Origin of the sequence: Idiomarina sp. ST20R2A10, from assembly GCF_051842345.1 — a bacterium.
Taxonomy (GTDB): domain Bacteria; phylum Pseudomonadota; class Gammaproteobacteria; order Enterobacterales; family Alteromonadaceae; genus Idiomarina; species Idiomarina loihiensis.
Genome location: NZ_JBNIEY010000001.1, coordinates 686,307 through 862,332 on the forward strand (window position 1 = coordinate 686,307; position 176,026 = coordinate 862,332).

At 46.9% G+C, this 176,026-nt stretch carries 144 protein-coding genes and 14 tRNA genes (1 of these 158 running past the window's edge); 65 read left to right on the forward strand and 93 right to left on the reverse strand.

Features of this window, described 5'->3' with window-relative positions:
• The 3 genes in view from ACP7H9_RS03415 to ACP7H9_RS03425 are tightly spaced (at most 6 nt apart) and all read right to left on the reverse strand, a layout consistent with a single transcriptional unit that may run on beyond the window.
• A protein-coding gene (locus tag ACP7H9_RS03415; RefSeq protein ID WP_110012597.1) for a DUF3034 family protein crosses the window boundary here: on the reverse strand, positions 1 to 644 show its 5' portion. 211 nt of this gene lie to the left of the window's left edge; the window shows 644 of its 855 coding nt (coding positions 1-644); it begins with the start codon at positions 642 to 644; the stop codon falls past the left edge of the window.
• 6 nt (positions 645 to 650) lie between these two features.
• Positions 651 to 2,942 carry an EAL domain-containing protein gene (locus ACP7H9_RS03420; protein WP_439222170.1) on the reverse strand — a complete coding sequence of 764 codons (2,292 nt, stop codon included), beginning with the start codon at positions 2,940 to 2,942 and terminating at the stop codon, positions 651 to 653.
• Positions 2,942 to 3,598 carry a methylamine utilization protein gene (locus tag ACP7H9_RS03425; RefSeq protein WP_439222171.1) on the reverse strand — a complete coding sequence of 219 codons (657 nt, stop codon included), beginning with the start codon at positions 3,596 to 3,598 and terminating at the stop codon, positions 2,942 to 2,944. Before ACP7H9_RS03425 ends, ACP7H9_RS03420 begins: the two co-directional genes overlap by 1 nt.
• 192 nt (positions 3,599 to 3,790) lie before the next feature.
• Here ACP7H9_RS03425 and ACP7H9_RS03430 point away from each other — a divergent pair, with 192 nt between their 5' ends.
• From ACP7H9_RS03430 to ACP7H9_RS03460, 7 genes are all read left to right on the forward strand, one after another.
• Complete coding sequence (locus ACP7H9_RS03430) at positions 3,791 to 5,173, forward strand: class II fumarate hydratase (RefSeq protein ID WP_114981532.1); 1,383 nt, start codon at positions 3,791 to 3,793, stop codon at positions 5,171 to 5,173.
• 24 nt (positions 5,174 to 5,197) lie between these two features.
• Complete coding sequence (locus tag ACP7H9_RS03435) at positions 5,198 to 5,866, forward strand: SDR family oxidoreductase (RefSeq protein WP_110012600.1); 669 nt, start codon at positions 5,198 to 5,200, stop codon at positions 5,864 to 5,866.
• Positions 5,867 to 6,010: 144 nt separating this feature from the next.
• Positions 6,011 to 6,087, forward strand: a tRNA-Met gene (locus ACP7H9_RS03440).
• A gap of 19 nt (positions 6,088 to 6,106) precedes the next feature.
• Positions 6,107 to 6,191: transfer RNA gene (locus tag ACP7H9_RS03445), tRNA-Leu, on the forward strand.
• 21 nt (positions 6,192 to 6,212) lie between these two features.
• Positions 6,213 to 6,287, forward strand: a tRNA-Gln gene (locus ACP7H9_RS03450).
• 37 nt (positions 6,288 to 6,324) lie between these two features.
• Positions 6,325 to 6,399 (forward strand) — tRNA-Gln (locus ACP7H9_RS03455).
• A gap of 14 nt (positions 6,400 to 6,413) precedes the next feature.
• A tRNA-Leu gene (locus tag ACP7H9_RS03460) sits at positions 6,414 to 6,500 on the forward strand.
• Positions 6,501 to 6,577: 77 nt separating this feature from the next.
• On the opposite strand, the gene ACP7H9_RS03465 is transcribed toward ACP7H9_RS03460, so the two are convergent.
• On the reverse strand, positions 6,578 to 7,720 hold the full coding sequence (locus ACP7H9_RS03465) for an FAD-dependent oxidoreductase (RefSeq protein ID WP_153848992.1): 1,143 nt from the start codon (positions 7,718 to 7,720) through the stop codon (positions 6,578 to 6,580).
• Positions 7,721 to 7,826: 106 nt separating this feature from the next.
• Here ACP7H9_RS03465 and ACP7H9_RS03470 point away from each other — a divergent pair, with 106 nt between their 5' ends.
• The 22 genes from ACP7H9_RS03470 to ACP7H9_RS03575 all read left to right on the forward strand — a co-directional run bounded on the left by ACP7H9_RS03470 (position 7,827) and on the right by ACP7H9_RS03575 (position 28,452).
• Complete coding sequence (locus ACP7H9_RS03470) at positions 7,827 to 8,696, forward strand: DMT family transporter (RefSeq protein WP_011234191.1); 870 nt, start codon at positions 7,827 to 7,829, stop codon at positions 8,694 to 8,696.
• A gap of 79 nt (positions 8,697 to 8,775) precedes the next feature.
• Positions 8,776 to 10,215, forward strand: coding sequence for a tRNA (N6-isopentenyl adenosine(37)-C2)-methylthiotransferase MiaB (gene miaB, locus ACP7H9_RS03475; RefSeq protein WP_439222172.1), 1,440 nt, complete (start codon positions 8,776 to 8,778; stop codon positions 10,213 to 10,215).
• A 15-nt stretch (positions 10,216 to 10,230) separates the two neighbouring features.
• The gene (locus tag ACP7H9_RS03480; protein WP_034820212.1) at positions 10,231 to 11,220 is read left to right on the forward strand and encodes a PhoH family protein; all 990 of its coding nucleotides are present in this window, start codon (positions 10,231 to 10,233) and stop codon (positions 11,218 to 11,220) included.
• Entirely contained in the window at positions 11,220 to 11,711 is a 492-nt protein-coding gene (gene ybeY, locus ACP7H9_RS03485) for an rRNA maturation RNase YbeY (RefSeq protein WP_034820209.1), read from the forward strand. Before ACP7H9_RS03480 ends, ybeY begins: the two co-directional genes overlap by 1 nt.
• Positions 11,708 to 12,595, forward strand: coding sequence for a CNNM family magnesium/cobalt transport protein CorC (corC, locus tag ACP7H9_RS03490; protein WP_034820206.1), 888 nt, complete (start codon positions 11,708 to 11,710; stop codon positions 12,593 to 12,595). The genes ybeY and corC overlap by 4 nt, the downstream gene beginning before the upstream one ends.
• Entirely contained in the window at positions 12,595 to 14,106 is a 1,512-nt protein-coding gene (gene lnt, locus ACP7H9_RS03495; RefSeq protein WP_110012603.1) for an apolipoprotein N-acyltransferase, read from the forward strand. Before corC ends, lnt begins: the two co-directional genes overlap by 1 nt.
• An 88-nt stretch (positions 14,107 to 14,194) precedes the next feature.
• Positions 14,195 to 14,392: a hypothetical protein gene (locus ACP7H9_RS03500; RefSeq protein WP_011234197.1), complete on the forward strand. Its 198-nt coding sequence runs from the start codon at positions 14,195 to 14,197 to the stop codon at positions 14,390 to 14,392.
• A 36-nt stretch (positions 14,393 to 14,428) separates the two neighbouring features.
• Entirely contained in the window at positions 14,429 to 17,005 is a 2,577-nt protein-coding gene (leuS, locus tag ACP7H9_RS03505) for a leucine--tRNA ligase (RefSeq protein WP_439222173.1), read from the forward strand.
• A 3-nt stretch (positions 17,006 to 17,008) separates the two neighbouring features.
• Positions 17,009 to 17,503: an LPS-assembly lipoprotein LptE gene (locus ACP7H9_RS03510; RefSeq protein ID WP_011234199.1), complete on the forward strand. Its 495-nt coding sequence runs from the start codon at positions 17,009 to 17,011 to the stop codon at positions 17,501 to 17,503.
• Between the two features lie 3 nt (positions 17,504 to 17,506).
• On the forward strand, positions 17,507 to 18,589 hold the full coding sequence (gene holA / locus ACP7H9_RS03515; protein WP_439222174.1) for a DNA polymerase III subunit delta: 1,083 nt from the start codon (positions 17,507 to 17,509) through the stop codon (positions 18,587 to 18,589).
• Complete coding sequence (gene nadD, locus ACP7H9_RS03520) at positions 18,586 to 19,215, forward strand: nicotinate-nucleotide adenylyltransferase (protein ID WP_439222175.1); 630 nt, start codon at positions 18,586 to 18,588, stop codon at positions 19,213 to 19,215. Before holA ends, nadD begins: the two co-directional genes overlap by 4 nt.
• A 63-nt stretch (positions 19,216 to 19,278) precedes the next feature.
• Positions 19,279 to 19,596 (forward strand): ribosome silencing factor, encoded by a 318-nt coding sequence (gene rsfS / locus ACP7H9_RS03525; RefSeq protein WP_011234202.1) that lies wholly within the window; start codon positions 19,279 to 19,281, stop codon positions 19,594 to 19,596.
• Between the two features lie 3 nt (positions 19,597 to 19,599).
• Positions 19,600 to 20,070 (forward strand): 23S rRNA (pseudouridine(1915)-N(3))-methyltransferase RlmH, encoded by a 471-nt coding sequence (gene rlmH, locus ACP7H9_RS03530; RefSeq protein WP_439222176.1) that lies wholly within the window; start codon positions 19,600 to 19,602, stop codon positions 20,068 to 20,070.
• Positions 20,071 to 20,078: 8 nt separating this feature from the next.
• Entirely contained in the window at positions 20,079 to 21,974 is a 1,896-nt protein-coding gene (gene mrdA / locus ACP7H9_RS03535; RefSeq protein ID WP_439222177.1) for a penicillin-binding protein 2, read from the forward strand.
• Entirely contained in the window at positions 21,961 to 23,079 is a 1,119-nt protein-coding gene (rodA, locus tag ACP7H9_RS03540) for a rod shape-determining protein RodA (RefSeq protein WP_114981539.1), read from the forward strand. The genes mrdA and rodA overlap by 14 nt, the downstream gene beginning before the upstream one ends.
• Positions 23,080 to 23,096: 17 nt before the next feature.
• Positions 23,097 to 24,068: a lytic murein transglycosylase B gene (gene mltB / locus ACP7H9_RS03545; RefSeq protein ID WP_110012610.1), complete on the forward strand. Its 972-nt coding sequence runs from the start codon at positions 23,097 to 23,099 to the stop codon at positions 24,066 to 24,068.
• Positions 24,055 to 24,882, forward strand: a complete 828-nt coding sequence (locus tag ACP7H9_RS03550; protein ID WP_011234207.1) for a septal ring lytic transglycosylase RlpA family protein — start codon at positions 24,055 to 24,057, stop codon at positions 24,880 to 24,882. The genes mltB and ACP7H9_RS03550 overlap by 14 nt, the downstream gene beginning before the upstream one ends.
• Before the next feature lie 62 nt (positions 24,883 to 24,944).
• Positions 24,945 to 26,102: a D-alanyl-D-alanine carboxypeptidase family protein gene (locus ACP7H9_RS03555; RefSeq protein WP_011234208.1), complete on the forward strand. Its 1,158-nt coding sequence runs from the start codon at positions 24,945 to 24,947 to the stop codon at positions 26,100 to 26,102.
• A 12-nt stretch (positions 26,103 to 26,114) separates the two neighbouring features.
• Positions 26,115 to 26,381 (forward strand): DUF493 family protein YbeD, encoded by a 267-nt coding sequence (gene ybeD / locus ACP7H9_RS03560; protein WP_011234209.1) that lies wholly within the window; start codon positions 26,115 to 26,117, stop codon positions 26,379 to 26,381.
• A 44-nt stretch (positions 26,382 to 26,425) separates the two neighbouring features.
• Entirely contained in the window at positions 26,426 to 27,091 is a 666-nt protein-coding gene (gene lipB, locus ACP7H9_RS03565; protein ID WP_114981540.1) for a lipoyl(octanoyl) transferase LipB, read from the forward strand.
• Positions 27,075 to 28,043 (forward strand): lipoyl synthase, encoded by a 969-nt coding sequence (gene lipA / locus ACP7H9_RS03570; RefSeq protein WP_016341310.1) that lies wholly within the window; start codon positions 27,075 to 27,077, stop codon positions 28,041 to 28,043. The genes lipB and lipA overlap by 17 nt, the downstream gene beginning before the upstream one ends.
• A 16-nt stretch (positions 28,044 to 28,059) precedes the next feature.
• Positions 28,060 to 28,452, forward strand: coding sequence for an MAPEG family protein (locus tag ACP7H9_RS03575; RefSeq protein WP_011234212.1), 393 nt, complete (start codon positions 28,060 to 28,062; stop codon positions 28,450 to 28,452).
• Here the strand turns inward: ACP7H9_RS03575 and ACP7H9_RS03580 are convergent.
• The 17 genes from ACP7H9_RS03580 to rlmE all read right to left on the reverse strand — a co-directional run bounded on the left by ACP7H9_RS03580 (position 28,420) and on the right by rlmE (position 45,785).
• Positions 28,420 to 29,577 (reverse strand): peptidase, encoded by a 1,158-nt coding sequence (locus ACP7H9_RS03580; protein ID WP_114981541.1) that lies wholly within the window; start codon positions 29,575 to 29,577, stop codon positions 28,420 to 28,422. The two genes, ACP7H9_RS03575 and ACP7H9_RS03580, sit on opposite strands and share 33 nt — an antisense overlap.
• A gap of 11 nt (positions 29,578 to 29,588) precedes the next feature.
• Positions 29,589 to 30,473: a lipoprotein NlpI gene (gene nlpI / locus ACP7H9_RS03585; protein WP_114981542.1), complete on the reverse strand. Its 885-nt coding sequence runs from the start codon at positions 30,471 to 30,473 to the stop codon at positions 29,589 to 29,591.
• Between the two features lie 124 nt (positions 30,474 to 30,597).
• Positions 30,598 to 32,748, reverse strand: coding sequence for a polyribonucleotide nucleotidyltransferase (pnp, locus tag ACP7H9_RS03590; RefSeq protein WP_114981543.1), 2,151 nt, complete (start codon positions 32,746 to 32,748; stop codon positions 30,598 to 30,600).
• 180 nt (positions 32,749 to 32,928) lie between these two features.
• Positions 32,929 to 33,198 (reverse strand): 30S ribosomal protein S15, encoded by a 270-nt coding sequence (gene rpsO / locus ACP7H9_RS03595; RefSeq protein WP_011234216.1) that lies wholly within the window; start codon positions 33,196 to 33,198, stop codon positions 32,929 to 32,931.
• Between the two features lie 97 nt (positions 33,199 to 33,295).
• Positions 33,296 to 34,228, reverse strand: coding sequence for a tRNA pseudouridine(55) synthase TruB (gene truB / locus ACP7H9_RS03600; protein WP_114981544.1), 933 nt, complete (start codon positions 34,226 to 34,228; stop codon positions 33,296 to 33,298).
• Entirely contained in the window at positions 34,228 to 34,614 is a 387-nt protein-coding gene (gene rbfA / locus ACP7H9_RS03605) for a 30S ribosome-binding factor RbfA (protein ID WP_034820154.1), read from the reverse strand. Before rbfA ends, truB begins: the two co-directional genes overlap by 1 nt.
• A gap of 18 nt (positions 34,615 to 34,632) precedes the next feature.
• Complete coding sequence (infB, locus tag ACP7H9_RS03610) at positions 34,633 to 37,323, reverse strand: translation initiation factor IF-2 (RefSeq protein WP_034820151.1); 2,691 nt, start codon at positions 37,321 to 37,323, stop codon at positions 34,633 to 34,635.
• A 26-nt stretch (positions 37,324 to 37,349) separates the two neighbouring features.
• Positions 37,350 to 38,849 carry a transcription termination factor NusA gene (nusA, locus tag ACP7H9_RS03615; RefSeq protein ID WP_011234220.1) on the reverse strand — a complete coding sequence of 500 codons (1,500 nt, stop codon included), beginning with the start codon at positions 38,847 to 38,849 and terminating at the stop codon, positions 37,350 to 37,352.
• A 26-nt stretch (positions 38,850 to 38,875) separates the two neighbouring features.
• The gene (gene rimP / locus ACP7H9_RS03620; RefSeq protein WP_114981545.1) at positions 38,876 to 39,334 is read right to left on the reverse strand and encodes a ribosome maturation factor RimP; all 459 of its coding nucleotides are present in this window, start codon (positions 39,332 to 39,334) and stop codon (positions 38,876 to 38,878) included.
• A gap of 176 nt (positions 39,335 to 39,510) precedes the next feature.
• Positions 39,511 to 39,587: transfer RNA gene (locus ACP7H9_RS03625), tRNA-Met, on the reverse strand.
• A gap of 75 nt (positions 39,588 to 39,662) precedes the next feature.
• Positions 39,663 to 39,749 (reverse strand) — tRNA-Leu (locus ACP7H9_RS03630).
• Between the two features lie 6 nt (positions 39,750 to 39,755).
• A complete protein-coding gene (secG, locus tag ACP7H9_RS03635) occupies positions 39,756 to 40,097 on the reverse strand; it encodes a preprotein translocase subunit SecG (protein WP_034820144.1) in 342 nt (113 codons plus the stop codon).
• Between the two features lie 4 nt (positions 40,098 to 40,101).
• Positions 40,102 to 40,860 (reverse strand): triose-phosphate isomerase, encoded by a 759-nt coding sequence (gene tpiA, locus ACP7H9_RS03640; protein ID WP_114981546.1) that lies wholly within the window; start codon positions 40,858 to 40,860, stop codon positions 40,102 to 40,104.
• Between the two features lie 87 nt (positions 40,861 to 40,947).
• The gene (gene glmM, locus ACP7H9_RS03645) at positions 40,948 to 42,288 is read right to left on the reverse strand and encodes a phosphoglucosamine mutase (RefSeq protein ID WP_011234224.1); all 1,341 of its coding nucleotides are present in this window, start codon (positions 42,286 to 42,288) and stop codon (positions 40,948 to 40,950) included.
• On the reverse strand, positions 42,285 to 43,100 hold the full coding sequence (gene folP, locus ACP7H9_RS03650; protein WP_034820142.1) for a dihydropteroate synthase: 816 nt from the start codon (positions 43,098 to 43,100) through the stop codon (positions 42,285 to 42,287). The genes glmM and folP overlap by 4 nt, the downstream gene beginning before the upstream one ends.
• 70 nt (positions 43,101 to 43,170) lie before the next feature.
• Positions 43,171 to 45,117, reverse strand: coding sequence for an ATP-dependent zinc metalloprotease FtsH (gene ftsH / locus ACP7H9_RS03655; RefSeq protein WP_011234226.1), 1,947 nt, complete (start codon positions 45,115 to 45,117; stop codon positions 43,171 to 43,173).
• 41 nt (positions 45,118 to 45,158) lie between these two features.
• Entirely contained in the window at positions 45,159 to 45,785 is a 627-nt protein-coding gene (rlmE, locus tag ACP7H9_RS03660; RefSeq protein ID WP_114981547.1) for a 23S rRNA (uridine(2552)-2'-O)-methyltransferase RlmE, read from the reverse strand.
• Between the two features lie 91 nt (positions 45,786 to 45,876).
• Here rlmE and yhbY point away from each other — a divergent pair, with 91 nt between their 5' ends.
• Positions 45,877 to 46,173, forward strand: coding sequence for a ribosome assembly RNA-binding protein YhbY (gene yhbY / locus ACP7H9_RS03665; RefSeq protein WP_011234228.1), 297 nt, complete (start codon positions 45,877 to 45,879; stop codon positions 46,171 to 46,173).
• On the opposite strand, the gene ACP7H9_RS03670 is transcribed toward yhbY, so the two are convergent.
• The 10 genes from ACP7H9_RS03670 to grpE all read right to left on the reverse strand — a co-directional run bounded on the left by ACP7H9_RS03670 (position 46,148) and on the right by grpE (position 58,925).
• On the reverse strand, positions 46,148 to 46,696 hold the full coding sequence (locus ACP7H9_RS03670) for a hypothetical protein (protein WP_114981548.1): 549 nt from the start codon (positions 46,694 to 46,696) through the stop codon (positions 46,148 to 46,150). The genes yhbY and ACP7H9_RS03670 overlap by 26 nt on opposite strands.
• Positions 46,697 to 46,854: 158 nt before the next feature.
• Positions 46,855 to 47,331 (reverse strand): transcription elongation factor GreA, encoded by a 477-nt coding sequence (gene greA, locus ACP7H9_RS03675; RefSeq protein WP_011234230.1) that lies wholly within the window; start codon positions 47,329 to 47,331, stop codon positions 46,855 to 46,857.
• Positions 47,328 to 50,552 carry a carbamoyl-phosphate synthase large subunit gene (carB, locus tag ACP7H9_RS03680; protein ID WP_034820138.1) on the reverse strand — a complete coding sequence of 1,075 codons (3,225 nt, stop codon included), beginning with the start codon at positions 50,550 to 50,552 and terminating at the stop codon, positions 47,328 to 47,330. The genes greA and carB overlap by 4 nt, the downstream gene beginning before the upstream one ends.
• 58 nt (positions 50,553 to 50,610) lie before the next feature.
• Positions 50,611 to 51,756, reverse strand: a complete 1,146-nt coding sequence (carA, locus tag ACP7H9_RS03685) for a glutamine-hydrolyzing carbamoyl-phosphate synthase small subunit (RefSeq protein WP_034820125.1) — start codon at positions 51,754 to 51,756, stop codon at positions 50,611 to 50,613.
• 158 nt (positions 51,757 to 51,914) lie between these two features.
• Positions 51,915 to 52,721 carry a 4-hydroxy-tetrahydrodipicolinate reductase gene (dapB, locus tag ACP7H9_RS03690; RefSeq protein ID WP_114981549.1) on the reverse strand — a complete coding sequence of 269 codons (807 nt, stop codon included), beginning with the start codon at positions 52,719 to 52,721 and terminating at the stop codon, positions 51,915 to 51,917.
• Positions 52,721 to 53,953, reverse strand: coding sequence for a dicarboxylate/amino acid:cation symporter (locus ACP7H9_RS03695; protein WP_439222178.1), 1,233 nt, complete (start codon positions 53,951 to 53,953; stop codon positions 52,721 to 52,723). Before ACP7H9_RS03695 ends, dapB begins: the two co-directional genes overlap by 1 nt.
• A 129-nt stretch (positions 53,954 to 54,082) precedes the next feature.
• Complete coding sequence (locus tag ACP7H9_RS03700) at positions 54,083 to 54,919, reverse strand: M48 family metallopeptidase (protein WP_439222179.1); 837 nt, start codon at positions 54,917 to 54,919, stop codon at positions 54,083 to 54,085.
• 49 nt (positions 54,920 to 54,968) lie between these two features.
• Positions 54,969 to 56,123 carry a molecular chaperone DnaJ gene (dnaJ, locus tag ACP7H9_RS03705; RefSeq protein ID WP_034820113.1) on the reverse strand — a complete coding sequence of 385 codons (1,155 nt, stop codon included), beginning with the start codon at positions 56,121 to 56,123 and terminating at the stop codon, positions 54,969 to 54,971.
• Between the two features lie 102 nt (positions 56,124 to 56,225).
• Positions 56,226 to 58,154 (reverse strand): molecular chaperone DnaK, encoded by a 1,929-nt coding sequence (dnaK, locus tag ACP7H9_RS03710; RefSeq protein WP_110012626.1) that lies wholly within the window; start codon positions 58,152 to 58,154, stop codon positions 56,226 to 56,228.
• 105 nt (positions 58,155 to 58,259) lie between these two features.
• On the reverse strand, positions 58,260 to 58,925 hold the full coding sequence (gene grpE / locus ACP7H9_RS03715) for a nucleotide exchange factor GrpE (protein ID WP_110012627.1): 666 nt from the start codon (positions 58,923 to 58,925) through the stop codon (positions 58,260 to 58,262).
• 142 nt (positions 58,926 to 59,067) lie between these two features.
• Between grpE and nadK the strand changes: the two genes are divergently transcribed.
• The 5 genes from nadK (at position 59,068) to ACP7H9_RS03740 (ending at position 68,854) form a co-directional block, all read left to right on the forward strand.
• Positions 59,068 to 59,946: an NAD(+) kinase gene (gene nadK / locus ACP7H9_RS03720; RefSeq protein ID WP_034820105.1), complete on the forward strand. Its 879-nt coding sequence runs from the start codon at positions 59,068 to 59,070 to the stop codon at positions 59,944 to 59,946.
• 80 nt (positions 59,947 to 60,026) lie between these two features.
• Positions 60,027 to 61,691: a DNA repair protein RecN gene (gene recN, locus ACP7H9_RS03725; RefSeq protein WP_439222180.1), complete on the forward strand. Its 1,665-nt coding sequence runs from the start codon at positions 60,027 to 60,029 to the stop codon at positions 61,689 to 61,691.
• 86 nt (positions 61,692 to 61,777) lie between these two features.
• Positions 61,778 to 62,128: an outer membrane protein assembly factor BamE gene (locus tag ACP7H9_RS03730; RefSeq protein WP_011234241.1), complete on the forward strand. Its 351-nt coding sequence runs from the start codon at positions 61,778 to 61,780 to the stop codon at positions 62,126 to 62,128.
• Between the two features lie 30 nt (positions 62,129 to 62,158).
• Positions 62,159 to 64,882, forward strand: a complete 2,724-nt coding sequence (locus ACP7H9_RS03735; RefSeq protein WP_439222181.1) for an insulinase family protein — start codon at positions 62,159 to 62,161, stop codon at positions 64,880 to 64,882.
• 90 nt (positions 64,883 to 64,972) lie between these two features.
• Positions 64,973 to 68,854 (forward strand): EAL domain-containing protein, encoded by a 3,882-nt coding sequence (locus ACP7H9_RS03740; RefSeq protein ID WP_439222182.1) that lies wholly within the window; start codon positions 64,973 to 64,975, stop codon positions 68,852 to 68,854.
• Between the two features lie 15 nt (positions 68,855 to 68,869).
• Here ACP7H9_RS03740 and fadJ read toward each other — a convergent pair whose 3' ends face one another.
• Positions 68,870 to 70,996 carry a fatty acid oxidation complex subunit alpha FadJ gene (gene fadJ / locus ACP7H9_RS03745; RefSeq protein WP_439222183.1) on the reverse strand — a complete coding sequence of 709 codons (2,127 nt, stop codon included), beginning with the start codon at positions 70,994 to 70,996 and terminating at the stop codon, positions 68,870 to 68,872.
• Positions 70,996 to 72,306, reverse strand: coding sequence for an acetyl-CoA C-acyltransferase FadI (gene fadI, locus ACP7H9_RS03750; protein WP_034820090.1), 1,311 nt, complete (start codon positions 72,304 to 72,306; stop codon positions 70,996 to 70,998). Before fadI ends, fadJ begins: the two co-directional genes overlap by 1 nt.
• A 211-nt stretch (positions 72,307 to 72,517) precedes the next feature.
• On the opposite strand from fadI, the gene ACP7H9_RS03755 reads away from it, so the two are divergent.
• The 6 genes from ACP7H9_RS03755 to ACP7H9_RS03780 are packed head-to-tail and all read left to right on the forward strand — an operon-like array spanning position 72,518 to position 79,438.
• Positions 72,518 to 73,474: an AAA family ATPase gene (locus ACP7H9_RS03755; protein WP_153848974.1), complete on the forward strand. Its 957-nt coding sequence runs from the start codon at positions 72,518 to 72,520 to the stop codon at positions 73,472 to 73,474.
• On the forward strand, positions 73,474 to 74,433 hold the full coding sequence (locus tag ACP7H9_RS03760) for a DUF58 domain-containing protein (RefSeq protein WP_153848973.1): 960 nt from the start codon (positions 73,474 to 73,476) through the stop codon (positions 74,431 to 74,433). The genes ACP7H9_RS03755 and ACP7H9_RS03760 overlap by 1 nt, the downstream gene beginning before the upstream one ends.
• Positions 74,433 to 74,909: a DUF4381 domain-containing protein gene (locus ACP7H9_RS03765; RefSeq protein WP_439222184.1), complete on the forward strand. Its 477-nt coding sequence runs from the start codon at positions 74,433 to 74,435 to the stop codon at positions 74,907 to 74,909. The genes ACP7H9_RS03760 and ACP7H9_RS03765 overlap by 1 nt, the downstream gene beginning before the upstream one ends.
• Positions 74,902 to 75,885 carry a vWA domain-containing protein gene (locus ACP7H9_RS03770; protein ID WP_011234249.1) on the forward strand — a complete coding sequence of 328 codons (984 nt, stop codon included), beginning with the start codon at positions 74,902 to 74,904 and terminating at the stop codon, positions 75,883 to 75,885. Before ACP7H9_RS03765 ends, ACP7H9_RS03770 begins: the two co-directional genes overlap by 8 nt.
• Positions 75,882 to 77,714, forward strand: a complete 1,833-nt coding sequence (locus tag ACP7H9_RS03775; RefSeq protein WP_114981559.1) for a VWA domain-containing protein — start codon at positions 75,882 to 75,884, stop codon at positions 77,712 to 77,714. Before ACP7H9_RS03770 ends, ACP7H9_RS03775 begins: the two co-directional genes overlap by 4 nt.
• Positions 77,708 to 79,438 carry a BatD family protein gene (locus ACP7H9_RS03780; RefSeq protein ID WP_414018518.1) on the forward strand — a complete coding sequence of 577 codons (1,731 nt, stop codon included), beginning with the start codon at positions 77,708 to 77,710 and terminating at the stop codon, positions 79,436 to 79,438. Before ACP7H9_RS03775 ends, ACP7H9_RS03780 begins: the two co-directional genes overlap by 7 nt.
• A 70-nt stretch (positions 79,439 to 79,508) precedes the next feature.
• On the opposite strand, the gene ACP7H9_RS03785 is transcribed toward ACP7H9_RS03780, so the two are convergent.
• The 11 genes from ACP7H9_RS03785 to ACP7H9_RS03835 form a co-directional block, all read right to left on the reverse strand.
• A complete protein-coding gene (locus ACP7H9_RS03785; RefSeq protein ID WP_114981561.1) occupies positions 79,509 to 81,377 on the reverse strand; it encodes a SurA N-terminal domain-containing protein in 1,869 nt (622 codons plus the stop codon).
• 153 nt (positions 81,378 to 81,530) lie between these two features.
• Positions 81,531 to 81,803, reverse strand: coding sequence for a nucleoid-associated protein HU-beta (gene hupB / locus ACP7H9_RS03790; protein ID WP_011234253.1), 273 nt, complete (start codon positions 81,801 to 81,803; stop codon positions 81,531 to 81,533).
• Positions 81,804 to 82,107: 304 nt separating this feature from the next.
• A complete protein-coding gene (lon, locus tag ACP7H9_RS03795; RefSeq protein WP_439222185.1) occupies positions 82,108 to 84,432 on the reverse strand; it encodes an endopeptidase La in 2,325 nt (774 codons plus the stop codon).
• Between the two features lie 121 nt (positions 84,433 to 84,553).
• The gene (clpX, locus tag ACP7H9_RS03800; RefSeq protein ID WP_011234255.1) at positions 84,554 to 85,825 is read right to left on the reverse strand and encodes an ATP-dependent protease ATP-binding subunit ClpX; all 1,272 of its coding nucleotides are present in this window, start codon (positions 85,823 to 85,825) and stop codon (positions 84,554 to 84,556) included.
• 28 nt (positions 85,826 to 85,853) lie between these two features.
• Positions 85,854 to 86,474, reverse strand: a complete 621-nt coding sequence (gene clpP / locus ACP7H9_RS03805; protein WP_011234256.1) for an ATP-dependent Clp endopeptidase proteolytic subunit ClpP — start codon at positions 86,472 to 86,474, stop codon at positions 85,854 to 85,856.
• A gap of 99 nt (positions 86,475 to 86,573) precedes the next feature.
• The gene (gene tig / locus ACP7H9_RS03810) at positions 86,574 to 87,875 is read right to left on the reverse strand and encodes a trigger factor (protein WP_011234257.1); all 1,302 of its coding nucleotides are present in this window, start codon (positions 87,873 to 87,875) and stop codon (positions 86,574 to 86,576) included.
• Positions 87,876 to 88,055: 180 nt separating this feature from the next.
• A complete protein-coding gene (locus tag ACP7H9_RS03815; protein WP_011234258.1) occupies positions 88,056 to 88,283 on the reverse strand; it encodes a hypothetical protein in 228 nt (75 codons plus the stop codon).
• Positions 88,284 to 88,383: 100 nt separating this feature from the next.
• Positions 88,384 to 88,460: transfer RNA gene (locus tag ACP7H9_RS03820), tRNA-Pro, on the reverse strand.
• A 27-nt stretch (positions 88,461 to 88,487) separates the two neighbouring features.
• A tRNA-His gene (locus ACP7H9_RS03825) sits at positions 88,488 to 88,563 on the reverse strand.
• A gap of 26 nt (positions 88,564 to 88,589) precedes the next feature.
• Positions 88,590 to 88,666: transfer RNA gene (locus tag ACP7H9_RS03830), tRNA-Arg, on the reverse strand.
• A 28-nt stretch (positions 88,667 to 88,694) separates the two neighbouring features.
• Positions 88,695 to 88,771 (reverse strand) — tRNA-Pro (locus tag ACP7H9_RS03835).
• On the opposite strand from ACP7H9_RS03835, the gene ACP7H9_RS03840 reads away from it, so the two are divergent.
• Complete coding sequence (locus tag ACP7H9_RS03840; RefSeq protein ID WP_081423216.1) at positions 88,744 to 88,923, forward strand: hypothetical protein; 180 nt, start codon at positions 88,744 to 88,746, stop codon at positions 88,921 to 88,923. The two genes, ACP7H9_RS03835 and ACP7H9_RS03840, sit on opposite strands and share 28 nt — an antisense overlap.
• An 88-nt stretch (positions 88,924 to 89,011) precedes the next feature.
• On the forward strand, positions 89,012 to 89,872 hold the full coding sequence (folD, locus tag ACP7H9_RS03845; RefSeq protein WP_011234259.1) for a bifunctional methylenetetrahydrofolate dehydrogenase/methenyltetrahydrofolate cyclohydrolase FolD: 861 nt from the start codon (positions 89,012 to 89,014) through the stop codon (positions 89,870 to 89,872).
• Between the two features lie 3 nt (positions 89,873 to 89,875).
• Here the strand turns inward: folD and ACP7H9_RS03850 are convergent, their stop codons facing one another.
• Positions 89,876 to 90,610, reverse strand: a complete 735-nt coding sequence (locus tag ACP7H9_RS03850; RefSeq protein WP_110012639.1) for a TadE family protein — start codon at positions 90,608 to 90,610, stop codon at positions 89,876 to 89,878.
• A gap of 111 nt (positions 90,611 to 90,721) precedes the next feature.
• Positions 90,722 to 93,340, reverse strand: coding sequence for a type I DNA topoisomerase (gene topA / locus ACP7H9_RS03855; RefSeq protein WP_439222186.1), 2,619 nt, complete (start codon positions 93,338 to 93,340; stop codon positions 90,722 to 90,724).
• A gap of 296 nt (positions 93,341 to 93,636) precedes the next feature.
• Here topA and astB point away from each other — a divergent pair, with 296 nt between their 5' ends.
• Positions 93,637 to 94,980 carry an N-succinylarginine dihydrolase gene (gene astB, locus ACP7H9_RS03860; protein ID WP_011234262.1) on the forward strand — a complete coding sequence of 448 codons (1,344 nt, stop codon included), beginning with the start codon at positions 93,637 to 93,639 and terminating at the stop codon, positions 94,978 to 94,980.
• Positions 94,981 to 95,014: 34 nt separating this feature from the next.
• Here astB and purF read toward each other — a convergent pair whose 3' ends face one another.
• The 10 genes from purF to fabB form a co-directional block, all read right to left on the reverse strand.
• A complete protein-coding gene (purF, locus tag ACP7H9_RS03865) occupies positions 95,015 to 96,532 on the reverse strand; it encodes an amidophosphoribosyltransferase (protein WP_110012641.1) in 1,518 nt (505 codons plus the stop codon).
• Positions 96,533 to 96,546: 14 nt separating this feature from the next.
• Complete coding sequence (locus tag ACP7H9_RS03870) at positions 96,547 to 97,041, reverse strand: CvpA family protein (protein ID WP_273025033.1); 495 nt, start codon at positions 97,039 to 97,041, stop codon at positions 96,547 to 96,549.
• A gap of 89 nt (positions 97,042 to 97,130) precedes the next feature.
• The gene (locus tag ACP7H9_RS03875) at positions 97,131 to 97,676 is read right to left on the reverse strand and encodes an SPOR domain-containing protein (protein ID WP_439222187.1); all 546 of its coding nucleotides are present in this window, start codon (positions 97,674 to 97,676) and stop codon (positions 97,131 to 97,133) included.
• 3 nt (positions 97,677 to 97,679) lie between these two features.
• Positions 97,680 to 98,972 carry a bifunctional tetrahydrofolate synthase/dihydrofolate synthase gene (gene folC / locus ACP7H9_RS03880; protein WP_439222188.1) on the reverse strand — a complete coding sequence of 431 codons (1,293 nt, stop codon included), beginning with the start codon at positions 98,970 to 98,972 and terminating at the stop codon, positions 97,680 to 97,682.
• Positions 98,972 to 99,850 (reverse strand): acetyl-CoA carboxylase, carboxyltransferase subunit beta, encoded by an 879-nt coding sequence (accD, locus tag ACP7H9_RS03885; protein WP_439222189.1) that lies wholly within the window; start codon positions 99,848 to 99,850, stop codon positions 98,972 to 98,974. Before accD ends, folC begins: the two co-directional genes overlap by 1 nt.
• Before the next feature lie 91 nt (positions 99,851 to 99,941).
• Complete coding sequence (gene truA / locus ACP7H9_RS03890; RefSeq protein ID WP_110012644.1) at positions 99,942 to 100,727, reverse strand: tRNA pseudouridine(38-40) synthase TruA; 786 nt, start codon at positions 100,725 to 100,727, stop codon at positions 99,942 to 99,944.
• A gap of 11 nt (positions 100,728 to 100,738) precedes the next feature.
• Positions 100,739 to 103,096 carry a FimV/HubP family polar landmark protein gene (locus tag ACP7H9_RS03895; protein ID WP_439222190.1) on the reverse strand — a complete coding sequence of 786 codons (2,358 nt, stop codon included), beginning with the start codon at positions 103,094 to 103,096 and terminating at the stop codon, positions 100,739 to 100,741.
• Positions 103,097 to 103,175: 79 nt separating this feature from the next.
• Positions 103,176 to 104,192: an aspartate-semialdehyde dehydrogenase gene (locus tag ACP7H9_RS03900; protein WP_439222191.1), complete on the reverse strand. Its 1,017-nt coding sequence runs from the start codon at positions 104,190 to 104,192 to the stop codon at positions 103,176 to 103,178.
• 9 nt (positions 104,193 to 104,201) lie between these two features.
• Positions 104,202 to 105,347, reverse strand: coding sequence for a 4-phosphoerythronate dehydrogenase (locus ACP7H9_RS03905; protein WP_439222192.1), 1,146 nt, complete (start codon positions 105,345 to 105,347; stop codon positions 104,202 to 104,204).
• 21 nt (positions 105,348 to 105,368) lie between these two features.
• Positions 105,369 to 106,583: a beta-ketoacyl-ACP synthase I gene (fabB, locus tag ACP7H9_RS03910; RefSeq protein WP_011234272.1), complete on the reverse strand. Its 1,215-nt coding sequence runs from the start codon at positions 106,581 to 106,583 to the stop codon at positions 105,369 to 105,371.
• 133 nt (positions 106,584 to 106,716) lie between these two features.
• On the opposite strand from fabB, the gene mnmC reads away from it, so the two are divergent.
• On the forward strand, positions 106,717 to 108,537 hold the full coding sequence (mnmC, locus tag ACP7H9_RS03915; protein ID WP_439222193.1) for a bifunctional tRNA (5-methylaminomethyl-2-thiouridine)(34)-methyltransferase MnmD/FAD-dependent 5-carboxymethylaminomethyl-2-thiouridine(34) oxidoreductase MnmC: 1,821 nt from the start codon (positions 106,717 to 106,719) through the stop codon (positions 108,535 to 108,537).
• On the opposite strand, the gene ACP7H9_RS03920 is transcribed toward mnmC, so the two are convergent.
• On the reverse strand, positions 108,502 to 108,798 hold the full coding sequence (locus ACP7H9_RS03920; RefSeq protein WP_011234274.1) for a YfcL family protein: 297 nt from the start codon (positions 108,796 to 108,798) through the stop codon (positions 108,502 to 108,504). The two genes, mnmC and ACP7H9_RS03920, sit on opposite strands and share 36 nt — an antisense overlap.
• Positions 108,799 to 108,903: 105 nt before the next feature.
• Here ACP7H9_RS03920 and fldB point away from each other — a divergent pair, with 105 nt between their 5' ends.
• On the forward strand, positions 108,904 to 109,425 hold the full coding sequence (gene fldB / locus ACP7H9_RS03925; RefSeq protein WP_034820885.1) for a flavodoxin FldB: 522 nt from the start codon (positions 108,904 to 108,906) through the stop codon (positions 109,423 to 109,425).
• 5 nt (positions 109,426 to 109,430) lie between these two features.
• The gene (locus ACP7H9_RS03930; protein ID WP_439222194.1) at positions 109,431 to 111,833 is read left to right on the forward strand and encodes a zinc-dependent metalloprotease; all 2,403 of its coding nucleotides are present in this window, start codon (positions 109,431 to 109,433) and stop codon (positions 111,831 to 111,833) included.
• Between the two features lie 18 nt (positions 111,834 to 111,851).
• Here ACP7H9_RS03930 and ACP7H9_RS03935 read toward each other — a convergent pair whose 3' ends face one another.
• The 3 genes from ACP7H9_RS03935 to ACP7H9_RS03945 form a co-directional block, all read right to left on the reverse strand.
• The gene (locus ACP7H9_RS03935; RefSeq protein WP_011234277.1) at positions 111,852 to 112,244 is read right to left on the reverse strand and encodes an acyl-CoA thioesterase; all 393 of its coding nucleotides are present in this window, start codon (positions 112,242 to 112,244) and stop codon (positions 111,852 to 111,854) included.
• A gap of 40 nt (positions 112,245 to 112,284) precedes the next feature.
• Complete coding sequence (locus tag ACP7H9_RS03940) at positions 112,285 to 114,516, reverse strand: S9 family peptidase (protein WP_114981570.1); 2,232 nt, start codon at positions 114,514 to 114,516, stop codon at positions 112,285 to 112,287.
• 139 nt (positions 114,517 to 114,655) lie between these two features.
• Entirely contained in the window at positions 114,656 to 116,803 is a 2,148-nt protein-coding gene (locus ACP7H9_RS03945) for a TonB-dependent receptor (protein ID WP_439222195.1), read from the reverse strand.
• 176 nt (positions 116,804 to 116,979) lie between these two features.
• Here ACP7H9_RS03945 and ACP7H9_RS03950 point away from each other — a divergent pair, with 176 nt between their 5' ends.
• Positions 116,980 to 118,626: a M28 family metallopeptidase gene (locus ACP7H9_RS03950; RefSeq protein WP_110012652.1), complete on the forward strand. Its 1,647-nt coding sequence runs from the start codon at positions 116,980 to 116,982 to the stop codon at positions 118,624 to 118,626.
• 127 nt (positions 118,627 to 118,753) lie between these two features.
• Positions 118,754 to 120,457: a GNAT family N-acyltransferase gene (locus tag ACP7H9_RS03955; RefSeq protein WP_011234281.1), complete on the forward strand. Its 1,704-nt coding sequence runs from the start codon at positions 118,754 to 118,756 to the stop codon at positions 120,455 to 120,457.
• Here the strand turns inward: ACP7H9_RS03955 and ACP7H9_RS03960 are convergent.
• Together ACP7H9_RS03960 and ACP7H9_RS03965 are read right to left on the reverse strand one after the other, a co-directional pair.
• On the reverse strand, positions 120,439 to 121,140 hold the full coding sequence (locus ACP7H9_RS03960) for a UDP-2,3-diacylglucosamine diphosphatase (RefSeq protein ID WP_011234282.1): 702 nt from the start codon (positions 121,138 to 121,140) through the stop codon (positions 120,439 to 120,441). The two genes, ACP7H9_RS03955 and ACP7H9_RS03960, sit on opposite strands and share 19 nt — an antisense overlap.
• 4 nt (positions 121,141 to 121,144) lie before the next feature.
• Entirely contained in the window at positions 121,145 to 121,642 is a 498-nt protein-coding gene (locus ACP7H9_RS03965) for a peptidylprolyl isomerase (protein WP_011234283.1), read from the reverse strand.
• A gap of 117 nt (positions 121,643 to 121,759) precedes the next feature.
• On the opposite strand from ACP7H9_RS03965, the gene cysS reads away from it, so the two are divergent.
• Positions 121,760 to 123,139, forward strand: coding sequence for a cysteine--tRNA ligase (gene cysS, locus ACP7H9_RS03970; RefSeq protein ID WP_011234284.1), 1,380 nt, complete (start codon positions 121,760 to 121,762; stop codon positions 123,137 to 123,139).
• A 28-nt stretch (positions 123,140 to 123,167) separates the two neighbouring features.
• On the forward strand, positions 123,168 to 124,712 hold the full coding sequence (locus ACP7H9_RS03975) for a M17 family metallopeptidase (RefSeq protein ID WP_114981572.1): 1,545 nt from the start codon (positions 123,168 to 123,170) through the stop codon (positions 124,710 to 124,712).
• Between the two features lie 87 nt (positions 124,713 to 124,799).
• Here ACP7H9_RS03975 and ACP7H9_RS03980 read toward each other — a convergent pair whose 3' ends face one another.
• The gene (locus ACP7H9_RS03980) at positions 124,800 to 125,399 is read right to left on the reverse strand and encodes a Yip1 family protein (protein WP_011234286.1); all 600 of its coding nucleotides are present in this window, start codon (positions 125,397 to 125,399) and stop codon (positions 124,800 to 124,802) included.
• Positions 125,400 to 125,597: 198 nt separating this feature from the next.
• Here ACP7H9_RS03980 and miaE point away from each other — a divergent pair, with 198 nt between their 5' ends.
• Positions 125,598 to 126,380: a tRNA isopentenyl-2-thiomethyl-A-37 hydroxylase MiaE gene (gene miaE, locus ACP7H9_RS03985; protein WP_011234287.1), complete on the forward strand. Its 783-nt coding sequence runs from the start codon at positions 125,598 to 125,600 to the stop codon at positions 126,378 to 126,380.
• Positions 126,381 to 126,424: 44 nt separating this feature from the next.
• Here miaE and ACP7H9_RS03990 read toward each other — a convergent pair whose 3' ends face one another.
• From ACP7H9_RS03990 to ACP7H9_RS04000, 3 genes are all read right to left on the reverse strand, one after another.
• On the reverse strand, positions 126,425 to 127,708 hold the full coding sequence (locus tag ACP7H9_RS03990) for a dicarboxylate/amino acid:cation symporter (RefSeq protein ID WP_011234288.1): 1,284 nt from the start codon (positions 127,706 to 127,708) through the stop codon (positions 126,425 to 126,427).
• Between the two features lie 96 nt (positions 127,709 to 127,804).
• Positions 127,805 to 128,803, reverse strand: coding sequence for a protease SohB (sohB, locus tag ACP7H9_RS03995; RefSeq protein ID WP_153848953.1), 999 nt, complete (start codon positions 128,801 to 128,803; stop codon positions 127,805 to 127,807).
• A gap of 72 nt (positions 128,804 to 128,875) precedes the next feature.
• The gene (locus ACP7H9_RS04000) at positions 128,876 to 131,230 is read right to left on the reverse strand and encodes a VolA/Pla-1 family phospholipase (RefSeq protein ID WP_439222196.1); all 2,355 of its coding nucleotides are present in this window, start codon (positions 131,228 to 131,230) and stop codon (positions 128,876 to 128,878) included.
• A gap of 185 nt (positions 131,231 to 131,415) precedes the next feature.
• Here ACP7H9_RS04000 and ACP7H9_RS04005 point away from each other — a divergent pair, with 185 nt between their 5' ends.
• Both ACP7H9_RS04005 and ACP7H9_RS04010 read left to right on the forward strand, forming a co-directional pair.
• Positions 131,416 to 132,168, forward strand: coding sequence for a YciK family oxidoreductase (locus ACP7H9_RS04005; protein WP_114981574.1), 753 nt, complete (start codon positions 131,416 to 131,418; stop codon positions 132,166 to 132,168).
• An 81-nt stretch (positions 132,169 to 132,249) separates the two neighbouring features.
• A complete protein-coding gene (locus ACP7H9_RS04010; protein ID WP_114981575.1) occupies positions 132,250 to 133,320 on the forward strand; it encodes a WD40/YVTN/BNR-like repeat-containing protein in 1,071 nt (356 codons plus the stop codon).
• A 13-nt stretch (positions 133,321 to 133,333) separates the two neighbouring features.
• Here ACP7H9_RS04010 and ACP7H9_RS04015 read toward each other — a convergent pair whose 3' ends face one another.
• The 12 genes from ACP7H9_RS04015 to ACP7H9_RS04070 all read right to left on the reverse strand — a co-directional run bounded on the left by ACP7H9_RS04015 (position 133,334) and on the right by ACP7H9_RS04070 (position 144,931).
• On the reverse strand, positions 133,334 to 135,451 hold the full coding sequence (locus ACP7H9_RS04015; RefSeq protein ID WP_011234293.1) for an aminotransferase class V-fold PLP-dependent enzyme: 2,118 nt from the start codon (positions 135,449 to 135,451) through the stop codon (positions 133,334 to 133,336).
• A gap of 56 nt (positions 135,452 to 135,507) precedes the next feature.
• Positions 135,508 to 135,720 carry a (Na+)-NQR maturation NqrM gene (gene nqrM / locus ACP7H9_RS04020; protein WP_034819948.1) on the reverse strand — a complete coding sequence of 71 codons (213 nt, stop codon included), beginning with the start codon at positions 135,718 to 135,720 and terminating at the stop codon, positions 135,508 to 135,510.
• A gap of 11 nt (positions 135,721 to 135,731) precedes the next feature.
• The gene (locus ACP7H9_RS04025) at positions 135,732 to 136,760 is read right to left on the reverse strand and encodes an FAD:protein FMN transferase (protein WP_439222197.1); all 1,029 of its coding nucleotides are present in this window, start codon (positions 136,758 to 136,760) and stop codon (positions 135,732 to 135,734) included.
• A 3-nt stretch (positions 136,761 to 136,763) separates the two neighbouring features.
• Positions 136,764 to 137,990 (reverse strand): NADH:ubiquinone reductase (Na(+)-transporting) subunit F, encoded by a 1,227-nt coding sequence (gene nqrF / locus ACP7H9_RS04030; protein ID WP_011234296.1) that lies wholly within the window; start codon positions 137,988 to 137,990, stop codon positions 136,764 to 136,766.
• Between the two features lie 36 nt (positions 137,991 to 138,026).
• Positions 138,027 to 138,635, reverse strand: coding sequence for an NADH:ubiquinone reductase (Na(+)-transporting) subunit E (gene nqrE / locus ACP7H9_RS04035; RefSeq protein ID WP_011234297.1), 609 nt, complete (start codon positions 138,633 to 138,635; stop codon positions 138,027 to 138,029).
• 5 nt (positions 138,636 to 138,640) lie between these two features.
• Positions 138,641 to 139,273 (reverse strand): NADH:ubiquinone reductase (Na(+)-transporting) subunit D, encoded by a 633-nt coding sequence (locus ACP7H9_RS04040; protein ID WP_011234298.1) that lies wholly within the window; start codon positions 139,271 to 139,273, stop codon positions 138,641 to 138,643.
• Positions 139,266 to 140,042 (reverse strand): Na(+)-translocating NADH-quinone reductase subunit C, encoded by a 777-nt coding sequence (locus tag ACP7H9_RS04045; RefSeq protein WP_439222198.1) that lies wholly within the window; start codon positions 140,040 to 140,042, stop codon positions 139,266 to 139,268. The genes ACP7H9_RS04040 and ACP7H9_RS04045 overlap by 8 nt, the downstream gene beginning before the upstream one ends.
• On the reverse strand, positions 140,035 to 141,237 hold the full coding sequence (locus tag ACP7H9_RS04050; protein WP_114981577.1) for an NADH:ubiquinone reductase (Na(+)-transporting) subunit B: 1,203 nt from the start codon (positions 141,235 to 141,237) through the stop codon (positions 140,035 to 140,037). The genes ACP7H9_RS04045 and ACP7H9_RS04050 overlap by 8 nt, the downstream gene beginning before the upstream one ends.
• A gap of 2 nt (positions 141,238 to 141,239) precedes the next feature.
• Positions 141,240 to 142,580 (reverse strand): Na(+)-translocating NADH-quinone reductase subunit A, encoded by a 1,341-nt coding sequence (locus ACP7H9_RS04055; protein ID WP_011234301.1) that lies wholly within the window; start codon positions 142,578 to 142,580, stop codon positions 141,240 to 141,242.
• Between the two features lie 174 nt (positions 142,581 to 142,754).
• Positions 142,755 to 143,933: an enoyl-ACP reductase FabV gene (gene fabV / locus ACP7H9_RS04060; protein WP_011234302.1), complete on the reverse strand. Its 1,179-nt coding sequence runs from the start codon at positions 143,931 to 143,933 to the stop codon at positions 142,755 to 142,757.
• A gap of 84 nt (positions 143,934 to 144,017) precedes the next feature.
• Positions 144,018 to 144,338 (reverse strand): BolA family protein, encoded by a 321-nt coding sequence (locus ACP7H9_RS04065; RefSeq protein ID WP_011234303.1) that lies wholly within the window; start codon positions 144,336 to 144,338, stop codon positions 144,018 to 144,020.
• Positions 144,339 to 144,454: 116 nt separating this feature from the next.
• The gene (locus ACP7H9_RS04070; protein WP_011234304.1) at positions 144,455 to 144,931 is read right to left on the reverse strand and encodes a hypothetical protein; all 477 of its coding nucleotides are present in this window, start codon (positions 144,929 to 144,931) and stop codon (positions 144,455 to 144,457) included.
• Positions 144,932 to 145,047: 116 nt separating this feature from the next.
• Here ACP7H9_RS04070 and ACP7H9_RS04075 point away from each other — a divergent pair, with 116 nt between their 5' ends.
• Positions 145,048 to 146,358 carry a capsule assembly Wzi family protein gene (locus ACP7H9_RS04075; RefSeq protein ID WP_011234305.1) on the forward strand — a complete coding sequence of 437 codons (1,311 nt, stop codon included), beginning with the start codon at positions 145,048 to 145,050 and terminating at the stop codon, positions 146,356 to 146,358.
• On the opposite strand, the gene ACP7H9_RS04080 is transcribed toward ACP7H9_RS04075, so the two are convergent.
• Genes ACP7H9_RS04080 through ACP7H9_RS04095 form a run of 4 tightly spaced genes read right to left on the reverse strand, consistent with a single transcriptional unit; the run spans position 146,355 to position 151,584 of the window.
• Positions 146,355 to 146,909 (reverse strand): PqiC family protein, encoded by a 555-nt coding sequence (locus ACP7H9_RS04080; RefSeq protein WP_011234306.1) that lies wholly within the window; start codon positions 146,907 to 146,909, stop codon positions 146,355 to 146,357. The genes ACP7H9_RS04075 and ACP7H9_RS04080 overlap by 4 nt on opposite strands.
• Positions 146,902 to 148,542: an intermembrane transport protein PqiB gene (pqiB, locus tag ACP7H9_RS04085; protein WP_011234307.1), complete on the reverse strand. Its 1,641-nt coding sequence runs from the start codon at positions 148,540 to 148,542 to the stop codon at positions 146,902 to 146,904. The genes ACP7H9_RS04080 and pqiB overlap by 8 nt, the downstream gene beginning before the upstream one ends.
• A complete protein-coding gene (locus ACP7H9_RS04090) occupies positions 148,539 to 149,792 on the reverse strand; it encodes a PqiA/YebS family transporter subunit (protein ID WP_081423217.1) in 1,254 nt (417 codons plus the stop codon). Before ACP7H9_RS04090 ends, pqiB begins: the two co-directional genes overlap by 4 nt.
• Positions 149,755 to 151,584, reverse strand: coding sequence for a cation:proton antiporter (locus tag ACP7H9_RS04095; RefSeq protein WP_114981579.1), 1,830 nt, complete (start codon positions 151,582 to 151,584; stop codon positions 149,755 to 149,757). Before ACP7H9_RS04095 ends, ACP7H9_RS04090 begins: the two co-directional genes overlap by 38 nt.
• Before the next feature lie 174 nt (positions 151,585 to 151,758).
• On the opposite strand from ACP7H9_RS04095, the gene ACP7H9_RS04100 reads away from it, so the two are divergent.
• From ACP7H9_RS04100 to bfr (ACP7H9_RS04140), 9 genes are all read left to right on the forward strand, one after another.
• Positions 151,759 to 152,784 carry a Fe(3+) ABC transporter substrate-binding protein gene (locus ACP7H9_RS04100; protein ID WP_114981580.1) on the forward strand — a complete coding sequence of 342 codons (1,026 nt, stop codon included), beginning with the start codon at positions 151,759 to 151,761 and terminating at the stop codon, positions 152,782 to 152,784.
• A gap of 22 nt (positions 152,785 to 152,806) precedes the next feature.
• Complete coding sequence (locus ACP7H9_RS04105) at positions 152,807 to 154,435, forward strand: ABC transporter permease (RefSeq protein WP_114981581.1); 1,629 nt, start codon at positions 152,807 to 152,809, stop codon at positions 154,433 to 154,435.
• Positions 154,436 to 155,494, forward strand: a complete 1,059-nt coding sequence (locus tag ACP7H9_RS04110) for an ABC transporter ATP-binding protein (protein WP_011234312.1) — start codon at positions 154,436 to 154,438, stop codon at positions 155,492 to 155,494.
• A gap of 72 nt (positions 155,495 to 155,566) precedes the next feature.
• Positions 155,567 to 156,508: a CorA family divalent cation transporter gene (locus ACP7H9_RS04115; protein WP_011234313.1), complete on the forward strand. Its 942-nt coding sequence runs from the start codon at positions 155,567 to 155,569 to the stop codon at positions 156,506 to 156,508.
• A 101-nt stretch (positions 156,509 to 156,609) separates the two neighbouring features.
• On the forward strand, positions 156,610 to 158,481 hold the full coding sequence (locus tag ACP7H9_RS04120) for an acetate--CoA ligase (protein WP_011234314.1): 1,872 nt from the start codon (positions 156,610 to 156,612) through the stop codon (positions 158,479 to 158,481).
• Positions 158,482 to 158,517: 36 nt separating this feature from the next.
• Complete coding sequence (locus ACP7H9_RS04125; RefSeq protein ID WP_439222199.1) at positions 158,518 to 159,495, forward strand: calcium/sodium antiporter; 978 nt, start codon at positions 158,518 to 158,520, stop codon at positions 159,493 to 159,495.
• A gap of 62 nt (positions 159,496 to 159,557) precedes the next feature.
• A complete protein-coding gene (locus ACP7H9_RS04130; RefSeq protein ID WP_114981584.1) occupies positions 159,558 to 159,782 on the forward strand; it encodes a (2Fe-2S)-binding protein in 225 nt (74 codons plus the stop codon).
• Positions 159,783 to 159,815: 33 nt separating this feature from the next.
• Positions 159,816 to 160,292, forward strand: a complete 477-nt coding sequence (bfr, locus tag ACP7H9_RS04135) for a bacterioferritin (RefSeq protein ID WP_034819886.1) — start codon at positions 159,816 to 159,818, stop codon at positions 160,290 to 160,292.
• Entirely contained in the window at positions 160,292 to 160,759 is a 468-nt protein-coding gene (gene bfr / locus ACP7H9_RS04140) for a bacterioferritin (protein WP_034819883.1), read from the forward strand. The genes bfr (ACP7H9_RS04135) and bfr (ACP7H9_RS04140) overlap by 1 nt, the downstream gene beginning before the upstream one ends.
• A 60-nt stretch (positions 160,760 to 160,819) precedes the next feature.
• On the opposite strand, the gene ACP7H9_RS04145 is transcribed toward bfr (ACP7H9_RS04140), so the two are convergent.
• From ACP7H9_RS04145 to ACP7H9_RS04170, 6 genes are all read right to left on the reverse strand, one after another.
• Positions 160,820 to 160,907 (reverse strand) — tRNA-Ser (locus ACP7H9_RS04145).
• A 46-nt stretch (positions 160,908 to 160,953) separates the two neighbouring features.
• Entirely contained in the window at positions 160,954 to 162,585 is a 1,632-nt protein-coding gene (locus ACP7H9_RS04150; protein WP_439222200.1) for a methyl-accepting chemotaxis protein, read from the reverse strand.
• Between the two features lie 118 nt (positions 162,586 to 162,703).
• On the reverse strand, positions 162,704 to 163,363 hold the full coding sequence (locus ACP7H9_RS04155) for a gamma-glutamyl-gamma-aminobutyrate hydrolase family protein (RefSeq protein ID WP_110012722.1): 660 nt from the start codon (positions 163,361 to 163,363) through the stop codon (positions 162,704 to 162,706).
• Positions 163,336 to 164,313 carry an amidoligase family protein gene (locus ACP7H9_RS04160; RefSeq protein ID WP_439222201.1) on the reverse strand — a complete coding sequence of 326 codons (978 nt, stop codon included), beginning with the start codon at positions 164,311 to 164,313 and terminating at the stop codon, positions 163,336 to 163,338. The genes ACP7H9_RS04155 and ACP7H9_RS04160 overlap by 28 nt, the downstream gene beginning before the upstream one ends.
• Complete coding sequence (locus ACP7H9_RS04165) at positions 164,306 to 165,691, reverse strand: M28 family metallopeptidase (protein WP_439222202.1); 1,386 nt, start codon at positions 165,689 to 165,691, stop codon at positions 164,306 to 164,308. Before ACP7H9_RS04165 ends, ACP7H9_RS04160 begins: the two co-directional genes overlap by 8 nt.
• Positions 165,692 to 165,784: 93 nt before the next feature.
• Positions 165,785 to 167,698: a PilZ domain-containing protein gene (locus ACP7H9_RS04170; RefSeq protein WP_439222203.1), complete on the reverse strand. Its 1,914-nt coding sequence runs from the start codon at positions 167,696 to 167,698 to the stop codon at positions 165,785 to 165,787.
• Positions 167,699 to 167,766: 68 nt separating this feature from the next.
• On the opposite strand from ACP7H9_RS04170, the gene ACP7H9_RS04175 reads away from it, so the two are divergent.
• A complete protein-coding gene (locus tag ACP7H9_RS04175; RefSeq protein ID WP_439222204.1) occupies positions 167,767 to 168,609 on the forward strand; it encodes an SDR family oxidoreductase in 843 nt (280 codons plus the stop codon).
• A gap of 16 nt (positions 168,610 to 168,625) precedes the next feature.
• Here the strand turns inward: ACP7H9_RS04175 and ACP7H9_RS04180 are convergent, their stop codons facing one another.
• The 5 genes from ACP7H9_RS04180 to ACP7H9_RS04200 form a co-directional block, all read right to left on the reverse strand.
• On the reverse strand, positions 168,626 to 170,056 hold the full coding sequence (locus tag ACP7H9_RS04180; protein ID WP_439222205.1) for an FAD-dependent oxidoreductase: 1,431 nt from the start codon (positions 170,054 to 170,056) through the stop codon (positions 168,626 to 168,628).
• A complete protein-coding gene (gene gltB, locus ACP7H9_RS04185; protein ID WP_439222206.1) occupies positions 170,056 to 174,522 on the reverse strand; it encodes a glutamate synthase large subunit in 4,467 nt (1,488 codons plus the stop codon). Before gltB ends, ACP7H9_RS04180 begins: the two co-directional genes overlap by 1 nt.
• A gap of 138 nt (positions 174,523 to 174,660) precedes the next feature.
• Positions 174,661 to 175,701, reverse strand: coding sequence for a quinolinate synthase NadA (gene nadA / locus ACP7H9_RS04190; RefSeq protein WP_114981589.1), 1,041 nt, complete (start codon positions 175,699 to 175,701; stop codon positions 174,661 to 174,663).
• Positions 175,702 to 175,844: 143 nt separating this feature from the next.
• Positions 175,845 to 175,920 (reverse strand) — tRNA-Lys (locus ACP7H9_RS04195).
• A 30-nt stretch (positions 175,921 to 175,950) separates the two neighbouring features.
• Positions 175,951 to 176,026, reverse strand: a tRNA-Lys gene (locus tag ACP7H9_RS04200).

A 176,026-nucleotide genomic window follows, 5' to 3' on the forward strand; every position in this document is an offset into this window, starting at 1 on the left:
GCAGCTACGGAAGCTTCAGCCAGCCACTCACGGCCATCTTCTTTATCGCCGCCAAAGCCCAGTAAGCCCAATTGGTTAGCTTTACTTGAACGCAAAGTCAGATTAGCAACCCAGGTACGATGGAAAGGCCCGTCTAGCCAGGCTTTTGCCGCACTGACATACCAGTCGGTGCCACTGTCATCCTGAGAGCCTATCGCCGCTGGCAAGTCATAGTCGTTGTTCTTCTTATGTTGTAAACCCAGGCTTATTTGCGGTAGGTCACCATAAATTAAGTCCCCTGCCAAACGTACTTTTGCACCAACAATGCTTTGGCTCAATTCGCCGCCAATAGTGGAGAGATCAAAGGTTTGTTCAGCATACGAAAGCTCAATACGGTTGTTCCAGCTCAAACTGGCGCCCTGAACACTTAAGCGGAAATCATCAACTGAAACTTCACTTAAGTTAACCGTCGCGCCAAATTGGCCTTCACCGGCATAACTGCTTAACGTAGCCCAGGGCACTATGCCTCCGCCGCCAGAGCCTTCAAGACTACTGGTACCACCGGTCGCTAGTAATCGGGCTCCCTGATCCGCTGCTGCAGGCGGGGTTAAAGCTAGAGCACAGGTCAGCAAAAAACCGCCGCCATATAAACACTTGTTCATCATTCGTTATCATCCATTGGTTTCATGGTTATTTAAGTAATCTATAAAGCCTGAAATTGGTAAGGGTTTGCTAAAGAAATAGCCTTGCAACTCATCGCAATGCATCGACTGCAACACTCTCCAGCTATCCTCATTTTCCACACCTTCTGCAACGACACGAAGACCTAACTCGTGAGCTAAGTGTATGGTTGAACGAACAATAGATTTGTCCTTAGACTCCTCGCTCAAATGCTGCACAAAGGCCCGGTCTACTTTCAATTCCTCTACTGGTAAACGGCGCAATTGTGCCAATGAGGAATGCCCGGTACCGTAGTCATCAATTGATATTGAAAACCCAAGACGCTTCAATGTTTCCAGCCGGGCAATGGCTTTTTCCGGGTCTTTCATTACCGCACTTTCTGTAATTTCCAGTACCAGTAATTTTGGCAACTCAGAAAAATCAATAATGAGTTGTTCAAACAGCAAGGGTAAGGCGTCGCTCAATAAGTCGACGGTTGACAAATTGATGCTCAATTTTAAACTTCGCCCCTGCTCATGCCAGCTCTGAAGCAGTTTGGCCGACTCTCTGCACACCCAGTTGGTCAACTCTGTAATGGCTCCGGATTGCTCTGCTAACGGAATAAATTCATCCGGTCCGACAAATCCGAGCTTATCACTTTGCCATCTCAACAATACCTCAGCCCCCACCACTGAACCCGTCTGGCAATTAATTTTAGGTTGCAGTACAAGATGTAGCTCCTTATCCGCTACTGCGTCTTTAAGGGACTCGATAATTTGCAGGCGCCGCATGTATTGTTCGTCCAACCCACTTTTATATTCAACATAAAAGCTCTTCTGGAGTTTGGACTGCTGAACACTGACTTGCGCGCGACGAATAAGTAAATCGACCTCGTTGCCATGCCCAGGAAAATAAACAACACCGATATTAAAGGCCAGTCGATAATCACTGTCGCCGACTTTAAAAGGCGTATCAAGAAAAGAGTGAAGCTCTTTAATTTTGTTGTCGAGATCGAATTCGGACTTATCAGAAGCGTATAAAACAGCAAATTCGTCGCCACCGATGCGAGCCAATAATTCAGCGTTGCCACAACACCACTTCAGCCGGGCAGATAACTGACGCAGGATGTCATCACCGATTTCCTGCCCCACACTGTCGTTGAGAACTCTGAATTGATGAATATTCAACAATAACAGGCATCCGGAGCTGGTATTGCCATCTAAACGGTACTGTAACTGCTCACGGAAAAACGAACGATTCGGTAAATCGGTTAAATGGTCATGAGATGCCTGATAAGAAATTCTTTTTTCACGTTCGGAAATAGCCTTGCGCATGCTGCCAAAGGTATTCGCCAGCTCTCCGAACTCATCGTCGTTCAGCGACAACTCGGATTCGCTGTAGTCGCCTTGCTGTAATTTCCTAGCCGCTCCCGATAACTGCTGTAACGGACGGGAAACCCCTCGGGCTATAATCGCCGCTAAAAGCATAGCTATAACCAGAGCGACAATTGCAATTAAAGCAATTTGCCAATGCAGCCGTGTGAACTCGGCGGCCGCCGTTTCAAGTGACGTTGTCAATGCCACATGAACGGCGTCATCGGAACCGGCATCAAGCACCACTTCACTCCCCGCCAGTTCCTGGCTTAACAACCAGTTATCAAGAGTATGACCGTCTTTGTTCAGGGCTTTTGCAAACGAGGACACTTGTCGGGCCTCCAGACTGGAAGCAATGACTTTTCCCGAGTTCTCCAGCCACAGGGTGATATCGGCATTAGCCAGGTTTTTTAACTCTTCTGCTAACCCCGAATCCACTTCAAAACCTAAGGTTGCCCAGGCAATAAGATTTGGAGCATTAACCGGTACTGTAACCAGTTGAAACAGTTCTCCTTCGACAACCGCCAGTTCACTGTTCGAGCCTGCCCTACTATGGCTAATACGTAGCTTATCAAAAGCATGAGATGATGCTATTTCTTCGCCCTCGGGAGTTTGCAGCACCATCAACTCAGCTTCAATACGCTCACCGTAATTGACCAAAGCTGACACTATGGTTTCCCGATCTTTTGAAGCCACCGCGCGTTTAAACCCAAAATCATCGGTAAGAACTTCTGCCGCTTGCAACAACTGAGCGCTACGGCTATCCAGAAGCTCACGGAAGACTCTTTCACTGACACTAAGCTCACGTTCAATGGAGCGGCCTAACTGATTCTCTGTAGCGACCCAAACTGCAGCTAACGCAACCAACAAAGCGCCAGCTACAAGCCCTGCAAGGATGAGAACTAAACGGGTTCTGAACCGTGTTATCATCAATTCCCTCTACGATTAAAGCGCTGTTCCAGCCGCGACGGCTCTTTATCTTTCTGCACCGGCGGTGATACTTGCACCTGCGCGGTTAGCTTCCCTGAATCTGAGGCTAATTGCACGCTCTGTGCTTTAGACAATTCGTCCCCCATCCAATAATGCCAAACCTTGATTTCAGCGGGCGCTTCTCTTTCTTCCAGATTAAGCTCCGCAATACCTTGTTCATTCGTTACAGCAACATCATATTCGTCACTTACCAACACATAGGCAACCATCTGGTCGTGAATATTGCACCCGAGAGTCACTATGCCAGCTTTATCAAAATTAACGCTTGGCTTTTCTTTATCGGAATAAAGTTTTAACTCAAAATTCTTAGCCTCAGAAAAAGAGTAAACATGGTGTCGAATGTTATCACTGTTAGGAAAAACAACGTCAGTGCCACGCTCTACTGCGCTAACCGTGGGCGTAAACTGCTTGTCCACCTGATCAACTACCGCCGACTGACCAGGCACTTTGACAGACGGCTTTTCCCTCTCAATTAATAGTGCAGCATTTGCCAACGGCTGACCATCTGCGGCCACAACCTCAACCGTTACGGTATCTGCAACCACGTTTTGAACCGCAGATACCATGAAAAAAACACCAATAAAAAATCGCTTCACACAGGATCCTCCACAAAATTACCATTGAGCGCACATCAGTCAACCGTAACCGAAAAAACGAAACTGCGCTATGATTGGAGTACGTATTAATGATCCACTATGGTTCATTATTGGTATTTGAAATACTCAGTGTCGACATACTAGTTTCGATACGAAGCTTTTACTCTTAAGCTTATGACAGGAGGGATATTCATGAGTCAGGATTATCGCACAGAGAAAGACAGTATGGGCGAGGTCAAAGTCCCCTCAAAAGCACTTTATGCTGCACAAACTCAACGCGCCGTTGATAACTTTTCCATCAGCGGGTTAACTTTACCCACTCAGCTAATACAAGCCATCGCAATGGTTAAAGCGAGTGCGGCCGGAGCAAACGCTAAAATCGGTCAGTTAGAAAAGGAACAGGCTGACGCCATTATTAAAGCGGCTAAAGAAATCATTAACGGTCAACACTTAGAGCACTTCCCTATCGATGTATTTCAAACCGGTTCAGGCACCAGTTCCAATATGAACGTGAACGAGGTTATTGCCAATTTAGCCAAACAAAACGGTGTTGAAATTCACCCCAATGACCATGTAAACCAAAGCCAGTCAAGCAACGATGTTATACCTACCGCCATTCAGGTAGCGAGTGTGCTGGCTGTAGAAAAACAGTTAGAACCGGCTTTAAAAGGTCTTATTGACACCATTCGCAAGAAAGCCATTGAGCTACGCAATGTGGTAAAAACCGGCAGAACCCATTTAATGGATGCCATGCCAATGACCATGGCGCAAGAACTTGAAGCCTGGGCGGGTCAGTTGGACGTTACAGCTGAACAACTTCCACAGTTATTGCAGCGCAGCCGCGTTCTTCCTCAGGGCGGTACAGCAATAGGTACCGGAATAAATGCCCCTAAAGAATTCGCAGCTGAGTTTGCCGAACAGTTGACTCAGCTTAGCGGCAGTGACTTTAAACACTCCGCGAACCCTTTTACGGGTATTGCCGGACAGGAAATCAACTTACAACTCTCGGCACAACTGAATACGCTGGCGACTACCTTACTCAAAGTCAGTAACGACTTACGCTGGATGAACAGTGGACCACTGGCGGGCTTAGGCGAAATTCAGCTAACCGCATTACAACCCGGAAGCAGTATTATGCCAGGTAAAGTGAACCCGGTTATTCCGGAAGCTGTAGCTATGGTTGCCGCTCAGGTAAATGGTAATCACACCACAATTACAACCGCAGCTCAGCAAGGTAACTTCCAGCTTAACGTTATGCTGCCGGTTATTGGCTACAACTTACTACAGTCCATTAATATACTCAGTAACAGTTGTGAAGCTCTGGCAAGCAAAGCTATTGCCGACTTCGAGGTTAATGAAGAGCGACTGCAACAAGCTTTAGCGAAAAACCCTATTCTGGTAACGGCTCTTAATCCGGTCATTGGCTACAATAAGGCCGCTGAAATTGCCAAAGTAGCTTATAAAGATGGCAGAGCCATTATCGATGTTGCTGATGAGATGACCGACTTAGGTCGTGACCGGCTGGAGCAGTTGCTGGACCCGAAAAAATTAACTGAAGGTGGCGTTAGCGAATAGCGCCCCTGGTATTTGGAGTACAAAATGAGTCAACAACAGGTTTTAATTACCGGTGCAAACCGCGGCATTGGCTACGAGTTTGCGCGCCAGTACGCTGAAAAAGGCTATAAAGTTATTGCGGTTTGCCGTAACAACTCAAAGCAACTGACTGAGTTAGATGTCGATATTATTGAAGGCATTGACGTTACAAAAGCGTCAGATCTTCTTCGTCTTACGGAAAGCATCGGTGATAAAAAAATTGATGTTTTAATTAATAACGCTGGACTGCTTCATAAAGACGAACTGGGTGAACTAGACGCCGGCAATATCCGTGCTCAATTTGAGGTCAATGCGTTAGCCCCGCTACGAGTCACTGAAGCTCTGCTTAAAAACTTGACGGGCGGCAGCAAGGTGGCATTGATTACCAGTCGTATGGGTTCCATTGGCGATAATGGTTCCGGTAGTCGTTATGGTTACCGAATGTCAAAAGCCGCATTAAATGCAGCGGGCAAATCTCTGGCGCTGGACCTAAAAGATAAAGGTATTTCCGTTGTTCTGCTGCATCCGGGCTTTGTACAAACCGAGATGGTTAACCACGCCGGAGATATTCCACCGGAAACCGCAGCTGAACGTTTAATGCAACGCATTGAAGAATTGAATTTAGATACCACCGGACAGTTTTTTCATAGCAACGGAGAAAGCCTGCCCTGGTGATTTGCTGCCTTTTTAAGCAAATAACTGCTTTTTTGCTCAAACGCGCCCGTTAATATCGTTTTTTCTCAAAAATAGGTTGACGGGCTGCGGAGCGATTTGCATAATACGCGCCGCACTCACAGAGAGCGGTAAGTAAAAAGGTATGGCTACGTAGCTCAGCTGGTTAGAGCACAGCACTCATAATGCTGGGGTCGCAAGTTCGAATCTCGCCGTAGCCACCAACCTTTAACTGATCATGATGCGGACGTGGTGGAATTGGTAGACACGCTGGATTTAGGTTCCAGTGCCTCACGGCGTGAGAGTTCAAGTCTCTCCGTCCGCACCAACTCTCAGAGCCAGCTAAAATTGGGGCATAGCCAAGCGGTAAGGCAGCGGGTTTTGATCCCGCGATTCCCAGGTTCGATCCCTGGTGCCCCAGCCATTAGTTGTTTCCAAAAGTGATTGCCATCTTAGTAGGATGGGGCATAGCCAAGCGGTAAGGCAGCGGGTTTTGATCCCGCGATTCCCAGGTTCGATCCCTGGTGCCCCAGCCATACTAACTACTGTTGCGGTGGTGGCGGAATTGGTAGACGCGCTAGCTTCAGGTGCTAGTGTCCGTAAGGACGTGGGGGTTCAAGTCCCCCCCTCCGCACCACTTTATTTGAGTATAATTTTACTCAAGTAAAAGTGGAAAAACAGAAAGGCCACCTTAAGGTGGTTTTTTTGTGCCTGTTATTCGCCCACAGCCTGCTTTAACAACCAACGCTTAACCCACGGAAAAGCCGCTACTTTCAAGGATGCTGCGGTTGCAAACTGCATAACTGGATTACGACTGCGCCAACCAAACTGTATGGCATCCATCATCCTCATCATTTTCGCATTTTCGCCTTGCCGGGTCTTTTCGTATTTATCCAAAGCTACGCTTGGAGTATTTTCCTGTAGTACCTCAACCAGACAGCGAACATCGGCAAACCCCAGATTAACGCCCTGCCCGGCCATAGGGTGAATACTGTGAGCAGCATCGCCTAATAAAACAATAGAGCCTTCTTTAACGTAGTGTGCAGCATGTTTTCTCTGCAGCGCAAAACTAGCACTTTTAAGTACCCGGAAATTACCAATATGGGGAGAAAAGGTCTCTCGCAAATAAGCTTCAAGACCCGCCTTGTCTCTCTGCAGGGAGTTGATGTTGTCACGTAAGCCGTAGTCTATAAGGCAAGCTTGTTGCTCGGTCAATGGCAGTAGAGCATAAGGCCCCTGCGGGCGAAAAACTTCCCAGGTTTCAGGTTCTATCGGCTTTTCCAGACTGACATTAGCTAATAAGCAACGTTGCTCGTAGTCCCAGCCCCGATAATGAAAACCGGCAAGCTGAGCCACTTTAGAATTGGCTCCGTCACAGCCCAACAACAGATCATAACTGAGCGTATCGCCCTGACTTAAAACCACTGTTTTTGTCCCGGCATTGAGTTTATCGAGCGTTTCGCCTTCTCGTAAATCAACGTTCTTAAGAGAACGCAGTTTTGTCCATAGCGCAAGCTGCAAAGCATTATTTTCGACCATAACGCCAAGTTTGGATAAGCCCGCTTCATTCGCCTGAAAGCTCAGGTTATGGCCACTTTGCGATGTTACGCTCAGTTTCTGATAATCGAAAACCCGCTGCTGACGCACACAAACGCCAATGCCTAACTCTAGCAACCATTCCCAATTGCTGTTATTCACAGACGATATGCGTAAATCCCAATCAGGGTCTGTACCGCTGTCTTTTCCCGGAGGAAAAGGTTCAAGTAAGGTCACATTTGCACCGTGCTGCGCTAATGCCAGCGCTGCCGACGCACCAACCATTCCGCCGCCATTTATTAATACTGATAGCTGTTTCATGTACCGCGCGCTCTCTCCTCACATTCCCGCTAACCCTTATAAATAACACATCTCGTGGTGAATTTCCGTTATCATAGTCAATAAGACGATGTTCAGAGTGTTTTTTATGCAGACCAGGGAAAGTTCACAAAAAGCGGTCATTATTGCTTCTTTGCTTATTTTAAGTGCCGAAGCCAGTTTTGCAGGCGTCAGTGCGCTGGTTAAATACATCAGTCAGGATCAACCTTTCGAGCAATTGGTCTTTTTTCGTAACCTGATGGCCTTTCTCGTTCTTCTTCCCTGGTTATGGCGAAAAGGTCTTGGCAACTTAAAAACAGAACGCCTGAAACTGCACCTTATTCGTGGTGCTGCGGGCATTGCCGCTATGTACTTGTTTTTCTACGCTATTGCGACAATTCCGCTGGCGCAGGCTACTCTGGTTCTGTTGCTGTCCCCCTTTTTAATTCCAGTTATTGGCTGGCTTTGGCTACACGACTATGTGGCTAAACAAACCTGGCTGGCTATTGGGCTGGGTTTTATTGGTGTCTTTATTTTTCTCGACCCTATGAACAGCGAGCTTTCACCTGTCATCGGGTTAGCCTTTTTAGCCGCCGCATTCGCAGCCTTCACCAAAACCGTCATTCGCCGCATGTCGGACACCGAATCGACAAGTAAAATTGTATTTTATTTTTCTACTCTGGCCACCATTGCTTCAGGGCTTCCGCTGCTGTGGTTGTGGCAACCTATTCCAACTCAGCACTGGCTTGGAGTTGTTGTTATGGGCTTGCTGGCAGTTTATGGGCAATTGGCTATGACCAAAGCTTTTTCCATCGCCCCACCGGCAAAGGTTGGAGTGTTTACTTACAGCTCAGTTTTGTTCGCCGCTTTACTCGGCTACTGGTTATTTGGAGAGGAACTTGCCTGGCACATGCTGTGGGGCGCGTTAATCATTGTTGTTGCAGGCTATTTTGCCATACGAACACGGCGCAAAAGTTAATCATTTCAAACTTGGCAATCTGCTCCAATACGCGATAAAATAAGCGCCTTATACGAAATCCATCAACCATCGAGTGGTCATGAGTAAGAAGTTATATATCAAAACCTGGGGTTGCCAGATGAACGAGTACGATTCCACCAAAATGGCGGAATTGCTCCACTCAACCCACGGCTACGATGTTGCCGAAGAAGCCGAAGATGCCGATCTCATTCTTTTGAACACCTGTTCCATCCGCGAAAAAGCGCAGGAAAAGGTTTTTCACCAGTTAGGTCGCTGGAAAAACCTGAAAAAGAACAATCCGAATTTATTGATTGGTGTTGGTGGCTGCGTTGCTTCTCAGGAAGGCAATGAAATACGTGCCCGCGCGCCTTTTGTCGATATTATCTTTGGCCCTCAAACCTTGCACCGCTTACCGGAAATGGTGAATCAGGTCAGCGAGACTCATGCGCCTATGGTTGACGTCTCTTTTCCTGAAATTGAAAAGTTTGACCGTTTAGCCGAGCCTAAAGCCGACGGTGCCAGTGCTTTTGTCTCTATTATGGAAGGCTGCAGCAAATATTGCTCATTCTGTGTTGTGCCTTACACTCGTGGTGAAGAAGTCAGTCGCCCGGTTGATGATGTCATTTATGAAATTGCACAACTGGCGGAACAAGGCGTCCGTGAAGTAAACCTGTTAGGACAAAACGTTAACGCCTATCGCGGTGAGCATTACGACGGCGAAGTGTGCCGCTTTGCTGAATTGCTGCACCTGGTTGCGGCAATTGATGGTATTGACAGGATTCGCTACACCACATCGCATCCGGTTGAATTTACAGACGACATTACCGAAGCCTATAAAACCATTCCGGAGCTGGTCAGCCATTTACACTTACCAGTACAAAGTGGTTCAGACCGTATATTGACCATGATGAAGCGTGGTCACACGGCGTTGGAATACAAATCGAAAATTCGCGCCTTGAAAAAAGCGCGCCCTGATATCGCCATGTCATCCGATTTTATCATCGGTTTCCCCGGCGAAAGCGATGCCGATTTTGAAGCAACCATGGATCTTATCCAGAGCATTGACTTCGACATGAGCTTCAGCTTTATTTATAGTGCTCGCCCGGGAACGCCAGCGGCTGATTTACCTGACGACATTAGTGAAGAAACCAAGAAAAAGCGGCTTCAGCTATTACAGCAACGTTTGAACCAACAGTCTATGGCGCACGCTCGTCGTATGCTGGAGACGGAGCAACGCATATTGGTTACCGGACCATCGAAAAAGAACCCGATGGAGCTTACCGGACGCACTGAAAACAATCGGGTTGTAAATTTTGTTGGTCAACCCCATATGATTGGACAGTTCGTTGATGTACGTATTACCGAAGTTCTTCCTAACTCGCTACGCGGTGAGTTAATTCGGGAAGAAGCCGATATGGGGCTTCGTGTAGATACGGCACCAGAAATTATTTTGCAAAGAGGAAAATCGAGCGAGCCAGATGAATTAGGCGTTGCTCGAATGCCTCGACAAGCCAGTTAAGTAAAGAGGAAACGATTGAGTCCACAAACACAGACACTTGATTTTGAACTAGAGCCGGCGGATTCACGTCGGCTTTCCAATCTCTGCGGGCCTTTAGACGAAAATCTGAAGCATGTAGAGCGTCGCCTGGGCGTTGAAATAACGCACCGCGGTCATCAATTTCAACTGATAGGCCACGCTGCCAGCGTTGCAGCCGTGCACAAATTGTTGCTCGACCTCTACGTTGAAACCGCAACCGTAAAAGGCAAAGAAGGCCAAATTGAACCCGAACAAGTGCACCTGGCTATTCAACAGGCAAAAGTTCTTGAGCAAAGCAACGATCAAGGCGACCCTGCCGCTGAAAAAATGACTCACATTAAAACCAAACGCGGCTTAATTAAGCCTCGGAATCATAATCAGGCTGGTTATGTTCGCGCCATTCTGGCTCATGATGTGAATTTTGGTATTGGACCGGCCGGTACCGGTAAAACTTATCTGGCGGTAGCTTGTGCAGTAGATGCATTGGAACGTCAGGAAGTGCGCCGTATTCTATTGACTCGACCGGCAGTGGAAGCGGGTGAAAAACTCGGTTTCTTACCGGGAGACTTAGCTCAGAAAGTAGACCCCTATTTGCGCCCTCTTTATGACGCTTTATTTGAAATGCTCGGCTTTGAAAAAGTTGAAAAACTCATTGAACGCAACGTTATTGAAGTGGCTCCGCTGGCTTACATGCGCGGACGTACACTGAATGACGCCTTTATAATCCTGGATGAAAGCCAGAATACCACTTGTGAACAGATGAAAATGTTCCTGACCCGTATTGGTTTTAATTCACGAGCTGTTATTACCGGCGACATCACTCAGGTTGATTTGCCCCGGGGCCAACGCTCAGGATTAAGGCACGCCATTGAGGTACTAAATAAAGTCACGGACATCAGCTTTACCTTCTTTCAGGCCGGTGATGTCGTACGCCACCCCGTAGTGCAGCGTATCGTTCAAGCCTACGAGGAATTTGATAAAAACTAATGGCTGATTTAACACTGGATTATCAACTGGCTGACGGTATTACTAATGCTCCAGAGGAAAACGCTGTTCATAACTGGGTCTCGGCCACTCTGGATTACCTGAAAAAAGATGATAAAGCGGTTGAGCTAACGGTGCGCATTGCTGCATCAGAAGAAGCTCAGCAGCTTAATAATGAGTTCCGCAATAAAGATTACGCCACCAATGTTTTGTCTTTCCCATTCAATAGCCCGGTAGAATTACCCGTCACTTTGTTAGGTGATTTGGTTATCTGTCAGAGCGTCGTTGAACGTGAAGCTGAAGAGCAACAAAAGTCAGCCATCGACCACTGGACGCATATGGTGATACACGGTACTCTCCACCTATTAGGTTACGATCATATTGAAGACGACGAAGCCGAAGAAATGGAACAAATTGAACGTAACATCTTAGCGAGTCTGGGAATATCAGACCCGTATCAAACCGCAGACAACATGGAGCTTAACACTCAATGAGCGACGACAACCCCCACTCAGCCAACGGCTCATCGGGAAAATCCTGGGCAGCGAGACTGCTGCAAGCATTCGCTGGTGAGCCGAAAAGCAGAGAAGAACTCGTCGATTTGATTCAGGACGCCGAAGACCGCGACCTGATAGACAACGATACCAGAGAAATGATTGAAGGCGTGCTCGACGTCGCTGAACTTAAAGTCCGTGACATTATGATCCCGCGCTCACAAATGGTCACCATTGATATCCACCAAGGTGTAGACGAATTCCTGCCTATCGTTATCGATTCTCAACACAGTCGTTACCCGGTTGTTACTGACAATAAAGATCACGTTGAGGGTATTCTGTTAGCAAAGGATTTGCTCAGCTACGGCTTTAATATGACCGATGAAGCCTTTTCACTGGACAAAGTTATGCGCCCGGCGGTTATTGTTCCGGAGAGTAAGCGCGTTGACGTATTGCTCAAAGAGTTCCGTTCCAACCGCTATCATATGGCGATTGTCGTTGATGAATACGGCGGAGTGTCTGGTCTGGTCACTATTGAAGACATTCTGGAAGAAATAGTTGGCGAAATTGAAGACGAAACTGATGCTCATGGTAACGACGAAAAGACCAATATTCGTCGTCTTAGCCCAAGCCGTTATTCGATAAAAGCTTTAACTACCATTGAAGATTTTAACCAATACTTTGACACCAACTTCAGTGATGAAGAACACGATACCGTTGGTGGCCTGGTCGCACACGGCTTTGGCCATTTACCGCAGGCAGGTGAAGAAGTGACGCTTGGCAACATGACCTTCCGGGTCACTAATGCAGATAAAAGACGTATTCAGCAACTGCAAGTCAGTCTCGACTCTGATACCGACACCTCGCCGGAGTCTGCACAGTAATGATGAAGCATTCAGGAAGCGTTACGCGCTCTTTGCTATTAGTGATTTGCGGCGCTCTCCTGACGCTGTCTTATTCACCTTTTCACTGGCATTGGCTGCCGTTTATCATACTGCCTATAGTGGTAAGACTGATATGGCCCCTCGCCCCTAAACGTGCATTCAGAGCGGGCTTTGTCTTCGGCATGGGTTGGTTCGGTGCCGGTTTAAGCTGGATTTACGTTAGCATCGATCAGTATGGTGGTGTTCCGGTTCCGGTTACGCTGCTTCTATTAGTACTACTCTTTGCTTATTTAGCACTGTTTCCTGCAATTGCATTTTGGTGTTGGCAGAAGCTCTCTCATCGTAAATTTGCCTGGCGCTTCAGCCTGCCTTTCTTTTGGCTTATTGCTGAGCTACTCAGAGGCTGGCTATTCACGGGCTTCCCCTGGCTAAGTCTCGGCTACAGCCAAACTGATGGTATTTTCGGTGGGTTGGCTCCGGTTATTGGTGAAACCGGTATTACGGTGGCTCTTTGGTTTACTGCCATTACTTTGGTTCTGGCGCTAAGATTCAAAAAGCCGGCGTCGCTTTTAATTCCACTTGTTTTTCTCACTTGCGCTGTCGTATTTCCTAAAATACAACCCACAGAGAGAAAAGCAGAATCTATGTCGGTATTGCTGGTACAGGGCAACATCCAACAGTCATTAAAATGGCAGGCTGAACAGCAATGGCCGAATATTCTGCGCTACCTTGATTTAACCCGTCCCAAGTTTAACCACGATCTGGTTATTTGGCCTGAATCCGCTATAACGGCACTTGAGCCCTACGCGAGTGATGTCCTCAATACAGTAGAACAGTCTGCGAGCATGAACGGCTCAGCCTTAATTACCGGTATTATTGACTACGACAGATTAAACGACGATTTTTACAACTCGGTTATAGTGCTGGACGAAGAAAGCTACAGTTACGGCAATGCTAACCGCTACCAAAAACATCAACTGCTGCCCATAGGGGAATTTGTTCCCTTTGAAGACCTTTTACGCCCGCTGGCTCCGTTATTTAACCTCCCAATGTCGTCATTTAGCCGCGGGGGATACCAACAACCTAACCTTAAAGCTAACGGTAGTAACCTGGCCATGGCAATATGCTATGAAATAGCTTTTGCAGGGCAAGTTCGTAGCAATACCTACGACGATACCGACTATCTGGTGACCATTAGCAATGACACATGGTTTGGTGATTCACACGGCCCCTGGCAACACATGCAAATAGCGCGGATGCGTGCAATGGAGCTTGGCAAACCCTTATTGCGGGCAACGAATAATGGTGTCACAGCTGCCGTTGACGAACATGGCCAATATATAGAGCTGGCTCCGCAGTTTACCGCAACAGCATTATCTGCCGATGTTTATCCGGTTAGTGGTTCAACGTTATTTAATAAAATTGGTAACTGGGGAGCTATAATTCTGGCTCTGTTTGGCTTGTTACCTGTAATCGCTACAAAACGTACTAAGAAACACGCTCAGACATAGTCATCGGGCGCGAAAATCAGTACACTATAAAGGCTTAGCAGAACTATTCTGTTGCTGTTCTTTTCCATTTTTTCACAGGGATCTCATTATGGAAAATATATTTGACGCTATTCTTTTTGCTGTGCTTATTGCTGCAGGTGGTCTGGGACTCACTTCCTGGCTCATGTTGTTCGCCATTGATAAGTCAGAGCCTGCCGAAGTCAAACAACGCGCTGTTTTTGAAAACGGTTTTTTTGGTCTGGCCGGCATAGTCGTTGTACTTCTTATGTGGTACGCAATTAGCTAAACCGATATTTAAATTCAAACGGAATCAGCAGGAATTATGCAAGAACAATACAATCCGAGCAAAATCGAATCTGCCATGCAAAAACGCTGGCAGGAACAAGACGTATTTACGGCAAAGGAGCAGCCGGGCAAAGACAAGTTCTACTGCCTGTCTATGTTCCCCTACCCTAGCGGAAAGCTGCACATGGGGCATGTTCGTAATTATACTTTAGGTGATGTCATTAGCCGTCATCAGCGTATGCTCGGAAAGAATGTTATGCAACCTATGGGCTGGGATGCCTTTGGGCTACCTGCTGAAAATGCCGCTATACAAAATAAAACGGCACCGGCGAAATGGACTTATCAAAATATCGATTACATGCGCGAGCAGTTAAAAAGCTTAGGTTTTGGCTACGACTGGAACCGTGAGCTCGCGACTTGCTCGCCGGATTATTATCGCTGGGAACAATGGTTCTTCACTAAGCTTTATGAAAAAGGCCTGGTGTATAAGAAGAATGCGACGGTCAACTGGGACCCGGTAGACCAGACGGTGTTGGCCAATGAGCAAGTCATTGACGGCCGAGGCTGGCGTTCAGGTGCCAAAGTAGAACAAAAAGAAATTCCTCAGTGGTTTATTAAAATTACCGATTACGCTGAAGAGTTATTGAATGACCTTGAGCAACTGGATGGCTGGCCAGAACAGGTCAAAGCGATGCAACGTAACTGGATCGGCCGCTCAGAGGGTGTCGAAATTGACTTCAAGGTCGCCTCCTCGGAGCAGACTTTACGCGTTTATACCACCCGTCCGGACACACTTTACGGTGTTACCTACATGGGCGTTGCAGCACAGCATCCTTTAGCTACGGAAGCCGCTAAAACGAATCCTGAACTGGCTAAATTCATTGAGGAGTGCAAAAACAGCAAAGTTGCAGAAGCTGATATTGCCACCATGGAAAAGCTGGGTATGGACACCGGTATTAAAGCCGTTCACCCAATGACCGGCGAAGAAATTCCGGTGTGGGTCGCTAACTTTGTTTTAATGGATTACGGTTCCGGTGCCGTTATGGCCGTGCCTGCACATGACCAGCGCGACTGGGAGTTTGCAACGAAATACCAGTTGGAAATTCGCCCGGTAATTGAACCTCTTAGTGGCGATAGTGACATTGAAAAAGCAGCCATTACTGAGAAAGGTACCGTTATTAACTCGGGGCCGTATAACGGCATGAGCTCGGCTCAAGCCTTTGACGCTATTGCAACCGAGCTAAAAGAGAAAGGCATTGGTGAGCGTAAAATAAACTACCGTTTGCGCGACTGGGGGGTATCTCGTCAGCGTTACTGGGGAACTCCAATTCCAATGCTGAATCTGGAAAATGGTGAGTCCGTGCCAGTGCCGGAAGATCAGCTACCGGTTAAACTGCCTGAAAATGTCGTTATGGACGGTGTGAATTCACCGATAAAATCCGACCCTGAATGGCGTAAAACAGAATATAACGGCCAGCCGGCAGAACACGAAACCGATACCTTCGACACCTTTATGGAGTCGTCGTGGTACTACGCTCGTTACTGCAGCGCACAAACTGATGATGCGATGCTGGATCCAGAAAAAGCCAACTATTGGCTACCGGTCGATCAATATATTGGTGGTATTGAACACGCCATTTTGCATTTGCTGTATGCCCGTTTCTTCCATAAGTTACTGCGCGATACTGGCTTAGTGGAATCTGACGAGCCATTCAAGCGTCTTCTGTGTCAAGGCATGGTACTGGCGGACAGCTATTACCGCGAAGATGAAAAAGGCGGTAAGCAGTGGGTGTCACCTCTTGAAGTTGACATTGAGCGTGACGACAAAGGTGCCATCGCCGGAGCTAAACATAAGCAAGACGGCCAGCCGGTTAATATCGGCGGCATGAGCAAAATGTCAAAGTCTAAAAATAACGGTATTGACCCGCAAACCATGGTTGAACGCTATGGCGCGGATACCGTACGGTTATTTATGATGTTTGCCGCACCACCGGAAATGACGCTGGAGTGGTCAGACTCTGGTGTTGAAGGTGCGCAACGCTTTTTACGCCGTCTATGGAAACTGACTTACGACTTAAATAACGCCGGCGGCGCTTGTTCAGGTCAAAGCTTAAATGCAAACCAAAAGCAGCTGCGTCGCGAGTTGCATAAAACCATCGCTAAAGTCAGCGATGACATGGGACGCCGCCAGCACTTTAATACAGCAATAGCAGCCATTATGGAGCTGCTCAACCACTTACAAAAAGCGCCATTGGAAAGCGAAGCGGACCGTCAGGTATTAGCTGAGTCTATCGATGCGATGGTTCGTATGCTTGCGCCTATCACACCGCATATCTGTGAGCAATTATGGCAGGAGCTGGGGCATCAGGAGCCGCTGTCTTTCGCTGACTGGCCGGCCGTTGACGAAAGTGCGTTGGTTGAAGACGAAAAACTGATTGTGGTGCAAATTAATGGCAAGGTTCGAGCCAAATTAACCGTACCGGCCGACGCTTCCGCGGAACAAGTTGAGCAAATTGCTTTTGATGAAGAAGCTGTACAAAAGCATACTGAGGGCAAAGACGTTCGTAAGAAAATCTACGTGCCCGGAAAAATTCTCAATATTGTTGTTGGATAACCTATGCGCGTTACCTTAAACCTTGTACTCACCCTGCTGCTGATAGCCACTCTTAACGGGTGTGGCTTTCAGCTGCGTGGAAACTACCAGCTACCGGAAACGTTGCAGGCGGTTTCTCTGCAAAGCCATGTTTCAAAAGAATTAAGTGAGCATATGGAGCAGCGCTTTATTCATTCGGGGATCCAGGTATCTAAAGCGGAACAGCCTGTTGTTGTTCGGCTTCTTTCAGATAAGTTAGAGCGAAGAACATTGTCGTTGTTTGAAAGTGGCCAGGTTGCAGAATACGAGCTTTTGTATCAGGTCAATTATCAGTTGTTCAACAACGAAAAACTGCTACTTGAGCGAACGGTTGAAGTCGCGCGGGACTATCAGGACGACCCTAACTTTGTATTGGCTAAAACCCGCGAACGGGAAATGCTGGTCGATGAAATGAGAGCCGAAGCGTCACGCCTTATTTTGCAACAAATCATATCCGAAATGTCGGAATCGAATTCCTAGCCAATGCAAACTATCTACCCTGAAAAGCTCGAACACTTCCTGCAACAGAATGGGATCCCCCCTGTCCTGCTAGTGTTTGGTGATGACCTTTTACTCAGGAACGACGCGCTGGCTAGTATTCGAAAAAGCTTAGCCAGTGATGACCTCGAGCGGGTGCATTGGTTACAAAGTAAAGACTTCGACTGGCAGCAACTGTCTGCCGGTGAGCAGTCAATGAGCCTGTTTGGCAATATGCGGCTGGTTGAGCTGGAATTGCCCGAAAACAAACCCGGTCGGGACGGTTCTGCCGCATTGACCGAATACGCAAAGAATCAGGCCGACAGCGAAATTCTGGTTGTTATTGGCGACCGGTTAAAAAAAGAGACCCAAAACAGTCGCTGGTTTAAAGCACTGGCAGAACGCGGTCCGCTGGTTCGCACCCAAAGCCCGGATAAGTCACAGTTGCCCGCCTTTATTCACCAGCGTGCTCAGCGTTATCAACTCACTCTCGTCGCGGGTGTCCCGGAAAAGTTATCAGACTGGTTTGAAGGAAATTTACTTGCTCTGGATCAGGAACTCAGTAAATGGCAATTGCTGAGCAACGATGGTGTCATTACGGAAGACTTTCTGAAAAGCTCCATTGATGATGTCAGCCGCTTTAGTGTGTTTGCGCTGCAGGAAAGTATCCAGCAGCAAGATTTCGAAGGTGCGTTGCATCGCCTCGAGCGCTTACTGGACGAAGAAAATGACTTTCACAGGCTTATCTGGATTTTGCAGCGCGAAGTACAATTGCTAACAGCGTTGCAAAAAGCTAAGCAGACACAAACCGATACAAACGCGCTTTTCCGTCAATTTATGATTTGGCCTAATCAGCAACCGGGGTATCACCAGCGCGCAAATCAATTGAGCCAGCAAACTCTATTGAGTGCACAGCAACTCATTGAGAGAATAGAAGCGGCGCTTAAGCTCGATAGCGGCGAATCTCCTCTTACATTGACAACACATCTACTCAGTTTACTTTGCTGCAATAATGCCAACGCCATTAATGACGGACTTTCGGTATTTAATCACGGCATTGAACCGAACGAAAAATTTATTCAGCTATGATACGCGCAATTTTTGGCGGCACATTCGACCCTATTCATAACGGGCACCTGGAAACAGCAGCCGCTCTGGTAAAAGAGCTCGATATTTCCACTTTAGCGCTGATGCCAAGCGCGGTACCGCCCCATCGTCCGCAGCCGGATGCCAGCCCCGGGCAGCGGTTGGACATGGTTAAACTTGCGTCTCAACAGCACACGGCTTTCACCGTCGAGGACTGGGAGTTAAGACAGAATAGACCTTCCTTTACCGCCAATACATTAAGTGAATTTAAAACCCAATTTCCTGATGACACCCTACTTTTTGTGATGGGGATGGATTCATTAATGAGTCTTCATCGCTGGCATCAGTGGCGCCAGCTTATTGAGTACGCTCACCTTGTCATTATGCCAAGAGCCGGGGTTCCTTTTAACCCTCAGAATGATGAGTTGAAAGAGTTTATTTCAGCGCATATGACCCGCGATAGAAACACCTTAAATGAACAACGCCAGGGGTTGCTTTATATTGCAGAAACTCCAATGGTCGATGTTTCCGCCACTGAACTCCGGAAGCAACTTCAAAAACGTGAAAAAAACCTACCACTGCCTTCCGATGTTTATGACTATATAAGACGACATCAGCTGTATTTGTAACTGAACACTTTTCCTAATTTCTGTTAAACTTCGGGTTTTAATCCTTAAATCGGAGAAAATCTTTTGCAGGCAGAAGAATTGCGTGAATTTGTCATTGATAAAATCGATGATCTTAAAGGTCGTGACGTTCAAATTTTAGATGTTCATGATAAAACCGACGTTGTTGATTACATGATCATCTGCTCTGGCAGCTCGAAAACGCATGTAAGAAGCATTGCTGAACATGTGGCTACAGAAGCAAAACATGCTGGCACGCCACCTATTGGTGTAGAAGGTGGAGAACAGTCGGAATGGGTTTTAGTTGATCTTGGTGATGTTGTTATACATGTAATGCAGGACAGCATCCGCGACTTCTATCAATTAGAAAAACTCTGGGGCTAGTCAGTGCAAATTCAATTACTCGCCGTTGGCACAAAAATGCCCACGTGGGTTACTGAAGGCTTTAACGAATATAAAAAACGGTTCCCGGCGGATTGTAAGCTAGTGCTGCATGAAATAGCGGCCCAAAAACGAACGCGTAAAGCAGATTTAAACCGCGTTATGCAACAAGAAGGTAAATTGCTGCTGCAAGCAATACCCAAAGGGAACCGAATTGTCACTTTAGAGGTCACAGGTCAGGCCTGGGACACGCCTAAGCTTGCTCAGCAATTAGAGAAGTGGCAAATGGACGGCAGAGATGTCACTCTATTAATCGGCGGGCCTGAGGGCCTTTCTGATGAATGCCTGGCGGCAGCTGAGCAACGCTGGTCTTTGTCTAAATTAACATTGCCCCATCCGGTGGTCAGGTTAATCGTCGCAGAAAGTCTTTACCGGGCATGGAGCCTGAATAACAATCATCCGTACCATAGAGAATAAGAATAATAATGCGTCACCGCACCCACATACGTGATCATGATTCCGAAGCGGCCGTTTTTGGACGACGCGTGCTTGTTGCTATGGTGATTGTTGTGGCGGTTTTTATAGCTCTGGCATCGAACATGTATCACTTGCAGGTAAGTGAACACAATGAGCTTCAAACGCGCTCTAACGATAATCGGATAAAATTACTTCCCCTGGCGCCGAATCGAGGCTTAATTTATGACCGCAACGGTATTTTGTTAGCGGAAAACACACCAATTTACAGTCTTGATGTTACCCCGGAAGAAATCGGCAACCTTGAGCAGACTCTAAGTCAACTTCAACAGTTGCTCGAATTCCCCGACAGCACTATTGAACGCTTTTACCGAAACCTAAAAAACCAACGGCGTTTTAATAATGTTCCCTTACTTGATGAGCTGAATGAAAAGCAACTCGCGGTTTTTGCAGCTCAACAACATAAGTATCCCGGAGTGAGTATCGAAGCTCGTTTAATCCGGAACTATCCGCATAAAGAGTTACTGACTCATGCCGTAGGTTACGTTGCAAAAATCAACCGTCGTGATGTCGAGAAACTACGTGAAAGCGGCGAGTTACCTAATTACGCCGCCAGCCGGACAATCGGAAAGCTCGGCATCGAAAGATACTACGAGAAAGACCTGCATGGCGAGGTCGGTTATCAGAGTGTTGAGGTTAATAATCGCGGACGTGCGGTAAGAACTCTGAGTATTGAAGCTCCCAAGCCCGGGCAGGATATCATCTTAGAACTCGACCTTGAGTTGCAAAGAAAAGCTGCCGAGTTACTGGGGGAGCAACGCGGTTCTATTATATTAATGGATGCCACCACCGGTGGGATATTGGCTATGGTAAGCACTCCCAGCTACGATCCAAACTGGTTCGTCAATGGTATTTCCGTTAAGCAATATCAGTCGTTACTGAATTCAACCCAGAGCCCACTGCTTAACCGCGTTACTCAGGGAGCATACCCTCCGGCCTCAACGATTAAACCTCAGATAGGTTTACTTGGATTAGAAGATGGCACCATTGAAGAAGATACTCGCATATGGGACCCCGGCTGGTTTGAAATAAAAGGCGTTGACCGACGCTATCGCGACTGGCTGGCCTGGGGACACGGTTGGGTTGACGTAGAAAGAGCCATTACTGAAAGCTGTGATACATTTTATTACGATTTAGCTCTGAAACTCGGCGTCGATAAGATATCCGGTTTTATGACCCAGTTTGGTTTTGGCGAAAGAACAGGCATCGATATTCACGAAGAAGTCTCTGCATTAATGCCATCTCGTGGTTGGAAAAGAGCGCGTTTCGGTCAGCCCTGGTATGCGGGCGAAACTCTTTCTGTCGGTATTGGTCAGAGTTACTGGACGGCAACACCTATGCAACTAGCCGTTGCAACGGCCATGGTTGCAAATAAAGGTGAGCACCTTATTCCCAGGCTGCTTCGCGGTAAAATACAAGACGGTGTATTTGAAGAAGCTTTAATCGCCCACCGGGAAAAATTGACCTTATCCGATAGCAGCAACTGGGAAGTTATCACTAAAGGGATGCGTAACGTCAACATGTCACCCAAAGGTACAGCGCATAGAGCGTTTAAAGACGCGCCCTACTCGTCGGCAGGCAAAACCGGAACAGCTCAGGTCAGAAGCCTCGGACAGGAAGAGGAATATAATGCAGAAGATATCGCCGAGCGCTATCGCGATAATGCGATGTACGTGGGTTACGCTCCGGCAGAGGATCCTGAAGTTGTTGTTGTGGTAGCAATAGAAAACTCTCTTGGGGGCGGCGGAAGTGTCGCCGCACCGGTAGCAAGAAAAATATTAGACGTCTGGCACACCCGATTTAACAATGGCAAAAAACAGCAGGAAGAAACAAATGCTGACAACTGAAGAACGCCAAAGAAGTCCGCTACTGAAAAAACTGCATATTGATGGGCCACTGCTGATTCCTTTGGTTGTGCTCTCAGTTCTTAGTTTATTTGTTATTTACAGCGCTGCCGGGCAGGATCTGGAGGTCGTAGAAAGGCAGTCGATACGTATTGGGTTATCGTTTGTTGTACTTTTTGTAGTTGCACAAATTCCACCACGTGCCCTGTCACGCTTTGCGGTGCCAGCCTTTGGTGCCGGGGTTCTGCTGCTAGTGGCCGTACTTGTTTTCGGGGAAATGGGGAAAGGCGCTCAACGGTGGCTGGATATAGGCCCTTTAACCATACAGCCGTCAGAAATAATGAAACTTGCCATGCCCCTTATGCTGGCCTGGTATATGAATCAACACCCTATTCCGCCCTCCATTTATCGATTGTTTGGCGCTTTAGTGCTGGTGATTATTCCAACCTTACTCATTGCCCGACAACCCGACTTAGGGACTTCTCTGCTGGTTGCCTGCGCTGGACTTTTCGTTATATTTTTGGCTGGACTAAGCTGGAAGTTAGTTACCGCCGCGGCTATTTCTGCTGCGGCTTTTACCCCTGTGCTCTGGTTTTATCTTATGCACGACTACCAGCGTCAAAGAGTGCTCACTTTTTTAAACCCCGAGCGTGATCCTCTCGGTTCCGGTTACCACATTATTCAGTCAAAAATTGCCATCGGCTCAGGCGGCATTGATGGTAAAGGCTGGCTTCAAGGAACTCAATCTCAACTTCAGTTTCTACCAGAACGTCACACCGACTTTATTTTTTCTGTTTTTAGTGAGGAGTTCGGCCTTACCGGAGTTATCCTTCTGCTTGCCTTGTACGGCTTTGTTATTTTACGAGGCCTAATTATTGCTCTACAAACCCAGGATATCTTTTGTAAATTACTGGCCGGTTCATTAACACTCACCTTCTTTGTTTATGTCTTTGTAAATATTGGTATGGTTTCAGGACTATTGCCAGTGGTTGGGGTACCATTACCTTTAATCAGCTATGGTGGCACGTCGATGGTGACACTTATGGCCGGCTTCGGCATGCTCATGTCAATTGCGACCCATCATCGCTTAGTTATGAAAAATGGCTAAAAAAACAGGGAAACTATATGCGCACCTTATTAGGATTAGCGTTGCTAACCGCAACAAGCAGCTTTGCTGCAAATGCTCAGGAGCAGAGCCCTGAGGTTGAAGATTTTATTCAGCAGCAAGTTGAGCAGCACAAGCTGGACGAAGAGCAAGTTCGCCAATGGCTTTCGACAGCTCGGAAAAACGACGAGGTTCTTGAAGCCATTCAGCGTCCATGGGAAGCCAAGCCCTGGTATCAATACTACCCAATTTTCTTAACTGAAAAACGCTTAGAAGCGGGCGTTAAGTTCTGGAAAAAACATAAAGAAACGCTGGAACGTGCAGAAGCTGAATACGGTGTACCTGCTCAAATCATAGTTGCAATCATTGGCGTCGAAACCTTTTATGGCAATTATATGGGGAAATATTCCGTTCTGGATTCACTCTACACTTTAGGCTTTCATTACCCCCCCCGTTCAAGTTTCTTCCGTTCCGAACTTAGCGAATTCTTTCAGTTAGCATCTGAAGAAGGTTGGGACGTAGCCGAAGCAAAAGGTTCCTACGCCGGTGCTATGGGTTTCGGTCAGTTTATTTCCTCCAGCTATCGGCATTACGCGGTGGACTTTGACAACGACGGACAAAGAGACATTTTGACGAATCCGGTCGATGCTATCGGCAGTGTGGCTAATTATTTTGCAGAACATAAATGGCAGCAAGGCCAACCTGTAGCACAGCCTCTTGGTAATGAACAAGACTGGAAAGCGTTAGTCAGCGACGGTATGAAACCCAATACCACGCGTTCCGAAATTAAGCGTAAAGGCTATGAACTTCCGCAGCATAAGGCGGTTAATAATGGTACCGAGGTCAGAGTATTTGAGTTTGAAACAGAAAACGCTCATGAATACTGGCTGGGATACGACAACTTCTATGTGATTACCCGGTATAACCACAGTCCACTTTACGCGATGGCTGTCTACCAGTTTAGCGAGCAACTGAAAAATGAAGTGCAGTAATTTATCCACCTTAATGCTGAGCGTGTTTTTGCTCAGTAGTTGCTCCAGCGGTCCCTCCGGCCGATACTCTCAGCATGAAGACAGTGCTCCGACTCGTTTACCTACTGAGTCGGAGTTACGCAGTGCCGTTCCCGTACATGAGCCTATCAGTCCTCAGGGGAATCGGGACTATCGGGTCTTAGGCAATAATTATGAGGTAATGGACAGTGCGGTAGGGTATGTCGAGGAAGGTTATGCCTCCTGGTATGGAAATAAATTTCATGGGCATCTGACTTCGAATGGTGAATATTATGATATGTACAGTATGTCAGCGGCTCATACCCGGTTACCTCTGCCTACTTATGTAAAAGTCACTAACTTGAACAACGACCGTACCGTCACTGTTAGAGTAAATGATCGCGGGCCATTCCATCCTGAACGTATTATCGACTTGTCATTTGCGGCGGCTTATAAGTTGGGTATGTTGGATAGTGGTACAGCCCCGGTTAGAGTTGAAGCCATTAATTTAAAAACGCCAATGCGAGTCGAAGATCAGTCTGCCCCGGGAAGCCAATCGAATTATCATATTCAATTGGTGGCTTCATCAGATATTAACCGTTTATCGCAGTTAAAACGCAACCTGCCGCCCAAGTTCCAGGAAATTGCAACTACAGAGAAAACGGATGGTCTACATAAATTAATGCTGGGTCCGGTTTCAGAACAGAAAAGCTACGATTTACTCGAGCAAATACGATCTTCCGGATACCCTCAAGCTTTTCGCGTAAAGGCGGCGCAAAGTCAGACGGATACTCCTGACGCTGTGCAACAAAACTGATATAATTCGGCCTCTTTACGCATTTGATTCACTTTTTGACCGATAAGATAAAGATAATCCCAATGAAAAAAATTTGTCACCTTTTTACTGCCGTAACCCTATTATTCAGCTCAGCAAGCTTCGCCGCTCAGTCATTAGTTCCCGATGCGCCGTCGGTTAATGCGAAAGCCTATATTCTTATCGATCACACTACTGGCAAAGTGTTAGCAGAAAATAATTCCCGTGAAAGCCTGCCCCCGGCCAGCCTGACCAAAATGATGACCAGCTATATTATTGGTAAAGAAATGCTAGCTGGCCGCATTAGCGAGAAGGATATTGTTACTGTAAGCGAAAATGCCTGGGCCAAAAACTTCCCTGAGTCATCCAAAATGTTTATCGAAGTTGGCAAAGAGGTCAGTGTTAAAGAGTTAAACCGTGGCATCATTATTTCCTCTGGTAACGACGCCTGTGTTGCAATGGCTGAACATATTGCGGGAAGCGAAGACGCTTTCGCTGGGTTAATGAATAATTATGCTGAACAAATAGGCATGAAGGACAGTCACTTTGCGAACAGTCACGGGCTGCCTGATTCTGAGCAATACGTCTCCGCTCGTGATATGGCCACGTTAGCAAGTGCTTTAATAAATGAGACTCCTGACGAATATAAACTCTACTCAGAAAAGTCTTTTACCTACAATAATATTAAGCAATACAATCGCAACTCATTGCTATGGGATCGGAGCTTGAACGTCGATGGCATTAAAACCGGCCATACTAATGAAGCGGGTTATAGCTTGGTTTCTTCCGCCGTTGAAGACGGAACCCGATTAATTGCTGTGGTTATGGGAACTAACAGTGAACAAGCGCGTAAAGTTGAAAGCAAAAAACTGCTTAACTACGGATTCCGTTATTTCGAAACCGTAAAAGCATATTCTGCCGGCGAAAGCTTCATTTCCCAACGTATTTGGGGTGGAGATTTAGATGAAGTCGAGCTGGGTATTAGTGAAGATGTCGTTATCACCTTACCTAAAGGTCAACGTGATAAATTAAAAGCTAACTTTGAGCTTGATGAGCAGCTACAGGCACCGCTTTCCAAAGGTCAGCATGTAGGCACAGTTTACCTTCAGCTAAATGGCGAAGATGTAGCTTCATTTCCGCTGGTAACCTTACAAGCTGTCGAAGAAGGTGGATTCTTCAAGAAGATGATGGACTATATAAAACAGCAGTTTACTGAAGAATAAAGGTTTAGATAGATGCAAAAAACTCGTTTTGACGAACTGGTCGATTTCCCCTGTCACTTTACTTTTAAAGTGATGGGGGTTGCTAGTGACAGCCTTCCTGATCAGGTTGTGGAAGTTTTACAAGAGCATGCTCCGGGCGACTACAGTCCTTCCGTAAAGCCCAGCAGCAAAGGCAACTACCACTCAATTTCTGTTGCTGTGCGTGTCGAAAGCCAGCAGCATATCGAAATATTGTATCGTTCACTCTCAGATATCGAGGACGTTCGCTACGTTCTGTAGCGGCAGGACTAGCCGTTGTTGCTGACAAACGTTATAATGGCGGCATGAACGATACCCTAATTATCCGTGAATTGGGCAGGCAGCCATACGAACCCGTATGGCATGCTATGCAAGAATTCACTGACCAACGCGACGAACATACTGCCGACGAGCTGTGGGTGGTCGAGCACGATCCTGTATTCACTCAAGGACAGGCGGGAAAAGCTGAGCATATTCTCGCTCCGGGTGATATTCCGGTTATCCAGGTCGACAGAGGCGGACAGGTTACCTATCACGGTCCGGGTCAGCTTGTTATTTATTTCCTTCTTAATATCCGTCGTCTTAATTATGGTGTCCGTCAACTCGTTAACCACATTGAAAACACCGTCATTGCAACCCTTTCCGACTACGAAATTGATGCCAAAGCGCGTCGAGACGCTCCTGGAGTTTATGTAAATACAGATAAAATTTGCTCTCTGGGACTGCGTATTCGTAAAGGCTGTTCTTTCCACGGATTGGCCTTGAACGTCAATATGGATATGGAACCTTTTTCCCGAATAAACCCTTGTGGTCTTTCGGGCATAAAAATGATTCAAACTAAGGATCTCAATGGTCCTGATAGCTTTAGTGAAGCGGCTGATGCAGTGATAAAACACTTTACCAGCTCTCTTTCCTACAGCAACATTCTTCAACAAACGGGACTCGCTCAAGATTATGTCAAAGCCAGTTAGAGTTGAACCTGGTGTCAAAATGCGTGACGCCGATAAAATGGCACTGATACCAGTACAAATTATTCCCACCGAACGCGATCAGATGTTGCGTAAGCCGTCGTGGCTGAAGGTGAAGTTACCTTCTTCAACTGAGCGTATTGATGAAATTAAGCAAGCAATGCGCAGCCATGGTTTGCACTCTGTTTGTGAGGAAGCATCCTGTCCAAATTTACCGGAATGTTTTAATCACGGTACAGCCAGTTTTATGATCCTGGGCGACATCTGTACACGTCGTTGCCCATTCTGTGACGTTGCTCACGGTCGCCCTCTTCCTCCCGATCCGGAAGAAGCTGAAAAGCTGGGCAAAACCATCCGCGACATGAAAGTAAAGTATGTCGTAATTACATCGGTTGACCGTGATGATTTACGCGACGGCGGTGCTCAGCACTTTGCGGACTGTATTCGTGAAATTCGTGAGCACAGTGAGAACAACATTCAGGTAGAAGTGCTGGTACCGGATTTTCGTGGTCGTATGCAGGTTGCAATCGATATTCTCAAAGGCGAGGCGCCTGACGTATTTAACCACAACCTTGAGACCGTGCCACGCCTGTATAAGGCAGCTCGTCCTGGTGCAAATTACCAGTGGTCTTTAGACTTGCTGCAAAAATACAAAGAAGTTCGGCCGGATATCCGGACTAAGTCGGGACTTATGGTCGGCCTTGGCGAAACCAAAGAAGAAATACTGGAAGTCATGAAAGATCTTCGTGCGCACGATGTCGACATGTTGACTATCGGACAGTATTTGCAGCCTAGCCGCCACCATATTCCGGTAGCACGCTACGTGCACCCCGACGAGTTTGAAGAGCTGCGTGTTGCTGGTGTCGAAATGGGCTTTAGCCACATTGCCAGTGGACCGCTCGTACGCTCGTCTTATCATGCTGATTTACAGGCAGCAGGCGAAACCGTACGTTAATTAAGGAATAGTGACCATGAGCCTTTTATTGTGGTGTTTACTCATTGCCGGAGTCTTGCCAATTTTGGCTAAGGCACCTGTGGTTTACTTTCAGAACCGCGATAACGGTTATGACAATAAACATCCCAGAGCTCAACAGCAACGGTTACTTGGGCGTGGAGCCCGGGCCGTTGCCGGTCACTATAATGCCTATGAAGCTTTCCCATTATTTGCCGCAGCAGTATTGGCAGCCCTGGCAACTTCTCAGATCACTGACCGAATTGAATTTTTAAGCATTTCATTTATTGTACTTAGAGTGCTCTATCACATTGCTTATTTAAGCAACTATGACAAACTTCGTTCACTTATTTGGTTTCTGGCAACACTCTGCCCAGTGCTAATTCTGGCGCAAGTCGCTATTAGCGTCTAAATCAAAAGCGTTAGTTTTTTGCTCCAGCAATCTTAAGTAGATTTCTGGCCATAGTTTGGTGTCGTGCCGCTCCATAGCGGTTCTAGTATTAACAGGGCGCCATGCTTGTCTGTCATCTATAGCGTTACAGGTATCCGCTTTAAAAAGGCCGACAACGGCTTCCCCAGAGCTTCCTAAACGCCACTTCCCTTGCTTCTTAATCGCAATATCTTGCCAGGAACTGAGTTCATCTTTCCACGGTAGCCTTTGATAAATCGCTTTGATCTGCTGGGCTGAATACTCATTATGAGCTTCTGTCACAATAATATTCAGACTGTCATGGTCATAATAGCCGTAACAAAACTTCTGGGCGAGTACTTCTGACATTTCGTATTCATCAGCGAACCCCATCCAGTGTCCTAGCTCATGTTGAATAACCGCTTCTGAACTGTCAGTCGTTAAAGTCAGTGTCTGACTATTGGCACTGGCAATGCCTTCTTCGGCTAATATTACCTGCCTATCAAAACTTTTTTCAAAATGACAACTTGCCCGTTTTCTCTGCGTATCGGTTACACAAGATAAGTTTTCGTCCAAAGTAAAGCTAACGCACCAATTCTGAGTATCAAAAGGTGCATTTTGTACCGCGGACAAAAAGTTAAGATAACGTCGTTTTTCCCCAGAATCCGCTGCAACGACATTAATTTCCATATCACACTGACCATTATTCTTATAGCGTTCAATCAATTCAAGCTTGCTCTGCAACCAAGGTTCTCTCGAATCGCCCCAGCGGTTCTGCCATTGATTTATTGATGTTTTCTGATCGGTTAATTCAGCACTAGCTACCTGCCGTTGAGCCGCCGGGTCACCAGCAGCAACGGCCAGTTCAAGCCAGGTGTCATTTGCTCTCGGAAATTCGTCAATTAAACTTTCTATGGCCGGGAAATAATGCTGCTTTGCCGACCGCTGCCACCAATAATAAGCAGCGGTACGGTTATCAAGTTTCCAGTGATGATTTGCCAGTTGATTTTGTGCCTGGGCATTACCCTGATGCGCTAACCTGCTGAGCTCTTGTTGGTGGTTATGAACCTGATGAGACCACCCACTTAAAGCAAGCAGAAACAACACAATTAAGAGTCCGGCTTTCACTCCTTTTCTCTTTAACGACTAAGTAACGATTCACGAATACGGGTTAACTCAACCGACGCATAACGGTGTTCAACGAAGCCATACACATTGGTCATTAGAGCCAATTTAAAATAGTTAACAGCCTGCAGTTGCTCTCCTTTCATTTGCATGTATTTGCCAAGGTAAAAATAGGCTTCACACAAACGTTCAGTCAGCTTTTCCGACTCGCCTAAGTTACGAGTCATACGTTGTAAAAACTCTTCTTCAGAAAGTTTCTCGGCATACAGTTGTACAATCTGATACCCCCAGTCGGACTTATCCAGTTTCTCAGCGTTTTGCTTCAGACTTTCTTGTGCCAGTTCAGCATCATTTTCATGTTCGGCGAGAAACAGCCAAATAACACGATAAGGATCATCGGGTTCTTTTTCCAGATGGTATTCTAAGTCTTCCTGAGACAGTTTCGTTCTGGCGTCGTAATACTCAGCTATACCACGGTTCAAATAGGCGTAGCGATGTTCGGGGTTTAGTTCAATTGCTGAATCAAAAGCCTCGTAGGCGTAATCAAACTCTTCTAATTGCGTATATTGAATCCCTAAGAAATTATACGCATCGGCCAGTCTAGGGTTATATTCTAAAGCCCGGGTAAAATCCATTCTCGCAAGAGTTCTTAAGCCTACTGCATCGTATAGCGCGCCGCGACGGTAGTATAACTCTCCGCGCTGTTCTTCGGTTAAGTCTTCTCTTAACATTTGCGCAATGCGTGCCAGCTCAATTTCATAGCGAAATTCAGCCCGCTCAGGCTCAGCGAGTACCACAGTATCAGGTAACTGGTTAAATGAACTTTGCGAGGCACACCCCGTCATGGCGCCTAATAACAACAAAGCTCCAATGAACCTAACACTTCTGCGCTCTTGCATAATTTTATCCTTAAATAAACACTGGCCTCTATTACAGCACATTCAACGCCATTCAGGCAAAAAGCAGACATAAAAAAACCCCGTTTAAACGGGGTTTTCAATAAAGCTGAGAAAATCTTTACGATTATTCTTCGCTTTTGGTTTCTTCTTCAGCTGCTGGCTCTGCCGGCGCTTCAGTTGCTGGTTCTTCTTTTTTCTCAGCTGCTTCTTTCATGCTTAAACGCACGCGGCCCTGACGGTCAATTTCCAGTACTTTAACCGGAACAACATCACCAACTTTCAGGTATTCGTTTACGTCGTTAACACGTTCTTCTGCAATTTGAGAAATGTGTACTAAGCCATCTTTACCTGGCAGAACAGTAACAAAGGCACCGAAGTCTACGATACGCGCTACTTTACCCTGGTAAATTTTGCCAACTTCAACGTTAGCCGTTAACTGCTTGATTTTCTCAATAGCGGCATCGGCATCAGCCTGGTCGCTTGCTGCAACTTTAATAGTACCGTCGTCACCAATCTCAATGTTGGTATTAGTTGACTCAGTCAGCTCGCGAATAACCGCTCCGCCTTTACCGATAACGTCTTTGATCTTGTCCTGATCAATTTTGATGGTGGTAAAGCGAGGTGCATAAGTAGACAGCTCTTCACGGTGACCGCCTATAGCTTCGTCCATCACTTTCAGAATGTGTAAGCGAGCTGATTTAGCCTGCGCTAATGCACTTTCCATGATGTCACGAGTGATACCATCAATTTTAATGTCCATTTGCAGCGCAGTAATACCATCGGTGTTACCGGCTACTTTAAAGTCCATATCACCTAAGTGATCTTCGTCACCAAGGATATCAGACAGAACAACATGCTTGTCGCCTTCTTTGACCAAGCCCATAGCAATACCCGCTACAGAAGACTTGATTGGCACACCCGCATCCATCAACGCCAGTGAAGAACCACAAACTGAGGCCATTGAACTTGAACCGTTTGATTCAGTAATTTCTGAAACCACACGAATAGTGTATGGGAATTCGTCGTGGCTAGGCATAACAGCCTGAATACCACGCTTAGCCAAACGACCATGACCAATTTCACGACGTTTCGGCGAACCAACCATACCCGTTTCACCAACACAGTATGGAGGGAAGTTATAATGCAGCATGAAGCGATTCGTGTTCATACCAGTCAGCTCATCAATCATCTGAGCATCACGGTCAGTACCTAAAGTCGCAGTTACCAACGCCTGAGTCTCACCACGGGTAAACAATGCTGAACCGTGAGTACGCGGTAATACACCAGTCGCCACACTAATAGCACGAACCATGTCAGGGTCGCGGCCATCAATACGCTTTTCACCAGCAATAATACGGCTACGGACAATATCACTTTCCAGATCGTGGAAGATTTTGCCGGCTTCTTCTAAATCGACATTTTCATCTTCAGCAGTCAGCTTCTCGACCATCTGCTCTTTAACCTGGTCAAGCTTACCTTTACGTTCTGCTTTGTCGGTAGTGCGGTAGGCTTCGCCAATACCTTGCTCTGCCAATTCACGTATTTTAGTCTGCAAACTTTCATCTTTTGCAGGTGCCTGCCAGTCCCACTTCTCTTTGCCTGCTTCTGCAGTAAATTCAGTAATGGCTTTGATAACGTCCTGCATTGCTTCGTGACCATACATAACGGCACCAAGCATTTGGTCTTCAGACAGCAGTTCAGCTTCTGATTCAACCATTAAGACAGCTTTATCAGTACCAGCAACCACAAGGTCCAGCTTCGAGTTTTCTAACTCATCTGCGGTTGGGTTTAATACATATTCATCGTTCACGACACCAACACGAGCTGCACCGATTGGGCCTGCGAAAGGAACACCAGAAATAGACAGTGCTGCTGAAGTACCAATTAAGGCAACAATATCAGGATTAATTTGAGGGTTTACAGAAACAACAGTTGCAACAACTTGCACTTCGTTCATGAAACCATCAGGGAATAATGGGCGAATTGGACGGTCGATTAAACGACAAGTCAGAGTTTCATTTTCGCTTGGACGGCCTTCACGCTTAAAGAAGCCACCTGGAATTTTACCGGCTGCGTAAGTTTTCTCTTGGTAATTTACCGTTAATGGAAAAAAGTTTTGCCCTTCGCGAGCTTCTTTTTTCGCAACCACAGTGACCAGGACTGTTGTGTCATCGATGCTGGCAAGCACAGAAGCAGTCGCCTGACGTGCTATTACGCCAGTTTCTAAAGTGACTGTGTGCTGACCGTACTGAAATTGTTTAGTTATTGGATTCACGTTGCTTTCCTTTACCTTCAAAATATAGAGTATCCGGATTGATACTCGTCTTCTCTCTTTATTTATCTCATCGCATAGTATAGGGGAATTGTGACGAAATTAAGACCCATAAGCCTAAAAAAGAATACAAAAAAAGGGCCTGAAGGCCCTTTTAATTTTATTCTTTTCAGAACGTTTGTCTTAGCGACGGATGCCAAGACGTTCTACGATAGCTACGTAACGTTTTTCGTCTTTACGCTTCAGGTAATCAAGTAGCTTACGACGACGGCTAACCATACGTAGCAGACCACGACGTGAGTGGTGATCTTTCTTATGTTCTTTAAAGTGGTCTTGTAATTCAGCCAAGTTTTTAGTTAAAAGCGCAACTTGCACTTCAGGAGAACCGGTATCGTTCTCGCCTTGGCCAAATTCTTTTAAAATCTCAGCTTTCTGTTCAACAGTTAGTGACATGCTAACTCCTAAGTTTTGTCAAAATGATCGACGCCAATCACTAATTCAGCATCGATATGAAGGCGGCGATTATACTCGTCAGCCGCCGTAAAAACAACTATAAATCCACATGCTCCCGCGCAATAACCCGACGCGGCCATAATTCCGCATTTTTCACCCGTGCAACACCAAGAAATAGCGAGTTTTCTGTGGCAACGCGCCATTCTTCTGCGTCATTTCCATTTTGCTCAGGTAAAGGAATCGGCTGTCCATGCAAAAAGTCGCGAGTTTGCGCTTGAGTCACTGTTACCTCTGGCAATTGTCCCAGTAGCAAATCAGCCGGATGCAATAACGCATCGAGACCTTCATAGCCCTCTTCTGCTAACGTTTCCAGTTGTTCCAGGGTCACCATAGCGGCTTCAGCTATGTCGGCTACTGCGTTACGGTGTAGCATGGATACGTGAGCACCACAGCCTAATAACTGACCCAGGTCATCAACTAAAGTACGAATATAGGTACCTTTGCTGCAACTCACTTGCAGGGTCACTTTATTGTCCTGAATATCCAGCAGTTCGATAGAGTGGACGGTGATTGTGCGCGTTTTTTTCGGTACTTCAATGCCTTGCCGCGCATAATAATATAATGGACGGCCTTCGTGCTTCAGTGCCGAATAAATAGAGGGAGACTGTTCCTGTTCACCAATAAACTGCTTTATTGCATCGGCAACCTTAGCGGCATCAACTGCAACCTGCTTTTCCTCAACCACTTCGCCTTCGGCGTCACTGGTGGTTGTTCTTACCCCCAGCGTAGCTTCAACCCGGTAGGCTTTATCGGCATCCAACAGATATTGCGAGAATTTGGTCGCCTCTCCGAGACAAACTGGCAGAATACCGGTTGCCAGAGGATCCAGCGCACCAGTATGACCGGCTTTTTGTGCATTATACAGGCGCTTAACACGCTGCAGGGCATGGTTTGAACTCATGCCCTGCGGTTTATTCAATAATACTACGCCCGTGAGAGCACGGCCTTTGCGTAGACGAGCTTTAGACATTAATCGTCTCCGCTGTTTTCGCTGCTTTTCTTATCTCGTTCACGAGCTTCCGCAACCAATTTGCCCATACGAATCCCTTCATTTAAAGAAGCGTCGTGCTGAAATTTTAGTTGCGGAACAATGCGTGCTTTGATGCGCTTACCCAATAAAGATCGAATGAAGCCTGAGGCTTCATTCAACACTTTTAACGCCTGCTTAATTTGCTCAGGGTCATCCTGGAAAAAGGTAACAAACACTTTGGCATAAGCTAAGTCACGAGAAACTTCCACGTCGGATACTGTGACCATGCTAACGCGAGGATCTTTTATCTCACGTTGCAGGATCATAGCGATTTCTCGTTGTAGCTGATGCCGTACCCTTTCGGTACGGCTAAACTCTTGAGCCATAAATTCCTGTGTCCTTGATTACAGCGTACGTTCAATCTGAATGGTTTCGAAGACTTCGATTTGGTCGCCTTCTTTGACATCGTTGTAGTTCTTAACACCGATACCACATTCCATGCCGTTACGAACTTCCTGAACGTCATCTTTAAAGCGACGTAAAGATTCCAGCTCACCTTCGTAGATAACAACGTTATCACGCAATACGCGAATTGGAGCAGAACGCTTCACCACACCTTCAGTTACCATACAACCAGCAATGGCACCAATCTTAGGTGATTTGAAGACATCACGAACTTCGGCTAAACCAATAATCTGCTGTTTAAACTCAGGCTGCAGCATACCGCTCATTGCCGCTTTAACTTCGTCAATTAAGTCGTAAATAACACTGTAATAGCGTAAGTCGACACTTTCCTGTTCAACCAGTTTTCTGGCCGCAGCTTCAGCACGAACGTTAAAACCAACAACAATGGCATTTGAGGCACTGGCCAGAGAAATATCGGTTTCGGTGATACCACCAACGCCGCTACCGATGATGTTCACTTTCACTTCATCAGTTGACAGTTTGGTTAAGGCATCAGAAATCGCTTCCAGTGACCCTTGTACGTCAGACTTAAGTACAATATTAAGCTCAGCAACATCACCTTCGGCCATGTCCGCAAACATGTTTTCCAGTTTCGCTTTCTGTTGCTTAGCTAATTTCACATCACGGTATTTACCCTGACGATAGTTAGCAACTTCACGCGCTTTACGCTCGTCTCTGACAACCGTTGCTTCATCACCCGCCTGAGGAACACCAGACAGACCCAGTATTTCTACCGGAATTGATGGGCCAGCTTCTTTAATTTCTTTACCGGTTTCATCGCGCATCGCACGAATACGACCGTATTCAAGACCACAAAGTACAACATCGCCCTGCTTCAGCAGACCGCGCTGAACCAATACCGTTGCTACCGGGCCGCGGCCTCGATCCAGGCGTGATTCAACCACAATACCTGAGGCCATACCGGTTTTCTCTGCACGTAAATCCAATACTTCAGATTGCAGCAAAATAGCTTCTAACAGTTCATCAATACCGTCACCGGTGTGCGCTGACAATGGAATGAACTGAACATCGCCACCCCAGTCTTCAGGAATAACTTCCAACTGCGACAACTCGTTCTTCACACGATCTGGGTCAGCGCCTTCTTTATCCATTTTGTTGATAGCAACAACCAGAGGAACGCCAGCAGCTTTTGCGTGCTGAACCGCTTCTTTGGTTTGCGGCATAACACCATCATCCGCAGCGACTACCAGGATAACAACGTCTGTTGCGCCTGCACCACGTGCACGCATAGAAGTAAAGGCGGCGTGTCCCGGAGTATCCAGGAAAGTCACCATGCCATGACCCGTTTCAACGTGGTATGCACCGATGTGCTGAGTAATACCACCCGCTTCGCCTGATGCAACTTTGGCTTTACGAATGTAATCCAGCAACGATGTTTTACCATGGTCAACGTGACCCATAACAGTAACGACTGGTGCACGAGGTGCCTCTTCTCCGCCTTCCTGGCGGTCAGAAAGCACTTCTTCTTCCAGCGCATTATCTTTCACCAACGCAGGTTTATGACCCAGCTCTTCAACCACTAAAGCGGCTGTGTCTTGATCAAGAATCTGGTTAATGGTGACCATCTCGCCCATTTTCATCATGGTCTTGATAAGGTCACTGGCTTTAACTGCCATACGGTTAGCAAGTTCACCAACGGTAATGGTCTCACCAATTTTCACATCACGTTCAACTGGCTGAGCTGGTTTGTTAAAGCCCTGTTGCAGCGACGACCCGCGACGAGCACCTTTACGACGCTTCTCGCGGCGTGGGGTATCATCGCTTTCTTCATCTTTACGACGACGCTTTTTACCGCGTTTGCGGCTTTTACGTTCTTCGTCAAAATCTTGTGCGTCTTCAGCTTCTTGCGCAGTAGATGACGTTGTAAAATGCACGTCTTCTTTTTCTTGCTGTTTACGTTTCTGCTCTTCTTCTTCCCAGCGTTTTGCGTTTTCTTCCGCCAGTTTACGAGCTTCTTCCGCTTGCGCTTCCGCTTCTTTTTCCGCTTTTTTACGGGCTTCTTCTTCCTGTTGACGCTTCAGTTTTTCAGCATCGGCTTTCGCTTTGTCTGCCGCTTCACGCTCTTCAGGTGTCATTGCAGCACGTTTTTCAGCTTCTGCTTTTTGACGCTCTTTCTCTTTTTCTTTGCGCAGCTTTTCTTTTTCAGCTTTTTCTTTCTCAGCTTTTTCGCGTTCTGCTTTAGCCTTGGCTTCCGCTTCTTTACGCTGCTGTTCTTCTTCGCGCTGTTTTTCTTCTTCGCGAAGCTTCGCTTCTTCCGCTTCTTTCTCTTGCGCTAAGCGTTCTTGTTCTTCACGTTCCTGTTCTTCGCTTGCTGAACGTTTCACGTAAGTACGCTTTTTACGCACTTCTACCTGAACGGATTTAGAGTCTCTTCCGCCACCAACGCTTAACGTACTTTTTGTTTTGCGCTTTAAAGTCATTTTGCTGGGTTCAGAGCTGCCGCCACCGCCGTGCTGACGATTCAAGTGAGCCAGTAATTTCTGTTTCTCTTCTTCGTTAACAGAATCACCCGCTTTCTTGGTCATGCCCGCTTCAGCGAACTGCTGAACCAGACGATCAACTGTTGTACCGACATCTGTGGCCAGCTTATCGAGCGTTACTTCTTCCATAGTCTGTTGTACCTCCGCTGATCGTTCTACTGTTCTTCATTGAACCAGCAAATATTGCGAGCTTTCATAATTAAATCGCCAGCCTGCTGTTCATTTAATTCTTCAATATCGGCTAAGTCGTCAACACCCTGTTCCGCTAACTCTTCCAGAGTTGTCACGCCTTTGCTGGCTAATACATAAGCCAGGTGACGCTCCATTCCTTCAAGGTTCAACAGTGTGTCATCTGGTTCAGCCGATTCCAGAGATTCTTCGGTAGCCAGAGCTTTCGTGGTTAAATAAGCACGTGCTCTGCTACGCAATTCTTCTACGATATCTTCGTCCATCCCTTCAATATCAAGGAATTCTGCAACCGGGACATAAGCCACTTCTTCAAGTGAAGAGAAGCCTTCATCAACCAGTACATTGGCAAAATCTTCATCGATATCTAAAGTCGATACGAACAAGTTCAATAGACGCTGAGTTTCAGCTTCATTTTTTTCGTTGAACTCGTCTTCGGTCATAACATTCAGTGTCCAGCCGGTTAGCTGGCTGGCCAGGCGAACGTTCTGTCCACCTTTACCAATAGCTTGAGCCAGGTTATCTGCCGCAACCGCAATATCCATAGTGTGTGCATCTTCATCCACAACTATAGACGCTACTTCAGCAGGCGCCATCGCGTTAATGACGTACTGTGCCGGGTTATCATCCCAAAGCACAATATCTACGCGCTCGCCACCAAGCTCACCGGATACCGCCTGAACTCGTGCACCGCGCATACCAACGCAAGCCCCAACAGGGTCTATACGCTTATCGTTACTCTTAACCGCAATTTTAGCACGCGAACCCGGGTCTCGGGCAGCACCGCGTAGCTCAATCATCTCTTCGCCTATTTCAGGCACCTCGATACGGAACAATTCCAATAAGAAGTTAGGATTGGTTCTGCTTACAAATAACTGTGCTCCACGAGCTTCTGGACGAACGTCATAGAGCAAACCGCGAATGCGATCACCTGGACGCACAGATTCACGCGGTAACATTTCGTCACGATAAATAATCGCTTCCGCGTTATTACCTAAATCCAGAATAACGTGTTCCCGATTCGCACGCTTAACAATACCGCTGACCATTTCACCCACTTGCTCACGGTATTCATCAACAACCTGAGCTCGTTCGGCTTCACGTACTTTTTGTACGATAACTTGTTTTGCAGTCTGGGTCGTAATACGGTCAAACTGTATCGAATCAATTTGCTCTTCTACGTAATCACCGGCTTGTACCGATGGATCTTCGTATTGCGCTGCTGACAAGCTAATTTCACGGTAAGGATGCTCTAACCCTGAATCCGTGTCTTCAACGACTAACCAACGACGGAAGGTATCAAATTCGCCGGTGGTGCGATCGATATCAATGCGAACTTCAATATCGCCGTCGTACTTCTTTTTGGTCGCATGAGCCAATGCTGACTCTAACGCTTCAAATATTTTTTCGCGTGGTACTGCTTTTTCGTTTGAAACCGCTTCTGCGACTAACAGTATTTCTTTACTCATGAGTGCTGCCTCGCCAACGCAATCTTTTAATCAAATGCCGGAACCAGGTGAGCGTTCTTCACATCACGCATATTCACCTGAAGAGTATCGTTATCAACGGCAAGGGTCAGTTCTTCACCCTCAACCGCAATCAATTCTGCCTTAAATTTTCTTTTGTTTTTTTGCGCCGCTACTAACTCAAAAGCAACGGTTTCATTTATATAAGGCTGCATTTGTTCGGCATTAAAAAACGGTCTTTCCATTCCTGGAGAGGACACTTCCAGGTTGTATTCAACATTAATAGGGTCTTCAACATCCAGCAGTGAACTGACCTGATAACTCACTTCTGCACAGTTATCCACACTGATGCCTTCCGGATGATCGATATATACCCGTAAAGTTGAAAACTTACCGGCGCGAATAAATTCTACGCCCCACAATTCAAAGTCCAGCGCTTCTACCGCTGGGCGAATTATATCGGTTAACCGTTCTTGCAAATTTGCCAATTACTGCCTCCTGAAACAAAAAAAGGGCGCAAGCGCCCAGTGTTCTGGCTATCCTAGGATAGCTAAGGCCGCATAGCAAAAAGCCCCGAGCTGCTGCGGGGCTTTCTGAACACTGGACCCTTTGTCAGTTATTTTAGCAAAAGCGACGCCTTAATGCGAAACGCTGCTACTAAAATTGGTTGCGGGGGCAGGATTTGAACCTACGACCTTCGGGTTATGAGCCCGACGAGCTACCAGACTGCTCCACCCCGCGTCCGAAACTTGTTGCACATTATACGTATTTTTCGTTTATTTTCAACCTCTGAGGCAACAATCAGAGAGCTAATTTTGGTGCAGAAGGCGGGACTTGAACCCGCACGCCCGTAAGAGCACTACCCCCTCAAGGTAGCGTGTCTACCAATTCCACCACTTCTGCAAAATCTTAGTCAATTGGCGGCACGTCAGATTCAGACTCTGACTTATCATCCGCTGGAGGTAACTCTTGCTCTTCAGCCGGAACTGAAAGGTCTGAGAAGTCATTTGACGACTCATCAGTAGAGGTCGATAAGTTACCCAACACCAGGCTCAGAATGAAAAACACTACCGCTAACCCGGCTGTTGCCCGGGTCAGGAAGTTACCTGAACCTGATGAACCAAAAACAGTGTTCGATGCGCCTGAGCCAAAAGATGCGCCCATGTCTGCGCCTTTGCCTTGTTGCAGCATAATAAAGCCAATTAAGACCAAAGCGACAACGAGAAATGCGATCATCAAAATTTCGTACATAATTTTACCCTTGAGCAGCTTGGCAAATAGCAACAAAATCTGATTCTTTCAGACTTGCGCCACCTATCAGGCCGCCATCAATGTCTTTTTGCGCAAATAATTCGGCAGCGTTGTCAGCTTTAACTGAGCCGCCGTACAATAACGGCATTTTCTCACCAATCGCGCCAAATTGCTCTACCAGTAACGCTCTTAATTTTGCATGAACGTCCTGTGCTTGTTCTGGTGAAGCCGTTTCTCCAGTACCAATTGCCCAAACAGGCTCATAGGCCAAAACAATTTTACCGGCTTGCTCCTTAGGAAGATCAGCTAAAGCCGCTTGCGCTTGCTGTGCTACAACTTCCCAGGTGTTTCCCTCATCGCGTTGTGCTTTATTCTCACCAACACAAATCACCGCTTTCATACCGGCATTAACCGTAGCCAAGGCTTTCTCATTCACCATTTTGTCGGTTTCTGCGAACAGCTGCCGACGTTCTGAATGTCCCACTAACACATAGCTAACACCAAACTCTTGTAGCTGTGCGGTTGAGATTTCGCCGGTAAAGGCACCACCAGTGTGTTCAGATACATTCTGAGCACCAATGGCAATGTCATCGTAATAACATTGATTAGCCAGCTCGCCAATAAGGGTGAACGGAGGACAAATGACTAACTTAACTTGCTGAAGCTGATTAAGTTTTTCCCGCAAAGCCGCCGACATTGTTTTCGTTAGCTCGCGATTTCCGTTCATTTTCCAATTTGCAATCACTAGTGATGCATTAGGCATAGTTTGTCCTCTACTCCAGAGCGCGGGAATAGTAGCGAAACACTCGCCAACTTACAAGCGAGATTTTCACCACTATCCGCTAACTGTTTAATTTGTAGCCGCTTCGACCTCGTTCGCAATTTGCTGAGCAAAGGCTTTTACCTTAGCTTCGTTCTCACCCTCGACCATTACGCGAATTAAAGGTTCAGTGCCAGACTTACGTAATAAGACCCGACCAGTGCCTGCTAAAGCGCTCTCAACTTCACGAACAACGCTTTTCACATTTTCTGATTCCAGCGGCTGTTTATCGCTCTCAAAGCGGACATTAATAAGTACTTGCGGCAGCTTATGAAAGTCGCAGCTCAGTTTCTCCAGAGACTTTTGTTCCTGATACATAGCTGCCAACACCTGCAGGCCAGCTATAATGCCGTCCCCAGTAGTGTGATGCTGACGGTTTATAACATGGCCGGAGTTCTCTCCCCCCAGATACCAGTCACGCTTAACCAGTTCCTCAATAACATAGCGGTCACCGACTTTTGCACGAACGAATGGAATACGCCGTTTATCCAGCTCCTTCTCCAAAGCAAAGTTGGTCATCAAAGTACCAACAACCCCGCCCTGAAGCTGTCCCTGATTCTGCGCAGTAACAGCGAGCATATAAAGAATTTCGTCGCCATCAATGGGGCGTCCGTTTTCAGTCACCATCATGATGCGATCGCCATCGCCGTCAAGCGCTATGCCAAGGTCGGCTTTGGTTTCCAGTACTTTATTCTGCAATGCCGTTAAGTGCGTTGCACCGCACTCTTTATTAATATTGAGGCCATTGGGCTGCGTGCCTATTTCGGTCACTTCAGCACCAAGTTCCCGAAGCACATTAGGCGCAATGTGGTAAGTAGCGCCATGGGCGCAGTCAACCACGATGTGAAGCCCTTCCAGCGTCATTTCGTTGGGGAATACGCTTTTACAAAACTCAATATAACGTCCTGCGGCATCATTAATGCGTTTTGCCCGCCCTAACTCTTCGGAAATAACGCAGTCCATAGGCTCGTCCAACAAACGTTCAATTTCCAGCTCAACCGCGTCAGGAAGCTTGTGTCCGTTATCAGCAAAAAACTTAATACCATTATCATAATATGGGTTATGAGAGGCGCTGATCACGATTCCGGCAGCAGCTCTGAACGTGCGTGTAAGATAAGCAATTCCGGGAGTGGGCATAGGACCTAAGAAGTCCACGCCAACACCAGCAGCGGCTAAACCAGCCTCCAGTGCTGACTCAAGCATATAACCAGAAACCCGGGTGTCTTTGCCCACTAATACGCGACTGGTACCCTTAGCGGCTAGTACACGCCCAGCGGCCCAGCCAAGCTTTACGGCAAATTCAGGGGTTATCGGGAATTGCCCGACACGTCCGCGCACGCCATCAGTGCCGAAATATTTACGCTCACTCAAAGGTGTTCTCCTTCTATAGTTGCTGCAACCACTTTCATCGCATCAACTGTCTCCTTAACATCATGAACGCGAATTATACGTGCTCCTTTCATTGCTGCAATGGTTGCAGCCGCTAAACTGCCTGCTAAGCGATCTTTTACTTCACGTCCAGTAACATGACCTATCATGCTTTTTCGCGACATTCCCACCAATAACGGCAACTGCAATTCGTGAAACGCCTGCAAACGTTGCAATAACTGGTAGTTATGTCGCTGCGACTTGCCAAAACCAAAACCAGGATCCAACCAAATCCTCTCGCGTTCGATACCCGCTTTTTCACACGCTATAACACGCTCTTGCAAAAAAGTCTTAACGTCGCAAACAACATCATCATAATTAGGGTTGTGCTGCATACTTCGTGGCTCACCCTGCATGTGCATCAGACACACTTCTGCGTTTGTCGCTGCCAGCGCTTCCAGAGCACCTTTCTCACGCAAGGCATTCACATCATTAATTATATTGGCGCCAACTTCTATCGACTCTGTCATGACTTTGGGTTTGGTTGTGTCCACCGAAATAGCAACATCAAAACGGTCTCTTACCGCCTTTACCAAAGGAACAACTCTGTCCAACTCTTCCTGTTCAGCAACCGAATAAGCACCAGGGCGGGTTGACTCCCCACCAATGTCCACAATGTCAGCGCCGTCTTTGATCAGCTGTGCAATGTGGTCTATTGCATCATTTAGGCGGTTGTACTCACCCCCGTCTGAAAATGAGTCCGGAGTGACATTAACAATTCCCATAACTCGCAACGGCTTTGGATTTTTCGGCATGGCTTAGCTCCGCTAATAACTGTGTCCTACAAAAAAGCCACCTCGCGGTGGCTTTTTAAAAGAATCAACGTTAAGAAGTCGCATCCCCGGGTTTATCAACATTAATGGGGCGGTCCGGACGTTCTTCGGTGTTCTCTGCCTTAGCAGCCCCACCGTCAGAATCGTTACCACCACTGTCTCTGTCATCCCAGTCTTTTGGCTGACGAACATCGCGACGGTTCATCAAGTCATCAATTTGGTCGGCATCAATAGTTTCATAGCGAACTAATGCGTCCTTCATTGAATGCAAAATATCTTCGTTTTCTTCCAGCAGCTTTTTCGCTCGCTGATAATTACGGTCGATAACTGACTTCACTTCTTCATCAATAGCGCGCGCAGTGTCATCTGACATGTGCTTGTGCTGGGTTACCGAGCGACCGAGGAATACTTCATTTTCATCTTCGGCGTACAGCAACGGCCCCATTTTCTCCGACAGTCCCCACTGGGTAACCATTTTACGAGCAATTTCAGTTGCACGTTCAATGTCGTTAGAGGCGCCGGTGGTCACTTTATCGTTACCATAAATAATGGCTTCTGCGAGACGTCCACCGAATAAGCTTGAAATCATACTTTCAAGATGCTGTTTACTGTGGCTGACACGATCCTGCTCTGGCAGATACATGGTCACACCCAGTGCGCGGCCTCGTGGAATAATCGATACTTTGTAGACTGGATCATGTTCTGGCACAAGGCGACCAACAATGGCGTGGCCGGCTTCGTGGTAAGCGGTCATCGCTTTTTCATCATCCGTCATAACCATTGAGCGGCGCTCTGCACCCATCATGATCTTGTCTTTTGCTTTATCAAATTCTTCCATTGAAACGACGCGCTTGTCGCCCCGGGCAGCAAATAGCGCAGCTTCGTTAACTAAGTTCGCTAAGTCCGCACCAGAAAAGCCGGGTGTACCACGAGCAATCACTGACGGTTTAACGTCATCACCCAATGGTACTTTACGCATGTGCACTTTAAGAATCTGCTCACGACCACGAACATCCGGTAAACCAACGATAACCTGACGGTCAAAGCGGCCGGGACGCAATAATGCAGGATCTAAGACATCTGGACGGTTAGTCGCGGCAATAACGATAATGCCTTCATTACCTTCAAAGCCATCCATTTCAACCAGCATTTGGTTCAATGTCTGCTCACGTTCATCGTGGCCACCACCGAGTCCGGCACCACGTTGGCGACCCACGGCATCAAGCTCATCAATAAAGATAATGCATGGCGCAGATTTTTTCGCTTGTTCAAACATGTCACGAACACGGGAAGCACCGACACCAACAAACATCTCAACGAAGTCTGAACCGGAAATGCTGAAGAACGGTACTTTTGCTTCGCCAGAAATAGCTTTTGCCAGCAAAGTTTTACCCGTACCCGGAGGTCCGACCATAAGAACGCCTTTCGGTATTTTGCCGCCCAGACGCTGAAACTTAGAAGGGTCTTTCAGATAATCAACAAGCTCTGAGACTTCTTCTTTGGCCTCATCACAACCCGCAACGTCTTTGAACGTTGTTTTTGATTGCTCTTCATTCATCAGCTTGGCTTTGCTTTTACCAAACGACATGGCCCCACGGCCGCCACCGCCCTGCATCTGACGCATGAAGAATATCCATACACCAATTAACAACAGCATTGGGAACCACGAAATAAAGATAGATGCCAGAATACTCTGCTCTTCCGGCGGAGTACCTTGTGTTTCTACATCGTTTGCCAACAAATCATCCAGAATTTTTGGATCATATTGAGTTGGTACAACGGTTTTATAAGACTGACCATTGCGAGTCATACCTGAAATAGTGCGTCCATCATCACCAAATTCAGCACGACGAATATTGCCATTATTAACCTGAGATACAAATTCGCTGTATACCATGGTTGATGATGACGTTCCGCTCGGACTGAAGCTCTGAAAAACGCTCATCAGTACGACGGCTATTACAAGCCACAAGATGAGATTCTTTGCCATATCGCTCAAAGCCTATTACCTCTATTAAAAATCAACTACCCAACAGGGTACTACAGTTTATAGTCTGTCGCTACCAAGTAGACCTCTCTCGAACGTGCTCTCGAGGACTCTGGTTTTCTCGTTTTCACATCGTTAAACGCTGCTCGTACATCTTTCAGGAAAGATTCAAAACCTTGCCCCTGAAACACTTTGACGGCAAAACTTCCGCCGGGTTTCAAAACCTGATTGCACATGTCCAGCGCCAGCTCTACCAAATACATAGAGCGTGCCTGGTCCACCGTACCATTGCCACTCATATTAGGTGCCATATCAGACAGCACCACATCAACATTCTTACCACCGATACGTTCCAATAAAGCGTCTAGTACCGATTCTTCACGAAAATCGCCCTGAAGAAAATCGACTCCGGCGATTGGGTCCATCGCTAAAATATCACAAGCAATAATCTGACCGTCACCATTAAAGTAGTCGGCAACGTATTGTGACCACCCACCCGGGGCCGCTCCTAGATCAACGACGGTTTGACCTTTTTTGATCAGTTTGTCCCGTTTTTGTATTTCTTCCAATTTAAAAACAGCGCGGGATCGTAATCCCTTCTTCTGTGCTTTTTGGACAAACTGATCGTCAAAATGTTCTTTCAGCCAGCGCTGACTACTCACACTGCGTTTTTTTCCCATGATTTAACGAAGTTTCCTTAATTGTCTGGCCTGAATACCTGATCTGGCGTTACAATGTTAAAAAATCAAGCTCTAAAACGGATATTATCGAATGTCATTAAGTAATAAGCAAAAACAGCATTTAAAAGGTTTAGCACATCCGCTTAAACCCGTCGTACTACTTGGGGCTAACGGCCTTACTGAAGGTGTTCTTGCAGAAATTGAGCAAGCACTTGACCACCATGAACTGATTAAAATAAAAGTTCCGGAAGAAGACCGCGAGCTCAGAAAGCAAATTATGGCAACCATTGTACATGAAACAGGTGCCGCTGAAGTGCAAATTATCGGTAAAACACAAGTGATATACCGTGCTGCAGAAGAACCTAAGATTCGTCTTCCTCGCGGGTAATTCTTTGAATCGCAGGCTTAAGAGCTAATGCTTTCGCTACTAACTCTAATGCCTGCGATTTCTCCATCCACTTATCGGTAGTGGAAAAATACGCATCCAGCATCAAAGTCATGCATTTTTCGTCATCTTGCAGCCCGTAGACTTTCAATAACGGCTCTATCTTCTTGTGAGCTTTTAAAAACTCAATTCGCCGTTTGCGTTCTTCCTCTACCACACTGCTCTTAACATAGTCACCCTGAGTATAAGTGTAGCTGGGTTCATGCAAGGTATAACCCGGAGCGAAAAACCAGTTAAGAGAAATTCTTTCTTGCAGTAGTTTACGGATAATTTCGGCAAAAGGTAACTTGTTACTACGTTTCCAGTTGGCATAGTCGTTGGCGTTGCGGCCTAACCACACAGAAACATCTTTATAAGTTGCCTTCTGTGAGATGAGTTTTAAACGCTCGAAACACTCCGTGACAGTGAGTTCATCAAGAGGTGTATATTGAAGAGTATTAAATGATAGTGACTGTTCCTTGTCCATTGTCATCTTCTCTTGTAAATTTAATGTTAGAAAAAAGATAAGAGCAAACTATACAATAGATAGTATAAAAAACAAACAGGAATGTATTTGAAAAGCTAATAAAAAGAAAAAGGCTGGTAAACTTACGTTTCCAGCCTTTTATACACTCATTTTTGATATTACTTATATTGTACTGCAACAACCTCGTATTCAACTTCACCGTTAGGTGTCGTTACTGTCGCAATATCATCAATTTCTTTACCAATAAGCGCACGCGCAATGGGTGAATTCACAGAAATTAAGTTTGATTTAATATCCGCTTCATCATCGCCAACTATTTTATAAGTAACTTCTTCGTCCGTTTTCGTGTTGTAAACGGTGACTGTGGAGCCAAAAATAACTTTGCCGTTATTTGGTACCTTAGTTACATCAATAATCTGTGCGTTGGAAAGCTTGGATTCAATTTCCTGAATACGGCCTTCGCAAAAACCTTGCTGTTCACGCGCTGCATGATATTCCGCATTTTCTTTTAAATCACCATGCTCGCGAGCATCAGCAATAGCTTCAACAATGCGCGGACGCTCTACCGTTTTTAAACGTTTAAGCTCATCACGTAATAATTGCGCGCCATGTTCCGTCATTGGAATCTGGTTCATATTAACGATACCCTTTTATGTAATTCTTGTACCGAGCTCACCCGAGCCCGATCATCCGCTGTATTTGCTTTTACTGTCGCAAACGCAGCATTCAATGTTGTGGTGTAAATAACTTTATTCAATAGTGCTTCGCGGCGAATATAGACCGAGTCTTCAATCGCCTGACGGCCTTCTACTGTATTTATAATATAGCAATATTCGCCGTTTTTAATCGCATCAACAATATTTGGACGGCCTTCTTGCAGTTTATTTACAATACTGCAGTCAATACCTTCTTCGCCAAGCATTTTGGCTGTACCGCGCGTTGCTTCTAAACTAAAGCCTAATGCCAATAAGCCGCGGGCTAAGTCCATCAAGCGTTGCTTGTCACTGTCTTTTACAGAAATGAGTGCTTTACCTTTTTTGGCCAACGCTTCGCCGGCACCCAGGTTGGCTTTCGCATAAGCTTCTTCAAAGCTTTCACCCACACCCATAACTTCACCGGTTGAACGCATTTCAGGTCCGCGAATCGGATCCACGCCCTGAAATTTTGCAAAAGGAATAACCACTTCTTTCACCGAGTAATACGGTGGAATAATTTCTTTTACATAGCCCTGCTCTTGCAGTGACTGGCCAACCATTACCCGCGCTGCCACTTTGGCTAACGGCACACCTGTTGCTTTAGAAACAAAAGGTACGGTTCGAGCAGCTCTTGGGTTTACCTCAATCAGATAAATTTCATCGTCTTTAACCGCAAACTGCGCATTCATCAAGCCATTCACATTCAATTCAAAGGCTAGCTTACGCATTTGTTCACGTAATTGAGCCTGAATAATGTCACTCAATGAGTACGGAGGTAATGAACACGCAGAGTCACCTGAGTGAACACCGGCTTCCTCTATATGCTGCATAATGCCGCCAATTAGCACGTCGGTACCATCGCAGATGGCATCAACGTCCACTTCTATCGCGTTATCAAGAAAACGATCCAGCAGTACCGGTGCGTCGTTTGACACTTTGACCGCGTCAGTCAAATAACGTTGCAGGTCGGCTTCGTCATAAACGATTTCCATCGCACGGCCACCCAACACATAAGATGGGCGCACGACTAAAGGATAGCCGATACGTTTTGCTTCAGTTAATGCTTCGTTAAAGCCTGTGACTGTTGAGTTCTCGGGCTGCTTCAGCCCTAAACGACGCACTGCAGTCTGAAATCTTGAGCGATCTTCAGCTCTGTCAATAGCGTCAGGCGACGTACCGATAATCGGCACGCCATTAGCCTCAAGCTCACGCGCCAGCTTCAACGGAGTCTGGCCACCGTATTGGACAATAACCCCTTTAGGCTTTTCAATACGAACAATTTCGAGGACATCTTCGAGAGTAATAGACTCAAAGTATAGACGATCTGATGTGTCATAGTCGGTAGACACTGTTTCCGGGTTACAGTTCACCATAATGGTTTCATAACCGTCTTCACGCAGCGCCAGCGAGGCATGCACACAGCAATAATCGAACTCAATGCCCTGCCCTATACGGTTTGGTCCGCCACCAATAACCATAATTTTGTCATTGTCCGTCGGCGCTGCTTCGCATTCTTCATCGTAGCTTGAATACATATAAGCTGTGCCAGAGGCGAATTCAGCCGCACAGGTATCAACACGTTTGTAAACGGGATGAATTTTATACTTATAACGCTTTTTACGAACTTCTGCTTCACTCACATGCAGAACATCGGCTATACGGGAGTCAGCAAAACCACGACGTTTCAGCACCGTCATCACGTCTGCGGTGAGCCCGGCTAAACCAAGTTCATCAACCTCTTTTTCAAGGTCGACAAGCTCTTCAATTTGAATCAGATACCACTCATCTATACGCGTTAGTTCAAAGACTTCGCGTACCGTCATACCTAAGCGGAAAGCGTCGGCGATATACCAAATACGCTCTGCACCCGGTTCTTTTAATTCACGGATAACTTTTGAACGGGCATCTTTAGCTTCTAAGTCCACAATAGGGTCAAAACCTGAGGCACCAAGCTCTAGACCACGCAATGCTTTTTGCATTGACTCCTGGAAGTTACGGCCAATAGCCATCACCTCACCTACCGACTTCATTTGTGTGGTCAGCCGGTCATTACAGTTAGCAAATTTTTCAAAGTTAAAGCGCGGTATTTTTGTGACCACGTAATCTAATGCAGGCTCGAAAGACGCGGGCGTTTTGCCGCCGGTTATTTCGTTCTCAAGTTCATCAAGCGTGTATCCAACTGCCAGTTTCGCTGCAACCTTAGCAATTGGGAAGCCTGTAGCTTTTGATGCCAAAGCGGATGAACGCGAAACCCGTGGGTTCATCTCGATAATGACCATACGTCCGGTGTCCGGATTAACACCAAACTGTACGTTTGAACCACCAGTTTCCACACCGATTTCGCGCAGAACGGCCATTGCCGCATCACGCATTAGCTGGAATTCTTTGTCTGTCAACGTCTGGGCAGGCGCAACCGTAATTGAGTCACCGGTGTGAATACCCATAGGGTCAAAGTTTTCAATAGTACAGACAATGATGCAGTTATCGCTTTTATCGCGCACAACTTCCATCTCGTACTCTTTCCAGCCCAGTAGCGATTCGTCAATTAACAACTCATTGGTTGGCGACAAGTCCAGACCCCGGCGGCAAATTTCTTCAAATTCTTCGCGGTTATAAGCAATACCACCGCCACTGCCGCCCATAGTGAAGGACGGTCTAATAATGCAAGGGAAACCTAATCGGCTAAGCACATCAAAGGCTTCATCAAGACTATGAGCCATTTCAGCATTCGGTGTTTCCAGACCAATCGCTTTCATTGCCTTATCGAAGCGATCTCGGTTTTCCGCTTTATCAATCGCATCGGCATTAGCGCCAATCATTTCAACCTTGTAGCGTTCCAGCACACCGTGGCGGTCTAAATCCAGCGCACAGTTCAAAGCGGTTTGGCCACCCATGGTCGGTAACACCGCATCCGGACGCTCACGCTCAATAATTTTCTCTACTACTTCCCAGTGAATTGGCTCGATATAAGTTGCATCGGCCATTTCCGGGTCAGTCATAATGGTAGCAGGGTTAGAATTTACCAAAATGACTCGGTAACCTTCCTCGCGCAGCGCTTTGCACGCTTGAGCGCCGGAGTAATCAAACTCACAGGCCTGGCCGATAACAATAGGGCCTGCACCCAGAATCAGAATGCTTTTAATGTCGGTACGTTTTGGCATAAAGTCGCTCTATCTGTCCTTTCGCTACGGATGACGGCATCGAATATCATTCGACGAATCAGGCTTTGGCCTGCATCAATTCAATAAATTGGTCAAACAGTTCACTGGCATCGTGCGGCCCAGGGCTTGCTTCAGGGTGCCCCTGAAAACTAAAGGCCGGCTTATCTTTGCGGCGAATACCCTGCAATGTGCCATCGAACAAAGACACGTGAGTCACTTCCAGGTTATCCGGCAGCTGCTTTTCATCAACGGCAAAGCCATGGTTCTGACTGGTAATCATCACCCGTTTCGTTTTTAAATCTTGTACCGGGTGGTTAGCGCCGTGATGACCAAACTTCATTTTCATGGAGTGCGCGCCACTGGCAATAGCCAATAATTGATGACCAAGGCAAATACCAAAAATTGGAATGTCTTTATCCAATAAGGCTTTGATTGCTGTGATCGCGTAATCGCAAGGCTCAGGGTCGCCCGGACCATTCGATAGGAAAACCCCATCGGGTTTTAATGCCAGTACATCCTCGGCCGACGTTTGAGCCGGTACGACTGTAATCTTACAGTTTCGGTCTGCCAGCAAACGCAGAATGTTGTGTTTACAACCATAGTCGTAAGCGACTACATGGTATTTATTCTGCTCTGGTTTGGTGTGGCCTTCGCCAAGCTGCCAGCTGCCGCCCTGCCAGTCGTAAGGCTTATCGCAGCAAACTTCTTTCGCAAGGTCCATTCCTTTTAAGCCCGGAAACTTCTGAGCCAGTTCCTGCGCTTTATTTTCATCCAGCTCGCCAACCATAATGCAGCCATTTTGCGCACCTTTCTCGCGCAGAATGCGAGTTAAACGACGCGTATCAATATCTGCAATGCCCACCACATTGTGACGTTGCAAGTAAGCGCTTAGCGTTTCCTCACTACGGAAATTGCTGGCTTTCATTGCCAAATCTCTAATGATAAGTCCTTTCGCCCAAACCTGATCAGACTCTGCGTCTTCAGAGTTAATACCGGTATTGCCTATATGGGGATAAGTGAGAGTAACGATTTGTTCTGTATAAGATGGGTCAGTAAGAATTTCCTGGTAACCTGTCATGGCCGTGTTGAAGACCACTTCGCCGACTGCAGAGCCTTCGGCTCCGATAGCGGTTCCGCGAAACACGGTCCCGTCAGCAAGCACCAGAATCGCTCGTTTAGCGGATTGACTCGCTAGAATACTCAAGGGCAACCTCCGTACATAAAAAAACGGGTAAATCAATAATTTGACTTCCCCGTCTTGCGTCCTGAACCGCGCGTTTTGCCAAATCACGCCGGCCTTCGGACTGATTCAGGCAAATTCCCGCCATTCTACGAAATATTACGAAAACCGTCCAGCGGTATTTATTGCTTGAGCATGCGTTGCAGTATGTCCTGCAAATTCAAGGTGTCCTGCAGGCTATATAAACCGGGCGCTTGTTCGTCGAGCCACTTAGCGGCACGTAAGGCTCCGTCGGCAAAAGTTTTTCGATTGCTGACACGGTGTCCAATCTCAATGCGTTCACCCGCAACCGCCAGAGTGACTTGATGTTCACCGATAATATCCGCTGCCCGCATTACAGAGAAGCCAATGCCATCGTCGCTACGCAGACCGTCAGAGCGGATACCGTCGTTAACCTGTTCCCAGTTTTGCTGCCGGCCTTTTGCGGCAGCCTGCCCCAAACTCAGCGCCGTTCCGGACGGGCCATCTTTTTTGTGCCGGTGATGCGCCTCGAAAATCTCAATATCAGCATTGGGTAATGCAGCACTGCTTAAACCAACCAGCTGTTCAAGCAAAGCAATGCCAATGCTGGTATTACTGGCATACAGCACCGGCACGGTCTCGGCCGCCTGAGCCAGACGTTCTTTCTGTTCTTCGTTTAACCCCGTCGTACAAACAACAATAGGCAATTGATATTGTTCAGCAAGCTTCAGGTTTTCAGTGAGTGCTTCAGGCAAAGAAAAATCAATAAGGACATCAACCTGCTCGGGCTGCAATTCGTCGGCGCTAATAAAATGAACGGGCTCGTTCTCTGTCGCACTGTCGCCGTAACTGTTACTGCTTTTTCTGACAATGGCTGCACCCAGCTTAGCTTCGTTATCGTCCGCCAAAGCCTGAATAACCGCTTGTCCCATTCTGCCTGAGGCTCCGAATACGCCCACATTGATCATTATTTTGACTCCGTCGCTAAATGAGTTTGATCCTGCAACAGGTTTTCACTACGCGCAACAACTCTAGAAACCATCATATCGCCGGTCACATTAGTCAGGGTTCGGGCCATATCGATTATTCGGTCAATAGCTGCGATAAAAGCAATACCTTCTAAAGGTAAGCCAATAACATTCAGCGTTACGGTCAGCATCACTAAAGCGGTGCCTGGTACACCCGCAGTTCCTACTGACGCTATAGTTGCCGTCAACATGATCAAGCCATAGTCCATCCACTCTAATGGTATTCCGTACAGCTGCGCAATAAAAATAGACGCAACGGCCGGATAAATACCACCGCAACCATCCATATTAATCGTTGCACCCAGTGGTAACACAAAGCTGGCATAGTTTTTAGAAACGCCCAACCTTTCGGTAACGGCTCGGTGCGCGGCAGGTAATGATCCAAACGAACTGCAGGTGGTAAAGGCGACAATCTGTGCATCGAATATCGCTTTGAAGAACTGCCAGGGGCTCATTCCCCCAGCGGTGCGGATCAGACCACCATAAACAACAATAATATGAATAAGACAGGCCAAATAAATAACCCCGACAAACTTAGCCAGCGGCAGTAAAGTACTAAAACCATACTCACCGATAACCCAGGACATTAATCCAAGTACGCCTATTGGAGTCAATTGTAAGACCATGCGAGTAATTTCATACATCACCTCTGCGCCAGATTTTATCGTCTTGCGCAAAGGCTCGCCCCGTTCTTTTAAACGCTGAATAGCAATACCGACCAAAGCAGCAAAAACAACGATTTGCAGTACATTACCTTCGGTTAACGCTGCGAAAGGATTACTCGGCACAAAATTAAGAAAAACTTGGGCGATGCCGGGAATTTGCTTTTCATTTTGCTCCGTTGCGGTCAAGGTGGTTACGGGGCTCATATCAATTACACTGGCCAGAGTTAAGCCGATAGCGCTGGCAATCACCGCAGTCAGCATAAATAAGCCAATGGTTTTAGCACCCAAACGACCTAATTTCTTACCATCATTCAAATCCGTAATGGCGCTAACAATGGCACAAAAAATAAGCGGCGCGACCAGCATCTTAATGGCTTTTATAAATAAATCACCAAGAGGCTTAAGCGCGACTCCAACTTCAGGAGCCAGTCCACCTATGAGCATGCCTAATACAAAGGCACCTAAAACACGTTGCCAAAATGGAATTGCAAACCACGCTTTAAACATAATTCCCCAGCCGCTTTATAAAAAATGGGAGCTAGGGTAAAACTTTAAGGATAAGGGCAAAAAGAATAAATTGAACTAGGTTATAACCTTTTGAAAGGCAGAGGGAACAGGATCATTCCCTCTGTTACTTTATTTGTCTGAACTGCCGACCGAAGCAGGCCGTTGACAGGCTGGTGTTTTTCCGGCGGCACGAGCCGCAGAATAACGCTCTTGCAACGAAGGGATCAGCGCTTCAAGATCTTTAATACGAGTTTTTGGATTCGGGTGAGTCGACAACAGCTCAGGCGGCGATTCGCCGTCTGAAGCGGATTGCATATTGCGCCAAAGCTCAGGTGCCTCTTCCAGATTGAACCCGGCGTCGGCCATATATTCCATTCCCAGTTCATCCGACTCTGACTCATGGGTACGTGAATAAGGCAGCAGAATACCAACCTGGGCTCCTACACCTAACGCGGCCATCAATAAACCGGCTTTATCGTTATCCAGCTGAGTACTGGCGAGAATGCTGCCAAGCTGCAAACCAAGCCCAACCATCATATTACTTGAGATGCGCTCATTACTGTGTTCAGCAATAACGTGGCCAATTTCGTGCCCAATAACCGCAGCAAGCTGATGTTGATTTTCGGCAACTTCTATCAAGCCGTCGTATACGCCAATATAACCGCCCGGTAAAGCAAAAGCATTGACTGTAGGCTCTGCAAAAACAGTAACTTGCCAGTCCATTTCACTATAGTTTCCCGGCAAGTTTTCAACTAATGCGTCGCTGATACAACGCACATAAGCATTGACCTCAGCATCATCATTAATTTTTTGCTCTTCGCGCATTTCTTCGTAGGAGGCAGCCCCCATTTTATTCAACTCGCTATTTGAATAAAGTTGCAACTGCGAGCGGCCCGTCGGAGATTTAGCACAACTGGCCAATACCACCAACATGCAGGCACTTAACGTCACGGTCTTCCAATTCATTGACTGCCTCCGGTCTTTTTTATCATGCACTTATATAGTGATAGACAATCTAGCTACGTAAGTCATCAAAGAATTGTTTCACGCCGTCGAAAAAACCTTTTTCTTTGGGTCGGAATTTTGCAGCTTCATCGCCGGTACCCATTGAATCCTCGAGCTCTTCTAACATGTCACGTTGCTTAGATGACAGATTTACCGGGGTTTCAATTACCACTTTGCAAATTAAGTCGCCAACTTCACCCGTGCGGACTGACTTAACGCCTTTACCACGTAACCGAAAATGCTTACCCGTTTGTGTTTCTTTAGGCACTTTCAGTTTTACTTTGCCATCTAAGGTTGGCACTTCAATGTCGCCACCCAGAGCAGCTTTAGTGAAACTGACAGGCACTTCACAGAACAAGTTATTGCCGTCGCGGGCAAAAATAGGATGCTCCCGTACGTGAACCTGAACATACAAATCACCCGCAGGCGCTCCGTGTTCACCCGCTTCGCCTTCATTCGCTAAACGAATGCGATCGCCGGTATCAACGCCAGCCGGGATCTTAACCGACAAGGTTTTTGTCTCTTCTTTACGGCCATGACCATGACATGTGCGGCAAGGATCTTTAATAATGGTACCCGTACCACGGCATTGAGGACAGGTTTGCTGCACAGCAAAAAAGCCCTGGCGCATCTGAATCTGACCTGAACCATGACAATGACCACAGGTTTGCGGCTTACTGCCTTTCTTCGCGCCACTGCCGTTACAGTCTCGACATTCCACTAAGGTAGGAATTTCGAGCTCAACAGTTTTACCGCGAACCGCTTCTTCCAGCGACATATCAAGGTTGTAGCGCAAATCTGCACCGCGTTGCGCGCGAGCTTGCTGACGTCTGCCACCGCCAAAAATATCACCGAAGACATCACCAAAGATATCAGCAAAATCAGCACCGCCACCGCCGAATCCGCCTGCACCATGGCCAGCTCCGCCCTGGCGTGCCTGTTCGAAAGCTTCATGCCCATATTGATCATACATCTGGCGTTTCTGAGGATCAGAAAGAACTTCGTACGCCTGCTTAATCTCTTTAAACTTAATTTCCATATCTTTATCACCCTCGGTTCTGTCCGGGTGATACTTCATCGCCATACGTTTGTAGGCTTTTTTAATGTCACGTTCATTGGCGTCTTTCGATACGCCCAGAACCTGATAAAAATCTTGCGTCGCCATAATTTCTTCGTCTTCTATCTGTGCTGTTTGTCAGCCTGATACAAATACACGGGTATTACCTTTCGGCAACACCCGTGTGCTTTTGCGAAGTTGCCTTAATGCTTACTTCTTATCGTCGTCTTTGACTTCTTCAAATTCAGCATCAACAACATCATCATCCGCTTTGGAAGACTGCTGTTCACCGCCAGCTGCACCTTCAGCACCTTGCTGTGCCTGTTGCTGCTGAGCCGCTTCCATCAGTTTCTGTGATGCTTCCATCAACGCCTGAGATTTCGCATCAATGGCTTCTTTGTCACCATCTTTAGCCGCCTGCTCTAACTCTTCACAAGCTTTCTCAATAGCGTCTTTGTCTTCCTGAGACAAGGCATCGCCAACTTCTTTCAGTTGATTACGGGTTGCGTGAACCAAACCGTCAGCCTGGTTACGTGCCTGCACCATTTCTTCAAATTTCTTATCTTCTTCAGCGTGCGCTTCCGCATCTTTAACCATTTTATCGACTTCAGACTCATCCAGGCCAGAAGACGCCTTAATGGTGATCTTCTGCTCTTTGCCGGTATCTTTATCTTTAGCCGATACGTGCAGAATACCGTCCGCGTCAATGTCAAAAGTGACTTCAATTTGCGGTACACCACGTGCCGCTGCACGAATACCTTCCAGGTTAAACTGCCCCAGAGATTTGTTATCCCCTGCGCGTTTACGCTCACCCTGAATAACATGAATGGTTACCGCGGACTGATTATCTTCAGCCGTTGAGAAGGTTTGCGATTCTTTAGTCGGAATCGTAGTGTTCTTCTCAATCAGTTTCGTCATTACGCCGCCCATGGTTTCGATACCCAGCGACAGAGGACAAACATCCAGCAACAATACGTCTTTAACATCACCTTGCAATACGCCCGCCTGAACCGCAGCACCCACTGCAACAGCTTCGTCAGGGTTCACATCGCGACGTGGCTCTTTTCCGAAGAAGTCCGTTACCGCAGCCTGTACTTTCGGCATACGAGTCTGACCACCGACCATGATAATGTCCTGAATGTCGCTGACAGACAGATCAGCATCGGCTAAAGCCTGTTTCAATGGCTCAAGCGACTTCTTGATTAAATCTTCAACCAGTGATTCCAGCTTCGCACGGGTCACTTTAATGGCCATGTGCTTAGGACCAGCGTTGTCTGCCGTAATATACGGTAAGTTCACTTCGGTCTGCTGCGCTGACGACAGTTCAATTTTCGCTTTCTCTGCGGCTTCTTTAAGACGCTGCATAGCTAAGGGATCTTTACGCAAGTCCATGCCCTGGTCTTTTTGGAACTGCTCAACTAAGTAGTTGATTAAACGGTTATCAAAGTCTTCACCACCTAAGTGTGTATCACCGTTAGTTGCCAGTACTTCGAAGGTATGCTCACCTTCAACTTCGTCAATCTCAATAATAGAGATATCGAACGTACCACCACCTAAGTCATACACCGCAATCACGTTGTCGCCGGACTTCTTGTCCATGCCGTACGCTAAAGCAGCGGCTGTTGGTTCGTTAATAATACGTTTTACGTTAAGACCAGCGATTTTACCGGCGTCTTTGGTTGCCTGACGCTGGGCATCGTTAAAGTATGCCGGTACAGTAATTACCGCATCCGTTACTTTCTCGCCCAGAAATTCTTCGGCGGTCTTTTTCATCTTTTTCAGGACTTCCGCAGAAATTTGTGGTGGCGCTTTTTTGTCACCATCAATTTCTACCCATGCGTCACCGTTGTCAGCCTTAACAATTTTGTAAGGCATAATGCCGATATCACGCTGTACTTCTTCGTCCTGAAAGCGACGGCCAATTAGGCGCTTAATCGCAAACAAGGTTTTATTTGGGTTGGTTACTGCCTGGCGTTTTGCCGGTGAACCTACCAAAATTTCGCCATCGTCAGTAAATGCAACTACTGACGGCGTTGTACGGTCGCCTTCGCCATTTTCAATAACGCGAGCTTTGCCACCATCCAGTACAGCAACGCAAGAGTTTGTTGTACCTAAATCTATACCAATCGTTTTACCCATGATTCGTCTCCAACTTCTGATTCATGTAATTTGTTTCGTTACCCCTTATCTGGGGTGCCTATGTTCGAATTTCAATACCCAACACAGGGATAATTTTCGATTTTGTTACGCTTTTGTATCCACACCCGAGTTCGAGTTACGCGCAACCATTACCATTGCCGGACGCAACAGGCGTCCATTCAGCTCGTAGCCTTTTTGCATTACCGCCATAATAGTATTGTTCGGATGCTCATCGGATTCCTGCATCGACATGGCCTGGTGTTGATCCGGATTAAAGGCTTCGCCTTCTGCACCAATTGCTTTTACACCAAACTTTTCCAGCGTTGAGGTTAAGCTTTTATAGGTAAGCTCAATCCCTTCTACAAAGTTTTTGTTCGCTTCATCTTCTTTATCAGCCAGCTGTAAAGCACGTTCCAGGTTATCTACCGAAGTCAGTATTTCATTAGCAAACTTCTCCAGCGCAAACTTATGTGCTTTTTCAACATCCTGACTGGCCCGACGACGCACGTTTTCCATTTCAGCCTGAGTGCGTAGTACCGAGTCGCGTTGATCATTCACTTTCGCTTCTGCTTTACTTAAAGCCAATTCCAGTTCAGCAATGCGATCCGTTTGATCCGATGACTGTCCCGCAGTTTCTGCTTCATCAGCTGCTACATCTTGTTGCAACGCCTCTTCAGCTGCCTGTGCTGCTTCCTGTTCAGCTTTTTGCTGCTCTACAGTCGGCTCATCAGCCGCTTCATTTTTCTGTTTCGAATCGTTTTTATCGGTCATAAGTGACTCTCTTTAACCAGTTTAAAATTAAGGTTGCAGGATTAATGGGGGCAAGTTTTTTTCTTTCAAGGGGATTTCTCTTACTTGATAAATTTTCTTGCTCATCGTAGCGTAAGCACACGAACGCATAAGGATCCCGTTAATGAGCGCTTTTACAAAGATTGGGTTACTCGGCAAAGCCGACGACCGCGGTACCCAGTTAACTTTAGAAACAATTACCACGGCTTTAATTCATCGTGGTTTTGCGCTGTGTCTGGAGGCACGTACGGCGGAGCAATTAAACCTGCCGGAAGAGGTTGAGACGCTGAGCCTGCCAGACTTAGGTGAATGGGCCGAAATTGCTATTGTCGTCGGTGGTGATGGCAACATGCTGGGTGCTGCCCGCGCCTTATGTGAATATGATATCGGTGTTATCGGCGTCAATCGCGGCAATTTGGGCTTTTTAACCGACTTAGACCCTGACGAAGTTATGACGCCTTTGTTGTCTGTGCTCAATGGAGACTACCACGTAGAGGAACGTTTCCTGCTCTCAGCTGAAGTCATTAACAAAGGCAGCTCATCAGGTACCGGCAGAGCAATTAATGAAATTGTTCTGCACTCAGACAAAGTCGCGCATATGATAGAGTTTGAACTCTATGTAAACGACCATTTTGTTTTTAGTCAACGCTCTGATGGTTTAATTTGCGCCACACCAACCGGCTCTACCGCCTATTCATTATCAGGCGGCGGCCCTATTTTGCATCCCGGTCTGGACGCAATGACTCTGGTGACTATGTTTCCCCATACTTTAAGCAGTCGCCCAATTGTCGTCGACGGTAACAGTGAAGTCAGATTAAAGGCCGCTTTTGACAATGACTTGCTGCAAATCAGTTGCGATGGGCATGTCAGGATGACAGTTCACCCCGGCGACGATGTCATTATAAAAAAATACCCGAAAGCCTTACGTATGATTCATCCGATTGACCACAACTACTACCACGTATTACGCAATAAACTGGGCTGGGGTAGTCGACTTTTTTAAACGGGATACTTGCATTTCGACGCAGCTACTGTATAAATACTGTATAACCTGTATATATCAACAGTATTGGAGCGAAGATTATGTTATCCCAATTAACTATTCGCAACTTTGCAGTCGTTAAATCTTTAGACATTGAATTTCACAACGGCATGACCGCTATCACCGGTGAAACCGGCGCCGGTAAATCTATAGCTCTGGATGCCTTGAGCCTTTGCCTGGGTAGTCGGGCCGATGCTAACTGGGTTCGTCCGGGCCAGGAAAAAACGGAAATTACAGCTGTTTTCGCTTTGGAAGATGCCAGCCCCGCCCATCAGTGGTTAACTGAAAATGAGTTTGATGCTGATGATGACTGCGTTTTACGTCGGGTTATTCAGCGCGACGGACGCTCCAAAGCATGGATTAACGGAACACCGGTTCCCGTCAGTCAGCAAAAATCCCTGGCACCTCTGTTAGTTAACATTCATGGTCAGCACGAACACCAATTATTGTTAAAAGAAGAGCATCAATTAACGCTACTCGATAGCTACGCCCGCCATCAGCACTTATTAGACAAAGTCCAGCAAGACTATAAAAACTGGGCTTCAGTTGAGAAGCAATATCAGAGCTATCAGCAACAAAAAGAAGAACTGGAAGCCCAGCGTCAATTACTTGAATATCAGGTTAACGAGCTGAATGAGTTTGCTCTGGAAGATGGTGAATTCGAAGAACTGGAGCAAAAACACAAACGCTTAAGTAACAGCAAGGTTTTACTCGAAGCCGGTGTGTTTGCTTTAAATGCTCTTTACGAAGGGGAGCACAATAACGCGTCCAGCCTGGTTCAGTCAGCCAGCCAACGCTTAGCTGAAGCTGAAGAGATGGATACCGCGCTTTCTCCTATTAACCAGTTACTGCAACAGGCGAAAGTACACATTGAAGAAGCGGCGCTTGAATTACGCCAGTATCAGGACGACTTAGAGCTCGACCCGGGCGAACTCCAGATTATAGAAGACCGCTTAAGCGCCGCTATTCATTTAGCGAAGAAGCACCAGATACCCGGCTCGGAACTGAGCCAGCAACACAAGAAGTTAATAGATGAGCTTGATAATCTGGAACAAGCCGGTGAACAAGCCGAGAAACTTGACGAAGACCGGCAGCAGGCTCGCAAAGTTTACCGTGAGAGTGCCCTTAAGCTTTCCACAAGCCGCGAGCAGGCAGCTGCGGAATTAAGTCAAAAAATAAGCAGCTCAATGCAAGAGTTGAATATGCCGCATGGTCGTTTTGTTATTCAGGTTGAACATGATGCCAGCGCCCGGGCTACCCGACTAGGTACCGATGAGGTCGAGTTTCTGGTAACAACCAACCCGGGACAACCCATACAGGCGCTGAATAAAGTCGCTTCCGGGGGTGAACTTTCGCGAATTAGCCTTGCCATACAGGTGATGACCGCAACACAGAAAACGGTTCCTACCATGATGTTTGATGAAGTTGATGTTGGCGTCAGTGGCCCTACGGCATCAATAGTGGGTTCTATGCTTCAGGCTTTGGGGAAAACCTCTCAGGTTATTTGTGTTACCCACTTACCACAAGTCGCGGCTAAAGCTCATCAACAATTGCAAGTGAGCAAGTCAACGGATGGAGCCGAAACTGAAACCGCAGTGGTTGCGTTATCGAAAGAACAAAGAGTTGTGGAGCTGGCACGCTTATTGGGCGGCGACAAGGTCACCGACATGGCGAAAGCTAACGCGAGAGAATTACTCGCCAGTTAAATTCGTTCTATACTGGCGTTCGGGTAAGTCATTGTTTATCATCGACGCCAATACAATCAATTGAGATTAATTTTAATAGGTATTTCATGTCAAGATTTGGAGTTTTTCTAGTTGCCGTTATAACCTTAAATGGCTGTTCTCTTCTCGATAAAATGGTATATCGCATTGATATTCCTCAGGGAAATTATCTTGAGCAAGACGATGTCGACAAATTGCGTGTAGGAATGACCGAAGAACAAGTGGTTTTTGTGCTGGGAACCCCTGTTGCGCAGAACAGTTTTGACTCTGACCGCTGGGTATACCTTTATAAAATGGATCCCAATTCAGGCGAAGATTACCGCAAAGAACTGGTACTAACCTTCAACGACAAGCGCTTGCAGGATTTTAAAGGCGACTTTGATAAACCAGAAGACTTTAATCAGGCACTGGATCAGTAACTCGCCTCGAAATCTATATCAAGGAGAATTATGGCGAACTCTTCACCTAACGATGAGGTCGTCCGTGTTGTCCGAAGTTCTGGAGACAAACGAGACTATCAGCACCTGACATTAGAGAACCAGCTTAAAGTGTTGTTGGTTCACTGCCCTGATAGCCAGAAAGCCGCGGCGTCTGTCGCGGTAAATGCCGGCCACTTCGATGACCCTGAACATACTCAGGGTTTGGCTCATTTTTTAGAACACATGTTATTTTTAGGAAGCCAGGCGTTTCCTGAACCCTCCGCTTTCGGACACTTCTTAAATTTGCAGGGTGGCCAGCACAACGCCTGGACCGGCACTGAATTTACTAACTACCACTTTGACTGCAATGCTAATGCACTGCCACAGGCGCTGGAATTTTTTTCCGCTATGCTGAAAAAACCATTGCTGTCGGAGAGTTGGATAGACAAAGAAATAAGTTCTATAGAGTCGGAGTTTCGCCTAAAACAGAATGATGAACTCCGACGCTTGTATCAGGTTCACAAGGTTACGGCTAACCCAAAACACCCTTTCAGTCAATTTTCTGTGGGCAATCTTAATACTCTCAGACACGATGAGCACGGTACCTTAAAAAGCAAATTGCAGCTTTTTTTTAATGAGCATTACGTAGCGCAAAGAATGCGGCTGGTCATTGCAGGGCCTCAATCTATTGCTGAACTTAAGCAATTAGCACACCGCTACTTCGCTGACATTAAGCAGCAACTCACTAAAAAAACTTCTATTAATGCTCCTCTTTATCGCAAGGAACAAAAAGGAGTATGGATAAAAGTTAAGCCCATCAAAGCAGCTTACCGTCTTATTTTGACACTACCGTTACCGAGTATCGACGCAGACTACCCGCATAAAACCACCAGCTTTATTGCGCATTTATTAGGCTACGAGGGTCCGGGAAGTTTATTTAGTTCGTTGCGTTCGAAGGGTTGGGTCAACTCACTTTCAGCGGGCGGTGGCATTAGTGGTAGTAACTTCAAAGATTTTAATATTAATATCCAGCTTACTGAGTCTGGACGCCACAGAGTTGAACAGGTTGTTCAGTGGGTTTTTGCCTATATACGAAAAATAGAAGCTGACGGGATCGAAGACTGGCGCTACAAAGAGCGCCGTATTACCACAGAAATGAGTTTTCTTTATCAAGAGCCGACTCCGGTCGGAGAATTGGCTAACCAGCTCGCCGTAAACGCTTTTCACTATAAACCGGAAGACACTCTCTACGGTGATTATCGTATGGATGGGTTAAATCATTCCTATGCAGCCAAAACCCTGCAGCAGATGACCGCTGAAAATGCGCGTATTACTCTAATTGCTCCTGATGTCCGTACGACTGACGTCGCGCCGATTTATCATACGGAATATAGTTTGAACCCTATTAGCAAAAAACAGTTTCAGCTATTTTTATCAACACCGGATGACTTCAACTGTCAGCTTCCTAAGCCGAACCGTTTTCTCAACTCCCGATTTAAACCTTTACCTCTGGAGTCTGGTGGTTCTTTGCCAACACGATTAGAAGACAGCGCGCAGTTACAACTATGGCACCTGCAGGATCGTGATTTCCGGGTGCCCAAAGGGCATATCTACTTGTCCTTAAGGTTACCCGCGGTAACCAATTCAGCTTTTCACTTCGCTATCGCCAGATTATGGTCTGAGCTTATGATAGATGCGTTAAATGACGACTTGTATGATGCCGAAGTCGCTGGATTACACTTTAATATTTACCCAACTCAAAATGGCATAACGATACATACAACCGGGCTTTCTGCCGGTCAAATTCCGTTAATGCAACACCTTATCCGGCGGGCTGTAAAAACTCGTTTTGCAAGACGCCGCTGGCAGGATCTAAAGCAAAGTCTGCTAAGTAACTGGCACTCCGCTCATCAGAGTCAACCACTGAACAAGCTTTTTGCTGAACTAAACCAGCAGCTGCAATCCGGTTTATTTCGGCTTAGCGATTTAGCCTGTGAACTGGAGAAGGTCTCTTTCCGTCAGTTTACAATAGAAGTCGCTAAGCTTTTCTCCCCAGTGCATGTTACTGCGCTAGCTCATGGCGACTGGCAAAAAGACGATGCTCTGGAGCTGGGACAGCTTATTAAAAATAACCTCCCTGACCAGCGAAGCGTTCCCAACAGAAGACTTCCGGTTAAACGTGTCCGCGATTTTTGTTCGCAGCAATTAATTGTTCCTGCTGAACACTCAGATACCGCTATTTTGCTTTATTTTCAGGGCGAAGATGATACTTCAACCGAGCAAATCAGCTTTATGCTCTTGCAACAGTTAATTCATCAACCGATATTTCAGGCTTTACGAACCGAACAACAACTGGGTTATGCTGCCGGAAGCCAGTACTTTCCGGTACAACGTCTACCCGGAATCTTATTCTTCTTACAGTCCCACGAGTTTGATGCCGATAAACTTTATCAAGCAATACATGACGTGATTAACGTGCAACTTGCTGAGCTTGAGGATCTGACACTGAAAGAATGGCACCACGCTAAGTCAGTACTTAACCAGCAAATTAAGACAATTGATCGCAACTTAAGGGTTCGCAGTCAGAGACTTTGGGGCGCTATTCAACTCGCCGGTACAGGGTTCAACCGCCAGCAAGAACTCCTCAGTGCGCTGGAACATTGTCAACTCAGTGACTGGCTGGAACGAATAAAACTGCGTTTAGGTGATAAATCGCAAGCGCTAAGGCTTCAAACCCAAACTCTGACCGAGTAGAATAGTCTTTGACAGTAAGTACCTCTCTCGTTATCTTAACGATATATTAACAATAAAGAGCTGCTAAAGTAGCCATTCAATAGGTTTGTCGTGAATTTTACATTGCCTATCAGAACATTATGCTCTGCTCTTTTTCTATGTATTTTGTTATCCGGAAGCTTTAGCTTTCATGTTTACGCACAGCAGTCCCCCACAGACAATTCAGTACATCAATGGACCTTTAATGATGGCTTACCCAGCAACCATGTAAATGCTATAGCCCAGGGGCCTGAAGGTTTCTTGTGGATAGCGACAGTCAGCGGCTTAACTCGGTTCGATGGCAGCGAGTTCAAAAACGGTTTAGCCTTATCTGAGGCGAAGAAGCATTTGCTTCCAGATGATATCGAACATCTGTTTTTTGATGCATCGGGTGCACTATGGCTCGGAACTCACAGCGGTCTGGCAAAACTTCAGTTTTCATCAGAACATGAGCTTCATACGTTCGATTTAGCGGGTCATCAGTCTGGTGAACAGATTCGTATAAAGCACATATCAGAAGATGAAAAAGGCCGGTTACTGATTGCTACAAGCAGATTAATTTACCGCCACACTCCCGGAACAAAGGTTTTTGAACCATTAAATCTAAGCTATAACGGCAGTCCCATTCAGCAAGTCAACTATATTTATCACGGAAAGAAATGGAACTGGTTAAGTACTGATAATCAGGGGTTATTTGTTTGGGACGGGTTTTCCAGCGAAGTTTTTGCGGTTAGTAAACAAAACCCAATTACAGAAAAAATACCGAGCAGCCAGCTTTATGCTGCGGTTCACTTTCAGAATCAGCTATGGCTTGCAACAGAGCAAGGTTTGATTCTGCTGGACAAAGATTTACGTTTAACCCCCCTTCCAGATTACCTTAACAACATAGAGAGAGTTAATAATTTAGCATTAACTCAGAACAATTCCGCAATTTTACTCAGTACGGCAAATGGCCTTTATGAATTACGAAATGGGAAGCTCACCCTGCTACATAACGCACCCGCAGCCGCAGCTAAAGAAATTACCCGGGGAGATGTTTTTTTCTTAACCAATAATCAGGGCGTATTTCAAATAAACACGCCTTTTGCTCCGGCTACCCTTGCTTCCAATTTCAATAAAAAGCAAAGCTCAGCAAGCATTAACATTCCGCAACTGATGCAACAAGTATCAGCAGCAATACAAGATGACAACGGTAACTGGTGGTTAGCGACAGAGTTAGGGTTAGTATTTTACGATACAGTCAATGAAGAAATCTCGGAGCTTAATCACTACCCTGATGCCCAGTTTGAGATCAATAAAATGCGTTTATTCGCAAACCAACTTTATCTTGTTGATAATTCCGGAGCCCTATATCAGTACGATATTATTAATAGAGACTGGAATTCACTGGTAACGTCAGCATTATCGGCAACGCCCGATAATTTGAACTTAACGACGTTTAACCATTCGCTTTGGCTGCATACAAAGACCGAAGCCATCGAAATAAACGCATTTGGACAAGTCTCGCAGAAAAAGGTAATTTCTGTCGATAATGAACCGTTAGACAAACCACCCCATATTGATTTAGAAAGAGTCAATAATGCTACATTTATAGCAGACTTTACGGTTCCGTTTTCAGCAGCTCCGGCAGAGTTACGCTATCGCTACAAATTGAGTCATGCAGAAAATAATTGGCAAACTTTAGAGAACAACAGGGCATCACTGCAACTATCTTCATTGCCCTCCGGATCTCATAAACTAGAAGTTCAGGTAGCTTATCGCGAAGACCGTTGGTCGCCATCGGCTGTGGCTCAGCTTGACGTGCCCGCTCCCTTTTGGAAAACGCCTTTAGCCTGGCTCGGCTACATACTTATCATTATCCTGTGCTTGTTCTCGTACTGGCTTTATCAACGCCAGCGTCAGGCGAAAATGCGCCACGACCTTAAACAATATCGGCGGCAGGCACAAGGCGTCCTATCCAGCCGTTACCAATGCTGGGAGTGGGATCTCGAGTCAGGAGAGCTGATACGACAGAATATCTGGGACAACTGCCCTGCTTTCTCTATTGACGGTATACGGCTAGGCCTATCTGGAGGCAAGTCGAACGTGCATCCGGAAGATCTAAAACGACTACAAAAAAGCCTTGAAGACCATTTAAGTGGGGAGTCTGAGTTGTTCGAATGCAGCTACCGGTTGGACAATCAAGGCAATTGGCTATGGGTATTAGATAGAGGGAAAATCCAAGTTAACAATGAACGGCGAACTATGTTCGGTACGCTAAGTGATATAAGTAGTCTGGTAAGCTCTGAAGAACGAATTACAATGCTGGCCTCTTCGATTACGAATATATCTGATGGAATTTGCATCTTCGATCGCTTTTTCCGAAAACGCGAAGTCAATAATGCGTTTGAACGAATTAGCGGCTTCAGTCGTGACCAGGTGCTAGGTCAGCTATTAACGCTTGAGTGTTATCCCGAAAGCTTTGTTAATCAGATAAAGAGGTCGGTAATTAAAGAAGGAACCTGGCGTGGTGAAATCACCGATGTTAAAGCCAACGGTGAAGAGTTCCTGATGGAATTAACTCTTGATGCTGTTAGGGATGATAACGGCGAGGTGTCACTCATTGTTGCCAGTTTTTCGGATATCACCGAAAGGCGCCATACAGAAAACGAACTTCGGCGCCTGTCAAACACAGATACATTAACCGGACTGCCGAACCGCTCTTACTTTCAGGTCAGTCATTCAAATCTGGTCAGGAAAAAGGTTTCACATACTTTATTACTCTTTGATTTAGATGACTTTAAGAAAATTAACGACTCCTTAGGTCATGAGATTGGTGACGAACTTTTATGTCAGGTTGCCGAGCGACTCATGGATATTGGTCGTCGACAGGATACTCTTTACCGTCTGGGTGGAGATGAGTTTGGTTTGCTCATTGAAGACAGCGTGGACATTAACCTAATTGGCGATTTAGCCAATCAAATTAACCTTAAGGTGGCAGAGCCCTACTTTATTGAGCAGCATGAAATTGTCATTGGCAGTTCCATTGGCATTGTACTTTACCCTCACGACGGTCAGACTTCACAAGAGCTTTTACAAAAAGCCGATATGGCCATGTATCATGCGAAGCAGCGTGGCGGAAACTGTTATCAGTTTTTCAGTCAGTCAATGAACGAAAACGCGGTCAAACGACTTAAGCTGGAAAATGAATTAAGAGCGGCATTGAAGTCTCATAATATTCGGGTTTACTACCAACCGAAAATAGAAATACACTCCGGGCATATTGCCGGACTAGAAGCACTGGCTCGCATTGAGAGTGAAGACGGCTCAATGATTAACCCGGCAGACTTCATTCCTCTGGCCGAAGAAACCGGGCTTATCATTCCCCTGGGCGAAGAAGTTTTACGGCTGGCATGCCGTGATATGAAGCGTTTTATGGCCTGTCAGGGCTCCCCGAAGAGCATCGCTGTTAATTTGTCTGCCCGACAGTTTATGCAGTCAAGTCTGGCCTTGCAAATTGAGCAAATTTTACGTGAAGAGGGATTGCATCCTCGCCATGTTGAGTTTGAGATAACCGAAGGCATGGTCATGAGCGACCCTGAACGCGCCATTACTATGATGGAAAACCTATCTGATATGGGTGTAAAACTGGCTCTGGATGATTTTGGTACAGGTTACTCTTCACTGTCGTACCTTAAGCGTTTTCCTATGAACAGCCTGAAAATTGATAAAGCCTTTGTTGATGACATAACCATCAACGACAAAGACCGTAATATGGTCGCGTCAATTATTGCAATGGCACATAACCTTGGCCTGAAGGTTGTTGCGGAAGGGGTTGAAACTAAAGCTCAGTTACAGACGTTAAAAAGCCTCAAATGCGAATACATTCAAGGCTTCTATTTTGCAAAACCAATGCCGGCTGATGCGTTAATTGAGTTTATTGAGCAGCACAACGAAGTAGCTGCTCAGGTTTAACGTTACTAATAAAGGCTATTGATAAAAGTTCCAGCCATTTTCCAGCATTTGCTTCAACAAAGGTGCAGGCGTGTATCGTTCGCCACGTTCTGCTGCCAGCTTCTCTAGCTTATTCACTATCGTTTCAAGCCCCTGGCTGTCCATATAACGGAATGGCCCGCCAAGGAAAGGTGGGAAACCGATACCGAAAATTGCACCAATATCACCGTCGCGAGGACTGCGAATAATCTCTTCCTGCAAACAGTAAGCAGCTTCATTCAGCATGGGCAATAAACAAATATCAATAATTTCGTCCGCAGACTTGCTCTCGTTCGGATCAATATCCAGCAAAGAATACACTGAAGTGTCTACCGGCTTGCCCTTTACACCCTTGCCGTATTGATAAAAGCCTTTTTGGTTTTTCTTACCTTTACGATCGTCGTCAATCAGCTTCTCAAAAGCTTCAGGCGCTTCAAAACGATCACCCAGCTCTTTCACCAAGACCGGAGCCACTTTTGCCGCAACATCGATACCAACCTCATCCAGTAGGGTAATTGGCCCCACCGGGAAACCAAATTTCACTAAGGTTTTATCGATATGCTCAATAGGCTCTCCGGCTAACAGCAAGCGCGCAGCTTCGTTCATGTAGGGCGCAAGAATTCGGTTTACATAGAATCCGGCACCATCTTTCACCACTATCGGAGTTTTACCCTGCTTCTTGGCCAGAGAAACCGTTGTGGCTATTGTCTTATCGGAAGTACCCGGATGGGTAATAATTTCCGCCAACGGCATTTTATCGACCGGAGAAAAATAGTGGAGCCCAATAACCTGTTCCGGGCGCTTGGCTTTAGCCGCTATTTGAGTAATAGGCAGTGAGCTCGTATTAGTTGCAAAAATGGTCGACTCGTCTGCGTGCTCCTCCACATCAGCAACCATTTTTTGCTTCAGGTTAAGGTCTTCAAATACCGCTTCAATAACCACATCGGTACGCTGAAAGCCGCTGTAATCAAGCGAACCGCTCAGCATCAGCATAGTCTTTTCAAGCTCGGCCCGGCGCATATGCCGACGTTTCACTTTTTTATCTAGACGCTCGTAACTGTAATGTAATGCATGTCGAATTCCATCTTCAGCGATGTCCTTGATACGTGCAGGAATACCTGCTTTAGCCGCCGTAACATAGGCAATACCGCCGCCCATCAATCCACCACCTAAAACGCCAACCCGTTTGACCAAATCAGGTTTAACACCATCGGCGCCGGTTTCTTTTTTCATTTCTGTGGTGGCAAAGAAAATCTGGCGCAGCTGATAAGACTCTGGCGTCATTGCCAACTCACCAAAGCTACGGGCTTCCTTATCCAGGCCAGCTTCGCGGCCACGTTCAACACCTTCACGCACCGTCTGAATGATTTTATCAATTGCCGGGTAATTGCCCTGAGCTTTCTTCTGCGCCTGCTCACTGGCCTTTTTAAAGATAATGTCACGGCCAAACTTGGTCGCCTCCAGCACTTTACTAATGCCCTTAAGTGGCGGCTTAGTTGATTTTGGCTTACGTTTTAACGCGTGCTCAACGGCAACATCCAACAATATGCTTTGGGGAACAACCTCGGTGACAAGTCCTGCTTTCAAAGCCTGTTTAGCACGCAGTTCTTTACCGGTCAGGATCATCGTCAGTCCTTGCTGAACACCAACCAGTTCAGGCAGACGTTGCGTACCACCACTGCCCGGTAACAAGCCTAATTTAACTTCAGGTAAGCCCAGAGCTGTCTTGCTGTTGTCGGTACAAACCCTTACATGACAAGCCATGGCCAGTTCCAGTCCACCGCCCAGGCAAGCTCCGTTAATAGCCGCAACCACAGGCACATTTAACTGCTCGATGCGATCAAACATAGCCTGCCCTTTTCGCGCCAGACTTTCTGCGTCCACGGCATTTTCACAACCGTCTATCATGTTGATATCAGCACCGGCAATAAAGGAGCCTGGCTTACCACTAATAAAAACCACACCTTTGACTGAATCATCGCTTTCTAAGCGATTCATCAAACTGCCAACTTCTTCGGCAAATGAGTCTTTTAAGGTATTCATCGACTCACCAGGGACATCAATCGTAATTACAGCGACGCCGTCGTCCCTAACTTCCATAGTGAATGCTTTATCCTGACTCATTATTCTGTCTCCACAATCATTGCTGCACCCAGGCCACCGGCAGCACAAGCGGTTGTTAAACCGACACCACCACCGCGACGGCGCAATTCATTCAAAGTCTGTGTGATCATTCTGGTACCGGTTGCGGCAAATGGATGACCATAAGCAATGGAGCCGCCCAGCACGTTAAATTTATCCATATCGATTTCGCCAATGGCTTTATCACGACCCAGCTTCTCTTGCGCAAACTTATCACTGGCAAACATCTTCATATTCGCCAATGTTTGCGCTGCAAAAGCCTCGTGCATATCAATAAGGTCTAAATCGTTTAAGCTCATACCAGCGCGGTCTAAAGCCACCGGAGTCGAATAGGAAGGTCCCATCAGCATGTCTTCTTCCACCTGTAGGGCAGCAAAGGCATAACTGCGTAAGTAACCTAATACCGGCAACCCGAGTTCTTTCGCGCGGCTTTCGGTCATCATCATGACAGCAGAAGCTCCGTCAGTTAAAGGCGTGCTGTTCGCCGCAGTCACTGAACCATGCTTGCGATCGAATACCGGCTTTAATTTCGCCAGTTTTTCTATCTGGCTGTCACCGCGGATATTGTTGTCGCGGCTCAAATGCTGTTTATAAGGCTCAGGGTAAGCCGTCATCACTTCATCACTTAACCAACCAGCTTCCCATGCAGCATGAGCCTTTTGGTGCGATCTTACCGTTAGCTCGTCCTGGTCTTCACGGCTAATGTTATGCGTTTTCGCCATTTGTTCCGCCGTTTGTCCCATGCTTAGTCCGGTACTGTATTCAGCCACGGCCGGTGGAACAGGCAGTAAGTCTTTAAAACCCAAGCGCTTCAATATAGAAAACCGTTGCCCTAAGGTTTTTGCTTTATTTAAATCGACTAGAGCACGCGCCAGACGTTTACTGACACCAATAGGTAATACCGAAGATGAATCCGCACCACCAGCTATGCCGCCACGAATATGGCCAGCCACCATAGCTTCGGCAATATTAACCGCCGACTGAAAGCTTGTAGCACACGCGCGGGACACACTGTAAGCATCAGTACCAACAGGCAAACTGGTTCCCAATACTATTTCACGGGCAATGTTAGGCGCTTCCGGCATTTGCACAACCTGACCAAACACCAGTTGCTCAACCCAGTCACCGTCAATACCGGTTTTATTCACTAATTCCTGAACAACCATTTTACCTAAGTCGACTGCGGGTATGCCGTGAAAGTCCGTTGCTTGTTTCGCAAATGGTGTTCTTATACCCGCCACAAAGGCAATTCTTTCGCCATTTACGGTTAGCAAGCGTTGTGCTGCTGTCATAATAAATCCTCAATTCAAAAACCAATACTGGTCTGACCACAAATTATGTTACAAATTCTAGCCCGTAATAGAGCAGATTAAAACCACCGTTTTCGGTAAAGTATGCTGTATAGATTGAAATTTCGGAACAAAGACAGCATTGTTGCTGTCATTGCTATGCAGTACTGACAGCATAGTCAGTTTTCGCTGATAACGACAGCCTGGAGTAAACATGACCGCGACAGCGTTTCAAAAGCTACAAAATTACCTGAATCGGCAAGTGCTTGGACAGCCGGACTTCACTCAAAACCTTTTAATTGCCGTATTGGCTGACGGCCACCTGCTGGTAGAGGGCCCTCCCGGCCTGGCTAAAACCCGTGCAGTACAAGCTTTAGCAAAAGGTATTGAAGGTGACTTCCATCGGGTGCAGTTCACTCCCGACTTATTGCCCGCCGATTTAACCGGTACCGACATTTTTCGTCCCGAAACTGGACAGTTTGAGTTTCAACAAGGCCCTTTGTTCCATAATTTAATTCTGGCCGATGAAATTAATCGGGCTCCAGCAAAAGTTCAGTCAGCTTTACTTGAAGCTATGGCAGAACGGCAAATTACGGTTGGTCAACGTAGCTACCCGCTTTCTGATCTTTTCATGGTACTAGCAACACAGAACCCTCTGGAGCAGGAAGGAACCTATCCACTTCCTGAGGCCCAGTTGGATCGTTTTCTATTGCATTTAAAACTCGACTATCCGGATGCCGATACTGAACAGCAAATTCTGCGTCTAACCCGAGGTGAAGCCTTATCAGGTGACCTCGATATACCGACTCCATTAACACAAAAGCAGCTATTCGACGCACGCCACGAAGTTTTGCAGCTGTATTTAGATGACGCTGTTGAGAACTATCTGGTTCAACTGATTATCGCAACACGTCAGCCGCAGCGCTACGATCAGAATTTAGCGCAATGGATAGGCTATGGTGCCAGCCCTCGTGCCACTATAGCGCTGGAGCGCTGCGCCAGAGCTAAAGCCTGGTTAGATGGTCGTGACTTTGTAACACCTGACGATGTCATTAGTGTTTTCCACAACGCTTTACGGCACCGGATTATTTTAAGTTATCAGGCAGAAGCCGACGGCGTATCACATGATCAGGTTCTTGATACGATACTGAAACTTGTACCGGCACCATAATGTTAAGAACTGAAGTTGAACAATGGCTTAAGCAGTTGCACTGCGATGGAGTCAGTCCCGGTATTCAGGAACTTCTTTATTATCGCAGCAAGATCAATGCTTTTGCGCGCCATCATAAAAGTCTTCCACGCTCAAGCCAGACCGGCCCCTTGCTAAGCAAAAGCCGTGGTCGCGGAATGGAGTTTGATGAAGTACGACATTACCAGCCGGGCGATGATATCCGTTCCATTGACTGGCGGGTAACCGCACGAACCGGTAAAGCCCACACTAAGCTCTACCGCGAAGAAAAAGAGCGCCCGGTATTTATCTGGGTGGACTTGTCTCTGACTCAGCTTTTTGGCAGCCAATTTGTGTTCAAATCTGTTCAGGCCTGCCATTTAGCCGCGGCACTGGCCTGGCAGGCACAACATAAGGGTGATCGTATTGGAGGGCTCATTGGCAATGGCTGGCAACATCAGGAGCTAAAACCTATAGCCCGGCAAAAAGGCGTTCTACGTTTGTGTCATGCGCTTCTGGAAGTTCATAATGACAGCCTGACCCGTTGGCAAAACAAACAAAAACAGCACCAAAACACGCTGGACGATAATCTAAAGCGGATACGACAACTGGTTAAGCCTGGCAGCAGCATTCATGTTATCAGCGATTTTTATAACGCCAGCGAACGCTTTATGGATGGATTGCGCGTACTTTCCCAGCATAATTCGGTTCGTTGTTTTGGGCTTTACGACCCTATGGAGCATGAGTTACCCCAGGGGTACTCGTCGCATCCACTAGCAATTACCGATGGTCAGCAACAAGTCAGTATAAATCTAGCCGATCAACAGCAAAGAAAAACATATCAAAATGCCGCCGAGCTTCGTTGGAGCAATATTCAGCAAGAATTCAGGAAACGGAAGCTGGCTTTAACACCAATATCCAGTGCCTTACCGTTGGAACAGCAATGGGCAGAGGTAAAATAATGCAGCAACCGTCACTAAATAACCTTAATGATATTGTTGAGCCGGGAGCGGCGAGTTGGTGGCCGCCTTCGTGGCCGACAATTGCTATTGCCATAGCGCTTCTTGTCGGTACTGCTTTTTTTATTTTCTGGTTGATTCGGCGTCGACAGCAGTCGCACATACGCAAAATCGCGATCCGGCAGTTACAACAAGACAGAAGCTTAAGCATCGAAGAGCTTACGGTATTACTTAAGCGCACCGCGCTGGCATATTATCCCAGAGAATTCGTTGCGGAAAAGCACAGTCGCCAATGGATAAGTTTTTTGCTCACTCCTCTGTCAGAAAAGGAAAAAGCAACTTATGAATCCTTGCTTAATGAGGCTAATAAAAACTTTTATGGCATTGCTGATAATAACTTTAATCAACAATACTACGAACTCGCTCACCTTTGGCTGAGCAAAGATTTGAGCAAACAACCCGGAGCCGAAGATGTTTGAATTTGCCTGGCCATGGATGTTTTGCCTACTGCCCTTACCCGCAATTATCTGGAAATGGTTTCCGGCCGTACGTAAAAATAGCTCGGCTATACGCCTTCCCAGTACTTACGGCTTAGTTAGCGGCAGTCAGAGCTCTGGTAAACGCTGGTTATTGTTACCGCTGATGAGTTTATGCTGGATCATGCTGGTCGCTGCGGTGGCTAAGCCTCAATGGTTGGGCGAGCCGCTAGCAATTCGGGCTGAAGGACGAGAAATTATGCTGGCTGTAGACTTATCTGGCAGTATGGAAATTGCAGATATGCAATTGGAAGGCCGCTCAGTGAACCGTCTAACTATGGTTAAGCACGTTTTGAGCGATTTCATTGAACGCCGCGAAGGTGACAGGCTCGGACTGATTCTATTTGCAGACACGGCCTATTTACAGACTCCCATGACTTACGATCGCAACACCGTAAAACAGATGCTTAATGAATCTGTACTCGGCTTAGTTGGCGAACGAACCGCGATAGGAGATGCTATTGCTTTGTCTGTGAAGCGCTTTCGAGACGACGAAAAGTCAAACCGGGTACTGGTATTACTAACCGATGGTCAGAACACAGCCGGTAACCTGCCCCCTGAGCAGGCACTTGAACTGGCTCAGGCTTACGATGTAACGATATACCCTATTGCGGTCGGTGCTGAAGAAGTAGTCGTTGATAGCTTTTTCGGGCAACGAAGAGTTAATCCAAGCCGCGACCTGGACGTACCTTTAATGCAAAGTATCGCTAAACAAACTGGTGGTAAGTACTTCCGTGCTCGCAGTACCAATGAACTCGAAGAAATTTATCAACGCCTGGACAAGCTGGAACCTATTGCTGGCGACCCTCAGCAACTAAGACCTCGAGTGAGTTTATTTTACTGGCCATTGGTAATAAGTTTTCTTCTGTTTATTGCGTTAGCCATGTTGCACTATCGACCATGGGGGAGACGTTCATGAGCGAATTTCACTTATTGCGCCCCTGGTGGTTACTGGCTTTAGTTCCAGTTGCACTACTGTATTGGCGTTTACTCTACAGTCAGAAACATCAGGCCGGATGGCATCAATGGCTCCCCGGGCACCTGTCAAAAGTATTGGTTAAGTCAGGGTCACAACCGTCTCTCTGGCCTGCCCACCGTTTTTTGTTAATTTCAGTTCTGGCAACACTGGCTCTTTGCGGGCCCACCTGGGAACGACTACCACAACCGGTTTACCAGCTTGAATCGGGACAGGTCGTGATTATGGACATGTCGCCATCGGTTTTAGCCGATGATATTGCCCCTAACCGTTTAACCAGAATGAGATACAAAGCCATTGATTTAGTCCGGGCAGGACTTGATGGTGATACCGGCCTTATTGCTTACGCCGACGATGCTTTTATCATCAGTCCGCTTACTGCCGATAACCGTAATTTAATAAATTTAATCCCATCACTGTCACCCGATATTATGCCGGCGCAAGGCAGTGAACCCTTGTTAGCTTTGAAGCTGGCTGACGATTTATTAAAAAATGCCGGCTACCCTCAGGGCGATATATACTGGCTTACCGACGGCATCAGTAGTAACGAACTCAACCAACTCAGTAGTTATTTGCGTTCTGTCGATCATAGAGTTTCTATTCTGGCGGTTGGTACTGAAGAAGGTGCTGCAATTCGCGATAGCTCAGGCCGTTTATTAAAAGACAACAATCAGGTCATTATTGCCAAAACTTATCCTTCTCGATTATCCGATCTGGCTTCTATTACGGGAGGAGCCTTTTCATCAGTAACCGCCGACAATCGTGATATTGATAAACTGATAAACCAGGCACCACTGACGCGTGAAGGTAAAGACGGCGATGAACAACAGCAAGGAGACGCATGGCGTGATATGGGTCCTTACGTTGCCCTCTTTATCTTACCTATTATGTTGTTTAGCTGGCGTCGGGGCAGCCTGCTTAGCCCTTTATTACTCTCTATGTTATTGCCTTTAATCGGCTTCAGTCCCAATGTGCATGCTGCACAAGAATCCGTCTGGCAGAAGCAGTTGCTAAACCGTGAGCAACGTGCACAGCGTTTATATCAAGAAGAAGAATACCAACGGGCGGCTAACCTTAGCAGAACTCCGTTTCGTCAGGGCGCTGCTCTGTATCGCGATGGTGACTATGAAGCCGCCGCCGAAGCCTTTTCTCAAGGCGATTCGGCAGAGGCGCAATATAATTTAGGTAATGCACTGGCTAAGCAGCAACAATACGATGCGGCAATAGAAGCTTACGACAACGCTTTAGAACAACGCCCTGACTGGTCCCAGGCAGCCGAAAATAAGCAACTCGTTGAGCAATTGAAGCAACAGCAGGAATCAGAAGACTCCGGCGGTTCAGACGAATCCTCCAAGGAATCAGATTCTGATAAAAACGAATCGGATAAGAATTCTGAGCAAAGTGGTGACGGCGAGGAGCAACAAAATAATCAGTCCAATAACAGTGATGGGCCCCCTAATCCTGATGAAAGGGGTCAAGAGGATGGAGAGCCGGAGCCGGAACAAAAAGAACAGGAGCCTTCTCAAGAAGAACCCCAGGAGCAGCAACGCCAGGACACAAGCCCAGAAAGCCAGGAGGAATCCAGCCAACTACTTCAACAGAAGGTCCGCGAAGGCGAGATTGACCCTGAAAAAGCCCAACAACTGGAGCAGTGGATGAACCGGGTGCCGGATGACCCAAGTATACTGCTACGTAATAAAATGCTTCTGGAGAGCCAGAAACGGCGTCAGCGCAGAACCTCAGAACCCCAGGGAGACGATAAAAAATGGTAAGAGTATGGCGACACATTATCTTATTGATGAGCTTTTTACTTGTGAGCCAACTTGCTCACGCCGATGTCTCTGAGGTTACTGCTACGGTAGACCGTAATCCGGTTACGGCGAACGAATCCTTCGTATTAACGATAACCGTTGATGACGATGTTGCTAACGACAGCTTTTCGCCATCTAAACTACTAAAAGACTTCGTTGTAGGCAGAACATCGGTCAGTCGCCAGACATCAATGATCAACGGAAAACTTAGCAAACAGACGCGCTTTACAACCGTGCTTATTCCCCAGTCTGCCGGAGAATATAAAATCCCCGAAATTAGCATAGGTGGTGTCTCGTCGGCTCCTATTTCATTGCAAGTCCTGGAACCCGGCAACAACCAGGATAACGAACAGAAAATCGCTTTTCTGGAAGCTCGCGTAGACAATCAGCAAGTCTATCTGCAGCAGCCTATCACTTATGTTGCGCGGCTATTTCTTGCGGCCGACTTGAACAAAGGAAACTTAATACCGCCTGAAGCAGAAAACGCCGACATTCAGCAAATTGGCAGGGATGAAGAAAGTACAGAAATGGTGAATGGCAGGCGCTATAAGGTTTATCAGCGTGTTTACCAAATAACGCCAAGCAAGTCAGGTTCTTTAAGTATCGCAGGCGCCCGTTTCGACGGCGAAGTTTTCACTCAAGGGCAACGCTCTATCTTTTCGTCTTTCTCCAACACACAGCCTGTCAGCACCATTGCTGAAACTATCGAGGTTGAGGTGCAGGCCGTCCCTGATAGCTGGCAAGGTCACTGGTTGCCTAGCGAGCTTGTCAGTGTTTCTCAATCCGTTTCGCCTGAGCAAGAAAGTTATACCGTAGGTGAACCTTTCACTATTTCCTATATGCTGACCGCTGTTGGTGTAAAACCAGAGCAGCTACCAGACGTTCGACCAAGCTTCCCCGATACGGTGAGAATTTATCCGGATGGCGATGAGACGGATCAATTTAGTCGCAACGGCGTTATTATCTCTCAAAAAACAATAAGCTTTGCGGTCGTCCCCAATCAGCCAGGACCATTAAGAATTCCGGCACTAAATATCCCCTGGTTTAATACCAAAACGGGCAAACCTGCATCGGCGGTAACCGAAGAGCTAAACTTTTCTGTCGCAATGGGTGACGGAATGCAATCTATTCCGAAGGCAAGTAATAATGCCGAAGCTAAAGCGACTGAAGAGCAGCAGCTAAATGATGAGGAAGTAACTCAAACTGAGGCGAAAACCCACTCAGTTGAATGGAATACCTGGATAGTTAGCTTACTCGCCCTGGTACTGATTGTTTCAATTATACTGAACGCGTACCTTCTCTGGAATCGAAGCACAAGCTCTAAGAGCAAAGTATCGACGCGTAAAACAACAGAAGATAAACCTCACAATCTAAACAAAGACAAATTATGGAGAGAGTTTCAGCTAGCTTGCCGTAACAATAACGCACAAGAAGCAAAAGAGTTTTTGCTGAAATGGGCAAACCGCTATTTTGAACGCAGCTTTAATAGCATAACTGAGCTGTCTCAATATCTTTCAATAGAAAATGCATGCTCAAGCTTGCAACAAAGTCTTTATCAGCCGAAGGCTACCTCATGGCAGGATGGAAAAGTGCTTTATAAAGAAGTTAAGACCTCTATAGAAGCAAAAAAAAATATAACAACTACTAAAGACGTGTTGCCAAACTTGTACAGCAATAACGGATAAACTCACTACAATAGAAATAAAAAAAGGCTCAGACTTGTCACGGTCTGAGCCTTTTTTGCGATATCAACGTCTACGGAGTTGATAAACGTTTTATATCTGCGTCCGCTTTTAAGTTATTAATAAAGGCTTGCAACATAACCTGAGCCTGACGGTTCCGCATCTGACTCTTTAACTCGTCAAGTTGGCTGTCATCAGTACTTCCTGGAGAAACTTCGGTCAGTGCAACCACAGCAGCATCTCCATTCGGTAACGCAACCGTGTTAAAGACGCTCTCATCGCTTGCTGAAGGAGACATTGAGAATAGCTCACGTACAATAGTTCTTGGGTGCTCACCATTGTTACGCTGAATGCTATCTACCCAGACAATTTCGTCGCTCACCTCTTCACCCGCTTTCCAGGCTTGCATCCATTCATTCGCCTGCTCAAGCGCTAATTGCTGAGCTTTTTCTACGCGCAGTTCGGATACTATTTTTTCACGAACTTCGTCCAGCTCTTTTACTCGCACTGGTTGATGCTCAGTTACACGTACTACCAGTGACCGATCATCTGAAGTTTCAATAATATCGCTGTTCAACTTCTCTTTAATTAACTGCTCTGAAAATAGGTTATTGAGAACAACATCGTCGCTCAAGGGCGTTGGGGCTCTGTCACGAGTGAATAAATCGGAACGGCGTACAGTGGCTCCAATTTCTTCAGCAGCGGGCTCCAATGTGTCAGGTTGCTCAAAGCTAATTTCCGCCAGTTTCTGTTGTTTTTCAAAATAGCGATCTTCTGCCTTTTCGGTTAACAACTGTTGACGCACTTCGTCTTTCACTTCGCTAAATGGTGTTACTGAACCTTCGCGTAAATCGGTAAGTTTAATAATGTGGTAACCAAAGCTCGTTTCAACAACGTCTGATAAATCACCAACATTTTCTAACTCAAAAACGGAGGCATCGAAATCTTCATCCATCATTCCGGCTTCTATCCAACCTAGATCTCCGCCCTGCTCAGCTGAGAAAGTATCGTCTGAATAAGTTTGCGCTACCTCCGAGAAGTCCGCACCTTGTTTAAGTTCAGCAAGTGCTTCTTCAGCTTTCTTTTTAGCGTTATCAGTCTCGAACTCGATCAGAATATGAGAAACACGGCGCTCTTCTTCGGTCGAATATTGCTGCTGACGCTCATCATAATATTGACGCACTTCTTCATCTGAAATCTCAACTTCTGATTCAACAGCAGCTAAAGAGAGCTCAACATAGGCGACGCTGAGTTTTTCCTGAGTCCGGAACATATCTTGATTTTGCTGATAGAAGTTTTCGATATCCTGTTCTGCAATCTCTACCTGCTCTTCGAAACTTTCATTGCTAGCCACTAAAAAGCCACCTGAACGCGACTGGCTTTGTAAGCGCATAAAGGCAATAGCTTCAGGTTCAAGCACGAACGCAGTCGCAGACAAGCCTCGTAGTAACTGATTTCGGGTCATATCCTGTTGCATCACTTTTGCGAAAGCTTCAGGGCTATAACCCGCATTACGCAAAGCCATCAGGTAAACATCGTTATCAAATTGTCCTGCTGTACGAAATTGAGAAATATCACGGATTGCAGCTTTTACCTGCTCAGGGCTCACTCTCATCCCGTTATCTTCAGCGTATTGCACTAAAAGCTCTTGTTCGATGAGTTGCTCTAATACTCCACTGCGTAAATTACGCATATAATCTGGATCGGAAGTAATAGCAGAAAACATATCACCAAACTGCTCTTGCAAGCGACTACGCTCATTTTCATAAGCACGATCGTAGTCACTACGAGGAATTTCTTCTCCATTAACTTTTGCGACAGCATCTTCTGTGTCACTAGTGATATAACCACCAACACCTGCTAATGCAAAAGTTAGAATGATTAACACAAGAATGGCCTTAGCAGTATAACTCTGCGAGCCTTCCCGAATCCGCTCTAACATAATAAGGCTTTCCTTATTTAACCTGAATAAACAACGTCACATTATAAGGTGATTCGTCTTAAAACTCACCATTCATACAAAAAAATAACCCGAGGTTTTATAAACCTCGGGCTACTATTATTATTCTTTAAAAAAAGCGCTAATGCGCTTTAATTAATTTACTGCGTCTTTCAGTGCTTTACCTGCTTTAAAAGAAGGAACTTTAGCAGCAGCGATCTGAATAGTCTCACCCGTTTGAGGGTTACGACCAGTACGAGCAGAACGCTCACGCACGCTAAACGTACCGAAGCCAACTAATGCGACTTGGTCATCTTTTTTTAGAGCATCAGTTACTGCATCGATCATAGAGTCCAGAGCACGACCAGCAGCAGCCTTAGAAATATCTGCACCTGCCGCGATTTTGTCAATAAGCTGAGACTTGTTCACAGTATCATCCCCTTAGATTGTTATTATCAAGTTTCCGTGGTTCCATTCGGATTTTAAAATGGGCCAGAACGGTTATATCAAGCTTGATTTAATTGTTCAAGCACCATTAGTCCAAATGGCTTTCCTATCCAGCTGTTCGTATGTCATACATGTGAATCAGCTATAAACTCTAGGCTACCACAGTCTTTTAGATTGAAAACCCTTTTTACTCACTTTTTAACGAAAAAATGCGGTCTGAGGCATGATTTCTCATCCGCAGACCGCATTCTAGTGCTTGAATATGACTTTAGTATTATAGTGCTGGTTACTCCTTAACCAAAGCAACATCCAATACTTCATCAATCCATTTTACCGGCTGAATCACTAAGTCCTGTTTTACGTTATCAGCAATTTCTTTTAAGTCGCGTTCATTCTCTTTAGGAATTAACACATGCTTAATTCCGCCCCGGTGCGCAGCCAGCAATTTCTCTTTTAAACCACCAATGGCCAGCACTTCACCGCGCAACGTAATTTCGCCCGTCATTGCTACATCAGAACGAACAGGCTTACCGGTTAACGATGACACCATAGCTGTCACCATAGCAATACCTGCACTGGGCCCATCTTTCGGTGTAGCGCCTTCTGGTACATGTACATGAATATCGCGTTTTTCATGGAAGTCTTCCGCAATGCCCAGCTTATCAGCACGGCTACGAACCACTGTCAGAGCAGTCTGAATAGACTCCTGCATAACATCACCCAGGGAACCTGTGGTGGTTGTCTTTCCTTTACCAGCTACATTAGTAGCTTCGATAGTCAGCAAGTCTCCGCCAACTTCAGTCCATGCTAAGCCAGTAACCTGACCGACTTGATTCGCTTCTTCAGCTTTGCCGTAATCAAACCGTTGCACGCCCAAATAGTCGCTAAGATTGTCGCCGGTAATCTCAACATGTTTTATCGATTTATCCAGCAAAATTTGCTTAACCGATTTCCGGCACAAGCGCGACAGCTCACGTTCGAGGTTACGCACCCCGGCTTCGCGGGTGTAATAACGGATAATGCCAATAATCGCACTGTCCTGAACCGTAATTTCTTTTTCTTTTAAACCGTTACGGCCAATTTGCTTGGTTAACAAATGTCGCTTCGCAATATTCAGCTTCTCTTCTTCGGTGTAACCCGACAAGCGAATCACTTCCATGCGGTCTAATAATGGCGCTGGAATATTCATACTGTTAGATGTCGCCACAAACATGACATCTGACAAATCGTAATCGACTTCAAGATAATGGTCATTGAAGTTAATGTTTTGCTCAGGATCCAGTACTTCTAGCAATGCTGAAGCCGGGTCACCGCGCATGTCAGCCGACATTTTGTCAATTTCATCTAACAGAAACAGTGGATTACGAACGCCAACTTTTGACATTTTTTGAATCAGTTTACCCGGCATAGAGCCAATATAAGTACGGCGGTGACCTCGTATTTCTGCTTCATCGCGTACGCCCCCTAGCGCCATGCGCACATACTCACGCCCCGTCGCCTTCGCTATCGACTGTCCAAGCGAGGTTTTACCGACACCTGGAGGACCTACTAAACAAAGAATCGCACCTTTCACTTTGGTGGTTCGTTGTTGTACCGCAAGATACTCAATAATACGTTCTTTAACTTTCTCCAGCCCGTAGTGATCAGCATCTAAAACTTTTTCAGCATGAGCTAAATCTTTCTTAATACGCGAACGTTTCTTCCATGGAACCGATACCATCCAGTCTATATAGCCGCGCACGACAGTCGCTTCCGCTGACATGGGTGACATCATTTTTAATTTTTGTAACTCAGCTTCAGTCTTTTTCTTCGCTTCTGCCGGCATCTTGGCGTCATCGATTTTCTTCTGTAACTGCTCAAATTCATCGGCGCCATCTTCGGTTTCACCCAGCTCTTTCTGAATGGCTTTCATTTGCTCATTCAAATAATATTCGCGCTGGCTTTTTTCCATCTGTTTTTTAACGCGGCTACGAATGCGCTTTTCCACCTGCAGAATATCAATCTCACCTTCCATCAGAGCCATCAGATGCTCGATGCGCTCCCGAATGTCAGTAATTTCAAGAATGGCCTGCTTTTCTGCAAGTTTCAGCGGCATATGGGCAGCCATTGTGTCCGCTAAGCGATCGCCGTCTTCAATGCCGGACAGAGACGTCAGTACTTCCGGCGGTATCTTCTTATTTAGCTTTACATAGCCTTCGAACTGATTCAGTGCCGAACGAATAAGAATCTCTTCTTCTTTTTCCGGTAACTCTTCCGCGGCCAGATAATGAATACTAGCTTGAAAGTATTCTTCGTTATCCTGCAATTCATCCAGCTGCGCCCGTTGCTTACCTTCAACCAGCACTTTAACGGTGCCATCGGGTAGTTTCAGTAGCTGTAGAACTGTCGCAACTGTACCTACCTGATAAATATCCTCAGTAGTAGGTTCATCCACAGAAGCGTCTTTCTGAGCCGCCAGAAAAACTTGTTTATCTTCATCCATAGCGGCTTGTAAGCATCGAATCGACTTTTCCCGACCGACAAACAGTGGTATCACCATATGCGGGTATACCACGACATCTCTCAACGGCAGAACCGGCATCGTTAATTGTTCGGTGCGCTCTTCGCTCATTAAATTCTCTCCCGACCTAGGTTTACTTTGTAATATGCGGTCTTTACCTGAAAGTTCAATCCTTGACAGAAAAAAAGGGCCTTTCCGGCCCTTTTTCGAACACTTTTAATACAGTTTCGGATTATTCGCCCGAAGCCTGCTTATTTTTCTGCTGATTCGCGTAAATTAGAATAGGATCGGATTCACCAGCGATTACCGACTCATCCACCACAACTTTCGCGACCCCTTCAATAGAAGGCAGTTCATACATAGTGCCCAGCAGAACACCTTCCACAATGGAACGTAGACCACGAGCACCTGTTTTGCGAGCCATAGCCTTTTTCGCGATAGCTCTTAAAGCATCTTCACGAAACTCCAATTCAACGTCTTCCATTTCAAACAAAGCTGAGTATTGCTTGGTTAACGCATTTTTTGGCTCACGCAAAATTTCAATCAACGCTTCTTCATCCAGCTCATCTAGCGTGGCTACAACCGGTAAGCGACCAATGAATTCGGGAATCAAGCCATAGCGAACCAAATCTTCCGGTTCCACTTTAGCAATGATTGCCCCTTCTTCACTTTGCGTCTTACTCTTCACTTCTGCGCCAAAACCAATACCGGTTCCGGTAGACAAGCGTTGCTCGATAACTTTATTCAAGCCAGCAAAAGCACCGCCACAGATAAACAGAATTTTTGATGTATCGACTTGCAGAAACTCTTGTTGAGGATGTTTCCGACCACCTTGTGGCGGCACAGAAGCAACTGTTCCTTCAATCAGTTTCAGTAAGGCTTGTTGTACACCTTCGCCACTGACATCGCGAGTAATCGACGGATTGTCCGACTTACGTGAAATCTTATCAATCTCATCAATATAGACAATACCACGCTCTGCTTTCTCAACGTCGTAATCACACTTCTGTAAAAGCTTTTGAATTATGTTTTCAACGTCTTCGCCAACATAACCCGCTTCGGTTAATGTTGTTGCATCTGCCATAGTAAATGGCACATCCAAATAACGCGCTAAGGTTTCAGCCAGGAAAGTTTTTCCTGAGCCTGTCGGACCAATTAGCAGGATATTACTTTTGCCAAGCTCAACTTCCTGCTTGGCTGAACCGCGTAAGCGTTTATAGTGATTATAAACGGCTACCGACAACACCTTTTTGGCGCGATCCTGACCAATAACATAGTCATCCAAATGCTTACGGATAGCTTTTGGCACAGGCAACTCATCCTGATCCGGAACCGGAGACAGTTGATGAATTTCTTCTTTTAGAATGTCATTGCATAGCTCAACGCATTCATCACAAATGAATACGGACGGTCCTGCAATAAGCTTCTTAACTTCGTGCTGACTTTTGCCACAAAAAGTGCAATATAGCGGCTTATCGCCGTCACCTTTGGACTGATCCGTCATGCTTTTCTCCTAACTGCTCTGCGCCAACTCAGGACTCTTCGCCACGCTGACGTAAAATACCATCAACCAGGCCGTAATCGATTGACTCTTCTGCCGATAAAAAGTGATCGCGATCAGTGTCTCTGGCCACTTTCTCGTAATCCTGACCTGTGTTCTCCGCTAACATACGGTTTAAGCGCTCTTTCAGATCCAAAATTTGTTTCGCATGAATTTCAAAATCTGACGCTTGTCCCTGGAATCCACCCAACGGCTGGTGAATCATCACTCGGGAATTAGGTAAACAATAACGTTTACCCTGAGCCCCCCCAGCCAATAGGAACGCGCCCATACTGGCCGCTTGGCCCATACATACCGTGCTAACATCCGGCTTAATAAAGCGCATGGTATCGTAAATAGCCATACCCGCTGTCACTACCCCACCAGGCGAATTAATGTAAAGGTAAATGTCTTTATCAGGATTATCTGATTCTAAAAACAGTAGCTGAGCCACAATGAGATTGGCCATGTGGTCTTCTACCTGACCACAACAAAAAATGACACGTTCTTTTAAGAGACGTGAATAGATGTCGTAAGAGCGCTCACCTTTCGAAGTCTGCTCGACGACCATAGGGACTAGCTGTGCCATTGGATCCTGAATATCGCTCGACATGTTTTATAAAGCTCCTGAAATAAAAATGGCTCGTATGAGGTCATACGAGCCATTAAACCAAGCTGTAGCGGGACCCGTCAAGGATTCCGTTACACTAGATTACTGCTGCTTCGGATTCATGATGTCATCAAAGCTCGCTTTTTTATCTTTAACCGAGGCTTTTTCCAACACGAATTCGATTGCTTGCTCTTCCAACGCTAAGTTACGAACTTGCTGCATCATATCGTTGTTTGACTTGTAGTATTCCACAACTTCCTGCGGGTCTTCATAAGCAGAAGCTGCCGTTGCGATGATTTCATCAACTTTCTCATCATCAGCTTTAAGCTCGTTACCACGAATCACTTCACCTAATAACAAACCAACTTTAACACGCTCTTTCGCTTGTTCTTCGAACAGCTCCGCCGGTAAGTCAGGCATTTGTTCAACATTACCACCGAAACGTTGAGCCGCTTGCTTACGCAACTGGTCAATTTCTTGGTCGATCATTGATTTAGGCAGTTCAACGTCGTTGTTTTCAACAATACCTTTCAGTACTTGTTCTTTAACTTTTGCTTTCACTGCGTTTTTCAGCTCGCGTTCCATATTTTTGCGAACTTCTTCTTTCAACGCTTCAACGCCGCCTTCTTTCACACCAAACAATGCAACGAACTCATCGTTTAGCTCTGGCAGGTCACGTGCTTCAACTTTCTTCGCGGTTACCACGAATTGCGCTTCTTTACCTTTCAGGTTTTCAGCGTGATAGTCTTCCGGGAAAGTGACTTCAATAGTCTTTTCTTCGCCCGCTTTAATTCCTTTGATTTGATCTTCAAACCCAGGAATCATGCGACCTTCGCCCAGCTCAAGCGCGAAGTCGTCAGCTTTACCGCCTTCAAATTCTTCACCGTCAATAGAACCAACGAAATCCATAGTGACACGGTCACCCTTTTTGGATTTACGCTTAACTTCTTTCCAGTCAGCATGTTGTTTCTGCAACGTTTCCAGCATGTTGTCGACGTCTTTCTCAGTGACTTCAACAGCAGGCTTTTCAACTTTTACTTTGTCCAGGTTCTGTACTTCTACTTCTGGATACACTTCGAACGTAGCCGTGAACTCAAGATCTTTACCTGGCTCATTGACTTTAGGTTCAATTGCAGGTGCGCCAGCAGGGTTCAGTTTTTCCTGCATAACAGCTTCAAAGTACTTACTTTGCATGATACTTGACGCTGCACGTGAACGGGCTTCGCGACCAAACAGCTTTTGTAATACGTTTGGCGGAATTTTTCCTTTGCGGAAACCATTCACACGACGATGGCGATATTCTTCTTTTAATAAGCGTTTTACTTCGCTATCAATTGTATCTGCCGGGACTGTAACAGTCACACGACGTTCTAAACCTTGAGTTGTCTCTACAGAAACCTGCATTGCTTCATTACCTCGGTTTCAATCAATGAATGTTACTCGCATCAACTTATCATTATAAAAATGAGATACGGCAACGGCGTTGACCTTTAAAAATGACGCAGCATTATAGCGAGGTGACCGCCCGGAGTCGAGCCCCCGAGCGGCAATTTTTAGGCTTCACTTTAACGGAAGGAAAAATAACTAAGATTTATCTTTAAGCTCAAGGAGTAGATTGTTGATTTCGCCCAGTTTATCCGGTTTATCCCCGGCCATATTTTCTTGATCGGCGACTTCGGTTTCCAATTCATCATAACGCCACTGCGTCAGCACTTCGATTTTCTGCTCGTTTGAAAGCTCAGGATCATTTGCCACGTCTTGCGGAGAATCGAACGCTTCAGCGGGATTCTTTAAACTTTTCTTAAAGTCCATAACAATAGCTCCAGCCAAGGATTAACAACAAAATCTTTTGATTAAGTATTAGATAAATGTAGCAGTAGTGGCTGAAAAGAAAAAGGGGGAATTAGTGTAATGGTCGGCGATGCAGGATTTGAACCTGCGACCCCTTGGACCCAAACCAAGTGCGCTACCAAACTGCGCTAATCGCCGAAATACAGGATGTTACTTCAAAAGAAATGGGGTGGATGATGGGACTTGAACCCACGACAACCGGAATCACAATCCGGGGCTCTACCAACTGAGCTACACCCACCACTGAGTGATTTCTTTGGCGCGTTATGGCGCACCCGGCAGGATTCGAACCTGCGACCCACGGCTTAGAAGGCCGTTGCTCTATCCAACTGAGCTACGGGCGCATATCGAACCAATAAACCGTCAAGAGAATGGTCGGCGATGCAGGATTTGAACCTGCGACCCCTTGGACCCAAACCAAGTGCGCTACCAAACTGCGCTAATCGCCGAATTTCTCCGAAAGCCGTGTCATACGCAGCTTTTAAAAACACTATTGCTGGTCGACAACGGTGGCGAATATTACCTGCTGAAGACTGACCCGTCAAACTTTTTTTCGGTTATCAGTGCCGACTGGCTACTTTTGCAACAACCTGACGACTAAACCAACAACCGGTGACATTCAGGGCAGAAAAAAGTTACAATACAACTTATATATCACCTTGAATTCTCTCATCTTTGGGAACGTCATTATGCCAGCTCAAATTATCGATGGTAAAACCATCGCTGCCACTGTTCGCCAGGCGGTTAAACAGCAAGTAAAAGAACGCATTGATTCCGGATTACGCGCACCAGGGTTAGCTGTTGTTCTGGTCGGAAGCGACGCCGCTTCAGAAGTTTACGTGGGCAACAAGCGCCGTGCCTGTGAAGACGTTGGTTTTCGCTCGTTTGATTACGACTTACCAATAACCACAACACAGAAAGAACTTGAGAAGCTCATTGAAGAGCTGAACGATGACGACGCCGTAGATGGTATTTTAGTTCAGCTTCCGTTGCCTGCGGGTCTGGATGCCACACCAATTTTAGAAAGAATTCGCCCGGATAAAGATGTCGACGGCTTCCATCCATTCAATATTGGACGTTTGTCACAACGTATCCCGGCTTTGCGCCCCTGTACCCCCAAAGGTATTATGACACTGTTAGAGCATACGCACGTTGACTTACACGGCTTAAACGCAGTGGTTGTCGGGGCATCGAATATTGTTGGTCGTCCAATGAGCCTGGAGTTATTACTGGCAGGAGCAACAACGACGGTGTGTCATCGCTTTACCAAAGACTTATCCGATCATGTCAAGCGTGCTGATATCGTTGTTGTTGCGGTAGGCAAAGCGGAGTTCATTCCTGGCGAGTGGATTAAACCTGGCGCCATCGTCATAGATGTAGGAATGAATCGCCTGCCCGATGGTCGATTAACCGGTGACGTGGAGTTCTCTGTCGCTGCCGAGCGAGCCGGCTGGATCACTCCTGTTCCCGGTGGCGTTGGCCCCATGACAGTTGCCTCGTTAATTGAGAACACATTGCAGGCCTGTGTCGATTATCACGACGTTCGTTAAATTTTATTGCTGTCGGTAGCCGCTTAACATGACATGTTGAGCGGTATTCGATAACCCCCACAACGGTTTATCAAATAAAGTACTTCGGCCTGCACAGTAAGTCGCGGCTTTTGAATCTGAGACTAAACTCTGTGTTGCCGCCAGAAAATCAGCAGCAATTGGAATTTCCAGTGGCAAGCACCAATAAGTTTCAATAACCAAAACGCGTGCCTGATGCCATTCCTCGGAGGCATTATCGCCAGCCCGTGCATGATAATGGTCAACCGAAATTTCCAGTACGTCTTTTTGCAATTCGTTATCCCAGCGCCAGTCCGAAAACTGGCGAAAATCATTAGTACTGGGTGACAGAACCTTTAATTGTCCAAAGCGCGAGAAATGAAGTCGCTGTTTAGCTATAGCCTCAGCTGCGGCGGCTATTTTGTTATCTATGTTCAGTTGTGGTTTTAAACCGGCCATTCCTGCCGCCAGCGTGTTCACCATGGCATTATTGTTACCATGGTTAAGACTTCCTGCTCTCACTGCATACTGATTCGCTACTGTAAGTGTTTGCTGCGCCCACCAAATAAAGAGAACCTGAACAAAAGTAAAAACGCAGGCGACAATAACAGGCCAAACGACCAGCAACTCAACACTCGCCTGCCCGGATTGTTTTTTCAATATTTTAACGGGGTTCAGAAAAGAAAAACCCGCTGCCGGAAAAGCAGCGGGAAGTGTTATGCTCAAGCGAGACAATAACATGAGGACCTCCGTGTCCGGTGTGCCGTGTCCTTCAATAGACACCGCACTATGTTAGTCCTGCTTTTATATTTTAACTATTGGCAAAATGAGTGTTTGCTCGTAAGCCTTTAACTACTTTTCTTCTACCTGCCATTTACCACTGCGGTAAAAAGCCTTCCAGCCCGTTTGTTTCTTCTTAATTTCAGTAACAACGTACTGTTCTTTGTTCTTTCTTGAAAAACGAACAATAGCATCATTACCGTCATCATCTTCTTTCGGGGCTTCAGCCAGGTACTTGAACTTTTCCGGTAAACGATCTTTAAACTTAGCCAGTTCTTTTACCGTAACTGCCCGAGTTTCTCTCGATTTAGGGAAGGTATTGGCCGACAGGAAAATACCGGAGGCACCGTCTCTTAGCACAAAGTAAGCATCCGACTCTTCACAAGGTAACTCAGGCAACGGCACTGGGTCTTCTTTCGGTGGCGCAGCTTCCCCGCTTCGAAGTAATTTTCGGGTGTTTTTACACTCACTGTTAGTGCAGCCGAAGTACTTACCAAAGCGTCCCGTTTTTAACTGCATTTCAGAACCACACTTATCGCATTCAATGGTGGGTCCGTCATACCCCTTAATGCGGAAAGTCCCCTCTTCAACCAGTTGACCGTCACATGTTGGGTTGTTACCACAAACATGAAGCTTACGCTTTTCGTCAATAAGGTAACTGTCCATTGCGGTGCCACACTTAGGGCAACGCTTTTTGGCACGAAGCGCTTCTGTTTCGCGCTCTTCTTCGTCAGTCACCTCTATCGCTTCTTCGCCCGGTGTCAGGTTAAGCGTTTTGGTACAACGTTCTTTGGGCGGTAAGTTATAGCCAGAACAGCCAAGGAATACGCCCGTGGACGCTGTTCTTATTCCCATTTTACGACCACACTCAGGGCAATCGATATCGGTAAGAACCATGCTGTTCTCACGCATACCACCCTCAGTAGGCTCCAGCTCTGCTTTTTCCAGGCGCTCTTTAAAGTCCGCATAGAACTTATCCAGAGTCTCCTTCCAGTTCCGCTTTCCGGCGGCAATATCATCCAAAGCCTGTTCCATTTCTGCCGTAAAGTTATAGTTCATTAGCTCAGTGAAGTTCTCAATCAACCGATCATTGACAATTTCACCCATTTTCTCGGCAAAGAAACGACGGCTCTCAACCCGAACATAACCGCGATCCTGAATGGTAGAAATAATTGAAGCATAAGTTGATGGACGACCAATGCCACGTTTCTCCAGTTCTTTCACTAAAGAAGCCTCGCCATAACGCGCCGGTGGCTTAGTAAAGTGTTGTTCCGGGTTCAGTTTCTCCAGCTGTAATGCATCGCCTTTTTTCACATCAGGCAAGGTCGCATCACCGTCTTTTTTACTACTGGCCGGAGGCATCACCTTAGTCCAACCGGCAAACCGCATCACGCGTCCGCGAGCTTTCAATTCAAAATCGCCGGCGGTTGCCGTCAGGGTGGTACTATCGTATCGAGCCGGTACCATTTGGCAGGCCACAAACTGACGCCAAATCAACTCATACAAACGCTGCGCGTCTCGCTCCACAGAAGCCAGTGACTCTGACTTAACCTTCACATCTGACGGACGTATCGCTTCGTGCGCTTCCTGTGCGTTACTTTTTGCACCATAGCGAACAGGAGCGTCCGGTAAATAATTTTTACCAAAGTCCTTGGTAATTAATTCACGACAAGCATCGACAGCCTCAGAACTTAAATTGGTTGAGTCAGTACGCATGTACGTAATGTGGCCTGCTTCATACAGACGCTGAGCCATCATCATGGTTTTCTTAACGCCAAAGCCTAATCGGGTACTGGCGGCTTGCTGCAGAGTCGAGGTAATAAAAGGCGCACTGGGTTTACTGGACGTTGGCTTATCTTCACGCCCGGTAATTTCATAGCCGGCTTTTTTCAGTAGTGCTAAAGCTGCGTCCGTTTCCTGTTTATTGGACGGACGGAAGTTCTTACCAGCCTGCTTCATCACCTGCATGCGCAGAGACTCGTCCGCAGGCGTGTTTAAGTCTGCATGAACGTCCCAGTACTCTTCCGGTACAAAGGCTTTAATTTCACGCTCACGTTCAACCACAAGCCTTACAGCGACAGATTGGACACGTCCTGCTGACAACCCTCGGGCGATTTTCTTCCACAACAAGGGCGACACCATAAAACCAACGACCCGATCCAGGAAACGTCGGGTCTGCTGCGCATTAACCCGGTCGGTGTTCAGCTCTGCCGGATGTTGAAAAGCTTCTTGAATGGCTTTTTTCGTTATTTCGTTAAACACCACGCGTTTATATCGCGAGTCATCACCACCAATAAGTTCCCGCAAGTGCCAGGCTATCGCCTCCCCCTCGCGGTCCAAATCCGTTGCCAGAATAATTTCATCTGACTTTTTGGCTAACTGTTTTAGCTCTTTAACGACTTTTTCTTTTCCCTGCAGAACCTCGTAATGCGCTTCCCAGTCATTTTCCGGGTCAACCCCCATACGAGCAATCAGTCGCTTATAATCACGTTCTTTCTGGTATTTTGCCTTAGCATCCGGAGACATCTTGCGTACTTCTGCAGCCGGCTTACTCTTTATTGTCTCAGTGGCACGGGTAGGCAGATCACGGACATGACCAACACTGGACTTAACGACAAAGTCCTTACCTAAATACTTATTAATCGTTTTGGCTTTTGCCGGAGACTCGACAATGACGAGCGATTTTGCCATAGAATAATCGTTCTCTTGTTGTAGATGACCGTGTATATACGTGCTAACAGTAACAATTACAAGTGCAATTGCTCTTTAGCGACCTTTTTTAGGTATATCGGTTATCGCTTGCAGAAACAACCGCAACTCGGTTATTTGATAAAAATTCGCACAAGTTAAATAAACAGTCACAATTACGTTAGCAAGCCAAAGTCCAGAAAAATAAAGGCTTTCAAGGCCGTTTTAAAACAGTATAATGGCAATTAAGTTTCTATTTTTAGGTGCACGATACGTGCAGGGAGTATCGACAAGTGAGCATGCAACACTTCGAAGTCAACTATGACGGTTTGGTTGGGCCAACTCATAACTACGCTGGACTGTCGTTCGGCAACGTTGCCTCTTTAGCCAATGCAAAAGCAACATCCAGCCCCAAACATGCTGCCCTGCAAGGTCTGAAAAAAATGAAAGCCTTGCACGATATGGGAATGAAGCAAGGTGTGTTGGCGCCACAGGAACGCCCGGATATTTTTGCATTACGCCGCCTGGGCTTCCACGGTACCGATTCCGAGGTTTTATACCGTGCAGCAACCGAAGCGCCCGCCATATTTCAGGCCGTTTGCTCCGCTTCCAGTATGTGGACAGCCAATGCCGCGACAGTTTCGCCCAGTGCAGACACAGCAAATGGGAAAGTGCATTTCACTCCGGCGAATCTGACCAATAAGTTTCACCGTTCGTTAGAACCACAAACCAGTGGCCGTATTCTGCAGGCAATGTTCAATAATGGTCGTTATTTTGAGCATCACACCCACCTGCCGGACAATGAACATTTTGGTGACGAAGGTGCCGCGAACCACACCCGTCTGTGTCGTGAATATGGTCATGCCGGAATTGAGCTCTTTGTTTTTGGCCGTTACGCCTTCGACAGTTCTAAACCAGCACCTAAGCGCTTCCCGGCAAGACAGACTCTGGAAGCCTCTCAGGCAATTGCCCGGTTGCATGGTTTAAGTGAAGACAACACCGTTTACATTCAGCAGAACCCCGATGTTATTGACCAGGGCGTATTCCATAATGATGTTATCGCGGTCGGTAACCAGAATGTGCTTTTTTATCACGAGCAGGCCTTTACTGATACCGAGTCGAAATTAGCAGAAATTCAACGTAAATTCGGCGAACATCCGCTACATTTCATTAAAGTTGCTACAGAACAAGTGAGCATTCAGGACGCAGTAAATACCTACTTATTCAATACTCAGTTAATTACACCGCCCGACGGCCAAATGACCATTATCGCGCCTACAGAGTGCCAGGAAAACGATAATGTCCGTTCCTATCTTGAGCAGTTGACGCAAAGCGCTGACAGCCCAATTAAGCGGGTTGAGTACTTTGATGTGAAACAGAGTATGCGCAACGGGGGCGGTCCAGCCTGTTTGCGTTTACGTGTTGCTTTAAACGATGAAGAAATAGCGGGTGCAAACCAGAATTGCCTGATGTCTGACGGGTTATTTAATCGTTTGAATCAATGGGTAGAGAAGCATTACCGTGATGAGTTAGCAGTCGATGATTTACGTGACCCGGCGCTACTGGAAGAATCACGCACGGCACTTGATGAGTTAACACAAATTATGAAGCTGGGTTCGGTGTACCCATTCCAGCAAGACTGAGCGCCCAGCGCTCAGTCTTTTATTTCAGAATGAATTAATCGTTGTCGTTGTGAAGTTCGAGGTTGGCGTCTTCTGAGCCGTCACGATCGGACCTTGCAACGTCATTACGTGCCGCATGCAAACGATCTAAGTACTCCTGGCTCACATCACCCGTTACGTATTCACCACTGAATACCGACGTATCAAAACGTTTAATTGATCGGTTCTCTGCTCCTACTGCTTCAATTAAGTCGTCAAGATCCTGATAAATGAGACCATCAGCTTTAATTATGTCACGAATTTCCGTTGCTTCACGTCCGTGACCAATCAGCTCGTTAGCGCTTGGCATATCAATGCCGTAAACGTTCGGGAAGCGAATTTCCGGAGCCGCTGATGCAAAATACACTTTTTTCGCACCGGCTTCACGAGCCATTTCAATTATTTGCTCTGACGTTGTTCCACGTACAATTGAATCATCAACCAGCAGAACGTTCTTACCACGGAATTCCGCGCTAATGGCATTTAACTTTCGGCGTACTGATTTACGTCGCTGAGTCTGTCCCGGCATAATAAAGGTACGACCAATATAACGGTTTTTCACAAAGCCCTGGCGATAAGGTAAGTCCAGCACGCTGGCTATCTCTAAAGCGATATCACAGCTGGTTTCAGGGATTGGAATAACTACATCAATATCGAGTTCGCCGTAATCACGCTTTATCTTCTCGCCCAGCTTACGGCCCATATTAACCCTTGATGCATACACCGAAATGCCATCAATAAACGAGTCGGGACGCGCAAAGTACACGTACTCAAAAATACACGGACAATGTATTGGCTTATCAGCGCACTGACGAGAATACAGCTTGCCATCGTTTGTAATATAAATAGCTTCGCCAGGCTCGACATCGCGCATATATTTAAAACCGGTGCCGTCAATGGCAACGCTTTCAGAGGCAACAATGTACTCTTCGCCGTCTTCGGTATCACGTTTACCCAGGGCTAAAGGACGAATGCCCCATGGGTCACGGAATGCAACCATGCCATGACCGAGGATCATTGCTACCACGGCATAAGAACCACGAACCTGACGGTGAACCGCGGTCATGGTGCGAAAAACGTCTTCTTCGCTCAGCGTTAAACTCTCGTTTTTATCCAGCTCATTGGCAAAAATGTTCAGCAAAATTTCCGAATCAGAAGTGGTATTAATGTGCCGACGGGCCGTTTGAAACAAATGTTCCTGAACGTCAGCAGCATTAGTTAAGTTACCGTTGTGCGCCATGGCAATACCAAAAGGCGAGTTAACATAGAATGGCTGCGCTTCTGCTGAGCTCGAACTTCCGGCCGTAGGGTAACGCACATGACCAATACCGACATTACCCGACAAGCGGTGCATGTGACGTGTATGGAACACATCCCGCACCAATCCGTTGGCTTTTCTTAAACGCAAAGTACAGTGCTCATCAACTGTCATAATACCAGCGGCGTCCTGGCCACGATGTTGAAGCATGGTTAACCCATCGTAAAGCGCTTGGTTAACAGGCTGCTTACCAACAATACCAACAATACCACACATGTCTTTTCACCTTTTTATACAGGTTGAGGGACTAAAAAACTGGAGCTGTTTTCCAGATAGCTGAAAAACCACTGAATAAATACACCGAAATGGGGAATTAACACGGACCCCTTCCACCAGTCACTGGAAGATAACGTAGTAAAGGAGTCGATAAAGAATAATAACGCACTGACAATTAGCACTCCGCGTAAGGCGCCAAACACCAGACCAAGAACCCGGTCAGTTCCGGACAACCCGGTGTGATGAACTAATTGAGAAAGAATATAGTTGATAATAGCGCCCAGAATAAGTGTCGCTACGAATAATGCGGCAATAGCGGCAGCGTTTCTGACCAGCGGATCACCAATTTGGGTAAAGTATACCGCAAGATCTTCGTAGAACTGACTAGCGATGAAAAAAGCTGCTATCCAGATAGCCAGAGATACGGCTTCTTTAACGAACCCTCTTACCAGGCTGATAAGCGTAGAAAGGCCGATAACAATAATAATGGCGTAGTCAATCCAGAGCATAATGACTCACAATTGCTGGGCTAAAGACGCGGGCGATTTTAACAGAATGCGATTCATAATGTGATTTCTTTTCGCATATATTGCAAAACTTATGGCCGGTAGGTAATGACCTTACCTTCAAGGCCAGTTAGCTCTTTTAACGGCGTCAGTTGCTTTTCTAGTTCTGTTTTTGACGTATCCGGACCAACCAATACACGGATCAAAGAACCTCCGGACGTCTCTTGAGAGTAGGCGGCAAAGCCTTTTGCCTGTAGCTGTGAAATAAGCCGCTTAACACTATCTTCCTGACTAAAAGCACCTAACTGAATAACCCAGGCTATACCATCGACCGCGAACTCGGCTGGCTCACGTGGTGGAGCTTGTACGTTGCTGTCCTCCTGAACCGAAGCGGCCTCATCTGCCGTTTTCTCAACATCTGATGATGCTTCTTCAACCGTAACGGGTTCTGCTACAGTTGTATCTGATAGAGTTTCCGGCTTCTTCAGCTGCTCCTCTACTGCGGGTTTTAATGGAATGGTTTCCATTGGTTCCACAGGCTCTTTCTTTTCGCCATCAAGCACATCTGGAATAATGATTACGGCTAACGCCACAAGTATTAAAGTGCCAACGAGACGATTTTGTAGAGGACTGGACAAAGCTCAAGCTCCTTTTAGATACGCGTTAATTCTCGCTACAGTGTAAAACGAGCCGAAGCCGAAAACCAGAGCTTTGCCGTCATTCATTTGCCATTGCTGCGCTGCTGTCACTGCTGCTGCAAACGCCTGCTCCACCGATTCAAACAGATAACAGGATTCCGTAGGTAATTTAGCATTGATCACCAAGTTATCCGCAGTTTCACCACGCGGCTCTGACAGTGAGCCGAGATACCAGGCAGAAGCCTGAGAACTCAATGCGTTAGCGACACCGGCATGGTCTTTGTCACTTAACATCCCCACAACAGCAAAAATTTTATGTTGTGGATAAAATTTATTCAAATAGCGACTAGCATAAACTGCAGCCTGCGGGTTATGCGCAACGTCCAGCAAAACTTCAATACCATTAACGGTATCAGACTGCATTCTCCCAGGTAAACTTGCCCGAGTAATACCTTCACGAATAGCCGATAAGCTGACTGGTAACGGCAATTGTTCGATAGCCGCAATGGCTGTTGACGCGTTGATAAGAGGCAGTTTTGGTAACGGCAAGTCATTCAATTGGGTGTTCTGACTACGATAACTCCAGCTTTCATCGTATTCGGTACGATGAAAGTCACGCCCGACTTGATAAAGCCTAGCCCCGATGCGCTCCGCGCTTTCTGCAATACTGGCCGTTGGACTTGCTTCACCACAAATTAATGGCTTACCCGCTCTGGCAATACCAGCTTTTTCATACCCAATATGCTCACGATTATTTCCGAGATAAGCAATATGATCGATACCGATACTGGTGACCACAGCCACGTCAGCGTCAACACAGTTAACCGCGTCTAACCGCCCACCGAGACCTACCTCAAGAATAGCGACATCCGGAGACTGACGACCCATTAACCAAAGCGCCGCTAACGTACCAAACTCAAAATAAGTTAATGACGTATTGTTACGAGCCTGCTCAATAGCATGAAATGCTTTAACGTGTTCGGAGTCCGGCAATTCTTGCGCATTAACCCGAACTCGCTCGCGATACTCGGTAATATGCGGTGAGGTATAAACGCCGGTAGTGTAACCTGCCGCCTGCAGAATGGTTTCCAGATAGCAAACTGTTGAGCCTTTACCATTGGTTCCGCTAACCGTTATGACTAAAGGTGCCGGCTTTAATACGCCGGCATTAGCAGCCACTCGGGCTACACGCTCCAGACCCATATCGATATTTTTCGGATGAAGTTTTTCGAGGTAGGTCAGCCACTCCTGCAGTGATGCAGTTACTGCAGGAGCTGATGAGGATATCTCCGCCATTACTCGTTTACACTTACTTCCGTAGCTTCGGTAGAAGGTAAGTTTTGCATTTTCGCCAACAAACGAGCAACAGTATCCCGCATATCACGACGGTCGGTAATCATGTCGATAGCCCCATGTTCCAGCAAGAACTCAGCGCGTTGAAAACCTTCCGGTAAGGTTTGACGAACCGTTTGCTCGATAACTCGAGGTCCGGCAAAACCGATGAGTGCTTTTGGTTCGGCAATATGAATATCACCCAACATTGCCAGGCTCGCAGAAACACCACCCATGGTAGGGTCTGTTAATATCGAGATGAACGGCAGACCTTCTTCACTCATGCGCGCTAAAGCTGCAGAAGTCTTAGCCATTTGCATTAACGACATCAGAGCTTCCTGCATGCGAGCACCGCCGGAAGCAGAAAAACAGACCAGCGGAATACGATGCTTAAGGCAGACTTCGGCAGCCAGCACAAACTTAGCGCCTACTACCGATGCCATAGAGCCGCCCATAAAGTTAAAGTCAAAAGCAACCGCGACTAAAGGAACGCCCTTTACGGTACCTTTCTCGGCAATTAAGGCGTCGTTCTCGCCCGTGCTTTTTTGTGCGGCAGCAATACGGTCTTTGTATTTTTTGGAATCTTTAAAGCGTAAAACGTCTTTTGGCTCCAATTCTGTGCCTATTTCTTCGCGATTGTCTTTATCCAGAAAAATATCTAAACGGCTGCGCCCGGTGACCCGCATGTGATGATCACACTTAGGACAAACATTAAGACTGCGTTCTAAATCAGCCTTGTAAATAATATTGCCACAGGCCGTGCACTTACTCCACACGCCCTCTGGAACGCCACGTCTTTTGTTAATTTTTGGCTTCGCAAGAATTCTTTCTATCCAGCTCATACTATTCCGCCCAAAGGCTGTTATTAGTCAATTTGATGTAGCTTACATGGTACCACAAATGGGTCAAGCAAAGAGGTCATAACAGTGACTCTTAATCGCCTAGCCACAAAGGTCCCAGTGGAGCCTCCGGTATATTATAGTGTTCTGGGTAAGTTACTGCCACCAGGTAAAGTCCGCCGGGTTTAGCTGTAGCTGCGGCCTTGGTGCGGTCTTTTTCTCTTAGCAGTTCGCCAATCCACTCCGGCGGCTGCAAATGCTGGCCAACAACGATCAGGCTGCCGACGATATTGCGCACCATGTGGTGCAAAAAGGCATTCGCAGAAATATCCACGATAATATAATCGCCACGGCGTTCAACTGTTAAATCGGAAACCTTGCGAAACGGCGTATGCGACTGGCAATGAGATGCCCGAAATGCAGTAAAGTCGTGTTCACCAATAAGCGCCTGAGCGCCTTCTTGCATAACTTCTGCATCAAGTGGCTGATGATAATGACTGACCCCGGCCGAGTGGATACCCGGACGAAATCTGGTATTAGCAATAATATAACGGTAACGCCGCGACGTCGCACTAAAACGGGCACTGAAATCACTGTCAACTTCCTGCGCCCAACGCACAGCAATACCGGCCGGTAAATTACTGTTCACGCCTAATGTCCAGGCGACATCAGCTCTTGGTACCGGGACATCAAAATGCACTATTTGTGCAGTGGCATGAACGCCAGCATCTGTTCTGCCAGCGCAGGTTACCTCAACAGGAGCATTCGCTATTTTACTCAAAGCCTCTTCAACACACTGTTGAACACTGGCTACTTCACGTTGTCGTTGCCATCCATAATAACGACTGCCGTCGTATTCAAGGCATAAGGCCATTCGCATACTACTTTATCCTACGAATCTAGTTTTTGTTGCAGCGTCTTAGCTTCATTTGCCAGCGCTTCATCATCACCTTCTGCTAATTGCTGAAGAATCTCCCGTGCTTCATCCTCTTCGCCCATTTCAATATAGGCTCTGGCCAGGTCAAGCTGACCCGCCGGATCATCATCTTCTGGAGCACCTTCAGCATCTCCCGATTCATCATCCGGTAAAACGTCTTTTACTGCCGAGGACTGATAGCGATCGCTGTCTTCGTCTTCCTCATCGGCGTCCGCCATTAAGGAGTCAATATCCACAAATTCATCGTCGTCGGTAGCGCTAAATGCATCAGTTTCGGCTTCGCTTTCGGTGTCGTTTTCTTCTGTAGCCGGCTCATCTTCATCGACAATATTATCCGCATTATCGGAACCACCAAATAGCGACTCTAAGTCTTTGTCAGCTTCATCTTCAGCCTGATCAAGTTCCGCATCGTCGTCGGGAACTTCTTCTTCAAGATCATCCAGATCGTCCAGCGACTGCGTCAGCTCATCCGACTCTTGCAGCAACTGTTCCAGATTATCCTCTTCGGTGTCCTCTTCTACAGGCTGGCTCTCCTCTTGCGAGGTTAGCTCGGTTTCTTCAGGTTCAGCAGTCTCTTCTGGTTGAACCTCATCAGCGTCTGGTTCATCTGCTGCTTCGGAGCTGTCTATTTCTGTGCTTTTCGCTTTCTCACCTTCCGGCTCATCGGCTTCGTTTTCTGCAAGACCTAATTCAGCGAGAACATCATCAACTTCGCTGTCGTCAAAGTCATCCGGCAACAAATCATCGTTTTCTTCATCAGGTTCGCTTTCACCTTCGTCCGGCTTTTCATCAGCCGCAGGCTCATCATCGCTCTCAGCTTCTTCAGGGGTTTCTGAAGGCGCGTTGTCGGACAGAATGTCATCGATATCGTCGACATCCGCTACTGCAGACTCTTCTTCTGTTGCTTCGCCTTGTTGCTCAATATCCTCTGAAACAGGTTCATCGGCGTCTGCACTCGATGATTCCGGCGATTCTTCTTCATCATTGACGGAAAGGTCAATGGCCTGTTCGTCATCATCGTCGGCTTCGCCAAACAAACGATCCAGTTCATCCTGAGACAGTTCACTAGACTCTTCGTCTTCTTCATCCGGCAACACAGCCTGATCGTCGTCATCTAAATCGTCTTCTACAGCCGGTTCAGTTTCGGCTTCCGGCTTCGGTTCTTCCTTCCTGACATCGTCTTTTCCATCGTCAAGACGAACACTCAAATCAGCGGCTTCCGGTTCGCCCGAATTCCCGGTTAACTCGGCCTCTAGCGCACTTAAGTCGTCACCTTCATCGTCAGCACTTTCTTCGCCGTCAATATCGAATAAGCCGTCCGTACTGTCGTTAGGCACATCACCCAGCAATTCTTTATCGAGTTCAGCCGCGGCTTCTTCTTCGGTGAGCTCTTTGCTGCTTTTCTCTTCCTGCTCCTCGTCTTCGTCCGCTGGTTTCGCTGAGCGGCGTAAAAAGAAGAAAACAACAAGACCAATTATGAGTAGTGCCGGTAATACCGATACAAGCAACATATTCAGAGGGCTTTGCAGCCAGTCGGAAAATCCTGACGCCTCCTCCATTTCTTCCCGAGCCTGCTGTTCAAGCAGCTCTCGCTGTTGAGCTAAGACCTGTTGAAACTGAACTTCCAGTTCATCTGTCTTGCTCGCATTATTGGCAAGCTCATCTAAACGCGACGCTAATGCGTCGATACGCTCCTGCAGAGACTTATTCTCTTCATACATGCGCTCAACCGCCTGCATGGACTGCTGCATATCAGAGCGCAACTCCTGAAAGTTTTGTTCCTGTCGCTGTTCAACTTCCTGAATGGTTTGTTCAGCTTTCTCCCGGGCCTGCTCAAGTAACTCCTGCTGTTCCGCGCGAGTTTTCTGAGTGTCTTGCCGAGCTTGCGAGAGTTGTTGAGACTTGGTTTTTAATTGGCTATCTACCACGACTTGCCGACGAGCCGCTTCGGGGTTAACCATTTTGATTTCTTGCAAGGAAGGTATACGCAGGTAAAAACCATTGAGCATGCGGTTCATATTACCATCGACGAAGGCATCGTCATTAGCCTGCACAATAGCAACCATAGTCTGATACTGGGTCACACTGGAGTGTGGCTTATAACGCCGCGCAATATCCCACAAGGTGTCGTTGCTGCTTATAGGCCCATAGCGCTCCTGGCCGATACGAACATCGGTTGCTTCTGAGCCTTTCTCGCCTTTTATAACGACGCCATCCTGCCAACCTGCAGCAGCGACAGTCATGCTGCCGGACAACACCATGGCTGCCAGCGAGAAGTATCTCAGTACCTGCACTATCTTGGTTTTTCTCATCCTTTAGTCTCTGCCCGCGCTTTGCTCTTATCTTTAACGGCGTTCGTTAAAAAAACTTTATGACATACAGCTGCTTAAATTACCAGTAATCACGAATTAAAGTTTCTGCAATTTGTATGCTGTTGGTTGCCGCACCTTTGCGTATGTTGTCCGATACAACCCACAGGTTAAGTCCGTTAGGGTGGCTGATATCTTCCCGTACTCGCCCTACAAAGACATCGTCATTGCCCGCGGCATTTCCCACTTGAGTCGGAAACTCCTCGCGCTGCTCCATTAAAGTAACACCTGGGGCTTCACTTAACAGCTGTTTTGCATGCTCGGCCGTAATTGGCTGTCGCGTTTCAATGTGAATGGCTTCTGCGTGTCCGAAAAATACAGGAACCCTTACCGCCGTGGGATTCACCCGAATACTGGGGTCATTAAATATCTTTTGGGTTTCCCACACCATTTTCATTTCTTCTTTGGTGTAATCATTCTCCTGAAAAACGTCTATTTGAGGAATGCAGTTGAAAGCAATTTGTCGACTGAAGTTCGCTACCGTCGGCTGCTTACCGTTTAAAAGTTCTGCTGTCTGCTTTGCCAGCTCTTCCATCGCTTCTTTACCAGCGCCAGATACCGACTGATAAGTACTGACATTTATGCGCTCAATGCCGACGGCATCATGAATAGGCTTCAGTGCGGCCATCATTTGAATGGTCGAGCAATTTGGATTAGCAATAATATTGCGGTTTCTAAAATCGGCTAGCGCCCAGGCATTAACCTCCGGCACCACCAAAGGAATATCCGGCTCATAGCGATATTCAGATGTGTTATCAATAACCACACAGCCTGCTTCAGCAGCTTTGGGGGCGAACTCGCGTGAAATTGAACCGCCCGCTGAAAAGAACGCGATATCAGCATTAGACCAGTCGAACTCACCAGCATCTAACACTTCTATTTCTTCGCCATTAAAATCAACTGTCGCGCCAACAGAGCGGGCACTAGCTAAAGGGAAAAGTTCTGCCACCGGGAATTTTCGCTCAGCTAAAATTTCTATCATTTGCTGGCCCACTAAACCTGTTGCACCTAATACAGCAACGCGAAACCCATGTGACATGCTAACTCCTTACTTAGACAATAGCCGGGCACTAAAGCCCAACTGTAAAAACTGGATATATTGCTCGCTATTATGGCATGTAACGACCTGATTAATGAACTCTCTGCGCGGGCTTTCTTTGCGATAATTGCGTCGTAAACTATCAAAACCTTCGGTAGTGAGACCCTGTTGTCGGAAAAGTTCATCGTCCCGGGACAAGTCGTAGTGTTCTTTTGCCCACAAATTAAGACTTTCCAGTGAATTCAACCCACCGGCGTCACGGTCATCCCAGGCCGTTCCCGGCAACACATCAGACAAAGTCTTATAGGCGGGCCTGCCAAAGTGTTCCAGCAATGCATTTGAAATCATTACCGCCCCGCCGACTTTACCTTCCAGACTGTGTCCGGCAATGTGTGGAGTTGCGATATCAACATAAGGCACTAAGCCTGACAATACTTCGGGCTCATTCTCCCATACATCTAGCACCAGCGATGGCCGCTCCCCCTGTTCCACTCGCTCCAGTAAGGCATTATTGTCGATAACCGCACCCCGGCTGGCATTAATTAGTAACTGCTGCGAATGCAGTGACTGCAATGCCGTATTTTCAAACAAATGCTGAGTTGGGAAATCGCCGTCCCGCGTCAAAGGGACATGGCAGGAGATAATATCGGCCGTTAGTACACGCTGCCAATGGTCATGTACAAACTTAACGCCTTTTTTACACAAGGGCGGATCATAATAATGAACATTGAGTCCCAGAGCTTCCAGCCTCTTTCCGGCGGCTTTTCCCGTATGCCCGGCACCAACAATGGCAACATCGATTTCGTCAGCTACATACCGGGGTTGGTCACTTAACCAATTGAGCACGGCGCACAAAACATACTCACCAACTGACTGCGCATTCGCCCCCGGCGCGTGTGCAAAGCCAATGCCTCGCTCTTCTAGAGCCTGAAGATTGATATGCTCAGTGCCAATGGTTGCGGACGCAACAAACTTAAGTTCGGGAGCTTGTTCTAAAAGTACTTCATCAACTTGAGTCACAGAACGCACGAGTAAAGCATCAGCTTCTGCCAACAGTTCCTGCGGAGGGATTCGTTCAGAAAAGTAGGAAAGTGTTCCCGCACCCGACAATAAGTCGGAAAGTGCGGGAATATTCTGATCGGCAACGATTTTCATCGAAATAACCGATCTAGTCGATTATTCAGAGTATTGGCGCATCACTAACGATGCGTTTGTACCACCGAAGCCAAAGCTATTAGACATAACCGTTCTAAGTGGTGCTTCAGTCGTCTGCTGAATAATGTTCATGCCGTCGGCTTTTTCATCCAACGCTTCAATATTGATTGAAGGTGTAACAAAACCATTCTTAAGCATAAGCAGAGAGTAAATAGCTTCGTGCACACCAGCTGCGCCCAGAGCATGGCCTGTCATTGCTTTAGTAGCACTAATCATCGGCGTTTTCTCTGGGAAAACTTCACGAATAGCTTCTAACTCTTTAACGTCACCAACCGGTGTACTGGTACCGTGAGTATTCAGATAGTCGATTGGAGTATCCACCGTTTCCATTGCCATTTTCATGCAACGAACGGCGCCTTCACCCGACGGAGCTACCATATCGTAACCGTCTGAAGTCGCACCGTAACCAACAATTTCACCGTAAATTTTGGCGCCACGAGCTTTTGCCGCTTCCAGTTCTTCAATAACCAGAATACCGCCACCACCAGCAGGTACAAAACCGTCTCGCCCCTGGTCGTAGGTACGTGAAGCTTTTTCAGGCGTATCATTGTACTTAGTACTTAATGCGCCCATAGCATCAAATTCCATGCCCAGGGTCCAGTGCAGTTCTTCACCACCGCCGGCAAATACTCGGTCTTGTTTACCGAACTGAATTAATTCCAGCGCATGACCGATACAGTGCGCAGAGGTTGCACAAGCAGAACTAATTGAATAGTTAACACCTTTAATTTTAAAAGGTGTTGCCAGGCAAGCTGAAGTCGTTGACGCCATGCAACGAGGTACCATGTATGGGCCAACTTTTTTCACGCCACGTTCACGCAAAATATCAGCTGCTGCAACCTGATGTTCACCAGAAGCGCCACCGGAACCAACAACTAACCCCGTACGCGGGTGAGAAACTTGCTCTTCGGTTAAGCCTGAATCCTCGATAGCCTGAGCCATTGCGATATAGGCATAAGCAGCCGAATCGCCCATGAAACGCAACGCTTTGCGGTCAATATGGTCTTTAGGATCTAACTTAACTTCGCCCCATACCTGACAACGCAAGCCCATTTCAGCAAAAGATTCTGAACGGGTAATACCCGATTTGCCGGTACGTAATGATTCCAGCACTTCTTCTTGATTGTTCCCGATACTTGATACAATACCAAGTCCGGTGATAACAGCTCTTCTCATTCTATAATCCTGTCTGACATTGCTACGTCGATATCTTACCAACGTCGTGTGTGAATGTGGTCTGCTTTGTCCACTGTTGTTCGTAAAGTTGTTATTATAGCGGTCATCAACCAATAAATCATGGGATAGCCGCTTGAATTCTAATTCATCTGTTCAGTTTAACGAGCAAGGCGTACCCGTTTCCACTACTTTCGATGATATTTATTTTTCTGTCGAAAGCGGTGTTGACGAAAGTCAGTACGTATTTCTGGCGCAAAACGGATTACCCCGTCGCTGGCTGTCGCTACCGGCTCATTATAGCTTTACCATAACCGAAACCGGGTTTGGTACAGGTTTGAACTTTCTTCTGACCTGGAAACGTTTTTTAGAGCAGGCACCTGCCAATACACGTCTCCATTTTGTCAGTTTTGAAAAGTTCCCTTTATCGCGCCAGCAACTTGAACAAGCATACCAATTACTAGAACCAATAGCGGAATTCAGTCAGTCATTCCTGGAGCATTACCCGGCAACCGATCCCGGCTGTCATCGCATCATACTATCACAGGGCCGGGTCATTCTGGATCTGTGGATAGGCGACCTCAATGAGCTACTGCCAGAATGGCTTCCACAGGCACAAAAGCAAATTGACGCCTGGTTTCTCGACGGCTTTGCTCCGGCGAAGAATCCAGAAATGTGGCAGCCAACACTTTTTGATGCCATGAAGCAAACCGCACATAGCGGAACAACCTTTGCTACCTTCACCGCTGCAGGCAGTGTCAAAAGAGCACTACAGCAAAACGGATTCGAGGTTCAAAAAGTAGCAGGCTTTGGTCGCAAACGAGACATGCTTTGTGGTCACTACCTTAGCGCCGAAGTTTGTCAGAAATATTACGATCGCCGCGATGTTACTATTATTGGCGGCGGCATTAGCGCGGCATGCTCTGCCCTTGCACTGAAGCATAGAGGCGTTAACGTCAGAGTCGTTAGTGCAGGTAGCGCCGACGGCGCATCCGGAAATCCTCAAGGAGCCGTTTACCCTCTGTTACACGCCGAGCATACGCCGCTCAGTCGCTTCTATTGGCAGGCGTTTTCTACAGCCACCAGCTTCTACCGTAATTTTTGTGACGACCACTGGTTTCCCGTGGGGGTTATGCAGCCAGCATTTAACGACGATAGAGCCCGGCGTTATCAACGTATAGCCGATGAACTGTATGCGCCAGAAACGGTACGCTATTTATCTCAGCCGGAAGCAGAACAAGAAGCCGGGGTTTCGCTGGCGGTTCCGGCGCTGCTTTACCCTAAAGCCGGATGGTTACGACCGGCGGCTGTGGTCAAAAGCCTTTTAGAAACAGCACAAATTGAGCTTATTGAAGGCGAAGCTAAGGTTTTGGAGAAAACTGAAAGTGGCAGTTGGCAGATATCACTAAAGAACGGAAGTTTGCTGGCCGCTGAGCGAGTTCTTATTGCCACCGGTCATCACATCAATGGGTTATTGCCGGAAAGCGTTAACCCCCTGCCAATACAACCAGTTCGCGGACAAGTCAGTCTGGTTCAAACAACACCGTTATTATCTTCACTAAAAACGGTTTTATGCTTTAAAGGGTATTTAGTTCCGGAAGATGGCAACCATCACTGTGTTGGCGCAAGCTTTAATCGCGACAGAGAAGATTTAGAACCAACCCCCGAAGATGACGAAGAAAACCTGAAACAACTCGCTGAAAACGCGAAGCAGCCATGGGCTGAATCTCTGCAGCTAACATCCCAAAGAGTCTCGGTACGGGCGACCAGCCCCGATCACCAGCCTGTTACCGGAGCGGTTGCCGAAAACTTATATGTCATTACAGCGCTGGGGTCTCGGGGCTTCACTTCTGCCCCTATTCTGGCAGAAGTGATTGCCTGTCAGTTAACCGGTGAGTTAACGCCGTTAACTCAAGATGCTTTACGCCGCATCTCCGTTAGTCGCTTTAAGGGCTAACTTATCCAATACATTGTTAATGTGAGTCTGGTCAGCCGGAGACAACTCATGCCGCGTTTTGTGAACTGCCTCACGCAAAGCCGGCATAATTCTCTCCGGTTGAGTCTCACCAGCCATTTCCAGTTGCGCAACGACTAAGTCGAAATGCCCGCGCAAATAACCGCAGGCAAATAGCTCGTCATCTGTGCCGGAAACCACCGCATCATCGAATACGGTTTCAAGTCGTTCCACTAATTGATCAAAGTCCGTACGAGTTCCCATCTGCAGTTTCCCGTTGAAAAACAAAGGCGCTCATTCTAACGGTCTTTTTGTTACAATGCATCCGCATCAAAGACTCAACCTATGACAGAGGTAGTTATTATGTCCCTGGAAATTGGCTTGTTTTACGGCTCTACCACTTGCTATACCGAAATTGCTGCAGAAAAAATTCAGCAAGCCATTGGCGAGGACATTGTTCAGCTGTTTGATATAAAAAATACCCCGCTAAAAGAAGCTGAGCAATTTGATATTCTTATTTTTGGTATTTCCACCTGGGATTTTGGCGAACTTCAGGAAGACTGGGAAAGCCATTGGGACGACATAAATGACGTGAACCTGCGCGGTAAAGTTGTTGCGCTTTTTGGAATGGGTGATCAGGAAGGTTATACCGACTGGTTCCAGGACGCTCTGGGCATGCTGCACGATGCCATAGCCAACCACGGCTGCAAGCGCATTGGTTTTTGGCCAAATCAGGGCTACGAATTTGCCGCCTCCAAAGCGTTAACCGCAGATAACACTCAGTTCGTCGGTTTATCACTAGATGAAGACTCCCAATATGAGCTATCAGATGAACGTATTGAACAATGGACGACGCAAATTTTAGAAGAAATTGCCGAACAATTAGGATAATAAAAATGCAAAGCTTTCTTTCAAAAACCCTGCTGTTACTCGCTTTGTTGATGTCGGTAACGGCCCAGGCAAAAACCGAAGCTCCCGGCATTGACGAGTTCACTTCGTCATTTCAGGAGCACCCCGGTTTTTTCACCTTTTACCACGATGAAGCTAGTGCAAAGTTTTATCTGGAAGTGCCGAGGCAAGGATCACAGTTTATTTTTCAAACCAGTCTTCCCTGGGGGTTAGGTTCTAATGATGTCGGGCTGGACCGCGGGCAACTGGGTGAAACTCGGTTAGCATCATTTCATGTTGAAGGAAATAAGGCGTTATTGGTTCAACACAATACCGAGTTTCGTGCACAAACGCGGAATCAGGCTGAACGCAGCAGTGTCGATCAAGCGTTTGCCGACGCCGTGCTTTATGGTTTTGACGTTGTTGCGAGCAACGATGAACGTGTGTTAATAGACTACACCCCTTACTTGTTGAGCGATGTGCACGGTGTTAGTAAGCGCTTACAGCAAACCGAGCAAGGACAATTTAAGGCCGATACAAGCCGCTCAGTCATTTACCCTGAACGTAGCAAAGCCTTTTCAGAAAATACGGAGCTAGAAGCGAAAGTCACTTTTGTCGGTGACGGAAAAGGGCAGTGGATAAATCAGGTTGCGGCCAACGCCGATGCACTTTCTTTGCACCTGCACCACTCCTTTATAAAGCTACCTGACGCCGGATACCAACCCCGGAAATTTCATCCAAACAGCGGTTTTTGGGCTCACAGCTTTAAAGACTACGCAGCACCTCTTGGCGAATCGATGACAGTGCAATATATCCCGCGTCACCGGTTGAATAAGAAAGACCCTATTGCCTCACAAAGTGAAGCGCGTGAACCTATTGTTTATTATCTTGACCCAGGTGCACCGGAACCTGTCAAAACGGCACTGCTTGAAGGTGCCCGCTGGTGGGCTCAGGGCTTTGAAGCCTTAGGTTTCGAGAATGCTTTTCAGGTAAAAGTTCTGCCCGACGGTGCTGACCCTATGGATGTGCGCTACAACGTTATTCAGTGGGTTCACCGGGCAACCCGTGGCTGGTCTTACGGCTCGTCGGTAATAGACCCTCGTACGGGCGAAATCATTAAAGGTCATGTCACCCTGGGGTCGCTGCGTGTTCGCCAGGATATGAAAATAGCCGAAGGCTTGTTGACGCCTTTTATCGAAGACCGCAGTGAACTTAAAAGCGCGGTAAAAAATATGGCTCTGGCTCGTATTCGCCAATTAAGTGCACACGAAATAGGCCATACCTTAGGAATAGCTCATAACTTTGCTGCCAGCGCGTCAGACAGAGCTTCCGTTATGGACTACCCTCACCCGCTGGTAAACCTGACAACAGATGGCGGTTTAAGCCTAAGCAACGCTTATACAGAAGGTTTAGGAGTATGGGATAAGCAAGTTCTGGCTTATGGGTACAGTGACTTTGGCGGTATGCCATCGTCTGACGAGCAGCTCGCCCGTATTCTGGATGAAAATAAAACGCTCAATCTCAGCTTCATTTCAGACAGAGATGCACGCCCTGCCGGTGGTGCTCACCCTCAGGCACATTTATGGGATAACGGCAGCGAACCTGTTACTGAGCTTGAACGCCTGCTTTCAGTGCGCCAGCAAGTGCTGGATAACTTCAGCAAGGACATGCTGAACAGCGATCAGCCATTAAGCCAGTTACAATCGATCTTTGTGCCTATTTACTTGCTGCACCGGTACCAAACAGAAGCCGCAGTAAAATGGTTAGGCGGCGTTAACTACCATTACTATATGGCTGACGACTCTACGGACGACTACCAGCCGGTAGGGGCCGCCAGACAACAAGCGGCTCTTAAACAGTTGTTAAAAACCATTCAGGCAGATACTTTGCGTGTGCCTTCACATATTAAACAATGGCTGGTTCCGTCGGCTTACGGTGAAAGCTCATCGCGCGAGAACTTCAGTGGTAAAACAGGGCTAATACCCGATACCGTCAGCATGGCTGCCAGCGCCGCGGATCACAGTTTAAGTTTGATGTTAAACAGCCAGCGTCTGAACCGGTTAGCACAACAACACGCGGACAATGACCGAGTGCCTTCTCCGGCCGGACTGATGACAGCTATTTTCAATACCGTTTTCAGCGACTGGGAAAACGCAAAAAAAGCCCCGGTTCAGCAGCGCTTGCTGGCAACAGCTATCAACGCCGAAGTAAGAGCGGTAAAAAATTCGGGACTGGCTGCAGAAACCCGGTTAGTTATGCGAGCTGAGCTTGCTGAACAACAACAGAAGCTTGCCAAGTCGGACTCACTACTCGTAAAGCAATTGGCAAAAGATTTAGATAAATTCTTAAACGAAGGGGAATGGCCGGAACAGTACGAACCCGAGCCGTTACCTCCGGGTTCGCCAATTTAAGCGAAATGCCAGAGCCGCTTAAAGCGGCTCTGGAAAATCGTCTAACTGTTCTTTCGTTTTGCCATGAGGCGTTGGCTGACGCGTTTCCGGATCAATATGTACGAACACAATGTCATCAGCTGAACAAATGTTTTGCTTGGTGTGCTTATTGCGTACCAGACAAGTGATAGCTAACGACGTGCGTCCCACAGATTTTACCTGCAAGCCAAATTCAACGACATCGCCCTGAAACGCAGAGGTTTCAAAAGTAATAGCGCCAATATGCTTAGTTACCAGGCTTTTTGCCCCTAACTGGCAACTGGCAAAAATATAAGCTTCTTCGTCAATCCATTCTAAAATACGGCCACCAAATAACGAACCGGCAAAGTTCAAATCATTTGGCATAACCAGTCGGCGAGATAAAAAGCGCATAGTCACTCCTTGTTCATGGAAGATATGTACATATTATAACCTATTGTTCGCCAATGGTTTGTTGAAAAAATTGAGCAATCATTGAATATAAATGAATTTTTGTATTACGCCCGTTAATAGAATGCTTTTTCCCCGGGTAATTCATCATTTCAAAAGCCTGAGCGTTGTCCTGCAATTGCTTATACAGCTTCGTGCTATGAGTAAACAAAACATTGTCATCCGCCATTCCATGGTAAATCAGTAAATCACCTTTTAAGTTATCGCTGTATGGAAAAACCGATGAGTTTTCATAGGCATTACCATCACCCGGCATGCCCATAAAACGTTCGGTGTAATGCGTATCATACAAACGCCAGTCGGTTACCGGTGCGCCAGCCACTCCAGCCTTAAAATATTCAGGTGCTTTAAACATAGCCAGCAGCGACATGTAACCGCCGTAACTGTGACCATATATACCGATGCGCTTTGGGTCGACATAAGGCAGGCTGGTTAAATACTTAACCCCAACCACCTGATCATCTACTTCCGGGCTCCCCATATTCTTATAAATAGGTGCCTCAAAACGCTTTCCCCTATTCGCCGAACCGCGGTTATCCAGAGTGAAAACAATAAAGCCCTGTTGAGCCATATATTGAACAAAACCACTGCCCCAGCTTTTGGTTACTCGCTGCGCTCCGGGACCGCCATAAACATACACCAGCACCGGATATTTTTTTTCTGCATCAAAATCTCCTGGCTTGGTCATTTTGTAATAAAGCGTCTGCCCGTCTTCAGCTTTTAGCTCACCGAACTCAGGGTAACGCCAGTTTCTCAAGTAAGGAGACAGTGGATGCTCACCTGTCACTTCGTTTTCAGCCAACCACACCAAATGATTACCAGTTGGCCCGTGCAAACTTACTTGTTTGGGCTGCTGAGGCGATGAGTAGGTGTCCAGATACAAGCGCACATCGGCATCAAATTCAATATGGTGCATACCTTCACGCGTTGTAATGCGCGTTGGGTTGGCCGCAGAACTTGCATTTAGCTGAGTACGATACAGGTGAGATTCTAGTGGTGATTTTTTCCGGGCGGTAAAGTACAGCGTGCCAGTACTTTCATCAATAGCTTCCAGTTCATCTACTTGCCAATCGCCAGAACTCAATTGACGAATTAACGATCCGTCCAGGCGATATAAATAAAGATGTTTGAAACCGCTTCGTTCAGATGCCCAAATGAAATGCTTATTATCATTTAAGAAATACAAGTCATCGTGCAGATTCAGCCAGCTATCTGAGGTTTCTGTCAACAACTCACGCTGGGTTTCACTTGTTCGATTATAAAGCCAAAGCGTCAGTGCTTGCTGATCTCTGCTTTGCCATTGATAACTCAAACGTTTGCTGTCACCAACCCACTTAACCCGGGCTAAATACCCATCATTTAGCTTATCCAGCTGCAGCCAGTTGGTCTGTTTATCAGCAATTTGATATACCCCAAGGTCAATCTCTACGTTGTCGCTTCCGGCGAACGGATAACGCTGTTGTATGGTTTCAATTCGGTCCGCGTATATCTCACTGCGGGTAGCGAGAGGCACAGGACTTTCATCAACTTTGGTTAACGCAATAGCCGACTCATCCGGAGCCCACCAGTAACCGGTCATGCGCTTCATTTCTTCCTGGGCAACAAACTCCGCCATACCAAACTTAAGCGTGTTACCGCCTTCGGTTGTAACCGCATGTTCTTCACCACTGGCAAGGTCAATAAAGTACAAATTCTGTTCGCGGACAAAAGACACGTAGCTGCTTTTTGGCGAGAACTTAACGTCAGTTTCAAAAGCATCCGTTTTTGTCAGCTGAGTCACTTTTTCTTCGTCAGTCTGGTAATAAAAAACATCACCGTTATAGGGAAAAAGCAGCGCATCCCCTTTTGCTGACCAGCTGTACTCAATTATGCCACTGCCGCTAATGCGTTGACGTTCCCTACGAGCTTTCTCTTCATCAGACAATTCAAGCTCACTGGCAGCGATCTGGTCTGCCGCGACTAACAGTTTATGTGTCTCGGCCTCGATATCGTATAACCAGAGATCATAACGTTGCGGCTCTTCCTTACTGCCTTTTAAGTATGAAAGGTATTGCCCGCCGGGCGCAAACTTTAACGATTTTGGTGTTTCCCCCGTAAGACTGGGGCCACTAAACAAACGTTCTATGGTTAACTCTTCGGCAAAAACAGAGAGACTAAAAAAGCTAAAAACAATAATAGCAATCGCCTGAATACGACGATTAAAATGAAAAGGCATGATGCAAGATCCAACGATGAGTTTATTACCACTTATATTAACAAAGTTCGGGATAAAAATCGGTTGGCTGCGGTGAAATAACACGAAAACGCTACCGCCGAATTACGACGATAGCGTTATTTTCGGGAGGGCTGTTCAATTAGAAGCTAATAGAAACGCCAGCCTGGAAACGACGACCGGTAACAGGTGCGTCATCTTTTATAAAGGAGCTGTGAACAAAACCTAGCTGATCTGTCAGGTTTTCACCTTTCAGATAAAGCGTAGCACCGTAGTTTGCTAACCACTCCGGGTAAAAATTGACGCGGGCGTTCAGTAAGCCATAAGCATCGGTTACGGTCTCATTCTGCCCTATTTTATCCTGTTCCATGTAGCGCGTATAACCGATAGCACCATCCCAGCCAACGGCCTGATAACGCACTTCTGTACCAATGCGTTGCGCCGGGATTCTCGGTAAATCATCGCCATCACGCTGTTTTGCACGGGTATAGTCACTAAAGCCATGAAGTGACCAATGCTCTGCGAATTTCCAGTCTAACTCAAGTTCGTAGCCATAGAGCTCGGCGTCAACTTGTTTAAACTGAACCACTTGCAGACCGTCGTGATCATGCTCGTGCTCCTCTTCATGGGCATGCTCTTCGTGGTCATGATCCTCATCACCATGCAATTGTTCACTGTTTAGGCCAATAAAATCATCGTAAATGAAATCATCAACGCGATTGTAGAACACGTTCAAATTTGCATGAAAGCTGTCATTTTCGTAATGAAAACCCGCATCAATATTGTTTGACGTTTCGGTTTTAATTGCCACTTCGTTTGGCTCAACATGATACTCGTCAAGCTCTTCTTCATGTAGTTCGTAACCCAGGCCAAGTTCATAAGTACGGGTTGCAAAGTGATTCCCGTTAGCAAAAACTTCATTTGCAGCCGGAGCTCTTTCTGCATGACTTAGGTTAAATGAAACCGAGGTGTGATCACTGAAGTGGTAGAGATAACCAGCAGACGCTGAAGTGGCATCAAAGGTATCCAGTTTGCGCTCCTCACTGGAAAGCGATGTGCGCTCATGGCGAACACCTAAATCAACGTGATGAGAACCAAATTCCTGCTCTACGACCCAGAACAAGCCCTGAGTGCGACGCGAGGTATTCGGCGTAAAGGCTTCTTCGCCAAAAGCCGCCTTATCACTGATGTCCCACTGCCAGCCGACAGCACCTTTCCATCCTGCAATTTCTTTATGCTGACCAATCAGTCGTATCTCTTTTTGTTCATTTTCAAATTGAGTTGCAACGAAATTGTCTTCAATTTCCTGATGCTGGTAGTCAGTTAAAGCGGCGCGAAAATCTAAGCGGTTAAAGCCACTGAAAGGATTACGCCACTGACCGGCAAATTGAATACGCTCTTGCTCCAGGTCTGCATAAGGGCCAGCCTCTGCGTGTTCATGCTCGTCTTCATGACCCGGCTCTTCCTCATGCTCATCTTCTTCCTCACCATGACCGTGGTCATGACCGGGAATACCGTATTCCTGATAGAGTCCCTGGTAAGACACTCCGAAAAAGCCGTCATCAAACTGGTAACTGGCGCCAATGGTGCCACCCTGAGCGTCAATGAACGAGTTTTCGACATGATCCACCGTTTCACCTTCGTCATTCGTAAATGACGGTGTTTCATAATCATTGGCGCGACGAATAAAGGCATCGGTATAAAGAGCCCAGCGACCATTGCCTATTTGCAAGTCGTAAGACCCCTCTTTATTATCATTGTTAGTCGAGGCTGACACATTTGCATTACCTTGAATGCCGTAAACAGGCTCAGAAGGGATCCGGTTGTCGACCACGTTAATCACGCCACCAATTGCTCCACTACCGTAAAGCAAAGTTGCAGGCCCTCTTAATACCTCAATTTGTTGTGCTGTACTGGTTTCCGTTGTAACTGCATGATCGGGACCACCACGGGATACGTCACCAGTATCAAGACCATTCTGAGTAATTTTCACTCTTGGTCCGCCCAATCCACGAATAATGGGGCTACCTGCGACATTCGCAAAGTGAGTGTTATTGATACCCGGTTCCATTGCCAGAGTTTCCCCCAGACTATGAGCATTCTTTTGCTTAAGCGCGTCACCGGAAATAATATTGACCGGCTGTGCTGATTCAAGCGCTGTCTTATCCAGCGGGCTTGCATTAATGACAATGACTTCATAGTCATTAATGTGTTCATGTTCTTCTTGCTGTTGCGCATGCGCGACGGTACTTGTTGCCAGTAATGCAAGAGTTAACGCATTCAGTTTCATAACCACTCCAGTTAACGTTGTTTCAGATTAACGCCATCTCGTTATTGTAATAATATAACATTACAAAATCTTGATACGTTTTGCAACACTCTTTCAACTATCCACTCTGGTTGTCTGTTATCTGCTGCGGTACACTAGCTTCGCTATTACGATAAAAATAAAACCAAGGACATGATATGAAGCCATCCCATATTCTTCTGCCCGTTACATTAAGCCTGCTGGTAGCGGCTTGTGGCGCATCAGAACCCGAGTCAAAAACGACTGAAATCCGTGCTGAGGAATCCAATATTCGTGCTCATTTAGAGTTTCTTGCAGACGATGACCTTAAAGGTCGTGAAACCGGTAGCAACGAGCACGAAATTGCCTCGAACTACATCGTTTCTGAATTCAAGCAGTTAGGCCTTGAGCCTGCAGGTGATGACGGCACTTATTATCAGCGCATTCCTTTTCGTAAAAGTACACTGAAAGAAAACAGCGCCCGAATGACCTTTGAAAACAATGGTGAAGTGGTCGAGTTTGAATTCCCTAAGCAATTCATTACCGGTCCAAGTCATTATGAAGAAAAGGACGAAATTACTGCGCCATTAGTTTTTGTCGGCTATGGTATGGAAGCTCCTGAATTTGGTCTTGATGACTACAACGGCCTTGACGTAGAAGGCAAAATTGTTGTCATGTTAACCGGCCGTCCGGAATTTTTACCTAGCGAGGAAGGTGCTCACCTGGCCAACATTAAAAGTGATATTGCCCGCGAAAAAGGTGCTGTTGGCATTATTACACTACACACTCCAGTGCGCGAAAAAACTCGCAAATACGAAACCAGTGTTTATTACACCAAGACACCTCGCATGACCTGGTTAGGTCCTAATGGCTTACCTAAAGGCGAAGAACAGCAGTTAAAAGGTTCTGCCTATATTGATGATGAACCTGCAGAGAAACTGTTTGCGAATGCTCCGACTGAATTGAGCACTATCTTCGAGAAAATTGAGGAAGACCCGGACTTCTCTCCTAAAGGGTTTGAACTGGAAGGCGAAGTCACCCTGGCTCGTGAATCGCGTCACGAGGAAATTTCCAGCCCTAACGTCGCAGCCGTATTACCTGGTTCTGACAAAACGCTGAAAGACGAATACGTTGTTTATACTGCGCATTCCGATCATATCGGCGTAGTAAAAGACATGAGTCGCGAAGACAATATCAATAATGGCGCGATGGATAATGCCAGTGGCGTTTCCATTATGCTGGAAACCGCGCGCTTGTTTGTAGAGTCAGAGCAAGAATTTGACCGTTCAATTATGTTCTTGTCGGTAACTGCAGAAGAAAAAGGTCTGTTAGGTGCGGACTACTTTGCCAATAACCCAACGGTTCCTTTAGAAAATATCGTAGCAAACGTAAACCTGGATATGCCGGTACTACTGTATGATTTTGCCGATGTCATTGCCTTTGGTGCTTCTCATTCAACTTTGGGTGACACTGTTAGCAAGGCAGCTCAGCAATTCGATACAAAGCAAAGCCCTGACCCTATGCCTGAGCAGGCTATTTTTACTCGCTCAGACCATTACACTCTGGTCAAAAAAGGCATTCCGGCGGTATTTTTAATGACTGGCTTTACCTCACGTACCGAAGGTGAAGACGGCGGCGAAGTCTGGGGCGAGTTTTTTGCTGAGCACTATCACAAGCCCAGCGATGGACTCAATTTAGATATTAACTACGAAGCAGGAGCCCGCTTTACCAATATTAACTTTGCCATTGGTAAAGAAATTGCGAACGCCGATAAGCGTCCACAATGGCTGGAAGACTCGTTCTTCGGTAAGCAATTTAACGACTAAGCGTACTGTTAAAGCACAGAACGAACTCCAGGGAGCCTTAACCGGCTCCCTTTTTTGTTAGCGACCGTCATTAAACTGTCATTTACGCTCTCTACACTTTTACCATCAGTAGCTGCCGGAGCACTTGATGTTATCTGTAGACAAAGTCGTTAATGACAAGCTTCCACTCATTAAAGGTAAACCCTGGTTAGAGAAGCCAACAACCTGGGTTTTACGCAACCTTTTACACGAAGAAGACATTCAGAAGTTTGGCAAAAGCTCGCCCTCTTTAGAAGGCATAGACTTTGTTGAACACACTCTGGACTACTTCAATTTCACTTACTCCTACTCTTCGCAAGAACTGGATAATATCCCTGTAAGCGGACGTCTGGTTATTATTGCGAATCATCCGATAGGCTCTCTTGATGGGCTGGCGTTATTAAAGTTAGTGAGTGAAATGCGCAGCGATGTAAAAATAGTTGCCAATGAATGGCTGTCTGCACTCGAACCTCTTAATTCTTTATTGCTGCCGGTTAATGTCTTCGGCGGCAAACCCAGCCGCAAAGATATTCGCAACATACATAACCACCTTCACGACGAAGGGTGCGTCATACTGTTTCCTGCAGGTGAAGTGTCGCGGTTACGCCCTAACGGGGTACGTGACACACACTGGCAAAGTGGCTTCCTGAAAATAGCCAAGGCGACTCAAAGTGACATTTTGCCCATACGTCTCGACGCTCATAACTCGGCCTGGTTTTACACCGCTTCTATGGTCTACAAGCCTTTAGCTACCATGCTCCTGGTGAAGGAAATGTTTCGCCAGCAACGTAAGCAGGTTAAATGTCATATAGGGCAAAGAATTCCGGTTGAAGCCTTTCTTCATCAGGGGTTGAGTGTAAATCAGCAGGTTAAACTGTTTAAAAAGCACCTGTACCGTTTAGGCACTCAAAAAAAGCCGATTTTCCCGACTCAAACAGCAATAGCCCGTCCCGAGTCGCGCCAGCCTTTGAAAGCGGCCATTGAGGCCTGTGAATTACTGGGTGAAACCCCATGTGGCAAAAAGATTTATCTGTATGAATTCAGTGGTAGCTCCCCTATTCTTCGGGAAATAGGCCGCTTAAGAGAAGTGGCTTTTCGCACCGTGGGCGAAGGTACCTGGCGTAAACGCGACCTTGATGAGTACGATACCTGGTATATGCACCTGATACTCTGGGATCCGGATGATCTTGAAATTGCTGGTGCTTACCGTCTGGGCGACTGCAATAAAATAATAGAAACGCACGGCCAAAACGGACTCTACAGTGACGGATTCTATGAGTTCTCAGACGCTATGAAGGAGATTTTTCCGCAAAGTCTGGAGCTGGGTCGCTCATTTGTTCAACCCCGGTACTGGGGTAAACGCAGTCTGGACTACCTCTGGGTTGGTATTGGAGCGCTGTTGCGTAAGCACCCAAATTATCGTTACTTATTTGGTTCTGTCAGTATTAGCAACGCCTTACCAAAGGATGCACAGGCCGCTTTAGTTAAATTTTACAGCAGCCATTTCCCACCGCAAACACCCATGGCAAGGGCAAACATTCCTTATCGTTTAAACACCGACTCAACGGTGCCTGACTTTACCGGTAACAACTACGCCGATGAATTTGTTCTGCTAAAAAGCTACATGGCAAATATCGGTTCCGCCATTCCCACACTTTACAAACAGTACTCGGAGCTATGCGAACCCGGCGGAGTGCAGTTTTTAGAGTTTGGCGTTGACCCGGATTTTAATCATTCGATAGACGGACTGGTGTTAGTGGATACCACCAAACTCAGCGCGAAGAAGCGCAAGCGTTATTTAGAAACGAGATAAGCACTGGCCTGCTGATACCAGTCGCCCAATACAATACGTTTAGCAGGTTTGCCGTCACCGAGAGTAAAGCAATGCACGGCCGGACGGTGTGTGTGACCATGAATTAGCTTTCTAACGCCGTGCTTTTCCATAACATGCAGCACTTCACTGTGCTGAGCATCCATTTTATAAAGCTGTTCCGGGGTTAATTCAGGTCTTTGGCTACTGGATTTTTGCCGTAACCGATTAGCAATACGCATACGCCAGGACAAGGGTAAGCTGCGCATAATACCTTTGACCATAGCATTCTGGATAATAGCCCGATAACGCAGATAGCCTTTATCCAGCGTACATAAGGTATCACCGTGCATCAGCAGTATCCGCTCGCCATACAAGTCAATGACCGTTTCATCCGGGAGAAGGGTTAAGCCAACGTCGCTGGCAAAACGCTCACCCACCATGAAATCACGGTTCCCGGCCATAAAGTAAAGGCGTACACCGCTATCCGTCATGTGCTTCAGCTGACTTTTTACTTGCGCCGCAAATTCGCTGGTGTCGTCGTCGCCCAGCCAGGCATCGAACAAATCACCTAGAATATATAGCGCATCAAGATTTTGGTGTTGCTGACAAAAGTCATCAAAAGCAGCCAGAATATCTGGCCGCCCCGGACTTAAATGTAAGTCAGCGATAAAACCGGTGGTCATGGAATCAGTCTTTAACCGACACACTTTCAATAACCACGTCTTCAACCGGCACGTCCTGATGGAAGCCCGCTGAACCGGTTTTCACGTCTTTAATGGTGTTTACCACATCCATACCTTCAACAACTTCTGCGAATACACAATAACCATAGCCATTCGGTGTTTCATTCTGAAAGTTTAAAAAGGCATTGTCGTTCACGTTAATGAAAAATTGAGACGATGCGGAATGAGGATCGGGCGTGCGCGCCATAGCCACCGAGCCAACCACATTGGGTTTTGCTGTCGGCGCTTCGTTTTCAATATTCGCGCGTGTTTCTTTTTGCTTCATGCCAGGCTCAAAACCACCGCCCTGCACCATGAAGTTACTAATAATACGGTGAAAAATTGTGCCGTCATAAAAACCGTCACGGGCATACTGTAAAAAGTTATCTACAGTCTTAGGCGCGGTTTCATTGTGCATTTCTAAAGTGATATCACCATGATTGGTATGTAAAACGACTTGCATTGAATGTACCTGTTTCATTGACTAAACCAGCCAATAGTGTACCAGAGCCGTACCATAGGTGGTATCATAAGCCCCCAGTTTTCATCGCTAACCGTTTAAAAGTAAGAGACACTATTTATGGCATTAACCGTATTTAACACCCTCACTCGCAAAAAGCAGTTATTTGAGCCTATTCAACCCGGCCATGTGGGTATTTATGTGTGCGGTGTTACCACTTACGACTACTGCCATATTGGCCATGCCAGAACTTATGTCGCTTTTGATATTGTTGTGCGCTATCTGCGCAAGCTGGGGTACAGCGTTAAATACGTCCGCAACATTACTGATCTAGACGATAAAATCATTAAACGTGCAGCAGAAAACGGAGAAGATTTTCATCAGGTGACTGAGCGTTTTATTCGGGAAATGCACAAAGATTTTGACGCGTTGAACTTAGTCCGTCCCGATATTGAACCACGTGTAACCAGTCATATGGATGAAATTATCCTGATGATTGAACGCCTTATTGAAAACGGTAACGCCTATGAAGCCGGTAACGGCGACGTTCTGTTTGATGTTTCTACATTTAACGATTATGGCAAGCTCAGTCGTCAGGACTTAGAGCAATTACAAGCGGGTTCACGGGTTGATGTTGATGCGGCCAAGCAAGATCCGCTCGACTTTGTACTCTGGAAAAGTGCTAAACCCGGAGAGCCCAGCTGGTCTTCGCCCTGGGGCGAAGGTCGCCCGGGCTGGCATATTGAATGTTCAGCAATGAATAAGAAGCACTTAGGCAGCACTTTCGATATTCATGGTGGCGGCTCTGACTTGTCTTTTCCTCATCATGAAAATGAAATAGCTCAAAGCTGCTGCGCAAATCAATCTGAGTACGTAAAGTACTGGATGCACAGCGGTATGGTGCAGGTCGACAATGAAAAAATGTCGAAGTCACTAGGTAACTTTTTCACGATTCGCAGCGTACTGGAACAATACGACGCGGAAACGGTTCGTTATTTTCTGCTGTCGAGTCACTATCGCTCGCAGCTGAACTATACTCAGGAAAACCTGGATCAGGCGCACTCCGCTCTGGAGCGCTTATACACCGCATTGCGTGACATAACACCGCAAACCGCCAGCGAAGAATTGCGTAGTAAATACTGGCAGAGCTTTCAGCAGGCAATGGACGACGACTTAAACGCGCCGGAAGCCATGAGTGTGTTATTTGAAATTGCCCGGGAAATTAACCGCAACCGCGAGAGTGCTCCGGACACAGCCGCGCAGTTAGCGCACGTTTTGCTTGAGCTGGCTGAGGTAATGGGGCTGCTGCAACAGTCTCCGGAAGAGTTTTTACAAGGTGACGACGACGATGTCGCCAAAATTGAAGCGTTGATTGCCAAGCGTAATCAGGCCCGGGAAGATAAAGACTGGGCCGCAGCAGACGAAGCCCGTGATGAACTAACCAACATGGGCATTGTTTTAGAAGACGGTGCTGAAGGCACCCGCTGGCGTCGCGCTTAACCGACAAACTGATTAAGAGGTTTTACCTATGGCATTTGCACAGTTGCAAATCGTCAGCTCACTGGCTGACGCATACTCAAAAGATGGTGCCGACGCACTTATCTTAATTGGAAATTTTGATTCTATTGACGACTCTGCTTTGGCTGAAACTATCCAGCAGGCACAAATCACCGATCAAAGAGTGGGCAAACAGCCGTTGCTGTTAAAAGCAGACGGTGTTCCGGGCCAGCGTTTGGTCGCGGCGCCTACCGGGCCGTTAAACCGTGACTTTGACGATGTCCGTCAAGTTTTCGATGCGGCACATGCAGCAGCAAAAGTTGCACAGGATGCCGGCGCCCGCCACCCGGTTATTGCACTGAATAATGTCAATATCAATGACGAACGTTACCAACAAGCCTTTTTAGCCGCTTACCTTGGCTTTTGTCAGGCACTTTACCAGCCACTGGAAGCTCGTGAAGCTCATGGTGAAGAAGCCATTGAACCGACTCAGAACGTCATTTTAGTTGGAGAGCTTGACGTTGAATGGGCTATGGCAGTTGAAGCCGGTAAACGCGTTGCTCGCGATCTTGCAGGTACCGAACCTGAGCGTATGGCACCACCCAAATTCGCTGAGTATTGCCGCCAGGCTTTTGCGCACACTTCGGTTAAGGTCACGGTTATCGATGACTACCAGCAACTCCAACATGAGTACCCTTTGCTGGCAGCCGTTGGTCGCTCATCAATGGCTGTGGAGCGTCACCGCCCTTGTGTTATTCGCCTTGAGTATCACGGCAGCAACCCGGAACGTACGGTCATGTTTGCCGGTAAAGGTATTGTTTACGATACCGGTGGTGCTGACTTAAAAACCGGTGGTCATATGGCTGGTATGAGTCGAGATAAAGGTGGTGCCGCAGGCGTTGCCGGCTTCTTAAAAACGGTTTCGGAATTACAGCCAGAACACCTTAATGTGGTTGCTGAGATAGGCGCGGTACGTAACAGCATTGGTTCGGATGCTTTTGTTGCTGATGAAATTATTACCGGCCACAGCGGCAAGCGTGTCCGCATTGGTAATACCGATGCCGAAGGCCGTCTGATAATGGCCGACTTGTTGTCGCATTTGCGCGAAGAAGCGGCAAAAAGTGATGGCGAACACGAATTGTATACGGTAGCAACTCTGACAGGCCACGCAGCCCTTTCAAAAGGTCCATACAGCGCTCTGGTACCCAATGGCCATGCACGTCGTCAAAATCTGGCTCAGGCTCTATTCAATGCAGGCGAAACCTATGGTGACCCAACAGAAATATCCTGGTCACGTCGTGAAGACTTTGACTTTGTTAAAGGCCGTACCTTGTGCGATGACCTCTTGTCATCTAACAACGGTCCTTCTGCCGCTACGCCACGTGGACACCAGTTCCCAATGGCATTTCTGACCGGGGTGTCCGGTCTGGACAATCATGGCATTGATAGTGAGCACCCAATAAGTTATATCCATATTGATATTGCCGGTAGCGGTGTGGAAGGCGGAGACTGGCAACACGGCAAACCAACAGCAGCTCCGGTTACTTGTCTGGCGGGTCATTACCTGAAGAAATAACTTTTACGAAAGCACTTTATTGAAAACAATAAAAAATGCCCGGTTCTGGTTAAACAGAACCGGGCATTTTTTTATTTAGCATTTACCTTAAGAAATAAAATCTGGCCCAAAACCATTGGTCCATAAAATGGCGGTTGTTGCCATTAATACAACCATAGCAATAAGACCTGCGGTCACTACCGAGCTCGCGTACAGAAAGCCACGTTCTTCCGGAATGTGCATAATAACCGGTAGGCCTGAGTAAAGCAGGTATACCGAATAAGCCACACCAATAAGAAAAACGGAAGCAACAAACCACAGCTCAGGATAAATTGACGCTATCCCCGACATAATAACCGGAGTTGCCGCGTAAGCTGCTAATTCAAGCGATTTCGTATAGCTGGGATCAGCACCAAAGGTTTTTGCCATCCAGTAAATTAAGTAAGCCAACGCAAACGTGGCTCCCAAAATACCAATATACATTGCAACGCCAAGCATGATGCCACTGCTTTGGGTAAGATAAATAGACTCGCGGGCACCAACACTCCAGCCGATATGAGCTGAAGCATAGTAAGCTGCCAGACAAGGTAATATTGCTATCAGTAAAATATGAGAACACGAATAAAGAAAGCTCTCACGCTTGCTGTCTATCGATTTCCACTCTTGCGCTGGATGGGCGTATAAACCCCAAATATGATTCAGTATCATAATTTCACTTCCCCATAGTTCGCGGTCATACCGCCAAATTCGTAAATACGTTATAATTTTTGATGCGGGTACTGCTGAAAAATTCACCCCATGTATCTAATATTCAGCACCACCGGTATTCTGTCAAGGCCTTTTGTTATAGAACAAAGGGTTAGTTGTTAATTTCTTATTACACCTTTTACGCCAAGAAGGATCGCTGTGAACTATAGTCTCGTCGAACCCTATCTAAATCTACTCGACCCAATACACTCGTTTTTACTTTGCCGAACGCCTCCTGAGTGGGTTAAGCAAGCGTCGCTGGCTGAGAATCTGCCCGTCATCTTACTGGATCATTTGCACTGTGAGTTAAAAGCGGCTCAAAGTGCAGCCTTATTGCTGCGCCGTTATGCCGTTAATAAAGATCACGGACAAACCCTGCTTGACGCTCTGCAGCCATACGAAGACCTGGTTTATCGCGGTATCGGAGATTTTCAACAACTTAAACAAAGCAAGCAGCTGTCTCACGCTTTACAAGCCGCAGAGTCACAACCATACGCCGACGAAATTATTGATAAAATGTCCCGTTTAATTCGGGAAGAGCTACATCACTTCCAGCAGGTTCTTGAAATAATGCAGGCGCGTGATGTGCCCCTTTATAAGCTCAGCGCATCGCGTTATGCGGCCAGCCTGATCCGGCATGTACGTACATACGAGCCGCAGGCTTTAATTGATAAGTTAATTATAGGCGCTCTTATTGAAGCGCGCTCTTGTGAGCGCTTTGCCGCACTGGCTCCTTATCTGGATGAGGATATAGCTCGCTTTTACGTGTCCCTGTTACGTTCAGAAGCACGCCATTATCAGGATTACCTCGAGTTAGCGCAGAAGCTAAGCGATACGGACATTACCGAGCGGGTTAATCAGTTTAGAGAGTGGGAAGCAGAACTGATTATGTCTGAAGATACTGAGCTACGTTTTCACTCAGGAGTACCGGTGCACGCTTGAGTGTGCACCGGCTCTCAAAGTAATAACCGGAAAAACGTCAGCCGTTAGAGCTCTTCCAGCTTTTTGCCAGCGTCGTTGTCATAATAAACATCTTCATCAAAGTCGCCTTCTGAGCGCGCAACCACACAACTGACCATCGCGTCACCGGTTACGTTAACTGCGGTTCGGGTCATATCCAACAAGCGATCCACACCGATAATAAGGCCAATACCTTCAACCGGTAAACCAACTTGCTGCAGCACCATGGCGAGCATGATAAGCCCAACCCCGGGCACTCCGGCAGTACCGACCGATGCAAGAGTTGCAGTCATAATCACCATCAGGTATTCAGCAACACCTAAGTCCAGGCCATAAACCTGCGCAATAAAGACGGTAGCAACACCTTGCATAATAGCCGTACCATCCATGTTGATGGTAGCGCCCAGCGGCACAGTGAAGGAACCGACACTGTTACTAACACCTAAACGACGGGTAACGGTTTCTAATGTGATAGGCATAGTCGCATTACTGCTTGCTGTGCTAAAGCCAAACAGTTGAGCATCCCGCATCTTACGCATAAAGATACCCGGCTTAACCCGTGCCAGAACGCGCATAAATAAGGGGTAAACAATTAAACCATGAGCGAGCAGCACAAACAGCACAAGCAGGAAGTACTTCGCCAGACTGCCTATCATTTCCACGCCAATTTCCGTAAACAGCTTAGCCATTAACGCAAATACACCATAAGGCGCTAGGTTCATTAAAATAACAACCAACTTCATGATGACCGAATTTAAATCATCAAAAAAGCCTTTCAAACGTTCACCCGGTTTACCAACCAGAGCCATAGAAATACCGAACAGCAATGCAAACACAATAATCTGCAGCATATTGCCTTCAGCCATAGCGTTAATGGGGTTGTCGGGAAACAAATTAACAATGACTTCGCTGACCGATGGTGCTTCACTGGGCTCAAAGCTGGCATCTGAAGCGCGCTCAATACCCGAGCCCGGTTGCACCAGAATTGCCGAGCCAATTGCAAAAGTAATTGCTATGGCCGTGGTGACCATATACATGCCCACTGCTTTTCCGCCTAAGCGCCCAAGCTTACTAGGGTCACTTAAGGAGCAGGTACCGACCACCAGTGATACAAACACCAATGGCACAACCAGCATTTTTAAAGAGGTAATGAATATTTGACCAACAACGTCGAAAAGACCATTGGTTAAATACAAAGAAACCCAGGCATTATCACCGGCAACGTAACGAATAATGGTACCGAGAATGATCCCAGCGACCATGCCGATAACAATGCGGCTAGTCAGACTGAGTTTTTTCTTTTCGCTCATAAGCGTCCTTTATTATTCATTCTAAAAAACTGCGACAGCCTAGCAGAAAGCTTTTAAATAAGCAGCTATAAAACTGTAAGCCTCGCTGAACACCTTCTATTGTGCGACATCTGACCGGGTTAAGGAAGATTTTAAGGTATGAATAATAACAGACATACCTTTCGCAAAACGTTCACTTAGCGGTTTACGGATAACATACTGTAATTTTAATACGTCAAAACCTTTATGCTGTTTCATTAACCACGCGTCACTGGTCGTCACTTCATCAATCAGGCCAAGCTCTTTTGCTTCCTGACCTGACCAGACCTCGCCTGTTGCTACTTTGTCTATATCCAGTTCACTTCGGTTTTCCTGAACAAAAGACTTAAACTGACGGTGAATGGCTTCTAAATCCTGTTTAAACTTACGACGCCCTTCATCAGTATTTTCACCAAAGATAGTCAAAGTGCGCTTATATTCACCCGCGGTTAATTGCTCAAAATCGACATTATGCTTTTTCAAAAGCCGATGAAAATTCGGTATTTGCGCAACCACGCCTATTGAGCCGATAAAGGCAAAAGGTGCCGCCATGAGCTTATGACCAACACAGGCCATCATATAACCGCCGCTTGCAGCCACTTTATCTATAGCAACATTAACGGTTAAGTTATGCTCTCTCAAACGCAGCAACTGAGCCGCCGCCAGACCATAACCATTAACCACACCACCGCCGCTTTCCAGTCTTACCAGTACTTCGTCTTTCTCGGTGGCCAAGTTTAGAATAGCGTTGACTTCATGGCGTAAACTGTCGACCTCTTTTGCATCCATGCTGCCTTTAAAATCAATAACAAAAAGACGTTTCTCTTTATTCTGCACAGCCTTCTTTTTCTTTAACGCTTTCAGTGCTTTTTTCTGAGCTTTTTTATCCATAAGCTCAATTTTCAATTGTTCACTCAGCTCATTCAGCTCTTTAGATAAATGCGTGACTTGTAAGTCACCTTTACTCTTTTTCTGTTTCTGCGCCGCTTGAGCAATAAGGCCCACAATAAAACCAACAGCCACCACAATAATAGCGGCTTTTAGTAAAAAGCCTCCAATATCAGCAACAAAATCCATACCACTCTCCTAAAACGAAAAAGGCCAGCATAACTGCCGGCCTTTGAATACCAAGTGTTCAATAACCTGAGATTATTCTACCACTTCTTCGTTATCGACTGGTATCGTTAATAAGCCACTACCAAACCAAGTCAGAATTTGAGTTTGCATTTCTGCCGTTACTGCAGCCGATGCTGTTGGATCCAGTAACGATGAATGTGCTCCCCCCAAGAAACTTGCATAAGCAGAAACCGGTGCTCCATCCTCAGACTGAACAGGTACAGTTGACTCAGGAGGCCGAGCATCTGAAAGTTGCATCAAACCAACTAATGGCTGAGTTCCTGCCAGAGGCTTGTTCTCAACTGAGTTTGGAATCACGGTATCGCCATCTGCTTCAAGCAGGAACACAGGAGTGTTTTCAGCGAGATCAGCGGCATAGTTGACAGGGTCACCCGAGTCAATAACGGTTTGAGCTGCAAAAGCGAACTGCTCGAATGTTGCATTAATTTGAGCAACATCGTCGTCTGAAGCTTGCGCCATAAAGCCAGCATAAAAGTCAGTCAAGCTTGTTCCTCCAGCTATAGCTTCGTTTGCTGCTGCTTTAAACTCAGCATTTGCGCTATACAAAAGGTTACTCTTAATCGTTGGGCCAAAGCTGTCTGACGCTAAAAGAAAGTTTGCCAAGCTACCACCAGGCATAGCCAGCGACGCACCTTGGACTTCAAATGCAGCGTCAAGGGCATCACTTCCACTCGGTTGATTACTACGTTGAGCAAAGGCTGTGCCAGCTATTGCCCCTAAAGAATGTCCTAAAAAGTATACGTTTTGAGGATTAACCGGAGCACCAGAGGCGGCTAAATTGTTCAACCCTAGACGTAATGCCAATAAATCAGCTACCGACTGGCGTAAGTTATCGCGAGTTGTTAGCAGGCTTTGGAGGTTCATATATGTTGTTACGTTCTCTTGGCCTGTTGCCGTAACATCAATTTCATTGTCACCATCAGTGTCAAAACCTCGCCCACCGTGGAGCGGGTGATCAATTGCAATAGTAATAAAGCCAGCAGCAGATAATTGAGTAGCAATTGCAGGAGCTGATTCTGCGGCACTACTTCCTATCCCGTGTTGGAATATTACAACAGGCCATCCTCCAGCCGGAGGAGCCTCATAAGCTGGCACGGTCATAAATACAGGTGCATTTTGAACCGATTGCTGTTCCGGTACAGGATTATAGCGAGTCAAATGACGGTCTTCATCAACGCCGGGTAAATCAATTCCATCAGGTTGAGCAATGCAAGCTTCTACCAGAGACTGGATAACTGCTGCTTTATCAGCCTCGATCGCATCCTGAGTCACACCCAAAGTTCCGTTAGGAATAGCTCCGCTTTCGATCCCACCAACAATAGTGACGGGGCTATCACATTTCGCTTCCCAACTGCCTGTGAGGTGAGAATTATCACTCGCATCTTGAGGAGTATGTAAGTAATAAGGCAATGCTATCGATTCACTGTATACATTAGTGTTTTGAGCTACAGCCAACAAAGTAGGATCACTGATACTACCTGAAACATATGTGTCTAGGGTCGCTGTTGGGGCATTGAATGTAATCTGTGGCCCCATGCCTTGATCTTGCGCTAGACCCAATAATGTTTTTGTCATACCCAACACATCACCCACAGACTGAGTAGTGAAGTTCGAGCTATAAATAACGCTTTCAGGGTCAACACCATACTCTGATTGCACTAAGGCACCTTCGTAGCTATTGACGAGCCGCTGTAAAGATAAGGCACTTTCATCACCTGACACAGGCTTCTCATCGGCATTACGCTTCATTAATGTATAGGTTTGTGATGGTTTAACATCGCGACCGAGGGAGTCTTGAATATTGTCGGTCAATACCACCAGGTAACCGGTTTTAGGTTTGAATGGACGCAGTGGTACAACGGCAACACTGCCCTCACCCGTTGCTTTAACCGTAAAGTCGGTATTGTGTTCAAGCTCACCTGTTACGGCACATACAGCCGCAGGATTTGCAGCGGCACATTGCTCAGAAACAGCGCTGCCGCCCTGAATCGTTTCAAATACCCGTATTGAACCCTGAGCTTCCAGGCTCGCAGCTTCAATAGTGACTTTCTCACCGTTTTCATCAACTGGTAATGAGAAATTAAAAGTTAAGGTTGAGTGCGTACCCCAGCCATCAAGCCCATTGATAGCAACCTGAGGGTTTGCTATATCTGACGCATCTTCAACCGGCAAATTCAACGTACCGTCAACTGATCCGCTTAAGAGTATGTTTGTTGGTACAGGTAAAGCACCATTCGACGGATCAAAAACTACGCGAGACGCAGCAACACTAACTTCAGTTTCTGTAACAGGAGCTTCGTCACCGCTACCACAGCCTACAAGGCTAAGTGCAGAACCAATTGCAAGCGGAAGTAATAATTTCTTCATGAGGTATCCTCAATTCTTTTTATGATTTGTTATTTTACGTCTTATCTTAACGATTTTTATACACCTGTATCAAATAAGATGAAAGGCTTTTTACCGATTTTTCGTTCGTTTGCTGAGAAGTTACTCGAATATCGTTACAATAGCCCACTCACCCGACCACAGTCCAATGGTATTAAGAAACTGTTATGGAAATTAAAACCGTACATGATTATCAGGCAAGCCCTGAATTATTGAAAAATAAGGTTATTTTAGTTACTGGTGCAGGCGACGGAATTGGTCGTCAAGCCGCTCTGAGCTACGCGGAACATGGTGCTACAGTTATTTTACTGGGGCGTACGGTCAGCAAGCTGGAGTCGGTCTATGACGAAATTATCGCTCAGGGAAGCCCACAACCGGCAATTATTCCGCTAGATATTAAAGGCGCGACAGAAAATCATTACCGCGATATGGCAGCGACCATTGCCGATCAGTTCGGTAAACTTGACGGCGTACTGCATAACGCTGGGTTGCTTGGCATTCTGTCCCCTTTTACGCACATTGAGAAAGACAGCTGGGACGACATTATGCAGGTTAACGTAACGGGTCAGTTTGCCATGACTCAGGCACTGATTCCGGTAATGGAAAAGTCTCCGAATGCCTCCTTAGTTTTCACGTCTTCCGGCGTAGGAAGAAAAGGCCGGGCATTCTGGGGACCATATTCTGTCAGTAAATTTGCTACAGAAGGTATGGCTCAGGTTATTGCCGACGAGTATGAAGATACCAAATTACGCACCAACGTCATTAACCCCGGCGCGACCCGCACAGCGATGCGTGCAAAAGCGTATCCGGCAGAAGACGCGAAGTCACTTAAAACACCAAAAGATCTGATGCCGACTTATTTGTATCTGATGAGTGACGACAGCATTTCTGATAATGGATTGTGTTTCGACGCCCAGTAAACCGGCAGCTTCGAACTGACGTATCGGTAAAAAGGAAACGTGTTACACTCAATAACATGCATAATTAATTAGGTTACGTCTATGACATCGAAGCTACAGCAGCGAGCCGTTAATATACTTAGGCTCGCTTTGCCTTTCAGCGCATTGTTCAGTTTGTCAGCAGTTGCTGAGCCTCCGGAAATCGAAATTTTTGATAACGTCCGCCAGCAACAATGGGTGGGGGTAAGTCCTGTTAGTCGCGATACTATTTGGATCTCCGGTGAGAAAGGAACCGTAGCCAGAACCACAGATTCAGGGAAAAGCTGGGAGTATTTTCAACCCGGACCTAATGATCTGGATTTTCGCGATATTGAAGCTATTGATGACCGCCGCGCCTATGCATTAAGTGTTGGTACAGGAGGTCAGTCACGTATTTACTATACTGAGAATGGTGGTAACAGTTGGCGTCTGCGTTATCGCGGCGAAGCGGACAGCTTCTTCAACTGCATGGCACTTTCTCCTAGCGGCGAAGCCTGGGTACATGGCGACAGTGTTGGAGATGAATGGCGGATGGTACGCAGTGCCGATGGTCGCAACTGGATGCAAGTTCGCAGCGCGGTCGCCGAGCCGCCTCAATCTAATGAAGGTGGTTTCGCCTCAAGTGGCAGCTGTGCCCGCTTTAATAACGACAACTGGATGATTGCAACGGGTAATGCTGATAAAGCTCGAGTATTAATTAAAGGCTCGTTTGGCATTCGCTTTCGTGTGGTAGAAACACCAATGGAAGCAGGCCCTATGGCGGGCATTACCAGTGTGTGGCCTATTGACGATAAAACCTTTTATATTGCTGGTGGTGACTTAAATGATGCTTCTGGCGATGAAAATCGTTTATGGCATTATCAAAATAACGAATTTGAAGCCTTGCCCGGGCCACCAATTAAAGGCGCTCTTTATAGCTTGAGCCTTATCGATCACAACGGTTCCTGGTTACTAACGTCTAACCCCCAGGGCGCGGCGGCACTTAACCTACAAACTAAGAAATGGTTTAAGCTCTCTGATGCCAACATCTGGAATATTCAGTGTCATGGGGATATCAGTTGCTGGCTGGTTGGTAAAGACGGCTACGTTGGCCGTTTGCAATGGCAGGCGCCGCAACAGCGCCCTAAGCTCTAACAGTTCACGTACATTAAGCGGCTGGAGAACTTAATAAAGCCAGCCCACCTAATAAGTGACGGCTATTAAATCCGTGCCGCTTAAGCACGTTAGCGACAACCTGGCTTCTGTTGCCCGAGCGACATAAGCAAATAATATCGCGTTCTCGCAAGTGTGAGTTACTGTGTATAAACTGAATGACTTCAGTCAATGGTACATTAACCACCTCTGCATTACAGGGAATATCGGACAACACGTGCTCCTGCCGCTCTCGCACATCAACAATTAACAAATCATCGCGATGCCAGAATTCGTCAGTATCTCCGACCGGAATATTAACGCCATCATCAACACGACAGTCGCCGTTTAATTCACAAGGAGTGTAAACAATATGGTGCTCCGAATCCTGTCCAGGGCAAATAAGCGTATTCTCTCCGATAAAACACTCATAAGCGCTTGATGCTGCCTCAGCCCCCGTAAATAAAAAGTCTGATGCAACCCGACTTTTCAGTGTGGCTGATTCACTTAATACATAAACCGGATTACGGCTACCGACTCGAAATAAACGCCGCTCACCAATACTCACACAGCCAATGACGCTGCCTTCGCACTCAACCGGAACCGCGTCGCACGAATCGGCCGCAGAATGCGGCCAGCCAAATACATCATACTCGTCTATAGACTGGTCAGGCATAAGTATTGGCAATAACAACTCGATGGACTGGCTGGTAATTGAATCAGCTGATGTCGATACCACAGCTTTCACTCGATAGTGCTGGCAGCTGACAATATTTTCAATTCTGCCAGCCAAAGCCGGATGAGGATCGATAACGGCTATTTCTTTAGCTTGCTTATCTATCACCAGGTAACAGCAATGATCATCGTACTTCAGTTGCACAACACCATCTAACTGAGCGTCGTTATCGTTATTCGTGTCCGCAACAATTAGACAGGAATTTCTTAATGCGTCAGCAGCTTGTTTTATACGTACACAAGCCTCAGTAATTTCCTCTTGTCGCGTTGCCGGACCAAAAGATAATCGAATAGCGGAACCGCTGCGCCACTCTTCCAGCCCCATAGCGTCTAAAACAAAGCTTTTTGTTACCTTAGAACTGCATGCAGAGCCTGAACTCACTCTTATCTGACAGGCGTCAAAAACATCCATAATATCGCGCGAGGCAACTCCTTCTACGGAGAAGTTCAGCGTCGTAGGAACCGACAGCTCAAAATCATGATTAAATACAATAGAGGGGAAAGCTGACCGCAGGGCTCCAACCAACTGAGATCGATAATCCTGTAATTTAGCTTCACTATGAAAGCGACGGTTACTGCCATCCAGCATCAATTCAAATAATGCATTTAATGCTGCTATTCCGGGTAAGTTTTCGGTTCCGGAACGCAGGCCTGACTCCTGCCCTCCACCAATAATTAAAGGGGTATAAGGTGCTGAATCCCGAACCGCCATAAACCCGATACCTTTGGGGCCATAAAGCTTATGACCACTAAACGGAGCGTAATCAATGGTTGTTTCATCTAAATTAAGAGCTTTTTTCCCTAATACCTGAACGCAATCAACCATCCAGGGTACATCCGGGCTATGCTGACGTATCGTTTCTTCCAGTTGTTTTAAGTTCTGAATAACACCGGTTTCGTTGTTAACAGCCATAGTGCATATCATGGCAGCATCTTTGACATGCTCAGCAATAAACTGGTTATCCAACAGGCCTTGTTTATCAACCGGAATGGCCACAAGCTCTGCCTTCAGCCCAAGTAACTGGTTCCAGTGAGCTAAAGCTTGGGGCACGGCTTTGTGTTCCGTCGCACCATACAGCAGGTATTTTTTTCGCTTATCGGGAGCAACCTGCATAGCTGCATTAATTGCAGAAACCACGGCCGTCTGAATGCCTTCTGTCGCGCCACTGGTAAAAATAAGCCGCCCTGAAGGCAAACCAACAATTTTACGAGCTAACTGACGCGTGGTATCCAGAATATAGCGAGCTTTTAAACCCGTAATATGGCTACTTGAAGGATTACCAAAAACCGTTTCCATCGTATGCGAAACAGCCTGGATAATTTCGGGAAGTACCGGAGTGGTAGCATTACAGTCCAGATAAAGTTCGTTTGCGTTTGTCTGAATATCTACTGGTTTCATGCCACCCTCCAAATTAACTAAAAGTTATATGTTTATAACCTTTATGACTAAAAGGGTCAATGAATCTGGTTTTCTTTCCAGGCTTGTTCCTTTTTCATCCTGTCTTTTCGCTTGTCACATGGTTCATCACAGTCACAGGCTTTTTCCATGCCCAGAGCGCCAATTCCCCCACAGCTACCGGAAATTGTCTTGCGCTGTACAATATAGCCAACGGCCATCGCCAGCACAACGATAATAAATAAGGCGAATACCATTATAAAGGTTTGCATTAAAACTCCTACTACTGCTCGGCCAACAACGGCTTAAATGCATCACTCATATACTCTTCAAAACCGTTTTCGGTTTTATAAATGAGCATAACTGCCATATTGTGTCTTTTTGCGAAGGACTTTGCTCTTTCCGTCCCCATTACAAATAAAGCAGTTGCATAAGCGTCGGCAGACATTGTGTCCTCGGCATAAACTGAAGTAGAAACCAAGTTATGCTGCACAGGAGCACCGGTTACCGGGTTAATAATATGCGAATATCGTTTACCACCTTCTTCATAGTAATTACGATAATCACCCGATGTCGCCAAAGCGCCGTCTTTAAATTGGACAACATGTTGCACCGCACGTTCCGTTGAAACCGGTTTTTCTATCGCCAGGCGCCATAATGCTTCATCCGGTTTGCCGCCTTTTGCAATAACCTCACCGCCAATTTCCACCAGGTACTGCTTTATACGCAACTGATCCAATAAGTGAGCAACTCTGTCGACGCCGAAGCCTTTGGCTATAGTAGACAGATCGACGTATAGATCAGGGTTATCCTTAATCAATTGATGATTTTCTACACGTAGTTTCTGATAGCCCGTTTTTTCCCGAACCGCATTCAACTCTTCTTCAGACGGTTCTTTTTCTGGTCTTGCCTGAGGACCAAAGCCCCAAAGATTCACCAGAGGACCAACGGTTATATCCAGAGCACCTTCCGTTTCCTCAGCAATTTCGAGACCACGATTAACTACCCGTTCAAGGTCACGGCTAATAACCATAGGTTGGGTACTTTTAAACTGATTAAACTGGGAGAGTTCAGACTCTGGATCATAAGTCGACATTTGTGCATTAACTCTTTTGAGCACTATATCAACTTTCTTCTGAATCTCTTCTTTGTTGTGTCTGGGATCCTTAGAGTAGACAGTGACACTATAGGTGGTTCCCATAGTCTTACCGCTAAAGGATATTTTCTCAGGTGCATCAGAACAAGAAACTAAAAAGGCCAGCCCCAGAAGGGCTAGCCAAATTTTAGCAATCGACAGTTTCGATAGCATCATGAATTAACCACCAAAGTCATCCAACATGATATTTTCGTCTTCAACGCCTAAGTCTTTCAACAAGTTGATAACTGCTGCGTTCATGACCGGTGGTCCACACATGTAGAACTCACAATCTTCTGGTGCGTCGTGGTCTTTAAGATAACGCTCATAAAGAACGTTATGAATAAAGCCAGTATCACCTTCCCAATTGTCTTCAGGCTGTGGATCAGACAATGCCACGTGCCAGTCAAAATTTTCGTTCTCTTCGGCCAGCATGTCGAAATCTTCAACATAGAACATTTCTTTTTTAGAGCGGGCACCGTACCAGAACGAAACCTTACGATCAGTTTTTATACGACGCATCTGATCAAACAAATGAGAACGCATTGGTGCCATACCAGCACCACCACCAATAAAGACCATTTCAGCGTCAGTGTCTTTGGCAAAGAATTCACCAAATGGACCTGAAATTGTGACTTTGTCGCCTGGCTTCAGACTGAAAATGTACGATGACATTTTACCTGCAGGCAAGCTTAAGTCGTTAGGTGGCGGCGTCGCTATACGGACGTTCAGCATAATAATGCCTTTCTCTTCCGGATAGTTAGCCATTGAATACGCACGCACAACTTCTTCGTCAACTTTAGACTCAACATCAAAGAAACCGAAACGATCCCAATCTCCGTGATATTCTTCAGAAATATCAAAGTCTTTGTATTTAACGTGATGCGGTGGAGCTTCAATCTGAATGAAACCACCTGCACGGAAAGGCACTTCTTCGCCTTCCGGTAACTGAACAATAAACTCTTTAATGAAGGTTGCTACGTTATCGTTCGACTTAACCGTACAGTCCCACTTACGAATACCAAAAACTTCTTCTGGTAATTCAATTTCCATGTCCTGTTTAACGTTTACCTGACAGGAAAGACGACAGCCTTCACGAGCTTCACGTTTAGTAATGTGGTCAAGTTCAGTCGGCAGTATGTCACCGCCACCCTCTTTAACTGTGACACGACACTGGCCACATGAACCACCACCACCACAAGCTGACGAGACGAAAATACCGGCATTAGCCAGCGCGCCCAGAAGTTTAGTGCCTGGCTGGGTCACGATTTTTTTGTCTTCGTCGTCATTAATCAGGATTTCCACATCACCCTGAGGTACCAGCTTTGATTTTGCGAACATAATAATCGCAACCAAAACCAGTACGATGATGGTAAACATCCCTACACCGAGATATATCTCTTGCATCGATTCGTACCTTTTTTTACCGATTCAACACACTGGTTATAAGGATACGCCGGAGAACGACATAAAGCCCAAACCAATCAGACCCACTGAAATAAATGTGATACCTAAGCCACGCAGGCCATCAGGTACATCTGCATATTTCAGTTTTTCGCGCACTGCAGCCAAAGCAACAATAGCTAAAGCCCAGCCAACACCACTACCAATTCCGAAAACAACGGATTCGCCAAAATTGTAATCACGCTCGACCATGAAAGCTACGCCACCAAAAATAGCGCAGTTAACGGTAATGAGTGGCAGGAAAATACCCAGTGCGTTGTAAAGTGCAGGTACATATTTATCCAATGCCATTTCCAATATCTGCACAATAGCGGCAATAACACCTATAAAGGTCAGAAACTTCAGGAAACTTAGATCCGCATCCGGGAAGCCAGCCCATTCCAGAGCACCTGGGGCCAGAATGTTGTGGTAAATTAAGTTGTTAACCGGTACCGAAATACCCAATACAACAATAACCGCGACACCCAGACCAAATGCTGTTTTTACTTTCTTAGATACAGCCAAAAACGTACACATACCTAAGAAGAAGGACAATGCCAGGTTTTCAATGAAAACCGCGCGGATGAACAGGTTGATATAGTTTTCCATGACCATTACTCCTTAGGTTCAACTTGTTCAGTGCGGAAGGTACGCAGTACCCAGATAAACCCGCCAATGATGAAGAAGGCACTAGGTGGCATCAGTAACAAGCCAACCGGCTCGAACCAACCACCTTGTGATGCCAGAGGTAAAATCTGTACATCAAACAAGCTGCCTGAACCAAAGAGTTCACGAATGAAGCCAACAACCAACAGCACCACTGAGTAACCTAAACCGTTACCCAGTCCGTCCAGGAAGGACATAAACGGAGTGCTCTTCATAGCGTAAGCTTCTGCGCGCCCCATAACGATACAGTTAGTAATGATTAAGCCAACGAACACTGACAACTCTTTAGAAATTGAGTAAGCGTAAGCTTTTAGTATCTGGTCAACGACAATAACCAAGCTCGCAATAATTGTCATTTGGACAATAATACGTACGCTTGACGGAATATGATTCCGGATAATCGAAATAAATAAGTTAGAGCACGCGACAACCGCAGTTAGTGCAATACACATAACCAAGGTGTTGCTCATTTTCGACGTTACAGCCAATGCAGAACAGATACCAAGAATCTGCAGTGCGATGGGGTTGTTGGCGAATATCGGTCCGAATAATACGGACTTCATTTCTTTTACATTAGCCATTGTTCAACTCTCCCTCACGAAGTTTCTTGAGTAATGGACCGTAACCATTTTCGCCCATCCAGAATTGAACCAGGTATTCAACACCATTACTGGTCAAAGTTGCACCAGAAAGCGCATCAACTTCGTGCTCGCCTTTGGCGCCGCCTTTTACCACTTCAAACTGGACGTTACCGTCCTCGCCGTAAACTTCTTTACCTTGCCAAGTTTTGATCCAGGTTGGGTTCGTGATTTCACCACCAAGCCCGGGGGTTTCAGAGTGCTCGTAGAAGTTAACGCCTTTAACAGTGTCAAAGTCGCCTTCTAACGCCAGCAAGCCGTACATGGTTCCCCATAGCCCCTGGCCACGAACATGAAGAACAAGACCTGTTGTTTCGCCGCTTTCATCTTTAACAAGATAAATCTGTGTTAAATTTTCGCGGGTACCTAAACCAGCAGGGTCGTTCTTTTTCTCAAGTTTTTTACTTCTTTCAGGGTCACTCGCTGCTTTGCGGTTGCTAAAAGATGTCGGGTCAATGTCTTCCTTAACGGTTAAATCTTCAAGGCTGACAACCATGGTATCGATGCGTTGCTTGTAAGTTTCAACAACGTCGGTATCGGCTTCCAGAATACCGGCAGCATCCAAAACGTTCTTCTGCATATCAAGTGCCGCATTCTTTTCCTGCATTGGTTTCAAACCAATAGCAGCGCCAGAAACAACAATTGAGCAAACCAGGCAAAGCGCTAGCACGACACCAACGGTCTTGCCTAAACTTTCATTTTTCTTAGCCATTGCGCGCTAACCTCCGTTTGATATTTGCCTGTGCTACAAAGTGGTCAAATAACGGTGCAAATACGTTAGCAAATAAGATGGCCAACATGATGCCTTCCGGGAATGCCGGGTTAATGACACGAATCATGACCGTCATAAAACCAATTAACAAGCCGTACGCAAACTTCCCTTTATTGGTAAAGGACGCTGATACCGGGTCGGTAGCCATAAACATCATTGCAAAGGCAAAACCACCTAATACTAAGTGCCAGTACCAAGGCATTGCGAACATTGGATTGGTCTCGCTACCAACAAGGTTAAGTAGTCCGGAGAACAGAACCATACCAGCAAAGACACCCAGAACGATACGCCAGGAGGCAATACGGAAATAAATTAACGCTAAGCCGCCAATCAAAATCAGTAAGGTTGAGACTTCGCCTACTGATCCCTGGATGTTACCAAGGAAGGCGTCCCACCAAAGCTGAGTATTCCCATAATCCATTTCACCCAGAGCCGCTTTACCTAGGTTTGTTGCACCAGAAAAGCCATCGACGGCAGTCCAGATGGAATCACCTGACATGCTGGCAGGATAAGCGAAGTATAAGAATGCGCGACCGGTTAGTGCCGGGTTAAGGAAGTTGCGGCCAGTACCGCCAAAAATTTCCTTACCAATAACGACACCGAAAGTGATACCTAAAGCAACCTGCCACAATGGTGTTGTCGCCGGTAAAATCAGGGAGAATAAAACCGAAGTAACAAAGAAGCCTTCGTTAACTTCGTGCTTACGAATAGACGCAAACAACACTTCCCAGAAACCACCAACAATAAAGGTAACCGCATAAATAGGTACGTAGAAACAGGCACCATACCAAAGTTTCGTGCCCCATCCAGCACTAGCGCCTAACTCGCCGCCGAACAAGTGGAATAACCCAACCTGCCAGACGTCAGAAAGCGCATAACCGTCAGCCAAAGCCAAAGCAGCCTGGTTACCAACGTTGTACATACCCCAGAACATTGCCGGGAACGTCATCATCCACACCAGAATCATAATGCGCTTAAGATCGATACGGTCACGAACATGCGTAGCCGACTTAGTCACAGTACCTGGTGTGTACAAAATAGTGGCTACGGCTTCGTAAAGCGCGTACCACTTCTCGTATTTACCGCCTTCTTCAAATTGCGGTTCAATACGCTCGAGTGTGTCTTTCAAGCTCATGGTTAGCCTTCTTTCTCAATCTTAGTGAGACAGTCACGCAGCACCGGGCCATATTCGTACTTCCCGGGGCAAACATAAGTGCACAATGCGAGGTCTTCCTCGTCCAGTTCCAGACAACCTAGTTGCTGACCTTCATCAGTATCCCCTGACAACAAGTCACGTAGCAGTAACGTTGGCAGAATGTCCAAAGGCATTACGCGTTCGTAGTTACCAATTGGAACCATTGAACGTGAAGAACCATTCAGTGACGTTGTCATGCTGAATAACTTCTTCGGATTAAAGTGTCCGGCATAAGCACGTGTTACTGAGTGCAAGTCAGAGCCCGGCCGTATCCAGCCCAAAAACTCTTTATAATTGCCTTCCGGAATAACACTAACCTGATTGTGAAAACGACCTAACCAGGCATGCTCGTCATCCGCAGTGTGACCATGCAGGACTGACCCTGAGATAATACGTTGATTATCACCACTTAGCTCACCATCCGTTAACTCATGCAAGTTAGCACCTAAGCGAGTACGCAGTAGACGAGGTTCTTTCACACCTTCTCCGGCAACGGAGACAACGCGGTCAGTAAAGATTTCACCTGTAGTGAATAACTTACCGTAAGCTATAACGTCCTGATAACCTATGTGCCATACCGGGCGTTTGATGCTAGCAGGCTGAAGGAAGTGTATATGAGTACCAACCAAACCTGATGGGTGAGGGCCTGAAAATGACTCCAGCGTGACATCTGCGTCACCAGTATCCACTTCAGCATTACCCTCTTTACAAACAAACAACTTACCTTCGGTCAGGTTAGAAAGAACCTTCAGACCATCAATGAAAGCTTGTTTCTGTTCATTTATAAATAAAGTTGGGTCACCAGCTAATGGGTTAGAATCCATCGCGTTAACAAAAATCGCGCTGGCTTCTGCATCTAATGCCGGAGACTTACTATAAGGACGGGTACGAAGAGCTGTCCATTGACCAGACTCAACCAGAATGTCCTGAACTTTCTCACGACCTAATGAGTTAAGCTTGTCGCTGTCAAATTTGTCAAAAGTAACTTGCTCGTCACCTTTCAGCTCAATAACAACCGCCTGCAACACTCGACGCTCACCACGCAGGATGTCTTTTACTACACCAGCACCAGGGGCTGTGTACTTGACACCAGGGTTTTTCTTATCCTCGAAAATCAGCTGACCTTTCTTAACCTGGTCACCTTCTTTCACGTGCATGGTTGGGCGCATACCCACGTATTCTTCACCTAGGGTAGCAACTGTCGTCACAGCCTTACCGTCGGATAGTTCTTGCTGGGGCGCCCCTTTTATAGGGATGTCCAGCCCTTTCTTGATCGTAATCATATGCGTTTGCACTACTCGTTAAGGGAAGATTCATCACAACCAGCCACCAGGACTGGAAACCTGAATAATCAAATAGTTACCGACACAAACAACCGCCTTCAGGGGGCTTGTCATCGGCAACCTGAAACATTTTCCACACTTATCGTTGGGATTTTAGCATTTTTCCCACAACGCTTACCAGTTTACTTTTGGATCAATATCCGCGTCATAATCGACATTATCGAAGCCAAAACCGAATAAATGCAGGAACTCCTGATGATACCCTTCGTAATCGGCAAGCTGATGGAAGTTGTCCTGAGTGACTTGCTCCCAAAGGGCTTCTATTTTCGCTTGAGTCTTATCGTTAGTTTCGTAACCGTCCATGTGCAGTCGACCTGCTTCGTCAAGCTCAGGGTTACTATTATATAAACCTTCGGTAAACAGGCGATAAATCTGTTCGATGCAACCTTCGTGCGTGCCTTCTTCTTTCATGACTTTATAAATTAATGAAATATAAAGAGGCATAACAGGAATTGCCGAACTAGCTTGTGTTACCAACGCCTTTAATGAAGAAACGTAAGCTTTCAGATTAAGATCATCGCACTCGGCGACAAGTTCTGATGCCGCACGGTCAAGATCTTCTTTTGCACGACCAATGGTTGCATGACCATAAATTGGCAATGTCAGTTTTTTACCTATGTAGGTATAAGCAGTGGTTTGACAGTTTTCGGCCAGCACGCCTGCATTATGCAGAGCTTTAACCCAGCGCTCCCAGTCTTCACCGCCCATGACTTTTACCGTATTGGCAATATCTTCATCAGTAGCCGGATCAAGTGTCACTTCGTGTACCTGATCTTTGTCCGTATTGTAGGTTTTAGTTGTGTATTGTTTGCCTATTGGCTTTAACACTGAACTGTAGACTTCGCCGCTATCGGGGTCTTTACGTTTAGGTGATGCCAGGCTGTAAACAACGAGGTCAATTTTTCCCATGTTTTGTTTGATGTAGTCGATACTTTCCTGTTTAATTTCATCAGAAAATGCATCGCCATTAATTGAATGGAAAGCCAAACCAGCTTTGTTCGCTTCTTGATGAAAAGCGGCAGTATTATACCAACCAGCTGTCGCTGTTTTCTTTTCCGTAGGCTCTTTCTCAAAACAAACACCGAGAGTATGAGCTTCGCTGCCAAAGGCAGCAGTAATTCTTGAGGCAAGTCCGTAACCTGTGGAGCAACCTATGACGAGAACATTCTTAGGGCCATTGGTGATGGCAGGTTTATTACGGACAAATTCGATTTGACGTTTGACGTTTTCGGCACAACCCACTGGATGAGAATTGGTGCAGATAAAACCGCGAATTTTTGGCTTAATGATCATATTGATGTATCCCTGTTGTTCGCATTATTTTGGCTATTGTAACCAATCAAACCACAGGAACACATCAGACATGCGTAATTTTTCTTAATTTGCCGCTATTTTCGACCCACCCAGACAGTTCGGTGAACGTCTGGACTCTCCCAATTGCTCCCACTCACCTTGGGTATAGGTGTGTAACGCCAGTGCATGGATATGATTCATTAGTTCATCCGCTAAAATTTTATTAACCGCACGGTGACGGTTAATAAGTCTCTCTCCACTGAACTTAGGGGTCACTAAGACCACTTTAAAGTGAGATTCAGCATTAGCTCCGCCTGAATGCATATGACTTTCATCCGCTACTTCCAGATGTACTGGAGTAAACGCTTCCCGCAATTTATTTTCAATATCTAGCCCAATAGACATAACGACTCCCCCTCTGCGTTCGCCTCTAATCTTCAGTTTAGTTTACTTATACTGAATCGCAGAAATTTTTTTCAAAAACTTGCTAACTCTACGAATTTTCGGAGAATAAAGTTTGCTCAATATTCAGAGTCATCGACTGCTGCATGACACACTTCATCAATGGCGGATAAGCTGACGACAGCAGGAAAAACGGCATCAACCACTTCGCCTTTAGAAGCCTTTGCTGGTTTAACCAAATGATAGCGTTGTGCACTGACATTTCCTTCTGCCTGCCAGAGTAAAACATCGGTTTGTTTGAAAAGCTTTGATAAAGCATTTATGCCCTCGCTTCTGTGCGGCGGAAACGCCGTACTTTCCCCCGATAGGCGCCAGCCTCTGAGTTCGGCTTCCGATGCCAGCAAAGCCTCATTAATGCGGTTACGGCAAAAACTAAGCTCAATCGTTGCCCGGCTCAGTTGCCAGTTATTATTAGGCAGTAACTGTTCGTCCAGAGCTTTGACTTCAGCACTGTGCAAATCGGTTGTACCTTCCTGCCCGCAGCCACTAAGAACGGCGAGGAATAACCCTGCCACCAAAAAATTTTTAAAAGCCATAAGGAAACCTCCAAGGCTGGATATTATAACTGAAAAGCGCAGATAAACCGTTGTCTTAGTGTTAAAATTTCTGGCAGTATAGAACGTAATTTGTCATAGGGATTCAAATCAGTTTCATGTCATCCATCTCATTTTTTCGTAACACACTTATTGCTGGTGGTCTTAGCTTACTCATGACCCCTTCTGCGCTTAGCTCCGTATGGATTGAAGCAAATGATGCGGAATTGCGGAACAGCTTGATTGTATTAGCTGAATCAGGGCTTATCAAAACACCCATTCAGCAATTTCCAATAACCTGGAAAAGCTTACTGCCGGAGTTGGATGCGCTTGAATTAAAAGGTTTGAGCCCAACCCAGCAATTAGCATTACGCCATGTGCGTCATCAATTATCACAAGCTCAGAATGGGCCTAAAACACGATGGTATATCGGTGCAACGGATAGCGAGCAGGTAGTTCAGGATTACGGCGACGACACCTATGAGGAAGGCAAAATTAGCCTAAGTCGCAGTATGCACGGTACAAACTGGGCGGCAAGAATTCAGGTAAACTATCGTCAGGACCCCTTTGAAGGTGATCACAAAAAGACTCTGGATGGCAGTTACTTAGCTTACAACCTGAATGACTGGAGCTTCAGTCTGGACTCACTGCCACTGCGTTGGGGGCCGGCAGAGCACAGCAGCTTGCTGTTTTCTAACAATGCACGCCCTATGCCTAAAATTCGAATCGATTACGCTCCTGATTATCCACCAGCCGGAATGAATCCATTCAAAATCAGTTTATTCAGCGCCTATCAGGACGACGGATACAGCGACCATTACCGGGTTAACGGCATCCGCTTCTCCAGTCAGTTATTTCAACATTTATGGTTCGGCATTAGCGCCATTGAGCAGAGCGGCGACAACCGCCCCGACAACCGGATGTTGACCGCCGATGCCAGAACCGGTTTCGACTGGGGGACTCATCAGTTTTCAGCTTACGCAGAACTGGGTATTGACCGAAAACTGGAAACCGACGACAAACCGGTATATACCCTGGGCGCACAATGGATGACAGGCTCTAAAGAACGTCGTCATAGCTTCACGGTTGAATACAGTCAGTTAGACGGCGGAGAAGAACACGACTTTTATTCGCTGGACGAAAATCAAAGACAATACTTTCTGAACCACCAGCGTAATCCCGGCTCGCCTTTCCCCCGTGAGAGTCAGACTGTATCTGCCAGCTATCGCCAGTTTTCAGCCGACGGTTCTGCCTGGACGGCGCTGGTCAGTCATAGTAAAGAAAAAGACGATGACACTCTGTCACGGGCTTTACTGCGGCGCACTGAACCTGCTTTTTCGGGGTTAGTTAAACTCTCTCTGCAATACCTTGACGGCAGCAATTACGACGGCGAAGTGGGCGTTCAATTGAGTGGAGAATGGCGCTTTTAACGCGCCAGCTTCTGCCCTACTCCCAGGCTGATGGTGTCCATAACATTAAGCCAGGCTTCATCCAGAGCATTGACTAACGCAGGATAGCCGTCACTTTTCAACGGCGTGCTTTCAGTAAAGGTTCCTTTCAACACCGTCTGGCTATCCTGACTTTTATACTCCCAGTGACCCGCAACAACGGCCCGTGAGTCATTACTTCCATAAAAATCGTCAACCCAAACCGTTAGCTTGCCTTCACAATTGTCAGCCAGCAAAAGGCGCTGAACACTACGCTGAAGTTGATGCGCCAGAGGCGTACTCCAACGGTGCTGCCGGGCACTATGCCAGCGGGTTTCATCCTGCTGTAGCTGCAACCCGGGTTTCGCCGCTGAATCACCCACAAATACAGGACGCTTATCCGCATGACACAAGGCTTCCGCGGACTCACTCAAATGTGGAAGTCGATATTGCGTTATCTCATATGAGTTAGAGGAACACCCGGCGAGCAACGCAATTGCTGCACCAGTAACAAACGGCTTGAGTATTTTTGGAAAAGAATATCTGCTATTCATAAGCTTTCGGCTCCGGATCGGGCTCTATAGATGGGCTAAAAATAAGCGAGTTCGGCTGTTCCTGTAACAACTCAATTACCGGTTTTAACTCACGTGAGAGCTGCTCAATTTCAGTTAACGTTTGATTCAGCTGCTGTCGTGTCGGGGAACCTTCATTAAAACTGCCGGTAAGCTCTTTCAGCTGAATAAGATTTTGCTGCAATAACTGAGGCAATTGCTTCATTTGTGGTTGCTCAACAATAGCCGCCAAACTTTCCGACACACTATCAAGCTTCCTGGCCGTACTGTCGACCGAACTCATCGCTGCCGAAAAGTCATTAAGTCCCTGCTCCAGTGGCAACTGATTGAACTTATCCAATAGCGCCGTTAACTTTTCTTCCAGTCGAGTGAAGTCACTAGCCATTGCCGGCATAACCGGGTATCCGGCAAATATATCGTCGCCACTTTTCTCACCAGCGTTCGGATAAAAGCGAACATCGACAAATAAGGTATTGGTTAACAAGTTAGAGGCTCGGATATTCGCTCTTAAACCCTGCTTAAATAATTCTGGCAAACGTCTTTCCCAGTTTTCAATATCGGTATCGGCCACCAACCCTCTTAGGCGCTCAGGTTCAAAGCGAATAAGAATGGGAATACGTTTTAAAGGAGCTTCATCACCGTTTTCCGGGAACCAACGCAGCGGCACCTCTCTTACCGTACCAACACGCACCCCTTTAAATTGAACAGGAGCTCCTTTTTCAAGACCCGCAATAGACTCATCCAGTAAAACAACGTAATCAATACCGTGAATATAGCCTTGCTGTTTTGCTTCCTCCAGACTTTCAAACAGCTCAAACTCCTGTTCACTGGTAAGCTTATCCCCCCGTGGCTGTCCTTCAGGAACACCAAAAGTCACACTGGCTCCCAATAGGGACTCGATGGAGCCCAAAGCCAAGTCCAGTCCCTGAGAATTCCACTGAATAGAAACGCCCCGCTGCAACCAGAACCGCGTATTTTCGGTAATAAGCTCATCATAAGGAGCCTTTACAAAAATTTGATATCGAGTTTGTCGTTCATCGACCTGAAACTCCGACTGCTCTACCTGACCAACGGTGAAACCTTGATATTGCACTGAGTCACCTACTGTTACGCTGGTTTGCCCCTCGCTGGTCAAATTTAACCGGCGCCCTGGAGTTTCCTGAGAAGTAACAGGTGGCTGTTCCAGTGCTTTAAAATGCGACTGCTGCTCCTTAGAGTCTCCTGGCTGCAAACGAATATAAGCACCTGATAGTAAAGTTCCCAACCCGCTAATTCCCTGTCGTCCAATTCTGGGTTTTACTACCCAAATTCGGGTCTCCGGGTTTAACATTCGCTCGGTGCCTTCGTTCATCGCCACTTCTATAACAGCCGAAGAAAAGTCTTCCGACAGGCGCACTTCAGTAACCTGTCCGACGTCTACGTTACGAACTTTCACCTGAGTTTTTCCGGCTTCGATGCCTTCCGCGTCCCCTACCGCCACAGTAATAGTGGGCCCGGTTCCGCGCGTATCCTGCCAAACCATCCAAAGCGCCACAGCAAGAGCCAGCAGCGGTACAATCCAGACCGGTGATATGCCGGAAAATTTGCGGACCTTAGTCGTTGAACTCTCTGTCATTTATCTGCCTCTCGCCAGAATAAGCGTGTATCAAAACTCATCGCTGCAAGCATAGTAAGAACCACAGCTGCCGCGAATGAAACCGCAGCACTGCCCGGGTAAACCGACATAACGGAACCACTACGAACCAAAGCTACCAGTATCGCAACAACAAAAATATCGATCATTGACCAGCGCCCTATCCAGTCCGTCAGTTTGAATAAAATAAGACGGTGGCGAACCGTTTGCGGGGTTTGCCAGCGAGCTAATATTAGCAAAGTTATCAGCACCAGTACTTTAGCCACAGGTATAACCAGACTGGCGACAAAAACAATAGCCGCTATTGGTTTATCCCCACTTTGCCATAACTCCGTTACTCCGCCAATTATGGTTGACGGTTGGTCGCTACCAAATCGGACGGTTTCCATAACCGGTAACCAATGCGCCGGAATTAACATAATAGCGCCGGCAGTAATTAACGCGACCGTTGTGCCTGGCCTACGCCACCAGGATGTTTTCTGTGGCTCTGTGCATTGGTAACAAGTATCAGCGTTCTGAGAATTCAGTGCATAACATACCGGGCAAGTCTGTAACCCTTGTTCAAATGCTGTCATTCCGGGTTGACCGTCAGGTGCTGACTGTGGCGTTTTAATCAAATGCCGCCAAACGGGTGTCTGTTTCACCCGCTCATAAACGAAAAGTAACAGCACAACAAAGGCGCTAAAGCTCCAGAAGCCCTCCAGTAAGCGAATATCTGCCAGGCTGGAGATCTTAACCAACGCCACCAAAGTGCCAAGCAGGAAAACGTCGGTCATTAACCAGGGTTTTAGATGTTCGGTTAAGCGCAGTAAATATAGACTACTTCGGTTTCGTGCTGCGTTTTTAGCATGACTGTAAACCCAAATCAGGCTCACCAGGTAAATAAACGGAATGAGAATAACCGTTAAAAGAACTAACACAGCCAATACTTTTTCGTGAAAATAAGAAAGCTGCCACGCAGTGTCCAGTAGGGTCATTGACTGTTCAACACCGGCCGCAGAATAACGAATAAAGTCGACCGATAGACTGGCTAAAAGCATGACCAGAGCCGAGGTGGCTATTGCCACCAAAGTAAAATGCTTTGCTTTCTTACCATGCTCCAGAATGTACCCACAACGTGGGCATTCAGCTCGTTCATTCGCCGAAAGAACGACTCGTCGGCTTACCCAGTCGCATTGAGGGCAGCCGACAACATCATTCTTTTCGTTCTGCGTTATCCTGCTCGACGTCATTTTCTTCAGGCTCCGCTGAAATCATGGCTATTACCGTCCAACCCGGCTGCGGTATCAATTCCCTTTCGGTGGTAAAGATATGGAGTTTTTCGGCATCGTCCAATGCAAACATCGGCAAGGCACGAGTTCCATACTTCTGCTGATAGTCTGCAAAACTAAAACTGTCGGTAATAGGTGTCGACTTAATTTTAGCGCCTTTAAAATGCAGGCTGGCAAGTTTTGAATAAGTTACGCTGTCGCCAAACAAGTTTAATGTTTTGCGGTAGTTTTCAGTCAACTGGTGGCTGGCCCGGTAGTCCTGCTCACCACCGTTCAGGCCATGCACTTTTCTGGAACCAAACCAGTCCTGATAATACATCGACACTAAGGGGTTCAGCTGTTTGTAAGGTGACATAACTAACAGTTGACCAAGGCCAGTTAGGTCAATGTTGTTAGCGGCGTGCTCAGATGCCGGATTACCAAAATACACCGGTAAATTATCCATCCGCGCTAACTTGATGTTTTCCCAGTTAGTATCAGCCAGACGAACGGGGATGCCGCTTTCCTGTATGCTTTTTGCAACGGCCCGCGCCATTTGGTTAGCACCGAAAATTAAGAAGCCTTTGGCTTGTGGTTCCAGCAGCCCAAGCATTCTGGCTAATGGTTTCGCGGTTAAACTCTGCAATACAACGGTGGTCATTATCACCAGAAAAACCAGTGGAACAACCGCCGCGGCTTCGGTCCAGCCAGATTCTTCCATTTTTAACGCAAATAATGCAGAAACTGCCGCCGCAACAATACCGCGGGGCGCTATCCAGGATAATAAAACCTTATCTTTAAATCTTAATTCTGTTCCTATCGCAGACAACCACACAGCCAAAGGGCGCACGGCAAACAAAATAATGGCAATTAGAATAACCGCGGGTATCCCCAGCGCATCAAACTCTGAAAAATCCAGTCGGGCGGCCAGAATAATGAAAAGCGCGGAAATAAGAAGCACACTGAGGGTTTCTTTAAACTCCAGTATTTCTTCCATATTAAGGTTACGGGTATTAGCCATAACCATGCCCATAACCGTAACGGTCAATAAGCCAGACTCATGCTGAATCGCATTAGATAACGCGAAAACACCCAGCACTATGGTTAAGGTAGCAACGTTCTGTAAGTAATGCGGAAACCAGCCTCGCCCCAGAGCCAGGCCAAGCAAGCGCGCTGCGCCCCAACCCAGAGCAAAGCCCAAAGCGATAGTAGTTGCAAAGGCCTGCAAAGCGTGCAGGAAAGCAACGTCCTGGCTGGCAATAATAAACTCGTATACCAATACCGCGAGCAAGGCACCCAGCGGATCAATAATAATGCCTTCCCAGCGCAAAATATTCGCTAACTTATTAATCGGCCGGATAGACCGTATCATGGGCTGGATAACGGTCGGCCCTGTGACCACAACAAGGGCTCCGAACAAGGCTGAAATTTCCCAGCCATAGCCCATAATAAAATGCGTTAGTATGGCGATAACAACAAAGGTTACCAGCATGCCGATGCTAACCAGGTTGGTTACCATGCGACCATGACCACGAATTTCTTCAAATTTCAGGGTCAGGCTGCCTTCAAATAAAATAACCGCCACCGCTAATGAGACAAAAGGAAAGAGTAAATCCTCAAATAGCGAGTCTGGTTCAAGTAACCCCAGAGTGGGCCCTAGCAGTAAGCCACAAATTAACAACGGCAGTATTGCCGGCAGCTTAATACGCCACGCTAACCACTGACAACTAATGGACAATACGCCAATCAGGGCAAGCATCGATAAGTCAGACATAATTTCTCCGCTGAAAGTAAGTCGTTTTAGAATAGCAGAAGCTAACACTCTGACTACCCTCAAATAACGAATTTAGATGACTATTTTTTTAAATGAGAATGGCTATCATTATTCGCTTTGTTTGATATAATCATCGCGTTTCTCTCAAGATAGTTCGTTAAGGAGTCATCTGAAATGCGTAAGTTTCATTCACTACTGGCAATATTTGCTGCGACTTCTGCGACACTGGTGTCCTTCACTAGCGCCGCCGCTGAAGTTAATATTTACTCAGCCCGAAAAGAAGCGCTGATCAAACCCGTTCTGGAAAAATTTACCGAAGAAACGGGCATCGAAGTTAATTTACTAACCGGTAAAGCCGACGCGCTACTTGCCCGGCTTAACTCCGAAGGCAAAAATACCCCGGCAGATTTATTCTTAACCGTTGACGCAGGAGCTTTGCACCGCGCTGTTCAAGCTGACGCATTCCAACCGGTAAGCTCTGACGAAATTAATTCAGCCGTTCCTTCGCATTTTCGCTCTACCGACAACCTTTGGTTCGGATTAAGTTTACGCGCCCGCCCAATTTTTTACTCGCCAGAGCGCGTTAACCCGGACGAACTGGAATCTTATTTAAGCCTGGCGGATGATAAGTGGAACGACCGTATCTGCATTCGCTCTTCCAATAACCTGTATAATCAGTCGTTAGTTGCTGCGCTAATTGAACACCACGGCGCAGAAAAAACGGAAGAATGGGCAGAAAACTTTGTCGCAAACTTTGCCCGTAAACCGGTTGGTGGTGACCGTGACCAAATTAAAGGCGTTGCCTTTGGCGTTTGCGATATCGCAGTTGCTAATACCTACTACTTTGGCCATATGCTGAACTCCGATGACGCAGAAGAGCGTGCAGCGGCCGAAAAAGTGAAAATATTCTGGCCAGCTCAGGACAAACAAGGTGCCCATGTGAACGTTTCTGGTATAGGTATCACCAAACACGCTAAAAACGTTGACGAGGCTCAAAAGCTAATCGAGTTCCTGGTCTCTGAAGAGTCACAAAAATGGTATGCTCAGGCAAACTATGAATACCCGGTTCGCGAAGGCGTTGAGTGGAGTGAAACACTCCAGCAATGGGGTGACTTTAAGCAGGATGACATTGAAATGGATATTCTGGGTGAAAATAACGGCGACGCCGTGCGCTTAATGAACCGTGCCGGCTGGCGTTAATTTGCTACCAGGAGATGCATAAATGAACCGTGGCACGCTGTTGCTGTTTGCCGTCGCGGTCTTGATAGGGCTACCACTCATTGTGGTAGCTTTGTCGTTACTGAACCCTCAATGGGACACTCTGCAACATCTTTGGCAAACCGTGATACCGGAATACATCGGTCATTCAGTGATCTTATTATTCGCTGTCGGTACCGGTGTCACTTTGCTTGGGGTAAGTACTGCCTGGTGTATTAGTCAATACGACTTTCCTGGCTGGCGCTGGCTAAGCTGGGCGTTATTACTTCCATTAGCAATGCCCGCCTACATTACGGCCTATACCTATACCGGCCTGCTCGACTATGCAGGCCCTGTGCAAGGCCTTCTCCGGGACATTTTCTCCGTCAATATAGGTGAGTACTGGTTTCCGCAAATACGCAGTCTGAACGGTGCTATTTTTGTTCTCTGCATTGTTCTTTACCCCTACGTTTACCTTATTACCCGCTCCGCTTTCATGCAGCAATCGACAACCGCGTTTGAAAGTGCGAAAACCCTGGGTGCCAGCTCATTAAGAAGTTTTTGGAAAGTTGCTCTGCCACTGGCGCGTCCGGCTATAGCAACCGGCGTCACTCTGGCGTTAATGGAAACTCTGGCCGATTACGGCACCATGGAATACTTCGGAGTCACGGTATTTACCACAGGTATTTTCCGCACCTGGTACGGTATTGGTGATGCGCAGGGAGCGCTGCAGCTATCGGCTTTACTGCTGGTATTTGTCATTATTTTGATAATGGTCGAGCGTTACTCAAGACGCCGGGCTCGTTTTTATCAGCAGCGTTCTGCAACCAAGCCTCCTCAACGCCGGCCATTAAGCGGCTGGCGGGCGGCGCTGGCTTCGCTGGTTTGCTGGCTACCCGTCGTGCTTGGTTTTATTATACCGGCAACACAACTCCTCTGGTGGTCGGTTCAGAAGTCTGAAATATGGCAGCAAAGCGAATTCTGGGTGCTAACCTTTAACACGCTTTGGTTGGGTTTATTAGCCGCATTAATCACTGTCGCTCTGGCGTTATGGCTTGCTTATGGTCGCCGTAGCCACCCTACCCGTCCCTTGCGGGCCGCTATCAGCCTGGCGGGCATGGGCTACGCTATTCCCGGTATTGTTATAGCGGTTGGGTTGTTGTCACCTTTAGCCTGGCTTGATAATCAAATTATCGCTACTAGTGAATGGATATTTGACTTTAATCCCGGGCTATTATTTTCCGGTACCGTTATCGCGCTTTTATTTGCCTACAGCGTTCGGTTTTTATCCGTGTCATTGCAAACCGTTAACTCGGGGCTGGAACAAATTACACCGCAAATGGACGATACAGCGCGAACTCTGGGCGCCAGCGGTAAACGTATTTTATGGCGGGTTCATTTGCCGTTGCTCCGCAGCCCGTTGCTGGCTGCGCTAATTTTAGTACTGGTTGATGTCATGAAAGAACTACCGGCCACGCTGGTGTTACGTCCGTTTGACTTTAACACCCTGGCGGTGCGCGCATTTGAAATGGCGTCAGATGAACGCTTAGCCGATGCCGGGCCACCCGCATTGATGATTGTCGCAGTCGGGTTAATTCCGGTTATTATGCTGTCCCGGGCCTTACGCAGCAAAACACTGAAAACAGGAGAGTAAATGAGCACATTACTGAAGATTGACGCAGTCAGCATCCAGCTCTCCGGTGACCTCATCGTAGACAGACTGAGTTTGTCTCTGGAGCCAGGTGATATTGGCTGCCTGCTCGGCCCCAGCGGCTGTGGTAAAACCACTTTGCTGCGCGCTATAGCCGGTTTTATTCCGGTTTCCAGTGGACAGGTTGAGCTGCATGGAAAAACCGTCTCATCCGGCCGGGTGCAAATACCAACCGAGCAAAGACAAGTGGGTATGATGTTTCAGGACTTTTCATTGTTCCCGCACTTAACCGTGGCCGACAATATTCGTTTTGGCATTAATCGTTTACCTAAAAAACAGCAGGAAGAGCGAGTTAAAGAGCTACTCATCCGCATTGGTCTTAACGGTTATCAAAATCGCTACCCGCACGAGCTATCCGGAGGGCAACAACAACGTATTGCTCTGGCCCGTGCTCTGGCTCCGAAACCTAAACTGATGCTGCTTGATGAGCCCTTCTCCAGTCTTGATGCCGAACTACGCGAAGTTCTGGCTCACGACGTAAGACGATTGCTAAAAGAAGAAGGTATTACCGCCTTGCTGGTTACTCATGATCAGCAGGAAGCCTTTGCCATGGCAGATAAATCGGGCGTCATGTATTCAGGTCAGCTACTGCAGTGGGAAACGCCTTATGCCCTTTATCATCAACCAACGCATCAACTGGTCGCCGACTTTATTGGCCGCGGCGTTTTGCTCAATGGCGAAATAAGAGAACATCAATTACATTGTGCATTTGGAATCATAGAGCACTCTCAGTTGCACAACAAACCCGACATGAGTGTTAACTTTTTAGTTCGCCCCGATGATGTATTAATTAATAACGATAGCAGTATGCAGGCCATAGTGGTTGGCTGCGGTTTTCGTGGTTCTCATTATCTCTATACTCTGGAGCTGGCCGACACCAGTCACGTGCTGGCTGTAGGTCCTTCGCATCAACCGTTAAAGACAGGCGAACAAATCGGGATTGATATCGACTTTGATCACTTAGTGGTATTCGACTCGTCTTTGTGCGAATTGCCTGACTAATTAGCCCGTAAAACAATGACAAGTTGAATGCCTCACTATAGACTTTGAATAATTGTCATATGTGAGGATTCTATGGATTTTTTAATTGACGCCTGGGATTTCAGTCAGCATCCCGCAAAACAACTTCAGTCGCCATCGAGCGCCGCAGAAAACACCTGGTTTCATTTTCAGCGTGATGCCGATGGGTTGACCGAGTGGTTAACTCAAGCCGGTATACCTGAGCCTCTGATTGATGCGGTACTGGAAGAAGACACCCGCCCTCGTTTTCAGCGTTTACCCGACGGTTTCATGCTGTTGCTACGGGGCGTTAATTTAAACACCGGCGAATCTCCCGAAGACATGCTCAGCCTGCGCTTACTCTATTATAAAGGCGCGTTGTACAGTTTTCGTAAGCGCCCTTTTTTATCCATAGCAAAATTGCGTGAGCAACTTGACCAACAAATGGGGCCGGAGTCGTTACACGACTTTATCGTTGCCCTAATTGAGCAACTGAACTTACGAATTGAAGATGTGGTGTCCTCGGCAGAACAGCAACTGGAAGTCATTGAAGGTGAAGGCTTTGATAATACGGCATCGGTTCAGATAAAACTCACCGCTTTGCATCGTCGTCTGTTACGCCTTAACCGCTTTATCCGCCCGCAGTTGGCCGCTTTAGAAAAACTCAGTACCGAAACCGAAAAGGTTATGAGCACAGAGTTGCACCAGTGGCTTATCAATGAGCGCGATACCACTCAGCGCTTATTCGAGCAAATTGACCTGATGCTGGAGCAAGTCTGGATGCAGCGCGAGCAACTGCAGCAGGCCATAGCCGAAAAAATGAATCGCAACACCTATTGGCTCTCGGTTATTGCCGGAGTGTTTTTACCTCTCAGTTTTTTAACCGGTGTTTTTGGAATAAACATTGGTGGCATGCCCGGGGTAGAAAGTGAAGGTGCATTTATGATTTTCTGTGGTGCGCTGGTAATTATCGCTATTGTCGAATTCCTGTTGTTGAGACGCCTGAGATTCTGGTAAACCTGACTTATATCAAAGCGGTTTAGACCTAAGTCGAATAGGAAATTTAAGCCAACAGAATATGCTTAAAGGCTCTGCATAAAAGGATTTGAGGTAGTGCTATGCAAGCCTATAAAAACGTTTACTCCGAAGCTCAGCAAGATCCTGAAGGTTTTTGGCTAGAGCAAGCGCGTCGCTTAAATTGGTTCAAAACGCCTAAAGTCGCTGCACAGGTCAAAAAGAATGGACTGGCAGACTGGTTTCCGGACGGCGAAGTTAACATCAGTTATTTAGCACTCGATGCACAAATTGAAGCAGGCCGCGGCGAGCAAGTCGCTTTGTATTACGATTCCCCGGTAACCCAAAGCAAAGCAAATTACACCTTTAACCAGTTGCGTGAACAGGTTGCCTGCTTTGCTCATGTCCTGAAGCAACAAGGCGTAGAAAAAGGCGACCGGGTTATTATTTATCTCCCCATGATCCCGCAAGCTGCTATTGCAATGCTGGCCTGCGCCCGCATTGGGGCAATTCACTCGGTCGTCTTTGGTGGTTTCGCAGCGCACGAACTGGCTGTTCGAATCGACGACGCGGCTCCCAAACTCATTATCACCGCGTCTTGTGGTATTGAGGGGACAAAAGTTCTGCCCTACAAACCTATTGTGGATAAAGCTTTGGCGGAAGCGACCTACAAGCCGCGTACCATTGTCTATCAGCGCGAGCAGTGCCAGGCAGAAATGCAGGAAGGTCAGGACACCGACTGGGAACAGGCGCTGACGACAGCAAGCCCTTTAGAAGCTATTCCTCTACCGGCAACTCATCCTCTTTATATTCTTTATACCTCGGGCACTACGGGCAAACCGAAAGGCGTTGTGCGCGACCACGGTGGCTATGCCGTTGCCCTGAATTTTTCCATGAATTACGTTTACGGATTAGAGCCCGGGGAAGTCTTCTTCACGGCATCCGATGTAGGCTGGGTCGTAGGTCACTCTTATATTGTTTATGGTCCCCTGCTTTTTGGGTGCAGCAGTGTACTCTACGAAGGCAAGCCGGTTAATACGCCAGATGCAGGAGCTTTCTGGCGCATCGTTCAGGACTATAACGTCAGCGCCATCTTTTCTGCTCCGACGGCTTTCCGGGCAATAAAGAAAGAAGATCCTGAAGGCGAATTTATTCAGCGCTATGACTTAAGCTCGTTGAAACGCATTTATATGGCAGGAGAGCGTTTAGATCCCGCTACCTATGAATGGACAACCGAATTAACCGACTTGCCGGTTTACGACCACTGGTGGCAGACCGAGAGCGGCTGGCCAATGTGCGCTAACCCTGTCGGTATTGGAGCAGTAAAAGTAAAACCCGGCTCTTCCACCTTTCCGGTTCCCGGCTACGAAATTAGTGTTCTGGATCCTCTCGGCAAAGGTTTAGGCAGCAAAGAAGAAGGTGCAATTTGTGTACGGTTGCCTTTGCCACCCGGTTGCCTGACCACCGTATGGGGCGATGAGCAACGCCTGCACAGCAGTTATCTCAACGCTTTCCCGGGTTATTACTGCAGTGGCGACGGGGGTTACATCGATGAACAAGGCTATGTTTTTATCATGGGCCGTACAGACGATGTAATAAACGTTGCCGGCCACCGTTTATCCACCGGAGAGATGGAAGAAATTCTGGCCGCTCACAAAGACGTTGCTGAATGCGCCGTTGTCGCACAACCCGATGAACTAAAAGGTGAGTTACCGGTTGGTTTCGTTATTCTTAAAAACTCTTCCACTATTGCTCACGAGCAATTACAACAGGAACTTATCCAGTCAATACGTGCAGAGATTGGCGCTATTGCCTGCCTGAAAACCTTACACATAGTATCCCGGCTACCTAAAACTCGCTCAGGAAAAATATTGAGACGTCTTATTCGGCAGGTATTACAGGGCGACGATGTTGCTGTTCCTTCAACCATTGATGATCCGTCAAGTATTGATGCTATTAAGGAAACCATGCGTTAAACTAGCGCCCTTTCTTTTAAACAGGATCAGGGTGTTATGACGTTATCGATTGTTGCGGTCATTATAGGTTTGGCTGTTTTGGTCTGGAGTGCTGACCGCTTTGTTGAAGGCGCAGCCGCAGTAGCAAGACATCTGGGCATGGCGCCATTAGTTATCGGTATGGTCATTATTGGCTTTGGTACATCGGCGCCGGAAATGGTTGTATCGGCACTGGCATCAATGCAGGGCAACCCTGCGTTGGCACTGGGTAATGCCTATGGCTCGAACATAACCAACATAGCACTGGTTTTAGGTATTACCGCTATGCTCGCTCCTATTGCGGTTAAATCTGTGGTTATCCGCCGCGAAATGCCAGTCTTAATCGCTATAACCCTGTTAAGCGCCCTCTTTTTGCTCGACTATCAAATTACCAGACTGGAAGCCATTCTTCTGTTAGTTGTTTTTGTTGGCTACATGGGCTGGTCAATCTGGATAGGCTCAAAAAGCAGCGACGACAGCTTAGCCGCGGAATTCACTGAAGAACTGGACTCTAATCCTCTGCCAATGAAGCCCGCCATTATTTGGCTTATTGTTGGCTTATTACTGCTAATTGTCAGTTCACGTGCTCTAGTCTGGGGTGCCGTAAATATTGCGGTGTCACTCGGCGTCAGCGATTTAGTCATAGGTTTGACTGTGGTTGCTATTGGTACCTCCTTACCAGAGCTGGCTTCAGCCATTGCGGCAACCCGCAAGAATGAGCACGACCTGGCACTGGGTAACGTTATAGGCTCGAATATGTTTAACACATTAGCGGTAGTCGGTATTGCCGGTGCTATCGAGCCGGTTTCGCTAGAACCTTTAGTGTTAAGCCGTGACTGGGTTGCCATGGCCATACTAACATTACTGCTAATGGCCTTTGGTATTCGCAAAGCACGACAAGGGCGTATCAATCGCGTACATGGTTTTATCTTTATTTGTCTGTACCTGCTCTATACCCTGTATTTATTGAAAACAGGCTTTATCGCACCACAATAAAACACTATTGCAAATCGTTCGCATTTAACATAGACTGTCACTATCAAGTGAGGTGATAGTCTATGTATGTTTGTCTTTGTAAAGGTATTAACGATAAAGTCATCCATCAGGCCGTAGTTTCTGGTGAGGTGAACTCAATGCGAGACTTACGCCAGCAATACGGTGTAGCCTCACAGTGCGGCTGTTGTAAAAACTGTGCCAAAGATGTTCTTCATGAAGCCCTCGAACAACGTTCTAATCAAGCAGGTAAAGAGACTCAACTTCCGGTTTCCGTATGCTACACTTAATTCATACCTAGTGAATTAAGGAGTAATACGGCTATGAAAGGTGATGCTAAAGTCATCCAGCAACTGAATAAAATACTGACTCTCAAACTTACCGCCATTAATCAGTACTTTCTTCATGCCCGCATGTATCGTAACTGGGGCTTCGAAAGTCTGAACAAGCCTGTTTATAAAGCCTCTATTAACGAAATGAAGCACGCCGATGTGCTTATCGAACGCATTTTATTTCTGGAAGGCATTCCTAATTTGCAGGAACTGGGTAAGTTATACGTTGGTGAAGACCCAAGAGAAATGCTGGAAATGGACCACAAAGTCCAGTTTAATGATGTCAGCGCAATACGCGAAGCCATAAAAGAGTGTGAGATACACAAAGACTATGTCAGCCGTAACGCATTACGCGATATTCTCGACTCGCAGGAAGAGCATCTCGACTGGATTGAAACTCAAATTGATTTGATATCGCGCCTGGGTAACGAGGTCTATTTGCAAACAAAAATTCAAGGAGCTGAATAATGCGCAGAGATAACAATGTCGTTGAGCAACTAAATCGCCTGCTGGCCTTTGAACTCACGTCAATTGACCAGTACACCTCACATTCGCGTCAGTACGAAGACATGGGTTTAATGAAGCTTTATCAGCGCATTAACCATGAAATTGACGACGAGCGCGGTCATGCAGACTTGCTCATTCGCAGAATTTTATTTCTGGAAGGCAAACCCAACATGAGCAATCGCGAACCTCATACCATAGGTTCGGATGTTCGGGAGATGCTGGAAAACGATCTACAGCTTGAGCACAACAACGCCAAAACACTGCGTGAAGTCATTGAATACTGCGAAGAAGTGGATGATTACGTTACCCGCGAAATGCTGGTCGGTATTTTAAAAGATACCGAAGAAGATCACGCGTACTGGCTACAGATACAACTAAACTTAATGGATCGACTGGGTGAGCAGCTTTATTTACAAAGCATGATGTAATCCAATCTCCCTTTTCTGCAGACACAAAAAAACCGCCTCAAGGGCGGTTTCTTTTGTATCTGGCGGAGAGAGAGGGATTCGAACCCTCGATACGTTGCCGTATACACACTTTCCAGGCGTGCTCCTTCAGCCACTCGGACACCTCTCCAGAACGGCCGCTATGGTAGGGGTTTTAGCCGTTCTAATCAAGGGGTTTAAGCAATTTTAAAGCGTTTCATGCCATTATTTAATCGTTTTGCCAGTTCGTTCAGCTCACGGCTGGCTTCACTAATTTGCTCTGAGCCCGCTGCCGTTTGCTCAGCGGCCTGAGTAATGGATGTGAAGTTTTGGTTTATCTCTTCCGCTACGGCGGTTTGTTCTTCCGCTGCAGTCGCAATTTGCGCGTTCATGTCGCTCATTTTTGCAACCGAGCTATTCACGGCATGTAGAGACTTACCGGCGGAGCGTGCCTGTTCAACACTTTCTGCGGCTTTTTCTCTGCCTTTTTCCATAACGGTAACAGCGTCGTTGGCACTCACTCGCATGGTTTCAATTAAGCTTTGAATATTACGGGTTGAGTCCTGAGTTCGGTTCGCTAGTGCGCGGACTTCATCAGCAACCACGGAGAAGCCGCGGCCATGTTCGCCGGCACGGGCGGCCTCAATTGCGGCATTCAACGCCAGTAAATTGGTCTGGTCTGCAATGCCTTCTATTACTTCCAGTACTTTATGAATTTCTGCCGTGTTATCAGACAACTGACCAATAACTTTTGACGCACCTTCAACCTGGTTTGCCAGCTCTTCAATAGAGCGTATGGTCGCTTCAACTTCACGGCTACCACCAACAGTCTCTTTATCAGTGTCGTCCGCCAGCTGAGCCGCCTGCTCTGTATGCTGAGCAACTTCCCGCACCGTCTGTGCCATCTGATGAATTGCCGTTGCACCCTGAGTGGTCTGCTCTTGCTGCTGAACCACTAATTGCTGGTTATCATTCGCGGTTTCAGACAACTCGTTCGATGAGTTCAGAATCGTATCGGCAGAATCATTAACATCCTGCAGAATTTCTCTAAGTTGACGAGCCATGCGGTTAACGTCTGCCATCATGCTATCTTCATAGCGTGTCCGGGTTGAAACCGTTAAGTCACCATCTGCAATGCGCTGCAATACCTCGGCGGCCTCTTCGGGCTCACCGCCTATGGTATGAGTCAGCTTGGCCACTATCCGCCAGGCTGCTATACCACCACTTATAATGGCAAAAGCCGTCACCCACCACATTAACGTGGCGAAATTTGCACTGCGATCCATGACCCCTTCGGTACCTGACGCTATATTCTGCTCCTGATAATCGATGAAGGTATTAATGCGATTCAGCCACTCCGCATAAACCGGAGACAATTCATTCAGTACGTACTCCTGCGCCTGTTGTCGGCGATCTGAACTCAGCAAACGCTCAGTTTCCTCGGCGGCGGCCAGTCCTCGCGCCTGCACGTCTTCAATAGCGGCCAATAATTCACGTTCTTTACTGCTAACCAAAGTGCTGTCAGAAAAAATAGCACTCATGCCCTTATCTGCTGTATTGTAATTCGCCTTTAAATCATCAATTAGCTCACGCAGCGGAGGACGATCAGCGGCATCATCCACAAGTACTAAATCGCGAAGAGCAATAGCCCGGTCATGGACACTGCCACGATAATTAATAGCAAAGCGTTGTTTTTCACTTCCTACTTCATTCACTCTAGTTAGTGTTTTATCTATTTCGCCAACTTGGTACGTACCGACAATTGTCGTTATAACAAGTAACAGTAGAATAAAGGCAAACCCCGCGTACAATCGATTTGCTATAGTCATTTAATGCTCCAGAATGCGATGAACTATTCATCTATGTAATTGAACGATTATACTAATTAGGCTTAAAGATGGATCAAAAAAATTGATATATTGATGACGGTATAATCGAAATGTTCAATTATTGTTTGATAAGCCAACGGAAAATTCTGAGCTGACTAGGTACATAGAATAGATACTCAGGATGCCACTGCACGCCAATAATAGTCTGTTCGGTCTGCCCTTCAGAAGCTTGTAGAAAACCATCGAGATCCCAACCCACAGCATGCATACCTACGCCGGTTTGCTTTACTATTTGCGAATGCAGGCTGTTAACTCGCAGTTTTTGTTTTTTACAAATTTTGGCCAACTGGCTCCGGGGCTCAATAAACACTTGTTTGGTTGGCAATAACCCGGGTCTGTTATAGGTTAGCTGTCGTAGCTCCCGAATATTCTGATTCAGTTCACCGCCCAGTACCACATTAATCAATTGCGAGCCACGACAAATACCTAACAGAGGCTTTTTTTCTTCCAGTGCCCAACGTATCCAGGCAATTTCAAGCTCATCTCTGTCGGGGTCGTATTCGCCGTCACGCTCCGGTGGTTGATTGTACTCAGATGGACTAATGTCATCGCCGCCGCCAATAATCACGGCGTCGATACCTTCGTGGTCGCAGCTGTGTCTGACACTCGCGCGCACAGGGGTTGCCCCAAGACACTTAAGAATAAGCCAGGTACACCACCAGGAAGGAGACCACCGTCTGGCGGTCCCTGTTACAACCACTCGCGGTCTTTGAGCCATTGCTGCAACCTTTCCTTCCAGTCTTTTTCTGAGACCCCTATTAGCGGGCGTTCAGCATCAGTGAATGCTTGCTTCCAGTACTCTAAAGCCTGTTCGTCGTTCGCCAGAGCATCCACTATCCACCAAATTTTCCATGGTTCGGTTAAATCCCAGTCTGGGTGTTCAAGCTGACAATTCGGTAAACGATAATGAAATGTCGGGCGGGCTTTAATCTTATTATCTTCCACCGCTTTCATAATTTTTTCTTCATTCAGAAAAGCAAACAGTGGCAGCATATCCAGCGCCCGGTTGCGGGTGGCATTATGTTCCAGATAATCATTAATCAGTTGCTCCTGGCTGACCTCCTGCTGAGAAACCAGCAAGCGAATGTAGGCTTCAGGATATTTATCAATATAAGGGCTCAGCTTTCGTGTTGTATCAACCCGGTGAGCCTCTACCAGCCACCATTGCAGCAAAGAAAATGCCTGCAAATAACGCAGCAGGGCATTTGGCTCTAACGACGGTACCTCGGGGTTAATGTGCACACCATAAGCCGCAATCCAGGACTCATCAGTGCCCTTCGCACCGGCTTCCCGTAAAGCATCGGTCACAGGAATTAACCGCTCACACTGCTCAAGAGTCAATGGCGGGCAAACAATTTCGATAGGTACCAGGTTCTCAGCTATGCTGCCTAACTCGCGCACCCAGGCAGAATTGTCTCCGCCTTCTGCTTTCGCTTTTCGCTTTAAATAGTCCCAGTCTATCTCAACTGTAAATGAACCTAGTTCATCCACTTCAACTTTTTGTTCCGCTTTAGAGACCGCAACCCGTTTCCCCGACAACTGTTGTTGCAGAACTTCGACAGTTCTCTCCAGGGTTAAACCGCTAAACTCCAGTTCGAAACCAACTCTTCGGTCTTCCCCTTCATAATTTAGCGGCTCGGTTAATGCTTTGAACAAACTTTTACTCAATAGAAAACGTCCCCGCTGGTCCCGGAAATACAACTGGGCTTTCAAAGCCATCGTTACTGACACTAGCTACACCAAAAATGTAATTATCGATCACCACATTCTCCAGTGTGTATTCGTTTACGTTACCCACGTAGCGGCTGAACTGCCACTGTGGGGCACTGGTTAAGCGCCAGTAAACTTTATAACCCGCAATATTTTCTTTATCTTCCTCCTGCGCCGTCCAGCGCAGGGTTGTATCCGGTTTTACTGCACCTTCTATTTCGACATTAGCCGGCGGCCTTGGTGCCCACGACATGCTCGCCATAGAAGCGGCGTTTAATGCCGTCAGTTTCGCTGCGTAGTCAAAGTCTACGCCATCGATGGTATCGCCATATTCAATGCCATCTTCCACGCGCAGATCCTGGTGCTGGCGATTATAGTTTTCGTTGGTTTCCATAATGCGGATACCTGCATAACCTAAGTCGTTAAAGGGTCTGTGATGCCCTCCGCGACCAAAACGATCTAAACGATAAACAATCATAGTGTCTAAATTGTTGATGTAACGATCGGCCACTGTATCAATGTAGCGCGCTAAGTTGCGTGAGGGAGAGTCCACTTCGCCACCATAAAAACGGCGCATGGTTGCTTCGCGATCCGATTCATTCATACGGGTGCCTTCAGCAAAAATACGTGCAGTGGTGTTGTTAATGACTCCGTTAATGCCTTCTATGTTACCAATCATGTCATTATTGAGCACAGCGGTCAGATGCCAGTTTTCTTCTTTGGCTTTTTCGGCCAGAATTTTCCCGCCAAACAGGCCTTGTTCCTCGCCGGCCAGTGCCGCATAGACAATAGAACCATCAAACTCGTACTGGGTTAGCACTCGAGCCGCTTCTAACGCGCCAGCGACACCAGAGGCATTGTCGTTTGCGCCTGGGGCGTCGGAGGTATAATCCATGACATCACTAACGCGCGAGTCGATGTCACCGGACATCATCACATAACGATTAGGGTCTGTTTTGCCACGCTGAACAGCAATGACACTTTTTACTTCCACAGGGTCGGGTATGCGCTCTTCTCCCGAAATAGTGTCGCTGACGTACATCACTTCAAGACAACCACCGCAGGCTTCGGATATGCGCTCAAATTCGGCAAAAATCCAGCGCCTCGCAGCACCAATACCGCGAGTATCAGATTCTGTTTCAGATAAGGTATGGCGCGTGCCGAAATCCACCAGGGTCTGAATATCGCTTTCAATGCGATCAGCCTGCATGCCGCCAGCTATTTCATGTAACTTTTCCTGCTCTTTATAGTCAATGCTATCCTGAGCGATAGCACTCAGCGGAGTGGCTAAACCAACACTTACCGCCAGTAATGAACTTGTCCACGATTTGAACATAATTGAATACCTGTTAATTAATGAGCTTGTTTCGATTATGCGGTATATAACGAAGGATGGAAAGCCACGCGCAGGAGCAGAAAACAGTTACCTTTATGACTGCTCCGTTAGTTGCGCAAGCCCGCTTAGAGTCTGAGTCACGTCTGTCAGTGTCATCACGGCACGAAGTTGTTTAAAACTGGTTTCAAGCTCTTTAGCCCGATGCGGCAGGTAGCGTTGAATATAAGACAAATCTGTCATCAATTCGGCTGATATTTGATTCTGGCATGGCTGTCCTGATATCAGAAGCGCAATAAAGTTATCATCTTCATCAAGAAAGCGAATGTATTCTGCCGCCTCTTCAAAGCTGTCGTACTCGCTTATTTCTCGCCCCATAACGCCATCTTTCTGAGTGGTCTGAGTAACTCTTAACAGTAATATACGTGGCGACAAACTGCTGTTCTCCGACACCCGACGCAATGCCTTTCTTAGCTCTGAGCTCAGGCGCCGTCCGCCAAGTAAGCGTTCGTTGTTTGCTAACCAAAATTCAGTGTCATCAAACAATTTCGGTAAACCTTCGGCAATAGACATTAATGCGGCCAGTTGAGGCTCCCAGTCAACGCCGTTTTTATACAAAAACAAAGCGCTGGATAAAGCGTAACGAAACATGTTCTGCTCTGCTGACGCTTGCGGACTGAGCAGTTTACAAGCCAGGGTTTTAGCTCCTCTGGCTCGGTATTCCTGTAGCACAGATAATTTCAGACTCTCATTGGAATGTTCGCGCCAAAGTGGTGTTTTTATCGCATTCAATTCGCCGTAGATTAGCTCATCGTCTTTGCTGTAAGTGAGCGTCAATTGATAACACCTTGCCCCGTAACCCGCCGCACGCAATGCGTTTAGCGTAGCAATTAAACTTTTTTCTTTTTGTATAGCCTGCAGCGGCAGTAAGTACTCACGCCAGACTTTATTTATGGGCAGACTAATACGAAACAAGGTAACTTGTCGGCGTGTTGGTTTCCTGGATTTTCGCAACTCATTTACCACAGATTGAACCCATGGTTGCTCAATAAGCTCCGCAATAAGATCACTCTGGTGTTGCTGCCAGCTGTTCAGCAGGGTTTGATTTGAGTTCGTCTGAACTAAAGCGCAGCTCGCTGAGCCAGCTTTTAGAATAATTGGCACAGCCTGAACGGCATCAAACCAATAGCTTTCATGCCCCCGGGCTATAACCCTCTGGGCTAAATGCTCAACATTGACTTTATAGCGACGCCGGGACTTGCTCAACATAGCCGCTAAAAACCGGCTTAGTTCGTCATCGCCAGTTTCATCCATGCGCCTTAAACGTAAGTAAAGACAAAAGTCTTTTTCTTTGAGCCCAACTACCCGGTATTCATATTCCTGGGTTGCGTCAAACACAAAGTCGTCGCTAAGCCCGGAAAAGTAAACCTTTACGCGTGCATACTTCAAGCCGGTTAGTTGAGGATCAAAACCTAGCTTTAGCTGCAGTCCATTATTAGAGATGTCCACAGTCATCGCGCTGAATTCCTGGCCATCGGCCAGTTCCATGGTCACAGCGCTGACCAGGTTAATCCGTTGCTCACAACGTTGGTACTCACGCCCGGCCACAAAACTGGCTAGCGCTTTCTCTTGTTCCTGCTGGGCTAAAGCTTTGTCTTCCGCTAACTGCTGATGCTGTGTTTTTAACGCTAATATTTGCTGTTTCGTGTCGTTTGTAAAAACGCCCTTATACAGTCGTAAGCCGTCTTCAAATAACCGTTTCGCTGCTATATCAAAATAATGTACGCGCCCCTGAAAAGGGTAGGGTTCAATTTCGGACTGAATTTTCTTGCGAAGGTCGATAACACCCAAAGCCGGTTTCGCTAATTCGGTAATGCGCATACGCGCCTGCAGCCTCTCGGGCCCGCTAAGATGTTTTGTTTTACGTTTAAACAGAGACTCAAATTGAGAGCGGTGATAATCTGTTTTAAGCTCATCAATCAGACTTTCTATTGAAGGGTCACTGCTCATAATGGGCTATTGGTCAGTATCTATATTAAGTTCAACATTTCTTTTACATTAACGCCAAGAGGATCTTCATGCAAACGCTTTTACTCGGTTACGGTGATATTGCAGACCGCGTTGCGCAACGGCTAAGCGGGCAAAACGAGCAGGTCACCGGAGTTTGCAGAACCCCGGAGAGCAAGCCGGTACGCAAAGGGGTCAATTTAGTTGCAGCAGACTTAAACAGTGAACAGGAGCTTTACCAACTGTTCCAGAATAAATGGGATAATGTTGTCATTACCCTGACTCCGGCAAAAGGCGCAGAAGATAGCTATCATCAGGGCTATGTCGTTCCCTGTCGTCACCTGCAACAGGTACTGTCGCAGCAAAGGCATCAGCCTAATATTATTTACGTTTCCAGCACCGGCGTTTACGCGCAGCGCGACGGCGAGTGGATTGATGAAAACAGTGCAACCGAGCCTACGTCAGACTCCGGTAAAGCTCTATTACAGGCTGAATCCATTATCGATGCCTTACCGGGGCAAACCTCAATTCTTCGTTGCAGTGGTATTTACGGCGAGGGACGTGATTTTTTATTGCGTCAATTAACTCAGGGCAATGTCCAGCTTCGTGACAGCTGGACTAACCGCATACATCAGGACGATGTCGCTGGCTTTATTGTGCATTTACTTACCCAGGTTAATCAGCCCAAACCTGTTTATTTAGTTAATGACGATGAACCGGTCAAACAATACGAAGTTTACCAGTGGCTGGCTGAGCAGCTTGGAATTGAGCTGACCGGAAGCATTGATACAGACGTTGGTCCAAGAGGCTCTAAACGCTGCATGAATAAGGGCTTAACAGAAAGCGGTTACCAACTTCAGTATGCGAGTTTTCGCGAAGGTTATGCGCCAGTTATTAAACAATGGCAGCGCTGATTGCGCTGCCCATAACTTATACGGCGTCTACGGCGTCGAAATAATCGAGCATTCCCTCGGCGGCGTTGCGGCCTTCTGCTATCGCCGTCACCACCAGATCGGCGCCGCGCACCATATCGCCACCGGCAAATATTTTCGGGTTGCTGGTTTGCATAGCAAACTCAGTATCGCCAGTAGCCAGCACGGTGCCCCAGTCGCTTAGCTCCACTTTGTGCTGTTGTAACCATTCCGGCGGGCTGGGTTGGTAGCCAAAGGCAATAATGACCGCAGTACCCGGCATAACGAATTCTGAGTCCGGCACAGGCTGTGGACGCCGGCGACCGTCTTCATCAGCCGGGCCAAGCTCAGTGCGTACCATTTTCACGCCACTAACCTTACCTGAATTGTCCGTAATCACTTCCAGCGGTTGCAAATTAAACTCAAAAGAAACTCCCTCTTCGCGAGCATTCTGCACTTCTTTACGCGACCCAGGCATATTGCCTTCGTCCCGGCGATAAGCGCAGACAACCGACTTCGCCCCCTGTCTTATTGAAGTTCTGACGCAGTCCATCGCGGTATCGCCACCACCAAGCACAACCACGGTCTCGTCTTTCACATCAATAAGTGGATACTGAGACATAGGCTCATGAGCCATAAGCTTTTGTGTATTGCCAATGAGAAACGGCAAGGCAGGATAAACTCCATCTGCATCCAGGCCTTTTAGTTTTCCATCCAACGCTTTATAGGTTCCCAGAGCTAGAAACACCGCATCATAATTGGCTTCCAGCTCAGCAAAACTGATGTCTTTTCCCACTTCGACACCCAGCTTAAACTCAATACCCATGTCGGTGAATATTTCACGACGCAACGTCATTACCGCTTTATCCAGCTTAAACGGCGGAATGCCGTAAGTTAGCAGGCCTCCAATTTCCGGGTAACGATCGTAAACGACAGCTTTGACACCATTACGCGTCAATACGTCAGCACAGGCAAGACCAGCAGGCCCTGCCCCAATAACAGCAACCCGTTCCTGACGCTGAGTCACGCCGCTTAAGTCTGGCCGCCACCCCTGTTTAAAGGCTTCGTCGACCATCTGTTTTTCAATACTGCCAATAGTTACTGCGCCGAAACCGTCATTCAGCGTACAGGCACCTTCACACAAACGATCCTGCGGACAGACCCGGCCACAAACCTCAGGCAGGCTGTTGGTTTTATGCATCAGTTCAGCGGCTTCAATAACCCGCCCTTCGTTGGCCAGCTCCAGCCACTGAGGAATATAGTTGTGAACCGGGCATTGCCACTCACAATATGGGTTTCCACAGTCCAGGCAACGATCTGCCTGGCCTTTTAGCTGCACGTCGGGCATTGGATCATAAACTTCTTTAAACTCAATGCGGCGCTCTTCAACCGGACGTTTCGGCGGATCAATGCGCTGCACGTCCAAAAACTGATAAATATTCTTGTTCATTACATCACCTGCACACGTAATTCTGCAGTTGACCGCGCTCGATGCCCTAAAAGCTCTTTCACATCTGCCGCTTTTGGTTTGACGATATAAAAGCTGTCCACTATTTGCTCGAAGTTATTTAGTAACTTCCGCGAGTAGTGACTTCCCGTTGCTTCGTGATGCTCATGAATTAAACCGCGCAAGTGCTCCTGAATAATCGGGGTATCCACGGCTACCGCTTCAACCAACTCGTGGTTAAGCCGACGATGTAAATCGCCGTCGCTGTCTCTTAAATAAGCAAAACCGCCGGTCATTCCCGCACCGAAATTGATGCCGCATTCACCCAGTACCACCACAATACCGCCGGTCATATATTCACAACCATGGTCACCAATACCCTCTACCACAGCTGTCGCGCCGGAGTTACGCACCGCGAAACGTTCGCCGGTACAACCGGCAGCATAAAGTTTTCCGCCAGTCGCGCCATACAGACAGGTATTGCCCATAATGACTGCTTCGTGCGTGTTATAACGACAGCCTGCTGGCGGCTTAATGGTAATTTCACCACCGGCCATACCTTTCCCAACGTAGTCGTTGGCGTCTCCGGTCAGGTGCAGCTTCAAACCACCGGCATTCCATGCACCAAAGCTTTGTCCTGCGGTACCAATAAAGCCTAAGGTAATTGGCGCAACCGCCATTCCCTGGTTTCCATGCTGGCTGGCAATGTAACCCGATACACTTGCAGCAACCGAACGGTCATCGTTACGGATCGTCAAAGACCAATGACCTCCACTGCGCTTATCGATAGACTCTCTGCATAACTCCAGCAACCGCTGGTTCAGCTTGCCCTGATCAAACGGCGGGTTCTTCTCGGTGCAATATAAAGAATACTCTGAACGTACTCCTGCGGACTGCAACAAGGCATTTAACTGTAACTGCTGCTGACGTTTAGTTTCACCAGTCAGCCGTTCCAGTAAATCGACCCGGCCAATAGCGTCGGTTAACTTTTCCAGACCCAATTGAGCGAGAATGTCGCGCACCTCTTCCGCCATAAACTCAAACAGTTTCACCACGCGTTCCGGCAAGCCGGAAAAATGCTCCCGTCGCAGGGTTTCATCCTGAGTAGCCACACCTGTTGCGCAGTTGTTCAAATGGCAAATGCGTAAATATTTACAGCCCAGAGCAATCATAGGGGCGGTGCCAAAACCAAAGCTCTCAGCGCCTAAAATAGCCGCCTTCACAATATCCATACCGGTTTTTAAGCCGCCATCGACCTGCAACCGAATTTTGTGGCGCAAGTTATTCGCCACCAGGGCTTCGTGCACCTCAACCAAACCAAGCTCCCAGGGCGAGCCGGCATACTTGACCGAGGTCATGGGGCTAGCACCAGTTCCGCCATCGTAGCCGGACACAGTAATTAAATCGGCATACGCTTTCGCGACACCTGTAGCAATGGTGCCAATGCCAGGCGTAGAAACCAGCTTGACTGAAACTAAGGCTTTCGGATTCACCTGCTTTAAGTCAAAAATCAGCTGAGCTAAATCTTCAATGGAATAAATATCGTGATGCGGCGGCGGCGATATCAAGGTAGTACCAGCCACGGCGTATCGCAGTTGGGCAATTTCCGCAGTCACTTTTTCGCCGGGCAGTTGACCTCCCTCACCGGGTTTGGCTCCTTGCGCAACCTTTATCTGAATAACATCGGCATTAACCAAATAATGCGGCGTGACACCAAAGCGCCCCGAGGCCACTTGCTTAATTCGCGAGTTTTTTGCGTTGTTAAAGCGCTTCGGATCTTCCCCACCCTCGCCAGAATTTGAATGCCCGCCAATAGTATTCATGGCAATAGCTAAGGCTTCGTGAGCTTCGGCGCTTAACGCACCTATCGACATAGCCGCCGTATCAAAACGCTGAAACAGGAGTTCTTTGGCTTCTACTTTTTCTTTTTTAATTTTTGCCTTTTCAGGCAATTTGATGCTGAGCAAATCACGCAGGTGAGTCACCGGCCTCTCGTTAACAAACTTAGCGTACACATCGTAATCTCGCTGCTCGCCTGTTGCCACCGCGCGTTGCAGCGACGTCACAACATCCGGGTTATAAGCGTGGTACTCCCCACCGTGCACATATTTTAGCAAACCACCCTGAGCCAGTTTTTTTCGTGTTAACCAGGCGCGATGGAAGCTCTGCTGAAGATCCTGCTGTATATCGTCAAATCCGGTACCATCAATGCGTGCTGGTACGTTCTCAAAGCAAAGACGGCGCACATCTTCGTTCAGCCCAACCGCCTCAAACAAGGAGGAGCCCCGGTAACCTGCCACGGTCGCAATACCCATTTTCGAGAGTATTTTCAGTAAGCCTTTATTCAGGCCTTTACGGTAGTTGAGCAATGCTTCTTTTATGTCCAGCTGAACTTTGCCCCGGGCGACCAGTTGCTCCACGGTTTCATACGCAAGGTAGGGATAAACCGCAGTGGCGCCTAAGCCTATTAATACCGCCATATGGTGCGGATCACGCGCGGATGCGGTTTCAATAATAATGTTTGAGTCACAGCGAAGATCATTCTTCACCAGCACTTGTTGCACCGCCCCAACGGCCATGGCTGCCGGTATCGTCAGCTGTTCTCGCTGTAAATCCCGGTCACTGAGAACCAGAATAACCGTTTGCTCATCCTTAACCGCGGTTTTTGCCTGCTCAACCAGGCTATCGATGGCTTGTTGTAAATTCTGCTGCTCTGGTTTAAAACCCAGCGACAAGGTGGTTGCCCGGTAATGTTGTTCATCAAGTTCCCGTAGCTGCTTTAAATCGGTGTACATGAGGATAGGAGATTCAAATACTACCCTGTCGGCATCGCCGGATGCCTCGTTAAATACATTATGCTCACGGCCTATGATAGTGGAAAGCGACATAACATGGCGTTCACGGATAGGGTCAATAGCCGGGTTAGTCACCTGAGCAAACTGCTGCCGGAAATAGTCGTAAAGCAAACGCGGCTGCTTTGAAAGCACGGCGGTGGGTGTATCGTCCCCCATAGAACCCACGGCTTCCTGACCATCTTTCGCCAGAACACTGATAATTTGCTGTATTTCTTCTTCGGAGTACAAATACGCTTTATGAAAAACCAGCATGGTCTCGTCGTCATACAAACGCTTACCCAGCTTGTCGGCGTGGCTGCGTTCAAACGGTATCAAGTGGCGACGGTGTTGTTCCAGCCATTGTTTATAAGGGTGACGCTGCTTGAGTTCTTCTTCAATTTGGTCGTTATACCAAATTTTGCCGGTATAGGTATCCACCGCCATCATTTGTCCCGGTCCTAAGCGGCCTTTTTCAATCACTTCCTGCTCGTCGTAATCCCAGATACCCACTTCTGAGGCAATGGTCAGAATACCCGAACGGGTAAGAACATACCGCGCCGGACGCAGACCATTTCTATCCAGACTGCAGGCCACATGCCGACCGTTACTCATAACCACGCCGGCAGGCCCATCCCAGGGCTCCATATGCAGGGAGTTAAACTCGTAAAAGGCACGCATGTCATCAGACATGGTGGCATCGCCCTGCCATGCTGGTGGGATCAACAGGCGCATTGCCCGGAATAAATCCATGCCGCCAGCCAGCAATAGCTCCAGCATATTGTCTAAAGACGCAGAATCGGAGCCTGACAGTCCCACCAGTGGCTTTGCGTCCTGTAAGTCAGGCAGTAAGGGGGTCTGGAATTTATAAGCTCTTGCCTGCGTCCACTGTCGATTCCCGCGTATAGTATTAATTTCGCCGTTGTGGGCAAGGAACCGGAACGGCTGAGCCAGCGGCCAGCGCGGTTCCGTATTAGTAGAAAAGCGCTGATGGAAAACACAAATAGAGGTTTTCATTTCGGCATCGGCTAAGTCAGTGTAATAAGCCGGCAAGTCAGCTGCCATCATCAGGCCTTTATAGACTAAGACCAGACTCGACAACGAGGAAATATAGAGCTCATCCTGATTAGGCATCAGCTTTTCGACGCGTCTACGCGCCATATACAAGCGTCTTTCCAAATCTTTTTTACGCCAGCCCGGCGGAGCCGACACCAGAACCTGCTCAATAACCGGCTCAGACGATTTAGCGCCTTCACCCAGTACTTGGTTGTTGACCGGAACTTTACGCCAGCCAGTGACCGCTAAAGTCTCTCGTTGAAGCTCTTGCTCAATAAGGTGGCGGGCAGACTCGCGCTTATCCTTATCGCGACTAAAAAATACCATACCGACAGCGAATTTCTTACTGAGCTGCCAACCTTGAGTTTCTGCGTACTGGCGGAAAAACTGCTCGGGCATTTGCAGTAGTAGTCCGCAGCCATCTCCGGTTTTACCGTCGGCACCAATACCACCACGATGTTGCATACGGTCCAGCGCTTTTACTGCGGTAGAAATTAAACCTTGCTGAGCTTCGCCATTAATATCAGCGATAAGGCCGAAGCCGCAGTTATCACGGACATCAGCTGGATCATAAAGTCCCATGCTTATACCACTCGAATAATTATTCAATAAAGCTAGATTACCATGCAGGCATCAGCTTCGGTAGGCACTGGGGCTATTATTGTTACAAATATGTTGTATAGACAAAAAGTAAAAAGGCTCCCGAAGGAGCCTTTTAAATCACTTTAAAGTCGCTGCAAATTCCAGCATTCGGTCTAGCGGCACCATGGCTTTTTTGCCCAGAGCTTCATCGACATGAATCTCATGTGTTTCTCCACCGTCCGTTAACGCTTCTTCTATCGCTTTTAAGCCGTTCATTGCCATCCAGGGGCAATGCGCACAACTGCGACACGTTGCGCCGTTACCCGCAGTGGGGGCTTCAATAAAGGTCTTATTCGGTTGCAGCTGCTGCATTTTATAAAAAATGCCTTTGTCGGTAGCCACTATGAAGGTTTCATTTGGCAATTCCTGACTCGCCTTAATAAGCTGCGAGGTAGAACCGACTGCATCCGCCATCGCGACAATATTCTCCGGAGACTCCGGGTGCACGAGAATAGCCGCCTCGGGGTGAAGCTTTTTCATATCCTGCAGGGCTTTCGCTTTAAACTCATCATGCACGACGCAAGCGCCCTGCCACAACAACATATCAGCTCCGGTTTCTCGTGCAATATAACCGCCTAAATGCTTATCTGGTGCCCAAAGAATTTTTTCTCCTTTGGCATCCAAATGGTCAACAAGCTCAAGCGCCATACTGGATGTCACTACCCAGTCTGCACGAGCTTTTACCGCTGCTGAAGTATTCGCATAAACGACAACTGTCCGGTCAGGATGTTGATCACAAAATTCAGCAAATTTTTCTGGTGGACAGCCAAGATCAAGGGAACATTCGGCTTTCAATGTTGGCATCAACACTTGCTTATGAGGCGTAAGAATTTTAGCCGTCTCGCCCATAAAACGAACACCAGCTACAATCAGCTTCTTTGCCGGATGGTCGCGACCAAATCGAGCCATTTCTAAAGAATCGGCCACGCAGCCACCAGTTGCCTCGGCTAACGCCTGAATATCGGGGTCTGTGTAGTAGTGAGCCACCAATACAGCGTCTTCATCAATCAGAAGCTGCTTAATACGATTAATGGTTTCGGACTTCTCTTCCGCACTTAACGGTTTAGGCTTTGGCGGAAAAGTATAATCAAGGCTATCCAGAGTTTGAATCTCGGTCATGATACTACGGCTTGTTTTCCAAGTGTTCTTAATAAGTGAGGACTATTATAGCGGAATTCAAGGGATGCTTATAGCTAAGTCAGTATCACTCTTAATTCATCAGTATGGTTTGAGTGGTTTTCTTAATGGGGTATTCAGTGAAGTGGTGGGTTGTGCAGGATTCGAACCTGCGACCAATTGATTAAAAGTCAACTGCTCTACCAACTGAGCTAACAACCCATATTCTGGTAAATATTTTTATCGGCGACGTGGTGGGTTGTGCAGGATTCGAACCTGCGACCAATTGATTAAAAGTCAACTGCTCTACCAACTGAGCTAACAACCC

Excerpts from the sequence above, each read along its gene's own strand:
- ACP7H9_RS03420 (WP_439222170.1), bottom strand. The coding sequence starts at position 2,942 with ATGATAACACGGTTCAGAACCCGTTTAGTTCTCATCCTTGCAGGGCTT.
- ACP7H9_RS03430 (WP_114981532.1), top strand. The coding sequence starts at position 3,791 with ATGAGTCAGGATTATCGCACAGAGAAAGACAGTATGGGCGAGGTCAAA.
- ACP7H9_RS03435 (WP_110012600.1), top strand. The coding sequence starts at position 5,198 with ATGAGTCAACAACAGGTTTTAATTACCGGTGCAAACCGCGGCATTGGC.
- ACP7H9_RS03465 (WP_153848992.1), bottom strand. The coding sequence starts at position 7,720 with ATGAAACAGCTATCAGTATTAATAAATGGCGGCGGAATGGTTGGTGCG.
- ACP7H9_RS03470 (WP_011234191.1), top strand. The coding sequence starts at position 7,827 with ATGCAGACCAGGGAAAGTTCACAAAAAGCGGTCATTATTGCTTCTTTG.
- miaB (WP_439222172.1), top strand. The coding sequence starts at position 8,776 with ATGAGTAAGAAGTTATATATCAAAACCTGGGGTTGCCAGATGAACGAG.
- ybeY (WP_034820209.1), top strand. The coding sequence starts at position 11,220 with ATGGCTGATTTAACACTGGATTATCAACTGGCTGACGGTATTACTAAT.
- corC (WP_034820206.1), top strand. The coding sequence starts at position 11,708 with ATGAGCGACGACAACCCCCACTCAGCCAACGGCTCATCGGGAAAATCC.
- lnt (WP_110012603.1), top strand. The coding sequence starts at position 12,595 with ATGATGAAGCATTCAGGAAGCGTTACGCGCTCTTTGCTATTAGTGATT.
- ACP7H9_RS03500 (WP_011234197.1), top strand. The coding sequence starts at position 14,195 with ATGGAAAATATATTTGACGCTATTCTTTTTGCTGTGCTTATTGCTGCA.
- leuS (WP_439222173.1), top strand. The coding sequence starts at position 14,429 with ATGCAAGAACAATACAATCCGAGCAAAATCGAATCTGCCATGCAAAAA.
- ACP7H9_RS03510 (WP_011234199.1), top strand. The coding sequence starts at position 17,009 with ATGCGCGTTACCTTAAACCTTGTACTCACCCTGCTGCTGATAGCCACT.
- holA (WP_439222174.1), top strand. The coding sequence starts at position 17,507 with ATGCAAACTATCTACCCTGAAAAGCTCGAACACTTCCTGCAACAGAAT.
- nadD (WP_439222175.1), top strand. The coding sequence starts at position 18,586 with ATGATACGCGCAATTTTTGGCGGCACATTCGACCCTATTCATAACGGG.
- mrdA (WP_439222177.1), top strand. The coding sequence starts at position 20,079 with ATGCGTCACCGCACCCACATACGTGATCATGATTCCGAAGCGGCCGTT.
- rodA (WP_114981539.1), top strand. The coding sequence starts at position 21,961 with ATGCTGACAACTGAAGAACGCCAAAGAAGTCCGCTACTGAAAAAACTG.
- mltB (WP_110012610.1), top strand. The coding sequence starts at position 23,097 with ATGCGCACCTTATTAGGATTAGCGTTGCTAACCGCAACAAGCAGCTTT.
- ACP7H9_RS03550 (WP_011234207.1), top strand. The coding sequence starts at position 24,055 with ATGAAGTGCAGTAATTTATCCACCTTAATGCTGAGCGTGTTTTTGCTC.
- ACP7H9_RS03555 (WP_011234208.1), top strand. The coding sequence starts at position 24,945 with ATGAAAAAAATTTGTCACCTTTTTACTGCCGTAACCCTATTATTCAGC.
- ybeD (WP_011234209.1), top strand. The coding sequence starts at position 26,115 with ATGCAAAAAACTCGTTTTGACGAACTGGTCGATTTCCCCTGTCACTTT.
- lipB (WP_114981540.1), top strand. The coding sequence starts at position 26,426 with ATGAACGATACCCTAATTATCCGTGAATTGGGCAGGCAGCCATACGAA.
- lipA (WP_016341310.1), top strand. The coding sequence starts at position 27,075 with ATGTCAAAGCCAGTTAGAGTTGAACCTGGTGTCAAAATGCGTGACGCC.
- ACP7H9_RS03575 (WP_011234212.1), top strand. The coding sequence starts at position 28,060 with ATGAGCCTTTTATTGTGGTGTTTACTCATTGCCGGAGTCTTGCCAATT.
- nlpI (WP_114981542.1), bottom strand. The coding sequence starts at position 30,473 with ATGCAAGAGCGCAGAAGTGTTAGGTTCATTGGAGCTTTGTTGTTATTA.
- rpsO (WP_011234216.1), bottom strand. The coding sequence starts at position 33,198 with ATGTCACTAACTGTTGAACAGAAAGCTGAGATTTTAAAAGAATTTGGC.
- truB (WP_114981544.1), bottom strand. The coding sequence starts at position 34,228 with ATGTCTAAAGCTCGTCTACGCAAAGGCCGTGCTCTCACGGGCGTAGTA.
- rbfA (WP_034820154.1), bottom strand. The coding sequence starts at position 34,614 with ATGGCTCAAGAGTTTAGCCGTACCGAAAGGGTACGGCATCAGCTACAA.
- infB (WP_034820151.1), bottom strand. The coding sequence starts at position 37,323 with ATGGAAGAAGTAACGCTCGATAAGCTGGCCACAGATGTCGGTACAACA.
- nusA (WP_011234220.1), bottom strand. The coding sequence starts at position 38,849 with ATGAGTAAAGAAATACTGTTAGTCGCAGAAGCGGTTTCAAACGAAAAA.
- secG (WP_034820144.1), bottom strand. The coding sequence starts at position 40,097 with ATGTACGAAATTTTGATGATCGCATTTCTCGTTGTCGCTTTGGTCTTA.
- tpiA (WP_114981546.1), bottom strand. The coding sequence starts at position 40,860 with ATGCCTAATGCATCACTAGTGATTGCAAATTGGAAAATGAACGGAAAT.
- folP (WP_034820142.1), bottom strand. The coding sequence starts at position 43,100 with ATGCCGAAAAATCCAAAGCCGTTGCGAGTTATGGGAATTGTTAATGTC.
- rlmE (WP_114981547.1), bottom strand. The coding sequence starts at position 45,785 with ATGGGAAAAAAACGCAGTGTGAGTAGTCAGCGCTGGCTGAAAGAACAT.
- yhbY (WP_011234228.1), top strand. The coding sequence starts at position 45,877 with ATGTCATTAAGTAATAAGCAAAAACAGCATTTAAAAGGTTTAGCACAT.
- ACP7H9_RS03670 (WP_114981548.1), bottom strand. The coding sequence starts at position 46,696 with ATGGACAAGGAACAGTCACTATCATTTAATACTCTTCAATATACACCT.
- greA (WP_011234230.1), bottom strand. The coding sequence starts at position 47,331 with ATGAACCAGATTCCAATGACGGAACATGGCGCGCAATTATTACGTGAT.
- carB (WP_034820138.1), bottom strand. The coding sequence starts at position 50,552 with ATGCCAAAACGTACCGACATTAAAAGCATTCTGATTCTGGGTGCAGGC.
- dapB (WP_114981549.1), bottom strand. The coding sequence starts at position 52,721 with ATGATCAATGTGGGCGTATTCGGAGCCTCAGGCAGAATGGGACAAGCG.
- ACP7H9_RS03695 (WP_439222178.1), bottom strand. The coding sequence starts at position 53,953 with ATGTTTAAAGCGTGGTTTGCAATTCCATTTTGGCAACGTGTTTTAGGT.
- ACP7H9_RS03700 (WP_439222179.1), bottom strand. The coding sequence starts at position 54,919 with ATGAATTGGAAGACCGTGACGTTAAGTGCCTGCATGTTGGTGGTATTG.
- dnaJ (WP_034820113.1), bottom strand. The coding sequence starts at position 56,123 with ATGGCGACGCAAGATTTTTATCAGGTTCTGGGCGTATCGAAAGACGCC.
- dnaK (WP_110012626.1), bottom strand. The coding sequence starts at position 58,154 with ATGGGTAAAACGATTGGTATAGATTTAGGTACAACAAACTCTTGCGTT.
- grpE (WP_110012627.1), bottom strand. The coding sequence starts at position 58,925 with ATGACCGATAAAAACGATTCGAAACAGAAAAATGAAGCGGCTGATGAG.
- nadK (WP_034820105.1), top strand. The coding sequence starts at position 59,068 with ATGAGCGCTTTTACAAAGATTGGGTTACTCGGCAAAGCCGACGACCGC.
- recN (WP_439222180.1), top strand. The coding sequence starts at position 60,027 with ATGTTATCCCAATTAACTATTCGCAACTTTGCAGTCGTTAAATCTTTA.
- ACP7H9_RS03730 (WP_011234241.1), top strand. The coding sequence starts at position 61,778 with ATGTCAAGATTTGGAGTTTTTCTAGTTGCCGTTATAACCTTAAATGGC.
- ACP7H9_RS03735 (WP_439222181.1), top strand. The coding sequence starts at position 62,159 with ATGGCGAACTCTTCACCTAACGATGAGGTCGTCCGTGTTGTCCGAAGT.
- fadJ (WP_439222183.1), bottom strand. The coding sequence starts at position 70,996 with ATGAGTCAGGATAAAGCATTCACTATGGAAGTTAGGGACGACGGCGTC.
- fadI (WP_034820090.1), bottom strand. The coding sequence starts at position 72,306 with ATGACAGCAGCACAACGCTTGCTAACCGTAAATGGCGAAAGAATTGCC.
- ACP7H9_RS03755 (WP_153848974.1), top strand. The coding sequence starts at position 72,518 with ATGACCGCGACAGCGTTTCAAAAGCTACAAAATTACCTGAATCGGCAA.
- ACP7H9_RS03760 (WP_153848973.1), top strand. The coding sequence starts at position 73,474 with ATGTTAAGAACTGAAGTTGAACAATGGCTTAAGCAGTTGCACTGCGAT.
- ACP7H9_RS03765 (WP_439222184.1), top strand. The coding sequence starts at position 74,433 with ATGCAGCAACCGTCACTAAATAACCTTAATGATATTGTTGAGCCGGGA.
- ACP7H9_RS03770 (WP_011234249.1), top strand. The coding sequence starts at position 74,902 with ATGTTTGAATTTGCCTGGCCATGGATGTTTTGCCTACTGCCCTTACCC.
- ACP7H9_RS03775 (WP_114981559.1), top strand. The coding sequence starts at position 75,882 with ATGAGCGAATTTCACTTATTGCGCCCCTGGTGGTTACTGGCTTTAGTT.
- ACP7H9_RS03780 (WP_414018518.1), top strand. The coding sequence starts at position 77,708 with ATGGTAAGAGTATGGCGACACATTATCTTATTGATGAGCTTTTTACTT.
- ACP7H9_RS03785 (WP_114981561.1), bottom strand. The coding sequence starts at position 81,377 with ATGTTAGAGCGGATTCGGGAAGGCTCGCAGAGTTATACTGCTAAGGCC.
- lon (WP_439222185.1), bottom strand. The coding sequence starts at position 84,432 with ATGAGCGAAGAGCGCACCGAACAATTAACGATGCCGGTTCTGCCGTTG.
- clpX (WP_011234255.1), bottom strand. The coding sequence starts at position 85,825 with ATGACGGATCAGTCCAAAGGTGACGGCGATAAGCCGCTATATTGCACT.
- clpP (WP_011234256.1), bottom strand. The coding sequence starts at position 86,474 with ATGTCGAGCGATATTCAGGATCCAATGGCACAGCTAGTCCCTATGGTC.
- tig (WP_011234257.1), bottom strand. The coding sequence starts at position 87,875 with ATGCAGGTTTCTGTAGAGACAACTCAAGGTTTAGAACGTCGTGTGACT.
- ACP7H9_RS03815 (WP_011234258.1), bottom strand. The coding sequence starts at position 88,283 with ATGGACTTTAAGAAAAGTTTAAAGAATCCCGCTGAAGCGTTCGATTCT.
- folD (WP_011234259.1), top strand. The coding sequence starts at position 89,012 with ATGCCAGCTCAAATTATCGATGGTAAAACCATCGCTGCCACTGTTCGC.
- ACP7H9_RS03850 (WP_110012639.1), bottom strand. The coding sequence starts at position 90,610 with ATGTTATTGTCTCGCTTGAGCATAACACTTCCCGCTGCTTTTCCGGCA.
- topA (WP_439222186.1), bottom strand. The coding sequence starts at position 93,340 with ATGGCAAAATCGCTCGTCATTGTCGAGTCTCCGGCAAAAGCCAAAACG.
- astB (WP_011234262.1), top strand. The coding sequence starts at position 93,637 with ATGCAACACTTCGAAGTCAACTATGACGGTTTGGTTGGGCCAACTCAT.
- purF (WP_110012641.1), bottom strand. The coding sequence starts at position 96,532 with ATGTGTGGTATTGTTGGTATTGTTGGTAAGCAGCCTGTTAACCAAGCG.
- ACP7H9_RS03870 (WP_273025033.1), bottom strand. The coding sequence starts at position 97,041 with ATGCTCTGGATTGACTACGCCATTATTATTGTTATCGGCCTTTCTACG.
- folC (WP_439222188.1), bottom strand. The coding sequence starts at position 98,972 with ATGGCGGAGATATCCTCATCAGCTCCTGCAGTAACTGCATCACTGCAG.
- accD (WP_439222189.1), bottom strand. The coding sequence starts at position 99,850 with ATGAGCTGGATAGAAAGAATTCTTGCGAAGCCAAAAATTAACAAAAGA.
- truA (WP_110012644.1), bottom strand. The coding sequence starts at position 100,727 with ATGCGAATGGCCTTATGCCTTGAATACGACGGCAGTCGTTATTATGGA.
- ACP7H9_RS03895 (WP_439222190.1), bottom strand. The coding sequence starts at position 103,096 with ATGAGAAAAACCAAGATAGTGCAGGTACTGAGATACTTCTCGCTGGCA.
- ACP7H9_RS03900 (WP_439222191.1), bottom strand. The coding sequence starts at position 104,192 with ATGTCACATGGGTTTCGCGTTGCTGTATTAGGTGCAACAGGTTTAGTG.
- ACP7H9_RS03905 (WP_439222192.1), bottom strand. The coding sequence starts at position 105,347 with ATGAAAATCGTTGCCGATCAGAATATTCCCGCACTTTCCGACTTATTG.
- fabB (WP_011234272.1), bottom strand. The coding sequence starts at position 106,583 with ATGAGAAGAGCTGTTATCACCGGACTTGGTATTGTATCAAGTATCGGG.
- ACP7H9_RS03920 (WP_011234274.1), bottom strand. The coding sequence starts at position 108,798 with ATGGGAACTCGTACGGACTTTGATCAATTAGTGGAACGACTTGAAACC.
- ACP7H9_RS03930 (WP_439222194.1), top strand. The coding sequence starts at position 109,431 with ATGCAAAGCTTTCTTTCAAAAACCCTGCTGTTACTCGCTTTGTTGATG.
- ACP7H9_RS03935 (WP_011234277.1), bottom strand. The coding sequence starts at position 112,244 with ATGCGCTTTTTATCTCGCCGACTGGTTATGCCAAATGATTTGAACTTT.
- ACP7H9_RS03940 (WP_114981570.1), bottom strand. The coding sequence starts at position 114,516 with ATGCCTTTTCATTTTAATCGTCGTATTCAGGCGATTGCTATTATTGTT.
- ACP7H9_RS03945 (WP_439222195.1), bottom strand. The coding sequence starts at position 116,803 with ATGAAACTGAATGCGTTAACTCTTGCATTACTGGCAACAAGTACCGTC.
- ACP7H9_RS03950 (WP_110012652.1), top strand. The coding sequence starts at position 116,980 with ATGAAGCCATCCCATATTCTTCTGCCCGTTACATTAAGCCTGCTGGTA.
- ACP7H9_RS03955 (WP_011234281.1), top strand. The coding sequence starts at position 118,754 with ATGTTATCTGTAGACAAAGTCGTTAATGACAAGCTTCCACTCATTAAA.
- ACP7H9_RS03960 (WP_011234282.1), bottom strand. The coding sequence starts at position 121,140 with ATGACCACCGGTTTTATCGCTGACTTACATTTAAGTCCGGGGCGGCCA.
- ACP7H9_RS03965 (WP_011234283.1), bottom strand. The coding sequence starts at position 121,642 with ATGCAAGTCGTTTTACATACCAATCATGGTGATATCACTTTAGAAATG.
- cysS (WP_011234284.1), top strand. The coding sequence starts at position 121,760 with ATGGCATTAACCGTATTTAACACCCTCACTCGCAAAAAGCAGTTATTT.
- ACP7H9_RS03975 (WP_114981572.1), top strand. The coding sequence starts at position 123,168 with ATGGCATTTGCACAGTTGCAAATCGTCAGCTCACTGGCTGACGCATAC.
- ACP7H9_RS03980 (WP_011234286.1), bottom strand. The coding sequence starts at position 125,399 with ATGATACTGAATCATATTTGGGGTTTATACGCCCATCCAGCGCAAGAG.
- ACP7H9_RS03990 (WP_011234288.1), bottom strand. The coding sequence starts at position 127,708 with ATGAGCGAAAAGAAAAAACTCAGTCTGACTAGCCGCATTGTTATCGGC.
- sohB (WP_153848953.1), bottom strand. The coding sequence starts at position 128,803 with ATGGATTTTGTTGCTGATATTGGAGGCTTTTTACTAAAAGCCGCTATT.
- ACP7H9_RS04000 (WP_439222196.1), bottom strand. The coding sequence starts at position 131,230 with ATGAAGAAATTATTACTTCCGCTTGCAATTGGTTCTGCACTTAGCCTT.
- ACP7H9_RS04005 (WP_114981574.1), top strand. The coding sequence starts at position 131,416 with ATGGAAATTAAAACCGTACATGATTATCAGGCAAGCCCTGAATTATTG.
- ACP7H9_RS04010 (WP_114981575.1), top strand. The coding sequence starts at position 132,250 with ATGACATCGAAGCTACAGCAGCGAGCCGTTAATATACTTAGGCTCGCT.
- ACP7H9_RS04015 (WP_011234293.1), bottom strand. The coding sequence starts at position 135,451 with ATGAAACCAGTAGATATTCAGACAAACGCAAACGAACTTTATCTGGAC.
- nqrM (WP_034819948.1), bottom strand. The coding sequence starts at position 135,720 with ATGCAAACCTTTATAATGGTATTCGCCTTATTTATTATCGTTGTGCTG.
- ACP7H9_RS04025 (WP_439222197.1), bottom strand. The coding sequence starts at position 136,760 with ATGATGCTATCGAAACTGTCGATTGCTAAAATTTGGCTAGCCCTTCTG.
- nqrF (WP_011234296.1), bottom strand. The coding sequence starts at position 137,990 with ATGCAAGAGATATATCTCGGTGTAGGGATGTTTACCATCATCGTACTG.
- nqrE (WP_011234297.1), bottom strand. The coding sequence starts at position 138,635 with ATGGAAAACTATATCAACCTGTTCATCCGCGCGGTTTTCATTGAAAAC.
- ACP7H9_RS04040 (WP_011234298.1), bottom strand. The coding sequence starts at position 139,273 with ATGGCTAATGTAAAAGAAATGAAGTCCGTATTATTCGGACCGATATTC.
- ACP7H9_RS04045 (WP_439222198.1), bottom strand. The coding sequence starts at position 140,042 with ATGGCTAAGAAAAATGAAAGTTTAGGCAAGACCGTTGGTGTCGTGCTA.
- ACP7H9_RS04050 (WP_114981577.1), bottom strand. The coding sequence starts at position 141,237 with ATGAGCTTGAAAGACACACTCGAGCGTATTGAACCGCAATTTGAAGAA.
- ACP7H9_RS04055 (WP_011234301.1), bottom strand. The coding sequence starts at position 142,580 with ATGATTACGATCAAGAAAGGGCTGGACATCCCTATAAAAGGGGCGCCC.
- fabV (WP_011234302.1), bottom strand. The coding sequence starts at position 143,933 with ATGATCATTAAGCCAAAAATTCGCGGTTTTATCTGCACCAATTCTCAT.
- ACP7H9_RS04065 (WP_011234303.1), bottom strand. The coding sequence starts at position 144,338 with ATGTCTATTGGGCTAGATATTGAAAATAAATTGCGGGAAGCGTTTACT.
- ACP7H9_RS04070 (WP_011234304.1), bottom strand. The coding sequence starts at position 144,931 with ATGGCTTTTAAAAATTTTTTGGTGGCAGGGTTATTCCTCGCCGTTCTT.
- ACP7H9_RS04075 (WP_011234305.1), top strand. The coding sequence starts at position 145,048 with ATGTCATCCATCTCATTTTTTCGTAACACACTTATTGCTGGTGGTCTT.
- ACP7H9_RS04080 (WP_011234306.1), bottom strand. The coding sequence starts at position 146,909 with ATGAATAGCAGATATTCTTTTCCAAAAATACTCAAGCCGTTTGTTACT.
- pqiB (WP_011234307.1), bottom strand. The coding sequence starts at position 148,542 with ATGACAGAGAGTTCAACGACTAAGGTCCGCAAATTTTCCGGCATATCA.
- ACP7H9_RS04090 (WP_081423217.1), bottom strand. The coding sequence starts at position 149,792 with ATGACGTCGAGCAGGATAACGCAGAACGAAAAGAATGATGTTGTCGGC.
- ACP7H9_RS04095 (WP_114981579.1), bottom strand. The coding sequence starts at position 151,584 with ATGTCTGACTTATCGATGCTTGCCCTGATTGGCGTATTGTCCATTAGT.
- ACP7H9_RS04100 (WP_114981580.1), top strand. The coding sequence starts at position 151,759 with ATGCGTAAGTTTCATTCACTACTGGCAATATTTGCTGCGACTTCTGCG.
- ACP7H9_RS04105 (WP_114981581.1), top strand. The coding sequence starts at position 152,807 with ATGAACCGTGGCACGCTGTTGCTGTTTGCCGTCGCGGTCTTGATAGGG.
- ACP7H9_RS04110 (WP_011234312.1), top strand. The coding sequence starts at position 154,436 with ATGAGCACATTACTGAAGATTGACGCAGTCAGCATCCAGCTCTCCGGT.
- ACP7H9_RS04115 (WP_011234313.1), top strand. The coding sequence starts at position 155,567 with ATGGATTTTTTAATTGACGCCTGGGATTTCAGTCAGCATCCCGCAAAA.
- ACP7H9_RS04120 (WP_011234314.1), top strand. The coding sequence starts at position 156,610 with ATGCAAGCCTATAAAAACGTTTACTCCGAAGCTCAGCAAGATCCTGAA.
- ACP7H9_RS04125 (WP_439222199.1), top strand. The coding sequence starts at position 158,518 with ATGACGTTATCGATTGTTGCGGTCATTATAGGTTTGGCTGTTTTGGTC.
- ACP7H9_RS04130 (WP_114981584.1), top strand. The coding sequence starts at position 159,558 with ATGTATGTTTGTCTTTGTAAAGGTATTAACGATAAAGTCATCCATCAG.
- bfr (WP_034819886.1), top strand. The coding sequence starts at position 159,816 with ATGAAAGGTGATGCTAAAGTCATCCAGCAACTGAATAAAATACTGACT.
- bfr (WP_034819883.1), top strand. The coding sequence starts at position 160,292 with ATGCGCAGAGATAACAATGTCGTTGAGCAACTAAATCGCCTGCTGGCC.
- ACP7H9_RS04150 (WP_439222200.1), bottom strand. The coding sequence starts at position 162,585 with ATGACTATAGCAAATCGATTGTACGCGGGGTTTGCCTTTATTCTACTG.
- ACP7H9_RS04155 (WP_110012722.1), bottom strand. The coding sequence starts at position 163,363 with ATGGCTCAAAGACCGCGAGTGGTTGTAACAGGGACCGCCAGACGGTGG.
- ACP7H9_RS04165 (WP_439222202.1), bottom strand. The coding sequence starts at position 165,691 with ATGTTCAAATCGTGGACAAGTTCATTACTGGCGGTAAGTGTTGGTTTA.
- ACP7H9_RS04170 (WP_439222203.1), bottom strand. The coding sequence starts at position 167,698 with ATGAGCAGTGACCCTTCAATAGAAAGTCTGATTGATGAGCTTAAAACA.
- ACP7H9_RS04175 (WP_439222204.1), top strand. The coding sequence starts at position 167,767 with ATGCAAACGCTTTTACTCGGTTACGGTGATATTGCAGACCGCGTTGCG.
- ACP7H9_RS04180 (WP_439222205.1), bottom strand. The coding sequence starts at position 170,056 with ATGAACAAGAATATTTATCAGTTTTTGGACGTGCAGCGCATTGATCCG.
- gltB (WP_439222206.1), bottom strand. The coding sequence starts at position 174,522 with ATGGGACTTTATGATCCAGCTGATGTCCGTGATAACTGCGGCTTCGGC.
- nadA (WP_114981589.1), bottom strand. The coding sequence starts at position 175,701 with ATGACCGAGATTCAAACTCTGGATAGCCTTGATTATACTTTTCCGCCA.